The 230686-nt window shown below is 71.1% G+C and carries 192 protein-coding genes, 6 pseudogenes and 1 riboswitch (2 of these 199 cut by a window edge); of the genes and pseudogenes, 133 read left to right on the top strand and 65 right to left on the bottom strand.

All coding sequences use genetic code 11. From position 1 onward, the window contains the following. A protein-coding gene (locus tag I2W78_RS09220) for a TerD family protein (RefSeq protein ID WP_196458590.1) crosses the window boundary here: on the bottom strand, positions 1–240 show its beginning. Its footprint begins 294 nt before the window's first position; the window shows 240 of its 534 coding nt (coding positions 1–240); it begins with the start codon at positions 238–240; the stop codon falls past the left edge of the window. A gap of 148 nt (positions 241–388) precedes the next feature. Between I2W78_RS09220 and I2W78_RS09215 the strand changes: the two genes are divergently transcribed. From I2W78_RS09215 to I2W78_RS09205, 3 genes are all read left to right on the top strand, one after another. Next, positions 389–994: a YdbC family protein gene (locus I2W78_RS09215; RefSeq protein ID WP_196458589.1), complete on the top strand. Its 606-nt coding sequence runs from the start codon at positions 389–391 to the stop codon at positions 992–994. 183 nt (positions 995–1177) lie between these two features. Then, the gene (locus I2W78_RS09210) at positions 1178–1858 is read left to right on the top strand and encodes a histidine phosphatase family protein (RefSeq protein ID WP_196458587.1); all 681 of its coding nucleotides are present in this window, start codon (positions 1178–1180) and stop codon (positions 1856–1858) included. Then, entirely contained in the window at positions 1851–2753 is a 903-nt protein-coding gene (locus I2W78_RS09205) for an ADP-ribosylglycohydrolase family protein (protein ID WP_196458585.1), read from the top strand. Before I2W78_RS09210 ends, I2W78_RS09205 begins: the two co-directional genes overlap by 8 nt. Positions 2754–3480: 727 nt before the next feature. Here the strand turns inward: I2W78_RS09205 and I2W78_RS09200 are convergent. Beyond that, on the bottom strand, positions 3481–5031 hold the full coding sequence (locus tag I2W78_RS09200) for an MFS transporter (protein WP_196458583.1): 1551 nt from the start codon (positions 5029–5031) through the stop codon (positions 3481–3483). A gap of 187 nt (positions 5032–5218) precedes the next feature. On the opposite strand from I2W78_RS09200, the gene I2W78_RS09195 reads away from it, so the two are divergent. From I2W78_RS09195 to I2W78_RS09185, 3 genes are all read left to right on the top strand, one after another. Then, the gene (locus tag I2W78_RS09195) at positions 5219–5842 is read left to right on the top strand and encodes a TetR/AcrR family transcriptional regulator (RefSeq protein ID WP_196458581.1); all 624 of its coding nucleotides are present in this window, start codon (positions 5219–5221) and stop codon (positions 5840–5842) included. Positions 5843–5925: 83 nt separating this feature from the next. Further along, a complete protein-coding gene (locus I2W78_RS09190) occupies positions 5926–6627 on the top strand; it encodes a ribonuclease HII (RefSeq protein WP_196458579.1) in 702 nt (233 codons plus the stop codon). Between the two features lie 68 nt (positions 6628–6695). Next, complete coding sequence (locus I2W78_RS09185; RefSeq protein WP_196458577.1) at positions 6696–7346, top strand: hypothetical protein; 651 nt, start codon at positions 6696–6698, stop codon at positions 7344–7346. 200 nt (positions 7347–7546) lie between these two features. Here I2W78_RS09185 and I2W78_RS09180 read toward each other — a convergent pair whose 3' ends face one another. After that, the gene (locus tag I2W78_RS09180; RefSeq protein WP_196458575.1) at positions 7547–8170 is read right to left on the bottom strand and encodes a hypothetical protein; all 624 of its coding nucleotides are present in this window, start codon (positions 8168–8170) and stop codon (positions 7547–7549) included. A gap of 389 nt (positions 8171–8559) precedes the next feature. On the opposite strand from I2W78_RS09180, the gene I2W78_RS09175 reads away from it, so the two are divergent. The 8 genes from I2W78_RS09175 (at position 8560) to I2W78_RS09140 (ending at position 22347) form a co-directional block, all read left to right on the top strand. Beyond that, entirely contained in the window at positions 8560–10719 is a 2160-nt protein-coding gene (locus I2W78_RS09175; protein WP_196458573.1) for a RecQ family ATP-dependent DNA helicase, read from the top strand. Positions 10720–10937: 218 nt separating this feature from the next. Beyond that, a complete protein-coding gene (locus tag I2W78_RS09170) occupies positions 10938–12560 on the top strand; it encodes a DUF4192 domain-containing protein (protein ID WP_374222656.1) in 1623 nt (540 codons plus the stop codon). A 550-nt stretch (positions 12561–13110) separates the two neighbouring features. Continuing rightward, positions 13111–15030 (top strand): glycogen debranching N-terminal domain-containing protein, encoded by a 1920-nt coding sequence (locus I2W78_RS09165; RefSeq protein WP_196458569.1) that lies wholly within the window; start codon positions 13111–13113, stop codon positions 15028–15030. A gap of 237 nt (positions 15031–15267) precedes the next feature. Further along, a complete protein-coding gene (locus I2W78_RS09160) occupies positions 15268–16026 on the top strand; it encodes an NUDIX hydrolase (protein ID WP_196458567.1) in 759 nt (252 codons plus the stop codon). Between the two features lie 185 nt (positions 16027–16211). Then, the gene (locus I2W78_RS09155) at positions 16212–18290 is read left to right on the top strand and encodes an ABC transporter ATP-binding protein (protein ID WP_196458565.1); all 2079 of its coding nucleotides are present in this window, start codon (positions 16212–16214) and stop codon (positions 18288–18290) included. A 173-nt stretch (positions 18291–18463) separates the two neighbouring features. Then, the gene (locus tag I2W78_RS09150) at positions 18464–19351 is read left to right on the top strand and encodes a FadR/GntR family transcriptional regulator (protein WP_196458563.1); all 888 of its coding nucleotides are present in this window, start codon (positions 18464–18466) and stop codon (positions 19349–19351) included. Positions 19352–19788: 437 nt separating this feature from the next. Next, complete coding sequence (locus tag I2W78_RS09145) at positions 19789–21330, top strand: RNA polymerase sigma factor (protein WP_307783647.1); 1542 nt, start codon at positions 19789–19791, stop codon at positions 21328–21330. Between the two features lie 180 nt (positions 21331–21510). Continuing rightward, positions 21511–22347: a S1 family peptidase gene (locus I2W78_RS09140; protein WP_196458559.1), complete on the top strand. Its 837-nt coding sequence runs from the start codon at positions 21511–21513 to the stop codon at positions 22345–22347. A 116-nt stretch (positions 22348–22463) separates the two neighbouring features. On the opposite strand, the gene I2W78_RS09135 is transcribed toward I2W78_RS09140, so the two are convergent. After that, the gene (locus I2W78_RS09135; protein WP_171114502.1) at positions 22464–22694 is read right to left on the bottom strand and encodes a DUF7455 domain-containing protein; all 231 of its coding nucleotides are present in this window, start codon (positions 22692–22694) and stop codon (positions 22464–22466) included. Between the two features lie 442 nt (positions 22695–23136). Here I2W78_RS09135 and I2W78_RS09130 point away from each other — a divergent pair, with 442 nt between their 5' ends. Next, complete coding sequence (locus tag I2W78_RS09130) at positions 23137–25260, top strand: DNA gyrase/topoisomerase IV subunit B (RefSeq protein WP_196458557.1); 2124 nt, start codon at positions 23137–23139, stop codon at positions 25258–25260. 521 nt (positions 25261–25781) lie between these two features. Here the strand turns inward: I2W78_RS09130 and I2W78_RS09125 are convergent. From I2W78_RS09125 to I2W78_RS09110, 4 genes are all read right to left on the bottom strand, one after another. Next, positions 25782–26462, bottom strand: a complete 681-nt coding sequence (locus tag I2W78_RS09125; protein WP_196458555.1) for a response regulator — start codon at positions 26460–26462, stop codon at positions 25782–25784. Further along, positions 26462–28132 (bottom strand): ATP-binding protein, encoded by a 1671-nt coding sequence (locus tag I2W78_RS09120; protein WP_196458553.1) that lies wholly within the window; start codon positions 28130–28132, stop codon positions 26462–26464. The genes I2W78_RS09125 and I2W78_RS09120 overlap by 1 nt, the downstream gene beginning before the upstream one ends. A 91-nt stretch (positions 28133–28223) precedes the next feature. Beyond that, a complete protein-coding gene (locus I2W78_RS09115; RefSeq protein WP_196458551.1) occupies positions 28224–29183 on the bottom strand; it encodes a sucrase ferredoxin in 960 nt (319 codons plus the stop codon). Positions 29184–29237: 54 nt separating this feature from the next. After that, complete coding sequence (locus I2W78_RS09110; RefSeq protein WP_196458549.1) at positions 29238–30494, bottom strand: citrate synthase; 1257 nt, start codon at positions 30492–30494, stop codon at positions 29238–29240. A 99-nt stretch (positions 30495–30593) separates the two neighbouring features. Here I2W78_RS09110 and I2W78_RS09105 point away from each other — a divergent pair, with 99 nt between their 5' ends. Next, positions 30594–31760 (top strand): citrate synthase/methylcitrate synthase, encoded by a 1167-nt coding sequence (locus tag I2W78_RS09105; protein ID WP_196458548.1) that lies wholly within the window; start codon positions 30594–30596, stop codon positions 31758–31760. 211 nt (positions 31761–31971) lie between these two features. On the opposite strand, the gene I2W78_RS09100 is transcribed toward I2W78_RS09105, so the two are convergent. Both I2W78_RS09100 and I2W78_RS09095 read right to left on the bottom strand, forming a co-directional pair. Continuing rightward, the gene (locus I2W78_RS09100) at positions 31972–32211 is read right to left on the bottom strand and encodes a hypothetical protein (protein ID WP_196458547.1); all 240 of its coding nucleotides are present in this window, start codon (positions 32209–32211) and stop codon (positions 31972–31974) included. Between the two features lie 217 nt (positions 32212–32428). Continuing rightward, entirely contained in the window at positions 32429–32989 is a 561-nt protein-coding gene (locus I2W78_RS09095) for a DUF6082 family protein (protein WP_196458546.1), read from the bottom strand. A gap of 320 nt (positions 32990–33309) precedes the next feature. Here I2W78_RS09095 and I2W78_RS09090 point away from each other — a divergent pair, with 320 nt between their 5' ends. Further along, complete coding sequence (locus I2W78_RS09090) at positions 33310–34386, top strand: CobW family GTP-binding protein (protein ID WP_196458545.1); 1077 nt, start codon at positions 33310–33312, stop codon at positions 34384–34386. A gap of 3 nt (positions 34387–34389) precedes the next feature. Here the strand turns inward: I2W78_RS09090 and I2W78_RS09085 are convergent, their stop codons facing one another. Beyond that, positions 34390–36852 carry a DNA gyrase/topoisomerase IV subunit A gene (locus tag I2W78_RS09085; protein WP_196458544.1) on the bottom strand — a complete coding sequence of 821 codons (2463 nt, stop codon included), beginning with the start codon at positions 36850–36852 and terminating at the stop codon, positions 34390–34392. A gap of 319 nt (positions 36853–37171) precedes the next feature. Here I2W78_RS09085 and I2W78_RS09080 point away from each other — a divergent pair, with 319 nt between their 5' ends. The 4 genes from I2W78_RS09080 (at position 37172) to I2W78_RS09065 (ending at position 41951) form a co-directional block, all read left to right on the top strand. Then, entirely contained in the window at positions 37172–38545 is a 1374-nt protein-coding gene (locus I2W78_RS09080) for a M16 family metallopeptidase (RefSeq protein ID WP_196458543.1), read from the top strand. Further along, the gene (locus tag I2W78_RS09075) at positions 38542–39930 is read left to right on the top strand and encodes a M16 family metallopeptidase (RefSeq protein WP_196458542.1); all 1389 of its coding nucleotides are present in this window, start codon (positions 38542–38544) and stop codon (positions 39928–39930) included. Before I2W78_RS09080 ends, I2W78_RS09075 begins: the two co-directional genes overlap by 4 nt. A gap of 202 nt (positions 39931–40132) precedes the next feature. Next, positions 40133–40298: riboswitch (cyclic di-AMP (ydaO/yuaA leader) on the top strand. A 12-nt stretch (positions 40299–40310) separates the two neighbouring features. Further along, the gene (locus I2W78_RS09070) at positions 40311–41075 is read left to right on the top strand and encodes a M23 family metallopeptidase (RefSeq protein ID WP_196458540.1); all 765 of its coding nucleotides are present in this window, start codon (positions 40311–40313) and stop codon (positions 41073–41075) included. 180 nt (positions 41076–41255) lie between these two features. Beyond that, entirely contained in the window at positions 41256–41951 is a 696-nt protein-coding gene (locus tag I2W78_RS09065; protein ID WP_196458537.1) for a GntR family transcriptional regulator, read from the top strand. Between the two features lie 168 nt (positions 41952–42119). Here I2W78_RS09065 and I2W78_RS09060 read toward each other — a convergent pair whose 3' ends face one another. After that, positions 42120–42401, bottom strand: a complete 282-nt coding sequence (locus I2W78_RS09060) for an HPr family phosphocarrier protein (protein WP_196458535.1) — start codon at positions 42399–42401, stop codon at positions 42120–42122. A 179-nt stretch (positions 42402–42580) separates the two neighbouring features. On the opposite strand from I2W78_RS09060, the gene I2W78_RS09055 reads away from it, so the two are divergent. The 4 genes from I2W78_RS09055 to I2W78_RS09040 are packed head-to-tail and all read left to right on the top strand — an operon-like array spanning position 42581 to position 47931. Further along, positions 42581–45391: a bifunctional acetate--CoA ligase family protein/GNAT family N-acetyltransferase gene (locus I2W78_RS09055; RefSeq protein WP_196458533.1), complete on the top strand. Its 2811-nt coding sequence runs from the start codon at positions 42581–42583 to the stop codon at positions 45389–45391. Positions 45392–45444: 53 nt separating this feature from the next. Next, positions 45445–46041 carry a DUF5998 family protein gene (locus I2W78_RS09050; RefSeq protein WP_196464482.1) on the top strand — a complete coding sequence of 199 codons (597 nt, stop codon included), beginning with the start codon at positions 45445–45447 and terminating at the stop codon, positions 46039–46041. Further along, the gene (locus tag I2W78_RS09045) at positions 46041–47237 is read left to right on the top strand and encodes an alkaline phosphatase family protein (RefSeq protein ID WP_196458531.1); all 1197 of its coding nucleotides are present in this window, start codon (positions 46041–46043) and stop codon (positions 47235–47237) included. Before I2W78_RS09050 ends, I2W78_RS09045 begins: the two co-directional genes overlap by 1 nt. A gap of 46 nt (positions 47238–47283) precedes the next feature. Further along, positions 47284–47931, top strand: a complete 648-nt coding sequence (locus tag I2W78_RS09040) for a thymidine kinase (protein ID WP_196458529.1) — start codon at positions 47284–47286, stop codon at positions 47929–47931. A 4-nt stretch (positions 47932–47935) separates the two neighbouring features. Here I2W78_RS09040 and I2W78_RS09035 read toward each other — a convergent pair whose 3' ends face one another. Further along, positions 47936–48742 (bottom strand): VOC family protein, encoded by an 807-nt coding sequence (locus I2W78_RS09035; RefSeq protein ID WP_196458527.1) that lies wholly within the window; start codon positions 48740–48742, stop codon positions 47936–47938. Positions 48743–49038: 296 nt separating this feature from the next. Here I2W78_RS09035 and I2W78_RS09030 point away from each other — a divergent pair, with 296 nt between their 5' ends. After that, complete coding sequence (locus tag I2W78_RS09030; protein ID WP_196458526.1) at positions 49039–49890, top strand: sulfurtransferase; 852 nt, start codon at positions 49039–49041, stop codon at positions 49888–49890. 78 nt (positions 49891–49968) lie between these two features. Here I2W78_RS09030 and sepH read toward each other — a convergent pair whose 3' ends face one another. Further along, positions 49969–51003, bottom strand: a complete 1035-nt coding sequence (gene sepH / locus I2W78_RS09025; protein ID WP_196458525.1) for a septation protein SepH — start codon at positions 51001–51003, stop codon at positions 49969–49971. A 470-nt stretch (positions 51004–51473) separates the two neighbouring features. Between sepH and I2W78_RS09020 the strand changes: the two genes are divergently transcribed. Then, a complete protein-coding gene (locus I2W78_RS09020; protein WP_196458524.1) occupies positions 51474–52277 on the top strand; it encodes a hypothetical protein in 804 nt (267 codons plus the stop codon). Here I2W78_RS09020 and I2W78_RS09015 read toward each other — a convergent pair. Both I2W78_RS09015 and I2W78_RS09010 read right to left on the bottom strand, forming a co-directional pair. Beyond that, positions 52201–53520 carry a D-arabinono-1,4-lactone oxidase gene (locus I2W78_RS09015; RefSeq protein WP_196458523.1) on the bottom strand — a complete coding sequence of 440 codons (1320 nt, stop codon included), beginning with the start codon at positions 53518–53520 and terminating at the stop codon, positions 52201–52203. The genes I2W78_RS09020 and I2W78_RS09015 overlap by 77 nt on opposite strands. Next, positions 53480–54718: an MFS transporter gene (locus tag I2W78_RS09010; protein ID WP_196458522.1), complete on the bottom strand. Its 1239-nt coding sequence runs from the start codon at positions 54716–54718 to the stop codon at positions 53480–53482. The genes I2W78_RS09015 and I2W78_RS09010 overlap by 41 nt, the downstream gene beginning before the upstream one ends. Before the next feature lie 209 nt (positions 54719–54927). On the opposite strand from I2W78_RS09010, the gene I2W78_RS09005 reads away from it, so the two are divergent. Both I2W78_RS09005 and I2W78_RS09000 read left to right on the top strand, forming a co-directional pair. Next, complete coding sequence (locus I2W78_RS09005) at positions 54928–56055, top strand: ferrochelatase (protein ID WP_196458521.1); 1128 nt, start codon at positions 54928–54930, stop codon at positions 56053–56055. Next, a complete protein-coding gene (locus I2W78_RS09000; protein WP_230885381.1) occupies positions 56052–56879 on the top strand; it encodes an inositol monophosphatase family protein in 828 nt (275 codons plus the stop codon). The genes I2W78_RS09005 and I2W78_RS09000 overlap by 4 nt, the downstream gene beginning before the upstream one ends. Positions 56880–56962: 83 nt before the next feature. Here the strand turns inward: I2W78_RS09000 and I2W78_RS08995 are convergent, their stop codons facing one another. After that, positions 56963–57136, bottom strand: a complete 174-nt coding sequence (locus I2W78_RS08995; RefSeq protein ID WP_003997305.1) for a hypothetical protein — start codon at positions 57134–57136, stop codon at positions 56963–56965. Between the two features lie 473 nt (positions 57137–57609). Here I2W78_RS08995 and I2W78_RS08990 point away from each other — a divergent pair, with 473 nt between their 5' ends. From I2W78_RS08990 to I2W78_RS08975, 4 genes are all read left to right on the top strand, one after another. Then, positions 57610–58263 carry a response regulator transcription factor gene (locus I2W78_RS08990; RefSeq protein ID WP_007385219.1) on the top strand — a complete coding sequence of 218 codons (654 nt, stop codon included), beginning with the start codon at positions 57610–57612 and terminating at the stop codon, positions 58261–58263. A 6-nt stretch (positions 58264–58269) separates the two neighbouring features. Then, on the top strand, positions 58270–59502 hold the full coding sequence (locus I2W78_RS08985) for a sensor histidine kinase (protein WP_196458517.1): 1233 nt from the start codon (positions 58270–58272) through the stop codon (positions 59500–59502). Positions 59503–59894: 392 nt separating this feature from the next. Then, positions 59895–60191, top strand: coding sequence for a DUF4193 domain-containing protein (locus tag I2W78_RS08980; protein ID WP_003993510.1), 297 nt, complete (start codon positions 59895–59897; stop codon positions 60189–60191). A gap of 13 nt (positions 60192–60204) precedes the next feature. Beyond that, a complete protein-coding gene (locus I2W78_RS08975) occupies positions 60205–61143 on the top strand; it encodes a hypothetical protein (RefSeq protein ID WP_196458516.1) in 939 nt (312 codons plus the stop codon). 12 nt (positions 61144–61155) lie between these two features. On the opposite strand, the gene I2W78_RS08970 is transcribed toward I2W78_RS08975, so the two are convergent. Beyond that, positions 61156–61623 (bottom strand): DUF3093 domain-containing protein, encoded by a 468-nt coding sequence (locus I2W78_RS08970; protein ID WP_196458515.1) that lies wholly within the window; start codon positions 61621–61623, stop codon positions 61156–61158. Positions 61624–61735: 112 nt separating this feature from the next. On the opposite strand from I2W78_RS08970, the gene I2W78_RS08965 reads away from it, so the two are divergent. From I2W78_RS08965 to I2W78_RS08935, 7 genes are all read left to right on the top strand, one after another. Continuing rightward, positions 61736–62320: a PaaI family thioesterase gene (locus I2W78_RS08965; RefSeq protein WP_196458514.1), complete on the top strand. Its 585-nt coding sequence runs from the start codon at positions 61736–61738 to the stop codon at positions 62318–62320. Continuing rightward, on the top strand, positions 62317–62868 hold the full coding sequence (dut, locus tag I2W78_RS08960) for a dUTP diphosphatase (protein ID WP_196458513.1): 552 nt from the start codon (positions 62317–62319) through the stop codon (positions 62866–62868). The genes I2W78_RS08965 and dut overlap by 4 nt, the downstream gene beginning before the upstream one ends. Before the next feature lies 1 nt (position 62869). Further along, a complete protein-coding gene (locus I2W78_RS08955) occupies positions 62870–63634 on the top strand; it encodes a DUF3710 domain-containing protein (protein WP_196458512.1) in 765 nt (254 codons plus the stop codon). Between the two features lie 200 nt (positions 63635–63834). Further along, positions 63835–66375, top strand: a complete 2541-nt coding sequence (locus I2W78_RS08950) for a sensor histidine kinase (RefSeq protein ID WP_196458511.1) — start codon at positions 63835–63837, stop codon at positions 66373–66375. After that, positions 66369–67082 carry a response regulator gene (locus I2W78_RS08945; protein ID WP_196458509.1) on the top strand — a complete coding sequence of 238 codons (714 nt, stop codon included), beginning with the start codon at positions 66369–66371 and terminating at the stop codon, positions 67080–67082. The genes I2W78_RS08950 and I2W78_RS08945 overlap by 7 nt, the downstream gene beginning before the upstream one ends. Before the next feature lie 87 nt (positions 67083–67169). Further along, positions 67170–67568, top strand: a complete 399-nt coding sequence (locus I2W78_RS08940) for an OB-fold nucleic acid binding domain-containing protein (protein ID WP_105968602.1) — start codon at positions 67170–67172, stop codon at positions 67566–67568. A 3-nt stretch (positions 67569–67571) separates the two neighbouring features. After that, complete coding sequence (locus tag I2W78_RS08935) at positions 67572–68297, top strand: DUF3159 domain-containing protein (RefSeq protein WP_196458507.1); 726 nt, start codon at positions 67572–67574, stop codon at positions 68295–68297. Positions 68298–68370: 73 nt separating this feature from the next. Here I2W78_RS08935 and I2W78_RS08930 read toward each other — a convergent pair whose 3' ends face one another. Both I2W78_RS08930 and I2W78_RS08925 read right to left on the bottom strand, forming a co-directional pair. After that, positions 68371–69048, bottom strand: a complete 678-nt coding sequence (locus tag I2W78_RS08930) for a potassium channel family protein (protein WP_196458505.1) — start codon at positions 69046–69048, stop codon at positions 68371–68373. Continuing rightward, positions 69048–69719 carry a potassium channel family protein gene (locus tag I2W78_RS08925; protein WP_196458503.1) on the bottom strand — a complete coding sequence of 224 codons (672 nt, stop codon included), beginning with the start codon at positions 69717–69719 and terminating at the stop codon, positions 69048–69050. Before I2W78_RS08925 ends, I2W78_RS08930 begins: the two co-directional genes overlap by 1 nt. A gap of 395 nt (positions 69720–70114) precedes the next feature. Between I2W78_RS08925 and I2W78_RS08920 the strand changes: the two genes are divergently transcribed. From I2W78_RS08920 to I2W78_RS08900, 5 genes and pseudogenes are all read left to right on the top strand, one after another. Beyond that, positions 70115–72163, top strand: coding sequence for an APC family permease (locus tag I2W78_RS08920; RefSeq protein ID WP_196458501.1), 2049 nt, complete (start codon positions 70115–70117; stop codon positions 72161–72163). A 116-nt stretch (positions 72164–72279) separates the two neighbouring features. Continuing rightward, on the top strand, positions 72280–73620 hold the full coding sequence (locus I2W78_RS08915; protein WP_196458499.1) for a class I SAM-dependent RNA methyltransferase: 1341 nt from the start codon (positions 72280–72282) through the stop codon (positions 73618–73620). A gap of 461 nt (positions 73621–74081) precedes the next feature. Continuing rightward, positions 74082–74804 (top strand): hypothetical protein, encoded by a 723-nt coding sequence (locus I2W78_RS08910; RefSeq protein ID WP_374222655.1) that lies wholly within the window; start codon positions 74082–74084, stop codon positions 74802–74804. An 8-nt stretch (positions 74805–74812) separates the two neighbouring features. Further along, a pseudogene (locus tag I2W78_RS08905) lies at positions 74813–76366 on the top strand (cobaltochelatase subunit CobN); the annotation flags it as partial. Between the two features lie 114 nt (positions 76367–76480). After that, entirely contained in the window at positions 76481–77599 is a 1119-nt protein-coding gene (locus I2W78_RS08900; RefSeq protein WP_196458497.1) for a substrate-binding domain-containing protein, read from the top strand. Here the strand turns inward: I2W78_RS08900 and I2W78_RS08895 are convergent. Continuing rightward, positions 77556–78047, bottom strand: a complete 492-nt coding sequence (locus I2W78_RS08895) for a MarR family winged helix-turn-helix transcriptional regulator (RefSeq protein ID WP_196458495.1) — start codon at positions 78045–78047, stop codon at positions 77556–77558. The genes I2W78_RS08900 and I2W78_RS08895 overlap by 44 nt on opposite strands. Before the next feature lie 405 nt (positions 78048–78452). Between I2W78_RS08895 and urtA the strand changes: the two genes are divergently transcribed. From urtA to urtE, 5 genes are all read left to right on the top strand, one after another. Next, a complete protein-coding gene (gene urtA / locus I2W78_RS08890; RefSeq protein WP_196458493.1) occupies positions 78453–79706 on the top strand; it encodes an urea ABC transporter substrate-binding protein in 1254 nt (417 codons plus the stop codon). A 93-nt stretch (positions 79707–79799) separates the two neighbouring features. Continuing rightward, positions 79800–80687: an urea ABC transporter permease subunit UrtB gene (gene urtB / locus I2W78_RS08885; protein ID WP_196458491.1), complete on the top strand. Its 888-nt coding sequence runs from the start codon at positions 79800–79802 to the stop codon at positions 80685–80687. After that, positions 80684–81802, top strand: a complete 1119-nt coding sequence (urtC, locus tag I2W78_RS08880) for an urea ABC transporter permease subunit UrtC (RefSeq protein WP_196458489.1) — start codon at positions 80684–80686, stop codon at positions 81800–81802. Before urtB ends, urtC begins: the two co-directional genes overlap by 4 nt. Further along, positions 81799–82599, top strand: coding sequence for an urea ABC transporter ATP-binding protein UrtD (urtD, locus tag I2W78_RS08875; RefSeq protein ID WP_196458487.1), 801 nt, complete (start codon positions 81799–81801; stop codon positions 82597–82599). The genes urtC and urtD overlap by 4 nt, the downstream gene beginning before the upstream one ends. 2 nt (positions 82600–82601) lie before the next feature. Continuing rightward, entirely contained in the window at positions 82602–83294 is a 693-nt protein-coding gene (urtE, locus tag I2W78_RS08870; protein WP_196458485.1) for an urea ABC transporter ATP-binding subunit UrtE, read from the top strand. An 868-nt stretch (positions 83295–84162) separates the two neighbouring features. Here urtE and I2W78_RS08865 read toward each other — a convergent pair. From I2W78_RS08865 to I2W78_RS08840, 6 genes are all read right to left on the bottom strand, one after another. Beyond that, on the bottom strand, positions 84163–85371 hold the full coding sequence (locus I2W78_RS08865; RefSeq protein WP_196458483.1) for a metal-dependent hydrolase family protein: 1209 nt from the start codon (positions 85369–85371) through the stop codon (positions 84163–84165). A gap of 143 nt (positions 85372–85514) precedes the next feature. Then, entirely contained in the window at positions 85515–86336 is an 822-nt protein-coding gene (gene fabG / locus I2W78_RS08860; RefSeq protein ID WP_196458481.1) for a 3-oxoacyl-ACP reductase FabG, read from the bottom strand. A gap of 59 nt (positions 86337–86395) precedes the next feature. Further along, positions 86396–88066 carry an FAD-dependent monooxygenase gene (locus tag I2W78_RS08855; protein WP_196458479.1) on the bottom strand — a complete coding sequence of 557 codons (1671 nt, stop codon included), beginning with the start codon at positions 88064–88066 and terminating at the stop codon, positions 86396–86398. Positions 88067–88097: 31 nt separating this feature from the next. Further along, on the bottom strand, positions 88098–89075 hold the full coding sequence (locus I2W78_RS08850) for a quinone oxidoreductase family protein (RefSeq protein ID WP_196458478.1): 978 nt from the start codon (positions 89073–89075) through the stop codon (positions 88098–88100). A gap of 66 nt (positions 89076–89141) precedes the next feature. Beyond that, the gene (locus I2W78_RS08845; protein WP_196458476.1) at positions 89142–90062 is read right to left on the bottom strand and encodes a zinc-binding dehydrogenase; all 921 of its coding nucleotides are present in this window, start codon (positions 90060–90062) and stop codon (positions 89142–89144) included. Between the two features lie 152 nt (positions 90063–90214). Next, positions 90215–91636 carry a DHA2 family efflux MFS transporter permease subunit gene (locus I2W78_RS08840; RefSeq protein ID WP_230885379.1) on the bottom strand — a complete coding sequence of 474 codons (1422 nt, stop codon included), beginning with the start codon at positions 91634–91636 and terminating at the stop codon, positions 90215–90217. Positions 91637–92027: 391 nt separating this feature from the next. On the opposite strand from I2W78_RS08840, the gene I2W78_RS08835 reads away from it, so the two are divergent. The 7 genes from I2W78_RS08835 to I2W78_RS08805 all read left to right on the top strand — a co-directional run bounded on the left by I2W78_RS08835 (position 92028) and on the right by I2W78_RS08805 (position 100095). Beyond that, positions 92028–92489, top strand: a complete 462-nt coding sequence (locus tag I2W78_RS08835) for a MarR family winged helix-turn-helix transcriptional regulator (protein ID WP_196458472.1) — start codon at positions 92028–92030, stop codon at positions 92487–92489. Between the two features lie 43 nt (positions 92490–92532). Beyond that, positions 92533–93564, top strand: coding sequence for an LLM class flavin-dependent oxidoreductase (locus I2W78_RS08830; protein WP_307783646.1), 1032 nt, complete (start codon positions 92533–92535; stop codon positions 93562–93564). Positions 93565–93700: 136 nt separating this feature from the next. Next, a complete protein-coding gene (locus I2W78_RS08825) occupies positions 93701–96973 on the top strand; it encodes an AfsR/SARP family transcriptional regulator (protein ID WP_307783645.1) in 3273 nt (1090 codons plus the stop codon). A 240-nt stretch (positions 96974–97213) separates the two neighbouring features. Next, positions 97214–98038, top strand: coding sequence for an AfsR/SARP family transcriptional regulator (locus I2W78_RS08820; RefSeq protein ID WP_196458466.1), 825 nt, complete (start codon positions 97214–97216; stop codon positions 98036–98038). A gap of 99 nt (positions 98039–98137) precedes the next feature. After that, positions 98138–98623, top strand: a complete 486-nt coding sequence (locus tag I2W78_RS08815) for a nuclear transport factor 2 family protein (RefSeq protein ID WP_196458464.1) — start codon at positions 98138–98140, stop codon at positions 98621–98623. Then, positions 98620–99699, top strand: coding sequence for an alkene reductase (locus tag I2W78_RS08810; protein ID WP_196458462.1), 1080 nt, complete (start codon positions 98620–98622; stop codon positions 99697–99699). Before I2W78_RS08815 ends, I2W78_RS08810 begins: the two co-directional genes overlap by 4 nt. 93 nt (positions 99700–99792) lie before the next feature. Next, on the top strand, positions 99793–100095 hold the full coding sequence (locus I2W78_RS08805; RefSeq protein ID WP_196458460.1) for an antibiotic biosynthesis monooxygenase family protein: 303 nt from the start codon (positions 99793–99795) through the stop codon (positions 100093–100095). 68 nt (positions 100096–100163) lie between these two features. Here I2W78_RS08805 and I2W78_RS08800 read toward each other — a convergent pair whose 3' ends face one another. Continuing rightward, positions 100164–100880 (bottom strand): SDR family NAD(P)-dependent oxidoreductase, encoded by a 717-nt coding sequence (locus tag I2W78_RS08800; RefSeq protein WP_196458458.1) that lies wholly within the window; start codon positions 100878–100880, stop codon positions 100164–100166. Between the two features lie 222 nt (positions 100881–101102). Next, positions 101103–102008 carry an MBL fold metallo-hydrolase gene (locus I2W78_RS08795; protein WP_196458456.1) on the bottom strand — a complete coding sequence of 302 codons (906 nt, stop codon included), beginning with the start codon at positions 102006–102008 and terminating at the stop codon, positions 101103–101105. A gap of 135 nt (positions 102009–102143) precedes the next feature. On the opposite strand from I2W78_RS08795, the gene I2W78_RS08790 reads away from it, so the two are divergent. The 7 genes from I2W78_RS08790 to I2W78_RS08760 all read left to right on the top strand — a co-directional run bounded on the left by I2W78_RS08790 (position 102144) and on the right by I2W78_RS08760 (position 108516). Beyond that, on the top strand, positions 102144–102956 hold the full coding sequence (locus I2W78_RS08790; RefSeq protein WP_196458454.1) for an AfsR/SARP family transcriptional regulator: 813 nt from the start codon (positions 102144–102146) through the stop codon (positions 102954–102956). Between the two features lie 10 nt (positions 102957–102966). Next, positions 102967–104094, top strand: a complete 1128-nt coding sequence (locus tag I2W78_RS08785) for a phosphotransferase family protein (protein WP_196458452.1) — start codon at positions 102967–102969, stop codon at positions 104092–104094. A gap of 25 nt (positions 104095–104119) precedes the next feature. Next, on the top strand, positions 104120–104638 hold the full coding sequence (locus I2W78_RS08780) for a flavin reductase family protein (RefSeq protein WP_196458450.1): 519 nt from the start codon (positions 104120–104122) through the stop codon (positions 104636–104638). 21 nt (positions 104639–104659) lie between these two features. Beyond that, positions 104660–105724, top strand: coding sequence for an LLM class flavin-dependent oxidoreductase (locus I2W78_RS08775; RefSeq protein WP_196458448.1), 1065 nt, complete (start codon positions 104660–104662; stop codon positions 105722–105724). 13 nt (positions 105725–105737) lie between these two features. Then, positions 105738–106697 (top strand): amino acid ABC transporter permease, encoded by a 960-nt coding sequence (locus tag I2W78_RS08770; protein WP_196458446.1) that lies wholly within the window; start codon positions 105738–105740, stop codon positions 106695–106697. Next, complete coding sequence (locus tag I2W78_RS08765; RefSeq protein ID WP_196458444.1) at positions 106694–107443, top strand: amino acid ABC transporter ATP-binding protein; 750 nt, start codon at positions 106694–106696, stop codon at positions 107441–107443. Before I2W78_RS08770 ends, I2W78_RS08765 begins: the two co-directional genes overlap by 4 nt. Before the next feature lie 98 nt (positions 107444–107541). After that, complete coding sequence (locus I2W78_RS08760; protein ID WP_196458442.1) at positions 107542–108516, top strand: ABC transporter substrate-binding protein; 975 nt, start codon at positions 107542–107544, stop codon at positions 108514–108516. A 107-nt stretch (positions 108517–108623) separates the two neighbouring features. Here I2W78_RS08760 and I2W78_RS08755 read toward each other — a convergent pair whose 3' ends face one another. Further along, entirely contained in the window at positions 108624–109682 is a 1059-nt protein-coding gene (locus I2W78_RS08755) for a ketoacyl-ACP synthase III family protein (protein ID WP_196458441.1), read from the bottom strand. Between the two features lie 352 nt (positions 109683–110034). Here I2W78_RS08755 and I2W78_RS08750 point away from each other — a divergent pair, with 352 nt between their 5' ends. From I2W78_RS08750 to I2W78_RS08735, 4 genes are all read left to right on the top strand, one after another. Then, on the top strand, positions 110035–111180 hold the full coding sequence (locus I2W78_RS08750) for an acyltransferase domain-containing protein (RefSeq protein WP_307783643.1): 1146 nt from the start codon (positions 110035–110037) through the stop codon (positions 111178–111180). A gap of 8 nt (positions 111181–111188) precedes the next feature. Continuing rightward, positions 111189–112457 (top strand): beta-ketoacyl-[acyl-carrier-protein] synthase family protein, encoded by a 1269-nt coding sequence (locus I2W78_RS08745; protein WP_307783642.1) that lies wholly within the window; start codon positions 111189–111191, stop codon positions 112455–112457. Further along, the gene (locus I2W78_RS08740) at positions 112454–113680 is read left to right on the top strand and encodes a ketosynthase chain-length factor (RefSeq protein ID WP_196458438.1); all 1227 of its coding nucleotides are present in this window, start codon (positions 112454–112456) and stop codon (positions 113678–113680) included. Before I2W78_RS08745 ends, I2W78_RS08740 begins: the two co-directional genes overlap by 4 nt. A 95-nt stretch (positions 113681–113775) precedes the next feature. Further along, a complete protein-coding gene (locus I2W78_RS08735) occupies positions 113776–114045 on the top strand; it encodes an acyl carrier protein (protein WP_196458437.1) in 270 nt (89 codons plus the stop codon). Positions 114046–114108: 63 nt separating this feature from the next. Here I2W78_RS08735 and I2W78_RS08730 read toward each other — a convergent pair whose 3' ends face one another. Next, positions 114109–115056, bottom strand: coding sequence for an aromatase/cyclase (locus I2W78_RS08730; protein WP_196458436.1), 948 nt, complete (start codon positions 115054–115056; stop codon positions 114109–114111). A 594-nt stretch (positions 115057–115650) separates the two neighbouring features. Then, positions 115651–116064, bottom strand: coding sequence for a hypothetical protein (locus I2W78_RS08725; RefSeq protein ID WP_196458434.1), 414 nt, complete (start codon positions 116062–116064; stop codon positions 115651–115653). Between the two features lie 617 nt (positions 116065–116681). On the opposite strand from I2W78_RS08725, the gene I2W78_RS08720 reads away from it, so the two are divergent. Beyond that, positions 116682–120116 (top strand): CARDB domain-containing protein, encoded by a 3435-nt coding sequence (locus I2W78_RS08720; RefSeq protein WP_196458432.1) that lies wholly within the window; start codon positions 116682–116684, stop codon positions 120114–120116. A 248-nt stretch (positions 120117–120364) separates the two neighbouring features. On the opposite strand, the gene tnpA is transcribed toward I2W78_RS08720, so the two are convergent. Then, complete coding sequence (gene tnpA, locus I2W78_RS08715) at positions 120365–120781, bottom strand: IS200/IS605 family transposase (protein ID WP_196458430.1); 417 nt, start codon at positions 120779–120781, stop codon at positions 120365–120367. 25 nt (positions 120782–120806) lie between these two features. Between tnpA and I2W78_RS08710 the strand changes: the two genes are divergently transcribed. Continuing rightward, positions 120807–122030, top strand: coding sequence for an RNA-guided endonuclease InsQ/TnpB family protein (locus tag I2W78_RS08710; RefSeq protein WP_196458428.1), 1224 nt, complete (start codon positions 120807–120809; stop codon positions 122028–122030). A gap of 56 nt (positions 122031–122086) precedes the next feature. On the opposite strand, the gene I2W78_RS08705 is transcribed toward I2W78_RS08710, so the two are convergent. Both I2W78_RS08705 and I2W78_RS08700 read right to left on the bottom strand, forming a co-directional pair. Next, complete coding sequence (locus tag I2W78_RS08705) at positions 122087–122419, bottom strand: transposase (protein WP_196458426.1); 333 nt, start codon at positions 122417–122419, stop codon at positions 122087–122089. A gap of 353 nt (positions 122420–122772) precedes the next feature. Next, positions 122773–123498: a dienelactone hydrolase family protein gene (locus I2W78_RS08700; protein ID WP_196458423.1), complete on the bottom strand. Its 726-nt coding sequence runs from the start codon at positions 123496–123498 to the stop codon at positions 122773–122775. A gap of 637 nt (positions 123499–124135) precedes the next feature. Here I2W78_RS08700 and I2W78_RS08695 point away from each other — a divergent pair. From I2W78_RS08695 to I2W78_RS08645, 11 genes are all read left to right on the top strand, one after another. Beyond that, positions 124136–124744, top strand: coding sequence for an ATP-dependent Clp protease proteolytic subunit (locus tag I2W78_RS08695; protein WP_196464481.1), 609 nt, complete (start codon positions 124136–124138; stop codon positions 124742–124744). A 50-nt stretch (positions 124745–124794) separates the two neighbouring features. Further along, positions 124795–125451 (top strand): ATP-dependent Clp protease proteolytic subunit, encoded by a 657-nt coding sequence (locus tag I2W78_RS08690; protein ID WP_196458422.1) that lies wholly within the window; start codon positions 124795–124797, stop codon positions 125449–125451. Positions 125452–126162: 711 nt separating this feature from the next. Beyond that, a complete protein-coding gene (locus I2W78_RS08685; protein WP_196464480.1) occupies positions 126163–127356 on the top strand; it encodes a cytochrome P450 family protein in 1194 nt (397 codons plus the stop codon). Positions 127357–127520: 164 nt separating this feature from the next. After that, positions 127521–128573, top strand: a complete 1053-nt coding sequence (locus I2W78_RS08680; RefSeq protein ID WP_196458420.1) for a methyltransferase — start codon at positions 127521–127523, stop codon at positions 128571–128573. A 433-nt stretch (positions 128574–129006) separates the two neighbouring features. After that, positions 129007–129753: an SDR family NAD(P)-dependent oxidoreductase gene (locus I2W78_RS08675; RefSeq protein ID WP_196458418.1), complete on the top strand. Its 747-nt coding sequence runs from the start codon at positions 129007–129009 to the stop codon at positions 129751–129753. A gap of 28 nt (positions 129754–129781) precedes the next feature. After that, positions 129782–130882, top strand: a complete 1101-nt coding sequence (locus I2W78_RS08670; protein ID WP_196458416.1) for an SIS domain-containing protein — start codon at positions 129782–129784, stop codon at positions 130880–130882. A gap of 67 nt (positions 130883–130949) precedes the next feature. Beyond that, complete coding sequence (locus tag I2W78_RS08665) at positions 130950–138194, top strand: amino acid adenylation domain-containing protein (protein WP_196458414.1); 7245 nt, start codon at positions 130950–130952, stop codon at positions 138192–138194. Continuing rightward, positions 138191–139366, top strand: coding sequence for an FAD-dependent monooxygenase (locus I2W78_RS08660; protein WP_196458412.1), 1176 nt, complete (start codon positions 138191–138193; stop codon positions 139364–139366). Before I2W78_RS08665 ends, I2W78_RS08660 begins: the two co-directional genes overlap by 4 nt. Positions 139367–139447: 81 nt before the next feature. Further along, complete coding sequence (locus I2W78_RS08655) at positions 139448–139843, top strand: hypothetical protein (RefSeq protein WP_196458410.1); 396 nt, start codon at positions 139448–139450, stop codon at positions 139841–139843. 39 nt (positions 139844–139882) lie between these two features. After that, a complete protein-coding gene (locus I2W78_RS08650; RefSeq protein WP_196458408.1) occupies positions 139883–141043 on the top strand; it encodes an acyl-CoA dehydrogenase family protein in 1161 nt (386 codons plus the stop codon). Positions 141044–141288: 245 nt separating this feature from the next. Further along, entirely contained in the window at positions 141289–141669 is a 381-nt protein-coding gene (locus I2W78_RS08645; RefSeq protein ID WP_196458406.1) for a hypothetical protein, read from the top strand. Between the two features lie 31 nt (positions 141670–141700). On the opposite strand, the pseudogene I2W78_RS08640 reads toward I2W78_RS08645, so the two are convergent. Then, positions 141701–141994, bottom strand: a pseudogene (locus I2W78_RS08640) (hypothetical protein); the annotation flags it as partial. Positions 141995–142418: 424 nt separating this feature from the next. Between I2W78_RS08640 and I2W78_RS08635 the strand changes: the two are divergent. The 4 genes from I2W78_RS08635 to I2W78_RS08620 are packed head-to-tail and all read left to right on the top strand — an operon-like array spanning position 142419 to position 150593. Continuing rightward, complete coding sequence (locus I2W78_RS08635) at positions 142419–143951, top strand: TIGR02677 family protein (protein ID WP_230886002.1); 1533 nt, start codon at positions 142419–142421, stop codon at positions 143949–143951. Beyond that, a complete protein-coding gene (locus tag I2W78_RS08630) occupies positions 143948–145225 on the top strand; it encodes a TIGR02678 family protein (protein WP_196458402.1) in 1278 nt (425 codons plus the stop codon). The genes I2W78_RS08635 and I2W78_RS08630 overlap by 4 nt, the downstream gene beginning before the upstream one ends. Then, positions 145222–149346: a TIGR02680 family protein gene (locus tag I2W78_RS08625; protein WP_196458400.1), complete on the top strand. Its 4125-nt coding sequence runs from the start codon at positions 145222–145224 to the stop codon at positions 149344–149346. The genes I2W78_RS08630 and I2W78_RS08625 overlap by 4 nt, the downstream gene beginning before the upstream one ends. Next, positions 149343–150593, top strand: a complete 1251-nt coding sequence (locus I2W78_RS08620) for a TIGR02679 family protein (RefSeq protein ID WP_196458398.1) — start codon at positions 149343–149345, stop codon at positions 150591–150593. Before I2W78_RS08625 ends, I2W78_RS08620 begins: the two co-directional genes overlap by 4 nt. Positions 150594–150793: 200 nt before the next feature. On the opposite strand, the pseudogene I2W78_RS40335 reads toward I2W78_RS08620, so the two are convergent. The 3 genes and pseudogenes from I2W78_RS40335 to I2W78_RS08610 all read right to left on the bottom strand — a co-directional run. Further along, positions 150794–151036, bottom strand: a pseudogene (locus tag I2W78_RS40335) (MFS transporter); the annotation flags it as partial. A gap of 71 nt (positions 151037–151107) precedes the next feature. Further along, entirely contained in the window at positions 151108–151233 is a 126-nt protein-coding gene (locus tag I2W78_RS41085) for a hypothetical protein (RefSeq protein ID WP_269066387.1), read from the bottom strand. Then, positions 151230–152265 (bottom strand): annotated as a pseudogene (locus I2W78_RS08610) (zinc-dependent alcohol dehydrogenase family protein). Before I2W78_RS08610 ends, I2W78_RS41085 begins: the two are co-directional and overlap by 4 nt. A 306-nt stretch (positions 152266–152571) precedes the next feature. On the opposite strand from I2W78_RS08610, the gene I2W78_RS08605 reads away from it, so the two are divergent. Both I2W78_RS08605 and I2W78_RS08600 read left to right on the top strand, forming a co-directional pair. Beyond that, positions 152572–153468, top strand: a complete 897-nt coding sequence (locus tag I2W78_RS08605; RefSeq protein ID WP_196458396.1) for a helix-turn-helix transcriptional regulator — start codon at positions 152572–152574, stop codon at positions 153466–153468. Between the two features lie 25 nt (positions 153469–153493). Next, positions 153494–154513 (top strand): aldo/keto reductase, encoded by a 1020-nt coding sequence (locus tag I2W78_RS08600; RefSeq protein WP_196458394.1) that lies wholly within the window; start codon positions 153494–153496, stop codon positions 154511–154513. On the opposite strand, the gene I2W78_RS08595 is transcribed toward I2W78_RS08600, so the two are convergent. Both I2W78_RS08595 and I2W78_RS08590 read right to left on the bottom strand, forming a co-directional pair. Continuing rightward, a complete protein-coding gene (locus I2W78_RS08595) occupies positions 154487–154702 on the bottom strand; it encodes a DUF397 domain-containing protein (protein WP_196458392.1) in 216 nt (71 codons plus the stop codon). The genes I2W78_RS08600 and I2W78_RS08595 overlap by 27 nt on opposite strands. Positions 154703–154704: 2 nt before the next feature. Then, positions 154705–154809, bottom strand: a pseudogene (locus I2W78_RS08590) (helix-turn-helix domain-containing protein); the annotation flags it as partial. Positions 154810–155038: 229 nt separating this feature from the next. Here I2W78_RS08590 and I2W78_RS08585 point away from each other — a divergent pair. Further along, positions 155039–155374 (top strand): ArsR/SmtB family transcription factor, encoded by a 336-nt coding sequence (locus tag I2W78_RS08585; RefSeq protein ID WP_196458390.1) that lies wholly within the window; start codon positions 155039–155041, stop codon positions 155372–155374. Next, a complete protein-coding gene (locus tag I2W78_RS08580) occupies positions 155374–156108 on the top strand; it encodes a cation diffusion facilitator family transporter (RefSeq protein ID WP_196458388.1) in 735 nt (244 codons plus the stop codon). The genes I2W78_RS08585 and I2W78_RS08580 overlap by 1 nt, the downstream gene beginning before the upstream one ends. 267 nt (positions 156109–156375) lie before the next feature. Here I2W78_RS08580 and I2W78_RS08575 read toward each other — a convergent pair whose 3' ends face one another. Together I2W78_RS08575 and I2W78_RS08570 are read right to left on the bottom strand one after the other, a co-directional pair. Beyond that, positions 156376–157011 (bottom strand): TetR/AcrR family transcriptional regulator, encoded by a 636-nt coding sequence (locus I2W78_RS08575; RefSeq protein WP_196458386.1) that lies wholly within the window; start codon positions 157009–157011, stop codon positions 156376–156378. A 110-nt stretch (positions 157012–157121) separates the two neighbouring features. Continuing rightward, the gene (locus I2W78_RS08570; protein ID WP_196458384.1) at positions 157122–158729 is read right to left on the bottom strand and encodes an MFS transporter; all 1608 of its coding nucleotides are present in this window, start codon (positions 158727–158729) and stop codon (positions 157122–157124) included. 189 nt (positions 158730–158918) lie between these two features. Here I2W78_RS08570 and I2W78_RS08565 point away from each other — a divergent pair, with 189 nt between their 5' ends. Beyond that, on the top strand, positions 158919–159743 hold the full coding sequence (locus tag I2W78_RS08565) for an LmeA family phospholipid-binding protein (RefSeq protein WP_307783641.1): 825 nt from the start codon (positions 158919–158921) through the stop codon (positions 159741–159743). Between the two features lie 116 nt (positions 159744–159859). Beyond that, complete coding sequence (locus I2W78_RS08560; protein WP_196458382.1) at positions 159860–160507, top strand: TetR/AcrR family transcriptional regulator; 648 nt, start codon at positions 159860–159862, stop codon at positions 160505–160507. A gap of 77 nt (positions 160508–160584) precedes the next feature. On the opposite strand, the gene I2W78_RS08555 is transcribed toward I2W78_RS08560, so the two are convergent. Both I2W78_RS08555 and I2W78_RS08550 read right to left on the bottom strand, forming a co-directional pair. Then, entirely contained in the window at positions 160585–161877 is a 1293-nt protein-coding gene (locus I2W78_RS08555; RefSeq protein ID WP_196458380.1) for a cytochrome P450, read from the bottom strand. Positions 161878–161897: 20 nt separating this feature from the next. Beyond that, a complete protein-coding gene (locus tag I2W78_RS08550) occupies positions 161898–163253 on the bottom strand; it encodes a glutamine synthetase family protein (RefSeq protein ID WP_196458378.1) in 1356 nt (451 codons plus the stop codon). 251 nt (positions 163254–163504) lie between these two features. On the opposite strand from I2W78_RS08550, the gene I2W78_RS08545 reads away from it, so the two are divergent. The 10 genes from I2W78_RS08545 (at position 163505) to I2W78_RS08500 (ending at position 173579) form a co-directional block, all read left to right on the top strand. After that, positions 163505–163693, top strand: a complete 189-nt coding sequence (locus tag I2W78_RS08545) for a ferredoxin (RefSeq protein ID WP_196458376.1) — start codon at positions 163505–163507, stop codon at positions 163691–163693. Positions 163694–163696: 3 nt separating this feature from the next. Then, positions 163697–164905: an NAD(P)/FAD-dependent oxidoreductase gene (locus I2W78_RS08540; protein ID WP_196458374.1), complete on the top strand. Its 1209-nt coding sequence runs from the start codon at positions 163697–163699 to the stop codon at positions 164903–164905. 9 nt (positions 164906–164914) lie between these two features. Continuing rightward, positions 164915–165721 (top strand): acetoacetate decarboxylase family protein, encoded by an 807-nt coding sequence (locus I2W78_RS08535; RefSeq protein ID WP_196458372.1) that lies wholly within the window; start codon positions 164915–164917, stop codon positions 165719–165721. A gap of 36 nt (positions 165722–165757) precedes the next feature. After that, a complete protein-coding gene (locus I2W78_RS08530) occupies positions 165758–167221 on the top strand; it encodes an aldehyde dehydrogenase (RefSeq protein ID WP_196458369.1) in 1464 nt (487 codons plus the stop codon). After that, the gene (locus I2W78_RS08525) at positions 167214–168134 is read left to right on the top strand and encodes a 3,4-dihydroxyphenylacetate 2,3-dioxygenase (protein WP_196458367.1); all 921 of its coding nucleotides are present in this window, start codon (positions 167214–167216) and stop codon (positions 168132–168134) included. Before I2W78_RS08530 ends, I2W78_RS08525 begins: the two co-directional genes overlap by 8 nt. Further along, a complete protein-coding gene (locus I2W78_RS08520) occupies positions 168127–168972 on the top strand; it encodes a fumarylacetoacetate hydrolase family protein (protein WP_196458365.1) in 846 nt (281 codons plus the stop codon). The genes I2W78_RS08525 and I2W78_RS08520 overlap by 8 nt, the downstream gene beginning before the upstream one ends. Positions 168973–168999: 27 nt before the next feature. After that, positions 169000–169614 carry a TetR/AcrR family transcriptional regulator gene (locus I2W78_RS08515; protein WP_196458363.1) on the top strand — a complete coding sequence of 205 codons (615 nt, stop codon included), beginning with the start codon at positions 169000–169002 and terminating at the stop codon, positions 169612–169614. Between the two features lie 220 nt (positions 169615–169834). Beyond that, complete coding sequence (locus I2W78_RS08510) at positions 169835–171292, top strand: APC family permease (protein WP_196458361.1); 1458 nt, start codon at positions 169835–169837, stop codon at positions 171290–171292. Positions 171293–171357: 65 nt separating this feature from the next. Then, entirely contained in the window at positions 171358–172845 is a 1488-nt protein-coding gene (locus tag I2W78_RS08505) for an aldehyde dehydrogenase (RefSeq protein ID WP_196458359.1), read from the top strand. After that, complete coding sequence (locus I2W78_RS08500) at positions 172842–173579, top strand: gamma-glutamyl-gamma-aminobutyrate hydrolase family protein (RefSeq protein WP_307783640.1); 738 nt, start codon at positions 172842–172844, stop codon at positions 173577–173579. The genes I2W78_RS08505 and I2W78_RS08500 overlap by 4 nt, the downstream gene beginning before the upstream one ends. Positions 173580–173599: 20 nt before the next feature. Here I2W78_RS08500 and I2W78_RS08495 read toward each other — a convergent pair whose 3' ends face one another. After that, positions 173600–174172: a MarR family winged helix-turn-helix transcriptional regulator gene (locus I2W78_RS08495; protein WP_196458357.1), complete on the bottom strand. Its 573-nt coding sequence runs from the start codon at positions 174170–174172 to the stop codon at positions 173600–173602. A gap of 273 nt (positions 174173–174445) precedes the next feature. Between I2W78_RS08495 and I2W78_RS08490 the strand changes: the two genes are divergently transcribed. The 4 genes from I2W78_RS08490 (at position 174446) to I2W78_RS08470 (ending at position 177799) form a co-directional block, all read left to right on the top strand. After that, on the top strand, positions 174446–175387 hold the full coding sequence (locus I2W78_RS08490) for an alpha/beta hydrolase family protein (RefSeq protein ID WP_196458355.1): 942 nt from the start codon (positions 174446–174448) through the stop codon (positions 175385–175387). 230 nt (positions 175388–175617) lie between these two features. Continuing rightward, positions 175618–176052: a MarR family winged helix-turn-helix transcriptional regulator gene (locus tag I2W78_RS08480; protein WP_307783948.1), complete on the top strand. Its 435-nt coding sequence runs from the start codon at positions 175618–175620 to the stop codon at positions 176050–176052. Positions 176053–176181: 129 nt separating this feature from the next. Continuing rightward, positions 176182–176901, top strand: coding sequence for a response regulator transcription factor (locus tag I2W78_RS08475; RefSeq protein ID WP_196458351.1), 720 nt, complete (start codon positions 176182–176184; stop codon positions 176899–176901). Positions 176902–177001: 100 nt separating this feature from the next. Further along, entirely contained in the window at positions 177002–177799 is a 798-nt protein-coding gene (locus tag I2W78_RS08470) for a VOC family protein (RefSeq protein ID WP_196458350.1), read from the top strand. Positions 177800–177885: 86 nt separating this feature from the next. On the opposite strand, the gene I2W78_RS08465 is transcribed toward I2W78_RS08470, so the two are convergent. Beyond that, the gene (locus tag I2W78_RS08465; protein ID WP_196458349.1) at positions 177886–178491 is read right to left on the bottom strand and encodes a DUF305 domain-containing protein; all 606 of its coding nucleotides are present in this window, start codon (positions 178489–178491) and stop codon (positions 177886–177888) included. 99 nt (positions 178492–178590) lie between these two features. Next, a complete protein-coding gene (locus I2W78_RS08460) occupies positions 178591–179037 on the bottom strand; it encodes a DUF6153 family protein (protein WP_196458348.1) in 447 nt (148 codons plus the stop codon). A 113-nt stretch (positions 179038–179150) separates the two neighbouring features. On the opposite strand from I2W78_RS08460, the gene I2W78_RS08455 reads away from it, so the two are divergent. The 5 genes from I2W78_RS08455 to I2W78_RS08435 all read left to right on the top strand — a co-directional run bounded on the left by I2W78_RS08455 (position 179151) and on the right by I2W78_RS08435 (position 183864). After that, complete coding sequence (locus I2W78_RS08455; protein WP_196458347.1) at positions 179151–180413, top strand: APC family permease; 1263 nt, start codon at positions 179151–179153, stop codon at positions 180411–180413. Between the two features lie 156 nt (positions 180414–180569). Next, complete coding sequence (locus tag I2W78_RS08450) at positions 180570–181469, top strand: IclR family transcriptional regulator (RefSeq protein ID WP_307783639.1); 900 nt, start codon at positions 180570–180572, stop codon at positions 181467–181469. A 124-nt stretch (positions 181470–181593) separates the two neighbouring features. Further along, positions 181594–182673 carry an aromatic ring-hydroxylating dioxygenase subunit alpha gene (locus I2W78_RS08445; RefSeq protein WP_196458346.1) on the top strand — a complete coding sequence of 360 codons (1080 nt, stop codon included), beginning with the start codon at positions 181594–181596 and terminating at the stop codon, positions 182671–182673. Further along, positions 182670–182858, top strand: a complete 189-nt coding sequence (locus I2W78_RS08440) for a hypothetical protein (protein WP_196458345.1) — start codon at positions 182670–182672, stop codon at positions 182856–182858. The genes I2W78_RS08445 and I2W78_RS08440 overlap by 4 nt, the downstream gene beginning before the upstream one ends. A 10-nt stretch (positions 182859–182868) precedes the next feature. Next, positions 182869–183864: a PDR/VanB family oxidoreductase gene (locus I2W78_RS08435; protein ID WP_196458343.1), complete on the top strand. Its 996-nt coding sequence runs from the start codon at positions 182869–182871 to the stop codon at positions 183862–183864. 6 nt (positions 183865–183870) lie between these two features. Here I2W78_RS08435 and I2W78_RS08430 read toward each other — a convergent pair whose 3' ends face one another. Further along, complete coding sequence (locus tag I2W78_RS08430) at positions 183871–184284, bottom strand: VOC family protein (protein ID WP_196458341.1); 414 nt, start codon at positions 184282–184284, stop codon at positions 183871–183873. A 207-nt stretch (positions 184285–184491) separates the two neighbouring features. On the opposite strand from I2W78_RS08430, the gene I2W78_RS08425 reads away from it, so the two are divergent. From I2W78_RS08425 to I2W78_RS08410, 4 genes are all read left to right on the top strand, one after another. Next, positions 184492–184911, top strand: coding sequence for a cell division protein SepF (locus tag I2W78_RS08425; RefSeq protein WP_196458339.1), 420 nt, complete (start codon positions 184492–184494; stop codon positions 184909–184911). Between the two features lie 83 nt (positions 184912–184994). Next, positions 184995–186185, top strand: coding sequence for an AAA family ATPase (locus tag I2W78_RS08420; RefSeq protein ID WP_196458337.1), 1191 nt, complete (start codon positions 184995–184997; stop codon positions 186183–186185). Continuing rightward, a complete protein-coding gene (locus tag I2W78_RS08415) occupies positions 186182–186535 on the top strand; it encodes a nucleotide pyrophosphohydrolase (RefSeq protein ID WP_196458335.1) in 354 nt (117 codons plus the stop codon). Before I2W78_RS08420 ends, I2W78_RS08415 begins: the two co-directional genes overlap by 4 nt. A 199-nt stretch (positions 186536–186734) precedes the next feature. Next, positions 186735–187205 (top strand): DUF6099 family protein, encoded by a 471-nt coding sequence (locus I2W78_RS08410; RefSeq protein ID WP_196458333.1) that lies wholly within the window; start codon positions 186735–186737, stop codon positions 187203–187205. A 625-nt stretch (positions 187206–187830) separates the two neighbouring features. On the opposite strand, the gene I2W78_RS08405 is transcribed toward I2W78_RS08410, so the two are convergent. Then, positions 187831–188205, bottom strand: a complete 375-nt coding sequence (locus I2W78_RS08405; RefSeq protein WP_196464838.1) for a hypothetical protein — start codon at positions 188203–188205, stop codon at positions 187831–187833. A gap of 263 nt (positions 188206–188468) precedes the next feature. Between I2W78_RS08405 and I2W78_RS08400 the strand changes: the two genes are divergently transcribed. Continuing rightward, a complete protein-coding gene (locus I2W78_RS08400) occupies positions 188469–189392 on the top strand; it encodes an LLM class F420-dependent oxidoreductase (RefSeq protein WP_196458331.1) in 924 nt (307 codons plus the stop codon). On the opposite strand, the gene I2W78_RS08395 is transcribed toward I2W78_RS08400, so the two are convergent. After that, positions 189389–189892, bottom strand: a complete 504-nt coding sequence (locus I2W78_RS08395) for a hypothetical protein (protein ID WP_196458329.1) — start codon at positions 189890–189892, stop codon at positions 189389–189391. The two genes, I2W78_RS08400 and I2W78_RS08395, sit on opposite strands and share 4 nt — an antisense overlap. Further along, positions 189892–190743, bottom strand: a complete 852-nt coding sequence (locus tag I2W78_RS08390) for a DUF4232 domain-containing protein (protein ID WP_196458327.1) — start codon at positions 190741–190743, stop codon at positions 189892–189894. Before I2W78_RS08390 ends, I2W78_RS08395 begins: the two co-directional genes overlap by 1 nt. A gap of 229 nt (positions 190744–190972) precedes the next feature. On the opposite strand from I2W78_RS08390, the gene I2W78_RS08385 reads away from it, so the two are divergent. From I2W78_RS08385 to argF, 5 genes and pseudogenes are all read left to right on the top strand, one after another. After that, complete coding sequence (locus I2W78_RS08385) at positions 190973–192439, top strand: 3' terminal RNA ribose 2'-O-methyltransferase Hen1 (RefSeq protein WP_196458325.1); 1467 nt, start codon at positions 190973–190975, stop codon at positions 192437–192439. Next, positions 192436–194975, top strand: a pseudogene (locus I2W78_RS08380) (polynucleotide kinase-phosphatase). Before I2W78_RS08385 ends, I2W78_RS08380 begins: the two are co-directional and overlap by 4 nt. Before the next feature lie 129 nt (positions 194976–195104). Beyond that, positions 195105–195461, top strand: a complete 357-nt coding sequence (locus tag I2W78_RS08375; protein ID WP_196458324.1) for an effector-associated domain 2-containing protein — start codon at positions 195105–195107, stop codon at positions 195459–195461. A 29-nt stretch (positions 195462–195490) separates the two neighbouring features. Further along, entirely contained in the window at positions 195491–196714 is a 1224-nt protein-coding gene (locus I2W78_RS08370; protein ID WP_196458323.1) for an arginine deiminase, read from the top strand. 58 nt (positions 196715–196772) lie between these two features. Further along, positions 196773–197780: an ornithine carbamoyltransferase gene (argF, locus tag I2W78_RS08365; RefSeq protein WP_196458322.1), complete on the top strand. Its 1008-nt coding sequence runs from the start codon at positions 196773–196775 to the stop codon at positions 197778–197780. Between the two features lie 190 nt (positions 197781–197970). On the opposite strand, the gene I2W78_RS08360 is transcribed toward argF, so the two are convergent. Then, complete coding sequence (locus I2W78_RS08360) at positions 197971–198444, bottom strand: ATP-binding protein (RefSeq protein WP_196458321.1); 474 nt, start codon at positions 198442–198444, stop codon at positions 197971–197973. Between the two features lie 338 nt (positions 198445–198782). Between I2W78_RS08360 and I2W78_RS08355 the strand changes: the two genes are divergently transcribed. Together I2W78_RS08355 and I2W78_RS08350 are read left to right on the top strand one after the other, a co-directional pair. Continuing rightward, positions 198783–199610, top strand: a complete 828-nt coding sequence (locus I2W78_RS08355; protein WP_196458320.1) for an enoyl-CoA hydratase family protein — start codon at positions 198783–198785, stop codon at positions 199608–199610. A 4-nt stretch (positions 199611–199614) separates the two neighbouring features. Continuing rightward, the gene (locus tag I2W78_RS08350; protein ID WP_196458319.1) at positions 199615–202008 is read left to right on the top strand and encodes a bifunctional salicylyl-CoA 5-hydroxylase/oxidoreductase; all 2394 of its coding nucleotides are present in this window, start codon (positions 199615–199617) and stop codon (positions 202006–202008) included. On the opposite strand, the gene I2W78_RS08345 is transcribed toward I2W78_RS08350, so the two are convergent. From I2W78_RS08345 to I2W78_RS08325, 5 genes are all read right to left on the bottom strand, one after another. Beyond that, positions 201992–203194, bottom strand: a complete 1203-nt coding sequence (locus I2W78_RS08345; RefSeq protein ID WP_196458317.1) for a sulfate adenylyltransferase subunit 1 — start codon at positions 203192–203194, stop codon at positions 201992–201994. The genes I2W78_RS08350 and I2W78_RS08345 overlap by 17 nt on opposite strands. A 2-nt stretch (positions 203195–203196) precedes the next feature. Next, a complete protein-coding gene (gene cysD, locus I2W78_RS08340) occupies positions 203197–204099 on the bottom strand; it encodes a sulfate adenylyltransferase subunit CysD (RefSeq protein WP_196458315.1) in 903 nt (300 codons plus the stop codon). Next, complete coding sequence (gene cysC / locus I2W78_RS08335) at positions 204096–204647, bottom strand: adenylyl-sulfate kinase (RefSeq protein ID WP_196458313.1); 552 nt, start codon at positions 204645–204647, stop codon at positions 204096–204098. Before cysC ends, cysD begins: the two co-directional genes overlap by 4 nt. Positions 204648–204777: 130 nt before the next feature. After that, entirely contained in the window at positions 204778–205590 is an 813-nt protein-coding gene (locus tag I2W78_RS08330) for a PaaX family transcriptional regulator (protein WP_196458311.1), read from the bottom strand. Between the two features lie 15 nt (positions 205591–205605). After that, the gene (locus tag I2W78_RS08325; protein ID WP_230885378.1) at positions 205606–207210 is read right to left on the bottom strand and encodes an AMP-binding protein; all 1605 of its coding nucleotides are present in this window, start codon (positions 207208–207210) and stop codon (positions 205606–205608) included. A 125-nt stretch (positions 207211–207335) separates the two neighbouring features. On the opposite strand from I2W78_RS08325, the gene I2W78_RS08320 reads away from it, so the two are divergent. The 3 genes from I2W78_RS08320 (at position 207336) to I2W78_RS08310 (ending at position 209557) form a co-directional block, all read left to right on the top strand. Further along, entirely contained in the window at positions 207336–208565 is a 1230-nt protein-coding gene (locus I2W78_RS08320; RefSeq protein ID WP_307783638.1) for an acyl-CoA dehydrogenase family protein, read from the top strand. Further along, positions 208562–208960: a RidA family protein gene (locus I2W78_RS08315; RefSeq protein ID WP_196458307.1), complete on the top strand. Its 399-nt coding sequence runs from the start codon at positions 208562–208564 to the stop codon at positions 208958–208960. The genes I2W78_RS08320 and I2W78_RS08315 overlap by 4 nt, the downstream gene beginning before the upstream one ends. A gap of 159 nt (positions 208961–209119) precedes the next feature. After that, positions 209120–209557: a DUF6299 family protein gene (locus tag I2W78_RS08310; RefSeq protein WP_196458305.1), complete on the top strand. Its 438-nt coding sequence runs from the start codon at positions 209120–209122 to the stop codon at positions 209555–209557. Between the two features lie 80 nt (positions 209558–209637). On the opposite strand, the gene I2W78_RS08305 is transcribed toward I2W78_RS08310, so the two are convergent. Both I2W78_RS08305 and I2W78_RS08300 read right to left on the bottom strand, forming a co-directional pair. Beyond that, complete coding sequence (locus tag I2W78_RS08305; protein ID WP_196458303.1) at positions 209638–211851, bottom strand: trypsin-like serine protease; 2214 nt, start codon at positions 211849–211851, stop codon at positions 209638–209640. Positions 211852–211934: 83 nt separating this feature from the next. After that, entirely contained in the window at positions 211935–212453 is a 519-nt protein-coding gene (locus I2W78_RS08300) for a hypothetical protein (RefSeq protein WP_196458301.1), read from the bottom strand. Positions 212454–212878: 425 nt separating this feature from the next. Here I2W78_RS08300 and I2W78_RS41080 point away from each other — a divergent pair, with 425 nt between their 5' ends. Together I2W78_RS41080 and I2W78_RS08290 are read left to right on the top strand one after the other, a co-directional pair. Beyond that, positions 212879–216385, top strand: a complete 3507-nt coding sequence (locus tag I2W78_RS41080) for an ALF repeat-containing protein (protein ID WP_196458300.1) — start codon at positions 212879–212881, stop codon at positions 216383–216385. After that, positions 216385–216825, top strand: coding sequence for a hypothetical protein (locus tag I2W78_RS08290; protein WP_196458299.1), 441 nt, complete (start codon positions 216385–216387; stop codon positions 216823–216825). Before I2W78_RS41080 ends, I2W78_RS08290 begins: the two co-directional genes overlap by 1 nt. 43 nt (positions 216826–216868) lie before the next feature. Here I2W78_RS08290 and I2W78_RS08285 read toward each other — a convergent pair whose 3' ends face one another. From I2W78_RS08285 to I2W78_RS08265, 5 genes are read right to left on the bottom strand one after another with little or no spacing between them, the layout of a single operon-like run. Next, complete coding sequence (locus I2W78_RS08285; RefSeq protein ID WP_196458298.1) at positions 216869–218260, bottom strand: MATE family efflux transporter; 1392 nt, start codon at positions 218258–218260, stop codon at positions 216869–216871. A gap of 20 nt (positions 218261–218280) precedes the next feature. After that, positions 218281–219309, bottom strand: coding sequence for a cysteine synthase family protein (locus I2W78_RS08280; RefSeq protein ID WP_196464476.1), 1029 nt, complete (start codon positions 219307–219309; stop codon positions 218281–218283). A 20-nt stretch (positions 219310–219329) separates the two neighbouring features. After that, positions 219330–220694 (bottom strand): Y4yA family PLP-dependent enzyme, encoded by a 1365-nt coding sequence (locus tag I2W78_RS08275; RefSeq protein WP_196458297.1) that lies wholly within the window; start codon positions 220692–220694, stop codon positions 219330–219332. Further along, positions 220685–221686 carry an ornithine cyclodeaminase family protein gene (locus I2W78_RS08270; RefSeq protein WP_196458296.1) on the bottom strand — a complete coding sequence of 334 codons (1002 nt, stop codon included), beginning with the start codon at positions 221684–221686 and terminating at the stop codon, positions 220685–220687. Before I2W78_RS08270 ends, I2W78_RS08275 begins: the two co-directional genes overlap by 10 nt. Further along, on the bottom strand, positions 221683–222672 hold the full coding sequence (locus I2W78_RS08265; protein ID WP_196458295.1) for a TauD/TfdA family dioxygenase: 990 nt from the start codon (positions 222670–222672) through the stop codon (positions 221683–221685). Before I2W78_RS08265 ends, I2W78_RS08270 begins: the two co-directional genes overlap by 4 nt. Before the next feature lie 274 nt (positions 222673–222946). Between I2W78_RS08265 and I2W78_RS08260 the strand changes: the two genes are divergently transcribed. The 6 genes from I2W78_RS08260 to I2W78_RS08235 all read left to right on the top strand — a co-directional run. Then, positions 222947–224500, top strand: a complete 1554-nt coding sequence (locus I2W78_RS08260; RefSeq protein WP_196458294.1) for an ABC transporter substrate-binding protein — start codon at positions 222947–222949, stop codon at positions 224498–224500. Further along, complete coding sequence (locus I2W78_RS08255; protein ID WP_196458292.1) at positions 224485–225495, top strand: ABC transporter permease; 1011 nt, start codon at positions 224485–224487, stop codon at positions 225493–225495. Before I2W78_RS08260 ends, I2W78_RS08255 begins: the two co-directional genes overlap by 16 nt. Then, a complete protein-coding gene (locus I2W78_RS08250) occupies positions 225492–226307 on the top strand; it encodes an ABC transporter permease (RefSeq protein ID WP_196458290.1) in 816 nt (271 codons plus the stop codon). The genes I2W78_RS08255 and I2W78_RS08250 overlap by 4 nt, the downstream gene beginning before the upstream one ends. After that, positions 226304–227845 carry an ABC transporter ATP-binding protein gene (locus I2W78_RS08245; RefSeq protein WP_307783636.1) on the top strand — a complete coding sequence of 514 codons (1542 nt, stop codon included), beginning with the start codon at positions 226304–226306 and terminating at the stop codon, positions 227843–227845. The genes I2W78_RS08250 and I2W78_RS08245 overlap by 4 nt, the downstream gene beginning before the upstream one ends. A gap of 119 nt (positions 227846–227964) precedes the next feature. Beyond that, entirely contained in the window at positions 227965–228507 is a 543-nt protein-coding gene (locus I2W78_RS08240) for a hypothetical protein (protein ID WP_196458286.1), read from the top strand. Between the two features lie 130 nt (positions 228508–228637). Continuing rightward, positions 228638–230686 carry the 5' portion of a CHAT domain-containing protein gene (locus I2W78_RS08235; protein ID WP_307783635.1) on the top strand. Its footprint extends 1866 nt past the window's final position, so only the first 2049 of its 3915 coding nucleotides appear in the window; it begins with the start codon at positions 228638–228640; the stop codon falls past the right edge of the window.

Below are 230686 nucleotides of genomic sequence, written 5' to 3'. Positions count from 1 at the left end.
CACGGTCAGGACCTCGTCCCAGCCGAAGCCCTTGCCGTCTTTGCTGTCCCGGTTGAGCGTGATGGTCCCGTCCGGGGAGCGGCTGTCGAAGTGGACCACATACGCGGGATCGCCATAGGGATCGCTCCCCAGGTAGGTGGCGGCGACTATGTCCAGATCGGTCGGCGGCTGTCCCGCCGTACTCGGGTCCCACTTCACCGCGATCTCGACCTTGCGGATCCCCTTGGTGATGACGCTCATCGGACGTCCCCCTTCCCATCTGCCCGCAGCCCGAACTGCCGGGCGTCCCGAGCCGGTTGTCCATCCTGCCACGCGCGCGGGTGGGCGTGCGCGAGTGCGCCGCGTCCGGGCGTGACCGACGCCACGCCCGTGGCCTTACGATGGCGCGGTGCTGGTCAAGTGGATTCGCTGCACCGTGGTGGACCGCCGCGGGTTCGAGCGGGGGCAGCGAAAGTGGGCGGGGCTTCTGGGGGAGCCGGGATTTCGGGGACAGGGCGGAGGCTGGAGCCGGGGACGGCCCGCGGTGGCGCACATCTTCGCCTTCTGGGAAAGCCGTGCCTTCTACGACTCCTTCATGGCCCGCTCCCACGACAGGCTGGCGTCGGCCCAGTCCGGCACCTTCAAGGACGCGCAGGTCAGATTGTTCGACTACCGCTTCGACGTGAAGACGGGCTTCGAACCGCGCTTCACGGACGCCGACCTGATCCGGGTGGCGCTCTGCCGCGTACGGGAGGAGCGCGTCGAGAACTTCACCCTGATGCAGGAGAAGGTCTGGAACCCTGCCATGGCCGGCTCGCCCGGGATGATCCGTGGGCTGTTCGCCGAGGCCCCGGGGCACGAGTTCATGGTCCTTTCGATGTGGCGGTCGGCCGCCGAGCACGGCAAGTACCGCACAGAGCGAGTGGAGCGGCTCGCCCTGCGGGCCCAGACGGAGGCGGACATCGCGGCACTCACCGGCGACATCGTGGAGCTGGAACCCACGTGGACCGTTTGAAAACCGGACCCGCCGACGTAGGATCCGGGCCCGACAGTGTCCGCGCGCAGCCCGCGAAGGTTTGAAATCTGGACCCGCAAAACGTGGGCCCGCTGTGGCGCAGGGTGCGGGAAGTGTGTGACCTATGCCTTATGGGGCCCGTACGAGTGCTCGACATGCCGTCGCCCGATCTAGGGTTTTGGCATGGCACGACCACGGCGCATCATCCTTGTCCGGCACGGCGAGTCAACGGGCAATGTTGATGACTCCGTGTACGAGCGCGAGCCCGACCATGCACTGGCACTGACCGAACGCGGCCGGCGACAGGCCGAGGAGGCCGGAAAACAGCTCCGCGATCTCTTCGGACGGGAGCGCGTCAGTGTGTACGTCTCCCCCTATCGCCGTACGCATGAGACGCTCCGCGCCTTTCACCTCGACCCCGACCTCATACGCGTGCGCGAGGAGCCCCGGCTGCGGGAGCAGGACTGGGGCAACTGGCAGGACCGTGACGACGTACGGCTGCAGAAGGCCTACCGCGACGCGTACGGACACTTCTTCTACCGCTTCGCGCAGGGCGAGAGCGGCGCCGACGTGTACGACCGGGTCGGCGGTTTCCTGGAGAGCCTGTATCGCAGCTTCGAGGCACCGGATCACCCACCGAACGTGCTGCTGGTGACGCACGGCCTGGCCATGCGGCTGTTCTGCATGCGCTGGTTCCACTGGACGGTCGCCGAGTTCGAGTGCCTGTCGAACCCCGGGAACGGCGAAATACGGATGCTCGTTCTGGGGGAGGACGGCAAGTACACGCTGGACCGGCCGTTCGAACGCTGGCGAGATCCAGAGTCGTACGGGGATCACTGGATAGAGTGGCAGGGCAATGACTGACTCCTCTCCCGGTGGGCACTTGGACCGCGCCCTCGCCAGCCTGCGCGGACTCGCGGTGGGGGACGCGCTGGGCTCCCAGTTCTTCGTGCCGGTGAACTACCCGCTGCTCAAGCGACGCGAGCTGCCGCCCGGCCCGTGGCAGTGGACCGACGACACGGAAATGGCCTGCTCCGTCGTCGCCGTCCTCATCGCCCACCACCGCATCGACCAGGACGCCCTCGCCCGCTCCTTCGCCGAGCACCACGACGTCGACCGCGGCTACGGCCCCGCGGTCAACCGGCTGCTCCGGCTGATCCGGGAAGGCGGCGACTGGCGCGAACTGTCCGCCGCGCTCTTCAACGGCCAGGGCTCCTGGGGCAACGGTGCGGCGATGCGGATCGCCCCGCTGGGTGCCTGGTACGCCGACGACCCCGAGCAGGCCACGCACCAGGCGGAGATCTCCGCCTACCCCACGCATCAGCACCGCGAGGCCGTGGTCGGCGCCATGGCCGTGGCAGCAGCCGCGGCGCTCGTCGCCGCACCCGGCGGACCGCCCAGCCCCGAGTCGCTGATCGACGACGTCGTCGCGCTCGTCCCGAAGAGCGCCGTCGGTGCCGGGCTGCGCCGCGCCCGGGACATGCTGGACTACGGCGACCCGGCCACGGTCGCGGCCGTACTGGGCTGTGGGCGGCGTACGACCGCGCATGACACCGTGCCCTTCGCCCTCTGGTCGGCCGCGCGTTCCCTCGGCGACTACGAGCAGGCGTTCTGGACGACCGCGCAGGCCGGCGGCGACGTGGACACCACCTGCGCCATCGTGGGCGGAGTGCTTGCCGCGGGGACGGCCGGGACGCCGCCCACGGAGTGGGTGAGGCGGACGGAGGCGCTGCCGGACTGGATGGGGGCGTCGGTTTAGCGCGCTCGTGCGACGCGGCGGCTTCGGGAAGCGGCGGTTTCGCGGGCCCTGTTTCGGCCGGAGCTCCTTGGGTCTGCGGCTTGGTGTGCCGGGCGCTGCCTGGCTCCTTGGACGCGTGCTGCCTGTCTTGAAGCGGGCCTCTTGCCGTCACGGCTCCTTGGAGTGGCGGCTTCGTGGGCCCCGGCACCGTCATGGCTTCGTAGTTGCGTTCTCCGCGGGCCCTGTTTCTGCAGTGACCTCTCGGGCCTCTGGCTTGGTGAGCCCACGCTGTTTGGCTTCTGCTTTTCGTGAGTCGTGGCCACGTGTGCCGTTGCCTCGTCAGCGGCACCCTGCGATTTCGAGAGCCGCAGCGATCGAAGATCCGAAACTCTCTGTGCATGTCGGGAACTCTCCGTGACCGCCCGGCGTTCTCGTGGCAACCGCTGTGCGAGGTACGCGCAAGCGGGAGACACGAGCGTTGTAGGGGGTGGCCATGGAGACGCTGCAGGTCGTGGTCCTCGTGCTTGCGGTCGCCGCCGTGGTGTGGCGCGGCCGCAGGCTGATTTCGGCCGGTGTGATGCGGTGGGCGACCGGATCGGTGCGGATGGCCGGGTCGTCCTCCACGCCGTACGTCCCCTGGAAGGGGCCCGGCCATCCTCCGCCCTGGGCAGGTCGGCCCGGCCGCCACGGACGTACCCCCGTCACATCCGTCGGCGTGCCGCCGAGGCCGACCCGCGGCCTCCGCCCGTCAGCCGACCACCGGCCCGGACGTACCGGCGAGCGCATCCAGGTCGCTCTTGCGTACCCGGATCACCAGCCAGGCGGTCACCATGGCGAGAACGGCCATGGCCGCGGCAGGGATGAAGGCCGTCGAAATGCCCTGAGCCAGCACTTCGTGGCCCCAGGGTGCGGGCAGCTGATGCGTCCGGGCGAACTCGGCCTTCTGTTCCGCCGAGCCGTCGGCGAGGAAGTGCGGCAGCTGCTTCTCCGCCTCATCCCTGCTGGCCGTGCCGAACACGGTCGTGAGGATGGACAGGCCCAGCGAACCGCCCACCTGCTGCGTGGCGTTGAGCAGGCCGGACGCCGCGCCCGCCTCGTGCTGGGCGACACCGGAGACGGCGGTCACCGTCGCCGTCACGAAGTTCAGGCCCATGCCGAAGCCGAACACGAACATGGGACCGAGTACGCCGCCGACGTACGAGCTGTCGGGGCTGATGAAGGTCTGCCACACGAGGCCGACCACGACCAGCGCCGAGCCGACCAGCATGAACGGCTTGGGGCCGAGCACCGGCAGAAACCGCTGCGACAGACCGGCGCCGACCACGATCGCGACCGTGACCGGCAGGAAGGCCAGGCCCGCCTTGATGGGGCTGTAGCCCAGCACGTTCTGCACGAACAGAACGATGTAGAAGAACATGCCGAACATGGCCGCCGCCAGGCTCAGCATGATCACGTACGTCCCCGAGCGGTTGCGGTCGGCGAACATCTTCAGCGGAGTGATCGGCTCCTTGGCCCGTGCCTCGATGAACACGAAGGCCAGCAGCAGCACCAGCGCGACGCCGAACGACATGAGGGTGAGGTCGTCCCGCCAGCCCTCTTCCGCGGCCCGGATGAAGCCGTACACCAGGGCCGCCATACCTATGGTCGAGGTCAGCGCGCCCGCGATGTCGAAGCGGCCGGGGTGGCGTTCGGACTCGTTGATGTAGAGCGGCGTCAGGACGGCGATCAGCACACCTATGGGCACGTTGACGAAGAGCACCCAGCGCCAGTCGAGCCACTCCGTGAGCATTCCGCCGGCCAGCAGGCCGATTGCGCCGCCACCTGCGGAGACGGCGGCGAAGACGCCGAACGCCCGGTTGCGTTCCGGTCCCTCGGCGAACGTGGTGGTGATCAGCGCCAGCGAGGTCGGCGACGCGATGGCGCCACCCACGCCCTGCAGGGCGCGTGCGGCCAGCAACTGCCAGGGCTCTTGGGCGAAGCCGCCCAGCAGCGAGGCGAAGGTGAACAGCAGGATGCCGAACATGAAGACCCGGCGGCGGCCGAGGATGTCACCGGCGCGGGCGCCGAGCAGCAGCAGTCCGCCGAAGGTCAGTGTGTAGGCGCTGACCACCCAGGTGAGGTCGGTGGTGCTGAACGCAAGCGCTTCCTGAATATGGGGAAGCGCGATGTTCACAATGGTGGCGTCGAGGACCACCATGAGTTGGCAGGCTGCGATGACGGTGAGCGCGATGCCTGGCCGCCCTTGGCGGCGGGCGGCAGTAGGCGGTATCTGGTCCTGGAGCTTCGGAGAGGTCGTCACTATGGGTCCCCCATGAATGGCTTAGTGAACGCTCGCGTTCACTGTCGCGTCAACCGTAGTGAGTCCCCAGTAGTGAACGCAACCGTTCACTTAGATGGTCGTGGCGCCGCTCGTCCCCAGCGGTCGTCGCACGGATGTGTCCCCCTTCCCCGAAAACCCCGCTTCCCTGTTCGTTGGAGACACTCGGATGGTTACTTCGCGCTGGACGGCCGCCCCCGCTCAGGCGGCCTCCTCCCGTCGGCGCGGCGTCGTGCTCGAACGCGCGATCCTCGAAGCCGCGCTGGAGCAACTCGGTACGGTCGGCTGGCACGGCCTCACGATGGAGGGCGTGGCAACGCGTGCTCAGACCGGCAAGGCCGCGATCTACCGGCGTTGGCCGTCCAAGGAGGACCTCGTCGCCGACGCACTGCGGGCCGGGCTGCCGCAGATCGAGGCGGCGCCCGACCTCGGAAACGTGCGCGACGATCTGGTGGCCCTGTGCCGACTGGCGCGCGACGCGATGTACTCGCGACCCGGCTCCGCCCTCCGCTCCGTCATTCACGAATGCGACAGCGTCCAGGCGGAGCGGTTCCACGAGGTAATCGTGCACGGCGTGGTGGAGCCGACGGTCAGAGTGCTGCACGAGGTGATCGACCGCGGAATCGAGCGGGGGGAGGTGCGGCCCGACGCGGCGAACGGATACGTCTACGACGCCATGCCGGCGATGATGATGTACCGGTCGAAGGTATGCGGGAGCGAATGGCCGGACCGGGACATCGAGGAGATGGTCGACCAGTTGATGGTCCCGCTGCTGCGCCGGATCGGGGCCTGATTCCAGGGCGTTGCGGTCCAGGCCGTGGCTTGGGCGAACCAGGGTGTCGCAGGGGGTTGCGGGCGGCGTAGTCTAAGGGCGCCATGCCGTACGAACCGCCTACTCACACCGTCGAGCGCTCCCTTCGCGCAACGACCGGAGCGAAGATCATTGCCGGTGTCGACGAGGTGGGGCGCGGCGCCTGGGCCGGACCGGTCACCGTCTGTGCGGCGATCACCGGACTGCGCCGGCCTCCCCTGGGCCTCACCGACTCCAAGCTCCTCACCGTGAAACGGCGGACCCAGCTCGCCGAGGAGTTGCGGACCTGGGTGACGTCGTACGCCCTGGGGCACGCGTCCCCGGAGGAGATCGACGACCACGGGATGACGGCGGCGCTGCGGATCGCGGCGGTGCGTGCCCTGGAGGGCCTTCCGATCCGTCCCGATGCGGTGATCCTCGACGGTAAGCACGACTACCTCGGGGCGCCGTGGCAGGTCCGTACGGTGATCAAGGGCGATCAGTCGTGCGTGGCGGTGGCGGCGGCCTCGGTGATTGCCAAGGTTCAGCGCGACAAAATGATGGCCGAACTGGGTATCGACCATGCAGACTTCGGTTTTGCGGACAACGCCGGGTATCCCTCACCCGTGCACAAGGCCGCACTGGCGGAGCGGGGGCCCACCCCCTACCACCGGTTGTCATGGGCGTATCTTGATGCGCTGCCCCAGTGGCGGCACCTCAAGAAGGCCCGCAGCTGGGCGGACGGAAGCGTTCCGGAGATCGAAGGTCAGCTCGGCTTCGATTTCTGACGGTTCCGGTCGCACGTATGTGCCACCCACTGGCGCGAGCCGCACCAACGTTTGATAGATATCAACTCATGCCTCTCATCCCCGAGGAGCCTCAGATTCACGAGAGTGCCCAGGGTCCCCGCGCTACTCCGGCCAGTGGCCGTACCGCGCCGACCCCCCGTCCCGTACCCGGCCCCCGCCCCGCGGCTCCGCCGCGTCCCGGTCGTCCCGGCCCTCTCCGGCCCGCGCCGCCGGCGCAGCGTACGGGCGTGGTCGGGCCGAAGCCCGGGCCCGCGGGTCCGGGCTCAACTGCCGCCTCTGCCGCCCCTGCTCCGGCCTCGGCTTCGGCGACTCCGCAGATCCAGCTGATCCCGGCTCCGGCCGAGGGCGCGCTCGACGCTGCCGAGGAAGCCGTGGACCTGCTGCTGGAGTCCGGTCGTGCCCCCGGTGACGTGCTGGTGATCACCACCGGTGAGTCGCACCCCTGGGCCGCTCACGAGCTGTCCTTCGGTGAGGCGTCCTACTGGGCGCAGCACGATGCCCGCGACGACGTCTTCTACGCCGACGCCACCGTGGCCGACCGTGCCGCGTCCCGGCCCGTGGTCGTGGTCGCCGTCAACGGCGGGTCCGACGCCGCTGCCGCCACCGCACTGCCCATGGCTCTCACCCGGGCCGGCGCTCTGCTGATCGTCTGCGGCGACCCGCAGCAGATCAACTCGGTGCTGGGCGCGGGCGTCTGAGTCGGCCGGCAGGTCAGGGGCGTTGGGTCGGCGAACGCGCCGTCCCGGCGGCGACCGCACGGCGCGGTCTTTGGCGTGCGGGGACGACGGTTGCGTACGTCCTCCGACTGATGGCCGGAGAGGTGCTGTGCCGCCCTGCCGAGGGCGTGTGCGCAGCGTGGTGATCTGCCGCGTGGGTCAGGTCCTGCTGGTCCGGGCGCTCAGCGCGCTGCCACGCGGCGCAGCACTTCGGAGGCGGCACCTCCGGTGCGCGGCGGTGGGGGCGGTGCCTCGGACGTCGCGAACGGCTCGGGCGCCGACGTGGAGTTGGGGCGGCGGCCACCTCGGCCCTCGCCGAGGACCTGCCAGCCGTCGCGGGTCAGCGTGATGTACGCCCCGCAGCGCAGTCCGTGGAGTGTGCACGCGTCACGCAGGCCCCACATCCACGCGCCGTCCTCCTCCGTCCAACGCGCGTCGCCCTCACGGCAGTAGAGCAGCACGGCTGTGCGCACAGGCGTGCGGCGGCGTAGATCGTGTGGGATGACCCGGCGCAGCTGGTCGAGCAGCGTGTTGCGGAACATCCAGCCGTCGGCGGGCGCCGAACGCCTGGTGAACGAGGCACTCGCGCGCAGCCGTTCGTCCGCGTCGAGTACGGCCACGATCGCCGTCGACGGCTTGGGGCGATGACGGGTGTGCAGTCCGCTGACGACTTCCCGGGGGTTGCGCAGCAGCGGGATTCCCGCGGCGGCCCACTCCGCGGGTTCCAGCAGTCGGGCCACGGCGTTGGCTGATGCGGCGGAGGTCGACGTGGCAGCCGCGGAGGACGGAGCGAATCCGAAGGTCACGTTCCTCCCTTCGGCTACGCGCCCACACTGCGGGCGGGGTCTGGATCGGGGGAGTGCGCACCGCAGCGGAGCCCTACCTGGTCGCGGGACGAGCCGTGCGGGGAGCGGACCTCAATTCTTGCTGTCGAACTTGGATGCGGCAACGAGCAATTGAGGCGACCGACCCTTAAGAAGTGGTCTGTGGCTTATATCCGTACCCGGTGGGGTGTTGCGTGATGCGGGGCGATACTGCGCAGGTAGGAGCATGTGGGCGGTGACCGCGAGGATTCAGTGCGGAGGGTGGGCGGCGCGGTCGGCGCTCGCCGCGCTTCACCTGCGTACTGTTCGCGAGCGACCCGTCACCTTGAGTGAGGTGGCTGACTGTCCTTGCCATCGGGTTGCATGGAGGCATGGACGATCTGGAGCTCCGCGCCGAAGCCGACGCCATCCTTGCCGAGCTTGTCGGTGTCCCGGGCGGTTCTGCGCGGTTGCGCGAGGACCAGTGGCAGGCGGTGGCGGCCCTGGTGGAGGACCGTCGGCGCGCGTTGGTGGTGCAGCGCACCGGCTGGGGCAAGTCGGCGGTGTACTTCGTCGCCACCGCTCTGCTGCGCCGACGTGGCTCAGGCCCGACGGTGATCGTCTCGCCGTTGCTGGCGCTGATGCGCAACCAGGTCGAGTCGGCGGCACGGGCCGGTATCCGGGCGCGCACCATCAACTCGGCGAACCCGGAGGAGTGGGAAACCATCCACGAGGAGGTCGAGCGCGGCGAGACCGACGTTCTTCTGGTGAGTCCGGAGCGCCTCAATGCGGTCGATTTTCGCGAGCAGATGCTGCCCAGGCTTGCGGCTACGACCGGTCTGCTGGTGGTCGACGAGGCGCACTGCATCTCGGACTGGGGGCATGACTTCCGGCCTGACTACCGCCGCTTGCGGGCGATGCTCGCCGACCTTGCCCCTGGGGTGCCGGTGCTGGCCACCACCGCGACCGCGAACGCGCGGGTGACGGCGGATGTGGCCGAGCAGCTGGGTACCGGAGTCGGCGACGCCCTGGTGCTGCGCGGCCCGCTCGACAGAGAGAGCCTGCGGCTGGGTGTGGTGCCGCTGCCGGATGCCGCCCATCGTCTGGCCTGGATGGCCGAACATCTGGACGAACTGCCGGGTTCGGGGATCATTTACACGCTGACGGTGGCCGCCGCCGAGGAGGCCACCGCCCTTCTGCGGCAACGTGGCTTCCGGGTGGCCTCCTACACGGGGCGCACGGAGAACGCCGATCGGCTGCAGGCCGAAACCGACCTGCTTCAGAATCGGGTCAAGGCGCTGGTCGCGACCTCGGCACTGGGAATGGGCTTCGACAAGCCGGACCTGGGCTTCGTGGTCCATCTTGGTTCGCCGTCCTCGCCGATCGCCTACTACCAGCAGGTGGGGCGCGCGGGCCGCGGGGTGGAGCACGCGGACGTGCTGCTGTTGCCGGGCAAGGAGGACGAGGCCATCTGGCGCTACTTCGCCGACACCGCCTTCCCGCCCGAGGCGCAGGTCCGCCTGACCCTCTCGGCTCTCGCCGATGCGGGACGCCCGCTGTCGGTGCCGGCTCTGGAGGCCGTTGTCGACCTCCGACGCACCCGTCTGGAGAGCATGCTGAAGGTGCTCGACGTGGACGGGGCGGTCAAACGGGTGAAGGGCGGCTGGATCTCCACCGGTGAGCCGTGGGTCTACGACGCCGAGCGGTACGCCTGGGTCGCTCGGCAGCGGGCCACCGAGCAGCAGGCCATGCGCGATTATGTGAGCACGTCCGAGTGCCGGATGGAGTTCCTGCGTCGGCAACTCGACGACGAGGGGGCGGCTCCGTGCGGCCGCTGCGACAACTGCGCGGGAGCCTGGGCCGACTCCTCCGTCTCGGCGGAGGCGCTGACGGGAGCCGCGAAGGAACTGGACCGCCCGGGGGTGGAGGTCGAGCCGCGGCGGATGTGGCCCACGGGTATGCCCGCACTGGGCATCGACCTCAAGGGACGTATCCCGGCCAAGGAGCAGTGCTCCACCGGCCGCGCCCTGGGACGGCTCTCGGACATCGGCTGGGGCAACCGGCTGCGCCCCCTGCTGGCCGAGAACGCGCCCGACGGTCCGGTCCCCGACGACGTGCTGCAGGCCGCGGTGGCCGTCCTCGCCGACTGGGCGCGCTCTCCAGGAGGCTGGGCGTCGAATGCCGCCGACACGCCTGCCCGGCCGGTGGGAGTCGTGGCCGTGCCGTCCCTCGCCCGCCCCCAACTGGTCGGTTCACTCGCCCGGCAAATCGCGGCGGTCGGCCGCCTCCCCTTCCTGGGAACCCTGACGTACACCGGATCGAACGGCGCGCACCCGGCACGTCGTAGCAACTCCGCCCAGCGCCTCAGGACCCTGTCCGGCGCCTTCACCGTCTCCGAAGATCTGGCCCACGCTCTGGCCCGCTCTCCCGGACCCGTCCTGCTCGTCGACGACTACACAGAGACCGGCTGGACCCTCGCCGTCGCTGCCCGCATGCTCCGCCTGGCGGGCAGCGAAGAGGTCCTTCCGTTGGTCCTCGCTGCGGCGGGTTGAGCTGCCTCCTCGTCCAGTTCGAAGACACAGCGCACCACACGCGAAAACCGGGTTGAGGATGGCCGGTTCCGACCAGGCCGGTAGGTACCGGGGACCGACCGCTGTGTCGTGTCCCTGATCGGAGTTATCCACAGGCACAAGCGGAGTCTTGAGTTCCGCGAGATCGTCGGGGCATGACGAATCACGGCGAAACGACTGGATCCTTCGAAAACGACGACATGACCGCGTCGGACGGATCGCACCGATCCAACGCTCACCACGGGCGCGCCCCACACGACGCAAGCGCCTACAACTCCGACTCCACCAACCGCGACGAGCCGGCCGCCACCCATCGCGTCACCCTGCGCTCCCCGGCCGAACTGGCCGACGCCCTGCCGTACCTGCTCGGGTACCGCCCCGAGGACAGCATCGTCCTCGTCGCCCTGCATGACCGGGGAGGGCGCGGGCGGTTCGGCGGTCGGGCGCGGCTCGGCATTCCGGCCAGTCCGGACGACTGGGAGTCCGTCGCAGGGCAGTTGGCCCACGGGCTGGTGCGGGGAAGCGAGCGCAGGGGAGCCCGGCCGGAACAGATCGTGGCGTACGTCTGCCAGGAACCGGGCGTGGGGGAAACCGGCCGGCAGGTCATGGAGCGACTCCGCCCGCTGGCCCACAATCTGCGTCTCCAGTGCGGACTGCTCGACGTACCGGTGATCGAGGCCCTGTGCATCTCGGACGGCCGATTCTGGTCGTACTGCTGCGACAACCAGGAATGCTGCCCCGCCGAAGGCCTCCCCATGGGGCTGCCGGGCACCTCGGTCCTGGCCGCCGCGGCCACCTACGCCGGGATTCAGGTGCGCGGGACGCTGCGCGAGCTGAGGGCGAGGCTCCAGCCCTGGGAGACCGCCGCGGCCCTGGAGCAGGAGGCCGCGCTGGACGCAAGCAGTAGGGCCCTCGTCCCCAGGATGCTCGACGACACCACCCGCGCGGGCGTGGCCGAGAAGACGGTCGAGCTGGCCAGCCAGGTCATGAGCCGGCTGGCCGATGCGCCGCCCGCCTCCGGCGCATTCATGGCGGACCTCCGCGACGACGGACTGCTTCGCAACGACGAAGCCGCGACTCTGATCCTCGGCCTGCAGGACCGCACCACCCGCGACCGGGCGGCCGAGTGGATGGAGGGCGACGAGGCAGCTCCCGCGCTACGGCTCTGGCGCGCCCTGGCCCGCCGTTGCGTCGGCTCCTACGGCGAGCATGCCGCTGCACCTCTCACCCTCGCGGGCTGGGTCGCCTGGTCGACCGGCGACGACATCGAAGCCCGGGAGGCGCTGGCCTTGGCACTGGGCGCCGACCCCGACTACCTCTTCGCCCGACTTCTGCACCAGGCCGTCAACGAAGGCCTGGATCCGGAGTCGATCCGCCGCTGCCTGCGCGCGGAACGGGACGGTCGTGCTCACCCCGTGGCCGGGCAACTCGACGAGGCGCGGGGACCGGAGGGCCTCGACACGACGCAGAGCACTGATGGCGCCGGGCGCGATGCCGATGGAACCGACGCCGACGGGTCCGACGCCGACGGGTCCGATGCCGACGGGTCCGACGCCGACGGGTCCGAGTCCGTGCCGGGTTCGCGGCCGCGCCGCCGTGGTCGGCCCGCCGCCGATACCCACAACTCTCGCTCCCTGACGTCCAAAGAGGCGCGGAAGAGCGCGCGGACGTCCCGCGGGCTGCCGGGAGCCGGCACCGGCCCGGGCATCGGGCGGAGTGGCGGTACGCATCCGCCCGCGGCCGCGAAGGGTGGCGTATGGCGTCGTGGCACATCCCGGCGGGGCATTGTCCCCGGTGGCAGCGACACGAAGGGGGACGCATGAGGTACGGCCGAGTGAGCTGCCGGGTCAGCCGGATGGAAGGCGCTCAGCAGCGTCCGATCGCCGCCCGGAGTACCCGCGTCGACTTCGGCGACACACGCCCTGCCCGCCATTCGGTCGGGTTGGCCGGGCATGGGCGTGACCCGGAGGAGCCCCGTTCCGTTCACCTGAGTGGCGGAACGCCTGGACGGATGGCGTCGCCGCAACGCCATGTCCCCACAAAGCCTCCCGCCCGGCCCCGAACAAGCCCGAGGCGCACAGAGCGCAGAGGAAGCAGCCCGATGCACCAGCCGACTCCGCCCTCCGCCGCCGACGACGACCGCGCGCACCGGCTGACTCCGCCCCCGCCAATGGACCAGGACGCATCACCCGTCCCCAGGGGCCACAACCCGCTACCGACCGCCTCCACATGCCGGGGCCGCCAACACCCCCCGCCCACCCCCCGCACGCCTCCCGGACCACCCCCCGCAGCCCTACCACCAGCCCAGCTCCCACCCCAACCCCACCCCGACCCCCGCGCCGCTCCAGCGAGTTGCCGCCCACCCACACCGCCATGATCTGCGTCGCCCTGCCCGGCCTCGCCGTTTCCACGGAACAGGGACAGCTGACCGGCAATGGGCTCGAGGGCTTCTATCGCGCGGGTCGGCGGCTGCTCTCCCGCTGCCAGGTCCGTGTGGCCGGACGTGAACCGCTCGCGGTACAGGCCCGGATGACCGCCGCCGATCGCGCCCGCTTCGTGGGCACCCTGCGCGCCTCGCCGGACGCCGGACCGGACCCGGACGTCGTCGTCGAGCGCACCCGGCACGCGGACGGCACGGAGCGGATCACCCTCCACAGCGCGGCACCTCGCCCCCTCCGCCTTCCTGTTGAGGTCGCCCTCGGCACGGACCTGGCGGCGCTGGGCGCGATCGCGTCCGGCACCGTGGGGCCGGAGGTGCCCGCCAGCGTCCATGACGCCGGTCTGCGCTGGTCCCTTGGCACAGCGGCCTCGTCGGTCACGGCAGACCCGCCGCCCGCCGACGCACTGGCCTCTGCGGGCCTGCTTCGTTGGGAGTTCGACCTGCCCCCGGGCGGCAGCGCGAGCCTTGAGCTGAGAGTGCGCGCGGACCGGGCGGGGACCGTTCGAGCGGTCGGTCGCGCGGCGTCGAGTCCGCTCGCCCAGGCCGGCACGACGGGCGACGCCCCCGGCGTGCAGACGCTTCTGCGGACCAGCGTCGACGACCTCCAGTCGCTGCTGTTGCGCGATCCCGCACATCCGGCCGACGTGTATCTCGCCGCCGGGGCACCATGGCGATGCGGCCTCGCCCCGGCAGACGCACTCGCGGCTGCCCGGATGGCGCTTCCCCTCGGCACCCGGCTCGCCACTGGCACGCTGCGTGCCCTCGCCCGTACCCAACTGGGCGGACCCGGTCGGCAGTCCGGCATGATCCCCGGCCCGCGCCGGGACGCGGGCAGCCATCTGCCGCCCGGTTGCACCGGCACCGAGGCCACGCTGCTCTTCCCCGTACTCCTCGCGGAGGCCCGCCGTTGGGGGATGCCGGAGCACGAGACGGAGGAACTGCTGCCGGTTGCCGAACGTTGCCTGACCTGGCTGCGGAAGACCGTGGGTGAGGGTACGTACCTGTGCGACCCGCAGCCCGGCGGCCCCGTCCGCTGCGAGACACAGGCACACGCCCACCGCGCGGCGTTGCTCGGCGCCGATCTGCTCAACGCCTGCGGCAGACCCGGCGGCGCCGGGCTGCGGGAGTGGGCCCGGGCGCTGCGGTCGGCCTTCCGCACCGACTTCTGGCTCGACGACCTGGGAGGAGGTCGGCTCGCGGCGGCCCGTGGCCCCGACGGTCGCCCCGTACCGCACCTCGGCTCGACCGCCGTCCACCTCCTCGACACCGGCCTGCTGGCCGGGGGCGAGTGGGCGCCGGGGCTGCTCGACCGAGCGCAGACGGAGCAACTCGCCCGGCTCCTCGGCAGCCCGGCGATGGATTCGGGGTGGGGACTGCGCGGGCTGGGTGTCAAGGAGGCGGGGTACAACCCGTTCGGTCACCGCAGCGGTGCCGTGCGGGTCCACGAGACGGCGATCGCGGTCGCGGGACTCGCCGCCGCCGGGTACGAGAAGGAGGCCAGTGCGCTGCTGCGGGGCGTCCTGGCGGCGGCCGGGACCTTCGATCACCGGCTGCCCGAGATGTACGCGGGGGAGCAGCGCACCGACGGAAACGCCCCCCTTCCCCACCCGGCCGCCTGCCGCCCCGCCGCCACCGCGGCCGCCGCCGGGATCCTGCTGCTCACCACCCTCGCCGGCATCCGCCCCGACGCCCCCGCCGGCACGATCACCCTGCGTCCCCTCCGCAGCGCGCCCCTGGGCGAGATCACCCTGAACGGATTACGCGTCGCGGGCGCCCCCTTCTCCGTGCGGGTCAGCCGCCTCGGCCTCGCCATGGTCGAGGAGGCCGCCGAGGGACTGCAGCTCGGAGTGTGACGTGGACGAAGACTCGGGAGGCTGACCCACCAGACCGAATCCACCAGACCGAATGGTGATCAAGAGAGCGGGAGACGCCGACCGTATGCGGCAACCAGGACAGCGACCTCGAGTGGCGGGACGACACGCAAGGGCCCGGAGCCGCAGGTAGGACCCGTATCGCTCGGACGCCGACCGGCCGCCGATGCAGCCGACGAAGGGAGTGTTTATCGTCAGGCAGACGACTATGATCGCGACATGCCCTACGACCCGTCAGCCTTTCCGCCCTTTGCCGTCACCGTGGACCTGGTCGTGCTGACCGTGCGCCGCCATGCCCTGTGTGCGCTGGCGGTACGCAGGGGAGAGCCGCCGTTCCAGGGCCGCTGGGCGCTCCCGGGAGGCTTCGTGCGGGCCGACGAGGATCTGGCACAGGCCGCCGCACGCGAGCTTGCCGAAGAGACCGGGCTGTGCGTCCACGACCCCGCGGTGCCCGCTCAGGACAACGGCGCCCACCTTGAGCAGCTCGCGACCTACGGCGACCCCAAGCGAGACCCCCGGATGCGCGTGGTCAGTGTCGCTCACCTCGCCCTCGCTCCCGACCTGCCCGCACCGCGAGCGGGCGGCGACGCCAGCAACGCACGCTGGGCTCCGGTCGAGGAACTGCTGCAGCAGGGCGGCTATGCCCGTGACGGCGAGCCCGTGGCGCCGCTCGCCTTCGACCATGCTCAGATCCTCGCGGACGGGGTGGAGCGCGCCCGCTCCAAGATCGAGTACTCGTCGTTGGCGACGGCGTTCTGCCCGTCCGAGTTCACCGTCGGCGAGCTGCGCCGCGTCTACGAGGCGGTCTGGGGAGTGGCGCTCGACCCTCGCAACTTCCACCGCAAGGTGACAGGCACGCCGGGCTTCCTGGTGCCCACGGGTGGTACGACCACACGGCAGGGCGGCCGCCCGGCACAGCTCTTCCGTGCGGGCGGGGCCACGCTCCTGAACCCGCCGATGCTGCGGCCGGAGGTGTGACCGCGGGCCGCGGTCACCAGCCCCGGCCCGAGCAGGAGCCCAAGCACGAGCCCGGGCACGAGCCCCGAGGACGAGCCGAAAACCGTAAGAAGAGGCCGGCCCGGCAACGAGGGACGCGATCACACTCCGCGAAGTAAGGCACCAGGTACCCGCAAAAACGGACATAACGCGCTATCTTGCTACGGGTGATCCAGGCCTTCGGACTGACCAGCACCTCCCGCAAGGACCTTTCGCCCGCCGTCGACGACGTCACCTTCGAAGCACCCGCGGGCCGCGTCACCGCGCTGCTCGGAGATCCGGGTGCCGGCAAGACGGCGGCCCTCAGGCTGATGCTTGAACTCCAACAGGGCCGCGGCATCACCTACTTCAGAGGCCGCCCACTGCATCGCATCCCCCACCCGTCGCGCGAGGTCGGTGTCCTGCTGGGCGACGTGCCAGGGCACCCCGACCGGACGGTCCGCGGCCACCTCCGCATGCTGTGCGCCGCTGCCGGTGTCTCCGCCCGTCGAGCGGACGAGGTGCTTGAGGTGGTCGGCCTCGTCAGCCTCCGCGACGAACACCTCGGCACGCTCTCCCGCGGCATGGACCGCCGCCTCGGCCTCGCCTGCGCCCTGCTGCCCGACCCCCACACACTCGTCCTCGACGAACCAGCCGACGGACTTTCCGCCCGTGAGAGCAACTGGCTGTACGGCATGCTGCGCGCCCACGCGACCCAGGGCGGCACGGTCCTGGTCACCCTGTCCGACCCCAAGGAAGCCGCACGCACCGCCGACCGCGTCGTCACCCTGGAACGGGGCAGGGTCGTCGCGGACCAGGAGGCCGCGGCGTTCGCCCGCACCCGGCTGCGGCCACGCGTCGCCGTCCGGAGTCCGCACGCAGCCCGTCTCGCCGCCCTGCTCACCAAGGAGGCCCGCACCGCGCACCGCTCCGTCGAGGTCGTACTGGAGAGCGGCAACCGCCTCTCCGTGTACGGCAGTACCTGTGCCGACGTCGGCGAGACGGCGTTCCGTCACGGCGTCCTCGTGCTCAAACTCGCCGACGAGGTCGGGGACATGGGCCCGGGCGCAGGGGCAACACCCCCGCAGGAGCCGCAGCCCGGACGGCCCGAGAGGGGGTCACACACAGCCACCGTGACCCCCTCGGCGACGGCAGACGAGGAGACAGTCGTCGAGGAGACAGTCGTCCAGGAGGCAGTCGTCCATGAGACAGCCGCCAAGGAGGCAGCGCTCGGGGAGGCAGCTCTCGAGGAGGCAGTCGCCGAGGAGACGGCCGACGAGGCGACCGCGAACGACTCCACGACCGACAAATCCAGCACCCCACCAATTCAGGCACTGCCCGACACCACTCCTACTGCCCCGGATTCAGCCGCCTCCACAGATAGCAAGGCCCCCGCTGACCACAGCAGCCCCGCACAATCCGCCGGAAACCACCCCCTCCTTCCCGCCCCCCAGGACCCCCTCCCCTCCCTCCCACCCCCCATCTCCGTCCACCCCGCGCCCAGCCCCCTCCGCCCCCTGCGCTACGAGCTCCGCCGCGCCGCCGGCATCAGTACCGGATTCGTCACCGGTGCCACCGTGCTCGCCGTGTCCGCGCTCACCGCTGTCGTGCTTGCGCGGATCGGGCACACCCCGCAGGCGCGCCTGTTCGCCGCGTGGCCGCAGCAGCTGCCGCTGCCCCCGGCGGCGCTCGGCGCGGGGCTGCTGGGGGCACTGGCCTTCGGAGACGAGTTCCGCCACCCCGCCCTGGCGGCGGACCGCGGCACCGTGCCCCGTCGGCTGGGGCTGCTCACGGCCAAGCTCCTCGTCTCCGCTGCCACCGCGCTCGCCCTGGCCGTCCTCACGGTGGGCTGCGACGCCGAAGTGCTCTATCTCGTCTACGGACGGGAGGTCGCGCAGGTTCCCGGCGACTGGCTCTCGCTGAGCGCGAGTTGGCTCGGCCTCATGGTCGGGTGCGCCTGGGCCGGGGTGCTGGCCGCGGGCGTCTTCCGGTCCACCACTGCCGGGCTAGCCGCCGTTCTCGCCGTACCCATTGTCGTCGTACCCCTCGTACAGAAGGTCGTGGACGGGGCGTCCGTGCGAACCGCGGCGGGTTTGCCGATGCGGATGCGGCAGATGTTTCTGCTGCAGTGGCCCTTTGGCGGGGAGCGCTATCTGGAGGCCGCGGCGCGGGTCGTCGCCCAACCCGTCGGCAGCGCGCTGACGTTGTCGCTCACCGCGCTGCTCTGCGCGTATCTGCTCGCGACCCTGCGGAGCAGGGCCCGATGACAAGCTTCTGACAACCCTCCGCGCCCTTCCGTCCTGGTGCTGCGCACAAGTCCCTCGGGAAAGCCCATTTCTTTCCGATAAGGCGTCAATTGCGACGGGGTGAGCGATCACCCTTTCGTGTGCTTTTCACCAAAGACCTCAAGGGAGTTGGAGACAGCGCCGACAAAGGATCCGTGAGTACCCTTGCGCACACCATGATGACCTCCGCCCGCTCCGCCGACTCCGGTCTCGTCGGCCCGGGCGAACTCGACCGCTACCCCTACGCCGAGGCCCCCGGCCCCGACCGTGTGGGCGCCCCCGCCTGGGAGGGCGCGGACCCCGAGCTGGGCCGTGTGGGCCGACGCGCCGCGGGCAGCCGTGGCCGCGGACTGCACGGCCAACTCGTACAGCAGCTGGGACAGATGATCGTCTCCGGCGACCTGGGGGCCGACCGCCCCCTGGTGCCCGAGGAGATCGGCCAGCGCTTCGAGGTCTCCCGCACCGTCGTCCGCGAGTCGCTCCGCGTCCTGGAGGCCAAGGGCCTGGTCAGCGCCCGCCCGAACGTCGGCACGCGCGTGCGTCCCGTCAGCGACTGGAACCTGCTCGACCCCGACATCATCGAATGGCGGGCCTTCGGTCCGCAGCGCGACGACCAGCGCCGCGAACTGAGCGAGCTCCGCTGGACCATCGAACCGCTCGCCGCCCGGCTGGCCGCCGGGCACGGCCGCGAGGACGTCCAGCAGCGGCTGTCCGACATGGCCGAGATCATGGGCCATGCCATGGGGCAGGGTGACGCGATCACCTTCTCCCGCGCCGACGCCGAGTTCCACTCGCTGCTCATCCAGATCGCGGGCAACCGCATGCTGGAGCACCTCTCCGGCATCGTCTCCGCCGCGCTCCAGGTCTCCGGCGGTCCGGTCACCAGCTGTGACCGGCCGAACGAGACGACCCTGGCGCACCACGTCCGGATCGTCGACGCCCTGGCGACCGGCGACGGCGGGGCCGCCGAGGCGGCCATGCGCCAACTGCTCACCGTCCACCCCGAGGTGGAGCGCGTGGTACCGGCGCCGCGCGAGCACTGACCGCGCACGGCCGTTGTGTCGCGGTCGGGAGGTGCCCGAGGTGTCCCCTTCCCCGGCACCGCTCGACCGGCGGTTCGTCCTCCGTCGGGCCCCGCAGGTTTCTTCTCGATCTGCGGGGCCCGACGGTGCGACGACAGGTGGGTACGGTTCGGAGCGGTACGACTCGGAGCCCTGGGTGACCACCTATGCCCGTGTCTGACCGCTTTTGAGCGCTTACGGGGTGTGACTCGGGCCACGCGGATTGGGCGTAACGCTCGTGGAAAGAACGCGATGACCTAAGAGGTGACAGCCGAGAAGGGAACACGGACGCCATGCAAGGCGTTGTGCTTCTTCCCGGCCCCCGCCCGCGCCGTCGGCCCATCCCCAAGCCGGTGGTCGGCTCCTGTCCGCCGTGGACGGGGCCGGAAGTCGTTTTCCAACGTTCCGAGAGGTTGTTCGTGTCGGCCAGCACATCCCGTACGCTCCCGCCGGAGATCGCCGAGTCCGTCTCTGTCATGGCGCTCATTGAGCGGGGAAAGGCTGAGGGGCAGATCGCCGGCGATGACGTGCGTCGGGCCTTCGAAGCTGACCAGATTCCGGCCACTCAGTGGAAGAACGTACTGCGCAGCCTCAACCAGATCCTCGAGGAAGAGGGTGTGACGCTGATGGTCAGTGCCGCAGAACCCAAGCGCACCCGCAAGAGCGTCGCAGCGAAGAGTCCGGCCAAGCGCACCGCCACCAAGACGGTCGCGGCAAAGACGGTGGCCACCCGTAAGGCCTCCGCCACCACAGCCGCCCCGGCCGCGGCCGCCGTCGACGATCCGGCCGAGGAAGCCGCACCCGCGAAGAAGGCCGCTGCCAAGAAGACGGCCGCCAAGAAGGCGACCGCGAAGAAGACCGTCGCGGCCAAGAAGACGGCCGCGCCCAAGAAGACCGATGGCAAGAAGGACGACGCCGAGCTGCTCGACGAGGAGGTGCTGGAGGAACCCAAGGGCGCCGCGGAGGAGCCCGAGGGTACCGAGAGCGCCGGCTTCGTCCTGTCCGACGAGGACGAGGACGACGCGCCCGCCCAGCAGGTCGCCGCGGCCGGCGCCACCGCCGACCCGGTCAAGGACTACCTGAAGCAGATCGGCAAGGTCCCCCTGCTCAACGCCGAGCAGGAGGTGGAGCTGGCCAAGCGCATCGAGGCGGGTCTGTTCGCCGAGGACAAGCTGGCCAACTCCGACAAGCTGGCGCCCAAGCTCAAGCGCGAGCTGGAGATCATCGCCGAGGACGGCCGCCGCGCCAAGAACCACCTGCTGGAGGCCAACCTCCGTCTGGTGGTCTCCCTGGCCAAGCGCTACACCGGCCGCGGCATGCTCTTCCTGGACCTGATCCAGGAGGGCAACCTCGGTCTGATCCGCGCGGTCGAGAAGTTCGACTACACCAAGGGCTACAAGTTCTCCACGTACGCCACCTGGTGGATCCGTCAGGCGATCACCCGCGCGATGGCCGACCAGGCCCGCACCATCCGTATCCCGGTGCACATGGTCGAGGTCATCAACAAGCTCGCGCGCGTGCAGCGTCAGATGCTCCAGGACCTGGGCCGCGAGCCCACCCCGGAGGAGCTGGCCAAGGAACTCGACATGACCCCGGAGAAGGTCATCGAGGTCCAGAAGTACGGCCGCGAGCCCATCTCGCTGCACACCCCGCTGGGCGAGGACGGCGACAGCGAGTTCGGTGACCTCATCGAGGACTCCGAGGCCGTCGTCCCCGCCGACGCCGTCAGCTTCACGCTCCTCCAGGAGCAGCTGCACTCGGTGCTCGACACCCTGTCCGAGCGCGAGGCGGGCGTCGTCTCCATGCGCTTCGGTCTCACCGACGGTCAGCCGAAGACCCTCGACGAGATCGGCAAGGTGTACGGCGTCACGCGTGAGCGCATCCGCCAGATCGAGTCCAAGACCATGTCGAAGCTGCGCCACCCGTCCCGTTCGCAGGTGCTGCGCGACTACCTCGACTAGGTCGCCGTACGACAGTGAAGGCCCGGTCACCCGAAAGGGTGCCGGGCCTTCGTGCTGGGCCGAGCAGGTTCGGGCCTGCTGGACCGAGCGGTTTCAGGGCTGCTGGGCTGAGCGGGTGCGGGCCGTAGCCGCCTGAATCACTCTGGGTGTCTCACAAACATCCCAGAGTGAGGAGCACGCATGCGTCGTCGCACTATACGGGCGCTGGCCCGGCCGCTGGTCCTGGCGGCCGCAGCGGCCGCGATACCGCTGGTCACCCCCACCACCGCCGCCGCGGACGGCATCGTCGTCGGCGGCTTCCCGATCGACTCCGCCGACAGTCCCTGGACGGTGGCGTTGGCCAGCCGTGACCGGTTCGGAGGTACGAGGTCGGGGCAGTTCTGCGGTGCGGTCGCGGTGGGCCGGACCACAGTCCTGACCGCTGCGCACTGCCTGGGCGAGGACGTCCTGGGGACGTCGCCGGGCAAGGTACGCGATCTCAAAGTCGTCACGGGCCGCACGGATCTGCGCTCGGCCGACGGCCAGGAGATCTCCGTCCGCGAGACATGGGTCAATCCCGCATACGACGGCGTCAGCAACGCCGGGGACTTCGCGGTGCTCACCCTCGCCGAGAACCTTCCGGACAAGGCCGTGATCGCAATGGCCGCGGCGGGCGATCCCGCGTACGCGGCGGAAACGGCTGCCACGGTCTACGGCTGGGGCGATGTCACCGGCGCCGGCGACTACCCGTACCACCTGCGGGCGGCAAGCGTGCGCGTACTGCCGGACGCGCTCTGCGAGCAGGCGTATCCGGGCAGTGCCGACGGCACGTATCGCGCGGACTCCATGCTGTGCGCGGGGGAGCGGGTGGGGGGCCGGGACGCCTGCCAAGGGGACAGCGGAGGCCCGCTGGTCGCCCAGGGGCGGCTGATCGGCCTCGTGTCCTGGGGGAGCGGCTGCGGGCGCCCTGGCAGCCCGGGCGTCTACACGCGTGTGTCCGACGTCATCCGGAAGCTGGGCTGGGACCGCCCCACATGAGGGCCGCAAGCACGCGCCGACGGCAGTAGCCGACGAGGACGGGCGGCCGGCCCTGACAGCAGGGCCGGCCGCCCGTTCACCGGTCTGTACCGGGCGCTCGTCGTAGACGCGAGGCGTCAGCGCTCTTCTTCGGAAGCGGTGTTGGGAACGGCCGTCAGCCGCTCCGTCTCGTCCTGTATCTCAGCGGCGATCTTCTTGAGTTCCGGCTCGAACTTGCGGCCATGGTGCGCGCAGAAGAGCAGCTCTCCGCCGCTGAGCAGGACGACGCGCAGGTATGCCTGGGCGCCGCAGCGGTCGCAGCGATCAGCGGCCGTCAGCGGGCTCGCGGGGGTCAGAACAGTAGTCACGTCGCCTCTTCTCTAGCTCGACGAGCTGTCGTACCAGGGTCAACATCCAACCAGCCCGAAAACGTTCCCGCTCGTGGCTTTTCCTCGAAAAAAATCTTCCGAGGCGGCTGTCTGCTGCCGGTTGGCGGCGAATGTGCCGTATTACGTGTCTGTGTGTCTTACGGGTTCGCGCAGTCTGTCAGTGTCGGTCCTCCCCGGCTGGCTTGCCGGTTGTTCATGAGGACGTGCCCGGAGCCTAAATGGTTCATGCCTCGAAGGGAACGTGATATGTGCTTCACTCCAACGAGGGATCGAACACGTATGCGATCGTGGACTAGTCTGAGTTTCGGACGAGGGTGGCGTTACAACGGCTCTACCAGGCCTCGGTACCCTCTGAGCGGCAACCGAAGCCGCGCCCATACCCAGATGGGCCCCACGTAAAATTCAGCGAGGAGCGAACCGCGTGACCGCCGAGACGTCCGTGCCGTCCACAGCGCTGCTGGCAGGAGCAGACCGGGACGGTTCCAACTACACCGCGCGGCACCTGCTCGTCCTGGAGGGGCTGGAGGCCGTCCGTAAGCGCCCTGGCATGTACATCGGCTCGACGGACAGTCGCGGCCTGATGCACTGCCTGTGGGAGATCATCGACAACTCCGTGGACGAGGCCCTCGGCGGGTACTGCGACCACATCGAGGTGATCCTGCACGACGACGGCTCGGTGGAGGTGCGCGACAACGGCCGGGGCATCCCGGTCGACGTCGAGCCCAAGACCGGCATGTCCGGCGTCGAGGTCGTCATGACCAAGCTGCACGCCGGCGGCAAGTTCGGCGGCGGCTCGTACGCCGCCTCCGGCGGTCTGCACGGCGTGGGCGCCTCCGTGGTGAACGCCCTGTCCGCGCGGCTGGACGTCGAGGTCGACCGCAGCGGCCACACCCACACCATCAGCTTCCGGCGCGGTGTCCCCGGTGCCTTCGCCGCGCTGGGGCCGGACGCGAAGTTCGAGGCCAAGGGCGGCCTGCGCAAGGCCAAGAAGATCCCCAAGACCCGCACCGGCACGCGCGTGCGGTACTGGGCCGACCGCCAGATCTTCCTCAAGGACGCCAAGCTCTCCCTGGAGAACCTGCACCAGCGCGCCCGCCAGACCGCGTTCCTCGTCCCCGGCCTGACCATCGTCGTCCGGGACGAGTACGGCCTCGGCGAGGGCGGCAGCAAGGGTGAGGAGTCCTTCCGCTTCGACGGCGGCATCAGCGAGTTCTGCGAGTTCCTGGCCACCGACAAGCCGGTCTGCGACGTCCTGAGGTTGTCCGGCCAGGGCACCTTCAAGGAGACCGTGCCGGTCCTGGACGAGCACGGGCAGATGACCCCCACCCAGGTCACCCGCGAGCTCGACGTCGATGTCGCCCTGCGGTGGGGCACGGGATACGACACGACCCTGAGGTCGTTCGTGAACATCATCGCCACCCCCAAGGGCGGTACCCACGTCGCGGGCTTCGAGCAGGCCGTGACCAGCACGCTCAACGAAGTGCTGCGCGCCAAGAAGCTGCTGCGCGTCGCCGAGGACGACATCGTCAAGGACGACGCCCTGGAAGGCCTCACGGCGGTCGTCACCGTGCGTCTCGCCGAGCCGCAGTTCGAGGGCCAGACGAAGGAGGTCCTCGGCACCTCGGCGGCCCGCCGCATCGTGAACACCGTCATCTCCAAGGAGCTGAAGGCGTTCCTGACCTCGACCAAGCGCGACGCCGCCCAGCAGGCGCGGGTCGTCATGGAGAAGGCCGTCGCCGCGGCCCGTACGCGCATCGCGGCCCGTCAGCACAAGGACGCGCAGCGCCGCAAGACCGCCCTGGAGTCCTCGTCGCTGCCGGCCAAGCTCGCCGACTGCCGCAGCGACGACGTGGACCGCAGCGAGCTGTTCATCGTCGAGGGTGACTCCGCGCTCGGCACCGCCAAGCTCGCCCGGAACTCCGAGTTCCAGGCCCTGCTGCCGATCCGCGGCAAGATCCTCAACGTCCAGAAGTCGTCCGTGACGGACATGCTCAAGAACGCCGAGTGCGGCGCGATCATCCAGGTCATAGGGGCGGGCTCGGGCCGGACCTTCGACCTCGACGCGGCCCGCTACGGCAAGATCATCATGATGACCGACGCCGATGTGGACGGCTCCCACATCCGCTGCCTGCTCCTGACGCTCTTCCAGCGCTACATGCGCCCCATGGTCGAGGCCGGCCGGGTGTTCGCCGCGGTGCCGCCGTTGCACCGGATCGAGATCATCCAGCCCAAGAAGGGCCAGGACAAGTACGTCTACACGTACTCCGACCGGGAACTGCGCGACAAGCTCATGGAGTTCCAGAGCAAGGGCATCCGCTACAAGGACTCGATCCAGCGCTACAAGGGTCTCGGTGAGATGGACGCCGACCAGCTGGCCGAGACCACCATGGACCCGCGCCACCGCACCCTGCGCCGCATCAACCTCTCCGACCTGGAGGCCGCTGAGCAGGTGTTCGACCTGCTGATGGGCAACGACGTCGCCCCGCGCAAGGAGTTCATCTCCAACTCGGCGGCGACACTGGACCGCTCGCGCATCGACGCGTAGGCGCAGGGCCTGGGCCAGGGGCGCGGCCACCAGCGGCCGAGTCACTTGACGGGGTGAAGAGCGGGAAGAAGAAGTGTCACGGATCCTCCCGCTCTGTCCATGCTTGGCCATGCACGCAAGCAAGGGTCGCCCCGGACGGTAAGACGACCACTGGTACGACGCCCTGGCCTCCGGCTGGGCGAGCCGACCGGTCCGACGGCGCCCGTGAGCCCCGCCCGTGACGAGGCCGACGACGTCTACCTCGGGCCTACGCCCGGCACGCGCGGCTGCGCCGCGACCGGGCAGCGCTCGAACTGCGCTGGGGCACCCAGGAACTGACGCGGAACCCGGGCCTCGTCTCGATCCCCCTGGGCTTCCTGGCGGGCCGGCTCGGCACGGTCACCTCGGGGGAGGCACCTGACGCCGCCAAGTACGCGGAGACGCAGGTGCGGGCGCTGACGAGGGCGGGAGCGGCGTAGGTAGGGCCTGTCGTTCGGATCACGCCGGCGTCGCGGGCCGACGTGCCCTGGCGGGGCCGTGGCTCAGCTGCGGGTCGCCCACACGTAACGGTGTTCCGGGCGGCCCGCGTCGCCGTACTTGAGGGTCAGCGTGGCCCGTCCCGTGCGCTCCAGGAGCTTCAGATAGCGCTGGGCGGTCTGGCGGCTCACCCCCGTCCGTTCGGCGATCTCCTGGGCCGACAGGGGGCCTTCCGCGTTCATCAGGGACTGCCGTACGAGTTCGGCGGTGGTGGGCGAGTGGCCTTTGGGCAGGTCCGGCTCCGAAGTCGCCGACAGCGCGCCGAAGATGCGGTCCACCTCCGCCTGTTCCGCCTCGCCGCCGCCGTCGAGGGTGCGGCGCAGCTCGGCGTACGCCTCCAGCTTGGCGCGCAGCCCCGCGAAGGCGAAGGGCTTGACGAGGTACTGCAGCGCGCCCTGCCGCATCGCCGCCTGTACGGTTGAGATGTCACGCGCTGCCGTGACCATGATCACATCGGTCTGGTGGCCGCGTCGGCGCATCTCCTGGACGACCGCGAGGCCCGTCTCGTCGGGCAGGTAGTGGTCCATGAGCACCAGGTCCACGTGCGGCAGCACCTCCAGCTGGCGCAGTGCCTCCGCCGCGTTGTGCGCCTCCCCGGCGACATGGAAGCCCCGCACCTTCTCGACGTACGCGGCGTTCACGCGCGCGACCCTGGTGTCGTCGTCCACGACCAGGACCTCGATCATCACGCCTCCTTCTCGGGCGTCGGCTGAGCCGACGGGACGGTGAGGGCCGGCTCCGCGCCCGGTTCGGCCAGGGCGTCGGGCAGGACGACGGTGAACTCCGCGCCGCCACCGGCGGCTTCGCCCGCCGTCGCGGTACCGCCCTGCCGTTCCGCCAGCCTGCGGACCATCGCGAGCCCTATGCCCCGCTTCCGGTGCGCGGGCGGCTTCTTGGTGGACCATCCGTCGGTGAAGATCAACTCCCGGAGCTCGGCCGGGATTCCAGGACCGGTGTCCCGTACCGCGAGCACGGCGGTACGACCCTTGGTGTACAACTCGACCTCCACGCGCGCGTGCGGCGTGCCCGCGGCCGCGTCCAGCGCGTTGTCCACCAGGTTGCCCACGATGGTGACCAGCCCCCGGGCGTCGACCAGCCGGTCCGGCAGGCTCGTACGGCCCGACAGGCGCAGGGCGACGCCCCGCTCGGCGGCGACGGTCGCCTTGCCGACCAGCAGCGCGGCGAGCAGGGGGTCCTGGATCTTCTCGGTGACCTGTTCCGCGGTGGCTCGGTGATCGCCGACCACCTCGCCCACGAACTCCACCGCGTCGTCGTACATCTCCAGCTCCAGCAGGCCCAGGAGCGTGTGCATCCGGTTGGCGTGCTCGTGGTCCTGCGCGCGCAGGGCGTCGATCAGGCCGCGCGTCGAGTCCAGCTCCCGGCCGAGCTGCTCCAGCTCGGTGCGGTCGCGCAGGGTGGCGACGGCGCCGCCGTCGTCGGTGGGCATGCGGTTGGCGACCAGGACGCGCTGGCCGCGCACCGTGAGCAGGTCGGTACCGGTCACCCGGCCGGCCAGGACGTCGGCCGTGCGTCCCGCGCCGAGCGCCTCGTCGGGGGAGCGGCCCACGGCCTCGTCCCCGATGCCCAGCAGGCGCTGCGCCTCGTCGTTGAGCAGCCGGACCCGGCCCGTGCGGTCCAGCGCGACGACGCCCTCCCGGATGCCGTGCAGCATCGCCTCCCGCTCCGCGAGCAGCCCCGCGATGTCGGAGAACGCCAGGTCCCGGGTCTGCCGCTGTACCCGCCGGGAGATCAACCAGGCGGCCAGCGCCCCGACAGCCAGGGCGCCGCCGGCGTACGCCAGCAGCTCCGGGATCGCGTGGATCAGCAGCGCGCGCACGCTGTCGTACGCGATCCCCACCGAGACCGCCCCGACGATCTCCCCGTCACCGTCCCGCAGCGGCACCTTCCCGCGCGCGGAGCGGCCCAGGGTGCCCTCGTCGATCTCCATGACCTCCTGGCCGGCGAGCGCGTCGCCGGGGTCGGTGGAGACGTGCTTGCCGATCCGCGAGGGCTCGGTGTGCGACCAGCGCACGCCCCGGCGGTCCATCACCACGACGTACTCGGCCTGCGTGGCCCGCCGGATCCGCTCCGCCTCCCGCTGGACGGGCCCGTCGGGCGTCGCGGGCGTGGTCCGGAGTTCTTCGGCGAGCTGCGGCTGTGCGGCGGTGGTCTGGGCGATGGCGAGCGCGCGACGCATCGCCTGGTCGTCCAGCTGGTCGCTCAAGGGTGCGAGGAACAGCCCGGTCGCGAGCACCGCGACTCCCGCGGCGATCGCCACCTGCATCATCAGCACCTGCGAGAACACCCGGCGGGGGAGACCGAGGCGCAGGCGGCGGGCGGGGGGAGTGGGGCTCATACCCATGAAGGTACGTGGGGGAGCGGGGTGTGCCGTAGAGGGGTGTGGCGGATCTCCTGGTGGGTACCGGTGTGCTCCACGCCGGGCGGCGTCAGCTCGCCAGTGCGCTCGGCCTGAGTTCGTGCACCGCCACCACGTCCATTCGCGCCGGGGCGCCCAGGATCGACGTGCCGCAGCTCTCCGCGCGCGGGGGCAGCGACGCACTCTGGGCGACGATCACTCGCCAGTGGCGTCCGTCCGCGTGGGCGACGATCACCTCCCAACGCGGTGCCGCGTCATCCGTTCGTACGGTGTTCTCGGTCCGTACGACGCTCAGAGCGTCCGCCGCGTACTCGCCGACGGCCGCGCGCACGGCCAGCTCGGCCGCCTGACCGGGCCGCTCCCAGGCAGAGCGGCCGCGGCACCCCTCCAGGACGATCCGGCGCTCCTGGACGCCGTGCAGGACGTCCTTGATGGTGTGGGCCTCGGCGCGGCCGTACGCGTAGCCGTACGGCAGCACGAGCACCGTCGGCGAGAAGCGATGACCCCCCAAATGGGTGACCTCCCAGATGCCTCCCGTCCCGGACGCGGCGAGCTCGGTCGCCAGGGGGCGCCCCAGGAGGGCGCAGCAGCGGTCGCGCTTGCCGTTGGTGCAGACGAGGGCGAGTGGGTCGCCGGTGTGGGGGCGCCCCTGCATCGTGGCGTCGAAGGTGTGGTGGTCACCCATGCCGAGGGCGGTGAAGTCGAGGCCGAGCAGTTGCGTCGGGTCGTCGGTCCTGGTGGCGTGCACCCAAGCGTTGCCGGGCACGGTGTGCGCCGCGTACACCTGGCGCACGGTGGGCGTGCCGCAGTCGGCGTGGCGCCCGGGGCGGCGGATGAGCGCGACGCGTACGCCCGTGCCCTTCGCGGCCGCCTCCAGGGCCCGGCCCAGTGCGGGGTCCAGGTGGCTCGAAGTGAGCGCCCTGGCGCCCCACGGACCCGGCTGTTCCACCAGGAGCCAGGTCCTGGCGGTCGCAGCGGTTCCGGAAACGGGCTCGTCGAGGTCCCGCGAGACGGTTGCACACCTACTCACAGAGGTGAGCCTAACCTGACTTTGTCCGGGGTGACTTCCGGACGTCCCTGTGTCCTACTCCGGCAGGGGCTGTGGCGGCCGCGGGCCCACGTACTGGCCGCTGGGCCGCATCCGTAGGGGCCGCTCCGCGTACTCCTCCAGGGCGTGGGCGATCCAGCCCGCCGTACGGGCCACCGCGAAGATCGTCTCGCCTGCGGTGGCGGGCATCCCGCAGGACGCGGTGAGCACGGCGAGCGCCAGGTCGACGTTGGCGTGCAGCGGGGTGTGCCGGGCGGCGGTGGCCACGACGTCCCGTGCGGCGGCCAGGGCGGGCTCGGCGTCGGGCATCGCCTCCAGGAGGGCGAACAGGGCACGCGCGCGCGGGTCCTCACCGGAGTACAGCCGGTGGCCGAGGCCCGGGATACGGCGGCCGGCCCGCAGCTCCGCCGCGATCACGGGCGCCGCGTCGCCCTGGTCCAGCACCTCCATGAGTATCCGGTGGGCGAGCCCGCTGGCCGCGCCGTGCAGGGGGCCCTCGATGACGCCGAGCCCGGCGGAGACGGCCGCGTAGGCGTGCGCACGGGCCGACGCCGCCACGCGCACGGCGAGCGTCGAGGCGGCCAGGTCGTGGTCGACGAGCAGGCCGAGCGCCGTGTCCAGGGCGCGCAGCGAGGCGTCGTCCGGGTCGCGCGGGCTGAGGCGCCCCCAGAGGCGCTGGGCCAGGGGGCCCTGGTCGCGGTGCGTGTACCGCACCGGGGGCAGGGCGGCGACGAGCGTGGGGATGAGCACGCGCGCGGTGCCCAGGACGGCGTCCTCGGAGAGGTCGAAGCGCAGTGGGTCCGCGCTGGCGGCGGCGACGGCCGCGACGCGCAGCCGGTCGGTGGGACCGCTGTGCTCGGGCAGCGCGTCGACCGCCCGACGTGCGACGGCGACGGAGTCCTTGGGCGCGGTGAAGGTGATCCCGGGGCGCAGCTGTCCGGTCCACAGCCACTCGGCGATCTCCTCGTAGCTGTGGCGGGCGGCCAGCTCGGTCGCGTCGACGCCCCGGAAGTAGTACCGGTCCTTGTCGATCAGCGTGATGCGGGTGCGTACGGCCATGTCGGTGCCCGGGGCCGAACTCCCGGCGCTCTCCCGCCTGTTGCGCCGGGCGAGCGCCTCCACCTCCGCGGCGTCGAAGGTGCTGCCCCGGCCGCCGGGCGTGCGGTGGCTGCTGAGCTGGCCGCGGCTCACATAGGCGTAGACGGTCTCCGCCTTCACGCCGAGCAGTTCGGCGGCCTCTTTGGTGCTCAGTCGCCGACCGGGTGGGACGTGGCCGGGTTCTTGATCGCGCATGGGGGTCACCGTAGCGGTCTGGATGGCATATTGACTCAATCAATATTGACAGAGATCCAGTCAACCATGGACAGTCACATCAAGTCCAGGGAGGAAATCATGTCCGTCAACAGGTCCGCATCCATTCCTGTCGACGTGCCGCGGGGACTCGCGGGCGTCGTCGTGACCGACACCGAGATCGGTGACGTACGGGGTCTTGAGGGCTTCTACCACTACCGGCAGTACTCGGCCGTCGAACTCGCGCAGACCCGCCCCTTCGAGGACGTCTGGCATCTCCTGGTCCACGGCGAACTGCCGGACGCCGCGAGCGCGGCCGCCTTCACCGCCGGCACCGCGGCGCTGCGGCGGCTGCCCGACGAGGTGTCGGCGGCGCTGCCCGCCATCGCGGCGGCCGGCGGACGCTTCGGCCCCCTCGCCGGGCTCCGCACGGCGCTCTCCCTGCTGGGCGCCGCGCAGGGCTTCCGACCTCTGTACGACATCGACGCGGACCGGCGGCGCGAGGACACGCTCGTGGCGACCGCGGCCGTACCGACCGTGCTCACCGCGCTGCACCGGCTGGGCAAGGGGCTGGCTCCGGTGCCGCCGCGCGAGGACCTGTCGTACGCCGCGAACTACCTGTTCATGTTGACGGGCGAGGAGCCGGATCCACAGCGCACGCGTGCGGTCGAGCAATACCTGATCTCAACCATTGATCACGGATTCAACGCATCAACCTTCACGGCGCGGGTCGTCGCGTCCACCGGCGCCGACGTGGCCGCATGCCTCGTGGGGGCGATCGGAGCGCTCTCGGGTCCGCTGCACGGAGGTGCGCCGAGCAGGGCGCTGGACACCCTGGACGCGATCGGCACGGTGGACCGTATCGACCCCTGGATCCGGGAACGCGTTCTCGCCGGCGACCGCATCATGGGTTTCGGGCACCCCGTCTACCGCACGGAGGACCCGCGCTCCCGCATGCTGCGCGGCATCGCCCAGCAGTTCGGCGGGCCGCTGGTCGACTTCGCGATGGAGGTCGAGCGCCGGGTGGAGGCGATCCTCGCCGAGCTCAAGCCGGGCCGCGAACTGCACACCAACGTCGAGTTCTACGCAGGCGTCGTCATGGAACTCTGCGGCCTGCCCCGGGAGATGTTCACCCCGACCTTCGCCGCGGCGCGGGCGGTCGGCTGGAGCGCCAACATCCTGGAACAGTCCCAGGACCCGAAGATCATCCGACCTGCGGCGCGGTATGTGGGGCCGGGGGCGCCGGTGAGGGTGCCGGAGGCGGCCTGAGCGGACGTGCGGTGACAGATGAGGTCCGGCACCAGATCTGGTGCCGGACCTGAGGGGATGGCGTCAGGCTAGGGCTGCGGTGGTGGCGGCTGATCCGGAGGCGGTTCTCCGGGCCGCGGCCTGAAGGTGTTGACCAGGGCTGCGATTCCGGCGAGCAGACTGCCCGCCGCACCGACAAGCGTCGCTATGGTGACGAGATCCATGGGGTCACTCACACATCAGGAATGTCGGGCTTTGCGCGAATCAGCGTTTCGCGGGTGATGACGACGATGCGCTCGTAGTCGGCACGAGAGGCGTCGGAGGGCAGATCCGGGGCGAGTGAGTCCGTGGCGTCCCTGCCGATGACGGCGAAGTTTCCGTCGGCCAATTCGAAGATGTCAGGGCAATTGCCTCCTCCAGTGCTTCCTCGCTGGCTTGGAGGTACACCGATCCGACGGATGATCTGACTCACTGTTTGTTCCCTTTGGTCCACGACTGAAGAGGGGTGCACTACGGCAGCTGGTGCGAAGGCAGCCTTGTGGGTGCACTCGTCGTCCGGCAGCGTGAGCGACGCTTGTGGGGTCGCTCTGCACGATCAGGCGTGAGTCAACCCCAATGGCGTCAGGGACAACTGAACTCTTCACAGGTTCGTTATGGCCCGGGTGTGTGATTTCTGGGGGTGCGCGTGGCTACTCCGTCGGCGGCTCCCCAACCACCCACCATTCCTCCGTGTCCGCCTCTTCCAGTTGCCGAAGAAGGTCGTCCACCATGTGCCCCAACTCGGCCTCGTCGGAGTCCTCGGGCAGGGTGGCGCGCTGACCGCGGGTCGCGAACCAGTACTCCCGCATCACCGGGGTCTGCAGAAGTCCACGGGCATGCCCGAAGAACTCCTCACGACTGAGGTTGCCGATGCGGTAGTAGAAGAGCAGGTTCGTGTAGACAGCATTGGCGAAGAGGTACTGGCGCCGCTCCAGCGGCGATGCCGGCACTTCGAAGATGTCCAGTACCTCGGCCAGTTCCGGGCTGTCGATCGCCTTGCTGAGCAGTTCCCAGTGCAGACGCTGCTGGTTGGCGAGGTTGGCGTGCCGGTGTGTGTGAGCCACCTGTGCTTCCAGGCGGTCGAGTCGTTCCCGCACGCCGTTCAGCGTGCGGCGTTCCGCGGCCAGCGCGGCGAGGGCTCCTGCCAGCAGGCCCAGCCCCGCTGCCGCCGCGGTGCCCAGCCCCCGTGTCCTGGTCTTCCGTGTGGCCATGTCAACCCCCGATTCAGGCGGCCGTCCGCCGGTCGTCGGGGTGCGGGTCGACGGGAGGGGACCGGCGAGCGGTGGGCGGCGCTTGCCGTCTCCCAGGGTGCCGAGCGGCTCTGATCGGCTGGGAGGCGGAGAGGAGGCGCACGGAAGGAAGCGAGGGTCGCACGAACCGGCGCCATGCCCAACGTCTGCCCCGCCCGTGCTGCTAACAATCGTTCACTTCGCGGAGATTCCGCGTGCTCGTATCCTGGCCCGGCATGCAAGTTCCGTAGGTGCGCCGGGCTGTGAACCGGTGTGCGCGTAGGCGTGAGAGAGGTCGTACGGTGGGCCAGAGCCCGAGTCGCCGGCAGATCCCGGTCGTCGTACTCGCCGGATTCCTGGGCTCCGGCAAGACCACGTTGCTCAACCACCTCCTGCACCGCAGCGGAGGCAGCCGCATCGGCGCCATCGTGAACGACTTCGGGGCCATCGAGATCGACGCCATGGCCGTGGCGGGAGCGCTGGGGGACTCCACCGTCTCCCTCGGCAACGGCTGCCTCTGCTGTGCCGTCGACGCCAGTGAGCTGGACGTCTACCTCGAACGGCTGGCCGACCCCGGAACCGGCATCGACGTCATCGTCATCGAGGCCAGCGGACTCGCCGAGCCCCAGGAACTGGTGCGGATGGTGCTGGCCAGCGAGCATCCGGGCATCGTGTACGGCGGGCTCGTCGAGGTCGTCGACGCCGCCGAGTTCGACGACACACGCGCGAAGCATCCCGAGATCGACCGGCACCTCGCCATCGCCGACCTCGTCGTGGTCAACAAGACCGACCGGGCGCCGGACGCCGAGCAGGTCCTCGCCCTCGTCCGTTCCCTCACCGACCGCGCCGCCGTCGTCCCGGCGACATACGGCCGTGTCGACCCCGACTTCCTCTTCGACTGCCGGCCCTCGCGGGAGCGCATCGGGCAGTTGTCCTTCGACGACCTGCACGACGATCACGATCACGATCACGAACACGGCGGTCATCTGCACACCGCCTACGACAGCCTCTCCTTCGTCTCCGACGTGCCTCTCGACCCCCGCCGCTTGATGACGTTCCTCGACAGCCGGCCCGAGGGGCTCTACCGGATCAAGGGGTACGTCGACTTCGGCCCGCACGACCCGCGCAACCGGTACGCCGTGCACGCCGTCGGTCGGTTCCTCCGCTTCTACCCGGAGCCCTGGCGTCCGGACGGCGAACGCCTCACCCAGCTCGTCCTCATCGGCTCCGGCGTCGACGCCCCCGCCCTCGACAAGGAACTCGCGGCGTGCAGAAGCGACACCCCACACGCCGATGAGCTCGGCATGTGGGGCGTCCTGCGCTACGTACCGGACGTACGGGATCCGGACGAGCCGGATCCCGAGGATCCCCCGGTCTAGATCTCAGGCCCAGACCGGCCCCGCCACCGCCACCACCGGCTTCGCCAGGGACACGCCCGAGCCGTCGCGGCGCGGGTCGATCTCGGGGAGGTCGGTCGGCGAGCCGTTCTTCTGCGTGGCCCGCGCCGGAACGGGGCCCGCCCAGGCGAAGGACAGGCAGTCCTCGCCCTTCAGGAACCGCTGGCAGCGCACACCGCCGGTCGCGCGGCCCTTGCGCGGGTACTGGTCGAACGGGGTCACCTTGGCGGTCGTCTGCACGGAGTCGTCCAGCGTGCCGCGCGAGCCCGCGACCGTGAAGACGACCGCGTCGGCCGCCGGGTCCACCGCCGTGAAGGAGATGACCTTGGCACCTTCGGCGAGCTTGATGCCCGCCATACCGCCCGCCGGCCGGCCCTGGGGGCGGACCTGCGAGGCCTGGTAGCGCAGCAGCTGCGCGTCGTCCGTGATGAAGACCAGGTCCTCCTCACCCGTGCGCAGCTCGACCGCGCCGACGATCCGGTCGCCCTCCTTGAGCGTGATGACCTCCAGCTCGTCCTTGTTGGCCGGGTAGTCCGGGACCACACGCTTGACGACGCCCTGCTCCGTGCCCAGCGCGAGGCCCGGGGAGGACTCGTCGAGCGTGGTCAGGCAGACCACCGTCTCGTCGTCCTCCAGGGAGACGAACTCGGCGAGCGGCGCGCCCCCCGAGAGGTTCGGCGCGGACGTCGGCTCCGGGAGCTGCGGCAGGTCGATGACGTTGATCCTCAGCAGCCGGCCCGCCGAGGTCACCGCGCCCACCTCGCCACGGGCCGTGGCCGGCACCGCCGAGACGATCACGTCGTGCTTGGCGCGCTTGGCGGCGGCGTCCTCGGGGAACGGCTCGGCGTTCAGCGTGCGGGCCAGCAGCCCCGTCGAGGACAGCAGGACCCGGCACGGGTCGTCCGCCACCTGGAGCGGAACGGCTGCCACCGGGGCGGCTCCCGACTCCAGCAGGACCGTACGCCGCTCCGTGCCGAACTTCTTGGCCACCGCCGCCAGTTCGGCGGAGACCAGCTTGCGCAGCTCGGCGTCCGACTCCAGGATCCGGGTCAGCTCCTCGATCTCCGCGGTGAGCCGGTCCTTCTCGGCGTCCAGCTCGATACGGTCGTACTTGGTCAGGCGGCGCAGCGGGGTGTCCAGGATGTACTGCGTCTGGACCTCGCTCAGCCCGAAGCGCTCGATCAGGCGCTCCTTGGCCTGCGCGGAGTTCTCGCTGGAGCGGATCAGGCGGATCACCTCGTCGATGTCCACCAGAGCCGTGAGCAGGCCCTCCACCAGGTGCAGCCGGTCGCGCCTCTTGCCGCGGCGGAACTCCGAGCGGCGGCGCACGACCTCGAAACGGTGGTCGAGGTAGACCTCCAGGAGCTCCTTCAGGCCCAGGGTGAGGGGCTGGCCGTCGACCAGGGCGACGTTGTTGATGCCGAAGGACTCCTCCATCGGCGTCAGCTTGTACAGCTGCTCCAGGACCGCCTCCGGCACGAAACCGTTCTTGATCTCGATGACCAGGCGCAGCCCGTGCTCACGGTCGGTGAGGTCCTTGACGTCGGCGATGCCCTGCAGCTTCTTCGAACCGACCAGGTCCTTGATCTTGGCGATCACCTTCTCCGGGCCGACCGCGAAGGGCAGCTCGGTGACGATCAGGCCCTTGCGTCGCGCCGTGACGTCCTCCACGGTCACGGTCGCCCGCATCTTGAACGTGCCGCGGCCCGTCTCGTACGCGTCTCGGATCCCGGCGAGGCCGACGATCCGGCCGCCGGTGGGCAGGTCGGGCCCCGGGACGTGCCGCATCAGGGCGTCGAGATCGGCGTTCGGGTGCTTGATCAGGTGGCGGGCGGCCGCGATCACCTCGCGCAGGTTGTGCGGCGGCATGTTCGTGGCCATGCCGACCGCGATCCCGGACGAGCCGTTGACCAGCAGGTTCGGGAAGGCGGCGGGCAGGGCCACCGGCTCCTGCTCCTGGCCGTCGTAGTTGGGCGCGAAGTCGACCGTGTCCTCTTCGATCGACTCCGTCATCAGGCTCGTGGCCTCGGCCATCCGGCACTCGGTGTACCGCATGGCGGCGGGCGGGTCGTCGTTGCCCAGCGAGCCGAAGTTGCCGTGGCCGTCGACCAGGGGCACCCGCATGGAGAACGGCTGGGCCATGCGCACCAGGGCGTCGTAGATCGACGCGTCGCCGTGCGGGTGCAACTTACCCATGACCTCGCCGACCACGCGGGCGCACTTCACATAGCCGCGGTCGGGGCGCACGCCCATCTCGTTCATCTGGTACACGATGCGGCGGTGCACCGGCTTGAGACCGTCACGCGCGTCCGGCAGGGCTCGGGAGTAGATGACCGAGTACGCGTACTCGAGGAAGGAGCCCTGCATCTCGTCCACGACGTCGATGTCGAGGATCCGCTCCTCGTACGAGTCGTCGGGCGGCGGGGTCTTCGTGCTGCGGCGGGCCATCGCTGCCGGCTCCTCCTGTTTTCTGTTCGTTCGCCCACGGGGCGCTCAGGTCCCTGCGGCTCACTCTTGCTGAAGCGTGAACGGCGTCTGACGCGACCATTGTGGACCGCGCCACTGACAACGCGGACCCTGGATCCGACGTCGGCCGCCCGGCCCCGCGCTGTCCCGCAGGCTACGCCCTCACTGCGGGCGACCCGGTCCTCGCTCCGGGCGGACGCGCTCCGGGAACTTCACACCAGGTCCGCACGCTTGCATACAGTGGCAGGACTGGCAGGAAATTCCGCGGTTTCCCGACCGCCCCGCGATCGAAGGGACGTACATGCCCATGGGTCACACGGCCACAGCCGAGGCAGGCTCCGGCGGCCTGACAGCGACTGAGCACCGCCTGGAAAACGGCCTGCGCGTGGTGCTCTCCGAGGACCACCTGACCCCGGTCGCGGCGGTGTGCCTCTGGTACGACGTCGGCTCGCGCCACGAGGTCAAGGGACGCACCGGTCTGGCTCACCTTTTCGAGCACTTGATGTTCCAGGGCTCCGCCCAGGTCAAGGGCAACGGACACTTCGAGCTGGTGCAGGGCGCGGGTGGCTCGCTCAACGGCACCACCAGCTTCGAGCGCACCAACTACTTCGAGACCATGCCCACCCATCAGCTGGAGCTCGCCCTCTGGCTGGAGGCCGACCGCATGGGCTCCCTGCTCGCCGCCCTGGACGACGAGTCCATGGAGAACCAGCGGGACGTCGTCAAGAACGAGCGCCGGCAGCGCTACGACAACGTCCCCTACGGGACCGCCTTCGAGAAGCTCACCGCCCTCGTCTACCCGGAGGGGCACCCCTACCACCACACGCCGATCGGCTCCATGGCCGACCTGGACGCGGCGACCCTGGAGGACGCGCGCGCGTTCTTCCGCACGTACTACGCGCCCAACAACGCGGTGCTCTCGGTCGTCGGTGACATCGACCCGGTGCAGACGCTGGCCTGGATCGAGAAGTACTTCGGCTCCATCGCCTCGCACGACGGCAAGCCCGCCCCGCGCGACGGCTCGCTGCCCGAGATCATCGGCGGGCAGCTGCGCGAGATCGTCGAGGAGGAGGTCCCGGCGCGCGCCCTGATGGCCGCCTACCGGCTCCCGCACGACGGCACGCGCACGTGCGACGCGGCCGACCTCGCGCTGACCATCCTCGGCGGCGGCGAGTCGTCCCGCCTGTACAACCGGCTGGTACGACGGGACCGTACGGCGGTCGCGGCCGGGTTCGGCCTGCTGCGGCTGGCCGGAGCGCCTTCCCTGGGGTGGCTGGACGTGAAGACGTCCGGGGACGTCGAGGTGCCGGTCATCGAGGCCGCCATCGACGAGGAGCTCGCCCGGTTCGCCGAGGAGGGCCCGACGGCCGAGGAAATGGAGCGCGCCCAGGCCCAGTTGGAGCGTGAATGGCTGGACCGGCTCGGCACGGTCGCCGGCCGCGCCGACGAACTGTGCCGGTACGCCGTGCTGTTCGGCGACCCGAAGCTCGCCCTCACGGCCGTCCAGCGCGTGCTCGAAGTGACGGCCGAGGAGGTTCAGGAGGTCGCCAAGGCCCGCCTGCGGCCCGACAACCGCGCGGTGCTGGTCTACGAGCCCACCGCCCCCGAAGCCACCGACGACAGCGACGGCGCCGAAGCCGCCGCCACCGACGACACCGAGGAGGCTGCCCAGTGACCGAGCTCGCCACGATGGACTTCCACCCCCAGCCGCAGGCGGGCGAGGCCCGCCCCTGGGCCTTCCCGGCCCCCACGCGCGGGACGCTCGACAACGGCCTGACGGTCCTGCGCTGCCACCGCCCCGGCCAGCAGGTCGTCGCCGTCGAGGTGCTCCTCGGCGCGCCCCTGGACGCCGAGCCGGCCGGCCTCGACGGCGTCGCCACGATCATGGCCCGGGCCTTCTCCGAGGGCACCGACAAGCACTCCGCCGAGGAGTTCGCCGCCGAGCTGGAGCGCTGCGGCGCCACCCTCGACTCGCACGCCGACCACCCTGGCGTCCGGCTGAGCCTGGAGGTCCCGGCCTCCCGCCTGTCCAAGGCCCTGGGGTTGCTCGCCGACGCCCTCAGGGCGCCCGCGTTCGCCGACAGCGAGGTCGAGCGGCTGGTCCGCAACCGCCTGGACGAGATCCCGCACGAGCTGGCCAACCCCGCCCGGCGGGCCGCCAAGGAGCTCTCCAAGGAGCTGTTCCCGGCGACCTCGCGCATGTCGCGTCCGCGCCAGGGCACGGAGGAGACGGTCCAGAAGATCGACTCCGCCGCCGTGCGCGCCTTCTACGAGCGGCACGTCCGCCCCGCCACCGCCACCGCCGTGGTCGTCGGCGACCTCACCGGCGTGGACCTCGACGCGCTGCTCGGCGACACCCTGGGCGCCTGGGCGGGCTCCCAGGCGCAGCCGCGGCCCGTGCCGCCGGTGACCGCCGACGACACCGGCCGCGTGGTCATCGTGGACCGCCCCGGCGCCGTCCAGACCCAGCTGCTGATCGGCCGCGTCGGCCCCGACCGGCACGACCGCGTGTGGCCGGCCCAGGTGCTCGGCACGTACTGCCTGGGCGGCACCCTCACCTCCCGTCTGGACCGCGTCCTGCGCGAGGAGAAGGGCTACACCTACGGGGTGCGCTCGTTCGGCCAGGTGCTGCGCTCCACCTCCGACGGCACCGGCGCCTCGCTGCTCGCCATCAGCGGTTCCGTCGACACGCCGAACACCGGCCCCGCGCTGGAGGACCTGTGGACGGTGCTGCGCAGGCTCGCCGCCGAGGGCCTCACGGACGCCGAGCGGGACGTCGCCGTGCAGAACCTCGTCGGTGTGGCGCCGCTGAAGTACGAGACCGCGGCGGCCGTGGCGGGCACCCTGGCCGACCAGGTCGAGCAGCACCTGCCCGACGACTACCAGGCGACGCTGTATCAGCAGCTCGCCGCGACCGGGACGGTGGAGGCCACCGCGGCCGTCGTCAACGCCTTCCCGGTGGACCGTCTGGTGACGGTGCTCGTCGGTGACGCGGCGCAGATCAAGGCGCCCGTCGAGGCGCTCGGCATCGGCGAGGTCACCGTCGTGACGGCCGAGTAGAGGCCGCCGAACGGCACGCGCGCGTAGGGGCCCTGGTGACGGATCCGTCACCAGGGCCCCTTTATGTCCGAATTGGGGGAGAGGTTGCCTGTCTGACCTGTGGGATGCGCTACAAACCCCCTGATGCGTTTGGGGATTGAAAGACGTCCCGCTTAGCGTCTTCCGGGCTGTCCGTCAGGCAGTGCGCCGCGCCCGCGGCACCGGACAGCCATCGCCGAGTCCCCGTACGGCGCGAGCCAGGGGAGCCGGGGACCCAATCGTGCAGTCCCTGGGGTGAATCGGACGCCCGCGCGCAGCGAGGGCGTCCGTAGGAGACCTTCCTGCTCCGAACCCGTCAGCTAACCCGGTAGGCGAGAGGGAAGGAAAGGACCAGCCACTACATGGCGTTCACGCGCGCCACCGGGAAGCATCGTCGTCCCAGCCGGATGAAGCGCACCGCCGCCCACGCGACGGGCGTCGCGGCGCTCACCACGACCGGCGTCATCGGCACCCTGGCCGTTCCCGCGCTCGCCGCCGAGCCCGCGGCCGAGCAGACCGGCCTGCTCCCGGTGATCACCATCGGCGACTCGGTCGCCGAGCAGATAGACGCCCAGGCCGCCGCTCAGGAGCAGGCCGCGGCGGAGGCCGCCGCCGAGAAGAAGGCCGAGGCGGCCGCCAAGAAGCGCGCGGAGGAACGGGCCAAGGAGGCGCGCGAGGCCAAGGAGCGCGCCGCCCGCGAGGCCGAGCGCAAGCGTCTCAACACCTATGTGGTGCCGATCAGCGGCTCCTACGTCTCCACCGGCTACCAGGCCGGCGGCTCCCTGTGGTCCTCCGGCAGCCACACCGGTGTCGACTTCCACGCCGCGAGCGGTACGCCCGTGCACGCGGTCGGCTCCGGCACCGTGGTCGAGGCCGGCTGGGGTGGGGCGTACGGCAATCAAGTCGTGATCAAGATGAACGATGGTACGTACACCCAGTACGGTCACCTGTCGTCCGTCGCGGTCTCGGTGGGCCAGACGGTCACCCCGGGGCAGCAGATCGCCCTGTCCGGCGCCACCGGCAACGTCACCGGAGCGCATCTGCACTTCGAGGCCCGGACAACCGCGGAGTACGGCACGGACATCGATCCGGTCGCCTACCTCCGCTCGCACGGCGTCTCCGTCTGACAGCGGATCAGCCCGCGGCCCCGGCTCACGAGCCGGGGCTTTCGGCGTTTCGTACGCCTGTATGTCCAAAAAATATCCATGGATTCCGGCCCGCCATCGGAAATTCCGGCTCATTGCAATAGAGTCACGGAACACACGTCAATCGTCGACGTTTCACGGGGATTAAGGCGGAGGTCGGTCATGCGTATTCCGGCGCACTCGGTGTGCACGGCGATCCGGGACGACATCGTCGCGGGTGTCTACGAGCGTGGCGGCCGGCTCACCGAGGAACTCCTCGCGCGCCGCTACGGCGTCTCGCGCGTCCCCGTCCGGGAGGCCCTGCGCACGCTGGAGGCCGAGGGCTTCGTGGTGACCCGGCGGCACGCGGGCGCGTGCGTGGCGGAACCGACCGAGCAGGAGGCCGCCGACCTGCTGGAGATGCGCATGCTGCTGGAACCGCTCGGCGCCTCCCGGGCCGCCCAGCGGCGCACCGAGGCCCATCTGAAGGTGCTGCGCGGCCTGGTCCGGCTGGGCCAGGAGCGGGCCAGGCGGGGCAACAGCGAGGACCTGCGCTCCTTGGGCGGCTGGTTCCACGAGACGCTCGCCCAGGCCTCCGGCAGCCCCGCGCTGATCGCCATGCTGACCCAGCTGCGGCACAAGATCGCCTGGATGTACGCGGTGGAGGCGCCGGTCAGCCCCATGGAGTCGTGGACGGAGCACGGCGCGATCGTGGACGCGGTGGCGCGCGGCGACAGTGAGCGCGCCCGGGCGATCACGGCGCTGCACACCGAGCGTGCGACCGGCGCGCACCGGCTCCGTTTTTCCGGCAACGGGGACCGCGCGGACCGTGTGAGGACTTCGCAACATCCCGTAAACATGTCGGGCCTGCGGCATTAACACGGGCACCGTATACAAAGAAGTGATATTCGGTGGCGGTGTATTTCCGCTGCCCTTTTTCGGTGTGCTCTGAATTCCCGTGACCGCGGCCGTGAAAACCCGACCGAACGGCGAGGCCGCGCCGCCCGGAAATGGGCGACGCGGCCTGAAGGAATGCCGTGAGCCGGCTCAGACGGTCTCGGGGAGCTCCTCGAGGCCCTCGGAGACCAGCTTGGCCAGCCGGTCGAGCGCGGTGTCGGCGCCGTCGGCGTCGGAGGTCAGGACGATCTCCTCGCCACCCTGGGCGCCCAGACCCAGGACGGCCAGCATGGAGGCCGCGTTGACGGGGTTGCCGCCCGCCTTGGCGATCGTCACCGGGACGCCTGCGGCCGTGGCGGCTCGGACGAAGATGGAGGCGGGGCGGGCGTGGAGGCCCTCGGCCCAGCCGACGTTGACGCGGCGCTCAGCCATGTGATGCTGCCCTTCAGGTGTTCAGGGTTGTCTAGACCAGTTTCCCATATCGTGAAGCATGCCCGGACGGGTCGTTCGTCCCGTCCGGAAGTGGCACCGGACCGCGGCCTCGGTCCGGCGTTCGTCCTTCCACAGACTGCCTCGCGCCGTTGTCGGACGCGAGCCGTACTCTGGGGCCCATGCAGAGCCCGTCGGACCGGCACGAGTACCCCGCCCACTGGGAGGCCGACGTGGTGCTGCGCGACGGCGGCACCGCACGCGTCCGGCCCATCACCGTTGATGACGCCGAGCGCCTGGTCAGCTTCTATGAGCAGGTCTCGGACGAGTCGAAGTACTACCGCTTCTTCGCGCCCTACCCGCGCCTGTCCGCGAAGGACGTCCACCGCTTCACGCACCACGACTTTGTGGACCGGGTGGGACTCGCGGCCACGATCGGCGGCGAGTTCATCGCCACCGTACGCTATGACCGCATCGGCGCCGACGGGCTGCCCGCTTCCGCGCCCGCCGACGAGGCCGAGGTCGCCTTCCTGGTGCAGGACGCCCACCAGGGGCGTGGTGTCGCCTCCGCCCTGCTGGAGCACATCGCCGCCGTCGCCCGCGAGCGCGGCATCCGCCGCTTCGCCGCCGAGGTGCTGCCCGCCAACACCAAGATGATCAAGGTGTTCACGGACGCCGGATACACCCAGAAGCGCAGCTTCGAGGACGGCGTCGTACGTCTGGAGTTCGACCTCGAGCCCACCGACCGCTCACTGGCGGTGCAGCACGCGCGTGAGCAGCGCGCCGAGGCGCGCTCGGTACGACGGCTGCTGGCGCCCGGTTCGATCGCCGTCGTCGGCGCGGGGCGCACGCCCGGGGGTGTGGGCCGGAGCGTGCTCGGCAACATCCGGGGGGCCGGCTTCACCGGCCGTCTCCACGCCGTGAACAGGGCGCTGCCCGAGGGACAGCAGGACCTGGACGGCGTGCCGGCGTACCGGTCGGTGCGGGACATCGAGACGCCCGTCGACCTCGCGGTCGTGGCGGTGCCCGCGGAGCACGTGCCCGAGGTGGTCGCCAAGTGCGGGGAGCACGGGGTGCAGGGGCTCGTCGTGCTCTCCGCCGGGTACGCCGAGAGCGGGCCCGAGGGGCGCGAGCGCCAACGTGAACTCGTGCGGCACGCGCGCGCGTACGGCATGCGGATCATCGGGCCGAACGCCTTCGGGATCATCAACACCTCCCCGGAGGTCCGGCTCAACGCCTCGCTCGCCCCGGAGATGCCGCGCCCCGGGCGCATCGGGCTGTTCGCGCAGTCCGGGGCCATCGGCATCGCGCTGCTGTCCCGGCTGCACCGGCGCGGTGGCGGGGTCACCGGCGTCACGGGCGTGTCGACATTCGTCTCGTCCGGCAACCGCGCGGACGTCTCCGGCAACGACGTACTCCAGTACTGGTACGACGATCCCGACACCGACGTCGTCCTCATGTACCTGGAGTCCATCGGCAACCCGCGCAAGTTCACCCGTCTCGCCCGGCGGACGGCGGCGGCGAAGCCGCTGGTCGTGGTGCAGGGCGCACGCCACGGGGGCGCGGCACCGCAGGGGCACGCCGTACGGGCGACGCGGCTGCCGCACGCCACGGTGTCCGAGCTGCTGCGCCAGGCCGGGGTGATCCGGGTGGACACGATCACCGAACTGGTGGACGCCGGGCTGCTGCTCGCGCGCCAGCCACTGCCGACGGGGCCGCGCGTGGCGATCCTCGGGAACTCCGAGTCGCTGGGACTGCTGACGTACGACGCCTGTCTGGCCGAGGGGCTGCGGCCGCAGGCTCCGCTGGACCTCACGACGGGGGCGTCACCGGAGGACTTCCGGGAGGCGCTGGCGCGGGCGCTGGCCGACGACACGTGTGACGCCGTCGTGGTGACCGCGATACCGATGGTGGGGGAGGGGTCGGCCGGGGACGCGGCGCTGGCGGAGGCCCTGAGGTCGGCCGCGGCGGTGGTCCCCTCCAAGCCGGTGCTGGTGGTGCATGTGGAGCTGGGCGGGCTCGCGGACGCGCTGTCGGCGGCTGCGAGCACCGCACCCCAGGCCGGCCCGAGAGTGAGACCGGCCCCTGAATCGGAAGCGCGCACCGCCCCCGCACCGCCCCCCGCCGGCTCCCACCTCATCCCCGCCTACCCCGCCGCCGAACGCGCCGTTCGCGCCCTCGCCGAGGCCGTCAAGTACGCGCAGTGGCGACGGGAGGCAGCCGACCCCGGAAAGGTGCCCGAGTACGACGACATCGACGAGAAGGGAGCCGCGGAGCTGATCGGCGGGCTGCTCGCGCGCGGGCAGGGGCTCACGCTCGGCACGGAGGAGACCTGCGAGCTGCTGGGCCGGTACGGCGTCCACGTGCACCGCGCCCTGCACGCCCCGACACCGGACGACGCCGCGGAAGCCGCCCGCACCCTCGGCTACCCGGTCGCCCTCAAGGCCACCGCCCCCCACCTGCGCCACCGCGCCGACCTCGGCGGCGTACGGCTCGATCTCGCTGACGAGGAGCAACTGCGGCGGGCCTACACCGAGTTGACGGAGCTGTTCGGCAAGCCCGAGGAGCTGCGGCCGGTCGTCCAGCGGATGGCGCCGCGCGGGGTGGACACCGTCGTACGGTCCGTGATCGACCCGGCCGCCGGAGCGGTGCTCTCCTTCGGGCTCGCCGGAGCCGCCTCCCAGCTGCTCGGCGACACCGCGCACCGGCTGATCCCGGTCACCGACCGCGAGGCCACCTCGCTGATCCGGTCGATCCGGACCGCGCCGCTCCTGTTCGGCTGGCGCGGCTCCACCCCCGTCGACACCCCCGCCCTTCAGCAGCTGCTCCTGAGGGTGTCCCGCCTGGTCGACGACCACCCGGAGGTGGTCGCGGTCACCCTCGAGCCGGTCGTCGTCGCCCCGCACGGCCTGAGCGTCCTCGGCGCGTCGGTCCGCCTGGCCCCGCCCCCCGTCCGCGACGACCTGGGCCCACGGACCCTGCCGACGTACTGAGCCCCGGCCCGGACCGCCCGAGCGGTGCCTCGCAGTCAGTGGGCCCCCGTAGGATGGACGGCATGGCCAAGACCAGTACGACGACCCAGGGGCTGCGTGCGGCGATCGAGCGCAGCGGCTACTACCCGGCCCTCGTGGCCGAGGCGGTGGAGGCCGCTGTGGGTGGCGAGCCCATCCGGTCGTACCTGGTCCATCAGGAGACGACGTTCGACCAGAACGAGGTGCGACGGCATGTGACCGTGCTCGTTCTCACCGACCACCGCTTCATCGTCAGCCACACCGACGAGCAGGCCGCCGACAGCACCTCCCCGACGCCGTACGCCACGACGTCGACGGAGTCGGTGAAGCTCGACCGGATCTCCTCGGTCGTGGTCAGCCGAGTGGTCGCCAACCCGGAGTCGTACACGCCGGGCACCCTCCCGCGCGAGGTCGTGCTGACCATCGGCTGGGGTGCCGTCTCCCGGATCGACCTGGAGCCCGCCGCCTGCGGCGACCCCAACTGCGAGGCCGACCACGGCTACACGGGCAACTCGACGGCGGACGACCTCAGCCTGCGCGTCAGCGAGGCCGGGGACGGCCCCGACACGGTCCGCCAGGCGCTCGCCTTCGCGCAGGCCATCTCCGAGGCGACCGCGGACCCCGCACGCTGATGGCCCAGCCCGCCCACGCCTGGGACGACCACTTCGAGCCCCTCGCCGTCGAATCCGCCCCCCGCCCCGAGTACGGCACGGGCTCGCTCGCCGACCTGCTGCCCACGCTGGCCGCGGGCATAGGCGTACCCGGCATGACCGCCGCGATCACCGAGCTGACCCCAGCCGACCGGGTCTGCGTGTTCCTGATCGACGGGCTCGGCTGGGAGCAGCTGAAGGCGCACCCCCAGGAAGCGCCCTTCATGACCTCGCTGCTCGCCACCTCACGCGGCGGCACGGGCCGTCCCCTCACCGCCGGCTACCCGGCGACCACCGCGACCTCCCTCGCCTCCGTCGGCACCGGCCTCCCGCCGGGCGTGCACGGCCTGCCGGGCTACACGGTGCGCAACCCGGCGACCGGCGAGCTGATGAACCAGCTCCGCTGGCAACCCTGGACGCCGCCGGCGCCCTGGCAGCCGTACCCCACGGTCTTCGAGCTGGCCCACCGCGCCGGCGTGCACGCCGCCCAGGTCTCGTCCCCCGCCTTCGAGCGCACCCCGCTGACGAAGGTCGCGCTCAGCGGCGGATCGTTCCACGGGCGGCTGACCGGCGAGGAGCGCATGGACCTCGCCGCGGAGCAGCTCGCCTCCGGGGACCGCAGCCTCGTCTACACGTACTACGCCGAACTCGACGGAGCCGGACACCGCTTCGGCCTCGCCTCCGACACCTGGGTCGGCCAGCTCATGTACGTCGACCGCCTCGTCCAGCGACTGGCCGAACAGCTGCCGCCGCGCAGCGCGCTGTACGTCACCGCCGATCACGGCATGGTCGACGTGCCCTTCGACGAGCAGCACCGCATCGACTTCGACGAGGACTGGGAGCTGCGCGCGGGCGTCGCCCTGCTGGGCGGCGAGGGCCGCGCACGCCACGTGTACGCGGTGCCGGGCGCCGAGAACGACGTACTGACCTGCTGGCGCGAGGTGCTCGGCGAGCAGTTCTGGGTGGCCTCGCGGGACGAGGCGATCGCGGCGGGCTGGTTCGGCCCGCACATCGACGAGCGGGTGTACGCGCGCATCGGCGACGTGGTCGCGGCCGCGCGCGACGACGTCCTGCTCATCGCCTCCGAGCGCGAGCCCAAGGAGTCCTCGATGGTCGGCAACCACGGCTCGATGACCCCTGCCGAGCAGCTGGTCCCGCTGCTCGAAGTACGCTCCTGACACCCGCCCTCTCCCCGTCTCCTCGCCGAAAGGTGCTCAACTCCCCATGTCCGAGCTGGTGTTCTTCTCCGGAACGATGGACTGCGGGAAGTCGACGCTGGCCCTCCAGATCGAGCACAACCGCTCCGCGCGCGGGCTGCAGGGCATGATCTTCACCCGCGACGACCGGGCCGGCGAAGGCAAGCTGTCCTCCCGGCTCGGCCTGGTGACGGACGCGGTCGAGGTCACCGACGGCATGGACCTGTACGGGTACCTGGTCGACCACCTCTCGCAGGGCGGGCGCGCGGACTACGTGATCGCGGACGAGGCGCAGTTCCTGGCGCCGGAGCAGATCGACCAACTCGCGCGCGTCGTCGACGACCTGGGCCTGGACGTCTACGCCTTCGGCATCACGACCGACTTCCGCACCAAGCTCTTCCCCGGCTCCCAGCGGCTGGTGGAGTTGGCGGACCGGGTCGAGGTGCTCCAGGTGGAGGCCCTGTGCTGGTGCGGCGCCCGGGCCACGCACAACGCCCGCACGGTCGGCGGCCAGATGGTCGTCGAGGGCGCCCAGGTGGTTGTCGGCGACGTCAACCGGGCGGACGCCGTCGGCTACGAGGTGCTGTGCCGCCGGCATCACCAGCGCCGGATGACGGCCGCTTCGGCGAACGCGGCGGCGCTGTCGCCCGACGTGCTGCCGGTGTCGTCGGCATGAGCGGTCAGCGCCGGGCCGTCTGAATCAGCGCGAAGCACGCGCCCTCGGGGTCGGCGACCGTGGCCACGCGCCCGTGCGCGCTGTCGTGCGCCGGTTTGAGGACATGTCCGCCCAGTCCGACGACATGGTCCAGCGCCTCGTCCATGTCGGCGACTTCGAAGTACGTCAACCAGTGCGGGCCCCGGTCGCGGGGCAGCGACATGCCCAGGCCGTGCAGGCCGGCGACCGGGCGGCCGTCGAGGTGCAGGGTGAGGTAGTCGATGTCCGCGGAGACGACGGGCTCCTCCTCGTAGCCGAAGACGCTCCCGTAGAACTTGGCGACGCTCTCCGACTCGAAGGTCAGCAGCTCGTGCCAGGCCGGTGTCCCGGGCACTCCGGCGATGCCGGTGCCGCGATGCGCCGCCCCCTGCCAGACCCCGAAGACGGCACCCGAGGGGTCCGAGCAGATGGCGAGGCGCCCCGCCTCCTCCGCGTCGAGCGGGCCCACGCCGACCGTGCCGCCGCACAGGCGAATCGTCTCAGCGGTCCGGTCGACGTCGTCGGAGGCCAAGTAGGGCGTCCAGGCGACGGGGAGATGCCGGTCCGCGGGCAGTCGGCCGATGCCCGCCACCTCGCGGCCGTCGAGCAGGGCCCGTACATAGGGGCCGAGCTGCTGCGGGCCGGGGCGGAACTCCCAGCCGAACAGAGTCCCGTAGAACTCCTCGGTCGCGGCCAGGCCGTGCACCATCAGGCTCACCCAGCAGGGCGTGCCGGGCGTGTACCGGGCGTGCGCTGTGCCGTCGCGGCGGGCCGACCCCCGTGCCTCGGTCATCGTCACTCTCTCCTCGGCCCCTCGCGGTGGCCGCGTCGATTCCGCTCTCCGACCCCCGTGCCGATGCTCGCACCACCCTCGGCGTCCAGCGCTCCGGGCGCGCCGCCGCTTCCCGCTCCGCGCCCGGTAGTTGCCCGATCTGCGGTTTCTTGCCCGTTTCGAGGTGATTGCCCTCGGGTGTCGATCGGCTCTACAGCATGTGCCCGATCCCGTACGCCCGGTGATCGGGTCTGTCCGGCCGAGCAGAGTAGCCGGACCTGGACGATGAGGCCACCCTGTGCGCAAGGATGGTGGCCATGAACGCCATCATCACCGCATCCGAGCTCGCGAGCGCCCTGGCGGGGCCCAACCCGCCCGTGCTGCTCGACGTCCGCTGGCAGCTCAGCGTGGCCAAGGCGGCCGGTGAGCCGCCGTTCGACGGACGGGCCGCATACGCGGCCGGGCACATCCCCGGCGCGGTCTTCGTCGACCTGGACCGCGAACTGGCCGCCGCGCCGGGCGCCAACGGGCGCCACCCGCTGCCGGATCTGGCGGAGTTCGGCGCGGCGATGCGTCGTGCGGGTGTGTCGTCCGGGCGCCGGGTCGTTGTGTACGACGGTGGCCAGGGCTGGGCCGCGGCCCGCGCCTGGTGGCTGTTGCGCTGGACGGGTCACCCGGATGTGCGGGTGCTCGACGGGGGGTTGCCCGCGTGGGAGGGCGCCCTGTCGGTGGCGGAGCCGACGCCGGAGGAGGGCGACTTCCGGCCGGAGGCGGCCGCCGAGGGGCTCCTGGACGCGGACGCGGCCGCGGCGCTGGCCCGTTCGGGGGTGCTGCTCGACGCGCGGGCGGCGGAGCGGTACCGGGGCGACGTGGAGCCGATCGACCGGGTGGGCGGGCACATCCCCGGGGCGGTGTCGGCGCCGACGAACGAGAACGTGGGGGCGGACGGTCGCTTCCTGCCCGCCGAGGAGCTCCGGGCGCGCTTCAACGCACTGGGGGCGCACGACGGGGCGAAGGTGGGCGTGTACTGCGGTTCCGGGGTCTCCGCGGCGCACGAGGTGCTGGCACTGGCGGTCGCCGGGATTCCGGCGGCGCTGTACGTCGGGTCGTGGTCGCAGTGGTCGTCGGATCCGTCGCGGCCGGTTGCGGTGGGGCCGGATCCGCAGTAGCCGACCGCCCGAAGCACCCGCCCACGCCGAGGGCCCGCGCCTGGTCAGGCGCGGGCCCTCGTTCCGTACCGTCGGGTGCTACTCCTGCTTCTTCCGCCGCGTCCCGAACACGATTTCGTCCCAGCTCGGGACCGCCGCTCTGCGGCCGGGGCGGACGCCGTCGGCCTCGGCCTGGCGGTCGGTCGCGCCGACGAGGCGGTCGCGGTGGCTGCCGACCGAGCGCGGCATCAGGACGTCCGCGTAGGCGGAACCGGCCGAGGCCGCGGGCGCCGGTGGCTCCTCCGCCTCGGGCTCGGCGGCGGGCTCCTCCACCGGCTCGGGCGCCGGACGCTCCGGGACCACCAGGTCGCCCCGGAAGCTCGGAACCGCCTCCAGCAGGCTGGTCAGCGAATCCCGCTCACCCGCGCTCTCCTCGACGGGCTCGGCCGGAGGCGCCGGCAGGCTCGGCCGCTCCCGGTCGGCGGAACGGTCCAGCGTGCGCTCGCGCGGCAGCCGGGCGATACGCGGAACGAAGGGGAAGCTGGGCTCGGGCGCGCCGAGGTCGTCCGCCTCACCGATCAGCGAGCGGGCCTCGTCGTCGACGGCCTGCACGAGCCGCCGGGGCGGGTCGTACGTCCAGCTCGCCGAGTGCGGCTCGCCCGCGACGCGGTAGACCAGCAGTACCTCCCAGGTGCCGTCGTCGCGGCGCCAGGAGTCCCACTGCACGGTGTCCTTCTCGGCGCCGCGCAGCACCAGCCGCTCCTGCACGGCCTCGCCGAGCAGCGGCCCGGAGTTCTCGCCGGGGCGGCGGACCGGGGTCTTGCGGGCCCGCTCGGCCATGAAGGCGCGCTCGGCCAGCACGGGACCCTCGAAACGGCGTACGCGATCGACCGGGATGCCCGCCATCTGGGCGACCTCTTCGGCGGTCGCGCCCGCCCGTATCCGCGCCTGGATGTCTCGGGGGCGGAGATGGCTCTCCACCTCGATCTCGATCTGGCCGAGGCGGGGACGGTCGCCGCGCACGGCGGCGCGGAGCCGTTCGTCGATCGGAAGCGTGTACTCCGTGCTGTCCGCAGCCTTCAGCACCAGCCGTGTGCCGTCATTGGAGACGGCCACGACACGCAGTTCGGGCATGGGGACCTCCCGGGTGGTGCCTGCCGACGTCACGTGCGTCGCTGCTTCCGCTAGTCGAGTGTGGCCTGCCCGGGTGCAGCCTGCCACAACCTTGCCGAGTTGCCCGGCGTGTCGGGCACGGGCCCTGGATCGCCGTTATGGCACGGTTACCTATTCGCAACGCTAAGTGACCAACTCCGTCACCCTGTGCAACAAGCCCCCTCCCGGCGGTCCTTCAAGGTTCCGGACAGCCTGGCGGTAGCCCGGACCCAGGGCTCGCAACAGTACTCCATTTGGACCACGTGCGTGGATTGGCGCGCCGCTCAACTTCTCCCGGGGGGCGGCACTTGGCCGCCGCTGACGGATTCTCCCGATCACACACGTGGCGTACTTCACGGAATCACCAGAAACGGAACTACCGGTTTCGACCGTACGTCCCCCTCTCGTACCCCCAGTCGATCAAGTACGGGAAAGGCAGGCAAGGCCCCGGAATGCGCCAAAGGCCCGATGTCGTCCAGGAGTCGAGCACCGGGGAGGAGGTGAAGCAGAAGCGGATCGACCTGAGCGTGCCCCAGGTCGCGAGCAGCGCCGTGGCCGCGGTGGTGGCCGCCAAACTCGCCTCCTCCTTCGGGGTCTACGGGACGATCCTCGGCGCCGGAGTCGTCAGCGTCATCGCCACCTGCGGCGGTTCGCTGTTCCAGCACTTCTTCACGCGGACCGGTGAGCAGTTCCGCGATGTCGCGGCGCCCGCCAGACCCCCGGAGCAAGCGCCGCGCGCCGTCGGGGAGTTCACCGAGGGCACGGTCTACCGCGCGCGGGTCAGAAGCTGGAAGCGCCCGCTGCTGGCGGCGGCCCTGGTCTTCGGCGTCACGATGACCGGCATCACGGCCTATGAACTGGCCTCCGGAAGCAGCTTCGGCGGCCGGGGCGGCACGACGGTCGGGGACGCCCTCTCCGGCCACGGCAAATCCTCCTCGAACTCCGGGGACTCGGACCCCGACTCCCGCGGGGACGATTCGACGTCCGCTCCCTCCGGGGTGCCGGACGCGGACACCGACACGGACACCACCGGTGGCGCCACGCCGTCGGACGGTGCCTCGTCCGGAAGCGACGGCGGCGGTACGACGGGCAGTTCGGCGCCGACTCCGAGCGCGAGCTCCGGTGACGAGCAGGACACCGGCGGGGAGCCGGCCCCGACCCCCACGCCCACCGCGTCCGCTACGACCCCAGCACCCTCCGCAAGTAGTCGTTCTGAAACCGCCGTTCCGGATCCAGCCGGTCCCGCAGCGCCGTGAACTCCCCGAAGCGCGGGTAGACCCCGGCGAAGTACTCCGCGTCCCGCGTGTGCACCTTGCCCCAGTGCGGCCGCCCCTCGTGCGCGGTGAAGATCCGCTCGGCGGCGGTGAAGTACGCCTGATAGGGGGTGCCCTGGAACATGTGGACGGCGATGTACGCGGTGTCCCGGCCCGACGCCGTGGACAGCGTGATGTCGTCGGCCGGGGCGGTGCGCACCTCGACGGGGAAGCTGATCCGCAGTCGGGACCGGTCGACCGTCGCCTTCAGCTCGCGCAGCGTCTCCACGACGGCCTCGCGCGGGACGGCGTACTCCATCTCCACGAAACGCACCCGGCGCGGGGAGGTGAAGACCTTGTACGGGATGTCCGTGTACGTGCGTGGGGAGAGGGCCTTGCTGGAGATCTGGGCGATCGTCGGGATGGCGGCGGGCACCGCGCGGCCGACCCAGTTGGCCACCTGGAAGACGCCGTTGGAGAGGAACTCGTCCTCGAACCAGCCCTTGAGCTGCCCCACCGGGCGCTCCGGGCCGGCGCTGCGGTTGTTGCGCTTGGTGTTGGTGCTTCCGGTGTGCGGGAACCAGTAGAACTCGAAGTGCTCGTTCTCGGCCCAGAGTTCGTCGAAGGAGTTGGTGACCCGGTCGAAGGTCATCGGCTCCTCGCGCGCGGTGAGCAGAAAGACCGGCTCGACGGCGAAGGTGATCGCGGTGACGATGCCGAGGGCGCCGAGGCCGATCCGGGCGGCCGCGAAGACATCCGGGTTTTCCTTATCGGAGCAGGTGAGCACCGTGCCGTCGGCGGTGACCAGCTCCAGGCCCCGGATCTGGGCGGCGATCGAGGCGGAGTCGCGGCCCGTGCCGTGGGTGCCGGTGCTGGTGGCCCCGGAGACGGTCTGCTCCATGATGTCGCCCATGTTGGTCAGCGACAGCCCCTCGCGCGCGAGGGCCACATTGAGTCTCTTGAGCGGGGTGCCGGCCTCGACCGTGACGGTGCCGGCCTCCCGGTCAATGTTGCGTATGCCCGTCAACAGTTGAGGTCGGATCAACACACCGTCGGTCGCCGCTATGGACGTGAAGGAGTGCCCGGTGCCGACGGCCTTCACCTTCAGGCCGTCCTGCGCCGCCTGCCGTACCGCCTCGGTCAGCTCCTCCACGGAGGCGGGCGTGACCTCCCGCGCCGGGCGGGCGGCGACATTGCCGCCCCAGTTACGCCACGTGCCGTTCTTCCCGCTCGCTGTGCTGCTCAACGGTGCCTCCCCGACGCGGAGCCGGCCGCTTGAGCCGGCGGTACCCGAGGAAACCGACCGCGACCGCGACGGCGCCGGACACCGCCGGAACCCCGTACCCGGCGCGCGCACCGGCGGCGTCGATCACCCAGCCGGCCACGGAGGAGCCGAGGGCGACCCCCACCGCGAGCCCGGTGCTCACCCAGGTCATGCCCTCGGTCAGTTGCGCGCGTGGTACGTGCTCTTCGATCAGGGACATCGTCGTGATCATCGTGGGAGCGATGGACAGGCCCGCGACGAAGAGCGCCACGGCCAGAAACGGCAAGTTTCCGACCAGTAGGAGGGGGATCATACTCACGGCCATCGCGCATACACCCAGCAACCACCGAGGTTCGGGCGCACCCGCGAAGTGGAGCAACCCGAAGACGGCCCCCGCCACGCAGGAGCCCAGCGCGTACACCGCGAGGACGACGCTGGCGGCCCCCTTGTGGCCCTGCTCGTCGGCGAAGGCCACCGTGACCACGTCCACCGCGCCGAAGATCGCGCCGGTGGCCACGAAGGTGGTCACCAGGACCTGCAGTCCCGGGGAGCGCATGGCGGAGCCGCCGCCGTGCCGCTCGCGCGGGTGCGGGGCGGGCTCGGTGGACCGCTGCGCGGTCAGCCAGAAGACGCCGGCCGCGAGGAAGCAGGCGGCCAGCAGCGGGCCGGCCTCCGGGAACCAGGCGGTGGACAGGCCGATGGAGATGATCGGCCCGAAGATGAAGCAGATCTCGTCCACCACGGACTCGAAGGAGTACGCGGTGTGCAGCTGCGGGGTGCCCCGGTACAGGGCTGCCCAGCGGGCCCGGATCATCGCGCCGACGCTCGGCACGCACCCGATGCCCGCACAGGCCACGAACAGCACCCAGTCCGGCCACCCGTAGTGCGCGGCGACCAGCAGCACGGCCGCCGCGGTGAGCGCCAGCAGGGTCGCCGGGCGCAGCACCCGCCGCTGCCCGTACTGGTCGACCAGCCGCGAGACCTGCGGCCCCGCCACCGCCGCCGCCAGCGCGATGGTCGCCGACAGCGCGCCCGCCAGCCCGTACCGCCCGGTGAGCTGGGAGACCATCGTGACCACGCCGATGCCCATCATCGACAGCGGCATCCGACCGAGGAGGCCTGCGGCGGAGAAGCCCTTGGAGCCGGGGGCGGCGAACAGGGCGCGGTAGGGGCTGGGCACTGGGTCTCCGGCAGTTCGGAAGGGACGACGAGGGGGCCGATACCGCCGCGGCAGGGCTGCGTACGGCTCGGTACTGATGCGTAAGGCGCGAAGGTGGCCCATACAGGTTACGAGTGAGGTGGCCCCGATGCACCCGTGGGTATGGCCATGAACACCCGCGGCACCCCGCCGTTACCTCACTGTCAGTGCCGGGTGGCAGGATCGGAGCCATGCCAGACGCGCTCGATGCCACCCCCTACGACGCCCTGCTCCTGCTCTCGTTCGGCGGCCCCGAGGGGCCGGACGACGTGGTCCCGTTCCTGGAGAACGTGACGCGCGGGCGCGGCATCCCCAGAGAACGCCTCAAGGAAGTCGGCCGGCACTACTTCCTGTTCGGCGGGGTCAGCCCGATCAACGACCAGAACCGCGCCCTGCTGGACGCCCTGCGCAAGGACTTCGCCGACCACGGCCTGGACCTGCCGGTCTACTGGGGCAATCGCAACTGGGCGCCGTACCTCACGGACACGCTGCGCGAGATGGTCCGCGACGGCCGCCGCCGCGTCCTGGTCCTCGCTACGAGCGCTTACGCCTCGTACTCGGGCTGCCGGCAGTACCGCGAGAACCTCGCCGACTCGCTCGCCGCCCTGGAGGCCGAGGGCTTGGAGCCGCCGAAGATCGACAAGCTGCGGCACTACTTCAACCACCCCGGCTTCGTCGAGCCCATGATCGAGGGCGTGCTCCAGTGCCTCGCCTCCCTCCCCGAGGACGTCCGGGACGGCGCGCACATCGCGTTCACGACCCACTCGATCCCGAACTCCGCCGCGGACACCTCCGGCCCGGTCGAGGAACACGGGGACGGCGGGGCGTACGTCAAGCAGCATCTGGACGTGGCGCGGCTGATCGCCGACGCCGTCCGTGAGCGCACCGGCGTCGACCACCCCTGGCAGCTCGTCTACCAGTCGCGCTCCGGCGCCCCGCACATCCCGTGGCTGGAGCCCGACATCTGCGATCACTTGGAGGAGCGGCACGCGGCGGGCGTCCCGGCCGTCGTGATGGCCCCCATCGGCTTCGTCTCCGACCACATGGAGGTCCTCTACGACCTCGACACGGAGGCCAAGGCCAAGGCCGAGGAGCTGGGCCTGCCGGTGCGTCGCTCGGCGACCGTCGGTGCCGACCCGAGGTTCGCCGCCGCGATCCGCGACCTCGTCACCGAGCGCGCCGCCGTCGAGCGTGGCCAGGAGGTCACACCGTGCGCCCTGGGCGCCCTCGGCGCGAGCCACAACCTCTGCCCGGTGGGCTGCTGCCCGGCCCGCGCCCCGCGTCCCGCCGCCGCGGGCGCCGACAGCCCCTACGCATGAGGAGCGCCGTGTCCGACGCCCACCACCCGGACCTGCTGCGGCTCGCCCAGGAGGCCGCCCGCCGCGCCGGTGAGCTGCTGCGGGACGGCCGCCCGGCCGACCTCGCGGTGGCCGCCACCAAGTCCAGCCCCATCGACGTGGTGACCGAGATGGACATCGCGGCCGAGAAGCTGATCACCGACCTGATCGCCGACCACCGCCCCGACGACGGCTTCCTCGGCGAGGAGGGCGCCGCCAGCGAGGGCAGCAGCGGCGTCCGCTGGGTGATCGACCCGCTCGACGGCACGGTGAACTACCTCTACGGGCTGCCCACCTGGGCCGTGTCCATAGCCGCCGAGCAGGACGGCGAGACCGTGGTCGGGGTCGTCGCGGCGCCGATGCGCGGCGAGACGTACCACGCGGTGCGCGGCGGCGGGGCCTGGGCCACCGGAGCCTGGGACGGCGAGCGCAGGCTGGCCTGCCGGCCGTCCGCGCCGCTGGACCAGGCCCTGGTCTCCACCGGCTTCAACTACGTCACCGAGGTCCGCGCGCACCAGGCCGAGGTCGCCCGGAAACTGATCCCGCTCGTGAGGGACATCCGCCGCAGCGGCTCCGCCGCCGTCGACCTGTGCGACGTGGCCGCCGGCCGCCTCGACGGCTACTACGAGCGCGGACTCAACGCCTGGGACTACGGCGCCGGTGACCTGATCGCCCGGGAGGCGGGCGCCCTGACCGGCGGACGCCCCTCAGAGCGACCGTCACGCGAGCTGACGGTCGCGGGCACCCCCGGCGTCTTCGAGCCCCTCCAGCGGCTCCTGGAGGACTTCGGCGCCTGGCACGACTGAACCGGCCGGCCGACCCAGGTGTTGGCCGAAAGCACGAGCGGGCCCCCGGCGCTGGATTCGCCGGGGGCCCGCTGTCGTGCCGGTCAGACGCTTGACGCGCCGACTTCCACACCGTGCTCGGCGGCGAGACGGCGCAGGTCGTCGAGCTCGCCCTGCTCCACCTCGACGAGGAAGTCGTCGCCCTCGTCCCGGGCCCGCGTCAGGTCGGACTCGGTCGCCCTTATGCGCTGCAGAAGTCCTGCGGTGAATGCGTCCATGCTGCGCCCCCTCGTCCTGGGTCGTGGGTCGATGGCACGGGGGTGTGCCGTTCGGAAGGGGCGATCACGTCTCCCATGGGTGCCCAGCGCTGCCCTGCTGGGCGGCGACGGTGCCGGACACCCACGCCCGCTCTGCGTCAAGCGGACCGTGGCGTACCGCATGGTGCTGCGGCACAAGCAGAGCGTGATCGCGGGGTGTAAACCGTCCTCCCCCCGCTCCCTCCCGCAGAAACCTCAACCGGAGGAGAAAATCTCGCATTCCCGGATCCGGCGCCCGGTTCGCGCTGTGCCGCCACGGCGCTCGGCGCGGAGATCGCCGAGGTCCCGGCGAGGTCCGCGCCCGCTGCCGCTCCACCGCCTTACTGCCGACTTATGGCCGAAAAGGGCAGGATGGAGGTCAACACACCCCCGAAGACTCCTGCTCGCGTGCGCCCCGATGCGCTGTGCGGGCGGACAGAGGAAGGACAAGCGACGTGCGCGTACTCGTCGTCGAGGACGAGCAACTGCTCGCCGATGCGGTGGCCACCGGACTGCGCCGGGAGGCCATGGCCGTCGACGTCGTGTACGACGGTGCGGCCGCCCTGGAGCGCATCGGCGTCAACGACTACGACGTGGTCGTCCTCGACCGCGACCTCCCCCTGGTGCACGGTGACGACGTCTGCCGCAAGATCGTCGAGCTCGGCATGCCCACACGCGTGCTGATGCTCACGGCGTCCGGCGACGTCAGTGACCGCGTCGAGGGCCTGGAGATCGGCGCCGACGACTATCTCCCCAAGCCCTTCGCGTTCAGCGAGCTGACCGCACGCGTGCGTGCCCTCGGCCGCCGTACGAGCGTGCCCCTGCCGCCCGTCCTGGAGCGCGCCGGGATCAAGCTGGACCCGAACCGCCGCGAGGTCTTCCGGGACGGCAAGGAGGTGCAGCTCGCGCCGAAGGAGTTCGCCGTCCTGGAGGTGCTGATGCGCAGCGAGGGCGCCGTCGTCTCCGCCGAGCAGCTCCTGGAGAAGGCCTGGGACGAGAACACCGACCCGTTCACCAACGTGGTGCGCGTCACCGTCATGACCCTGCGCCGCAAGCTGGGCGAGCCGCCCGTCATCGTGACCGTGCCCGGCTCCGGTTACCGGATCTGATCGGCGGTGGCCGCGCACCCCGCGCCTCCCCAGGCGCCCCCGAAGCCCACCTGGGACCCCAGGAAGGCAGCCCCTCCGTTCCCGCTCCTGCGGCCGACCATCCGGATACGGCTCACGCTGCTGTACGGCGGCATGTTCCTGATCGCCGGCATCATGCTGCTGTCGATCATCTACCTGCTCGCCGCGAACGCCATGAACGTCGGCAGTGACCTGCCCTTCAAGATCCTCTCCGGCCAGGTGGCGAGCGAGACCTGCAACTTCCCGGGCTCGCCGACCGCGAGCGAGCTCAACGAGGCCATGAACGCCTGCGTCAACGAGCAGCGCCAGCACGCCTTGGACAACCTGCTCAGCCGCTCGCTGCTGGCCCTGCTCGGTCTCGCCGTGATCGCCTTCGCGTTCGGCTACGCCATGGCCGGCCGGGTGCTCTCGCCGCTCGGGCGGATCACCCGCACCGCGCGCGCGGTCGCCGGATCGGATCTGTCCCGGCGGATCGAGCTGGACGGTCCGGACGACGAGCTCAAGGAGCTGGCCGACACCTTCGACGACATGCTGGAGCGGCTGCAGCGGGCCTTCACCGCCCAGCAGCGCTTCGTCGGCAACGCCTCCCACGAGCTCAGAACCCCGCTCGCGATCAACCGCACGCTCCTCGAAGTGCACCTGTCCGACCCGGGCGCGCCCGTGGAGCTCCAGCAGCTCGGCAAGACGCTGCTGGCCACCAACGAGCGCAGCGAGCAGCTCGTGGAGGGCCTGCTGCTGCTCGCCCGCAGCGACAACCAGATCGTGGAGCGGGGGCCCGTGGACCTCGCCGAGGTCGCCTCGCAGGCCATCGACCAGGTGCACGCAGAAGCGGCGGCCAAGGGCGTGCGGTTCCGTGGCAAGCGCGAGCCCGCGGTCGTCCAGGGCAACGGCGTCCTGCTGGAGCGGATCGCGCTGAACCTGGTGCAGAACGCCGTGCGGTACAACGTCCCCGAGGACGGCTGGGTCGAGGTCACCACCGAGATCCAGCACGGCCAGGCCGTCCTGGTCGTCGCGAACACCGGGCCGGTGGTGCCGGCGTACGAGATCGACAACCTCTTCGAGCCCTTCCGGAGACTGCGCACGGAGCGCACCGGAAGCGACAAGGGCGTCGGCCTCGGCCTGTCCATCGTCCGGTCCGTGGCCCGCGCGCACGGCGGGCACATCGCGGCGCGGCCGCGGGAGGGAGGCGGCCTCGTGATGCGGGTCACTTTCCCGATCTGAGAGCCTGGCGACACACCCGGGGATGTTCGCTTTGCGCGGAATTCTCGGGGCACCCGTCCGGACGTCCCATGTGTGATCGATCACAAAGGCGATTTTCCGGCCATCTACTCTCCGTGATCATGTGAGTGGCCGAGAAGCCCGGAAAATCCGGGTTTTCCAGGGGGCTGATCACGGGAAGTACACGGTGAGACGCCTTTGAAGTGCGACATTCGGACCGTGTACGGTCCCGATCGCCATCCAAGCCGATCACTCGTGAGGAGTCCGGTTGGGTGTCGATTGAGTAACAGACCTTGATGTGAGGCAAAATCTCCGCCTCGGGTCGGGCACAAGTCCGGCCTCTCACGCGTTACGTGCGCTGGAGACACCGCAGACACCCGGAGGGGGAGAGCGACATGGCAACCGATTACGACACTCCACGCAAGACCGACGACGACGTCGACTCGGACAGCCTTGAAGAGCTGAAGGCCCGGCGGAACGACAAGTCCGCCTCGGCCGTGGACGTCGACGAATTCGAGGCCGCCGAGGGCCTTGAGCTGCCCGGCGCCGACCTCTCGAACGAGGAGCTGGCGGTCCGCGTCCTGCCGAAGCAGCAGGACGAGTTCACGTGCATGAGCTGCTTCCTGGTCCACCACCGCAGCCAGCTGGCCCGGGAGAAGAACGGTCAGCCGATCTGCCGCGACTGCGACTGAGGCGGGGTCGGCCGTGACTGGCTCGACCCCACCCAGGAAGCGCCGCTTCCCCTGGGGAGCGGACTCGGGGCCGTCCGACGGCCCTCACGGCGTGCGTGACGACGAGCGGGGCTCCTCCGCCACGGGACCGGTCCCTACGGGGTCGGCCTCGCTCGAACGCGCCGGTGACCGGGCTGACCTCCCGGTGCCGGCCCAGGGTCCCACCCCCGTCGCCAGACGGCGGGCGGCGGTGATCCGGGACAGGGCCAGGGAGCTGGCCAGGGACGGCGTCCGCAAGGGCGGCCAGCACGCCAGGGCGGGCCTCGGGTATCTCGCCGACCGGCTGATCGAGATGGCCCCCCGGATCCCCGTACGAGACCTGGCGACGCTGCGCAGGCACTTCCCCGGCCTCGGTCCCGAGCAGCTCGCGGACAAGCTGGTCGCGGGCGCGGCGAACGCGTCGGGGACGGTCGGAGCGGGCGTGGGAGCGGCGGCGATGCTGCCCGTGCCGCCCGCGATGCCCGCCGAGCTGGCCGCGGAGATCACCGGGGTCGCGGCGATAGAGCTGAAGCTGATCGCCGAGCTCCACGAGGTCTACGGCGTGCGGCCGCCGGGCAACCTCAAGGACCGCAGCAGCGCCTACCTGAGGTCCTGGTCGGAGGAGCGGGGCATCGATCCCCTGAAGCCCTCGACGGTCAACTCCGCCCTCGGCGGTCACATGAAGCGGCAGCTGCGCCAGCAGATCATGAAGCGCATGGTGCGCAACCTGCCCAACCTGATGCCGTTCATGGTCGGTGCCGCGGTCGGCGCGGTCATGAACCGGCGGGACACCAAGAAGCTCGCCTCGCGGATCCGAGCGGACCTGCGCAAGATGCAGGTGCCCTGGGACCAGCTGACGGAGCTGCCGCCCCTGGAGCGCCCCCCGGACGCGCTGCCGATGGGCAACGGGGAGCCGCCGGAGCCCGGGCGCTGAGCGGCGCCGCCGTTACGCGGCAGCCGCTTCCCTCGCCGTCCTGATCGCCTCCGCCAGCCGCTCCGGCTCACGCGTCGACAGGTACAGGTACGGCGTCGGGTCCGCGGGATCGGTGATCGCGACGCGCAGGGCCGTGGGGATGTAGGCGCGCAGCAGCATGAAGGCGCGGGTGTCGGCCTTGTGGGTGCGCCAGGCCCGGGCCTCCTCGGGGCTCAGGATCTCGACCTCGCCCAGCGCCGTGACCGGGACCTTCGCCTCGCCGGCGATCAGGGAACCGCCCACCACGCGGATGCGGACCGAGCCGTAGGAACTCGCCGCCACCGCCGCGGCGGCCGTGCCGCCGACCAGGCCGCCCAGCATCGGCAGCGTGCCGAACGGCAGCAGGATCAGGGCGAGCGAGACCCCGGCCAGGAAGCTGATCAGCCACCAGGAGCGGGGCGCGGTGAGGCGTTCTTCGTAAGGGGCGGCGGAGAGCTGCATGACGTCAAGCTTGGCACGGTGTCCGCGCGCCGCCAGGATCAGGGGGGCCAGTGCGCAGCGCTGTCAGGCAGGGCGGTGGTGGGAGACGGGCGGGCGGGTAAGGTCTGCGCCTGTGAGTGGTACATCCCCGACTTTGACGCCGCCCGCCGACGCGAAGAAGCCGGTGCGGCACGCCGACGCTCCCGCGCCCGGTGAGCTCCTCGGCGCGCACTACGGCCAGTGCTTCGGCTGCGGCGGTGAACAGCCGCACGGGCTGCACCTGGCGGCGCGGGCCGGCGAAGGGGTGTCGATCACCGCTGAGTTCACCGTACGGCCCGAACACCAGGGCGCTCCCGGCCTCGCGCACGGCGGAGTGCTCGCCACCGCCCTCGACGAGACACTCGGCTCGCTGAACTGGCTGCTGCGCACCATCGCCGTGACCGGCCGGCTGGAGACCGACTTCGTCCGTCCCGTGCCGGTGGGCACCACACTGCACCTCGCGGCCGAGGTGACCGCGGTGGCCGGACGGAAGATCTACTCGACGGCCACCGGACGCGTCGGCGCCCCCGACGGCCCCGTCGCCGTCCGTGCCGACGCCCTCTTCATCGAGGTCAAGGTCGAACACTTCGTCGACCATGGCCGCGAGGAGGAGATCCAGGCCGCCATGAACGACCCCGACCAGATTCGGCGCGCCCGCGCCTTCGAGGTGAACCCGTGAGCCGCGACCCCGTGAACGTGCTGATCCGGCGCGTCGACCCGGACGTACCGCTTCCCGCGTATGCACACCCCGGTGACGCGGGAGCCGATCTGCGCACCACCGAGGCCTGCGAACTGGCGCCGGGTGAACGAGCCGTGCTGCCCACGGGAGTGTCTGTGGCGCTGCCCGAGGGGTACGCGGCCTTCGTGCACCCGCGTTCCGGTCTCGCCGCCCGCTGCGGTGTCGCCCTCGTGAATGCCCCGGGGACGGTTGATGCCGGGTACCGTGGGGAGATCAAGGTGATCGTGGTGAATCTCGACCCGCGCGAGACCGTGCGGTTCGAGCGCTTCGACCGGATTGCCCAACTGGTCGTCCAGCAGGTCGAGAGGGTCCGCTTCCAGGTGGTGGCGGAGCTTCCCGGCTCGGCGCGGGCCGCGGGGGGCTTCGGGTCCACCGGCGGTCATGCCGCGGTGGGCGACGGGGGCGGCACAAGCGGTCATGCCGCCGTCGGCGGCAAGGCGGGTGGGAATCGATACGCTTCGGTCGTATCCGACCGGGAAGGACAGTGACGTGTTCGGACGTCGCAAGAAGAAGGGTGCCGCCGAGGACGCGGCCGGCGAGGCCGAGCAGGTCGTCGACAGCGTCGACACTGAGGCGGACGACGAGGTCGGTCGCGAGCGGGTGCGGCTGGAGCCGGAGCCGCGTCCCGACGGACCGTGGGACAGCTCCGAGGTGCGGGATCCGGCCGAGGGCCGGGTCGACCTGGGCGGGCTGTTCGTGCCGGGAGTCGACGGCATGGAGCTGCGGGTGGAGGTCGCGGGTGACGCGATCGTCGCGGCGACCGTCGCGCTCCGGGACAGCGCCATCCAGCTCCAGGCCTTCGCCGCCCCCAAGCGCGAGGGCATCTGGGGCGAGGTGCGCGAGGAGATCGGCACCGGCATCACGCAGCAGGGCGGCATCGTCGACGAGGTCGAGGGCTCGCTCGGCTGGGAGCTGCGGGCCCAGGTGCCGGTGCAGCTGCCGGACGGCACGGGCGGCTTCCAGGTCGTCCGGTTCGTCGGTGTGGACGGGCCCCGCTGGTTCCTGCGCGGTGTGATCTCGGGTCAGGCCGCGGTGCAGCCGCAGGCGGCCGGGCTGCTGGAGAACATCTTCCGGGACACGGTCGTGGTCCGCGGCGAGGGCCCGATGGCGCCCCGCGACCCGATCGTCCTCAAGCTGCCGAACGACGCGCAGATGGTCCCCGAGGGCGTCCAGCAGGACGACCAGGCCAACTCCCGCTTCTCCGGCGGCATGGGGCAGCTGCAGCGCGGACCGGAGATCACCGAGGTCCGCTGAGTAAGGAAGCTGAGAAGGAAAAGGAAAACGGACACGACAAGGGCCGCATCCCGTGGGGGTGCGGCCTTTGTCGATGCCCGGCGCGTCAGGGTTCTGTCAAAGACGTCCCCGCACCCCCTCGTCGTCCCGTTTGCCCGGAACGTTGGCCGTAAGGTCGACGCTGCGTACGCAGCAGTTTGCGGAAGACGGACAATGAGGCCATGGCACGCGGCAAGCTTCGGATCTACCTCGGTGCGGCACCGGGCGTGGGCAAGACGTACGCCATGCTGTCCGAGGCCCACCGCCGGGTGGAGCGCGGCACGGACTGCGTGGTGGCCTTCGTCGAGCACTACGACCGGCCCCGCACCGAGGTGATGCTGCACGGCCTGGAACAGATCCCGCGCAAGCGGCTGGAGTACCGCGGCGGCACCTTCACCGAGATGGACGTGGACGCCGTCCTGGCCCGCCGCCCGCAGGTCGCCCTGGTGGACGAACTCGCCCACACCAACGTCCCGGGCTCACGCAACGCCAAGCGCTGGCAGGACGTCGAGGAACTGCTGGCGGCCGGCGTCGACGTGATCTCCACCGTCAACATCCAGCACCTGGAGTCCCTCGGAGACGTGGTCGAGTCGATCACGGGGGTCCGGCAGCGGGAGACCGTGCCGGACGAAGTCGTCCGGCGGGCGGACCAGATCGAGCTTGTCGACATGTCGCCGGAGGCGCTGCGCCGCCGTATGGCGCACGGCAACATCTACACGCCCGACAAGGTGGATGCCGCCCTGTCGAACTACTTCCGGCCGGGAAACCTGACCGCCCTGCGCGAGTTGGCGCTGCTGTGGGTGGCCGACCGGGTCGACGAGTATCTGAAGCAGTACCGCAGCGAGCACCGGGTGTCGAAGATCTGGGGCTCGCGGGAGCGGATCGTGGTGGGTCTGACCGGCGGCCCGGAGGGGCGCACCCTGATCCGGCGTGCGGCCCGCCTGGCGGAGAAGGGCGCCGGCGGCGAGGTGCTCGCCGTCTACATAGCGCGCAGCGACGGACTCACGGCCGCCTCCCCGAAGGAACTCGCCGTCCAGCGCACCCTGGTCGAGGACCTCGGCGGCACCTTCCACCACGTCGTCGGCGACGACATACCGGCCGCGCTGCTGGACTTCGCGCGCGGTGTGAACGCCACCCAGATCGTCCTCGGGTCGTCGCGGCGCAAGACCTGGCAGTACGTCTTCGGACCCGGCGTCGGCGCGACGGTCGCCCGCGAGTCCGGTCCCGACCTCGACGTCCACATCGTCACCCACGAGGAGGTCGCCAAGGGACGCGGACTGCCCGTGGCCCGGGGCGCGCGGCTGGGGCGGGCCCGGATCATCTGGGGCTGGACCGTCGGCCTCGCCGGTCCGGCGATCATGGCGGTGGTGCTGAACGCCGTCGACCTCGGCCTCGCCAACAACGTGCTGCTCTTCCTGACCCTGACGGTCGCGGCGGCCCTGCTCGGCGGGCTGCTGCCGGCGCTGGCCTCGGCAGCCTTCGGATCGTTCCTGCTGAACTACTTCTTCACCCCGCCCCTGCACCGGCTGACCATCGCCGACTCGAAGAACATCGTCGCGCTGGTGATCTTCGTGGCCGTCGCGGTGTCCGTGGCGTCGGTGGTGGACATCGCCGCCCGGCGCACCCACCAGGCGGCCCGGCTGCGGGCGGAGTCGGAGATCCTGTCCTTCCTCGCGGGCAATGTGCTGCGCGGCGAGACCAGTCTGGAGGCCCTGCTGGAGCGGGTGCGCGAGACCTTCGGCATGGAGTCGGCCGCGCTGCTGGAGCGCCAGAGCGACGTCGACCCGTGGACGTGCGTGGGCCGCGCCGGCTTCGGCGGGCCGGTGGCACGCCCCGAGGACGCGGACGTGGACATGCCCGTCGGTGACCACATGGCGCTCGCGCTGACCGGCCGGGTGCTGCCCGCCGAGGACCGCCGGGTGCTGGCCGCGTTCGCCGCCCAGGCCGTGGTCGTACTGGACCGCCGCCGCCTGAAGGAGGAGGCCGACCAGGCGCGTGCGCTGGCCGAGGGCAACCGCATCCGCACGGCCCTGCTGGCCGCCGTCAGCCACGACCTGCGTACTCCACTGGCCGGGATCAAGGCGGCCGTCTCCAGCCTGCGGTCCGACGACGTGGCGTGGTCCGAGGAGGACCGGGCGGAGCTGCTCGAAGGCATCGAGGAGGGCGCCGACCGGCTCGACCATCTGGTCGGCAACCTGCTCGACATGTCCCGCCTGCAGACCGGCACGGTCACGCCGATCATCCGCGAGGTCGACCTCGACGAGGTCGTCCCGATGGCGCTGGGCGGCGTACCCGAGGACAGCGTGGTCCTGGACGTGCCGGAGACGCTGCCCATGGTCCGGGTGGACGCCGGGCTGCTGGAGCGGGCGGTGGCCAACGTCGTGGAGAACGCGGTCAAGTACAGCCCGGACGGTACGCCCGTGCTGGTCGCCGCCAGCGCCATCGCCGACCGCGTCGAGGTGCGGGTCGTGGACCGGGGACCGGGCGTGCCGGACGACGTGAAGGAACGCATCTTCGAGCCGTTCCAGCGGTACGGCGACGCCCCGCGCGGTGCCGGAGTCGGCCTTGGTCTCGCGGTCGCCCGCGGCTTCGCCGAGGCCATGGGCGGCACCCTCAACGCCGAGGACACCCCCGGCGGCGGCCTCACCATGGTCCTCACCCTCCGCGCGGGAACGCGCCCCGAGTTTCTCTCCGTACCCTCAGAAAGGCAGGCTTCATGGTGAGTCTCACTGGGGGTGCTCCCCAGACCCCCAGAGTGCTCGTGGTCGACGACGAGCCACAGATCGTGCGCGCTCTCGTGATCAACCTCAAGGCGCGCAAGTACGAGGTCGACGCGGCCCACGACGGGGCCACCGCCCTCCAGCTCGCCGCCGCCCGCCACCCCGACGTGGTGGTCCTCGACCTGGGGCTGCCCGACATGGACGGCGTCGAGGTGATCAGGGGGCTGCGGGGCTGGACGAGGGTGCCGATCATCGTGCTCTCGGCCCGGCACTCCTCCGACGAGAAGGTCGAGGCGCTCGACGCGGGCGCCGACGACTACGTCACCAAGCCCTTCGGCATGGACGAGCTGCTCGCCCGGCTGCGCGCCGCCGTTCGCCGTGCCGAGCCCGTCGGGGCCGGTGAGGACGAGGTGGTCGTGGAGACCGACGAGTTCACCGTCGACCTCGCCGCGAAGAAGGTCAACCGCGGCGGCCGAGACGTACGGCTGACGCCCACGGAGTGGCATCTGCTGGAGGTGCTGGTGCGCAACACCGGCCGACTGGTCAGCCAGAAGCAGCTGTTGCAGGAGGTGTGGGGGCCGTCGTACGGGACGGAGACGAACTACCTGCGCGTGTACATGGCGCAGTTGCGGCGCAAGCTGGAGCCGGATCCGTCGCATCCGAAGCACTTCATTACCGAGCCGGGGATGGGGTACCGCTTCGAGAAGTGACTCGGGACCGCGGTGTCGGTTCGGGCCGTGGCACGGGGGTAGGTGACGGGGGTACGTTGCTGTCAGTCACCCCGGTAGGCTTCAGACATGAGTGCTGTTCCTCGTTCCGAAAAGCCGGTGGGCCGGTTCCGGCGCATGCTCGACCGGCTCTCCTCTTCGCAGGAGGACCTGGAGTCCGAGGAGCTGCGGGAGGACGCCGAGACCGCGGGCTGTACGCGCATCGGTGACTGCCATGACCGACAGATCGTCACGGTTACTGGTACCTTGCGCACGGTCACGCTGCGTCCGCGCGCGGGAGTCCCGGCTCTGGAGGCCGAGCTGTTCGACGGCTCCGCCGCACTGGACGTCGTGTGGCTGGGCCGGCGCTCCATCGTCGGGATAGAACCGGGGCGCAAGCTGATCGCATCGGGCCGGATCTCCATGAGCCGGGGCCGCCGGGTGCTCTTCAACCCCAAGTACGAACTGAGACCCCTCGGACGGGAGTAGCCGGTGACGTCGCTCGACAAGCCGACTGAACACACCGAAGACACGGAGCACGACACCCGGGCAGTGACGGAGGCCGCGCTGTTCGAGGCCTTCGGCGGCGTGCGGGGCATGATCGAGACGGTGCTGCCCGGCCTCCTCTTCGTGACCATCTTCACGATCAACAAGGACCTGCACCTGTCGGCGTTCGCCGCTCTGGGCGTGTCCGTGCTGCTCGTGCTGGTCCGCCTGGCCATGAAGGACACCGTCAAGCACGCCTTCAGCGGTGTCTTCGGCGTGGCCTTCGGTGTCGTCTTCGCGATGATGACCGGCGAGGCCAGGGACTTCTACCTGCCGGGCATGCTCTACACGCTGGGCCTGGCGCTGGCGTACATCATCACCACGCTGGCCGGCGTGCCGCTGATCGGCCTGATGCTTGGCCCGGTCTTCAAGGAGAACCTCTCCTGGCGCACCCGCAACCCGGGCCGCAAGAAGGCGTACGCCAAGGCCAGCTGGGCGTGGGGACTGATCCTGCTCGCCAAGTGCGCGATCCTCTTCCCGCTGTACTGGTGGGCCGACACCACGCAGCTCGGCTGGGTGCTGGTCACGCTGAAGATCCCGCCCTTCCTGCTGGCGGTGTGGCTGACCTGGGTCTTCCTGGCCAAGGCGCCGCCGCCCATCGACGTCTTCGCCGAGATGGAGGCGGAGGAGAAGCGCCGGGAGGCCGAGGCGCGGTCGGCGTCGGCCGAGTAGACATCCGGGCATCCGGGTTCAACGAGCGAGGGCGCCCTGCGATCGCAGGGCGCCCTCGCTCGTCGTGGGAGAGCTACTCCACCGGGTGTTCCCGGCGGACCGACAGCAGGTCCTCCAGCTGCTCCTCACGGGCCTGCGCCGCCACGAAGAGCAGTTCGTCGCCGGCCTCCAGGGAGTCCTCCCGGGACGGGGTGAGGACGCGGGTGCCGCGGATGATGGTGACCAGGGAGGTGTCCTCGGGCCACTCCACGTCGCCGACCTGGGTGCCGGCCAGGGCCGACTCCTCCGGCAGGGTCAGCTCGACGAGGTTGGCGTCGCCGTGGCTGAAGCGCAGCAGGCGGACCAGGTCGCCGACGCTGACCGCCTCCTCGACCAGGGCCGACATCAGGCGCGGGGTGGAGACGGCGACGTCGACGCCCCAGGCCTCGTTGAACAGCCACTCGTTCTTCGGGTTGTTGACGCGGGCGACGACGCGCGGGACGCCGTACTCCGTCTTGGCCAGCAGGGAGACGACCAGGTTCACCTTGTCGTCGCCCGTCGCGGCGATCACGACGTTGCAGCGCTGGAGCGCCGCCTCGTCCAGGGACGTGATCTCGCAGGCGTCGGCGAGCAGCCACTCCGCCTGCGGAACGCGCTCGACCGAGATGGCGGTCGGCGCCTTGTCGATGAGCAGGACCTCGTGGCCGTTCTCCAGCAGCTCACCGGCGATCGACCGGCCGACCGCGCCGGCTCCGGCAATGGCGACGCGCATCAGTGACCGCCCTCCTTCACGGGTCCCTCGGCGAACGACGCCTCGACCTTCTCGACATCGTCGCTGCGCATCATGACGTGCACCAGGTCGCCCTCCTGCAACACCGTCTGCGAGGTGGGCAGTATGGCCTCGCCGAGCCGGGTGAGGAACGCGACGCGGACGCCCGTCTCCTCCTGCAGCTTGCTGATCTTGTGGCCGACCCAGGCGCTGGAGGCGTGCACCTCGGCGAGCTGGACGCCGCCGGTCGGGTCGCGCCACAGCGGCTCGGAGCCGGACGGCAGCAGCCGGCGCAGCATCTGGTCCGCCGTCCAGCGGACCGTGGCGACCGTCGGAATGCCGAGGCGCTGGTAGACCTCGGCGCGCCGGGGGTCGTAGATGCGGGCCGCGACGTTCTCGACGCCGAACATCTCGCGGGCCACCCGGGCGGCGATGATGTTGGAGTTGTCGCCGCTGGAGACCGCGGCGAAGGCGCCGGCCTCCTCGATGCCGGCCTCGCGCAGGGTGTCCTGGTCGAAGCCGACGCCGGTGACCCTTCGGCCACCGAACGAGGAGCCCAGTCGTCGGAAGGCGGTGGGGTCCTGGTCGATCACGGCGACCGTGTGCCCCTGTTGCTCCAGGGTCTGGGCGAGAGCGGACCCCACTCTGCCGCAGCCCATGATGACGATGTGCACGACCGTCCTTCCGAGGTCAGGAGATGTTGACTTGGCTTGAAACAGGGTCTCAGACCGCCGTCCAAGCTACACACGCACGGTCCTCGGCGGGGACCCCCGTGCAGGGGGCGCGGTGGTCAACGGCGGCTGATGCTCCAGACACTGAGGACGGTGAGGATGCCGAGGCCTACGAGGGCGGCGGTGGCGCCGATGAGCTCTGCGGTCGCGGGCATGGGACCTCCAGGGGGATCGTTCAGACAGGAGGATGGTCTGACAGGAAGGGTTTTGTCATATAGGCATGCGGATGTTGGTGTCGGCCGGATCCATGGCCTGACCTGCCGGGTTTTTCACTCGGGGGGCAGATGCGGGGGAGGCCGGTGGGCGCCCCCCTGTTCGAAGGCTTACGATCCTCTGTTGTGTCCAAACTGACCGACGTGCCCAAACGGATCCTGATCGGGCGCGCACTGCGCAGTGACCGGCTGGGGGAAACACTCCTGCCCAAGCGCGTCGCACTCCCCGTCTTCGCCTCCGACCCGCTCTCCTCCGTGGCGTACGCGCCCGGCGAGGTGCTGCTGGTCCTGTCCATCGCGGGTGTGTCGGCCTACCACTTCAGCCCCTGGATCGCCGCCGCGGTCGTCGTGCTGATGTTCACGGTCGTCGCCTCCTACCGGCAGAACGTGCACGCCTACCCGAGCGGCGGCGGCGACTACGAGGTCGCGACCACCAACCTCGGCCCCAAGGCCGGTCTCACCGTGGCCAGCGCCCTGCTCGTCGACTACGTGCTGACCGTCGCCGTCTCCATCTCCTCCGGCATCGAGAACCTCGGCTCGGCGATCCCGTTCGTCGTCGAGCACAAGGTGTTCTGCGCGATGGCCGTGATCCTCCTGCTGACCCTGATGAACCTGCGCGGGGTCAAGGAGTCGGGCACGCTGTTCGCCATTCCGACCTACGTCTTCGTCACCGGCGTCTTCATCATGATCGCCTGGGGTTCCTTCCGCGGACTGGTGCTGGACGACACCATGCGGGCGCCGACCGCCGACTTCGAGATCAAGGCCGAGCACCAGGGCCTCGCGGGTTTCGCGCTGGTCTTCCTGCTGCTGCGGGCCTTCTCCTCCGGCTGCGCCGCGCTCACCGGCGTCGAGGCGATCTCCAACGGCGTCCCCGCCTTTCGCAAGCCCAAGTCGCGCAACGCGGCGACCACGCTGGCGCTGATGGGCCTGCTGGCCGTCACCATGTTCTGCGGCATCATCGGCCTCGCCATGGCCTCCAACGTCCGGATGGCCGAGAACCCGGCCCACGACCTGCTCGTCAACGGCGTCCCGGTCGGCTCCGACTACGTGCAGAACCCGGTGATCTCGCAGGTCGCGGAGGCGGTCTTCGGCAAGGGCAGCTTCCTGTTCATCGTGCTGGCCGCGGCCACCGCGCTGGTGCTGTTCCTCGCCGCGAACACCGCGTACAACGGTTTCCCCGTGCTCGGCTCGATCCTCGCTCAGGACCGCTACCTCCCGCGCCAGCTGCACACCCGCGGCGACCGCCTCGCCTTCTCCAACGGCATCGTGCTGCTGGCCGGCGCCGCCGCACTGCTGGTGTGGATCTACGAGGCCGACTCCACGCGGCTGATCCAGCTGTACATCGTCGGCGTGTTCGTGTCCTTCACGCTCAGCCAGACCGGCATGGTCCGCCACTGGAACCGCCACCTGGCCACGGAGAAGGACCCCGCCAAGCGCCGCCACATGATCCGCTCCCGCGCGATCAACGCCTTCGGCGCCTTCTTCACCGCCCTGGTCCTGGTCGTCGTGCTGGTGACCAAGTTCAGCCACGGCGCCTGGGTCGCGCTGCTCGGCATGGTGATCTTCTACGTGATGATGACCGCGATCCGCCGCCACTACGACCACGTGTCCAAGGAACTCGCCGCCCCCGAGGGCCCGAGCGACGACATCGTCCGCCCCTCCCGGATCCACTCCGTGGTGCTGATCTCCAAGATCCACCGACCGGCGCTGCGCGCCCTGGCCTACGCCAAGCTGCTGCGCTCGGACACCCTTGAGGCCCTCAGCGTCAACGTCGACCCGGCCGACACCAAGGTGCTGCGCGAGGAGTGGGAACGACGCGGGATCACCGTACCGCTGAAGGTGCTGGACTCGCCCTACCGCGAGGTCACGCGGCCGGTCATCGAGTACGTGAAGAGTCTGCGGCGGGAGTCGCCGCGCGACGTGGTGTCCGTGATCATCCCGGAGTACGTGGTCGGGCACTGGTACGAGCATCTGCTGCACAACCAGAGCGCGTTGCGCCTGAAGGGCCGGCTGCTGTTCACGCCGGGTGTGATGGTGACGTCGGTGCCGTACCAGCTGGCGTCGTCGGAGGTGGCGAAGAAGCGGGCCGGGAAGCGGCAGGAGTGGAACGCGCCCGGGTCGGTGCGGCGGGGGCCCGCCCAGGAGCGGCCGCGCGAGCCGAGCGGCAAGGAGTGAGCGGGGCCGGTGCCGGGGACCGCGCTGCGGTGCCCGCCACCGGCGTCCGGGGGAGCACGTAGACTGGTGGGCTGTTGTCCGGTCGTACCCTCTCTCGTATCTGGAGCGCCCCCGCCATGCAGGCAGAACCGAAGAAACCGCAGGTGGGGTCGCTCGTCGGGGAGGAGTACGAGGTCGAGGTCGGCCCCGTCGCCCATGGCGGGCACTGCATCGCGCGCACCGAGTCGGGGCAGGTGCTGTTCGTCCGGCACGCGCTGCCCGGTGAGCGGGTCGTCGCCCGGGTGACCGAGGGCGAGGAGGGCGCGCGTTTCCTGCGGGCGGACGCGGTCGAGGTGCGCTCGGCGTCCAAGGACCGCATCGAGGCGCCCTGCCCCTACGCCGGTCCCGGCCGGTGCGGCGGCTGCGACTGGCAGCACGCCAAGCCGGGGGCGCAGCGGCGACTGAAGGGCGAGGTCGTCGCCGAGCAGTTGCGGCGGCTCGCGGGGCTCACGCCCGAGGAAGTGGGCTGGGACGGCACGGTGATGCCGGCCGAGGGCGACAAGCTGCCGGCGGGGCAGGTGCCGCAGTGGCGGACGCGCGTGCAGTACGCCGTGGACGCCTCGGGGCGCGCCGGTCTGCGCCGGCACCGCTCGCACGAGGTGGAGCCGATCGACCACTGCATGATCGCCGCCGAGGGCGTCAGTGAGCTGGGCATCGAGAAGCGCGAGTGGCCCGGCATGGCGTCGGTGGAGGCGATCGCCGCCACGGGTTCGCAGGACCGGCAGGTGATTCTGACGCCGCGGCCGGGGGCGCGGCTGCCGATCGTGGAGCTGGACCGGCCGGTGTCGGTGATGCGGGTCGAGGAGAAGGACGGGGGCGTGCACCGGGTCCACGGCCGCCCCTTCGTCCGCGAGCGCGCGGACGGCCGTACCTACCGGGTGGGGTCCGGCGGCTTCTGGCAGGTCCATCCGAAGGCGGCGGACACGCTGGTGACGGCGGTCATGCAGGGCCTGCTGCCGCGCAAGGGCGAGATGGCGCTCGACCTGTACTGCGGCGTCGGCCTGTTCGCGGGTGCGCTCGCCGACCGGGTGGGGGAGAAGGGCGCGGTCCTCGGTATCGAGTCGGGCAAGCGGGCGGTGGAGGACGCTCGGCACAACCTCGCCGAGTTTCCGCGGGTGCGGATCGAGCAGGGCAAGGTCGAGACGGTCCTGCCGCGCACGGGGATCACCGAGGTCGACCTCGTCGTCCTGGATCCGCCGCGGGCGGGGGCGGGGCGGAAGACGGTGGAGCATCTGGCGTCGTTGGGGGCGCGGCGGATCGCGTATGTGGCGTGTGATCCGGCGGCGTTGGCGCGGGATTTGGGGTACTTCCGGGATGGGGGGTATCGGGTGCGGATGTTGCGGGTGTTCGATCTTTTTCCGATGACGCATCATGTGGAGTGCGTCGCCATCCTTGAACCGGCCGACAAGGGCGCCTGACCTGCGGTTTTGTCGGTGCGCACCATGTGCGGTGGGTCGCCGGGGCGGCCGTCGGGGACGGCGCGTATGCGGGGACTGGATCGTCCTGGTGCGTCAACACGCGGGCTCCTGCTGAGGGGACGGATGGGCATGCCGGGGCACGTTGCGTCGTGTCGGGGGACGAGCGGTCGTGGCCGTTGCCCGCTCTGGAGAGCATGGAATCTGGTCGGCAGTCACGTTGACAAAAGGGTTGGGGTGATTCGTGGGAGGTCCACAGCTGTCCATGGCTACGGAGGGCCGGGACCGTGCGTGACCTGTGATCGCTGAGCAATAAGCCGCACTGAACCACTCCGGTCCAAGGGGACGGTGCTGCTGAGCGCGCGAGGCACGGAGCTGACCGTGTGGATCAAGTCGGAGGGCATGGTGCCCGGTCAGCCCTCCGCGCAGCACCTGCACGGCTCCATCGAGGGGCACGACTTCGAGTGCCCCGACGACAGCGCCGATATACCAACGGCGACGGGATCCTCAACAACACCGAGGCCACCGTCCACTACGGCGACAGCAACATCGCGCTCACCGTGTCCGGCGACACCGACGCGGCGACCAGCGGCCTGGCGGTGGACCGGATGCCGGTGGCCGGCAAGGAGGGGAAGATCTCCTGCAAGCGGACCATCCCCGTCTCGCAGGACGTGGTCGACCACATCAAGGACCTGCACGTCGTGCAGCACGGCATCGACCGCAACGACAACGGCAAGTACGACTTCGAAGGTGCCGGCAAGAGCGAACTCGACCCGAAGCTGCCCCAGGAGGCGACCGCGCCGACCAACTGCGGTGAGGTGAAGGGCGCCGCGGTCGGTCCGTCCCGGTCGGCGGGATCGAGACCAGCAGTGCGCCGGGGGCGGCGGGGATGTCCTGGGCCACGGTTCTCGGCACAGGCGCCGGGGCCTCGGCGGTGGCAGCGGGCGTTTTCGTCGTCACGCGTCGGCGGACGGAGTCCCGTACGGTGGCCGTGGCGGAGGCCGGGAGCGCCGAGTGAACCCGTCGACTGGGGGTGGCGTACGGGACTCCGTCCGCCGGCGTGCCACGGGTGTTCTGATCGCCGCGGCGACTGCGGCGCTGCTGCTCAGCGGTTGCGCGGGCAAGGATTCGGCGGCTTCGCAGAACTCCCCGGGGCAGACAACGGGCCTGGGCGCAGCGGGAGTTGAGGCGCCACGTCAACCTCGTCCTCGCCATCCTGTGCGCCCGCCAGATCTGGGGCGGCGCCACCGCCCTGCCCGGTCTGCGCGAGGCCCTCGGCCTGGACGAGTCCGCCGCGACCCGTACGACGGCCGATGAGGCGGAGGAGAAGGCCCGCGCCCTCGTCCAGGCGATGGAGGACGCGGGCTGGAACCCTGCCGCCGTACCCACCGAGCACGGCGAACAGGTCGCCGCCAGCCTGGAGTTCGCCGCCCGCGAGGTCGTCCCCCGCCTGGCCGCGACCACCGCCGAACTCGACCACGTCATCCACGCCCTTAACGACGGCTTCGTCCCGGCGGGTCCCTCCGGCTCTCCGCTTCGCGGCCTGGTCAACGTCCTGCCGACCGGCCGCGACTTCTACTCCGTCGACCCGAAAGCCGTCCCCTCCCGCCTCGCCCGGGAGACCGGCCAGGCCCTCGCGGACTCCCTGCTGGAGCGCTACCGCACCGACAACGGAGACTGGCCCCACCTCCGTGGGCCTCTCCCTCTGGGGCACGAGCGCCATGCGCACGGCCGGCGACGACGTGGCCGAGGCACTCGCGCTGCTCGGCGTCCGTCCGGTCTGGGACGACGCCTCCCGCCGGGTGACGGGCCTGGAGGCCATCCCGTACGAGGAGTTGGGCCGCCCGCGTATCGACGTGACCCTGCGCATCTCGGGCTTCTTCCGGGACGCCTTCCCGCACACCATCGGCCTGTTGGACGACGCCGTACGCCTGGCCGCTTCCCTCGACGAACCGGCCGGGGCCAACCACGTCCGCGCCCACGTCCGGGCCGACCTGACGGCCCACGGCGACGAACGCCACGCCACCACCCGCATCTTCGGCTCCCGCCCCAGCACTTACGGCGCCGGCCTGCTCCAGCTCATCGACTCCCGCGACTGGCGCACCGACGCCGACCTCGCCGAGGTCTACACGGTCTGGGGCGGCTACGCCCATGGCCGTGAACTGGACGGCCGCCCGGCGCGCGACGAGATGGAGACGGCGTACAAGCGCATTGCGGTCGCCGCCAAGAACACGGACACGCGCGAGCACGACATCGCCGACTCCGACGACTACTTCCAGTACCACGGCGGCATGGTGGTCACCGTCCGCGCCCTGCGCGGCACGGCCCCCGAGGCATACATCGGCGACTCCACCCGCCCCGAGACGGTCCGCACCCGCACGCTGGTCGAGGAGACCTCCCGCGTCTTCCGGGCCCGCGTCGTCAACGCCAAGTGGATCGAGGCGATGCGCCGCCACGGCTACAAGGGAGCCTTCGAACTCGCCGCCACCGTGGACTACTTGTTCGGCTACGACGCCACGCCGGCGTGATCGCCGACTGGATGTACGACAAGCTCACCGAGACCTATGTCCTGGACTCGACCAACCGCGAGTTCCTCCAGCGGGCCAACCCCTGGGCCCTGCACGGCATCGCGGAGCGGCTGCTGGAGGCGGAGTCGCGCGGAATGTGGGAGAAGCCGGATCCGGCGGTGTGGGAGGCGCTACGGCAGGTGTACCTGGAGACGGAGGGGGACCTTGCGGGCGGCGACTGAAGCGCCTCCCGCTTATTGCACAATACTTGCAATAGATCGCCCTCATCCCTACAGATCGGTCTCACATCCCGGCTGCCGCTTGGGTGCTGATCGCCGTCCGGCAATCATGTCGGTATGCCCCGTCCGCTCCGCCTCCCTGCCCCCGACTGGTTCACAGCCGACGATTCATCCCTGAACGTCGCGCTCGTGTACCCGATGCAGGGGCCTGCCGGGATCTTCGGTCCCGCCTGCGAGGCATGCGCGCGGCTGGCCGCTGAGGAGATCAACAAATCCGGCGGCGTGCTCGGCAAGGAGCTCCGGCTGCTGGAGGTCGACGGCGGAGCGGACCCGCGGACGGTCGCCGCCGAGGTCGAGGCTCTGGTGGCGACCGGTGCGGTGCACGGTGTCACCGGCTGGCACATCTCCTCGGTCCGGCAGGCGGTGGCGCCGCGCATCGCGCACCGGGTGCCGTACGTGTACACCGCACTGTACGAGGGCGGGGAGCACACCGACGGTGTCTTCCTCACCAGCGAGACCCCTGACTGGCAGCTCCTGCCCGCGATGCGGCTGCTGGCCGAGTCGCGGCGGGTGCGGCGGTGGTTCGTCGTCGGCAACAACTACGTCTGGCCCCGCCGCACGGCCCGCGCCGCCCGCCGCTACGCCCGCGAAAGCCGGGGCGGGCGAGTGTGCGGTGAGGCGTATCTGCCGCTGGGTACCGATGACTTCCGCGAGGTTCTGCGGCGCATCGAGCACACGGACGCGGACGGCGTACTGATGCTGCTGGTCGGCAGTGACGCCGTCCGCTTCAACCGGGCCTTCGCGGCCTCGGGCCTCGACCAGCGGTGTCTGAGGCTGAGCACGCTGATGGACGAGAACATGCTGATGGCCAGCGGACCGGAGGCGACCGGGGACCTGTTCAGCACGGCCGGTTTCTTCGCCTCACTGGCCAACCAGGACACCCTGGACTTCCACGGTCAGTACGCCGACCGCTTCGGCTTCGAAGCCCCGGCCCCGGGAAGCCTCGGCGAGTCCTGCTACGAGGGCGTGCTGCTGCTCGCGTCGCTCATCGAGCGCGCCCGCACCCTGGACGTCTCCGCGATCTCGGCCGCCGCGGAGACCGTCTCCTACGAGGGGCCGCGCGGGCTGCTCCACCTCCACGACCGGCACGTGCGTCAGCGTATCTACCTCGCGCAGGCGGACGGGCTCGACTTCAACGTGCTCGCCCAACTGCGCGCTCCCCACGACCTGTTGTGACCCGTCGCACACCTGCCGGGCCCCGCCCCTCGAAGGCGTCGGCCATGCGCTCCAGGAGGTCGCCGAGCCGTTCCGTCTCCTCGCTCGTGAGGAGGTCGCCCAAGTCCGCCCAGTCGGCGCGCACTTCACGGATCAGAAGCTGCCAACGCTGCATTCCGCGCGGGGTCAGATGGGCCAGTACCCGGCGCCGGTCGGCGGGGTCGACACGGCGGAACACCAGATTCTGATCCACGAGTTGGTCGATGAGCTTCGTCAGACTCGGCGCCGGCAGAAAGGCGTGCTCAGCGAGGGCCGTCATGTTGTGCCCCTGCCCGTCGGACAGCAGATCCAGCACCCGCCACGCCTCGACCGAGCAGTCGAACTCGTCCAGTACGGACTGCACTCGGCGGACGGCCAGGCGTTCGGCCCGTGTCAGCAGGTGGAGCAGTTCCTGGGGCCGTCTCGCCATCTTGCTCCTCCGCTCGTGCCCTTGACCGCTGCCCGAGCGTACCTTCGATCACCCGAGGCATGACAAGGGGGACCGGGGAAACTGATCCTTCCCGCGGGAAGCATTAATTGCCGTTTCTGTGATGCCGTCAACCCCGCATCAGCAGTGGCGGCCTCCTTTGTATTACCCGCAGTTTTACTTCCGTTGGAAACTGTCCTTCAATTGCATCGAAACGCATTGGAAACAGTTTCCTCGCAGGCTGTGGTCGCACTTCAGCGACCAGCCCGGACGCCACCCCGGAACGGCTGGGGAACCCGTGCGTCAACGCCGCCGCGTCTGAAGCGCGTCGCATCCATTCCCTCCCTCGGCTCCACTCGGAGCCGTTCCGCTCTTTCCCCATCGCCCTTCGGGGCAAGGAGGTTGTGCATGTCCGGGCTCAGCATCAGCAGACGTGGTCTCCTGACCGGCATATCGGCCGTCGGCGCGTCCGCCGCCCTCAGCGCCTGCGGCGCCAAGACCGGCAGTGACACCTCGTCCGCGGCCGGCGCCAAGGCGGACACCTCGGGCGACACCGTCAAGGTCGGCCTGCTGAATTCGCTCTCCGGCACCATGGCCATCAGCGAGGTCACGGTCCACAACGCGCTGCTGCTGGCGGTCAAGGAGATCAACGCGGCCGGCGGTGTACTGGGCAAGAAGCTCAAGCCCATCAGTCAGGACGGCGCCTCCGACTGGCCGACCTTCGCCGAGAAGGCCGAGGCCCTGATCACCGACGACAAGGTCGCCGCCACCTTCGGCTGCTGGACCTCGGCCAGCCGCAAGGCCGTCAAGCCGGTCTTCGAGCGGTACAAGTCGCCGCTCTTCTACCCCGTTCAGTACGAGGGCCTGGAGGAGTCGCCGTACATCTTCTACATCGGCGCCACCACCAACCAGCAGATCGTGCCGGCGCTGGACTATCTGAAGAAGCAGGGGCTGACCAAGCTCTACCTGGTCGGCAGCGACTACGTCTTCCCGCGCACCGCCAACAAGATCATCAGGGCGTACGCCAAGGCCAACGGCATGGAGATCAAGGGCGAGGACTACGCGCCGCTCGGCTCCACGGAGTTCAGCACCATCGTCAACAAGGTCAAGGACGCCGGCGCGGACGCCGTGTTCAACACCCTCAACGGCGACAGCAACGTGGCCTTCTTCAAGGAGTACAAGTCCGCGGGCCTCACCGCGAAGAGCCTGCCGGTGCTCTCCGTCTCGATCGCCGAGGAAGAGGTCAAGAGCATCGGCACCCAGTACCTGGAAGGCCAGTTGACGGCCTGGAACTACTACCAGACCACGCCGGGCGCGGCCAACACCAAGTTCGTCGCGGCATACCAGGCCGCATATGGCAAGGACAAGCCGACCAGCGACCCGATGGAGGCCGCGTACATCTCGGTCTACCTCTGGAAGGACATGGTCGAGAAGGCAGGCTCCTTCGACATCGCCAAGGTCAAGGCGGCCTCCGACGGCATTGAACTCGACGCACCCGAAGGCAAGGTCACCGTCGACGGCGCTTCCCAGCACGTCTACAAGACAGCCCGCATCGGCAGGGTCGGCGCCGACGGCCTCATCGAGGAGGTCTGGAACTCGGGCAAGCCGATCAAGCCGGACCCGTACCTGAAGGGCTACTCCTGGGCCTCCGGCCTGTCCTGAGCCCCGGGTCCCTCCCGGCGCCCGGCCTCGTCACCGAGGCCGGGCCGCGCGCATGGAACGCCCGCACGCCCGTCCCCGACCCGGAGCCGCTTCATGACGGTCATCCTCAACCAGTCCTTCACCGGCATCAGCATCGGTGCCGTCCTGCTGCTCATCGCCCTCGGCCTGACCCTGACGTTCGGTCAGATGGGCGTGATCAACATGGCGCACGGCGAGTTCATCATGGCCGGCGCCTACACGACGTACGTCCTGCAGAAGTCCATCAGCAGCGCCGGTGTCTCGCTGCTCGTCGCGCTGCCGCTGGCCTTCCTGGTCGCCGGAGCCATGGGCGCGCTGCTCGAATGGCTGCTGATCCGGCGCCTGTACACCCGGCCGCTGGACACGCTGCTGGTCACCTGGGGGGTCTCGCTGATGCTCCAGCAGCTCGCCCGTGACATCTTCGGCGCCCCCAACGTGCAGACCAGCGCCCCCGACCTGCTCACCGGCAACATCTCCCTGGGCGGCGGCATCACCTTCGCCAACAGCCGGCTGTTCATCCTCGGCCTCGCCCTGCTGTGCGTCCTCGGCCTCACGCTGATCCTCCGGCTCACCCCGCTGGGCCGCCGCATCCGCGCCGTCGTACAGAACCGGGACCTCGCGGAGGTGTCCGGGATCGCGACCGGCCAGGTCGACCGCATCACCTTCTTCATCGGCTCGGGACTCGCGGGCGTGGCCGGTGTCGCGCTCACCCTGGTCGGCCCGATCGGCCCGACGATGGGCACCAACTACATCGTCGACGCCTTCCTGGTCGTCGTCGTGGGCGGCATCGGCCGGCTCAAGGGCAGCGTCATCACCGCCTTCGCGCTCGGCGTGCTCCAGTCCGTCCTCGAATACTCGACGACGGTCAGCGTCGCCAAGGTCATCGTGCTCGTGGCGATCGTCGCCTTCCTCCAGTGGCGACCCCAGGGCCTGTACACACTGCGCACCCGGAGCCTGGCATGACGACAACGACCACCCCCACCCCCTCGGTGGTGACCCCGCCGCCCCCGTCCCCGCTGGAGCGCTTCCGCGTCCCCGCCGGCTTCGTCCTCGGCGCGGTACTCCTCCTCGGAGTCGCCCCGCTCGTGCTGACCGATTTCCGCCTCAACCTCCTCGCCAAGTACCTGTGTTACGCGATCGTCGCCGTCGGCGTCAGCCTGGCCTGGGGCCGGGGCGGGCTCATGGTGCTCGGCCAGGGCGTCTTCTTCGGCCTCGGCGGCTACGCCATGGCCATGCACCTCAAGCTCGCCGACGCCGCCACGACGGGCGAGACGCTGCCCGACTTCATGCAGCTGTACGGCAGTGGCGACGGTCTGCCGTGGTGGTGGAAGCCCTTCGCCAACCCGGCGTTCGCGCTCGCCATGACCGTGCTGCTGCCGATGGCGGTCGCCGCGGTGCTCGGGTTCTTCGTCTTCCGGCGCCGAGTGAAGGGCGCCTACTTCGCCATCCTCAGCCAGGCGCTGGCGGCTGCCCTGTCCATCTGGCTGATCGGCCAGCAGGCCACCACCGGCGGCACGAACGGGCTCACCGACATCCAGGGCTTCTTCGGCTACTCGCTGGACGACCCCGTCAACCTGCGGATGGTCTACTTCATCATCGCCGCCGTCCTACTGCTCCTGATGGTCCTGGCCCGCCAGCTGTTCGTCAGCCGGTACGGCGAACTCCTGGTCGCAGTGCGGGACTCCGAGGAGCGGGTGCGCTTCCTCGGGTACGACCCGGCGGGCGTCAAGCTCGTGGCGTACGTCGTCGCGGCCGGTATGGCCGGACTGGCGGGCGCGCTCTTCGTGCCGGCCGTCGGGATCATCTCCCCGGCGCTGATCGGGATCGTGCCGTCCATCGGCTTCGTCATCGGCGCGGCCGTCGGGGGACGCGCCTCGCTGGTCGGCGCGGTACTCGGCGCGATCGCCGTGGCCTGGGCACAGAGCGAGCTGTCCGACGCCTTCCCGGCCGCGTGGACCTACCTCCAGGGCCTGCTGTTCGTCCTCGCGGTCGGCTTCCTGCCCGGCGGCCTCGCCTCCCTGGGCGTCGTGCTGCGCAGGCGCCGGGCCGCCACTCGTACGACAGGAGAATCGGCATGAGCGGCGAAGGACTGACGGTCCGCGACCTCAGGGTCACCTTCGACGGGTTCACCGCGGTCGACGGCGTGGACCTCGACATCCACCCCGGCGACCTGCGCTTCCTCATCGGCCCGAACGGCGCAGGCAAGACCACCCTGGTCGACGCCGTCACCGGACTGGTGAAGGCCACCGGTTCGGTCCGGTTCGGAGACCAGGACCTGCTGGGCAAGCCGGTGCAGAAGATCGCCCGCATGGGCATCGGACGCACGTTCCAGACCGCCACGGTCTTCGAGGAACTGACCGTTCTTCAGAACCTGGACATCGCCGCCGGTGCCGGGCGCGGCGTGTGGACGATGCTGCGCCGCCGCAAGGGCATACCGGAGGAGGTCGACAAGGCGCTGGAGACGACGGGGCTGACGGACCTGCGTGACCGCCCCGCCGGAGTGCTCGCACACGGCCAGAAGCAGTGGCTGGAGATCGGCATGCTGCTCGTCCAGGACGTCAAACTGCTCCTGCTCGACGAGCCGGTGGCGGGCATGAGCCACGACGAACGCGAGGCCACCGGCGAACTCCTGCAACGCGTCAGCGCCGACCACACGGTCGTCGTCATCGAGCACGACATGGACTTCATGCGCTCCTTCGCCCGCAGCGTCAGCGTCCTGCACGCCGGCAAGGTCCTCAGCGAGGGCACGGTCGCCGACGTCCAGGCAGACGCCAAGGTCCAGGAGGTCTACCTGGGCCGCGCCTCCGAGCCGGAGACCGACAAGCCCGAACCCGCCCCCACCACCATGCCGGTGGCCGTCGCCGAGGAGGCGTGACCATGCTGGAGATCAGTTCCGTCCAGGCCGGCTACGACCGCACCACGGTGCTGCACGGCGTGACGGTCTCGGTCCCGAAGGACGGCGTCGCCACCGTCCTCGGCCACAACGGCGCCGGCAAGAGCACCCTGCTGCGCGCCGCCATGGGCCTGATCAAGCCGAAGAACGGCACCGTCCTGCTCGACGGCGAGAACATCACCCGCCTCGCCCCGCACCAGCGGGTGGCCCGCGGCATGGCCTACGTCCCACAGGGACAGCAGTCCTTCCCGCACCTGACCACGGCCGAGAACCTCCAACTCGTCGCGGACGGCCGCAGCGGCGGCAAGGAGGCCGTCGCCGAGGCCCTGGACCTCTTCCCCGTCCTGCGCGAGCTGTCCGGCCGCCGCGCCGGTCTCCTCTCCGGCGGTCAGCGCCAGCAACTCGCCATCGCCCGCGCCCTGATCACCCGACCGAAGCTGCTCCTCCTCGACGAACCCACCGAGGGCATCCAGCCCTCGGTCGTCGCCGAGATCGAGGAGACGATCCTCGCCCTGACCCGGCGCGGTGGCCTGTCCGTGCTCCTCGTCGAACAACACGTCGGCTTCGCCATGCGGGCTGCCCAGCACTACTACGTCCTGGAAGCGGGCCGGGTGACCTCGACCGGAGAGGGCGGCACGGGCGCCGAACAGATCGTACGGGCGGCACTCAGCGTGTGAGATTCGGGTCGGCTATCCGCCGAAGCGGGCCCTCGACTGCGAGACGTCGGTCTCGGTCGAGGGCCCGCTTCGGGGCGCGGGTGCTGGAGCAGCCGGGAAGGTTCAGGCACCGGCACTGCATCTGGCGCACCGGCCGAAGATCGAGGAGCTGACCGGGCTACAGCCGGACGGGGCGGGATCGCTGCTGGTGCAACAGTGAGAACGCCCCCTGGTCTGCGACGCGACCGTGGTCCTAGCTTGATCTTTAACGTCCGGCGTCGAGTGGTGCCTCTCCAGCGCGAAGGCCGTGGGGATGAGTCTGCTGCATCACGATGCCCGGTGAGAGCCGTTGGCCGAACTGTCATGCTTCCCGGGTGAGTTCTACTCCTGTCTGACCGCTCGTTCGGACGCGGGCCCGGTCTGGTGCTGGGTCTGATCACGGTGGCTCGGCAGATGAGACGGACCAGGCGCGCCCAGGGGCGAGGCTGTGGAACTTCGCGTGCGTGTGTCCGCGAGCTGGATGGCGCGGCCCCTCCCGCTCAGACGCCGAGCGTGCGAGCGTATGGGGAGAAGTCATGAGACGGTGGGGCGGGGTCCGGGGGGAGCCCCAGGAGACGGGCAGCGGCCCACATGGCGTCCTGGGCGAACAGGGCACAGGCCAGCGGGAGGGCCAGGTCGTCCGGGGACGGAGCCGGTGATGTTCCGGGCGTGGGGCGTTCGGGTTCACCATGCATGAGGGAAGCGTCGCCGGTGGCGGTGGAGACGCGACAGAGCGCGGCTCCAAGCCCCGGCACTGTGCTCGTACGGCCGAACGCTTCGTGCTCGTACACATGCCGGGCCATGTCTGCAGCCCGGCCAGCCCACGGTGCGCGTAGGCCATCCGAACCGCTCACTGCACCCACTCGTCGGTGTGGAGCGGTTGGGACGGTGAGCGGACTTCCTGTCCCCTCGCGACGACGAGGCGCAGGGCCCGCAGGGCCGTGACGTCGTGCAGCGGGTCGCCCTCGACCGCTATGAGGTCGGCGCGCAGGCCGGGTGCGATCCGGCCAGTCAGCGTCTCGACGCGCAGGGCGCGGGCCGCGCGGGACGTCGCGGCCTCCAGGATCTCCGCGGGCGGCAGACCGAGCCGGGCCATGCCGATCAGGCCCTCGACGTACGCGCGGTGAGGCGCGCCGTCGGTGCCCGCGTCGGTGCCCGCGACGACAAGGACGCCCTGCCGGTACAGGGCCGGCAGGGCGGGCAGTCGGTCCGGGGTGCGTCGGTCCCAGTGCTTGGTGAAGCGGACGCTGATGGTCGGACAGACATAAACGCCCTTCGCGGCGAGCCGGCGTATGAGGCCGTGATCCGGGACGATCGCGCCGGACGCGTCGAGGAAGCTGCAGTGCTCGATGGTGTGCACCCCGGCCCGCAGGGAGGCTGCTATCCCCTCCGTACCGTGCGCGTGCGCGGCGACGGGCAGACCCGCACGCGTCGCCTCGTCGAAGACCGCCGCAAGCTCCGCCTCCGTGAACTGCCCCTCCCATGCGGCCGAACCGTGCGTCAGCGCCCCGCCGGTCGCCATGACCTTGATGACGTCGACACCGGCGCGGATCTGTTCCCGTACCACCTGCCGCAACGCCTGTTCGCCGACGCCGGCCCCACCCATGAACCAGCAGTGCCCGTGCGGCACGGTCAGCGGCGCTCCGGACACCACCAGTTCGGGCCCGGGAGCGAGGCCCGAGCGGATCGTGTCGCGGACGCGCACACCGAGACCGCCGGGCGCGCCGAGGTCCCGGGCGGTGGTCACGCCCGCGCACAGCAACTCGGCCGCGTTGCGCAGCATCTGCGCGTACAACTCGTCTTGGGAGGCCGTCCGCACCCGGTCCATGGCGCCGGGCGTGCCGTCCAGCGCCAGATGGACATGGCTGTCGATGAGCCCGGGCAGCAGCGTGAGCGGTCCGAGCGCCACATGCTCGCTCTCCCTCCGCAGCCGCCGCGGCACCTCCTTGTCGGGCCCTGCCCATCGGATCAGGCCGTCGTCCACCAGCACTCCGCCGTCCCGGATGCATCTGCCCCGATCGCCGGTGATCAGCCGGTCCGCCGTGTAGTACCTGATCAAGGTCCCTCGTTTCTGCCGGGGGCGCTGCCCCCGGCATCCGTAGGCTGCGCCCGGGATTCAGGGCGTGCTCGGTCCGGGACGCTCACGGGTCGGGGGCGGGACCACGCTCCCCGCCCCCGCCCCCGCCCTCGACCCGGCCGCCGTCAGTAGTTACCCAGACCGCCGCACACGTTCAGGGCCTGAGCCGTGATCGAGGCGGCCAGGTCGCCGGCGAGGTAGCCGACCAGGCCCGCGACCTCCTCGGGGGTCGAGTAGCGGCCGAGGGGGATCTTCGCCTGAAACTTCGTCAGGACCTCGTCCTCCGTGGTGCCCCAGTGCGCCGCGTAACCCTGGCGCACCCGGGCTGCCATCGGGGTCTCCACATAGCCGGGACAGACCGCGTTCACGGTGACCCCGGACTGCGCGAGTTCCTTGCCGAGCGCCTTCGTGAATCCGATGACGCCGTGCTTCGACGCGGAGTACGGGGCGGCCAGTTCGACGCCCTGCTTGCCGCCGGTGGAGGCGATGTTGATGACACGGCCGTGGCCGCGTTCCAGCATGCCGCCGTGGGACAGCACCTCGCGGGTGATGCGGAAGACACTGTTGAGGTTGGTCTCGATGACCGCCTCCCAAAGCTCGTCGGGGAGTTCGGCGGTCATCCCCCCACCGCCTCGCCCCGCGTTGTTGACGAGGACGTGGATGGGGCCGAAGCGGTCCACCGTGGAGCGGACCAGGCGCTGGATGTCCGATTTCGACGTGACGTCGGCGGCGACGCCGTCGGCCTCGAAGCCACGGCCGCGCAGTTTGTCCACGGCGGCGGCGACCGTCGCGCCGTCCCGGCCACACAGGAACACCGCGTGCCCCTGCTCCGCGAGCAGTTCGGCGACGGCGAGGCCGATACCGCTCGTGCCACCGGTGACCAGAGCGACCCGCCGGTCCTCCGCCTTCGCGTTCTCGTTGTGAGCGGCTGCTTCTGCCACTGCCATGCTGAGTCCTTTCGCCACGGCTATCAGGGAGGTTCGGTGCGGTTCGAGAAGCGGGCCGTTCAGTGCACGGGCCGGTGCAGTACGTGCCGCAGCACGCGCTCGATCTCGGCGGCCGGGTCCGGGTGCGCTCCCGCGGACCGCCATGCCACGAACCGGTCGGGCCGCACCAGAGAGGCCCCGTCGGAGCCGATGCCGTACGCGTCGGCGAACGCCCCCTCGGCGTCCAGCAATTCGGTACCGGGCCCGACGCGGTGCACCTGGACGGCCACGCCGAGGGCGTCCGCTGAGGCGGAGGCGCCCTCGGTCCATGCCGCCCCGTCGGGCCCGGTGAGGAGCACGAACGCGTGCCCGAAAAGAGCCGTCGTCGAGGTGGCTGAGCCGTCAGCCCGGGTGAGAGGGACGTACGGGGCGTGGGAGCCGGGACGGCCGGTGGGCCGGGCGGGATCCTCGAACAACTCGCCGTCGTCATGCGGCTCGCTGAGCACGGCCCCCTTCGGGTAGCGGTAACCGAACGCCATGACCGGCGGCGGCAGCGGCGCGGCCAGGGACTTGTCCGCGAGTTCAGGCGAGATACGGTCCACGAGGTTGGCGAACTGCTGCTCCACCAGTTCCTCGGCGTACGGGCGGCGCTCGGCCTCGTGGCTGTCGAGCAGCGCCTCGCCCGCCGTGCCGTTCAGCACTGCCGCGAGCTTCCAGCCGAGGTAAAGACCGTCCAGGTAGGCGGTGTTGCCACCCATGCCACCGGTCGGCGGCATCACATGCGCGGCGTCACCGACGAGCAGCACCCGGCCATCGCGGAAGCGTTCGGCGACACCACAGGAGATCTCCGTCTCGCCTATCTCCTCGATCTTCAGCGGGGTGTCCGGGATACCGAGGTCGGAACCGATCTGCGCGGCGACGGTGTCCCTGTTCGTCCACCAGCCGTCCGGCAGCTCGGGCGTGAGGTTGCGGAAATACCCGTACAGGCCGGGGACCTCGGTGTTGAACAGGACCGCGTGCCCCACGTGCAGTGCGGTGAACCGGCGGCCGTCGGCGGCGCCGTCCGTGTGGGACAGCGGCTCGCTCAGATCGGCCTCGAACAGGACGCGCAGCACCTTGCCGACCGTGCCCCGGCCGCGCATCGCGATGCCGAGGGACTGCCGGATGCCGCTGCGCCAGCCGTCCGCCGCTACCAGGTACTTCGCCCGGATGACGCGCTGCTCCCCGGTTTCCGTGTGCTCGGCGATCCCTGTGACCCCGTCGGCGTCCTGGGTGATCGACATCAGCCGGGTCGAGAAACGCAGCCGGGCGCCAAGTTCCGCCGCCCGGTCCGCGAGCACGCCCTCCACGGCGGACTGGCTCGCGGTGCCCCAGTCCTCTGGCGAGACGTGCCGCATGCTCAGCTGGTCGCCGCTCATCAGCGTGCGCAGTACGGGACCCGCGAGGGTCTTCGCGACGACCATGTGGAAGTCGCTGCGGTACGCGCGCCCCCGCTCCCGTACGGTCTCGGCGGCGCCCGCGATGGCCAGGGCCTCCATCGTGTGCGGGTACTGGCCTGTGGCCTTCACCGCGGTCGACGTGCTCGGGTGCCGCTCTACCACCAGGGCCGGTACGCCGTGCAGGCCGAGGAAGACGGCCGCGCTGAGGCCGCCGGGGCCCGCCCCCGCGATGAGGACGGGGACGGTCTCGTCGGGCACGGCGGTCGGCAACGGTGTGCCGGGCGGATCGGACTGCTGCGTTCTCTGCGTCATTGGACGGGCTCCCTCCGGGCTTGCTCTGGGCTCAGGGGACGAGGACGACACGGCCCAGCTGGGTACGGTTCTCGATGACCCGGTGGGCCTCGGCCGCCTCGGTCAGCGGCAGCGTGGCGTGCACGGCGACGCGCAGATCGCCCGACGCCACCATGCGCACCAGCTCCGCGCGCGCTTCGGCGACGCGCGTCGGGTCGGCCTTGGCCCAGGCATCGAGCGAGGTGCCCACCACGTAGGTGAGACCGAGGAGTTCGGTCATCGCCACCTTCGCCACCTCGCCGTCGGCGCCCGCGAAGCCGTAGTAGACGAGCCGCCCGTACGGCTTGAGCAGCTTCAAGCCGTCCTTGAACACGGCGCCCTCGACGCTGTCGAGCACCACGTCGACACCCTGGCCGCCAGTGAGTTCGCGGACCTTGTCGGCCCAGTCGGGCTGCCGGTAGTCGATGACGTCGTCCGCGCCGTGCGCGAGGACGAAGTCGGCCTTCGCCGGCGAGCCGACCGTGCCGATGACCCGCCCCGCCCCACGAAGTTTCGCGAGCTGGGTGACGAGATGTCCGATCGCGCCGGCCGCGGCATGCACGAGCACCGTGTCGCCCTTGGCGACACGGGCCGCGTCGAGAACGCTCCACGCGGTCTGCGCGGTGGATCCGAGGGCGGTCGCGGTGGCCGCGTCGATCCCCTCGGGCACGATGAGGACGCGCTCGGCCTCGACGACGACCTGGTCCGCGTACGCGGCGGGCACGCCGAACGCCGCGACCCGGGTGCCCGGCGCCGGGCCGTCGGTCTCCGGGCCAAGTACCTCGACCCGGCCCACCACATCACCGCCGGGGCGGCCGGGCAACGGGGACGGGAACGGGGCGGTGTTGCCGCGCATCTGGGTCTCGATGAAGTTGACGCCGACGGCCTCGGTGCGCAGCAGCAGTTGGCCGGGGCCCGGGCTGGGGACCGGGGCGTCCTCGACACGCAGGACATCGGGGGAGCCGTGCTCGTGGTAACTGATCAGTCGCATGGGAACCTCGTGGTGCGGTGACGGGGTGGGTGACGCGGCAGGACGGAGGGTCGCGGCATCCGCGGGTCACATGGACAGGACGACCTTGCCGTTGACCTCGCGGGAGTACAGCGCGCCGATCGCGCGCTGCGGATCGGTCCAGGGTGTGAGCAGACCCGGTTCGGCCACGAGCTTTCCGGTGGCGACCAGGTCCAGGAGGAGGGTCAGGTCTGCCGGTACGTCGCGTCGGGTGACCTCGTCGAGCAGGAACAGGTACTCGATGCGGACGCCCGGTCGGGCGTGGCCCCAGTCGGCGGGCAGGCGCAGCTCGGCGCGGACCGTGTTGCCGAAGACGGTCGCGACGCCGCCGCGGCGCAGGAGCCGGTAGCCGGTGCTGAACACCTCGCCTCCGACGCTGTCGACGAGGATGTCGACGCCAGCGGTGGGCGGCTCGTCGTAGCCGGCGACGACCTCGGCGCCGAAGTCGGCGAGGCCCGTGCCGCGGGCCGGGGAACCGACCCAGGCGGTCACCTCGCTGCCGCCCGCGCGGGCCAGTTGCACGGCCACACGGCCGACGCCGCCGCTCGCGCCGGTGACGAGGGTGTGCTTGCCGAGGAGCCAGCCGGCTTTCCGGAGCGCGTAGAGGGCCGTGAGACCGGCGACAGGGAGGGTGGCCGCGTCGGTGTCGGTGACCGCGTCAGGGATGACCGCCAGGCGGTCGGTGCGGACCGCGGCGAGTTCCGCCCAGGCGTCGTTCGCGGCCAGGCCGGTGACGCGGGCGCCGGTGGGTGGGCCGCTGCCATCGGACGCGGCGCGCAGGACCGTGCCGACGACGTCCAGGCCGAGACCGGAGCCGACCGGGCGGCGCACCGCGAGGAGGAGGTCGGCCCTGTTCAGGGCCGTCGCGTGGACCTCGACCAGTGCCTCGTCCGGGCGGGGGCGGGGGTCGGGTACGGAGCGCAGCTCCAGGGTCAGCGGGTCCAGGTTGGTGGTGACCAGTGCCTTCATCGTTCCTCGCGGGCGGTAGCGGGTGGATTCCCAGGTGTAGGTGGGGGCGCTGGATTTCTGGTCCAGCGATGTTGGGGCGCGCCGCGAACGCCACCGGCCCGCCCAGAGGCGTTCTGGACGGGCCGGTGGCAGGGGAGGCGGTGGTTCGTGGATCAGGCGGGGGTGGACTGGGGGGCCGTGGTCTGCGTGCTGTCGGGCTGCTGCTCCTGTGGGGGCTCCGCGCGGAAGGAGCCGGGTAGGACCAGGGCCGCGAGGGCCGCGATCACACTGAAGGCGATGATGACCCAGTACGAATCGCCGTACGCCGCGGCGGGGTGGCCGTCCGTGTCACCGAGCCGCTCCTGCAGGGTGATCGCGATGGCCGCGATGCCGAGCGCTCCGCCGATCTGGTTGAAGATGAACAGCGCGCTGGTGGCCCGCGGCGCGCTGGCCTCGCCGACAGCCTTGTACATGAACGCCATTGTGCCGGGCGCGGTCAGGCCGATGCCGTAGCCGGTGAGGCCGATCGCGACGGACAGCCACGCGGTGTTCGTGCTGGAGCCGATCTGTGAGAAGGCGAGCGCGCCGAGCGCGGTGACCAGCATGCCGACCGTGGAGGTCAACCGCGCGGTGACCTTGTTCGCGGTCTTGCCGGAGGTGATCGCGCCCGCGGCGCCGAGAACGCCCGAGGGGATCAGCAGCAGGCCGGCGTGCAGGGCGCCGAACTCGCGGGACTGCTGGTAGTACAGCGGGGTCAGGAGCAACAGGGCGTTGGCGACGGCGCCGACGAAGAACATCGTGATGACGGCCATCGTGAAGCCGCGCTTGGTGAACATGCGCAGGTCGATGAGCGGAGTGACCGAAGTGCGCAGCGCGTGCACCACGTACCCGACGAGCAGCAGCGCACCGATGGCGAAGGCGACCAGCACCTTCGGGGACGAGGCGTCTCCGGAGTGCGCGGCCGTCGTGAAGCCGTAGACCAACGCGGCGAAGCCGGGGGAGAGGAGCGCGAGGCCGAGGACGTCGAGGCGCTCCTCGGGGCGGCCGGCGTGCTGGTCGGCGGGCAGGGTGCGCAGCGCGAGCAGCAGGGCGATCAGGCCGATGGGCAGATTGATCAGGAACATCCAGCGCCAGCTCACCGCGTCCACGAGGACACCGCCGAGGACAGGGCCGAGAATCGGGCCGAGAGTGAGCGGCAGCGAGATCAGGGCCATGGCCTTGGCGACTCGCGCGGGTCCCGCCGTCGTCGCGAGGACGCTCTGCACGACCGGCACGATCATGCCGCCGCCGAGGCCCTGGAGCACTCGGAACACGATGAGCGACTCGATCGACCAGGCGAAGCCGGAGAGCACCGAGCCGAGCACGAACAGGGAAACGGCGGCGAGCCACATCGTGCGCCCGCCGAAGCGGTCGACGGCCCAGCCGGCGAACGGCGTGGCGACGGCGACGGCGAGCAGATAGCCGGCGGTGACCCATTGGACGGTCGCGAGCGGCGAGCCGAACTCACCGCTCAGCGTCTTGACGCCGACGTTGACGATGGTCTCGTCGAGCAGTGCCATCAGCAAGGCCAGCAGCAGGACAGCGGCCATGCGCATGAACGCCGGGTCGAGTTTGTCGCTCGCCGCGGCGGTCGTCTCCGCCGGCGCTGGAGCAGTCTGCGAGGGCTCCGTTGTCGTATCGGGTGCTGTGGAGGATTCGGGAGTTCCACGTGTCATGCGTACCGCCTGGGTCGATGCAGTCGGGGACGTGCGCGGATGCGCCCTGGGACGGGCGCGGAAGAACGCCGCGCTCTCTGGGGCTCCCACATTAGAGATAAATGCGGGTGCCTGCATCTAATTTTCGGCCAAGTCTCTTGGTCTCTTGCTGGGTGACGGATCGTTGGGGCAGGCTGCTTGGCGGGACGCGCAACAGATATTGAATGTGCACACATGGATCGTGCATAGAGGCGTCTATACTGGAGGGGGAGCGAACGAAGGGGAGGCGGACATGTCGGCCGATGACCACGCTGGGCGTTCCGGCGAGTTCGACCTGTGGCGTCGGCTGACGCTGATGGTCGGTCAGCTCAACCAGTCACTGGAGAGGATGCTCGCGAGCGAGTACCAGATCTCGCTGCCCGAGCTGATGGTGCTGATCGAGTTGCGGCACGGCCATGAGCGCGGTACCCGGGTCCAGGAGCTGTCGGCCGCGGTCGGGCTCGACCAGTCGTCCATGAGCCGGCTCGTCACCCGGCTGGACAACAAGGGCCTGACAACCCGGGTCTCCTGCGAACACGACCGGCGCGGTGTGTACTGCATGCTGACGCCGGCCGGCGCTGAGCGCGGTCAGCGTGCCGAGGACCGCTGCCGTGAGGAGCTGACGGGACTGCTCGACGTCGCCTCGTTCGACGACCGCTGGGCATCGCTCGTCGCCCGCCTCCGGCACACCGCGGCCGGAACCGCCACCCCTTGATCGCTTCGTCCTCCTTACGGCCCCGATCGTGAAGGAGACCAGCGTGAAACTGTCCGTCCTGGACCAGTCCGTCGTGCCGGAGGGATCCACTCCGGCCACCGCCCTGCACAACTCCCTGGAGTTGGCGCGTCTCGCCGACCAACTCGGTTACCACCGCTACTGGCTGGCCGAGCATCACGCAACGCCCTCCTTCGCGGGCCCGGCTCCGGAGATCATGGCCGCCAGGGTCGCGGCCGAGACCAGCCGTATCCGTGTCGGCTCCGGCGGGGTGCTGCTGCCGCACTACAGCCCGCTGAAGGTCGCCGAGGTGTTCCGGGTGCTCGGCGCACTCTCACCCGGTCGGATCGACCTCGGTATCGGCCGCGGTATCGGCGCCAGCAGTATCGAGGCGCACGCTCTCGCTCCCGGCTCCTCCTCCGGCGGCGGTGACGACGGTGACTTCCCTGGCAAGCTCGCCGAACTGCTTGCGTTCCTGCACGGCGGCTTCCCCGAGGAGCATCCGTACGGGCGTATCCAACTGATGCCCACCGCCGGGGCGCCCGAGGTGTGGCTACTGGTTGCCAGCCCGCAGAGCGCCGAACTCGCCGCCCGGCTCGGGTTGCCCGTGTCCATAGCCCACTTCGGTCGGCCGCAGGTCACCCGGTCCGTCGTCGAGGCGTACCGCACCGCCTTCGACAGCCGCGACGGGTCCCGGCCACGCGTCCAGATCGGCGTCGGCGTGTACTGCGGGCCCACCGAGGAGGAAGCCCAGCGGGTCTTCGCCAGTCAGCGGCTGTTCCGGCTGCGCATGGGGCGCGGGCTGCTGCTGCCGCTGCCGTCCCCGGAGGCCGCGCTCGACGGGCTGCGCGGTGAGGTGGAACCGCTCGCGGACGAGGTGGCCGAGTGGCCGAGGTGCGTCGTCGGTGGCCCCGACCACGTGTACAAGGTGCTCACGTCCATGACCGAGGCGCTGGAAGTGGACGAGTTCATGGTCCTCTCCACGATCCACGCGCCCCACGAACGCATGCGGTCCTACGAGTTGCTCGCACAGCGCTTCGGGCTGGCCGCGGAGACTGACGGCGACAAGGTCGCATGACGCAAACGCTGTGGCGGACATTCAACTAAAAATGTCCGGAACACTGAGGCGCCCCGCCCCTCGAATGTGACCTGGATCATATCGCTGCTGTCTCGTGCGCAACTGCGTTCTACTGTGTCGCCGTGCACGGCCGACCGTGCACAGGGGCACCGACCAGGCAGGTGTGCACTTGAACGGGGAACACGCTTCGACCTACGACTTCCGAATACTGGGGCCCTTGGCGGTCCGCGTGAGGGGAAGGGACCTGACGGTTTCCTCTCCCAAGCAGCGGGTGCTCCTCGCATCGCTGCTGCTGCGGGCCGACCAGGTGGTCACGTCCGACGACCTCATCCGAAGACTCTGGGACGATCAGCCACCCAGGGATACCCGCGCCGCGCTGCACGTCCACACCACCCGGCTGAGAGCGCTGCTGCGCGAGTCACTCGACATCGGCGACCGCCCGGTCATCGAGACCCATCCGGGCGGCTACCGGCTCGCGATCGATCCGGCCGCCCTCGACCTCACCCGCTACCGGCGCGCGGCCGACGAGGCCCGCGCCGCCCGCGGCGAGGGAGACACCGCCCGTGAACTGGCCGCCCTCGAACGGGCGCTCGCCGAATGGCGTGGTGACCCCTTCGAGACCGTGCCCTCCGCCTCGCTCCAGACCGAAGTCGTACCGCAGCTCGGCGAGGAGCGCCTCACCCTCGTCGAACGGCGCTTCGCGCTCCTCCACGACCTCGGTGGCAGTGCGGACATCGTCCCGCAGCTGCGCACCCTCACGGCCGAGCACCCCTTACGGGAACGGCTGCGCGCGTACCTGATGCGGGCGCTGCACCGCACCGGGCAGGTCGCCGCGGCCCTGGAGGAGTACCGCGACTACTACCGGATGCTCGATCGCGAACTCGGACTGCTGCCGGGGCAGGAACTGCAGGAACTGCACCGGCAACTGCTCGCCGAGACCGGTGAACTCCACGCCCCTCAGCCCGGGCCCTCGGGCGCCAGCGTTACGGACACGGCACGGGAGGTCCACCGGCCTGCAGGGGTACGGCCCACCAACCCCAGCGCGCCCTGGGTGGTGCACAGGCAATTGCCGCCTGAGGCCACCCACTTCGTCGGCCGAGAGGAGCTGCTGGAGGAGGTCGTCACCGCGCTCACCCCGCGCCAGCGCGCGGCCGTACCGCTCGTCAGTCTCGTCGGCCCTCCCGGCATCGGCAAGACCGCGCTCGCGCTGCGCGCCGCACACCGGCTCAGCTCAACCTACCCCGACGGGCAGTGGTATGTACGCCTCCACGACGCCCGCGGCGGGACGCGGCCCGTCCACGACATCATCGCCGAGCTGCTGCACTCCTCCGGCGCCGACGTCTCCGCGCTGCCCACCGAACGGCACCAGCTCACCGGTGTGCTGCGCAGCCGACTGGCCGACCGGCGTGTGCTCATCGTCATCGACGACGTCAACGACAGCGAACAAGTCCCCGATCTGCTGCCCGGTTCGTCGAGCTGCGCCGTGCTCGCCCTGCACCGCGAGTACCGGCCCGACCTCGTCGCTGTCTACGGCGCCCGCAGCTTCAGCCTCGACCTGCTGTCGCAGCAGGAGAGCGAGGAAGTCGTCACCGCCGTCCTCGGCCGGGCACCGGAGACCTTCTCCCGCACGGCCGTCGCCGAACTCGTCGACCTGTGCGGCAGACTCCCGCTCGCCCTGCGCATCGCAGCCGGACACCTCGCCGGACGGCCCTGGCGGTCCGTCGAATCCTTCGTCAAGGCGCTGCGCGAGGGCGACCCGCTGGAGCTCCTCGCCCTCGGCGACAGCCCCTCGACCGCCGTTCGGGCCGCGTTCAGCGTCGCCTACGAGGCGCTCCCCGCGCTGTCCCGCCGGTTCTTCCGGCTCCTCGGCGTCGTCGGAGACATCGCCTTCACCGCCAGTACCGCCGCTCAGCTCGCCGATTGTGAACCCCAAGTGGCCGACCAGCTCCTCGACAAGCTCGCCGCGGCACAGCTCATCGAGGTCGAGTCGCAAGACACGTACCGCTTCCACAGCCTCATCGCACTGTACGCGGCGGAGCGCAGCGTCCAGGAGGACGGTCCCGCCGACCGTAGTCAAGCCCTGAACCGGCTGTGCCGCTGGTATCAGCACCGCACCGACGAGGCCGTGCAGTCCTGCTACCCGGGTTTCCTGCGCGTGTTCCGGTCCGAGCCGCAGGTGCCGGGACGCGAGATCGACGCACGGGTCGCGCAGGCGTGGCTGCGCGCCGAGCAGTCCAACCTCGTCGCACTCGTGGTCCGCGCGGCCGACGAGAAGCTGGACGAGGTGTGCGTACGCCTCGTCGACATGCTCCGCGGCTACTTCACCCTGGGCCGGCTCCAGACCGACTGGCTCACCATCGCCCAGGCCGGGCTGCGCGCCGCGATCTCCCTCGGCGACCAGCGGGTCACCGCCGTGATGCGGCTCAGCGTCGGACTCGCCCTGCAGGGCCTCAACCGGCTCCAGGAAGCGGCACGCGAACTACGCGCGGCGCACCGCACGTTCGTCCGGCTCGGCGTGCGTGACTTCGAGGCCGTCACCGTCAACGCCATCGCGATGAACCAGCTCCAACGGCCCACCAAGCACATCGACAGCGCGGTCACCCTGCTGGAACGCGGCCTGGAGATCAGCAGACGGCTGAAGCTGCGGCACGTTGAGGCCCGTGGGCTGATGTACCTCGGCATGGCCCGGCACAGCCAGGGCCGACTGCGGGCGGCCCAGGCCCACTTCAGTCACGCCGCGGCCATCCTCGACGAGGACGGCGTCCAGCGCTCCCGCCCAGAGGTGCTGGCCCGGCTCGGCTCCGTCCACGCCGACCTGTGCGAATGGGACGAGGCCATGGCCAGACTCAGCCTCGCGCTGTCCCTCAGCAATGAGTTCAACGCCCCGCACTCCACGGTCCTCGCCTCCTACGGGCTCGCCCAGGTCTATGCCTGCAACAACCAGGTCGGACTCGCCTACCAGCACGCCGAGAGTGCCGTCGTCATCGCCCGCGACCATGGCTACATCGCCCTGGAGGCCAACGCCCGCAACATCCTCGGCGGACTGCACCTCATCCGGGGCCGGTCCGCCGACGCCCGCGAGGAGTTCTGCCGCACCCTCGGCATCGCCGAACGCATCGGCCACCCGCAGTCCGAGACCCATTCGCTCATCGGCCTCGGCCGGCTCGAACTCGCGGGCGGACGGCCCCGCGAGGCATACGAACTCGGCATGCGCGCGGCAGCCGTCGCGGACAGGTCGGGGCTGCTGCTCCTGCGCGCCCATGCCGAGGAACTGTGCAGGCGCTCCGGCCACGCGCCCGGCCAGGAACGCCGAGTGCCGACCGGTGAAGAGCCCACGGACGGAGGCGGCACCGGCCTGTTCAAGGCGCCCGACAGCCTTCGCGCACTTTTTCCGGACTGCAGTGCCTGAGGCGTATCCGGAGGGCGGTTCACGGGGTGAAAGGAGTGACGGGGGTGTTCTCCGCGGAGAACACCCCCGATCATTGCAGGCACGTGTCCGCAACGTAGTGTTGCGGCTTCATGACGGCCGCGGCCTGCGACGACCCACGAAAGGAAACGCCCGCCCGGGTGAAAGGCCGCCGAAGGTGAGGCGCAAGGTCCAGGGAACACCATGGTGCCGGTACCCCACCCGGCCAGCCCTGGAGGCCAGATGTACGCACGGATTCTCGGACCGCTTACCCTCACGGTCGGCCTGCGGAACGTCACCCCGCGAGCCCCGAAGCAGCGTCAGCTCCTGTCCCTCCTGCTGCTCCACGCCGGGCAGGTCGTCACCGTCGACGAATGCGTGGACGAGCTGTGGGCGGACTCGCCCCCGCACAGCGCCCACTCCACGCTCCAGACGTATGTGATGCAGATACGCAAGACGCTCAGAAGCGCCGCGTCCGCCACCAGCGCCCTCGCGGAGATGCACCTGGAGACCCGCGACCGCGGCTACCTCCTCGCCGTCGGCCCCGGCCGACTGGACCTGCACCAGTTCGAGAAGCTCGTCGAGCAGGCTTCCCTCGCCCGGTTCGCCGGCGACCACGCCCGCGAGTCCGAACTGCTGCACCGCGCCCTCGACCTGTGGTCGGGCAAAGCACTCGCCGACGTCACCTGCGGACCGCTGCTCCGCACCCGGCTCAGCGGACTGCGCGAGACTTGGCTCGGCGCCCTCGAACAGCGCATCGACGCCGATCTGCGGATCGGTCGCCACTGCCGGCTCATCGGCGAACTCAGCGTGCTCACCCGCCAGTACCCAACGTACGAGAACCTGCACGCCCAGCTGATGATCGCCCTCTACCGGTCCGGGCGCACCGCCGACGCCCTGGATGTGTTCGCCGGGCTCCGTCGCACGCTCAGCACCGAACTCGGCCTGGAGCCCTCGGCCCGCATCCGGGACCTGCACGCGGACCTGCTCAACTCCGCACCCGTCGCGGAGTCCGTGTACCTGCCGGGGCCGGACAGCGCGCCCGTGCCGCTGCGGTCGGCCGGCTGACCGGGTGGAGCCGGACTCCACGCCCACTCCACCGGAGGCGGAGAACCTGGCCCGGACTCAGCGCCCCGACCGGCGCCCACGAAGCACAGGAGGAAGACCGTGACGCGGACCGCACCGCCGGACACCAAGACCGTGTCCGACCTGGACTACGCGGCCATCATCCAGTTCTACGCCGGGCACGCGCAGTTGCTGGACGCCGGCCGGGCGGAGGAGTGGGCCGAGCAGTTCACCGAGGACGGCATGTTCGCCCAGAACGTCAAGCCCGGCGTCAAGCGGGGCCGGGCGGACATCGCCGAGGGCATGCGCAAGGGCATCGACGCGCTCGCCGCACGCGGTCTGACCCGCCGCCACTGGTTCGGCATGGTCGCCGCGGAACCCGTCGAGCCCGACGTCGTCCGCACCCGCTACTACGCCGTCGTGTTCGAGACCCCGCAGGGCGGCGAATCCCGGCTGTACCTGAGCACCACCGCCGAGGACGTCCTCGAACGCCGGGACGGGACCTGGTTCGTGCGCAGCCGCTACATCAGCCACGATGGCGCCGAGACGATCACCGGGATCGAAGCCGTCGCCGAGGCCGGCGCATGAGCGGCCTGTTCGACCCGGTCCCGTTCGGCGGCCTCACCCTGCCGAACCGGCTCGTCATGTCCCCGATGGGCCGCGGCCGCACCACTGCCGACGGCACACCGCTGCCCGTCATGGCCGAGTACTACGCGCAGCGGGCCGCCGCCGGACTCGTCATCAGTGAGGCCACTCACCCGAGCCCGGTCGCTGTCGGGCACGCCCACAGCGTCCGGCTGCACACCGCCGAACAGGCCCGCGCCTGGGCCGAGGTCGTCGACGCCGTGCACCGGGCGGGCGGGCGGATGTACCTCCAGATCATGCACGCGGGCCGGATCAGCCACCCCGACCTGCACGGCGAGACACCCGTCGCGCCGTCCGCCGTCCAGGCCGACGGCACCGCCCGTGTCTTCCGTGGCAAGCCCGGCTACCCGATGCCGCGGCCCATGACGGCCGATGACATCGCCGCCACCATCGAGGACTTCACGCGCTGCGCCCGTAAGGCCACCGACATCGGCTTCGACGGTGTCGAGATCCACGGCGCGAACGGATATCTGCTGCACCAGTTCCTGTCTTCGGTGACCAATGTGCGTGACGACGAGTACGGTGGCGACGCCAAGGGCCGTATCCGGTTCGCCGTCGAGGTGGCCCGGGCCGTCGCCACGGAGGTCGGGCCCGAACGCACCGGCATCCGGCTCTCCCCGGGCTTCCCGCTCAACGACATGGCCGAGCCGGACCGCGCCGAGGTGTACCCGGTGCTGCTCGACGGACTCGACGAACTCGGTCTCGGCCACGTCCACTTCGTCGCCGGCAGCGACCTCGGCCTCGTCCACGAGCTGAGCCGCCGGTGGCAGCGCACCGTCGTCGTCAACGCCGGCACAGGGCCGCTCGACACCGACGCCACGCTCGGCGCCGCCGACCGGGCCCTTGCCGACGGCGCCCACTTGCTGTCCTTCGGCCGGCAGTTCCTCGCCAACCCCGACCTGCCCGAGCGGCTGCGCACCCGCGCCTCGCTCAACGCCTGGAATCCGCGCTTCTTTTACGAGGGCGGCAGCCAGGGCTACACCGACTACCCCGCGCTCGCCGCGAGCGCCGCAGGCTGACCGGCTCCCGTGCGGACGCCCCGTCCGGAGGGCGCGCACATGCCGGCGGCCCACGACCATCCGCCAACGACCACCCACCCCAGGGAGACCACCATGGCCGTCGTGTTCGTCAACAAGCTCACGCTGATCGGCGACGCCGAGGAGTTCGAGAACCGCTACGAGGCCGTCGGCGCCTTCATGGAGACCCAGCCGGGCCTCATCCGCTACTCCCTCGTGCGGTCCTCCAAGGACGAGTCCGTCTACTTCAACATCGCCGAGTGGGACGACGAGAAGACCTTCCGCAATGCGCTCGCCGAGCCGGAGTTCCGCCGCCGGCTCGACGCCCTCGCCGGGCTCATCAAAGGCGAGCCGCACCTGAGCGTGCCGGTGCGGCAGGGGCAGGCCGCGCAGCTCTGAGCCAACGGGTCCCGGGGCGGCGCGTCTCGTACGCGCCGCCCCGCGGTGCCCGAGGCCGGGATACGTGCTCAGCTCACCCCGCCGTCCACGCGCAGCACCTGACCGTTGACGTAACTGCTCTCCGGCGAGGCCAGGAACAGCACTGCCTGGGCCACCTCGTCGCCCGTACCCGGACGTCCCGCCGCGAGTGACGGGGCGAGCTTCGGCCACAGCGCCTCGTTGCCGATCAGCGCCTTGCCCATGCCGGAGCTGATGTAGCCGGGCGCCACGCAGTTCACGGTCGCCCCGTCCGCGGCCAGTTCCAGCGCGGCGACGGCGGTGAACGCCTCGACGGCAGCCTTCGACGCGCAGTATGCCGCGGCCCCCGGCATGACCCGCGAGCCCAGCAGAGAGGACATGGTGATGACACGCCCGCCCGGTGCCTCGCGCACGTACGGCACGGCCGCCTGCACGGTGTGGAACACACCGTGCAGATTCGTGTCGACGACCTCCCTCCAGTGTTCGACGGACAGCGCGGCGACTGGGCCCGGGCGGCTGACGCCCGCGTTCGCGACAACGATGTGCGGGCCCCCGTACCGCTCGTGGACGGTCTCCATCAGTGCCGCCACCGAGTCGGGCGCCGTCACGTCCGCCTTCAGTGCGATCAGTCCGTCCCCCGAGGCGTCCGGGACCTCCCGGGCGGCGGCGACGACGGTGGCGCCCGCACTGGCGAGCGCGAGCGCCACGTCCCGTCCGAGCCCCCGGGTGCCCCCGGTGACGATCGCGGTCCTGCCACGCAGTTTCATCTTTCCTCCACAGCATCGGCTTCTGGACTCCGTCGATCCTGTGCGCCACGGCTCGCACCCCGCCGGAGCGGTACTGGAGACAGACAGGCCCGCGCGGACACTGGGCTGTGCGAAGACGCCCGCGTACGCCGTCCAGCGCACCTGGAGTCCCGCTCCAGCGGGCGCGGAAACGCTCGGCGGTATGAACCACTCCGTAGCGCGGTGCCCGGGGCCAGGCGCCCGTCAGGCCAGGCAGCGCAGCGGGCGGCCGCCATTGAAGGCGACCATCTCGCGCATCGCCGGCGCCGATTCGATGCGGGCGCCGGGGGCGCCGCCGGTCACCTCGTGGAAGGCGCGGTGGAGGTTGCCGACCAGCCGCTCGCGGTCGAGCAGCGTCGCGAAGGCGCCTTCGTCGGCGCGCGTCGCCGTCTCCAGCGGGCTCAGTCCGTCCGAGAGACCCCGCTCGGCGAGCACCGCGACCCAGCGCAGGTACTGCTCGGTGAAGTCGAGCAGTTCAGGCCCACCGACCGGGCCGTGCCCGCCGACGACGACCAGCGGATCGAGCTGCCGCAGTCGTGCGAGCGCCGTGAGGGACCCGGCAAGCGAACCCATCAGCACGAACGGCGCCGCCCCGGAGAACACGAGGTCGCCCGCGAACAGGACCCGCTGCTCGGGCAGCCACACCACCAGATCGTCCGAGGTGTGTGCGACACCGGGGTGGATCAGCTCCGCGGTGATGCCGTCGAGATGCAGTGTGGCCCCCTCGCGCACGGTCAGCGTCGGCAGCACGGTCGGGGTGTGGCCCCACTCGACGTGCGGCCACAGCGACTGCAGTGCCGTGCCCTTGCGCACCAGTTCGGCGGGACCTGCCTCGTGGCTGACCAGCAGCGTGTGCGGGCCCGAGAACACATGGTTGCCGAAGGTGTGGTCGCCGTGGTGGTGGGTGCTCACCACTACGCGGCGCGGACCCGGCGCCAGCTTGTCCACGGCGTCCCGCAGCGCGAGCGCCCGCTTCTCGGTGGCCGCGGTGTCCACGATGAGGACCGTGTCCCCACCGGCGACGATCCCCGAGTTGTTCACGCACCAGCCGCCCGGCTCCTGCACGTACGCGTGCACTCCGTCGGCCACGCTCACGACTCTCCCCGGCATGACCCCTCCGCCTCTCTCCCACGATCTCGGCTCCTTGCCCGTTCCATTGGGCCGACATCCGGTGGAGCGTCACTGGAGCAGCCGAGGAACCCGACCCTGAACGGCGACAGACAGAAGGCGACGAGAGGAACCACGATGGAGTTCGGCGTGCTCGGGGGACTGTCCGTCGAGGACAGCGACGGCCGCCATCTGCCCACCGCGCCCAAGCAGCGCCAACTGCTCGGACTGCTGCTGCTCCACGCCGGCGAGGTCATGCCCGTCCGCACCTGCGTGAGCGAGATCTGGGGCGAGTACCCGCCACCCAGCGCGGCCACCACCTTGCAGACGTACGTGATGCACCTGCGCCGACTGCTCGCCCGGATGCCGTCCGTGGGCTCCCGGGAGGCCGCCCACGAGCGACTGCGGACGACGGGCCAGGGCTATCTCATCTCGGTACGGACCGACGAACTGGACCTGCTGCGGTTCGAGCAGTTCGTCGGGCAGGCGGGCCGGGCCACGGACGACTACGCCACCATGGCCCGGCTGCTGAGCAGCGCACTCGCACTGTGGGACCGGCCCGTCCTCGCCGACGTGCGCACCGGACCGGTGCTCCAGTCCGCGGTCACGCACTGGGAGCGGCGCCGTCTGGAGGTCCACGAGGCGTACCTCGACGCCCTGCTGCGGATCGGACGGCACCGCGACGTGCTCGCCGAACTCGCCGTCCTCACCCGTCGCCACCCCACCCACGAAACACTGCACGCCCGCTACATGACCGCCCTCTACCAGACCGGACGGGTCGGTGACGCACTCGATGTCGCCGCCCGGCTCACCTCCCGGCTCGCCCGCGACCTGGGCGTCGCGCCGGGCCCCGCGATCGGGCGGCTGCAGTCCGCGATCCGCCGCGGCGGCAGCATCGTCGCGCCCTTCCCGCCCGCCCTTCCGTCCGTACCCGGCTTGCGCCGGGCGTGAGGAGGCCCCCGTGCCCGTACCCCTGCAACGCGACCCCGACCTGACCCGCGCCGTGCTCACCCATTGGTTCGGTACCCGCTCCGACGCGATCGGCGCGGTCGAGCTCGGATCCGTCACCGTGCCGAAGGAGGCCGGCTTCTCCGGCGAGATCCTGCTGTTCGACGCCGAGTGGACCGAGGCCGACACCCTTCGGCGGCAGGCGCTCGCCGTTCGTGTCGCCCCCACCGGGCACCGGGTCTTCCCCGAGGACTTCTGGGACAGCCAGGTACGGCTGCTGAAGCTGCTCGGCGACACCGACCTGCCCGTGCCGCGAGTGCTGTGGGACGAGCCGTCCCCCGAGTATCTGGGCGCGCCGTTCCTCGTCATGCAACGCATCGACGGGCAGGTTCCCGCCGATCTGCCCTCCTACCACCGGCAGGGCTGGCTCGCGGACCTGCCGGTCGCGGACCGGGCCGCCGTATGGAACGGTGGAGTGGACGCGCTCGCCGCCGTTCACCGTGTCGATCCCAAGGAGATCGGCGCCGACTTCCTCGACCGGCCCCGGTTCGGCCCCACCGGTTCGGCGCAGCTGTTGCGGCACTTCACGCACCACCTCGACTTCTACGGGGTCGCTGACGACAACACGACCGCGGCCACCGCCCTCGACTGGCTGCGCGCTCATGTGCCCGACGGCGACGAACACGCCTCGCTGCTCTGGGGCGATGCCCGCATCGGCAACATCATCTACGCGGGTACACGGCCCGCGGCACTGCTCGACTGGGAGATGGCCGCGCTCGGACCCGCCGAGTCCGACCTCGCCTGGTTCCTTCACATGGACCGCCATCTCAGCGAGGGCATCGGCGCGCCACGGCTCGCCGGGCTGCCCGGCCGGGCCGAGACCGTGGCCCGCTGGGAGGAGCGCACCGGGCGGCCCGCGCGGAACCTGCCGTACCACGAGGTGTTCGCCGCGTACCGGTTCTGCGTCGTCACCGCGCGCGTGGCCCGGCTTCTGGAGGACAGCGGCATCCTGCCCCCGGGCACGGACTTCCCGCTGCACCGCAACGCGACGGCGCTGCTCGCGAAGGTGCTGGAGGAAAGCGACTCGGAGACCGCTTCCAGAGGGTATGGACCCGCCCTCCAGCGTCCGCGGACAGCGTGACCGGCCGAGGGAGGAACAAAGGACCATGGCGATTGATGACGAACTGTTCCGCGCGGTGTTCGGCGCGCACCCGGCCGCGGTCTGCGTCGTCACCGCTGCGGGCCCTGAGGGCCGGCCGAGCGGTCTGACGACCAGCGCCGTCAGCTCCGTGTCGATGCGGCCGCCGTTGCTGCTCGTGTGCGTGGGCACCGGATCGCGGACCCTGGCGGCCATCCGGCACTCGGGCGGCTTCGCGGTCAACTTCCTGGCCGTGCACAACGAATGGCTCTCCGAGCGCTTCGCCGGCAAGAGCACGCGGAAGTTCGCCGGGCTCGACTGGCGGGCCTCCGAACTCGCCCTCGGTGCCCCGCTGCTGCCCACGCACCACCTCAGCGCAGTCGCTGAGTGTGTCGTGCACCAGGAGATCCCGGCCGGCGACCACAGCGTGTTCCTCGGCCGGATCGACGGCGCCGCCGTGCACGGCCGCGCGCCGATGCTCTATCACGACCGCACCTACGTCCACCTGCCCGGGCCCGCCCTGTCCGGGGCCGCGGCGGCCGACTAGCCATCACATCGAGGGGACTCCATGAAGTTCGGCATCAACCTCTTCCCCACCGTGGGACCCGCAGAGAAATCCGCCGGAGCGCACTTCGAAGAGTCGCTGCGGCTGGCCGAGCTCGCCGACGAACTCGGCCTCCACCACGTGAAGACCGTAGAGCACTACTTCCACGAGTACGGCGGCTACAGCCCCGACCCGGTGACCTTCCTCGCCGCCGCCGCGGCCCGCACCCGCCGCGTTCGCCTTGTCACCGGCGCCGTACTGCCCGCCTTCACGCACCCACTGAAACTCGCCGGCAAGCTGGCCATGCTCGACAACATCTCCCAGGGCCGCCTCGACGTCGGCTTCGGACGGGCGTTCCTGCCCGACGAGTTCACCGCGTTCGAGGTGTCCATGGATGAGAGCCGGGCCCGCTTCGACGAGGGCGTCGAAGCTGTCCGCCGCCTGTGGGCGGAGGAGGAGGTCGTGTGGGAGGGCACCTTCCACCGCTTCGGCCCGCTGACTCTGCTGCCCCGCACCTGGCAGCGCCCGCACCCGCGGATCCTCGTCGCCACGGCCAAGACGCCGGCGTCCGCCGAGGCGGCCGGCCGCGCCGGGCACGGCGTGATGCTCGTACCGTCCATCAACCCGCGCGAACAGGTGCAGAAGACGCTCGCCCTGTACCGCGACGCCGCCTCCGCCGCGGGCTTCAAGCCCACCGAGGAGGACATCCACATGAGCTACAGCTGCTACATCGCAGAGGACGGTCAAGAGGCCCGCGAGAAGGGCAAGCAGGCGTCCGAGCGGGCCAACCAGGCCCTCGCCTCGGCGGTGTCCGCCTGGAGTGAGACCCGCAGCGCCGACTACCCCGGTTACGAGAAAATCGTTGAGAAGGCGGGCCGCGGCGACTTCGACCGGGCCGTCGCCGAACGCAAGGCGCTCGTCGGCACTCCCGAGGAGGTACGGGCCGCGATCGACGACATTCGCGACTGGTTCGGCGACTTCACGGTCAGCCTGCAGGTGATCTCCGGCGCCATGCCGTTCGAGGAGTCGGCCCGCACCATGCGGCTGTTCGCCGAACAGGTCCTGCCGCACTACGCGTCGAACGACTGAGGGCGGACCGTCGATGGTTTCCCTGCGCACCGAGCACGGCCGGACCGGCCCGGGAGGCGGTAGCAGCGGTGAGGGCGGCACGTCGCGCACCCGCAAGGCCCGTATGGGTGCGGGCGGGGAAGCGGGCGGAAACGCGGCGGACCAGGCCGACGCCGCGTTCGCACGACCCCGGCCGCGCCCGCTGCGCCGGGTGGCCGCGGCGGCGTGCCTCGTCCTGCTGGCCATGGCCCTCAACGCCGTCGTCACCAACGACGCGTTCCGCTGGGACGTCGTCGCCAAGTACATCACCGCCGACGCGGTGCTCTCCGGGCTCGTCACCACCCTGTGGCTGACCACCGTCGCCTTCGTCGGCGGCTTCGTCCTCGGCACCGCACTCGCCGTCATGCGCCTCTCGGGCAACCCGATCCTCGTAGCGCTGAGCTGGGGCTACACCTGGCTCTTCCGGTCGGTGCCGATGCTCGTCCAGTTGCTGTTCTGGTACAACATCTCGCTGCTGTACCCGAAGCTGTCCCTCGGCATCCCCTTCGGGCCCGCGTTCACCGAGTTCTCCACCGAGCAAATGATCAGCAGCCTCACCGCGGCCGTCATTGGGCTCGTCCTGCACGAGGCCGGACAACTCGCAGAGATCGTCCGAGCCGGGATCCTGTCCGTCAGCCGGGACCAGACCGAGGCCGCGGAGGCGCTGGGCCTCGGCGGCTGGCGGATCTTCCGCCGCATCGTGCTGCCGCAGGCCATGCCGGCGATCCTGCCGCCCGCCGGCAGCCAGGTCATCGGGCTGCTCAAAGGCACGTCGATCGTCAGCGTCATCGCCGTGCAGGACCTGCTGTACGCGACCCAGCTGATCTACAACCGCAACTACCTGGTCATCCCGCTGCTGCTGGTGGCCACGCTCTGGTACCTGCTGCTGACCACGTTGCTCGGCGTCGTTCAGCACTTCGTCGAACGCCGCTACGCCACGGGGGACCGAGGATGATCGAGGCAGTCGGAATCCACAAGTCGTTCGGTGCGCTGACCGTGCTGGACGATGTCTCACTCACCGTTCCCGAGTCCACCGTGGCCTGTGTCATCGGCCCGTCCGGGTCCGGCAAGAGCACCCTGCTGCGGTGCGTCAACCGGCTCGAACGCATCGACGCCGGACGCATCGTCGTCGACGGCGAACTCGTCGGCTACGAGTGGCGCGGCGACCGGCTCTACGAGCGTCCGCGCCGTGCCGTCGCCCGGCAGCGCATCCGTACCGGCATGGTTTTTCAGAACTTCCGGCTCTTCCCGCACATGACGGTCCTCGACAACATCACCGAGGCGCCTCGCGCCCTCCTCGGGCTGAAGCGGGCCGCGGCCGAGCAGCGCGCCCGCGATCTACTCGCCCGGGTCGGCCTCGCCGGGAAGGAGACCTCTCGTCCGCATCAGCTCTCCGGCGGCGAGCAGCAGCGGGCCGCGATCGCGCGGGCCCTCGCCATGGAGCCGAGGGCGATGCTGTTCGACGAGCCGACCAGCGCGCTCGACCCCGAGCTCACCGGGGGCGTGTTGAAGGTGATCCGGGAACTCGCCGACGGCGGGATGACAATGATCGTCGTGACGCACGAGATGCCGTTCGCCCGGGAGATCGCCGACCAGGTCGTGTTCATGGACAACGGCCGGGTCGTCGAGGCGGGGCCACCGGAGGAGGTCTTCGACGCGCCCCGCAACGATCGCACGGCCCGCTTCCTGGCCCGTCACTGAGCCACGGGCCCGCGCCCGTCCGGTGCCCCGCACGGGCCGCGCCGGGTCCCCGCACCCACCTCTGTCCCCATAAAGCCCAGCCACGTCGAGGAGGACCCATGCCACCCATTCAGGCCGCGCGCCACCGGTCCCCGCGCGGACACCGACCGTGCCGCCCGACCACCGCGCCGGCCGTCGCCACGGCGACGCTGCTCACCCTGCTCCTCACCTCCTGCGGCTCCGGTACGACGGAGATCCCCGAGGACGACCGGGCCGCTGCCCTCGGCCGTGAGGACGTGGTCTCCGCGGTCCACGAGAAGTCCGCCATCTCCGCGACGCTGCCCGCGAAGCTCCGCGAGTCCGGGACGCTGCGCATCGGTTCCGGCATCGGCATACCGCCCATCGCGTTCAGCCCCGAGGACGGCGGCCCGCCGCGCGGCGTCGACATCGATGTCTCCGAGGCCGTGGCACGGGTCCTCGGACTGAAGGTGGAGCGCAAGCACGTCAGCGGCGCATCCCTCATCACCGGCCTGAACGCCGACCGCTACGACCTCGGCACCGCGAACCTCGCCGTGACCGAGGAGCGTAAGCATGCGCTCGACTTCGTCCTCTACGTCACCGACGGAACCGGGTTCGCGGTGCGGGACGACAGCGAACTGAAGAAGGTCGACGACCTGAAGCAGCTGTGCGGGCTGCGGGTCGGAACCGGTACGGGCACGACCTTCGAGGCCGACCTCGAAGTGGCGAGCAAGGAGTGCGTGGCCGACGACGAGAAGCCGATCTCGATCAGCACCTACCCGGACGCCGCGGCGCACTTCCTCGCACTGCGTCAGGGGCGCGTGGACGTGCTGATGACCACGTCCAGCGTCCTGCGATTCGCGGCCACCCAGCAGCCGGACCTGCGCTACCTCAACGAGATCGAGCGCAAGAACGTCGGCCTCGCCGTCAAGAAGGGCTCCCCGCTCGCCGAACCGCTGAAGGGCGCCGTGAACCAGCTCATCGAGGACGGCACGTACGCGAAGATCCTCAAGAAGTGGGGACTGGAACCGGCGGCCATCGACAAGTCGGTCGTCAACCCGGGGGCGAGGCCCTGAACCTGGGCGACGCACCGAGCGGGCGGGCTGCTGCCTGGCCCGCGCGGCCCGCCCCGGCTTCCACCGGTGCGGGCCGTTACCCGTACGGCTTCCACCGGTGCGGGCCGTTACCCGTACGACGGTGCTCCCGCGCTCTCTGCCTCCGGGGCCGCACCCGTGAACTCCACGACCGCGCAGCTCCAGCTGAACCCCGCGCCGACCCCGTACAGCAGGCCCAGCTCACCGGCCCGCGTCCGGCCCGACTCGGCGAGGAACGCAAGGCCCGCGAACTGGTCGCCGGCGCCGAGGTGACCCACCGAACGGCCCCAGGGCCAGGTGGTCCGCTCCTCGGGGATGTTCCAGCGGCGCAAGAACGTCGAGTTGAGCCGACCGCGCCCGAAGTTCGGAAGGACGAACCAGGAGACGTCGGAGAGCGTGCAGTCCGCCTCGGCCAGCGTCCGCTTCAGCGTCTCGTCCTGCCCTGCCGTGATCCGGGCGACGCTGTACGACCGCCCGGTGTCCTCGATGAACGTCCGTTGCAGCAGCCCCAGATCGATCGGCTGTCGCATCTCGAACGGCACCCGCGAGAACGGGTCCCGCCCCCGGTGCATCTGCTCGAGATCTGCGTCCGACACGGTCACGAGGCTGCGCAGCCGCGCGAAGCCAGTACGGCTCCGGCCAAGGACGAGAGCGGTGCCCGCGTCGCCGTACACCGTGCCGGGGTCGCTGCGCCAGCGGTCGAAGCCGGGCTCGCAGAACACGTCGCCCGTCGTCAGCAGCGCGGCCGTACGGCCCGATGCGCCGGCGAGATAGCCGGACGCGAGTTCCAGGGCCGCCATGCCGCCGTTGGAGAGCTGCTTGATCTCGATCGCGGGGCACCGGTTACCGACCGCGTACCGCTGGATGTACGAGGCGGGTGCCCACAGGTCGTGCCCCTGGTGCTGCACGGTCGCGTGCAGCAGGAGATCGATGTCGGTGGGGTGCGTACCCGTACGCTCCAGCACCTGCCGAGCCGCGCCCACCGCGAGCTCGGGCGCGGAGGCACCCGTCGAAACCGCCACGGAGACGATGCCGGTGCGCGTCGCGGTGCGCTCGTCGCACCGCCCGTCCCGCAGCGCCTCCGCCACGGTGCTCCGGCCCTCCAGGTGCGCGGCTGCCCCGGCGATGTACAGGTCGTCGAACCTCATGTCCCGATGCCCTTTCACCGGCGGTTCAGAAGGGAATCCCGCGGACACCGACGGCCGCCGGACCGGGTGTGCCGGCCCGGCGGCCCTCGTATCGACCGCGGCGCACCGGGGCAACGGGTCGCGTGCCTCCGGCGACCACAAACCTGCGTCCGACCGGTGGACGAGCGGTCCAGAGCGACTGGAGCGGCCCTGCGTGGGGCCACACCCCGAGGGGGCGCAAGGAGGTTGCGGGAGCGTCGATGGCGGTGTGGTGCCTGCCGGACGGGTGCCCAGTCGCACGTTGTGCCCGAGGTCGACCGAGGCTCCAGGCGGCGCCTTCAGCATGTCGGAACACCGAGGAGAGGAGACCGCCGTGACCGCACCGCCGCCGGCCGTGCTGCTGTTTCCCGGACAGGGCGCGCAGCAACCCGGTATGGGTGTCGGCCTGTACCACGCCCACCCGGGATTCAGGACCCGCATGGACGAGGCTCTGGAGCTGTGGCGCGCGCACGGTTTCGACCTGCGCGCGGACTGGCTCGCCGCCCGCATCGGCCCGGAGGCCGACCGCCTGCGCACGGCGCAGCCGCTGCTGTTCTCGCTGAACTGGGCCGTCGGCCGCACGGTCCTCGACGCCGGAGTGCGGCCCGCGGCCCTGCTCGGGCACAGCGTCGGCGAGGTCGCTGCGGCCACCCTCGCCGGCGTCTTCGACCCGGCCGACGCCGTGTCCCTGATGGCGGACCGGATCGGCCACCTGGACGGCACTCCGCCCGGCGGCATGCTTGCCGTGCAGGCGCGCCCCGACGAGGTCGTCCCGTACACGACGGACGAAGTCGTCGTCGGCGCCGTCAACGGGCCCCGCCAAGTGCTGCTCGCCGGTCCTGAGGACGGCCTGCGCAGCGCGGAGGAGAAGCTGCGCGCCGACGGCTTCACCTGCCGCAGGGCACGAGCGCTCAACCCGTTCCACAGCCCCGTGCTCACCGAGGCGGCCCTGCGCGCGCTGCCACTGCTCGCCGCGGTGCCCATCCGTCGTCCGAAGCTGCCGCTGCACTCCGCGTACGAGCCCGGGCCGTTGACCGGTGAACGGATACAGGACCCGCGGTTCTGGGCGCTCCAGCCTGCGCGTCCGGTGATGTTCGGACCGGCGCTCGACGTCGTGCTCGCCGGGCCGGACGTGGTGCTCGCGGAGGCGGGCCCCGGACAGGGGCTCACCGCGCTCGCCCGCCGTCATCCCCGGGTGGCGAAGGGGGGCTCCCGGGCAATCGGTCTGCTGCCCGCGCGGCCCTGCGAACCGGATGGCGAGCGGGCCGCCTTCGAGAAGGCACTCGCGGAACTTGCGAGCGCCCCCGCCGTGTCAGGGGAACAGACCGCCTCCGCGGCCGTAGGTGCCGCCGACCAGGCCGCCCTACCACCGGCCCACTCGACCGCACAGATGTCCAGGCCGGTTCGAGCGGGTCTCCAGACCGACTTGACACGGTCACGACCAGGGACCGGAGCGCCGGTTCCCGCCGACAGCGAGTGAGGATGCCCATGGAACGACGCGTCGTCATAACCGGAATCGGTGCGGTGGCGCCCGGGGGAACAGGGATCAAACGGTACTGGGATCTGCTGTCGACCGGGCGGACGGCCACCCGCACCGTTTCCCTCTTCGATGCCTCCCCGTACCGCTCCCAGGTCGCGGCGGAGGTCGACTTCCAGCCCGCGGCGGCCGGACTGTCCCCGCAGGAGGAGCGCAGGCTGGACCGCGCGGGCCAGTTCGCGCTGGTCGCCGCACGGGAGGCGGTGACCGACTCCGGCCTCGATCTCACGTCCTCGCGGGCCGTGCGCACCGGCGTGTCGCTCGGCTGCGCGGTGGGCTGCACCACGTCGATGGAGGACGAGTACGTCGTCCTCAGCGACGGCGGCGCCAACTGGCTCGTCGACCACGAATACGCGGTGCCCCGGCTCTACGACCACTTCGTCCCGAGCTCGCTCGCCGCCGAACTGGCCCGCGAGACGGGTGCCAAGGGCCCGGTGTCGCTCGTCTCCGACGGCTGCACCTCGGGTCTCGACGCCATCGGGCACGGTGCCGACCTGATTCGCGAGGGCAGCGCCGACATCATCGTCGCGGGCGGCACCGACGCTCCGATCTCACCGATCACGCTCGCCTGCTTCGACGCCATCAAGGCGACCACGCCCCGCAACGACGACCCGGAGCACGCCTCCCGCCCCTTCGACAACACACGCAACGGGCTCGTCCTCGGCGAGGGTGCCGCGGTGCTGATCCTGGAGGAACTGGAGCACGCCCGGCGCCGCGGTGCCCGGATCTACGCCGAGGTCGCAGGATTCGGCACGCGCAGCAACGCGTACCACATGACCGGTCTGCGCTCGGACGGCGCGGAGATGGCCGAGGCGATCCGGATCGCCCTCGTGGAGGCGCGGCTCGCGCCCGAGCAGATCGACTACGTCAACGCGCACGGCTCCAGCACCAAGCAGAACGACCGGCACGAGACCGCCGCGTTCAAGACGTCGCTCGGCGAGCACGCCTACCGAGTGCCCGTCAGCTCCATCAAGTCGATGATCGGGCATTCGCTGGGCGCGATCGGCGCGCTCGAACTCGTCGCGTGTGTTCTCGCGATGGAGCACGGCCTGATCCCTCCGACGGCGAACCTGCACGAGTCAGACCCGCTGTGCGATCTCGACTACGTCCCCCTGACCGCGCGCGAGGCCCGGGTCGACTCCGTACTCAGCGTCGGCAGCGGCTTCGGTGGCTTCCAGAGCGCCGTCGTCCTCGCCCGCCCCGAAAGGAGTGCCGCGTGACGGCAACCGCCACCCGTCCCGTGATCACCGGCATTGGCGTCGCCGCTCCCACCGGGCTCGGCGCCGACGCTCACTGGGCTGCCATCGTCGAAGGCGCGAACGGCATCGCGGAGATCACCCGTTTCGACGCATCCGGCTACCCGGTGCGGCTCGCCGGCGAGGTACCCGGCTTCGAGGCCGCCGACCACATCCCGAGCCGGCTGCTGCCGCAGACCGACCACATGACCCGGCTCGCCCTGTACGCGGCGGGCGAGGCCCTGAACGACAGCGGCCTCGACCTCGCCGCCCTGCCCCCGTACCAGGCGGGCGTCTCCTCGGCTTCGTCGATGGGCGGCTTCGAGTTCGGCCAGCGCGAGCTGCAGAACCTGTGGAGCAAGGGCGGCCGGTTCGTCAGCGCGTACCAGTCCTTCGCCTGGTTCTACGCCGTCAACACCGGCCAGATCTCCATCCGGCACGGGCTGAAGGGCCCGAGCAGCGCCGTCGTCACCGACCAGGCCGGCGGCCTCGACGCGATCGGGCACGCGCGGCGGCAGATCCGCAAAGGCACGAAGGTGATGCTCGCGGGCGGCGTGGACGGCGCACTGTGCCCGCTTGGCCTCGCGGGACAGCTCGCCTCCGGCCGACTCAGCCCGGAGGACCGCCCCGAGCGTGCATACCTGCCCTTTGACGAGGCCGCCTCGGGCCATGTCCCGGGCGAGGGCGGCGCGTACGTGGTACTGGAGGACCCGGCGTCCGCCGAGGAACGTGGCGCCCGCGTCTACGGTGAACTCGCCGGATACGCGGCCACGTTCGACCCGGATCCGCGCGACCCGGAGACCGACGGCCTGGAGCGCGCGATCCGTGCCGCCCTCGCGGACGCGGACCGCACGCCCGATGCCATCGCCGTCGTCTTCGCGGACGCCGCCGGCGTACCCGAGGCGGACCGCGCCGAAGCGGCCGCGCTTACCGCGGTGTTCGGTGCCCGCGGGGTGCAAGTAGCGGTACCGAAGGCGCAGACCGGCCGCCTGTACGCAGGGGGGGCGGCCCTCGACCTGGTTTCCGCGCTGCTCACCCTGCGCGACGGCAGCGTCCCGCCGACCGCGCACGTCACCTCGGTGGCGGCGGACTGCCCGGTGGACCTCGTGACGGGCCAGGCCCGCCCGCTCACCGGCGACGCCGCGCTGGTCCTGGCCCGCGGCGAGGGTGGCTTCAACGCGGCGGCGGTCGTCACGACCACGAACTGAACCAGCGTGGCACCGGAACCACCGGGACGGCCCGAATCATCGGCACGGCCGACAAAACCACACCAACAAGTAGGAATCAGAAGGAAGGAAATATCATGAGTGCGAACGGGGTCACGGCATTGAGCATCGACGACTTCACCCGAATCCTGCGCGAGTCGGCCGGTGAGGAGGAGGCGGTCGACCTGAGCGGGGACATTGCCGACGTGCTGTTCACGGACCTCGGCTACGACTCCCTTGCTCTGCTGGAGGTGGCCGGCCGTATCACCCGTGATTTCGGGGTCGCCCTCCCTGACGAGGGTCTCGACGGCGCCGAGACTCCCCGAGCCTTCGTCGACCTGGTCAACTCGGCCCTGTCGGGAAGCTGAACGAGAACGCGGAAGGCGGGGCCCCGGATCTCCGGGGCCCCGCCCTTTCCGTTCTCCGGAACGTCAGTGGGACGCGGCTCGTTCCGCGATCTCTTTGGCCAGAGTCAGGGTGGCCGTGCTGTTCCTGCCGAGGGCTGTGCGGACCATGTCGCGGGCCGTGTCGAGAGTGGCGTCCGGGCCCAGCAGCTCCCGCACCCGCTCGGGGCGCAGGACGACCGTGTGGTGCGAGGTGGCGCGCACTCCGTGCTGGGTGGGCTCGATGGTCCAGCGGCCCGTGTGCGCGGCCATCAGCGGCGGTACCTGGGTCTGCTTGTACGTGAGCCGGCCAGGTGCGAAACCGACCCGTACCGACTTCGTTGTGTGCACCGAACCGTCGGCGGCGCGAGTGTCCATTTCCACCGTCTGCAGGTCCCGGCCGGGCTCGGTCAGCACGAGCCGGCCCACATGCGGAAGCCGCTCCTCCCACAGGTCGGCCCGCCACAGGAAGTCGTACACCTCCTGCTGCGCGCCCGAGATGTCCACGTGGTCGGCGAATGACAGCAGCGCCCTGGGTTCCGCTGCCAGAGACTCGGCCGCCGTCTTCAGCGCGGCCAGTTCGGAGCTGCTGTTGGTGTCGACGGCGCGCTCCACCCACTCGCGGGCCACCGGGTCGTCGTCGACCACGGTGAAGTCGTGCAGCAGCACGACGCTGCTGCCGCCCGGAGCTGCCTCGATGATCCACTCGCCGCCCATCGACGCGACCGGCGCGGACGAGACCTCCTGGCGGAACGTCACCCGCAGCGCGCTCGGATCCAGTTCACGGAGGGAGGTCCACGACCGCACCTCCCCGTTCGCGAACGCCCAGAGCCGCAGCCGCTCCGACCGGTCGTCCCCGTCGAGCTTCTCCACGTGCACGGTGGGAGGAAAGATGTGCGGCCAGTCTTCCGCCGCGGCGATCAGCTCGTACACGGCCTTGGGTTCGGCCGCCACATCGATCGCATGATGCGTCCTGACGACGCCTGAGTCCGACATGAGGTGCCCCTTTCCGAGATGCAGCCGCGAGTGTCCGGGCCATCGCTCCAGCGGCAGTGGAGACCGACTGGACGATTGGCTGCGCCCGGCTCGTCCAGCGACACCGGCAGACGCCGCCGGAACTTCTCCCGGTACAGCGCGAGGTCCTCGGCGACCGCGCCCGAGAGGTCGCTCGGTGTATGTGCGGGACGCTGTCGGCTGGAAGGCATGAGTCCATTTGGGCGGCCGGAGAAGTGCCGTGGGTCATGAGACGCCAGCTGGCCTCTGGAGCGACCGGGACAGAGCCTGCTGGGGAACTGGTCGTGGCAGCTCGGTCTGCCCCGAGCGGGTGGACGGACTCGCGGCCGTGACGCTCGCTTGACGCTCCGGGCGCCCGCAAGCGGGATGGTGAGCCGAAGAACCTGCTCTGACCTGCGGGTTTTCCTGCCTTGCTCAGGCCGACATGTTTCCTATGACGCATCATGTGGAGTGCGTGGCGATCCTTGAGCTGGCGGCCAAGGGCTTCTGACGCGTAATTAGGTCCAGGTCAGGGGCTGTTTGGGCAGGGCTGGGTGCCCGGTGGTCGAGGCCGCCGGGCATTTGGTCTGTGGTTGGTCAGGCTGTGCCTTCGATCGGGTTGAGGGTGACGGTGTAGCCGAGCTGGTTGAGGGCGGTGATCGCGCGGCCGGTGGCGCGTTCGGGGTCACGCTGGGTGAAGTAGGTGCCGCCGAGTTCGTGGTAGGGGACGTGGTCGGTGAGCGTGTGCCAGATCGCGGTGATGATCGAGTGCTCGACGGCGACCAGGGCCCTGAGGGGGCCGCGGCGGGCGGTCAGTCGCTTGTGGCGGGCCTGGAGGTAGGTGTTCCTTGGTTCTTGCCGCGCCGAGCGCTGCGAGTCCGAGGGCGCCTTTGAGATGCGGGCCTGCCCGTCGTCTTCGCCCTGACCGGCGCCAAGGCCGGCGAACGCGGAACCTGCTGGACCCCCTCGCGGCCGAACCGCACCTCCTCGCCGCCCGGGAAGGCCAGACACTGTTCGGCGACAAGAACTACTTCGGCCTCACCTTTGAACACGAACTTGCCCGGCAGGGCATCCGGTTGCTGCGGCCAACCGGCGAGGGCGAACGGCAGCGACCCGGCGGATCCCTGTTCAAGCCGTTGCGGCAGACCATCGAGTCCGTCAACGAAACCTTCAAGGGACAGCTCGACCTAGAACAGCACCACCCTCCGCTCGCCCTACCTCATACGATCACTGACCTCTTGGGCGAGCCAGCGATCTTACGTAAAAAGCTCAATAAATTGCGTCCTTTTGAGGGGTCGGGTAGTAGGAACGCCTCCCGTCATCGTCGCCGCTCAGGGAAGCTTCCAGGTAGGGCGCCACGGCTGCGTGGGGACCGGCAAACGCAATCGCGCCGCAAGGCACGCAAGCGGATTTCGTGCCAACTGCTACGTCTTTGCATGCCGTTGACAAATCGGAGACACGCGAGAAGCCTGTTGAGCGATTTCCGCAAGAAGTCGACTGTCTGGCTCAATTGGCGTACAGGAGAGTGTCCGCCCCTCAGGGTAGTCTCCCGCGTCCCGCGTCTCCCTGCCACGATCCCTCCCGCTCGCACCTGCCGCGCTCCCCACCCCTTGGAAGAGGAGGACCCCATGAGATGGAGAACCCTCGGCCGGCGGTCGCTGTCCGGCGCCGTCCTGGCCGGGCTCATGACCGCCGGGCTGTTACCGATGCCCTTCGCCTCCACCGCTCAGGCCGCCCCGGCAGTGCAAGCGTCGACGGCCGCCGACGTCAACCTCGCGCTCGGCCGCCATGCCACGGCAGGCGGCTCCCTCGGCGCGTACCCGGCCGGAAACATCACCGACGGTGCCCAGGCATCCTACTGGGAGGGGCCGGCCGGCTCCTTCCCCCAATGGGTGCAGGTCGACCTCGGCGCCGCCCTGACCCTCGACCGGGTGGTGCTCAAACTGCCCGCCGGATGGGAGAGCCGGACCCAGACCCTCTCCCTCCAGGGCAGTACCGACGGCTCCGCCTTCACCACACTCGCCGCTTCGGCCGCACGGCTGTTCAACCCGGCGCAGAGCGGCACCGTCACCGTGGACCTGGCCTCCCCTGCCGACGCCCGCTACGTCCGCGTCAACGTCACCGGCAACACCGGCTGGAACGCCGCGCAGCTCTCCGAACTCGAGGTGTACGGCGACGAAGGCGGGACCGAGCCGCCACCCACCGGCACCAACCTGGCCCGCAACAAGCCGGTCGAGGCCACCTCGACGACGCAAACCTACGTCGCCGCCAACGCCACCGACGACTCGACCTCGACCTACTGGGAGGCGGCCGGCCACCCGGCGGACCTCACCGTCAAACTGGGTACCGCCGCGGACGTCACCGCTGTGGTGGTCAAGCTCAACCCGGACCCGGTGTGGGGCGCCAGGACCCAGGGCATCCAGGTGCTGGGCCGCGCACCGTCCGACACCGACTTCACCTCGCTGCGCGACCGCGCCGACTACGCCTTCAGCCCGGGTACGGGCAACGCGGTGACCATCCCGGTCAGCGGTCGCTGGACCGACATCCGGCTGAGGTTCTTCTCCAACAGCGGCGCCCCCGGCGGGCAGGTCGCCGAGTTCCAGGTGGTTGGTACCGCTGCGCCCGCGCCCGACCTGACCGTCACCGGTCTGGACTGGTCACCGGCCGCCCCGTCGGAGCGGGATCCGGTCACCGTCAATGCCGGTGTCCGCAACGCCGGCACCGCGCCCTCGGCCGCGACGACGGTGGACGTCACCGTGGAGGGGACGGTCGCCGGCAGCGTCGCGGTGCCCGCCCTCGATGCGGGCGCGTCCACCACCGTCGCCGTTTCCACCGGCACTCGCGCAGCCGGCAGCTACGCGGTCTCCGCGGTGGTCGACCCCAGGAACACGGTTGCCGAACTGGACGACACCAACAACAGCCGCAACGCCGCGGACCGGATGGTCGTCAGCCAAGCCCCCGGCCCCGACCTCGAGGTGAGCTCCATCACCACGAGCCCGGCGAACCCGGCCGTGGGCTCGCCCGTCTCCTTCACCGTCGCCGTGCACAACCGCGGCACGACCGCCGCGGCGGCGGGTTCGGTGACCCGGCTCCAGGCCGGCACCACCACGCTGAACGGCACGACCGGCCAGGTCGCGGCCGGTGCCACGGTGAATGTGCCGATCAGCGGCACATGGACGGCGACAGCCGGCGGCGCCACCCTCACCGCCACCGCGGACGCCACCGGCGTAGTCACCGAGACAAACGAGAACAACAACGTGCTCGCCAAGTCCCTCGTCGTCGGACGCGGCGCGGCCCTGCCGTACACCGAGTACGAGGCGGAGGACGGCCGCTACCAGGGCACGCTGCTCACCGCTGACGCCAAGCGGACCTTCGGGCACACCAACTTCGCCACCGAGTCCTCCGGCCGTAAGTCCGTCCGGCTCGACTCCGGCGGCCAGTACGTCGAATTCACCTCCACCACACCCACCAACTCCATCGTGGTGCGCAACTCCATCCCCGACGCCTCCGGGGGCGGGGGAGCCGACGCCACCATCAGCCTGTACGCCGACGGCGTGTTCGTGCAGAAGCTGAGCCTCTCCTCCAAGCACAGCTGGCTGTACGGAAGCACCGACGACCCGGAGGGACTCACCAACCGGCCCGGCGGCGACGCGCGGCGGCTCTTCGACGAGGCCCACGCGCTGCTGTCGCGGACCTACCCGCAGGGCACCACGTTCCGTCTGCAGCGTGACGCGGGTGACTCGGCCACCTACTACATCATCGACCTGATCGATCTGGAGCAGGTCGCTCCCCCGGCGGCCAAGCCGGCGAACTGCACCTCGATCACCGAGTACGGGGCCGTCCCCGGCGACGGACTCGACGACACGGACGCCATCCAGCGGGCTGTCACCGCCGACCAGAACGGCCAGATCTCCTGCGTGTGGATCCCGGCCGGGCAGTGGCGTCAGGAGCAGAAGATCCTCACGGACGACCCGCTGAACCGCGGCCAGTTCAACCAGGTCGGCATCCGGGACGTCACCATCCGAGGCGCGGGCATGTGGCACTCCCAGCTCTACACCCTGACCCCGCCGCACGAGGCCGGCGGCATCAACCACCCGCACGAGGGCAACTTCGGCTTCGACATCGACCACAACACCCAGATCTCGGACATCGCCATCTTCGGCTCGGGTACCATCCGCGGCGGCGACGGCAACGCCGAGGGCGGCGTCGGTCTCAACGGGCGCTTCGGGAAGAACACGAAGATCACCAACGTGTGGATCGAGCACGCCAACGTCGGTGTCTGGGCCGGCCGCGACTACTCCAACATCCCCGAGCTGTGGGGACCCGGCGACGGGCTGGAGTTCACCGGCGTGCGGATCCGCAACACCTACGCCGACGGCATCAACTTCGCCAACGGCACCCGCAACTCCACCGTCTACAACTCCTCGTTCCGCAACACCGGCGACGACGCACTGGCGGTGTGGGCCAGCAAGTACGTCAAGGACACCTCCGTCGACGTCGGCCACGACAACCACTTCCGCAACAACACGATCCAATTGCCCTGGCGGGCCAACGGCATCGCGGTCTACGGCGGCTACGGCAACACCATCGAGAACAACATCGTCTCCGACACGATGAACTACCCGGGCATCATGCTGGCCACCGACCACGACCCGATCCCCTTCTCGGGCCAGACTCTCATCGCGGGCAACGCCCTGTACCGGACGGGTGGCGCCTTCTGGGGCGAGGCACAGGAGTTCGGCGCCATCACCCTCTTCGCCCAGGCCACGGACATTCCGGGGGTGACCATCCGGGATACCGAGATCCACGACTCGACCTATGACGGCATCCAGTTCAAGACGGGCGGCGGCGCCATGCCCGGCGTGAAGGTCATCGACGTCCGCATCGACAAGTCCGTCAACGGCTCCGGCATCCTCGCGATGAGCGGCGCCCGCGGCAGTGCCGACCTGACCAACGTCACGATCACCAACTCGGCCCAGGGTGACGTGCTCATCGAGCCGGGCTCCCAGTTCAGGATCACCGGCGCACCGGCCGGGCCGACCGTCGCGCGCAGGCACGGCTGATCCCTGCGGGGTCTCCGGCTCCCCCGGCGGGGCCGGAGACCCCTTCCGCTCGTCCGACGGACGGTCGGGTCCGCCTCAGCTACCGGAATTCATTCGCAGTGCATCGGCCTTCAGGCCGGTGGTGAAGCGAATCTGATGGTGGCGACGCGGAGCGTCGCGGAATCAGGTCCGGCGGAGCGGGACACCGCAGTTCTTCGCATGCGGTGCGGAGCATCACGAGGCGGCGTCCCGGCGGAGCCGGGCAGTGCTCATACCGGCCGGTTCTGCTGTTCGATGTACTGCTTGACCACGGTCAGCGGTGCGCCGCCGACGGTGCCGGCGAAGTAGGACCCGGACCAGAGTTTGTTGGCCCGCCAGTAGTGCCGTACCAGGTCGGGGAACTCCTGGCGCAGGCGGCGGGAGGAGACACCCTTGAGGGAGTTGACCAGCTTGGTCACGGCGACCTTGGGCGGGAAGTTCACCAGCAGATGGACGTGGTTGTTCTCGCCGTTGAACTCCACCAGCTCGCACTCGAAGTCCGTACACACCGACCGCATGATCTCCTCCATGCGCCTCAAGTGGGCATCGGTGAACACCTTGTGCCGGAACTTGGTCACGAAGACCAAGTGGACGTGCATCACGAAAACACAGTGCCTACCAGTTCTGATCTTCTGCATCTCGCCCATAATCCAAGTATGTATCGTGGCCGTCATGCAGCTCAGGTACGCCTTCAGGTTGTACCCGGACACCGGCCAGCAGAGGGCGTTGGCGAAGGCGTTCGGGTGCGCCCGCGTCGTCTTCAACGACGCGGTCCGCGCCCGTGAAGACGCCCGCAAGGCCCAGCAGCCGTTCCCGAAGATCGGCGAGCTGTCCACCCGCCTGATCACCCAGGCCAAGGGGACGGCGGAACGCTCCTGGCTGGGCGAGGTCTCCGCGGTCGTCCTCCAGCAGTCTTTGCGCGACGCCGAGACTGCGTACCGCAACTTCTTCGCCTCCCTCAAGGGCACCCGCAAGGGCCCCAAGACCGGTCCGCCCCGTTTCAAGTCCCGCAAGGACGCGAGGCAGTCGATCCGGTTCACCGCCAACGCCCGCTGGAACATCACCGACAGCGGCCGTCTGAACCTGCCGAAGATCGGCGCGGTGAAGGTGAAGTGGTCCCGCACGCTGCCCACCACCCCCACCTCCGTCACCGTCATCAAGGATGCGGCCGGCAGGTTCTTCGCCTCCTTCGTCATCGACACCGACCCCGCCCCCGACCAGGCCCGGATGCCCGAAACCGACCGCACCATCGGCATCGATCTCGGCCTGACCCACTTCGCGGTCCTGTCCGACGGCACGAAAATCGACTCTCCGCGCTTCCTGCGCCGCGCGGAGAAGAAGCTGAAGAAGACCCAGCAGGAGCTGTCCCGCAAGCAGAAAGGAAGCAAGAACCGCGCCAAGGCCCGCCTGAAGGTCGCCCGCGCCCACACCAAGGTCGCCGACGCCCGCCGAGAGTTCCATCACCAGCTCTCCACGAAGCTGATCTCCGAGAACCAAGGGATCGCCGTGGAGGACCTGTCCGTAGCGGGACTGGCCCGCACGAAGCTGGCCAAGTCCGTGCATGACGCCGGATGGGCGTCGTTCATCAGCATGCTGGAGTACAAGGCAGAACGGTACGGCCGCACCCTGGTCAAGATCGGCCGGTTCGAACCGACCTCCCAGACCTGCTCCACCTGCGGCGCCGTGGACGGACCCAAACCCCTGAACGTCCGGGAATGGACCTGTACCGCCTGCGGCACCGTCCACGACCGGGACGTCAATGCCGCGATCAACGTGAAGACGGCCGCCGGACTGGCGGTATCGGCCTGCGGAGCGCCGGTAAGACCGGGAGCAATCCCGGCACAGCGCGAAGAAACAGGAAGCCACGGATTCCCGACCGAACCCCGTGCCGCGTAGCAGCACAGCAACGGAACGGAAGGCCAGAATCCTCGGGCTTCAGCCCGAGGTGCAAGTCAATTCACCCACAAGGCCACGAATCCCTTGCACACATCACGCTCCGTCTCCAGCTCGCGGATGCGCTTGTCCTTCTCCCTGGCCTCGGCCCGCAACCGCTCCAGCTCCGCCCGCTCGCTCTCCCGCAGACGACCGCCGGGCGACGGCTCCGCCACCGGCCGGTCCGACGACGGCGACCCGTTGCGCCGCGCCCGCGACACCCAGCTGTGCAACGTCCCCGGATGGATGCCCAGATCCTCAGCCACCTCCGGAACCAGCTTCCCGGTCTCCGTCACGATCCGTACCGCTCCGTCGCGGAACTCAGCATCGTAGATGCGCTTCCTGGATGCCATGACCCCCAACTATCCCTCCGGTCACGGTCTCCACAGTAGGAGGGGAACCTCAGATGCCCGGCGCAAGATCTCCCGCTCCAGCCGCCACTCCTTCTCCGCCTTCGGCAGCCGTCTGGTTCTCTTGCGGACCCACGTGCGCAGCGTCTCCCGTGCACTTACCGGCGGGCGCGCGGTACAGCGCGACGGCATCTTTCCGGAAGTCCTCCGGGTACGGAGACGTGAAGCGGCCCGGATGCTACCGCCTGCCGTCCCGAATATCGATGTGCCGATCCGCATCCCAGCACCCACCCCAGGTGCGCCGTCTGATTGACGGAACCCACAGGGGCTTCCCGCCGAGGAAGGCCCCCTGTGCGTCATTCCGCCAAGGGCAAGCACTCGGTGAGCAGGTCCACGACGTCGCGCCAAGCGCGCTGTGCGTGCCGCGGGTGGTGGGCGACGCCGGGGACCACCGGCTGGTCGACGGGAGGGTGGTGGAAGGCGTGCACGGCGCCGCCGTAGAGCACGAGACGCCAGTCGACACCCGCATCCTGTATCTCGGCGGCGAACGCCTCGCGCTGTGCCGGAGGCATGATCGGGTCCTCCGATCCGACCCCGGCCCACACCGGGCACCGGATGCGTGCCGCCTCGCCCGGCCGGCCGGTGGTGAGTGCGTTGACTGTGCCGATCGCCCGCAGGTCGACGCCGTCGCGGCCGAGTTCGAGCGCGATCGCACCCCCGGTGCCGTAACCGATGGCGGCGATCCGGTCGGGGTCGGTGCGCGGTTCGGCGCGCAGGATGCCGAGGGCCGCGTGGCCGATGTCCCGCATCCTCCGTGGGGCGCAGAGCAGAGGGGTGACGCGCGCCAGCATCTCCTCGGGGTCGGTGAACCAGCGTCCGCCGTTGATGTCGAAAGCCAGTGCGACGTAGCCGAGTTCGGCCAGGGCGTCGGCGCGACGCCGCTGGAAGTCGTTCAGCCCCGGTCCCTCGGGGCCGATCAGGACCGCGGGCCGACGGCCGCTGCCGGCCGGGAGCGCGAGGTGGCTGACCATGGTCAGGCCGTCGGCCGGATAAGTGACCGTGCGCGTCGTAACCGTCGTCATGCGAACAGACTGTAATGACCGGGGAGTTGTTCCGGACGGCTGCTGCCACCGAGGGTGAGGGCCCGGTATACGTCTGACGTGCAGTCTTCCTTCGCGGATTGCCGCCTGTGGCTTGACCGGACGGCTGACGTCGCTCGTGTACCGGGGTTGACGCAGAGTCAGGAAGGGGGGGCGGTGAAAAACCGGGGTCGGCATTCCTCTTGCGTGGGACCTGTGATCATGAAGTCGCCATCGGGGAACGGGCAGTGCGTTGTTCGTGGGCGGGTGGGCCGGCATTTCGTTCTGGCTTGATCCAGGCGCCGATTATTCCCCTATGTGCCCGTGAATGAGTGGGCGGGCTCGCGGCCCGGGCCTTCTCGTGTCGGCAGGGGAGAGATGTACTCCCCCTACTTTCAAGCCACTTGAGTGCGGTACACGTTCTCTGCTCTCAGCGAAGCGCTCGCCTTTGCCCAACGGTGCAGGCTGAATTACGTGTTAGCTTCACGGTGCATGGGGTGGGGGCGAGCGCACCTGCCTCTACGGCCGGTAGGCGCCGGATTGACGGACGGAGTCCCGGCCCCACCAAAGGGTGCCGCGCGCGAACAAAGGAGTGGAACGGATGAGCAATCGGCAGTTGCCTCTCGAAGCACAGCAGAAGATGCCCTATGCCCGCGCCAGCGGTGACGCCCTTGGCGCGGATGCGGTCTACAACCGCCTTCTCGACGACCGGATCGTCTTTCTGGGCAAGGAAGTCGACGACGAAATCGCCAACCGCATTACCGCGCAGATGCTGATGCTCGCCTCGGATCCGACCCGTGACATCTACCTGTACATCCACTCGCCGGGTGGCTCGGTCACCGCAGGTATGGCTGTCTACGACACGATGCAGTACATCAAGAACGATGTCGTGACCATTGCGATGGGATTCTGCGCCTCCATGGGGCAGTTCCTCCTCACCGCCGGTACGAAGGGCAAGCGCTTCGCGCTGCCGCACACCAAGATCCTGATGCACCAGCCCTCGGCGGGCCTCGGGGGCTCGGCCTCCGACATCAAGGTCTACATGGACCAACTGATTCGCACCAAGCAGGAGATGGCCGAGCTCATCGCCCACCACTCCGGCCAGGACGCCGAGACGATCACGCGTGACTCCGACCGGGACCGCTGGTTCACCGCCCAAGAGGCCAAGGAGTACGGCCTGATCGACGAGGTCCTGTCGTCGGGCGATAATCACCCCGCCCTCGGATCGAGCGCCCAGTCGCCTTCCTGACCGGCACGTTCGGCCATCCCCCAGAAGGGCCAAGTCCAGTGAGCACGTCCATGTCCACCCCAGCGGCGGGTCCGTCCGGATCCGGCCGTCTGCGCCCTGAAAGCCGCTACGTGACGCCGCGCTTCGTCGAGCGCACCGCGCAGGGCACCAGGGAGTACGATCCTTACGCGAAGCTCTTCGAGGAGCGTGTGATCTTCCTCGGCCACGAGCTCGACGACGTTGTGGCGAACGACATCATGGCCCAGTTGCTGTGCCTTGAGTCACTGGATCCGCAGCGGGACATCTCCATGTACATCAACTCGCCCGGTGGCGACCTCACGTCGCTCACCGCGGTGTACGACACGATGCAGTTCGTGCAGCCCGACATCCAGACGGTCTGCCTGGGGCAGGCCAACTCGGTGGCCGCCGTGGTCCTGGCTGCGGGCACGCCCGGCAAGCGCCTGGCGCTACCGGGGGCCCGGGTCGTCCTCAGCCAGCCGCACAGCCCCGGCAGCCAGGGCCAGGTCTCCGACCTGGTGATCCATGGCCGCGAGGTGCAGCGCCAGCGAGAGCTCGTCGAGGGATTCCTCGCCCGCCACACCAGCCGTGATGTCGCCAAGGTCCACGAGGACATCGAGCGCGACCGCGTGCTCACGGCGGAGCAGGCCCTGGAGTTCGGGATCGTCGACCAGGTGGTTACCCCGCGTTCGGTCGCAGGGGTCCGCTGACTCCTGCCGTTCCTTCTGCGCTGCCGCCGCCGTCTCGGTGTGCGGCCGCGCAGGCGTCCTGAGGGGTAGCGGCGCAGCCGCGGCCCGGCCCCGGCCCCATGGAACGGGGCCGGGCGCTTGAGCGCTGCGCACCATTCCGAACACCGTGAGCCCGGCGCAAGCGAAGAAGTATCTCGCCGGGCTCATTGGCATGCCCAAAATTCGTGAGTGTTCCGGAAACCTTGGCGGCAGCTTTCCCGTGGGCCGGCGACGCGATTTTGAAGTCTTTACGACCGCCGGCCATCCCGTCGTGATGTTCGGGTTGAGTAGGGGTGCCAGATGTCAGAGTTTCCATCAGTCGACTTTGAGCCGCTGGGCGGACCTGTGTTCGGCCGAGTCCTGACCATTAGGCCGCGTTGGCCAGGGATTTAGTGGTTGCGCAGCGCATGATTCACGCCACTGGTGCGGATGCGAGAACCTTGAACACCTTGTGCGACCACCGGGTTTGGTGTTGTATCTGTGGCCAGAGAAACCATCTATGTGAACGGCCGTGGCGAGGAGAAGCATCACGCCCGCTTCGGCGTTGTTAAGTGAGCGGCCGTGCTCGGAGTGGCCGGCGGGGCCGGTAACCCGGGCCTGAGGGAAGGGAATTCCGTCGTGACCGAGACGGAGAAAGCCGCCGACGATCCCGCGATATCCGACTTAACCGACCGGCCCGACAGCCCCGGCGGGATCGAGGTGCTCGCCTCGCTCAGCCCCGACTTCACCGCCGACCCTTACGTCGCCTACGCGCGGCTGCGCGAGCGCGGTCCGGTGCACCAGGTAGTGACGCCCGACAGGGGCCTGGTGTGGCTCGTGGTCGGGTACGAGGCCGCGCGCGAGGCCTTCACCTCCCCACAACTCAGCCGGGACTGGCATCGCGAGTGGCGGCAGAATGGCTGGAGCCCGCCGTACGCCCTGAACATGCTCGGCAACGCCAACATGCTGATGAGCGACCCGCCCCACCACACCCGGCTGCGGAAGCTGGTGGCGCGTGAGTTCACGGCCCGGCGGGTCGAGGGGATGCGGGGCCGCATCCAGGAGATCACCGACGAGCTGCTGGACCGGATGACGGCGGACGGAGCGCGCCGCGCCGACCTCATCGAAGCGCTCGCCTCCCCGCTCCCCATGATCGTCATCTCCGAACTGCTCGGCGTCCCCGGCCTGGACCGCGCCGCCTTCCACGCCTGGTCCAACGAGACCCTCGCGCCCACCAGCCCCGAGGCGGAGAAGGAGGCGTACGAGCAGGTCATGCCGTATCTCACGGGGCTCATCGCCGCCAAGCGCGAGAGCCCCGGGGAGGACCTGCTCAGCGCCCTCGTCCACACGGTCGACGAGGGCGGCGACCGGCTCACCGAGGACGAGCTGATCTCGTTGGCCTTCCTGCTGCTCGTCGCCGGGCACGAGACGACGGTCAACACGATCGGCAACGCGGTGCGCGCGCTCTTCGCGCACCCCGAGCAGCTGGCGGCCGTACGAGCCGATCCGGCGGGGCTGGCGGCTGGGGTGGTGGAGGAGACGCTGCGCTACGACGGGCCGGTGGAGACCACCACGCCGCGCATCGCCCTGGAGGAGACCGAGATCGGCGGCGTACGGGTGCCGCGCGGTGCCATCGTGCTGATCACCATGGCCGGCGCGGACCGCGACCCGGCGCGCTTCCCCGATCCGGATCGCTTCGACGTACGGCGCGAGGATGCCCGGGGCCATCTCTCCTTCGGACACGGGATCCACTTCTGCCTGGGCGCCCCGCTCGCCCGCCTCGAGGGGGAGGTGGCGCTGAGCACGCTCCTGGAGCGCTGCCCGGACCTGGCGGCGGACGGGGAGCCGGGGGAGTGGCTCCCGGGGATGCTGATCCGGGGGGTGCGGGAGCTGCCGGTGCGGTGGTGATACGCCCGCCGCGGGCGCGCTGACGGGCGGGTGAGCGGTTGCGGCACGCCGTATGTCCATTCCGCATCGAGCACCAACCGGAGAGAACTGGACGTTGCGGAACTTGACTACTCCATGGCCGAAAGCGCTCGCTCGCGACCTGCAAGAAACGTGGAGGACAAACTGTGAAGGAATCTTCCGAGACGGCCTTGGACGAGCTGTGGAAGCTGGTGTACACCAGCTTCAGGTTCCCGTTCATGCACGCCGCTCTGCGTCTTGAACTCTTCACCCTGCTCAAGAACCGGCCGGGCCGCAGTCTTGACGAGATCACCGCCGAGCTCGGGCTGCAGGAACGTGCCGGACACGTGCTGCTCCTCGGGTGCTGTGCGTTCGGTCTGGTACGCAAGGAGGGCGACGGCTACCACAACACCGCGGCCACCGACCTGCTGGCCGGCGATCAGGACGCGTTCATGCCGGTGATCGTCCGCTACACCCACGAGATGCTGTACCAGCCGATGGGCTGGCTCCACGAGTCGCTGGTGAACAACGAGAACGAGGGGCTGCATCGCGAACTGCTCGCCGATTCCCCGGCGACCACGCTCTACGAGCTCCTCGCAGAGGACAAGAACCTGGAGCAGGTCTTCACGGCCATGATGGAGCACCAGAGTCGCTCGGTGGTCGAGGACCTCGTCAACGCCGTGGACTTCTCGTCGTACAAGAAGGTGCTGGACGTCGGCGGAGGCACCGGGACCAACTCCATCGGTTTCGCGCAGCGCTGGCCGCATCTTCAGGCAACCATCCTCGAACTTCCCAACGTGGCGGAGATGGCCGCCGCCCGCATCGCCGAGGCGGGCCTCTCCGAGCGCATCAACGCGGTCGGGACCGACATCTGGAAGGACGAGTTCCCCTCGTCCCACGACTGCGTCGTCTACTCCCGTTTCCTTGAAATCTGGTCGCCCGATCAGGTCCGCGACCTCTTCGCGAAGACGTACCGTGCGCTGGAGCCGGGCGGTCACATGGTGATCGTCGCGTGTGCCCAGGACGACGACGAGACCGGGCCCGCCCACGCCGCGTTCATGGCGGGGTACGTCCAGACGATCGCGTCACCCGAGGGCCGTATCTACACGGCGCAGGAATTCGAGCAGTGGTACACCGAAGCGGGCTTCGAGCCGATTGACCGCCAGTACCCGGGCCGCTTCGACGTCATCCTGCGTGCCCGCAAGCCCATCGCCCGGTGAGTCCGGTCCGTTCCATGCCGCCCTGCCGATCCGTCAGGCGGGCAACTCCGACCGTCTGACACGGGGCGGCCCGCCCGTCAGGGCGCGGCCGGATCACTTCGACGGGGCCTGCGCCCGGGTGACGCACCCTTCGGGTCCTCATGTCCGTGCACCCATGCGTTCCCGCATCTCCCACCCGGGCGCCGTGCCCAACGTACAGGCCCGTCCCATCCCTCCACACAGCACGCGTATGTGTGAGGGCACGCATCCGTGCGGCTCCGTACGCGGCCGCGCAACGGCGCTGAGCGCCGGCCCGCGCTGCCGACACCTGATCCGGACCGCATCACCGTCACCCCCGTCGTCGCCCCACCCGCCTTCCCGTCTCCTCGGTGTCGGGGCGGGGCGGCGCGCCCTGTCCGTGTCCTCGGCGCCGCATCCAAGAAGGGGAGCTTGAATGAATTCGCCTGACAGGCTTGCCATCGTTACCGGCGGAACCAAGGGAATTGGTCTCGCTTTCAGTCACCGTCTGACCCGGATGGGATTCCGGGTGGTCGCCACGTATCGCAGTGACGAAGAGTCGGCGAATCTTGCTCTGCAAGAGGTGGAGAAGGGGCTGTCCGTCGTACGGTCGAATGTGTCCGACCCGGACGAAGTCGCCGAACTCGCGGAACTCGTACGGACCGAGCACGGAGTCCCGCAGGTGCTGGTGAACAATGCCGGTCTCAATATCGACCGTCCGGTGCTTGAGATTTCCGACTCCGACTGGCGCCGGGTACTGGACACCAATCTGTCCGGCCCGTTCTATATGACGCGGGCCTTCGCCCCGGTCATGCTGGAGGCCGGCGGCGGTTCCATCGTCAACATCGGTGCGACCACAGCTATTCGGCCCCGGATGAACGGCGCCAACTACTGTTCGAGCAAAGCCGGGATGCTTCATCTCACCAAGTGCCTGGCCATGGAACTCGCTCCGAGTATCCGCGTGAACTGCCTCATTCCGGGAATGATCGACACGGAAGAAATGCGTACGCGCTACCGCTTGGCCGAGCCGGAGTACATGGATGCGTTGCTGAGTGAGATACCGCAGCGCCGTATAGGTGCCACCGAGGAGATGGCGGACGCGCTGGAATTCCTGGTGGGAGAGGGGGCCGCGTACATCACGGGGCAGAAACTGATTGTGGACGGCGGCCAGTTCATGTGGTGAAGCACATTTCCCAGGAAGAGGAATACTCATGCGATCACGCCTTGAGCGCTACCAGGAGTTCCTGGAGCAGGAGTACCACGCAGGGTTCACCAAGTTCGACGAGTATGACGTATCCGGCATCTCTTCCGACCTCCTGAAGAGGCTGAAGGATGGTCATTTCACGCGCATCGTCTTCAGCGGAATGGGCTGCTCGGCCATCGTGTCGGACGTAATAAAAGTGTTCTTCAACTCGATCCGCAGCGACCTCGAAGTGTATGTCTTCAACGACTACGACTTCGAGTACCTCGTTCCGCGCGCGGTGATCGAGGACGAGCGCACGCTCATCATCCTGAGTTCGTACAGCGGCCACTCCAACGAGCCGGTCCGTGCCTTCCACGCGCTGCGCCCCATGCATGACCGGGTGCTGCTGCTCACCTCGGGCGGCCGGCTCGGCGAGCTGGGCGAGGAGCACGGCGTGTCCATCGCGCGCTGGACGCTGAGCAAGCCGGACCGCGAGTACCCGCTGTTCCACGTGGGCCAGTACTTCTCGATCCTGGTCGACATGTTCCTGCAGCTCGGTCTGCTGGACCAGGACTACGGGCCCGAGGTCCGTTCCCTGGCCGAGGACCTGCGGACCGACTTCACCCCCGAGTTGCGTGCCCTGGCCGCGGACGCCGCCGCGCGCAGCGAGAACGCCAACGTCATCATGCTCGGTTCACCCAAGTGGCACGAGAGCCTGCTGAAGTTGGCCAAGATGCACTTCAACGAAATCGCTATGGTGCCGGCGACGCGCAACTATTTCCACGAGTTCTGCCACAGCGAGGTGGCCACGCTCACCGACCCTGAGCGCAGGCACAGCATCCTCGTCTTCTCTGACCCGGAAGAGGACGAATACACCCGGGCCAAGCGGAAGAATCTGGTGTCGTTGCTGACTGCACCGATCCCGCAGAACGCAAAGGTCACCGTCACCGAGATCGAACTCGACCAGTCGACTTTCATCCGGCAGTACTTCACCGCTCTGGAGTTCGTCCAGTATCTCACTCTCGATCTGGGCAAGGCGCGGGAGACGAAGTCGCGCAACCTCATATCCGAGGCTGCAGGAAACCCCTGGTATCACGGCAGCACCATCGCCGCGGAGAACGGTGGCTGATACGGGTGTACGGCGTCGGCCACGGCGAGCGTAGGGCATCGGAGAAGACAGTCGAACAGCTCAGGAAATGAAGGCAAGAGCCGAGGAAAATGGAGCGATCGTGAATCGACGGGGGCGTTACTCCCTCACGGCCTATCAGCAGGATATTTGGGCTGCGAACTCTCTCTTTCCAGATCTTCCGCAGTTCAACTGCTTCATCACCGACCGGTTCACCGGTGACGTGGACGTCGACCTCCTCAAGGCGTGCCTGCGCCGTGCGGTCGACCGCAACGATGCATTCCGGATCCGGATCGACCCAGAGGAGGGAACTCCGCGCCAGTGGGCCGAGGATGAGGCTTACGACATCCCGACGATCGACCTTTCCGACGCCCCATCGCCGCGGGATTCCTGCGAGTCGTGGATCAAGGACGCGTTCGACGTGCCTTTCGAGGTGGAACGCAGCCGGCTGTTTACGCTCGCGGTCCTCAAGGAGGGCGAGGGAGTCTTTCATTCCTACGTCAAGGTGCACCACATCGTCGCGGACGCCTGGGGTCTGAACCTCTTCATGTCCCAAGTCCGCGCCGAATATGACCGGATACGAAGGACCGGGCGGTTCGAAGAGCCGTCCGTGCCGTCGTACCTGGAATTCACAGAGGACGAGCGCCGCTACCGTGCCTCGGACGACTACGCGGATGACCGGGCCTATTTCCAGAAGCAGTTGCGGGGTGTCTCCCCGGCCCTCTTCCGCCGCTCGGCCCCGGCCGGCTCCCGCAGCAGTGCCCGCCACAGCTTCGTGATCGAACGCGGTGTCGTCGAGAGCATCCGTGAACGCGGCCATTCGGTCTTCGCGTTCGTCGCGGGCGCCTTCGCCGTCTACCTGTCGCGGGTGCACGGCAGCGACGAAGTCGTCCTGGGCGTACCGCTGCTGAACCGGCCCACCACTGCGCAGAAGCAGACCGTAGGCCACTTCGCGAACACCCTGCCGCTGCGGGTGACGGTCGGCGAGGACCGTACGATGAGCGAGCTCGTCGCCGAGGTGCAGGCATCGACCCGGGAACTCAAGCCCCACGAGCGCTTCTCCCTGGGCGACCTGCTGCGCTGCGTACCGCTCCAGGAGAGCGGCCCCAAGCGGCTGTTCGACACCACCATCGCCTATCTGCGCTGGCCCAGTCCGCCAGCCGTCCAGGGCGTGGAGTACGAGACCGTCGTGCAGGCGCGTGCCCACGACGACGACGTGCTGGCCGTGGTCGTCAACGAACTGGACGACATCGGTGACGTCCTGGTCGACATGGACTACGCCCTGGACGTGTTCGACGCGGACTTCCCCGTGGAGTCGGTGGCCACCCACATCGAGGCGATCCTCAAGGGTGCGCTCGCGGGGGCGGACCTGCCGCTGTCGCAGATCCCCATGATCGGCGAGGAGGAGCGGGCCGCCCTGATCGCGACGGGCACCGGCCCGGTGCACGCGTTCACCGAAGACGCCACTGTCCACGCGCTCTTCGAGCGGCAGGCGGCACGGACGCCCGACCGGGTGGCCGTCGTCACCGACGACCCCGCACAGTCGCTGACCTTCGCCCGCCTCGACGGCTGGGCCAACCACATCGCGCACCAGCTGCGTGAGGACGGCGTGCAGACGGGCGACCGGGTCGCCGTGGTGGCCGAGCGCGGCCCGCACCTCGTCGCAGCGGTCCTGGGCGTCCTCAAGGCAGGTGCCGCCTACGTCCCCGTAGACCCGGGCCACCCCGAGGAGCGGGTCCGGTTCGTCCTGGCGGACAGCAAGGTGGCAGCGGTGCTGCTGGGCAGCACCGTGCCCACCGCCCTGGTGGGCGACGCCGTGCCCGTACGGCGCCTGGAGGCCGCGGCGTCCACCGTGCCCGCCGCACCCGTCCCGCTGGGCGGACCGCAGGACCTCGCGTACGTCATCTACACCTCCGGATCCACCGGGCGGCCCAAGGGCGTGCAGATCGAACACCGCTCCGTGGTGAACCGGCTGGAGTGGATGCAGCGCCGCTACCCGGTCGGCGAGGGGGACGTCCTGCTGCAGAAAACGCCGGCGACCTTCGACGTGTCGGTGTGGGAGCTGTTCTGGTGGGCGCTCACCGGGGCCGGCCTGGCGCTGTTGCCGCCCCGCGCGGAGCGCGACCCCGAAGCCATCCTCCGCACCGTACGAGCACACCGGGTGAGCGTGGTCCACTTCGTGCCGTCGATGCTCGGTCCCTTCCTCGACCTGGTCGAGGAGGACCCGGCCCGAGCGGCGGACGCGGCATCCCTGCGCCAGGTGTTCTGCAGCGGTGAGGCGCTGACACCCGCTCATGTGCACCGTTTCAACCGGGCGTTCGCGGCTGCCGGTGCCACGGCTCCCCGGCTGGTCAACCTCTATGGCCCCACCGAGGCCACGGTCGACGTCACGTACTACGACTGCCCCGGCGGAACGGACGGGGAGGTGCGCCGGGTGCCGATCGGGCGGCCGATCGACAACATCCGGTTGTACGTGGTCGGCGCGCACGGGCACCTCCAGCCCGCCGGCGTCGCCGGTGAGCTGTGCATCGCGGGCGCGGGCGTGGCGCGCGGTTATCTGGACCGACCCGAGCTGGACGCCGCGGCGTTCGTGGCAGACCCGTTCACACCTGGCGGGCGCATGTACCGGACCGGCGACAGGGCGCGATGGCTGGCGGACGGCACCCTGGAGTACCTCGGGCGACTGGACGATCAGGTCAAGATCCGCGGCAACCGCGTGGAGCTGGGCGAGGTGGGCAACCGCCTGGCGGCCTGCCCGGGAGTGCGGGACGCCCTCGTGGTGGACCGGACCGCGCCGGGCCGTGGCGTGCACCTGGTGGGCTACTACGTGGCGGACGAGGAGGTGGGGGCTGCCCGCCTCCGGTCCCAACTCCTGGAATCTCTACCGGAGTTCATGATCCCCGCGTACTTCGTGCGGATCGACCGGATACCGCTGACCCCGAACGGCAAGGCCGACCGGCGGCAGCTGCCCGCTCCCAGGGTGGAGACGGACACCGGCGCGCAGACGCCGTCCAACGAGACCGAGGCGAAGCTCGCGGCGGCCTGGGCGGCCGTACTGGGAACCGACGCGGTCGGTGTCGACCAGGACTACTACTCCCTGGGCGGGGACTCGATCCAGATGCTCCGCATCCAGGCGGAGGCACGGCGTGCAGGAGTCCACTTCACCCTGGCCGACATGGTCCGCAACCCCACCGTCGCCGCGCTCGCGGCGTCCGCGACGACCGCACCGCGGGAGGAAGAGGACGCACTGCTCGCACCGTTCGCCCTGGTCCCGAGCGTCGACCGGGCGCGGCTGACCGGCCTGGCGGACGCCTACCCGGCCACCCGGCTGCACCTGGGCCTGCTCTACCACAGCCGGGAGCACGAGAGGTCGTCCGTCTACCACGACGTCTTCCGCTACTCGCTGAAGTCGCCGTGGGACGAGCAGGCGCTGCGCCGCGCCTTCGACGGCCTGGTACGGCGCCATCCGGTGCTGCGCTCCGCCTTCGACCTCGGCGGCTACTCCGAGCCGCTCCAGCTGGTGCACCGGCAGGCCGACGGCGGACTGCAGATCGTGGACCTGCGCAGCCTCGGCGAGCAGGAGGCGCAGGACGAGGTGGACCGGCACGTCCAGGAACGGCGCTACCACGAGTACCGTCTGGACCGGCCGCCGCTGTACCTGTTCCGCATGCACGTCCTGCGCGACCGCCTGGAGCTGGTGTTCAGCTTCCACCACGCGATCCTCGACGGCTGGAGCGTGGCCACGCTGGTGCGCGAACTGCTCCAGGACTTCCTCCACCACGCCGGACAGCCCGTCGCCGCCGTCCCGTCGCAGGAACTGCCCTCGCCGGCCCTGTACGTACGCGAGGAGCGCCGGGCCCTCGCCTCGGAGGAGAGCAAGCAGTACTGGCAGCGGCTGCTCGACGGCGCCGAACTGGCCCAGCTCGACGGCCTGCGGCCCTACGAGCCCGCGGGCGACACGGGTCTCATCGTGCACCAGGTGGAGCTGCCGGACGGCCTGGCCGACCGGGTGGGCCGCTTAGCGCGCAGCCACGACCTGCCGGTCAAGTCCCTGCTGCTCGCAGCGCACTGCCTGACGCTGCGGCTGTTCGCCGACGTAGCGGACATCACCACCGGCCTGGTCACCGGCGGACGGCCGGAGCAGGCCGACGCCGAACGGATCACCGGGCTGTTCCTGGAGACGCTGCCGCTGCGCCTGGACGCCCAGCCGCGTTCCTGGCTGGACTCGGCGCGCGAGGTGTACGCACAGGAGCGTCAGAGCCATCCCCACCGGCGCTACCCGCTCAGCGCCATCCAGGAGGACCGGGGCGGGGACGTCGTCTTCGACACGGCCTTCAACTACGTCGACCCGCACGTGCTCACGTCGCTCTTCGAGGGCACCGCCATGGAGCTGACCGAGTTCAGGACCTGGGAGGAAACGAACTTCAAGCTCCTGGTCAACGCCGTGGTCGACCCGGTGGACGAGCGCCTGTGGCTGCGTATGGACTGCGACGGACGCACCTTCTCGCGCTCCCAGGTCGAGACCATCGGACAGACGTACGTCGCCATCCTCCGGCGGATCACCGAGCAACCCGAAGGGGACGTGGACTTCGCCTTCCTGGGCGGCGGGCGCGTACCCGCCGCGCAGCTCGCGGGGGAGGCGCCCGCGGACGTCATCCGGCTGATCGGCGAGCACGTCGCCCGTACGCCCGACGCGGTGGCCGTCAGCTGCGGTGCGCGCAGCTGGACGTACGCCCAGCTCGACGCGGCCGCGAACCGGATAGCCCACGGCCTCATCGGCGCCGGAGTGCGCACCGGTTCCACCATCGGCATCGCCTTGGACCGTTCGCCCGAGACGCTGGCGACCGTCCTGGGCGTGGGGAAGGCCGGAGCCACCTGCGTTCCGCTCGACGTCAGCTACCCGCGGGCCCGGCTCGCGGTGATGACCGCCCAGGCCGATCCGCTGTGGATCGTCACCAACGAGACGCACGCACTGCTCTTCGACGACTCCTCCCGGCTGCTGTACGTGGACGGGCTGCTCGAGGCCGAACCGGACCCGGGTGGCGCCGCGGAACTGCCGGAGATCACCGGCGAGACCGTCGCCTACCTGCTTTTCACCTCCGGGTCCAGCGGCGAGCCCAAGGGCGTCGAACTCCCGCACCGGGTGCTCGCCAACTACATGCGCTGGCAGGTGCCCTCCGCCAGCGGCGCGGCGGGCGGCAAGACCCTCCAGTTCGCCCCCCTGAGCTTCGATGTGGCGTTCCAGGAGATCTACTCCACACTGTGCGGCGGCGGCACCCTGCAACTGCTCGCCGAGGACGAGCGGCGGGACATGCCGGCCCTGCTGAGGCTCCTGGACCGCGAGGAGGTGGAGCGCGTCTTCATGCCCTACGTGGCGCTCCAGCAGCTCGCGGAGACGTCCCAGGCGCTGGGCATCCGCCCGCGTGCCCTGCGGGTGATCATCTCCTCCGGTGAGCAGCTGAGGATCACCGACGAGATCCGCCAGTTCTGTGCCGCGCGGCCGGACACCGTACTGGAGAACCAGTACGGGCCGACCGAGACCCACCTGCTGACCCACCACACCATGACCGGTGACCCGGCCCGCTTCCCCGACCTGCCACCCGTCGGCGTCCCCGTGGACGGCATCGAGTTGCACCTGCTCGACGGCCTCATGCGGCCGGTCCCGGCGGGCGCCAAGGGAGAGATCTACGTCGGCGGGGTGTGCCTGGCCCACGGCTACCGCAACCGTCCCGACCTGACCGAGCAACGGTTCGTACCGCACCCGTCCGGTGAGACGGGTGCCCGCCTCTACCGCACGGGCGACCTCGCCAGGGTCATGCCCGACGGCAACCTCGCATGGCTGGGCCGCGCCGACTCCCAGGTGAAGGTGCGTGGCTTCCGGGTCGAGCCGGCCGAGGTCGAACTGGCCATCGCCAAGCTCGCCGAGGAGCAGTCCGCGTCCGGTATCCGCGAGGCGGCGGTGGTGTCGCGGCGCCGGGAGGGCGGCGACGCGTTCCTCGCGGCGTTCCTCGTCGGCGACCCCGAGGCCGTGGACCTGGACGAGGTGCGCGGCCGGTTGCGGGCGGTGCTGCCGGACTACATGGTGCCCTCGCACCTGGAGTGGCTGGCGAGCCTGCCCCTGACGCCCAGCGGCAAGCGGGACGACGCGCTGCTGAGCCGCATGCCGCTGGCCGCGCCGTCGTCGGACGCCACCGAACCCGCCGACGAGCACGAGAAGGCGCTGGTGGGCATCCTGGCGGAACTGCTGGAACTGCCCGCGGTGGGCGTGCGGGACAACTTCTTCGACATCGGGGGCACCTCACTGACCGCGATGCGGCTGGTGATGACGATCGAGAAGCGCTACGGCGTCAGCGTTCCGCTCTCGGCGTTCGTCGCCGCCCCGACCGTCGCCGGGCTGGCCCAACGCCTGCGGGGCAGCGACGCGGCGGCCCGGTTCGACCCGGTCGTGCCGATCCGCACCGAGGGGGACAAGCCGCCGCTGATCCTGGTCCATCCGCTGGGCGGCCATGTGCTGTGCTACGTACGCCTCGCCCGTCACCTACCGCAGGACCAGCCGGTCTACGCGCTTCAGGCGTGGGGGACCGTGCCGGGAACGGAGCCGCTCAGCTCGATCCCGGAGATGGCGGCGGGCTACCTGGAGGCCGTGCGGCGCGCGTGTCCCGAAGGGCCGTACGTGATCGGAGGATGGTCCTTCGGCGGCTTCATCGCCTTCGAGATGGCGCGCCGGCTGCGCCGCAGTGACCCGGGCGCCCTGCACGGCACCGTGCTGATCGACCCGATCGCTGTCAAGCAGGGGGAGCGGCCCAACATAGCCGACCACTCGCTGCTGGAGTGGTTCTTCTGGGAGCTGCTGTGGATGGAGCGCGGTGGCACCGCACCGGTTGTCTCGCTGCCGGACGGTCTGGAGGAGGAGGCGAAGTTCGACTTCATCGTCGGACACGCCACGCGGGCAGGCGTCCTGCCCGCAGGCAGCTCGCGCACGACCGTGCGGCGCCTGTTCCAAATGTTCAAGGCGCACTGGCAGGCGATCCTCACCTACCAGCCCGAACCGGGTGACGAGGACGTGGTGCTGCTGCGCGCGACCTCGGAGCTGCCGGAGATCCTCCAGCCGATGCACGGAGCAGCACAGAGCCTGCATGCGGACCCCACCAACGGCTGGGGCGACCTGACCACGGGCCGGCTCCAGGTGGTCGACGTCCCCGGTGACCACCTGGTGCTCCTGGAGGAACCGCACGTGAACGTCGTTGCCGAGAAGGTGGCACAGGCGGTGGCCGGTCGACCGGACCGACGACTGTCGGAGAGGAGTGGGAAATGACGGAGTCCCCCCCGCGCAAGGCCCTCATCATCGGAGCGGGCATCGGCGGCCTCGCCGCCGCCGCGGCGCTGCGCCGTGTGGGCGTCGAGGTACAGGTCTTCGAGCGGGCTCCCGAGCTGCGGCCGGGTACCACGGCGGTGTCGCTGATGTGCAACGCGGTCCTGGCACTGCGCAGCATCGACATCGACATCGCCCCGGGCCTGGACAAGCGTGGTGCGGTGTTCGACGAGCTCAAGTTCCTCACTCGGCGGGGCCGTCCGATCAGGGCGCTTCCGTTCAGGGAAGTCTCGGACCGGCTGGGGGCGTCGAACTACGCCGTCCACCGGGCCGATCTCCAGCAGACGCTGCTGGACGTCCTCGGGGACGAGAGCGTCATCGAACTCGATTCCGCGGCAGCGGAGTTCGTCAGCGGCGAGGACGGGGTCGAGGTCACCTTCGAGGACGGCAGGACCGCCTCGGGCGACTTCCTGATCGGGGCGGACGGCTTCAACTCGGCGATTCGCAGGCAGGTGGCGGGCGCCGACGAGCCGCGGCCCGGCAACTACGCGTGCTGGCTGGCCACGGTGCCCTTCACGCACCCGCGGATGAGCAAGGGCTACGCAGCGCACTACTGGGGGCGTGGACAGCGCTTCGGCCTCGCCGACATCGGCCGTGGTCGCGCCTACTGGTGGGCGACGAAGAACGTGCCCCCGGGCGCCTCCGGACACCTGCGGCGCGGCAAGGAAGGGCTCGCGGGCCTCTTCGAGGGCTGGGCCGACGAGGTGCAGGAGGCGATCCGCACCACCCCCGAGGAATCGATCGTCCGCATCACCGCCCAGGACCGCCCGTTCCTCCGGCGGTGGGGCACCGGACGCACGACCCTGCTCGGCGACGCGGCCCACCCGATGCTCGTGAGTCTGGGCCAGGGGGCGGCGCTGGCCATCGAGGACGCCGTCGTCCTCGCCCAGCACCTGCGTGCGACAGCGGACCCGGTCGCGGCGCTGCGCGGCTACGAGGACGAGCGCAGGCCGCGGACGGAGGGGCTGGTCGCCGCGGCCCGTGCGCTGAGCGAGACCGAGCAGCTGGAGGGCCTCTTTCCCGCCCTGGCGCGCGACCTCTACTTTCGGTTCGTACCGCTGTCCAAGCTCACCAGTCAGAACGAAGCGGTCCTCACCTGGCCCCCACTGGGCTGACCACCCGCGGGTGGGCATACACGTGCCCACCCGCGGCCGCATCGGTACCCCCACTCTTCATGCTCCTCATGGGAGCACCTCATGGATCCGTCCCCTCCGCTGTTCACCCTCGACCCGTTCGCCGCCGACGCCCGAGCGGAAGCCACCGGCACGCCGTTCCAGCTCGCCGTGGCGCGCATGCTCGGCGACGAGGAGGCGTGGACGTCATGGACGGCGGAGCTGCGCAGCACGCTGCAACGCCACAGGGGTACTTCCTCCAGGCGGACATCCGGGGAGCCGGCTATACGGACGGGACGCGGTTCTGCCGGGACCTTCCCGCGCGCGGGGGTCGCGGCCATTCCCTGTTCCGCATTCCGCCACAGCCCGCACAGCCCGCACAGCCCGCGCACCGACCGTCTCGTGCGCTTCTCCTTCTGCACGCCGGCGGACGCGGTGCGCGAAGCCGCCTCGCGACTGGCCGGGACATGGCAGGCCTGACCCGCGTACGAACCCTCTCACCTAAGGACCGACGAAACCATGGACCATCGCCTCACCCCCGAGCACGAGGAACTACGCCGCACGGTCGCCGAGTTCGCCCAGGACGTGGTGGCCCCGAAGATCGGGGATCTGTACGAGCGCCATGAGTTCCCGTACGAGATCGTGCGGGAGATGGGGCGGATGGGGCTGTTCGGGCTGCCGTTCCCACAGGAGTACGGCGGGATGGGCGGGGACTACCTGGCCCTGGGGATCGCGTTGGAGGAGCTGGCGCGGGTGGACTCCTCGGTGGCGATCACGCTGGAGGCGGGTGTCTCGCTGGGTGCGATGCCGGTGTTCCGGTTCGGGACGCAGGAGCAGAAGCGGCAGTGGCTGCCGCAGTTGTGCGCGGGGGAGATGCTGGGGGCGTTCGGGCTGACGGAGCCGGAGTGCGGTTCGGATGCGGGCGGGACGCGGACGACGGCGGTGCGGGACGAGGCGACGGGTGAGTGGGTGATCAACGGGTCGAAGTGCTTCATCACCAACTCGGGTACGGACATCACGGGTCTGGTGACGGTGACGGCGGTGACGGGTCGCAAGCCGGACGGGCGGCCGCTGATCTCGTCGATCATCGTGCCGTCGGGAACGCCGGGCTTCACGGTGGCGGCGCCGTACTCGAAGGTGGGCTGGAACGCGTCGGACACGCGTGGGCTGTCGTTCTCGGACGTGCGGGTGCCGGGTGGGAATCTGCTGGGTGAGGAGGGGCGTGGGTACGCGCAGTTCCTGCGGATCCTGGACGAGGGGCGGGTGGCGATCGCGGCGCTGGCGACGGGGTTGGCGCAGGGGTGTGTGGACGAGTCGGTGAAGTACGCGCGTGAGCGACGCGCGTTCGGGCGCCCGATCGGTGATTACCAGGCGATCCAGTTCAAGATCGCGGACATGGGGATGCGGGCCCACATGGCGCGGGTGGGCTGGCGGGACGCGGCGTCGCGGTTGGTGCGGGGGGAGCCGTTCAAGAAGGAGGCGGCGGTGGCGAAGCTGTACTCCTCGACGGTGGCGGTGGACAACGCGCGTGAGGCGACGCAGATCCATGGTGGGTACGGGTTCATGAACGAATACCCGGTGGCGCGGATGTGGCGGGACTCCAAGATCCTGGAGATCGGCGAGGGCACGAGCGAGGTCCAGCGCATGCTGATCGCGAGGGAACTGGGCCTCCCGGCCTGAGTTCTCGCAGGCCACAGTGCAAGGTCACCGCAACGCTCTCCTGCACCTCGGCGACGTACTGAGCGAGACGGGGAGACCGACGAGGCGGCGACACCTTGTCGGCTGGCGGCCGACGCCGGAGCCACCACGGCGGCCTCGCGCTCGCCACGGTCCTCACCAGTCATGCTGACCGCCCTCACCTTCGCACCCTCCTGCACAGAGCGGCGGACACAGGCGACGGCGGTCCGGCCTTGCTGCTCGCAGCCGTGATCGACGCCAGCACCTCCGAGGAGTCCCGAGTAGTGACGCAAAACAACTTCCACTTCCGCGGCCAGACCACGTTTATCAACCAGCCGGTGGATACGGTCATCAGCGATTTCCAGAACGACCACCGCACTGGCCCCGGCGCCGCTGAGCTGGTCCAGGTGCTACGGCTGGTGCTGACGAGCCGGGACCTGGCCGACACCGACCGGCAGGAGGCCGCCGCCCTCGTCCATATGGTGGCGGACGACCTCACCAACGGCGACCCCGACAGTCAGGCACCGACCAGGCTCGAACAGCTGCGCGCCCTGGTGGCTGGCGCGGCCGATATCGCCCAACCGGTCGCCATGCTGATCGCCGCTGTCAGCGGCCTCACGCCGCTTTAACCGTGGCAACGCGCTGCGCACAAGAGGGGCACCGCCAGAAGATCTCCTTGAGGATGTCGACCTCACACTCCTGCCCGGTGGCCGGGTCAGTCACGGTGAAGCGGGCGGACAGCGGAGCGGTCTCCAGCGCGTGCACCTTCCAGCTTCGGGCTGCCAGGAGCCCGGAGCGTGGCCGCGATGTCGGCCATGGGTGCCGGGTTCTCGGTGGCGACATCGAGGTCCTGGCTTGGGCGGTTCACGAGGCGGTGTGCCCGCACGGCGTATCCGCCGGTGAGGACCAGGGATACGGCGAGCCGAAGGCGATCACTTCCGCCGGGCCTTGCACAGTGCGCTGTGCCGTGTCCTCGTCGACCGCCTGGGTGTCGTCGACGCCAGTGAGCACGAGGGCGAGATCGTCGGCAGCGTCTGGGTGGGCGTCCAGGAGAGCGGCGATCCGGGCGCCCCAGATCGTCTTGAGGATCTCCACGTCCTGCGCGAACCGCCCAGCACGGAAGGGTCGTCGGGGCTGAGGGGCGCGATGTGCACGAAGGGCCTCACAATCGGGCGGAACCGGTGTCCACGGCCACGCTGGACCACCGCTCGCGCTCGCGGGAGGCCGGTCACCACCCATTCCCCGGCAGACCGGGGCGCACACCCCTCTTCCGGGACACGGCCCGTGATGTCGGTGCCTCCCTCTACGGTGGAGATCGCCGATGCCGCCGAGACGGTTACGGGGAGGGACGACAGGCGTGCGCAGGGTGCCACCGGAGATGTTCCGGTTCACGACGGTGGAGAGGTCCGATCTGTACGGGGCGGTGCTGGAGGCCTTCGGTGTGGCCGGCGAGCATCTGGAGACGGCGCTGGGGATCGACGCGGTGCGCGAGCGGCTGCGCGCGGTGGGCTGGGCGGCGGCGGTCGAGGACGAGGACCTGCATGAGGCGCTCAGGAAACTCGTGCAGTGGGAGCTTCTGGACGTCGTGCACAACCACGCGGAGAACTACCGCACGGCCGAGGAGTACGAGCGGCGCAACCTCCAGTACTCACTGACCCGCCGGGGCGAGGCCGCCCTCGCCGGAGTACGGCACGCGCTTGAGGTGCTGGCCTCCACAGGGGCGCTGCAGACAGCCGTGCTGGAGGCCATCGCCGACCGCCTGGACGAGCTCTGTCTCCTGTCCGGCGAACCCGCCTCGGCGGACCGCCGGATCTTCAGCACACTGCGCGAGCTGGAGGGGCATCTGGAGGCCCTGGTGGAGAACACCAAGGCGTTCAACGGCGAACTGCAGCGCCTCCTGCGCGCCGAGGGCGCGGATCTGGAGGTGTTCCGCGAGGTCAAGGCCGCGACCGTCGCGTATCTGCAGGAGTTCCTGGTCAACCTCGACCGGCGCGGGCACGCGGTCGCCGCCGCCGTGGCCCGGGTGGAGGAGCGGGGGACCGCCGTGCTGCGCGAGCGGGCACTGCGCGGGGCCGAGCTGCCGCCGGTGGCCGGTGAGGACCCAGCGGCCGCCTGGCTGGAGAGCAGGCAGGCGCGCTGGGTGGGCCTGCGGGCGTGGTTCCTGCCGGACGACGGGGCACGGCCCCGGATCGAGCAGCTGCACGACATCGCCCGGCGGGCCATCGTCTCCCTTCTGCAAGTTCTGGAGCGGATCAACGAGTCACGGCGCCGCTCCTCCAGCGCGGTGCAGGACTTCCGGGAACTGGCGCGCTGGTTCGCCGCGGCGCCCGCGGAGGAGGACCTGCACCGGCTGTGGTCGGCGGCCTTCGGGCTCGGCCCGGCGCGCCATGCTCATCTCGCCCACCCGGACCCAGAGCTGATCCCGTCGTCCCACTCCTGGTCCGAGGCCCCGCCCGTGGAGGTGTCGGCACTGCTGCGGACCAGCGGCCGGACGGAGCGCTTCACCCGCACGGCCAAGGTGCGGGACGTGGCGGCGGTCAGGGCCGGGCGTGCCGAGCGGGCGCGTGCGGAGCGAGCGGAACTCGCGCGCGCCTGGGAGGCGTTGGAGACAGATGGTCCCATCCGCCTGTCCTCTTTCGGCACGCTGGATCCCGCCGTCTTCGACCGGCTGCTCGACCTGCTGGGCCGGGCCCTGTCCGCCCGCCCGGACGCGAGCGGCCTGCGGCGCGCCACGACGGGTGACGGCCGGGTGGAGATCGCGCTGTCTCCGGCTCGCGACGAGCGCACCGCCGTACTGCGCACGGCGAAGGGCACGCTGGCCGGACCGGACTACGTCGTCCACATCACGGCGGTGGGCGGAGCGAGCGCCATCCCGCGCGTCGGCGGCGCGCGGCGGGAGGCGGCCGGATGAGCACCCTCGCCAACCAACTCGCGGTCGCGGAACGGGAGGAAGTCGCCCGTGCCATCCGTCTCCTGCTGGCCAGGCCTCTGCTGACCGAGGCCGCCGACCCGGCCGGCTTTGAACTCGTACGCCGCCGACGCGAGCCGCTGGGCCAGTGGTTCGACTACACCTGCGGCTGGAGCCTGGTGGTGGAGCCCCGCCGAGGTTATGCCCGCCTCACCAAGGTCCGCGCCGACCCGGACGGCTCCCGCCCGGCCCGCAGGGCCCGCTCCGGCCGGGCCCCCTTCGACCGCCGGCGTTATGTGCTGCTGTGCGTGACCGCGGCCGAGCTGCTGTCGATGCCGATGACGACCATCGGCATGCTCGCCGACCGTGTCGTGCAGGCCACGGCGGCCGACCGGGCGCTGACCGCGTTCGACCCGGTTCACAAGCCGGAGCGGATGGCGTTCGTCGACGTCCTGAAGCTGCTGGAGTCGTACGACGTGCTGCACGCGGTCGACGGGACCACCGACGCGTACGTCGAGTCCGCGGAGGCCAAGGTCCTCTACCGCGTGGACACCACGCTGCTCATGCGGCTGCCCGCCGCGCCCGTCGGCGCCTCCCGGCTCACCGTACCCCCGGACGAAGTGCCGGCGCGGTTCGAGTCCCTACTCGCCGGTCTCGTACGGGAGCGACGTTACGGCGGAGCGCTCGCCGACGGGACGACGGACGAGGCACTCGGCGAGACCGCCGCCTCGGACGCGCAACGCAACCTGAGGCTGCGCCACTCGGTGCTGCGCCGCCTCTTCGACGACCCCGTGCTGTACCGGTCGGACCTCACCGACGACGAGCTGGCCTACGTCACCTCCCTGACCGGACGCCAGATCCTGCGCCGCTCGGTCGAGCAGGCCGGCTTCCTCCTGGAGGAGCGAGCCGAGGGCTTCCTGCTCGTGGACCCGGACGGGCTCGCCACCGACGTCCGCTTCCCCGACGACACCTCGACCGCCCGGGTCGCCGCGCTGCTCCTCCTGGAGCCGCTGTGCGCCGCGCCCGCCGGTCTGCTGCCCGAGCAGCTCGCCGAGGCGGGAGCGGAACTGCTGCGGCGCTTCCCGCGGTGGGCGAAGGCGTATCAGTCCGACGACGGCGCGGCCCGGCTGGCCGACGACGCCGTACGCGTGCTGCGTGACGTCGGCCTGGCGCGCCGGGCCGGGGGCCGTGTCGTCGCGTGCCCGGCCGCGTACCGCTACCGCCTGACAGAGACGACGAGTCCGGATCCGGAAGGCAGTCGAGGAGAGCAGCCGTGAGTGTCACAGAGCTTCCCCGTCCCCGGCGGCCGGAGTCCGCCGGGCCGGACGAGGCACCGGCCATGGACGACGCCATCAGCCGATGGCAGCCGCACCGCGCGGGCATCCTCAACGTCTGGCGCTACTACGACGAGACGTTCACCTTCCACCAGGGCCGCCTGCTGCTGCGCGGCCAGAACGGTTCGGGCAAGTCCAAGGCGCTGGAGCTTCTGCTGCCGTTCCTCTTCGACGCCAGCCTCCGCCCCAACCGCCTGTCCACGTTCGGCGGTTCGGAACGCACCATGCACTGGAACCTGCTGGGCGAGGGCGCCTCCGGCAAGACCCGCGTCGGGTATGTGTGGATGGAGTTCCGCCGCGTCGGCGACGACGGCACCGAGCGGTGGTTCGGCTGCGGGGCGCGTCTGCAGGCGAGTGTGCACACCAGCACGGTGCACGCCGACTACTTCACCACCGGCTCCAGAATCGCCGACCCCGCGGGTGTGCTCCTCGTCAACGAGGCGGGACAGCCACTGACCCGGGCCGCCCTCGCCGAAGCCCTGCGCGACCGCGGCGACGTCCATGCCTCGGCCACCGACTACCGCACCGCCGTACGGCGTGAACTCTTCGCCGGCATGGGAGAGCAGCGTTACGAGTCACTGCTGTCCGCCCTGCTCCAACTGCGCCAGCCCAAACTGTCCGAACGGCTCGACCCGTCCCTGCTCTCCACCCTGCTGTCCCGCGCGCTGCCCCCGCTGGGCGAGGGGGAGATCGCCGAACTCGCCGAGGGCTTCGAGCGGCTGGACCGGCAGCGCGAACACCTCAAGCGGCTCGACGACGAGGTGACGGCGGCCGAGACCGTCGCATCCCGGCAGCGCGCGTACGCGCGGCGGGTCCTGCGCGCCGGTTCCGCCGCGCTGATCTCGGCCACCACCGAGATGGACAACCTCACCCGCGTCGCCCGCCAGAGCGCCGAGGAACTCGAACAGGCGCTGGCGGAGCGCGAGTCGGCTCAGGGCCGGCGCGAGGAACAGGAGCTGCGCGCACACGCCCTGGAGGAGACCATCGAGGGCCTGCGCGAGAGTGACGCGTACAAGCAGGGCGAGGAACTCGACCGGCTCCGCCGTCGTACCGAAGACGCGACAGCGGCCGCCGGGCGGCAGCGAGCCGCCGCCCAGGGCGCCCGGCACCAGGCGGAGGAGGACCAGCGGCACGCCGACGAGGCGGCGGGCCAGGCCCGCACACTCGACGGGCACGCGCGCGAAGCCGCCGGGGAAGCACACCGGTCGGCCCGGGCAGCGGGGTTGGAATCCATCCACCACGAGGCGCGGACGATCCTCGAAGCGGATCCCGGGGTGGCCTCGCCCGACAGCGCGGGACGCGACCACGTCCCGCGCACGACGGCCGAGAACGGGGCGCGACAAGCCCGTCGGCTGCTGCGCGGCGCGGTCACCGCCCGACGGCAGCAGGTCACCCTCGTCACCGAGGCGATCGACGAGCACGATCGCGCGGTACGCGACCGAGGCGCCGCCGAGGAACTGCTGGACGAGGTCCGCGGCCGGCTCGCGGAGGCGATCACCCGGCGGGACGAGGCGGCCGGCGCCTGGGACGACGCCCTCGCCGCCCAGGCTGAGCGGCTGCTCGCCTGGGCCGAGGGCTGCGCGGAACTGCGTATCACCGACTCCGAGGAACTGGTGGCCAGGGCGGCGGACGAGGCCGGGGCGACGGCCCTGATCGAAGCCGCCGCGCGCCCGCTGGAACAGGAGATCGCCACGGCGGAGGCCATCACCCGAGCCGCACGTCAGGGCCTGCGGGACGAGCGGAGCCGACTGGAGGAGGAGGTACGACGGCTCAGCGGCGAGACCGACCTGCCGCCGGTGCCCCCGCCCACCCGCACCACCGTCCGCACGGCGACGGCGGGAGCACCCCTGTGGCGGTTGGTCGCTTTCCGCGCAGGTGTCCCGCTAGCCGTGCAGGCCGCAGTGGAGGCCGCGCTGGAGGCGTCGGGCCTCCTGGACGCCTGGGTCAGCCCCTACGACGGGATCACCTTGCCGGGTCACGACACCCGCGCCGAGGCGGCCCTGGCCGTGACCGCGCCGGGGCCCAGCCTGCTGGAGGTGCTGGAGCCCGAGGAGGACCTCCCCGTCCCGGCCGACACCGTGACCCGCATCCTCGCCGGCATCGCGTACGGGGCCACTCTGCCCGGCGGGCACCCGGCGGCAGTCTCCGCCGACGGCGCCTGGCGTCTCGCGCTCGCCACCGGGACCTGGAGCAAGCCGGAGCCGGCCCACATCGGCGCCCTCGCACGGCAGCGGGCCCGGCAGCGCAGGATCGGCGAACTGACCGACCGCATCGGCGAGACGAACGCCTCCCTCGCCGCACAAGACGACCAGCTGCGCGGCCTCGCCGCTCGCCGCGCCCGGCTGGACGCCGACCGCGCCGCGCGCCCCGACCACCGGGAACTCGACGCCCGGCGGCGTGACCTGGACCGCGCCGAGGACAGGGTGGCAGCTCGGGACGACGCCGTGCGTGACGCCGCCGGGCGTCTGGCACGGTGCGAGAGCGCGGTGGCGGGTGCTCTGCGCACGCTCGACCGCCGGGCCGCGGAACACGGCCTGCCCACCGACCGCGACCGGTTGCGTGAACTGTCCGCCGCCGTCGACAGGTTCCGGGACACCGCCGACAGCTGGGTGGACGCCCGCCTCGCCGCGACCGCCGCCGCCGACCGTGCCCATCAGAGGGCCGCACAGGCGGACCGCTCACGCCGGACCGCCGAGGCACAGGCCGAGGACGCCGCCGCCGCCGAAGCGGAGGCGGCGGGGCTGAAGGCGCGCCTGGAAGCGGTGGAAGCCACCGCCGGCGAGGACTACCGGCAGATCGTCGCACGCGTCGCCGAGGCGCGCGCCGAGCTGCGCCGCTGCCGCGAGGAGGCCGGCCGGGCGGCCGATCTCCTGCTGCGCCTGGAAGGACGTATCGGAGAACTGAGGGCCACCAGCGGCCAGGACGCCGAACGACGGGAACAGGCCGTCGCCACCCGGGACGCCGCGGCACAGCGGTTCCGGCACCTGTGCCTGGCCGGGCTGGCCGAGGACGCCGGCATCACACCGGAACTCGATGCCGCGGACGGCACCAAGGCCACCCTGGAGGCCGCCCGCGCCACAGCGGCGAAGTGGCCCGGCATCCCGCACGCCCCGCGCAACCTGGGCGACGCCGCGACCCGCCTGTCCGAAGCGGTCCACGAGGCCCGCCAGCGCCTCGGCGCCCGCGCCGACCTGGACCTGGAACCGGACGACGACATCCAGCTCTTCACCGCCACACTGGACGGCGTACGCGTGGGAGCGACGGGTCTGCTCACCACGCTCGCCCAGGAGCGCGACCGCAGCCGGGACGACATCACGACCGCCGAGCGGCGCCTGTTCGACCAGATCCTCACCGGCGACATCCGCCGCCACCTCGCGGCGCGCATCCGTCAGGCCGGTGAACTCGTCGACCGCATGAACGGGCACCTTCAGCGGGTCCGCACCGCCTCCAACGTCGCCGTCCAACTCGTGTGGGACGTCCGTCCGGACCTCCCGGACAGCACCCGCACCGCCCGTCAGCTGCTGCTGAAGGACCCCGGCCGGGTCACCGAGACCGACCGGGAGGCCCTGCACGCCTTCTTCCGCGCCCGTATCGATCAGGCCAAGGGCAGCGACACGGCCGCGAGCTGGGAGGAGCAGCTCGGCGAGGTGCTCGACTACACCGCCTGGCACCGCTTCACCGTCCGCCTCGACCGGGCGAACGGGACCGGCTGGCAGCCACTGACCAAGAAACTGCACGGCGCGCTCTCCGGCGGAGAGAAGGCCATCGCACTGCACCTGCCGCTGTTCGCCGCCGTCGCCGCCCACTACGAGGCCGTACCCCTCGCACCCCGGCCGATCCTGCTGGACGAGGTCTTCGTCGGCGTCGACGCCGTCAACCGCGGACAGGTCTTCGCGCTGCTCACCGCACTCGACCTGGACCTCATGGTCACCTCCGACCACGAGTGGTGCACCTACGGCGAGCTGCCCGGCATCGCCGTCCACCAACTCCTCACCGACGGAGACGACGACGCCGTCACCAGCGCCCGCTTCGTCTGGAACGGCACCGACCTGGAGGCGGGATGACCCACCCCGAAGCGGCCCCGGGCGAACGCACCCTGCGCCGCCCCGAACTGCGCCCGCTCTGGCACACGGTCCACGACCGCCTCTCCTCGGGCCGCCCCGTCACACGGGTGCGGCTGGGACCGCTCGACGACGCCCAGCGCGAAGCCCTCGCCGACCTCCTCGGCCTGGACCGGCTGCCGGACGCCCGGCCTTCCGTCGCCTTGGCCCGGCTGGAAGAAGCCGTCACCGAGCTGTGTGGCCGTACCGTGCGCGACACCGTCACCGAACTCGTCGGCCCCCTCGGTGACCGAGCGGGCGAACGGCGCCGCCGAGAAGACGAACGCGCCGAGCTGTGGACCTGGCTGGCCGACCACGACATCGTGAGGGCCCAGCCCGCGCTCTTTGAATGGGTCGCCTCCTGCCGAGCCGCCGGGCTGGTCGGAGCCTCACCGGAACGCACCCGGTCGCTGCTCACGGACGCGCTCACGGTGCTCGGGGAGCTACCCGCCCGGGCGGAGCCACTGCCCGTCTTCGCCGCCCGGGTCCTGAACGGTCATGCACACGCACTCGACGACGGCACCCCGCTGTCCACCCTCGTCCTGCGCGCCCTGGCAACCCTCTACGACACCGCCGCGCCGCAGTCCGCGGCGGAACGGCGTGCCCTGTGGGCTCGCGCGGGTGTCGCCGACGACGACCTGTCCGCCACTGTTCTCGTCGCCGGCCTGCGCCCGTCCGGCGACGGCCCGCTCGCCCGCGTGTCCCGTGTATGCGCCGAGGCCGGACAAGCCGCCAGCCTGACCCTCGCCCAACTGCGCGCCCCAGGCGAGGTCACTTTCGCCGTTGCTCCCACGCCTGTCGTCCATGCCGTGGAGAACCCCAGCATCCTGGCTCTCGCAGTACGCCGGTTCGGCCCGGACTGCCCGCCGCTCGTGTGCACGTCCGGCTGGCCCAACAGTGCGGCCGTCCAACTCCTCCGCCTCCTCGCGGACCGGGGCGCCATCCTCCGGTACCACGGCGACTTCGACGGAGAAGGCATTCGCATCGCCGCGTATCTCCTGGACAAGACGCCGGCCCGACCCTGGCGCATGACGGCCGCGGACTACCGTGCCGCGGTCGCGCGCACACCGCACGGCCCTCAGCCCGGCCGACTCACCGAGGCACCCTGGGACCCTGCACTGACGCGCGCCATGACCGAACACGGCACCGCGGTGGTCGAGGAACTGGTGGCCGACGTCCTGTTGGCAGACCTCGCCGCAGCGGTTCGGTAAGCATGCTGCTCGGGCTGGTCGCCGACGCTTGTCGTGGATGGCTTCCCCTCGCGGTGCGTTCGGAGCACTCCCGGCGGACCGATGACGGCGCCCGCCACCACCCCGACCGCCGTCAGGAAGAGGCCACGATCGCGGCGAGCACACCTCCCGTCACGACGAGCGGGCCACGGCGGGCGGGGACTGCCTCTGAGGTAACACAGGAGTGAGGTCAGCGAGAAGACGACCAGGGAGAACAGGAACACCCGTCGGTGTCCGAACAGGTCACCGGCCCGGGCGCCCAACAGCAGCAGTCCGCCGAAGACCAGGACGTAGGCGTTGGTGACCCAGGACAGGCCGGTCTCGGAGAACCCCATGTCGGAGCGGATCTGCGGCAGCCCGGTGAACACGATCGAGTTGTCGAGGACGACCATGAAGTAGCTGACGCAGATGATGACGAGGATCACCGTCGCGTGGACCGGGGTCCCGTTCGACCGCTCCGCCGTGGGCACCGGCGCACGCTGGGCGGCGGCGGTGGTCACGGTGTCACCAGCCCCATCGTCTGCTTCCCGGCGTCGGTACCGGTGTACGCCACGACGGTGCGGGAGGCACCCCGCAGACGCGCAGGCGCGTCCACCGCGCTGATCACAGGGTGCCTGTTCACGGCCGTACCAGCACCTTGAGGGCCTCGCGCGCGTCCATGGCCCGGTAGCCCTCGGCGACCTCGTCGAGTCCGACGGTGCGGTCGAAGACCCGGCCGGGCTCGATACGGCCCTCCAGCACGTCGGGCAGCAGTTCGTCGATGTAGGCGCGGGCCGGGGCGGGGCCTCCGGTCAGGGTGATGTTGTGGCCGAAGAGGCTGCCGAAGCCGACCGGGGCCTCCTCGTACTGGGGCACGCCCACGCGGCTGATGGTGCCGCCGGGGCGGACCACTCCGTACGCCTGCTCGTAGGCGGGCCGGTGTCCGACCGCTTCGAGGACGATCTGGCTGCCGCCGCCGGTGAGCTCACGTACCTTCTCGATGCCCTCGTCGCCGCGCTCGGGGACCACGTCGGTCGCCCCGAACGCGCGGCCGAGGTCGGTGCGGGAGGTGTGCCGGCCCATGAGGACGATCCGTTCGGCGCCGAGCCGCTTGGCGGCGAGCACGGCGAGCAGGCCGACGGCGCCGTCGCCGATCACGGTGACGGTGCTGCCCTGCTTCACTCCGCCGCGGACGGCGGCATGGTGGCCGGTGCCCATGACGTCGGAGAGGGTGAGCAGGGAGGGGATCAGGGCGTCGTCCGCGCCGACCGGGAGCTTGACGAGGGTGCCGTCGGCCAAGGGGCACGCGGGCCGCCTCGCCCTGGCCGCCGTCGACGCCGTTGCTCGCCCAGAAGCCGCCGTGCACGCACGAGGTCTGCAGCCCGGCACGGCAGTATTCACAGGTGCCGTCCGAATAGGCGAACGGGGCGACGACCAGGTCACCCTTCTTCACCGTCGTGACCTCGCTTCCGGTCGCCTCGACCACGCCGATGAACTCGTGGCCCATCCTCACCGGGCCGTCGGAGCCGGACATGGAGCGGTAGGGGTGCAGGTCGCTGCCGCAGACGCAGGCCGTGGTGATACGGACCAGCGCGTCGGTGGGTTCCTTGAGACCCGGGTCGGCGACGTGTCCGACGCGGACGTCGCCGGCTGCGTACATGAGTGTTGCGCGCACGGGTGTTCCTTCAGGTCGGTTCTCGGTTCGGGCCCGGACTCGGCATGCCTGTCCTGGGCCTTCTCCAGCGAACCGCGCGCAGGCGCGCAGGTGGGAGTCACTGCTCTTCCAGGTAATGGCAGTACCTCCCAGGTCCCCGCCGACGGACCTACCGTGAAAGGACCGGTACACGATTCACGCCGATCAAGAGGAGTCCCCCGTGCCCCTGGCCCCCGCCGAAGCCCCCACCCACCTCGCGTCCCACGCCGACCGGTCCCGGGTGATGTCCTGCGACGGCATCGCGGAGCACCCGCTCGGAGTCTGACCATGGCCGGAACCGACAAGAAGAACCTGGCCGCCGAGGTCCGCGAGTTCCTCAGCACCCGGCGGGCACGCATCACCCCGGAGCAGGCCGGGCTGCCGGTCTACGGCGGGAACCGCCGCGTCGCGGGCCTTCGCCGCGAGGAGGTCGCCCTGCTCGCGGGCATGAGCGTGGACTACTACGTCCGGCTGGAGCGCGGCAATCTCAGCGGCGCCTCCGACTCGGTGCTCGAAGCTCTCGCGCACGCACTGCGGCTGAATGAGGCCGAGCGCACCCACCTCTACGATCTGGCCCGGGCGGCCACTCCCTCGGGCAGGCGCCCCGCGGTGACCTCGTCCCGGGTGCGGCCCACGATCCTGCGGCTGCTCGACTCCATGACCGATGTCCCGGCGTTCGTACGCAATGCCCGGTTCGACATCGTCGCCGCCAACACGCTCGGTCGCGCGCTGTACGCACCGGTCTTCGACTCCCCCCTGTTCGCCCAGCGCGGGCCGGTCAACAGCGCCCGCTTCATGTTCCTGGACCCCGCCAGCAAGGATTTCTGGGTCGACTGGGACAAGGGGGCCGACGACGCGGTGGCCTTCCTGCGCACCGAGACGGGCCGGGCACCGCACGACAAGGCGCTGACCGACCTGATCGGGGAGCTGACGACGAGAAGCGACGACTTCGCACGTCTGTGGGCCCGCCACGACGTGAAGTTCCACCGCTCCGGCGTGAAGAACCTGCACCACCCGCTGGTCGGCGATCTGGCGTTGCCCTACGAGGCGATGGACCTGCCGTCCGACCCCGGTCTCCGCCTCAACTTCTACACCCCCGAACCGGATTCGCGAGAGCAGGAGGCCCTCGGTCTCCTGGCCAGCTGGGCGAGCACCGGCACCGCCGTCCCGTCCGGGAACGACTGACCACACGAACGAGGAGAAGAGCTTCATGCAGTACCGACCGCTCGGCCGCACCGGCGTCCAGGTCAGCCCGCTCTGCCTGGGCGCGATGATGTTCGGCCCCTGGGGCAACGAGGACGAGGCCGACTCCGTACGGATCATCCACCGCGCCCTCGACGCGGGCATCAACTTCGTCGACACCGCCGACGTCTACTCCGGCGGCGTCTCGGAGGAGATCGTCGGCAAGGCGCTCAAGGACCGTCGCGACGAGGTCTTCCTCGCCACCAAGTTCTTCATGCCGATGAGTCAGGACGACCCCAACCAGCGTGGCGGCTCACGGCGCTGGATCATTCGCGCGGTCGAGAACTCCCTGCGGCGCCTGGGCACCGACCACATCGACCTCTACCAGGTGCACCGCCCCAGCCCGGACACCGACGTGTCCGAAACCCTCGGCGCCCTCTCCGACCTCGTGCACCAGGGCAAGGTCCGATACATCGGCTCCTCCTCCTACTCCGGCTCCCAGATCGTCGAAGCCCAGTGGACCTCCCGGGAACGGCGTCTGGAGCGGTTCGTGACCGAGCAGCCGCCGTACTCCCTCCTGGTCCGCGGCATCGAGGAGGACGTGTTGCCCACCGCGCGCCGCCACGGCATGGGCACCCTGACCTACAGCCCTCTGGCCGGCGGCTGGCTCTCGGGCCGCTACCGCAGGGACAACGCCTCCGGCCCGGCCTCCGCGGCCCGCCCCGCGGCCCGCTTCGACATGAGCACCCCGGCCAACCAGCGCAAGCTCGACGCCGTCGAACAACTCGCGCTCCTGGCGGAGAAGGCCGGGCTCACCCTGATCGAGCTGGCCGTCGCCTTCGTCGTCAACCACCCCGGCGTCACCTCGGCGATCATCGGACCGCGCACCATGGAACAACTCGAAGCGTTCCTGCCCGCCGCCGACGTCACGCTCCCGGCCGACGTCCTCGACCGCATCGACGAGATCGTGGCACCCGGAGTGACCGTCAACCCCGCCGACAACAGCTACGGCGACTTCGAACTACGACCCGACCAGCGCCGACGCTGACACCGTCCGGCTCGAGGCAGCAGGACGGACAGAGAGGATGACGGGTCCGGCCACGGCCTTGGAGTCCCGGATGTGCACAGCTCCCGTGTCGGCCGCGACCTCGACACAGTCGCCGCCCTCCGCTCCGCTGTAGCTGCTCTTGAACCAGGCGAGGTCGGACGCGACGGCCGCGGACTCAGCGGTGTTCATAGCTCGATGGTCCTGGGCGACGGAATCCGCCGGCCCTGCTCGTACGACGCGACCGTGGACGCCGAGTAACCGATACGCCGCCCTAACTCCTCACGCTGCAGTCCCGCCCCTCCGGGCGTGTGAGAGCTGGTTCAACCCGGCACCGAAGCGGGCCCCCGACCCAGACCGGGGCGCGGGCGGAGGGGTGCGCGGCGAGGATCTCGGCGCGGGCCGGGACGTCCCACTCATGCCCTCCGGCTGCGGATCCGTCGCGTCTTGCGTCCTGGCCGCGGCAGTCGTGGTCCGGCGTGACGATCCATGGTTTCGTGAATCCACGATTCTCTGTATTGTCGAGGTGTGCTGTCCATCGCCTCCGACATCGACGCCCTGGCCCGTTTCGGCCGCGCGCTCGCCGATCCGATTCGCTGTCGCATCCTCCTGGAGCTGAGCAAGGCCCCGGCCCACCCCGCCGACCTCGCCGAGCAGCTGGAGATCTCCCGCACCCGGCTGTCGAACCACCTGGCCTGCCTGCGCGACTGCGGCATCGTCGTCGCCGTCCCCGTGGGCCGGCGCGTGCGTTACGAGCTCGCGGACTCCCGCCTCGGTCACGCCCTGGACGATCTGCGCGGCGCGGTCCTCGCCGTCGAGGCCGACCGCACATGCCCGGACGGCGAGGAGAAGGGCTGCTGCTGATGACCCTGGAGATATCCCTCGGCCCGTCCCTGGACCGCCGCGCCCAACTGGCCCGCCGAGTACGCCTGCTGGTCGCCGCCACCATCACCTACAACGTCATCGAGGCGATCGTCGCCATCACCGCCGGCACCCTCGCCTCCTCCACCGCCCTGATCGGCTTCGGCCTGGACTCCGTCATCGAGGTCTCCTCAGCGGCGGCCGTCGCCTGGCAGTTCTCCGCCGCCGACCACGCCGTACGGGAGGCCCGTGAGAAGACGACCCTGCGCATCATCGCCGTCTCCTTCTTCGCCCTGGCCGCCTATGTCACGGTCGACTCCGTCCGCGCCCTGACCGGCACCGGCGAGGCCGAACACTCCACCCCGGGCATCGTGCTGGCCGCCCTCTCGCTCGCGGTCATGCCGTTCCTGTCCGCCGCCCAGCGTCGCGCGGGCCGTGAACTGGGCTCCGCCTCGGCCGTGGCCGACTCCAAGCAGACCCTGCTGTGCACATACCTCTCGGCGGTGCTGTTGGTCGGCCTGCTCGCCAACTCCCTGTTCGGCTGGTCCTGGGCCGACCCGATCGCCGCCCTGGTGATCGGCGCCGTCGCGGTCAAGGAAGGCCGCGACGCATGGCGTGGCGACGCCTGCTGCGCGGTGCCCGCCGGCGCCGTCGCCGAGGCGCCTCCGCAGGACAGTCGCGGCTGCGCCGGCGATTGCTCCTGCTGCGGGCCGTCCGGGAAGTCCGACGCCCGATAGCGCGACAGCCCTCGCTGGGCCGGTCGTCTGCGGGTCGTCCGGGAAGTCCGATGCCCGATAGTGCGACAGCCCTCGCTGGGCCGGTCGTCTGCGGGTCGTCCGGGAAGTCCGATGCCCGATAGTGCGACAGCCCTCGCTGGGCCGGTCGTCTGCGGGTCGTCCGGGAAGTCCGATGCCCGATAGCGCGTCAACCCCGGCTGGGCCCGGCCGGTCGTGCGGTGGCTGTCGATCGCGCGTCTTCGCCGACCGTACCGCCGTGTCGAAGCGTCAGTCGCCTGTGGGAAGGGGGCGCTCGGCGATCTCGCGGGCCTCGTCCTCGGGGACGCCGAGCATGCGCAGCATCATCTGCGCCATGGCTCTGGCGGCCGCGTCGCTGTCGGCGTCCGGCCGGGTGAGGCGCAGGTCCAGCAGGGCCAGCAGGCTGCCGCCCAGCGCGGAGAGGGCGATCTCGGGGTCGGTGAAGGTGAAGCGACCGGAGGCCGCGCCGGTCTTCAGGTCGCCCAGGGCGCGCGGGGACAGGCCGCGGTCGGAGTGGATGTGCCCGAGTCCGCGATGGCGCAGGATCCGCATGATCTCGGGGTGCGTGTCGGCCATCCTGGCGCTGAGCCGGACGCCGAACGCGACCCGCTCCGCCGGATCGTCGACGCCTTCCAGCCGTTCGTCGATCGCCCGGCCGTACTCGTCGAGGGCGTCGAGCACCGCCTCGTCGAAGAGGGCTGCCTTGGAGTCGAAGTGGTTGTAGAAGGAGCCGAAGCCCACGTCCGCCCGGTCCGCGATCGCCTGGATGCTCACGCCCGTGTCGCCGGACTCGGCGAGGATCTGCCGGGCCGCACGGATGAGTGCCTGCCTGGTCGCGGCGCGACGGCGTTCGAACCGGTTGCTGGGCGGGGCTGACGTCGGCATGCGGTGAGTCTAACAATGGTCACCATTACTGATGCCTCCATCAGATACCGAGGGAGGCATCACCCATCCGCTCCGCACGCACCTGACGACGAGTCTGGGCGGCCTCGCCGTCAGCCGACCTCCGCGTGCTCCTTCTCGGTCTCCTCCGCCGCCACCTGGCGGTGCTTCCCGGTGGACTTGCGGCCGGGCAGGACGGCCAGGACGATCATCGCGCCGGCGGCCATGATGATGCCGCCGATGAGACTGGTGTGCGCGACACCGTGGGCGAAGGAATCGTGCACCGCGTCCACCAGGGCCTGCGCCTGCTGGGGGCCGGCGGTCGGGGTCCTGGCGATCTGTTCGGCGACCGCGAGGCCGGCGCCCACCGACTCCTTGGCGGTCTCCAGGGCCTCGTGCGGGAGCCGGTGGCCCACCAGATCGGTCAGCTCGTCCTTGTAGGCGGTGCCGAGCAGCGAGCCCAGGAGGGCGATGCCGAGGGAGCCGCCCAGTTCCAGCGAGGTGTCGTTGGCGCCGCCGCCGACGCCCAGCTCCGACTCGGGGAAGGAGTCCATGATCGTGTCGGTCGCCGGGGACACGCTCAGGCCGATCGCGAAGCCGAGCAGCAGCAGCGACGGCACGAAGTCGGTGTACGTCGAGGCCTTGTCGATCTGGGAGAGCAGGAAGACGCCCACGGTGCCGAGGACCATGCCGGGCACGACCATGGCCTTCACGCCGAGCCTGGGGGTCAGCCTGCCGGTCACCGCGGCGCCGACGAACACGGCACCGGCCAGCGGCAGCAGACGAACGCCGGTCTCCAGGGCGTCGTAGCCCAGGACGAACTGAAGGAACTGGGTGGCGTAGTAGATCGCGCCGAAGGTGCCGAAGAAGAAGAACAGCACCGCGAGCATGGAGCCGGTGAAGGGGCGCAGCGTGAACTTGCGGACGTCCAGCATGGGGTGGGGGTGCTTCAGCTCCCACAGGGTGAAGGCGGCGAAGCCCACGCCCGCGACGACGGCCGCCGCGATCGGGCCGGTGCTCCAGCCGAAGTGCGGGCCCTCGATGATGGCGTAGACGAGCGAGCCGACGGAGACGATCGACAGCAGTCCGCCGACGTAGTCGATCCGGCCCATGCCCTCCGCCCTGGACGGCGGCACCAGTACGAACGCGCCGATCACGGCGAGGGCCGCGATGGGCACGTTGATCAGGAACGTCGAGCCCCAGGCGTGCTCCTCCAGCAGCCAGCCGGCCACCACCGGGCCGACGGCGATGGCGAGGCCGGAGGTGGCGGTCCAGGCCGTGATGGCGCGCGCCCGCTCGCGCCTCGGGAACATGGCCACCAGGAGCGAGAGCGTGGCCGGCATGACCACGGCGGCACCCACACCCATGATCGCGCGGGCGGCGATGACCAGGTCGGTCTCGTCGACCAGGCTGCCCATCACCGAACCCCCGGCGAAGATCAGCAGGCCCAGTACGAGGGCGCCGCGGCGGCTGTACTTGTCGCCCATCGCGCCCAGCACCAGCATCAGCGCGGCGTACGGGACGGTGTAGCCGTCGACGACCCACTGGAGGTCACTGCTGCTGAGTTCGAGGTCCTGGGTCATGTCGGGGGCGGCGACGATCAGGGACGTGTTGGCCATGACCACGATCAGCAGGCTCAGGCACAGCACGAGCAGGGCCCACCAGCGTCGTGGGTACGGCCCGGTCATCTTCTCGACGGGTGTGTTCGCGAAGAGCGGCATCGGAAGCTCCTAGGGGTGAAGCGGCAGCTTCGGGGTCGGCAGCGGGAGTGGCGCGGGCTCGGGCTGTGTCCCGGCACCGCGGGAAGTTATTTGCCCACGAGTGTGCAGGCTAGTTTATTGCCCGACCGTGTGTAAATATTAATTGCCCGATGATGTGCAAGCAGCTGCCAGACCAGGTGGAGGAATGCCGTGTACCAGTCCCAGCCCGCGTACGCCGATGAACCCGCCCATGGGCCCCATGAGCCGTACGAGCCGTACGACTCCCAGTACGACGGGGGCTCCGTGTGCGTGAGCGCTCCGTCCCCGGAGAGGCGGCGGAAGCTGGTCGCCGCCCTGGCCGGGGTGCTGGCCGCGCTGCTGCCGGCCGTGCTCGTCGTGGACCGTGTCGCCGCGGGGCGCGCGGAGAGCCGTACGGCAGAGGCGTTCCAGGGCGGCATGGACACCCCGACGCGCCCCGAGGTCGATGTGAGGGGCTTCCCGGTGCTGCCCCAGCTGGTCTCCGGCTCGCTGCGGCACGTCGACATCACCGCCCACGACATACCCGCCGACGGCTCCGCGCGGCCGCTGCCGGTGACCAGGCTCACCGTCGGGCTCGACGACCTGAAGATCTCGGGCGACGCGGAGGAGGCCCACGCGCGTGCCGTCGACGCGACCGCGTTCCTGTCGTACGAGGACGTGTCGAACGCACTCGGCCTGGAGATCTCCCGGGACACCGAGCCGGACCGGGTCAGGGCCGTCGTCGCCCTTCCGCTCGCCGGGGAGGTCACCGTGAGTACGGCCGTCTCCGCGGCCGCCGGGAACAGCGTCCGGTTCACGGACTTCCGTGTCACCCGGGGGGAGCTGCCCGCCCCGGGGCGGACCCTGCTCGACAAGATCTTCGCGGAGCCCATCCCGCTGCGGAACATCCCCGAGGGGCTCCGCCTGCGGTCGGTCACGCCCACGGCGGGCGGACTCGACGCGCACTTCACCGGGCGGACGGTCACCTGGCGTCCGGACGCCTCCTCGGCCGCATGATCGGGGGAGAAGGCGCTCGACGCCTGTCACCGAGCGACTCCGGAGGGCGTGCGGATGCCGCGTGTCAGAATGGACGCGCCGATCCCGCTCTCCGTACCGCTCCGCCGAGGTTGTCCGTGACCAAGCCCGTGGCCCGCGTGCCGCAGCGACGCAACGCGCGCTCCAACCGGGCGCGCATCCTGGCCACGGCCCGTCAGGAACTCGGCCGGAACCCGGACATCACCCTGGAGGAGCTGGCGAGGGCCGCCGGTGTCGTACGGCGTACCCTCTTCGGTCACTTCCCCGGCCGGGCGGCACTGTTGGAGGCGCTGGCCGAGGAAGCCTCCGAGACCCTCCAGGACGCGGTGGCGGCGGGTGTCCGGCCGGCGGAGCCGGCCGAACGGGCGCTCGCGTACTTCACGTTGTCGATGTGGCCCGTGGGTGACCGTTACCGGATGCTCCTGGCGCTGGCCCACCGGGACCTGGGCGCGGAACGCGTCGCCGAGATCCTCAAGCCCGCGCGCGACGAGGTCACGGCCATCCTGGAACGCGGACAGCGGGACGGTGTCGTCCCCACCCATCTGCCACCCGCGGTGCTGAGCGCGGGTCTGGAGGCGATGACGGTCGCCCTGCTGGAGCAGGTCAACGTCGAGGCGCTGGAGGACGACGGCACCCGGTGCACCATTGCCATGCTCGTCGCGGCCGGTGTGCCGGAGAACCGGGCGCGTGTCGTGGTCGACGAGGTAGCCGCCACGATCGCCGCGGAGACCGCCGCCGACGACTGAGCCGTCCCACGTCGGTTCCTACGGCTTCGAAGGCGTCCTGAAGCCGTCGGCGCGTTCCGGGCCGTGCATTGCGTGCCTCAGGCGAGTGTCACCTCCACGGGCAGCTTCTTGATGCCGTTGACGAAGTTGGAGCGTACGCGGGGCACGTCACCGGCCAGGCGGATGCCGGCCAGGCGCGGAATGAGCTCCTCGAACATGATGCGGATCTCGGTGCGGGCGAGCAGGTTGCCCAGGCACAGGTGGGGGCTGCCCTTGCCGAAGGTGACGTGGTCGTTGTCCTGCCGGGCGACATCGAAGTCGTAGGGGTTGGTGAAGACCTCTTCGTCGCGGTTGCCGGAGGCGAACCACATGACGACCTTGTCGCCCTCCCCGATGTGCTTGCCGCCGAGTTCGACGTCGCGGGTGGCGGTGCGGCGGAAGTGGTACACCGGCGAGGCCCAGCGCAGGAACTCCTCGACCGCCGTGGGGATCAGCGACGGGTCGTCCTGGAGGCGGGCGAGCTGCTCGGGGTGCTGGAGCAGGGCCAGCATGGAATGGGTGATGGTGTGGCGGGTGGTCTCGTTGCCGGCGACGACCAGGAGCAGGAAGTAGTTGTCGAAGTCCTGCGGGGAGAGCGGGACGCCGTCGCGCGGGGTCTCGTTGACCAGCCTGGAGATCAGGTCGGTGCCGTTTCCGCCGCGCCGCCGCCGGGCGAGTTCGCGGCCGTACTCGAAGACCTCCAGTGAGGCGGGGGAGCGGAACGGCAGGTCGCGGTACTTCTCGCTCTCCGCGCTGTGCAGCAGCACGTCGGCGTAGTCGGGGTCGGTGTTGCCGATGATGCGGTTGCCCCAGTCGATGAGCTGCTGGTTGTCCTCGGGGGGCACGTCGAGGAGGCGGGCGAGGACGTTGATCGGGAAGTCGGCGGACACCTCCTTCACGAAGTCGAACGTGCCCTTGGCCAGGGCCGCGTCCAGGGTGGTGGCGGTCAGGCCGCGCAGGAAGTCGGCGTAGCTGTTGATGACGCTCGCGCCGAACTGGCGCTGGAGCAGGCTGCGCAGCGCGCGGTGGCGGACGCCGTCCAGTTCGAGGATCGAGGCGCGTTTCCTGATCTGGTCCTCGTCGACCTCCTCCAGGTTGACGAACTTCGTGGAGGTGAACGTCTGCGCGTCGCGGTCGACGCGGGCGATGTCGGCGTGCCGGGTCACCGCCCAGAAACCGGAGTTGGGCGCCTCCTCGGGCTGCCAGTGCACCGGGTCCTCGTGGCGCAGGGTGTGGAACATGCGCCAGGGGGTCACGCCGTCGGTGAAGTTGTCGAGGTCGGCCAGGTCGACGTCGGCCAGGGGCAGCGGCTCGCGCACGGCGTCGGTCACGGACTGGGCGGTGGTGGTCATGGTCGGAGGTCTCCTCGGGGTCACAGGTGGTAGGCGTACTCGGTGAACTCCCAGTCGGTGACGTGCCGTTGGAAGCGGGCGACCTCGTCGCGCTTGTAGGTCAGGTAGGAGGCGGTGAAGCCCTTGCCCAGGACGTCGGTGAGGGCGGTGTCCGCCTCCAGCGCGTCCAGGGCGGCGGGCAGGGTCGTCGGGAGGACGGCGGACCTGGCGGTGTCGTAGCCGTAGCCCTCCAGCGGGGCGGGGGGTTCCTCGCCGGCGAGGATGCCCAGCAGCGCGGCGGCGACGGTGCCGGCGACCAGCAGGTAGGGGTTGGCGCCGGCGTCGCCGAGGCGCAGTTCGAGCCGGGCGCCGGGGCCGCGCTCGGGCGGGATGCGGACCATGGCGCTGCGGTTGTCCAGGCCCCAGTCGATCAGCCAGGGGGCCAGGGTGTCCGGGCCGAAGCGTTTGTAGGAGTTGACCGTCGGGTTGGCCAGCGCCGCCAGGGCCGGGGCGTGCGCCAGGACGCCGGCCACGGCGTGCCGGGCGGTGGCGGACAGGCCGTACGGCGCCGACGGGTCGTCGAAGGCGTTGCCGTCCTCCCCGGTCAGGCAGGACAGGTGGAGATGGAAGCCGGAGCCGGCCGCGTCGTTGAACGGCTTGGCCATGAAGGTGGCCAGGCGGCCTTCCCTGCGGGCCAGTTCCTTGACGGCCGCCTTGAAACGGAAGGCCCGGTCGGCGGCCTCCAGGGCATCCGCGTGGGTCAGGTTGATCTCGAACTGCGCCCCGTCGAACTCGTGGTTGCCGCTACTGACGCCGATGTCGAGGTCACGCAGCTGACGCAGGGTGCGCAGCAGGTGGTTGTCGCCGTCCGCGCGCAGGCCCGCGGTGTAGACGACGCCGGTCGCCTCGTCGTAGCGGCGCCAGCCGAGCGGGGTGCCGGGTGCCGCGTCGCAGAGGAAGTACTCCAGCTCCGGGCCGACCACCGGTCGCAGGCCCTGCTCGGCGCATCGGTCGAGGACGGCGCGCAGCAGGTCCCGGGGGGACTCGGGCGCGGGCAGGCCGGTCGACGGGTCGGTGACGTCGCCCAGGCAGGACGCGACCCCGGGCTCCCACGGCAGCGGGGTCAGCGTGTCGAGGTCGGGGCGCACGCAGATGTCGGGCAGCCCGGAGTCCAGGCCGCCGGCCACCGGGACCACGTCGCCCTGGGGGCTGGTGTGGTAGACGGCGCGGCAGAAGGCGAGGCCGTGGTCGCAGGCCGCGGGGAGGTGGTCCAGCAGGACGTCCCGGGCCCGGTCGGTGCCGATGAGGTCGGGATAGGTCACCCGGACCACGTCGATGCCCTCGGCGGCCAGGCGCTCCATGTGCCGGCGGACGGGTGGGGTGTCGGATGCGCTCACCGTTGTCTCCTCTGGGGAAGGGGGCGCCTCCCAGAGCTCAGGGCGCTGGGGGAGAGAGGGCGGGCGGCCACGCGCTGCGGGGAGACGCAGGGGGCCGCTCCACTGTTTGGTGTCAAACGGTAGGGACGCCCGCCATCTCCCCGCAAGGGGTCTGTCGCAAAAATTTATCCATCCGGATAGCTATTGACCAGGGTCCGGTCGCTTCCTATGTTGTTTGGAACCAAACGAGCTTCGTATCTGGAGGGCCGGCCATGAAGGTCGTCGTCGACATGAACAAGTGCCAGGACCACGGCCAGTGCGTCTTCGCCGCACCCGACGTCTTCCGCTTCGACGACGCCGGACACCTCGCCCACGTCCCCGACCCCGACGACGCGCTGCGCGACGAGGTCGAGGAGGCCGCCGACGTCTGTCCGCTGCAGGCCATCCGCATCGAGGACTGAGCCGTGAGCACGAACGTCGTCGTGGTCGGCGCTTCCATGGCCGGCCTGCGCGCCGCCGAACAACTGCGCGCCGCGGGCTGGGCCGGGCCGATCACACTCGTCGGGGAAGAGCCCCACATGCCCTACAACCGGCCACCGCTGTCCAAGGAGGTGCTGGCCGGGAAGGCCCCCTTCGCGTCACTCGCCTTCCGGCCGCGCGCCGGGGTGGCCGACGTCGAATGGCGGCTGGGCACCAGGGCCGTCCGGGCCGACCTCGACCGGCGCGTCGTCGAACTCGACGACGGTACGGTCCTGCCGTACGGCGGACTCGTCGTGGCGACCGGCATGCGCCCCCGGCGGCTGCGGTGCCCCGGCCCGCTCACCGGCCGGCACACCCTGCGCACCCTGGCCGACGCCCAGGGTCTGCGCGAGTCCCTGACCCGCCCGGGCGCCCGCGTGGTCGTGGTCGGGGCCGGGTTCATCGGCTGCGAGGTGGCCGCCACCGCCGTGGCGCTCGGCGCGGCCGAGGTCACCGTGGTGGATCCGCTGCCGCTGCCCATGGTGGGGCCGCTCGGCGAACTGCTCGCGCGGGCGCTGCTCAGGAGGCACGAGCAGCGCGGCGTACGGTTCGCCCTCGGCACGGGCGTGACCGGCTTCGAGGGCGCGGAGCACGTCACCGGCGTGCGCCTCGACGACGGCACGGTGGCGGCCGCGGACGTGGTGGTGGAGGCGGTGGGTTCCGTCGCGAACACCGAGTGGCTCGACGGCAACGGCCTCGACCTCACCGACGGCGTGCTGACCGACGGGCAGCTGCGCGTCGGCGGACGGCACGACGTGATCGCCGTCGGTGATGTCGCCCGCTTCCCCAACGCCCGCTACGACGGCGTGCCCCGCCGCGTCGAGCACTGGTCGATCCCCACGGACACCGCCAAGCACGCCGCCCGGGTGCTCGCCGCCCACCTCACCGGAACCGACGCCGGCCTCGCGCCGTTCGCGCCGCTGCCGACGTTCTGGAGCGACCAGCACGACTTCCGCCTGCAGTCCTTCGGTGCCCCCGTGCTGGGCAAGGAGGACGTGCGTGTCCTGGAAGGCGACCCCGACGGGGACGTCCTGGCCGGCTACCACCGCGGCGGCCGGCTGGTCGGTGTGGTCGCCCTCGGTGGCCGGGCCGCCGCGGCCGCCGCCGCCCGCCACCGCGCCGAACTGCTCAAGCAGCCCGCCCTCACCGCGTAAGGAACCCCAGTGACCAGTGTCCGTGGCTACTTCCACCCCAAGACGGCGACCGGAGCCGCGTCGCTGATCCCCTCGCCGCCGTGGCGCTACTCCGGCGACCTGCTCACCGTCGAGTACCGCACCGACCCCGCCCGCGTGCGCGAACTGCTGCCCGAGCCGCTGGAACTCGCCGACGAGGACCCCGGTGCCGTCGCGCTCATCTGGGCCGACTGGCAGTCCTGTTCCGCCTCGGGGCAGGAACTGCTCGACCCGGTGCTGGCCCAGTACAAGGAGGCGTTCGCCGTCGTCCGCTGCAAGTACAAGGGCCGGACCTACACCCGCTGCGTCTACATCTGGGTCGACAAGGACTTCGCGATCGCCCGCGGACTGCACCAGGGCTACCCGAAGAAGCTCGGCTCGATCCACCAGACCCGCCCGCACCCCTACGGGCCCGCCCCCCGCATCGAGGCCGGCGCCCGCTTCGGCGCCACCCTCGCCGCCGCCGACCGCCGCCTCGCCCAGGCCGTCGTCACCCTGCGCGAGCCGTCGGACTCCAACGGCTTCGTCAACGGCCACCCGATGGCCCACCATCGCTGGCTGCCCTCCGTCGAGAAGGACAAGGGCCTCGCGCTGGACGAGCTGATCGAGTCCGGCGCCGCCTCCTTCGAGGGCGGACAGCCCTGGGTGGGCGACGCCGAGCTGGAGCTGTTCGAGGCACCCACCGAGGAACTGGCCCGGCTGGAGATCCGCGAGCCGATCGCCGCGTACTACCGGCAGGTCGGCGTGGTGTGGGACGGCGGCCGGCTGCTGGAGTCCAACACCTCGCGCGCCGAGTGAGCCCGCACCGCATCGACCGTCAGGAGCCTTGAGGCCATGAGCGAACACATCACCACCGTCGCCGGAGTCGCCGTCGACACCCGCCACTGGATCGGCGGCGAACGCGTCGCCTCCACCGAGACCTTCACCGACCTCTCGCCCATCGACGGCAGCGTCCTCGGCGAGATCGCCCGGGGCACCGCGACGGAGGCAGCGGCCGCGGTGGCCGCCGCGAAGGCCGCCTTCCCCGGCTGGGCCGCGACGCCATGCGCCGAACGAGCCCGGATCCTGCACGCCATCGCCGACGGCGTCGACAAACGCATCGAAGAGCTCGCGATCGTCGAGACGTGCGACAACGGCGCCCTGCTGCGCTCCCACCGACGGGGCGTCATGCCGCGCGTCGCGCACAACTTCCGCTTCTTCGCCGACTGGCTGCTGAAGCTCGACCACGAGGACTTCGAGACGCGCGGTCACACCAACCATGTCTCGTGGGATCCGGCGGGCCCGTGCGTGCTGATCACCCCGTGGAACGCCCCACTGATGCTGGCCACGTGGAAGGTCGCCCCGGCTCTAGCGGCCGGCAACACGGTCGTCCTCAAGCCCGCCGAATGGTCCCCGTTGACCGCCTCCCTGCTCGCGGACATCGCCGCCGAGGCCGGCCTGCCCGCCGGAGTGCTGAACGTCGTCCAGGGCTACGGCTCCGAGATCGGCGACAGCCTCACCTCGCACCCGGACGTGCGCCGCATCAGCTTCACCGGCTCGGTGCCGACCGCCAAGCGGATCGCCGCGTCGGCCGCCGCCAACCTCACCCCGCTCAGCCTCGAACTCGGCGGCAAGTCCCCCCTGCTGGTCTTCGCCGACGCCGATCTCGAACTCGCCGTCGACCTCGCCGTGGAGCAGTACGACAACGCCGGTCAGGTGTGCCTGGCCGCGACCCGTCTGCTCGTCGAGGAGACGGTCGCCGACGAGTTCACGCGTCGGTTCGTCGAGAAGGCCACCGCCCTGAAGCAGGGCGACCCCCGTGACGAGGCCACCGACATCGGGCCCAACATCCACCCCCGGCAGCTGGAGAAGATCGACGGCTTCGTGCGGCGGGCGATCGCGGCCGGGGCCCGGGCGGTCATCGGCGGACACGGCAAGGACGGCCAGTACTACGCGCCGACCCTCCTCACCGACGTCGCCCAGGACTCCGAGATCGTCCAGGAGGAGGTCTTCGGCCCGGTCCTGACCCTCCAGACCTTCGCGGGCGAGGACGAGGCCGTCCGGCTCGCCAACGACACCCGCTTCGGCCTCGCCGCCACCGTTGCCACCGGCGACCGCGAGCGCGCCGAACGCGTCACCGCACAGCTCGTCGCCGGGACCGTCTGGGTCAACTGCTTCTTCGTCCGTGACCTCCAGGCCCCGTTCGGCGGGTCGCGCCAGTCCGGCGTCGGCCGCGAGGGCGGCACCTGGAGCTTCGACTTCTACTGCGACCTGAAGAACACCGTGACCGCACCGAAGGGATGGCAGGACCATGGGTGAGATCGTCGGGGCGGGCCTGCTGGCCCACGTCCCCACCATCGTGCTGCCGGAGGCCGACCGGCTGGAGCTGAACGAGGGCAAGGAGATCACCCTCGTCACCGGGCTTCAGCAGCTCCGTAGGGACGTCTTCGAGCGGGACGACTACGACACCGTCGTCGTCCTGGACTCCCACTGGGCCACCACCGTCGAGTTCGTCGTCACCGCACAGCAGCGCCGCGCCGGACTGTTCACCTCCGAGGAACTGCCGCGCGGGATGTGCCGGATGCCGTACGACTTCCCCGGCGACCCGGAACTGGCGCACAACATAGCGAGGTTCGCAGACAAGCACGGCACCTGGATCACCGCGATCGAGGACGACTACCTGCCGATCTACTACGCCACCATCAACCTCTGGAAGTTCCTGGGGGAGGGGCTGCCGGACAAGCGGTGGGTGACCATCGGCGTCTGCCAGACCGGTGACATGGAGGACCATCTGCGGCTCGGACGCGCCCTGGCGGACGGAATCGCCGCCACCCCCGGCCGCCGGGTCCTGCTCATCGCCTCAGGCGCCCTCTCGCACACCTTCTGGCCGCTGCGCGAACTGCGCGACCACGAGGCCGGCGACCCGGTGCACATCTTCACGCCCGAGGCCCGTGCGGCCGACGAGGAGCGCATCGCGTGGTTCAAGGAGGGCCGCCACGACAAGGTCCTCGACACCATGGACGAGTTCTGGACGTACAAGCCCGAGGCGAAGTTCTTCCACTACCTGATGATGGCCGGCGCCCTCGGCGAGCAGGCCTGCGTCGCCAGGGCCCGCCAGTACGGCGAGTACGAGAACTCGATCGGCACCGGTCAGGTGCATCTGTGGTTCGACCGTCCGGCCGACGGCTGGACCGCATCCCTCACCCCCGTACAGGAGTCCGCCCATGCCTGAGTACCGCCGGATCCTCCTCGACGGCGCCGCCGTCCAGGTCACCGTCGACGGCGACGAACTCGTCGCCGGGGACGGCCGCCGCGTCAGGACCGAGGACGCCCACCACCTCCCGCCGGTGGTCCCCTCCAAGGTGATCGCCGTCCACCTCAACCACCGCAGCCGCGTCGACGAGTTCCAAATCGGCCTGCCCGACACGCCCACCTACTTCCACAAGCCGACCTCCGCCCTCAACTCCCACAAGGGCGCCGTCGTCCGCCCCGAGGGCTGCAAGTGGCTCAACTACGAGGGCGAGGTCGCCATCGTCATCGGCAGGACCGCGCGCAACATCTCCCAGGCCGAGGCGGGCGAGTACATCGCCGGCTACACCGTCGCCAACGACTACGGCCTGCACGACTTCCGCGACACCGACGCCGGTTCCATGCTCCGCGTGAAGGGCTCCGACACCCTGTGCCCGCTCGGCCCCGGCCTCGTCACCGACTGGGACTTCCACGGCAAGCGGCTGCGGACCTACGTCAACGGTGAGGTCGTCCAGGACGGTTCGACCGACGAGATGACGTGGGACATGCACTACCTGGTCGCCGACATCGCCCGCACCATCACGCTGTACCCCGGCGACGTCCTGCTGTCCGGTACCCCGGCCAACTCCCGGCCCGTGCGGCCGGGCGACGTCGTCGAGGTCGAGGTCGAGGGCCTCGGCCGGCTCACCAACCACGTCGTCACCGGCCCCACCGCGATTCGCGCCGACGTCGGTGCGCAGCCGACCGAGTCCGAGGAAGTGCTGTCGACCGCGCTGGGCGGCGACTGGGAGTTCCGGGGCATCCGCCCGCCCAGGCGCTGAGCGCGCGGGCGTGGGTATGGTCGGGGCATGAGTGATCCCGTCGAGTCCGCGAGCGAGGACCTTCCGCGCAAGCGGGTGCGGAACTACGGGACCGGCCGGGTCGCTCTGCTGGAGGCGGCCGTACGCGTCGTCGCCCGGGGCGGTCTGCGCAAGCTGACCTACCGGGCCGTCGCCGAGGAGGCCGGAGTCACCCACGGGCTGGTCGTGCACCACTTCGGGTCCCGCGACGCGCTCATCGAGGAGGCCGTCGCCCACGCCATCCGCTCCTCGCTGAGCAGCAGCCAGCTCGACACCGGCACGGGCGCGGCGGACGACTTCGCCGTGGGCCTGGGAAGCATGGTGGAGTCCGGGCCGGAACTGCAGGCGTTCCAGTACGAGCTGCTGCTGGAGGCCCGGCGTCGGCCGGAACTGCTGCCCCAGCTGCGCGCCCTGTACGAGGAGTACTTCGAGGCCACCCGGCACGACCTGTCCCGGACCCTGTCCCGGCCGGTCGGCCGGGGTCTGTCCCGGCTCGTCTTCGCCGCTCTGGAGGGGCTCGTGCTGCACCAGCTCGTCTTCGGTGAGCGAGAGGTGACCGAGGAGGCGCTCACCGAGCTGCGGGGGCTGCTCCGCGCCCTGGCCGACGAGCCCGGCGACGCCTGAGTCCGGCGACGCCCGAGTCCGTTCCGTCCGCCCACCCGTCCGGGGACTGTCAGCTTCCAACCCCTTGCCAAACGGATAGTTCCGCCTCACGATGAACGGCAACTCGTTTGGCCCGAAACGATCCCCTTCTTCCGGGTCCCTTTTCCGGGTCCCTCTTCCGGGCCCTTCTTCCGGCCTTCTTCTGGCACGACCTCCCCTCTTCCTCTGGCAGGTGATCCGAGTGGACAGTCAGACGGTTCCCGCGGAGCGGACCGTACGGGACGCCCCCGCCGCAGCCGCGCTCAAGCCCAACGCCCTGGGTGTCCTGGGCATCCTCTTCTTCGTCCTGTCCGGTCAGGCCCCGCTGACCGGCATCGCCGGAGCGGCCCCGATCTCGGTCGCCATCGGCAACGGCGCCGGCACCCCCGCCGCCTACGTCCTGGCGGGCGCGGTCATCCTGCTCTTCTCCGTCGGCTTCGTCGCCATGGGCCGCCACGTCGTCGACGCCGGCGCCTTCTACACCTACATCGGTGCCGGGCTGGGCCGCACCACCGGCGCCGGCAGCGCGGCCGTCGCCCTGTTCTCGTACTGCGTCATCCAGGCGGCCATGTACGGCTTGTACGGCGCCACGATGAGCGCACTGGTCGCCGACCACACGGGCCTCGACCTGCCGTGGTGGGCATGGGCGCTGATCACCATGGCCGTCGTCCAGGCCCTCGCGGTCACCGGCATCGAGGTCGGCGCCCGGGTCCTGGCGCTGCTGGTCCTCGCCGAGTTCAGCATCCTGCTGGTCTTCGGCCTGGTCACCCTCTTCGAGGGAGGCGGACCGGAAGGGCTGGGCGTGTCCGACAGCTTCTCCCCGTCGGCGGTCCTGCAGGGCGCGCCGGGCGTCGCCGTCATGTTCGCCGTGGCCTCGATGTTCGGCTTCGAGGCCACCGCCATCTACGGCGAGGAGGCCCGCAACCCGACGAAGACCGTGCCACGGGCCACCTACCTCTCCGTGGTCCTGGTCACCTGCTTCTTCGCCCTCACCTCGTGGATGCTGATCTCCGCCCACGGCGCCTCCCAGGCACCGGCGGCGGCCGGTACGGCCCTGGCGAGCGGGGACTCCTCCGGCTTCGTGTTCGCGCCGATCGCCGCGCAGTTCGGCGGCTGGGTCAACGACGTCCTGCCCGTCCTGCTCGCCACCTCCCTCTTCGCGGGCATCCTCACCTTCCACAACTCCGCCAACCGCTACCTGTTCTCCCTCGGCCGCGACCGGCTGCTGCCCCGCCGTCTGTGCGTGCTCAACCGCCGCCACGCCCCCTGGGCCGCGGGATGCGTGCAGACGGCGATCGCTCTCGCGCTGGTCCTGCCCTTCGCCCTGGCCGGCAAGGACCCGGTGGTGAGTCTCTTCTCCTGGTTCAGCGGGCTCGCCGTCCTGGCGATGATGCTGCTCTACCTGCTCACCTCCGTCTCCGTGATCGTCTTCTTCCGCCGGGAGCGCCGTGACGCCCGGCTGTGGAACACCGCGATCGCCCCGGCGCTGGGAGCGCTCGGTCTGGCCGGTGCCGTCTGGCTGATCCTCGCCAACTTCACCACGCTGATCGGCGGTGACACGGGCACGGCCGTCTGGCTGGTGCTGTCGGTGCCGGTGGTGATGCTGCTCGGGATCGGCGCCGAACGGCTTCGCCGCCGCGGCCCGGCGGCCGCGAGCTGACCCGCGCATGCCCGCTGTGCGCGCCCGGCGGCACAGTTCGACCCACGACGAAACGAGGACTCACAGTGGATGTCACCCATGACGACTGGGTTCGCCGAGCCAGGAATCTCGTCCTCCCCGGCGCTCACCTCGTCGACGGCGCCGAACACGACGGCGGTGGCGGCGCGTTCCCCGTCATCTCCCCACGGGACGGGCAGGTGCTGGCGCACGTTGCCGACGGCGGTGCCGCGGAGGTCGACCTGGCCGTCGCGGCCGCCCGCAAGGCCTTCGACAGCGGCCCCTGGCCCCGGCTCGCGCCCGCCGAACGCGGCCGGGTCCTGCTGCGCATCGCCGAGCTGATCGAGGAGCGACGGCCGGAACTCGCCCTCACCGTCAGCCTGGAGATGGGCAAACCGATCACCGACGCCCACGACATCGAACTGCGCGCACTGATCAACACCTTCCGCTGGTACGGCGAGCTGGCCGACAAGCTCACCGACGAGTCCCCGCACACCGCGCCCGACGCCCTCGCGCTCGTCACCCGTGAGCCGGCCGGTGTCGTGGGTGCCGTCGTGCCGTGGAACTTCCCGTTGACGCTCGCGGGCTGGAAGATCGCCCCCGCCCTCGCGGCCGGCTGCACGGTCGTCCTCAAGCCGTCGGAGAACTCACCCCTGTCGGCACTGCACCTCGGCCGGATCGCCACCGAGGCCGGGCTGCCGGCCGGCGTCCTCAACGTCGTCAACGGCGACGGGCCGGTGGCGGGACAGGCCCTCGGCCTCCACCCCGACGTCGACGTCCTCGCCTTCACCGGCTCCACCGCCGTCGGCCGCCACTTCCTGCGCTACGCCGCCGACTCCAACCTCAAGCGCGTCTGGCTCGAACTGGGCGGCAAGTCACCCAACATCGTCTTCCCCGACGCGCCCGACCTGGAGAAGGCCGCCGCCACGGCAGCCTGGGGCATCTTCTTCAACCAGGGCGAGATGTGCACCGCGCCCTCCCGGCTGCTGGTGCACTCCGCCATCGCCGAACGCGTCACCGAGGCGGTCGTCGAACGGGCCCGCACGCTCCGGGTCGGCGACCCCCTCGATCCGGCCACCGAGATGGGCGCCCTGGTGGGACAGGCCCACCTCGACCGGGTCCTCGGCCACATCCAGGCGGGCGTCGACGCCGGTGTCCGGCTCCGCACCGGGGGAGAACGCATCCTCCCCGAAACCGGCGGCTTCTACCTCCGGCCCACGGTCTTCGACCAGGTCGTCCCCGGCAGCAGGCCGGCCCGTGAGGAGATCTTCGGCCCCGTCCTGTCCGTTCTCACCTTCGACGACCTCGACGAGGCGGTGACCCTCGCCAACGCCACCGAGTACGGACTCGCCGCGGGCCTGTGGACCTCCGACCTGTCCACCGCCCACCAGGTGTCCCGCGCCCTGAGAGCCGGCACCGTCTGGGTCAACTGCTACGAGGAGGGCGACCTGACGGTGCCCTTCGGCGGCATGAAGCAGTCCGGCAACGGACGCGACAAGTCCGTCCACGCGCTGGAGAAGTACACCGAACTGAAGACCACCTGGATCCAGCTGTGACCTCTGCCCGCCGTCCCCTCATCGCCGTACCCGCCCGTTTCGCCGCCACCACCTCGGCCCTGCGCTACGCGGCGGAGGTCAGCGCCCGTGCCCTGATCGAGTCGGTCTGGCGGGCGGGCGGCGAACCCGTCACCCTCCATCCGCACGCCCCCGGCGGCAGCTGCGACCCGGCCGAGGTCGCCGCCCGCCTCGCCCGCTTCGACGGCGTTCTGCTGCCCGGCGGCGGCGACCTGGCGCCCCACCGCTACGGAGCCGGCACCGCCCACGAGGCCGTCTACGACGTGGACGACGAACAGGACGCGTTCGACCTGGAGGTCGCCCGGCAGACGCTCGCGCTGCGGCTGCCGCTGCTGGCGATCTGCCGTGGTCTGCAGGTGGTCAACACCGCACGGGGCGGCACCCTGCACCAGGACATGGGCGGGCCCGGGCGGGAACACCGGCACGTCACGCACCCGGTGTCCCTCGTGCCCGGCACCGCGCTGGCGGGCGCCACGGGAACCGACAAGGTCGAGGCGTCCTGCTACCACCACCAGCACATCGATCGGCTGGGCGACGGGCTCGTCGTCGCCGCCCGCGCGGCCGACGGCACCGTCGAGGCGGTGGAAGTCGCGGGGAACGCCGGCTGGTTCGTGGCCGTGCAGTGGCATCCGGAGGACACCGCGGAGCAGGACCCGGCCCAACAGCGCCTGTTCGACGCACTGGTCCTGGCCGTCGGCGAGAACCGGAGCCGCTGAGCGGCACTTGTCGCTGCGGTTCAGTCCTTGGCGCGCCGCCCGCTGCGGCGCGGCACGGGTTCGGTCCCGTCCAGCAGCGACCTGCGGCGCTCCTCACCGTGCTGCTCCACCTGGAGGACCACCCGTCGCAGCACGTCCGCGAGGCCGCGGCATTCGGCGTCGCTCAACTGCGAGGTCACGAACGCCTCTTCCTCGTTGAACGCCGGGAACACCCGGCGCATGAACTCCTCGCCCTCCTCCGTCAGGCGCAGCAGCACGAGCCGCCCGTCGGTGGGATGGTCGGCGCGGCGCAGCAGTCCGCGCGACTCCAGGGTGCGCGAGACGCCGGTCAGTGTGCCCTTGGAGATGCCCGCCTCCTCGGCGACGTGCCGGGTCTCCGACTCGCCCCAGACCCACACCACCCACAGCACCACGAACGCGGTCCAGGTCAGGTCCGAGCCACGGAGCACGGAGTTCTCCAGGTGGTGCCGCACCGTGGCGGCGGCCCGGTAGATGTTGGCCACGGCCGCCATCTGCTCCCGCCGGACGGGGATACCGCCCAGCTTGGCCTCCGCGAGCTTCTCCGCTTCGGTGATGGATCGCTGGCCGGGCAAGTGTGCTCCCTCGGTCTGCTGGACGGGACCGCACGGCCTGCCGGTCCGTCCGGTCGTTCGGGCACAAATTGTACGACCGGGCCGGTGGCTCCTGCGACGAGGAGTGCGACCAGTCGGCGCGGCTCCTTCCGTGTGTTGCAAAGCGGAACCGTGCTCCGTATCGTTTCCGGAGCAACGTTCCGTTTCACCGTCATCGCAGACCGGGCGACGGGCCGACCCTTGATGTGTCCGCGCTCGAGAACGCTCATCGAAGGCACTACGGAAGGCACTTCCATGTCCGACTCGAACACCGCGACCGCGCAGAAGACCGCGGCCGCGCCCACCACGGTGGTGTCCGCGCAGCCGCTCGTCCTGTCCGCCCCGGGCCGCGGTGAGGACCTCCAGGTCCGCGTGTCCGCCCCCGCGACCGGCACCGATCTGCCCGTCCTCGTCTTCTCGCACGGCTTCGGCTGGTCGATGAACGGCTACGCCCCGCTGGCCGACTTCTGGGCCGCCCACGGCTTCGTGGTCGTCCAGCCCACCCACCTCGACTCCAGGACGCTCGGCCTGCCGGCCGAGGACCCCCGTACGCCGCGGATCTGGCGCTTGCGCATCGAGGACCTCACGCGCGTCCTGGACGGACTCGACGTGCTCGAAGCGTCCGTGCCGGGTCTCGCCGGCCGCCTCGACCGCGACCGCATCGCCGTGGCCGGCCACTCCTGGGGAGCCCAGACGGCGAGCGCGCTGCTGGGTGCGCGCGTCCTCGACTCCGACGGCGTACCCGGCGAGGACATGTCCGACCCCCGCGTCAAAGCCGGTGTGCTGCTCGCCCTGACCGGCCTGGGCGACGACCTGACCCCGTTCGCCGCCGAACACTTCCCCTTCATGAAGCCGTCCTTCGACACCATGACCACACCGGCCCTCATCGTCGCCGGGGACAACGACCAGTCCCACCTGTCCACGCGCGGACCGGACTGGTTCACCGACCCCTACACCCACAGCCCCGGCGACAAGAGCCTGCTCACCCTGTTCGACGCCGAGCACTCGCTCGGCGGCATCCCCGGATACGAGGTCGCCGAGACGACGGACGAGAGTCCCGCACGCGTCGCCCTGATCCAGCAGCTCACCACGGCCTACCTGCGCAGCGCCCTCTACCCCGAGGACACCGGCTGGCAGGCGGCGATCACCGCCCTGGAAGCGGCCCCCGACCCGCTGGGGAAGCTGCAGAGCAAGTAGCCGTTCGGGGATCAGGCCGCCTCGGTACCGCCGGCCGAGACGGCTTCCCGCCAGCCCGCCCCGCCCGCGACGGCCTGCCGCCAGGCCCGGACGGCCCTGGGCGGCATGCCGACCGCGAGAGCTCCGCTGAGCCTGTCCCCGTGCGATACGCGGCGATGAACCGGCGCTCGCCCAAGTCCCCCTCCACGACGGCCACTTCGTCGTGCCCGCGCAGACAGCCGTACGCCTGGATCTTCAGGTCGTACTGGTCGGACCAGAAGTACGGCACCGGCGCGATGGCCGAGGCCGGACTGTCACTGGACCGGGCCGCGGCGGCGATCCTGCGGTACATCGCCGAGAGCGAGCCCCTGCGCCCCGGGGTGCTGGCGGCCCGGCTGACCGTGGAGGCCTCCCACGTCACCCGCCGGCTGCGGCAACTTGAGCGGGCCGGTCATGTGATCCGCGTCCCGGATCCGGACGACCGGCGGGCCCAGCGCGTGCAGCTCACGGAGGCCGGTCTGGCCGCGGTCGACCGTATGGGGGAGGTGCGCCGACGGGGCATGGAGATGGCTCTGGCGGGCTGGTCGTCCGAGGACCTGGCGCTGCTCGCCGCGCTGTTCCACCGGCTGGTCGACGACTTCGTCGCACTCACCGAGGTCGACATCGACGTCCGGCCCTCCGCCTGACGCCGAGGCGGAGACCGCGCGTGGGCGGCCTGTTCGCACGGGGACCGAGCCCCTGGCCCGCCGTTCAGCCCTTCAGCCGCTCGGTCGCTCAGTCGTGAAGTGCGTAAGCCCTACCCGAATGGTCTTGCCATGCACAGGAACATCATCACCAGCGAGCAGCCTGCACCGCCTCGCGGTGACGGGCGGCACGTTCTGGTCGTCGACAACGATCCCGCGGTCACCGAACTCCTCGCCACCGCAATGGAGTTGGTGGGGTACCGGGTCGGCACGGCGGGCTCCGGCACCGAGGGCATGCTGCGGCTCGCCCAGCACCGATTCGACCTGGTGGTCTGGGACGCCACGCTGCCGGACCTGGCCGGCTTCGCCCGAGGCCGCCGCGTCCCGCCCGCGGACCGCCCCCCGCTGCTCTTCCTGACCACGTGCGACTCCCTCCACTGCCTCCTGCCCGAACTCGGCCTGGGTGGGGAGGACTACGTGACCAAGCCGGTCCGGATCACCGAAGTCCTGGCCAGGGCCCAGGTGCTGTTGCGCGGCCGGAGCCCCGTACGGGACGGGATGCCCTGCTACGGCGACCTCGTCCTGGACGACGCCACGTGCCAGGCCCGGCGCGGACCCAGACAACTCGGCCTCACTCCCGCCGAGTACCGGCTCCTGAGCCACCTGCTGGGCAACGCCGAACGCGTGCTGTCGAAGGAACAGATCAGCCGGCACGTCTGGGGCGAGTACCGGGCCAATCCGGCCATCGAGAAACTCGTCTCCCGCCTGCGGCACAAGGTGGACCGGGAACAACCCGCGCTGATCCACACCCGCCGGGGCTTCGGCTACTGGCTCGGCTGCCCCGATCACTGACAGGGCGCAGGTGCGCGGTTCTCACCGGAGCGGCCGACGCGCGATCGTCAGTGCCGGATGTCACGCTGGTCCCGGACAGGACCTGCGAAAGGGAATCGCTGTGATCACCACTGACCTCACTCCCGGCTCCCCCTGTTGGCTCGACCTCGGCGCCCCCGACGTCCCGGCCGCCGCGGCCTTCTACGGCGCGGTGCTCGGCTGGGAGTACGAGTCCATGGGCGAGGGGGAGGACATGGAGGGCGGGATGTTCCGGAAGGACGGCAAGACCGTCGCCGGGCTCGGCAGGCTCACCGAGGAGGGCGCGCGCTCGGCCTGGATGATCTACTACGCCGTCACCGACGCGGACGCCACGACGCAGGCCGTGGAGCGCGCGGGCGGCACGGTGCGGGTGCCGCCGCGGGACCTCGACGAGTGGGGCCGGATGGCGCAGTACAGCGACCCGTTGGGGGGCCAGTTCGCCGTCTGGCAGCCGGGGAAGGACGCCGGCTTCGAGCTGGCGGACGAGCCGGGCTCGCTGTCGTGGACCGAGCTGTACACGAGCGACGCCGCGGCCGCGCAGGAGTTCTACGGCGCCGTCTTCGGCTGGCAGTTCAGCGACATGGAACTGCCGGGCGGCGGGGGCACGTACACCCTCATCACCCCTGCCGGTCTCCCCGAGGAGCGTATGCAGGGCGGCGTCATGCAGGTCCGTCAGGAGGACCTCGCCCTGGCGAACGGGCGGCCGTACTGGCACCCCGTCTTCGCCGTCGCCGACTGCGACGCGGCGGTCGCCAAGGTCACCGAGAACGGCGGGAGCGTGCAGATGGGACCGGCGGACGCCGAGGGTGTCGGCCGGCTGGCCGTCTGCGTCGACCCGTCCGACGCGGACTTCGTGGTGCTCACCCCGGCCGAGGAGTGAGCCGAAACGATGGTCCGGTTTCTCTGACTCCCTGCTGGGGTGGGCGCGCGTCCGAACGCGCGCCCACCCCGGCATCGGCGGCCCGTCTACTTCTCGCCGAGCAGCTTGTTCATCCGGTCGATCTCGTTCGTCTGGGCCGTGACGACAGCGCGGGCCAGATCCTTCGCGGGCCGGTGGGCGCCGTTGTCGAGCTCGCTCCTGGCCATCTCGACCGCGCCCCGGTGGTGTTCCACCATCAGCGTCAGGAACGCCGTGTCGAAGGCCTTGCCCGAGGAGTTCCCCAGGTCCTCCATCTCCTGGTCGGTCATCATCCCGGACATCGCGTGCCCGCCGTGCTCCCCGGAGGCGCCGGCGGCCGGGACCGGCTCGCCCCACGCGGCCAGCCAGCCGGACATCGTCCTGATCTCCGGGTCCTGCGCCTTCCTGATCTCCACGGCGAGGCTCCTGACCTCCGGCGAGGCAGCGCGGGTCGCGGCCAGCTCGGCCATCTCCAGGGCCTGCCGGTGGTGCGGAATCATGCCCTGGGCGAAGGAGACGTCGGCGGCGTTGTGCCGGGCGGACGACGCGCTCGGTCGGGCGGACGTGGTGTGGTCGTCGTGCGTGGTGGAGCCGCAGGCGGACAGGACGACGGCGGCTGCGGCGACGCCCGCCGCGGCGGCGGCACGGCGCATGAGGGCGTGTTGTGTGGTCATGGTTTCGAACTCCCTTGACGGTGACTGCGGGCATGCCGGAGCACGGCGTTCACCCCTGCCCGGACGGTCCGGGAGCAGGGGGATGCCGTGCGGGTGCCTCTAGATCCGCAGGAGTTGGAGTTCCGCGAGGTCGGGCGGCGCCCGCCCGCTCTCCGCTTCTCGCCCCGCCCGTCCGGGCGTGGCGAGAAGTACCGCCGAGGCGTTCGCCACGGCGGGGGTGAGCAGGGGTGGGGAGTACGACGTCCCGATCCCGCTCGCAGTGCAGTTGGCGTCGGCGTGGTCGAGGTGGCCGGACGTGCCGTCCTCGGTGGCGTGGGCGCAGGCCTGCCCGGGCTCGTGGGCGGTCGGGGTGTGCCGGGGCAGAGCCTCGGCGTGGCTCGCCGCCGCGTGTCGCACGGGCGAGTCGGCGTGGGGGGCCGTCGGCGCCCCGGGCGCCAGTCCGTGCATGGCCAGCAGCCCGGCCAGCACCGCCGGCAACAGCAACAGCGTGCCGCGCCCGGCGGGGCCACGACGGGTCTGCTGCGCGGTGCTGGTCACAGCGCTCATCCTAGGGGCGACTTCGATGCGACCGACGGCGAGGTCATGGCAGCCCGGGCCCTTAACCGGCGTCGCGTATCGTCTGCCGACAGCGAGCGCGCCGGTGGCCGAAGGAGTGGTTCATGAGGAAGTCACCGACCACCGCGCCCATCCCGGACGAACTGCACCGCCGGCTGGGCGTGCCGGACGCCGTCGTGATCGGCCTGGGCTCGATGATCGGCGCCGGGATCTTCGCCGCGCTCGCCCCCGCCGCGGACGCCGCAGGCTCCGGGCTGCTGCTCGGCCTCGCCCTCGCCGCCGTGGTGGCCTACTGCAACGCCACGTCCTCGGCCCGGCTGGCGGCCCGCTACCCGGCCTCGGGCGGCACCTACGTCTACGGCCGCGAACGGCTCGGCGACTTCTGGGGATACCTCGCCGGGTGGGCCTTCGTCGTCGGCAAGACCGCCTCGTGCGCGGCGATGGCCCTCACCGTCGGCGCGTACGTCTGGCCCGGGCAGGCCCACGCGGTGGCGGTCGCCGCGGTCGCGGCGCTCACCGCCGTGAACTACGCGGGCGTGCGGAAGTCCGCCTGGCTGACCCGCGTGATCGTGGCCGTGACCCTGGCGGTGCTGGCCGCGTTCGCGGTGGCCGCCCTCACCTCCGGCACGGCGGCCGCGGCCCGGCTGGGTCTCGGGGACGACGTGACCTTCGGCGGCGTGCTCCAGGCGGCCGGCCTGCTGTTCTTCGCCTTCGCCGGGTACGCCCGCATCGCCACCCTGGGCGAGGAGGTCCGCGACCCGCAGCGCACCATCCCCAGGGCCGTCCCGCTCGCGCTCGGCATCACCCTCGCCGTCTACGCCGTCGTGGCCGTCGCCGCACTGACCGTCCTCGGACCGCAGGGCCTGGCGCGAGCGGCCGCCCCGCTGTCGGACGCCGCCCGGGCCGCCGGCGCCGACTGGCTGGCACCGGTCGTCCGGGTCGGCGCCGCGGTGGCCGCGCTCGGCTCGCTGCTGGCGCTGATCCTCGGCGTCTCGCGCACCACCCTGGCGATGGCCCGCGACCGGCACCTGCCACACGCCCTCGCCGCGGTCCACCCGAAGTTCAAGGTGCCGCATCGCGCCGAGCTCGTCGTCGGTGCCGTGGTGGCGGCGGTCGCCGCGACGGCGGACGTACGCGGAGCCATCGGTTTCTCCTCGTTCGGTGTCCTGGCGTACTACGCCGTCGCCAACGCCTCCGCCTGGACCCTCGCCCCCGACGAGGGCCGCCCCCATCGGGCGATCCCGCTGGTCGGGCTGGCCGGTTGTCTCGTGCTGGCGTTCGCACTGCCGGTCTCCTCGGTGATCTCCGGCGCGGCGGTACTGGCGGTGGGCGCGGCGGCGTACGCGGTGCGGCGGGCTGTCACGTAGGGCCCGGACGGCAGGCCCGTCCCAGGGGGCGATGAGCGTGGCCGGCCCACGCACCAACCGTTGCCGTCCGGAGTCTCGACGCCCGGTGAAGCGTGTCGCAGACTCACGCCTGACCGGGCGTTTCACGCGATCCGAGCCGAGCCGAGGAGGTGTGGAGTGGGTACGACGGCCGCATCGGCGTCGGGCGGGCCGGACGGGTCGGCCGGCGGCGAGAGCAGGGCCGCGCCGGGCCCCGTGCTGGGCCGGGCGCTGCGGGTGCTCGACGCGTTCAGTCCCGCCCGGCCGGCCCTCACGCTGAGTGAGCTGTCGCGGAGCTGTGGGCTGCCCACCTCGACGGTGCACCGGATGCTCGGGCCGCTGCTGGAATGGGGTGCGCTGGAGCGCGGCGCGGACGGGCGGTACCGGGTGGGGCTGCGGCTCTGGGAGCTGGGTGCGCTCGCGCCGCGCGGGCCCGGGCTGCGGGAGCGGGCGCTGCCGTATCTGGAGGACCTGTTCCAGAGCACCGGGGAGAACGTGCAACTCGCGGTGCGGGAAGGCGCCGAGCTGGTGTTCGTGGAGCGGATCCGGGGGACCGGCGCGGTGCCCGTGCTCACCCGGGTCGGCGGTCGCTTCGCGATGACCGCCACCGGGGTGGGCCTCGTCCTGCTCGCGCACGCGCCACGCGAGGTGCAGGACGAGGTGCTGGCCGGGCCCGTACCCCGGTTCACCGAGCGGACCCTCACCGATCCGCAGGTCCTGCGCCGCGTCCTCGGCGACGTACGGCACGTCGGCTACGCCGTCAGCGACCGGCAGGTCACGATGGACGCCCTGTCCGTGGCGGCCCCCGTGTACGGGCCGGGCGAGGGCGTGGTCGCCGCGGTCTCCCTCGTCGTACGCCACTGCGACGGCCACCCCCGCTCACCGCACCTGCTGGCACCCCTCGTGCGCACCACGGCCCGAGCCATCACCCGCGCCCTCGGCACCCAGCCCTCCGGCCCACCGCCCCGGGAGGCCACGCCGTGCCTGCTGGGGGAGGACTGCGCCTGCGGGGTGTTGTCGCCGACTCGGGAAGGCTGAGCCTCGGGGGAGCCCCTCGATTCCTTCCCGGCATCCGGGAAACCCCCTCGCCCCGCATCTCCCGCCCGGCCAGAATCCCCGGTCACTGACCCGCCTTCGCGAGAGCCTCACGAAAGGAACGCCAGTGACCGCATTCGTGCGCAACCAGTGGTACGTCGCCGCCTACGCCCACGAGGTCGGCCGGGAACTGCTGGGCCGAACCGTCCTCGGTGAGCCGATCCTGCTGTACCGGACCGAGGACGGCCGTGCCGTGGGCCTCGCCGACCGGTGTGTGCACCGCCGCTTCCCGCTGTCGGAGCACCCCAGCCGCCTGGAGGGCGACAAGGTCGTGTGCGGCTACCACGGCTTCACGTACGGCACCGACGGCGTCTGCGTCCGCGTCCCCGGCCAGACCCGCGTCCCGCGCACCGCCCGCCTCGCCACGTACCCCGTCGTGGAGCAGGACTCCTTCGTCTGGGTGTGGATCGGCGACCGCGAACCCGGCGACACCCTGCCGCCCCGCGCCCCCTGGCTCGACTCGCCCCACTACACCACGGTGAGCGGCATGGAGCCGATCGAGGGCGACTACGGGCTCCTCGTCGACAACCTGCTCGACCTCTCCCACGAGACCTACCTGCACGGCGGCTACATCGGCACCCCCGAGGTCGCCGAGACCCCGATCACCACCGAGGTCGACGACAAGTCGGCGATCGTACGGGTCAGCCGGCACATGGACGACGCCGAGTGCCCGCCGTTCTACGCCAACTCCACCGGCATCCAGGGCCGGATCACCCGCTGGCAGGACATCGAGTACCACGCCCCCGCCCTCTACCTGCTGCACTCCCGCGTCGCCCCGGTCGGCACCCCCGCCCCCCGCCCGGACGGCGGCGACCCGGACGCCTTCCACGTCGAGGTGGTGTACGGCATCACGCCGTCCACCGAGAAGTCGACGTACGACTTCTGGGCCGTGGCCCGCGACTTCGCGCTCGACGACGAGGAGGTCACCGAGTACCTGCGGTCCAGCAACCACACCGTGGTGATGCAGGACGTCGTCGCGCTCAACGCCCTCCAGCGCGCCCTGGACACCGAGAAGCCCGGCTACCAGGAACTGTCCATCAACATCGACACCGGCGGCCTGGCCGCCCGCCGCATCCTGGCCCGGCTCGCCGCCGAGAGCGGCTCGGAGCACGCCGCCGTGAACACTCCGGAGGCAGCGGCCCGATGAGCACCCTCACCGAGGGCGAGGTGTACCGCATCCACTGGGTCCCCGGCACCGACCGCCTGCTTGCCGTCTGCCACTGCGGCGGCGAGCGGGAGTTCGAGGACCCGGTGGCGCTGTGGGACTGGCTGCTCGCCCACCCGGAGGGCCACAACGCCCCGTACGCCGACGCCCCGCCCGCCGCCTCCTGACCGTCCGGAGATGCACGTGACCACCGTGAGCACCGCCCCGCCGACCGGCGCGGAGCCCGAGCCCGAAGCCGAACTCACCCTCGTCGTCGCAGACCGGGACCACCTCGCCGAGGGCGTCGTCCGCCTCACCCTCGCCCGCCCCGACGGCGGGGAGCTGCCCGGCTGGCAGCCCGGCGCCCACGTCGACCTCCACCTCGCCTCCGGCCTCGTACGGCAGTACTCGCTCTGCTCCGACCCCGGCGACCGCACCCGCTGGCAGGTGGCGGTGCTGCGCGCCCGGGACGGCCGGGGCGGCTCCGCCGAGGTCCACGACCGCCTCGCCGCCGGCGACCCGGTCCGGGTCCGCGGCCCCCGCAACAACTTCCCGCTGCACCCCGCGCCCCGCCACCTCTTCCTGGCCGGCGGCATCGGCATCACCCCGATCCGCCCCATGGTCCGGCAGGCCGAACAGCGGGGTGGAGACTGGGAGTTGGTGTACGGCGGCCGCAGTCTCGCCACCATGGCGTTCCACGCGGAACTGCGGCAGGCGTACGGCGACCGGGTGCGGCTCGTCCCCGAGGACCGGGAGGGACTGCCCGACCTCGACGCCCTGCTCGGCACCCCGCGCCCCGGCACTCTCGTCTACTGCTGTGGCCCCGAGGGCCTGCTGCGGGCGGTCGAGGAGCGCTGCGCCTCCTGGCCGGCCGGTGCGCTGCGCGTCGAGCGGTTCGCACCCAAGTCCGCTGTCCATGCGACGGAGGGCGAGTTCGAGGTGGAGCTCGCCCGCAGCGGCCGGACCCTCACCGTCCCGCCCGGCACGTCCGTGCTGGACGCCGTCGAGCGGGCCGGGGTCCAGGTGCTGTCCTCCTGCCGCGAGGGCACCTGCGGCACCTGCGAGACCACGGTCCTCGCCGGGACCGTGGACCACCGGGACTCGCTGCTCACCCCCGACGAGCAGGCCGCGCACGACACGATGATGATCTGCGTCTCGCGCGCCGCCTGCCCCCGCCTGGTCCTCGACCTGTGAGGCCGCTCAGCCCTGCTGCCCGGTGATGTTGACCATCCACGCGATGCCGAACCGGTCCTGGCACATGCCGAACACGTCGCCCCACATCTGCTTCTCCATCGGCACGGACACCGAGCCGCCGGCCGACAACTTCTCCCAGTAGCCGCGCAGTTCGGCCTCGTCGTCGCCGCTGAGGCTGATCGAGTAGGCGTTGCCGCGGCTGTAGTCCTCGCCGGGCGGGGTGTCCGCGCCCATCAGGGTGAACCCGCTCGGCGTCTCCAGCATGCCGTGCATGATCTTGTCGGCGTCGGCGCTGCCCGACTGGCCGAAATCACCGTAGGTGTTCAGCGACAGCGTGCCGCCGAAGACCTCCTTGTAGAACTCCAGCGCCTGACGGGCGTCGCCTTCGAAGACGAGATAGGGGTTGAGCCGCGAAGCCATGAAAACCTCCCGAAGGGAGCGGACGGTCATTGCTCCGCACCCTAGGCCTGTCCGGCGGATCATGCCGCAGACGCGGGGGCTGGGAGGCGTGGACGGGGATGTCGCGGACCGTCACTAAGGCTGCGCGTTGGGTCACGGCGCCGTCGCGGACCGTGTCGCTGTTCGGCCGAACGGGTGACATCGCGTAAGAATTGGCTGGTGCAGGTGATGAGTGCGAGGCAGAGGGGGGAGCCGGTGAACAGCCACGACGTCACCGATGAACAGTGGGAAGGGCTCGCCCAGGTCGTGCCGCTGCGGGGTCGCGACGCCTGGCCGTCCGCGGTGGGCCACCGTGCCCTGCCCGACGCGGAGACCGAGACGCGCCGCCGTTTCGTCGTCCTGCGCGTCAATGTCTTCGCGGACGCCCGCGAGGTCGCCGAGACCCTGATGGCCGGCATCCCGGTGCTCCTCGACCTCACGGGCGCCGAGACGGAAGTCGCCAAGCGGGTCCTGGACTTCAGTACGGGTGTCGTCTTCGGCCTGTCCAGCGGGATGCACCGCGTGGACCGCAACGTGTTCCTGCTCACCCCGGCCGGGACCGAGGTCCAGGGCCTGATGGAGGGGGCGACGGGCGTTCCCGGTGTGTGAGGGGTACGCCGCCGTCGCCCGATCGTAGGAAGGTCCGACCGGCGGAACGGTTCCGCCGGGGCGCGGTCTTCTACGGTCCGGACATGGCCGCGCTCCCCATCACCGCCCCGCTCCCCATCACCGCCCCGCCCCCCGTCCCCCTCCCGTCAGGACCGGGATGTCCGGAGCGGCCGTGTGTCACGGAGTTGCGGCTGTCCGCGTTCGCCGGGCACCGAGGGGCCCGGTTTCCGCTCGGGCCGTGCACGCTGCTCGCCGGGCCGAGCGGATCCGGCAAGACGACCGCGCTGCGGGCCTACGAGGCGCTGGCCCGGCTCGGCGGCGGCGCCCGGCTCTCGGACGTGTTCCCCGACCCGGCCGCCTGCGTGCCGGAGCGGGCACGGCCGGACGCCCAGCGGCGGCGCGGTTTCCGCATCGGGTGTACGGCGGACGGCCCCGAGGGGCCGGTACGGCTCGACGTCGCCGTACAGGCCGAGCCCGAACTGCGCATCGTGGGCGAGCGGTTGACCTCCGGCCGGCTCGTCCTGCTGGAGACGGCTCTGCGTGATCCCGGCCGGCGTGCCGTGCAGGCCGCCTGGCACACCGGGGGATCGGCGCCCGTGACGCGGGCCCCGCTGCCCGACGACCGGCTCGGCACCGCGCTGCTGCCGTTGCGGGTGGCGGGCAAGACCGACGGGCAGCGGCAGGTGCTCGCCGCCGCCGAGCAGATGGTGGTGGCGCTGCGATCGGTGTTCGCGTGCGATCCGCGGCCCGAGCGGATGCGCATCCCGGTGCCGACCGGGTCCCGGCGCCTGCTCGGCGGCTGCGACAACCTCGCCGACGTTCTGTGGCGCACACGCGAGGAGTGCGTGCGGCGGCACGGGCAGTTCGTCGCGGCGGTACGGGCCGGCTGCGCCGGGAACGTCACGGACGTACTCGCCGAACCGGCGGCCGACGGCACGATCCGGGGGAGCCTCGACCGCGGCGACGGGCACCGGACCGGCTTCGGGCGGCTCGGGGACGGGGAGTTGAGGTACCTCGCGCTCGCCCTGGTGCTGTTCACCGGGCCCGCTGTCCTGGAGGTCGACCCGGTCGGCGAGGTGCCTGCGGCGCTGCAGACCCTCACCGTGCTCGCCGACGGTTTCGACCGCGCGCTGGACATGCCGCAGCGCACCGAACTGCTGCGGCTGGCCGCACGGATGGGCGAGCGCGGGCACATCCGCTGGGTCGGCGCGGTGAGCGACGCCTCGTGGGCGGCGGGGGAGGAGGGGATCACGGTGGTACACCTGAAGCCGTGACAGCACAGTGCGAACATCCCGAACCACCGGACCTCGCCACCCTTCAGCGCCGGCTCGCCGCGTTCGCCGCCGCGCGCGCCTGGCAGCCGTACCACACGCCCAAGAACCTGGTCGCCGCGCTCAGCGTCGAGGCGTCCGAACTGGTCGAGATCTTCCAGTGGTTGACGCCCGAGGAGTCGGCCCGCGTCATGGCCGACCCCGACACCGCGCACCGCGTCAGGGACGAGGTCGCCGACGTGCTGGCGTATCTGCTGCAACTGTGCGAGGTGCTCGGCGTCGACCCGCTGGCCGCGCTCGCCGCGAAGATCGACCGCAACGAGGAGCGGTTCCCGGCGCCGGACGGTCCGTGAAGCGCGCGCCGGGCCTGGGAGGACGATGCTGCTCCGCTTTCACTCTACGTATCCAAAATCCGAACTGAATCCGAATTGTTGTCCGCAGATTTCCGTCTTCCACTGGCTTTTCGTCTCAGGCGCCCTCACTCTGGGTAGTGAACAAGGGAGAGCGGGCAGACGTGCGGAGAGAGCGCGTCGGGACAGACGGGGGCAGCGCATGGACGCGGTGCGACTCATCCTGACGAGCAGGCGTGCCCTGGCCGGAAGCGGAGAGGTACCCGAGATCCTGACGGAGGTGTGGCAGGCGCAGGCCCTGGCCCAGGCGATCGGCAGCCGCCTCGCCGTCTTCGGCCCGCCCGAACTGCGCGGTGAGGCCCTGGGGTTGACCGAGCTGGCGGGCCGCGGCTGCGGCGTGCTGGACGCCCCCGAGCTGGCGCCCGGTGAGCTGCGCGCGGCCCAGCTCACCGAACTGAGCGACGCCCGCCAGGCCCTGCTCCACCTGGGCAGCCTGCTCGGCGAGGTGAGCATCGCCCTCGTCGGCATCACCTGCGCCGCCCCCGACGAGGGGACGTACTGGCAGTGCATGGAGGCCATCGACGCGGCGGACGAGTCGAGGGACCGCGTCCGGGAGATGCTCCGCAAACTGACAGCCCGCGAACAGGCCGTCCCCGCCCGGGAGGCGGGCTAGGTGTGTTGTCCGGCGGATCAGGTCGCAGGAATTCGGCGGTGATTCGTCGTCGCAGGTGAGCGGGGGCGATGGGTGCCCCCGCGCGAGCGTGTTCGAGCGTGGGGGAGCGTCGAGCTGCAAGGCGGAGGAGGGAGTCGACGCGATGGGGGTCCCCCGCGCGAGCTCGATCGAGCGTGCGGGAGTCGGCGACCGACGACAACGCCGCAGATCGGCGTGCCAGACCCCGCGTCTGCGGCATGATCCGCCGGACAGGCCCCAGGCCCGCCGACGGATCGGGTCACGGGGAAGGCGCGGGGACCGATCGGCGCCGGTGAACGGGGTCATGCGTGTGGGGGCTGCAAGGCGGGGGTGGAGTGGGCCCCGACGCACCCGACCGCCGATCCGCCGCAGCCCGATCGGCGGCCCCGCCGCATCCGGCCGCCTCAAGCCCGACGGGCGGTCAGCCGCAGCCGGATCGGCAGATCGCCGCAACAGCCGGCCGGGTAGCCGGACGGGAAGTCCGCCGCATCCGGCTGCCTCAAGCCCGACGGGCGGTGCGCCGCATCCGGTCGCCGCTGCCGGATCGGCAGATCGCCGCAACGGTCGGCCGGGTGGCCGGACGGGAAGTCCGCCGCATCCGGCTGCCTCAAGCCCGACGGGCGGTGCGCCGCATCCGGTCGCCGCAGCCCCGATCGGCGACCCGCCGCAACCCCGCCGACGGTCCGCCGCAACCCCGCCGACGGTCCGCCGCAACCCCGCCGACGGTCCGACGCAATCCCGGCCGTGCCTGCCGTAACCGGCCGCCGCCCCGTCCCCTAGAGCCGTCCCACCCCTCCGGAGGTTCGACCCCCCGCTCCTCCGCCGCCGGCGGGGTCGATCTGTTCGTGCCCGCTGCCTGGAGGTCCGCGTCCAGGGCCGAAAGGTCCGCGTTCAGCGCCGCCATCAGCTCCTCCATCTGCTGCAGCAGCCCCTTCGGCTGGGCGTCGCCCCCGCCCTGCTGCGGCACGGTCTCTTCGGACATGACGGCCTCCTCGGCCCTGGGCCCCCCGGGGGCCGGTGCGGGTGTCACCCCGGCGTCGACTGCGTCGAACCGGCCGGTGCGGGCGCCGGGCGGTCCGGCTCCAGCCCAGCCAACGATCACCACCGGGGCGGGTCACTGGCACGGGCGCGCACCCGTGCACGGCGTTGACGTATTTCACCCTCGGCGGGGACGCGGCGGCGCCCCGCGCGACGGCCGCCGGGACCGATGGGGTGCCCGCGATTCCGAGCAGGCAGGATGGAGGCATGGATCTTCGAATCTTCACCGAGCCCCAGCAGGGGGCGACCTACGACACCCTGCTCACTGTCGCGAAGGCCACCGAGGACCTCGGCTTCGACGCCTTCTTCCGCTCCGACCACTATTTGAAGATGGGCTCCGTGGACGGCCTGCCCGGCCCCACCGACGCCTGGATCACCCTCGCCGGACTGGCCCGTGAGACCAAGCGCATCCGGCTCGGCACGCTGATGACCGCCGGCACCTTCCGGCTGCCCGGCGTGCTCGCCATCCAGGTCGCGCAGGTCGACCAGATGTCCGGCGGCAGGGTCGAACTCGGCCTGGGCGCGGGCTGGTTCGAGGAGGAGCACACGGCGTACGGCATCCCCTTCCCGAAGGAGAAGTTCGGCCGCCTCGAAGAGCAGCTGGAGATCGTCACCGGGCTGTGGGCCACGGAGGTCGGCCGGACCTTCGACTTCCGGGGCACGTACTACGAGCTCAAGGACTCGCCCGCGCTGCCCAAGCCCGCCCAGCCGAAGATCCCGGTCCTGATCGGCGGCCACGGCGCGACCCGCACGCCCAAGCTGGCCGCGAAGTACGCCGACGAGTTCAACATGCCGTTCGCCTCCGTCGAGGACAGCGAGCGCCAGTTCGGCCGGGTCCGCGCCGCCGCCGAGGAGGCGGGCCGCAAGGGCGACGACCTCGTCTACTCCAACGCCCTCGTCGTCTGCGTCGGCAGGGACGACCAGGAGGTCGCCCGCCGCGCCGCCGTGATCGGCCGCGAGGTCGACGAACTCAAGCTCAACGGCCTGGCTGGTTCCCCGGCCGAGGTCGTCGACAAGATCGGCCGCTACGCCGAGACCGGCTCCAGCCGTATCTACCTCCAGCTCCTCGACCTCGACGACCTGGACCACCTGGAGCTGATCTCCACGCAGGTCCAGGCACAGCTGGCCTAGGGCCTGCTCCCGCTCTCCCCCTGCTTCCGCGCCTGCTCCCGGGCCGTCAGTTCGGACGCGTAACCCGCGCCGACGGCGAGCAGCGCGGAGGACAGGGCGAGGAACGCGACGGCGGGGTTGACGTATCCGGGGACCCCGGCGGCGTAGCTCTCGCCCGTCTTCGTGTGGCAGACCAGCCGGATCGGGACGACCTGGACGTCGGCGCGCAGCGTCACGGCGGCCTTCTGCGGCCCCCCGGCCGCGAGGCAGGGGCGGATCGGTGCGGAGCCCGTGCCGCCGTCCTCCACCTCCACATAGGCTCCCAGCACATGCAGTGCCCCCCAGGCGTACAGCGCGGCGGCCGCGGCGCCCGCGAAGGCGGCGAGGGCGCGGAACCGCGTGGCGGTGTTCGCCCGCCGGACGCCGTGGGTGGACAGGGTGCTGAAGGCGTAGCCGCACAGGCCGAACGCGGCGATCGCACCGACCACGATCAGCAGCAGGAGCAGGAACCAGTCGCCCATCAGCTCGCCGGCCTCTCCGGCTGCTGGTCCTGCTCCTCCTTCTGCCAGGCGCCCACCCCGAGCTTCCCCGTCGTCCCCAGGTCCAGCTCCGGGATCACCGTCACGGGTGCGGCGCCGGGCTTCGCCCATATCCGCGCGTAGGGCGCGTTGACCGGCTCGCCGAACTCCGTGGTGTTGCGCCAGACCAGACCGGACTGGGCGCGCTCGCCCGGCGCCAGGGTCAGCGGCCGGGGCGGGGCGTCGGCTCCCGTCCCCATGGCGATGGCGTCGCCGCCCTTGAGGATCCGCACGCTGTCAATGGGCTCGTGCTCCTCGTCGAGGATCTCGACCTCCGGGTAGCCGTTGAGCCGGTACGGCTCGGTGCCGCAGTTCTCCAGGTGCAGCCCCACGACCCGCAGCCCCATCGCGGCATCGCCCTGATCGGCGTACACCCGCACCCCCGAGGCCGGGCACGCGCCACCGGCGGAGGGGGTCTCGTCGACGGGCACGCTCCTGACCTGGGCGATCGAGACGCGTTCCGCGCCGGTCATCATGACGGTCCGGCGTACCGGGCGGCCGGGCTCGACCGACTCCACCGTCTCCTCCCCGCTGGACATCGCCGCACCGGACTCCGACGCGAAGGTGAAGGAGACGGTGTACGTGAAGGCTTCGCTCCCGTCGTTGGTGACCTCGAACTCGACGCGGTCGCAGGCGGCGCCGCGCAGGCCGGTGATCCTGACCCCGCCCTCCTCCGCCCACGACGGGTCGGAGGGACAGGAGGACGCCGAAGCACCGCTCGACGAACCGGCTTGTTGCGTGCCGCACGCGGTGAGCAACAACAGGGCGGACGCGGGGAGAAGAAGGGAGCGCATCCGCCGAGTCGATCAGCACCGGCCCCGTCGAGCTGTGACGGAAGCCACCCCTCCGGTCACAGCCCTGTCACAGCCGAGCGGCGTCCGAGCGGCGTCCGGGCACCGGACGAGCACCGACCGAGCACCGGCCGAGCGGAAAATCCCAGGTGGTGTCGCTTTGTTGTCTGTACGTTGTCAGGGACCAGCGGGCGCGCATACCCGCACTTCAGACCCTTTCGAGGCAACCACCGTGTTCCTGACGATCAGTACCACCGGCACCCAAGAACGCCCCGCGACCGACCTCGGGTTCCTGCTGCACAAGCATCCCGAGAAGGCGCAGGCGTTCTCCACCTCCTACGGCAAGGCGCACGTCCTCTACACCGAGGCCGACGCCGAACGCTGCACGGCGGCGCTGCTGCTGGAGGTGGACGCGGTGGCACTGGTCCGGCGCGGCAAGGGCAAGGGCCGGGGCGGCGCACCCGACGCGGCCCTGGCGCAGTACGTCAACGACCGCCCGTACGCGGCCTCCTCACTGCTCGCCGTGGCGCTGAGCGGCGTCTTCTCCAGCGCGATGCGCGGGGTGTGCAACGCCCGCCCCGAGCGCGCCGCCGAGCCGCTCCCGCTGCGCATCGAGGTTCCCGCGCTGCCCGCACGCGGCGGCCCGGAGCTCGTACGCCGCCTCTTCGAGCCGCTCGGGTGGACGGTCACGGCCGAGCCCGTGCCGCTGGACACGGAGTTCCCGCAGTGGGGTGACTCGCGGTACGTGCGTCTGGTCCTGGAGTCCGAGGCGCTGACCCTCGCCGCCGCCCTGCGCCACCTGTACGTCCTGCTCCCCGTCCTCGACGACGCCAAGCACTACTGGGTCTCCTCCGACGAGGTCGACAAGCTGCTGCGGGCCGGGGAGGGCTGGCTGCCGGACCACCCGGAGCAGAAGCTGATCACCAGCCGCTACCTCTCGCGCCGCTGGTCGCTGACCCGCGAGGCGATGGAACGCCTGGAGCTGGTACGGCTGGCCGAGGCCGACGACAGCGAGGTCGAGGACATCGACAACGCCGTCGAGGCCGAGACCGAGCAGGAGGAGAAGCCGACGCCGCTCGCCGTGCAACGACGGGAGGCGATCGTGGCCGCGCTCCAGGAGTCCGGCGCCGCCCGGGTCCTCGACCTCGGCTGCGGGCAGGGCCAGTTGGTGCAGGCGCTGCTGAAGGACGTGCGGTTCACCGAGATCGTCGGTGTCGACGTGTCGATGCGCGCGCTCACCATCGCCTCCCGGCGGTTGAAGCTGGACCGCATGGGGGAGCGGCAGGCCGCGCGCGTCAAGCTCTTCCAGAGCTCGCTCGCCTACACCGACAACCGGCTCAAGGGCTACGACGCCGCCGTGCTCAGCGAGGTGATCGAGCACCTCGACCTGCCCCGGCTGCCCGCCCTGGAGTACGCGGTGTTCGGCGCCGCCCGACCCCGCACGGTCCTCGTGACCACCCCCAACGTCGAGTACAACGTCCGCTGGGAGACCCTCCCGGCCGGGCACGTCCGGCACGGCGACCACCGCTTCGAGTGGACGCGGGAGGAGTTCCGCCAGTGGGCCGGGGCCGTCGCCGAACGGCACGGCTACGAGGTGGAGTTCCGACCCGTCGGACCGGACGACCCCGAGGTGGGGCCGCCCACCCAGATGGCCGTGTTCACCATGACCGGCACCGCGAAGGAGGAGAAGGCCGCATGACCGTCGACACCCAGGGGCGCACCCTGCCCGTCACCGACCTCTCCCTCGTGGTCCTCGTCGGCGCCTCCGGCTCCGGCAAGTCCACCTTCGCCCGCCGCAACTTCAAGCCCACCGAGGTCATCTCCTCCGACTTCTGCCGGGCCTCGTCTCCGACGACGAGAACGACCAGAGCGCGACGAAGGACGCCTTCGACGTCCTGCACTACATCGCGGGCAAGCGCCTCGCCGCCGGCCGCCGCACGGTCGTCGACGCGACCAGCGTGCAGTCGGACGCCCGGCGGCAGCTGATCGACCTGGCCAGGCAGTACGACGTGCTGCCCATCGCCATCGTCCTCGACGTGCCCGAGGAGGTGTGCGCCGAGCGCAACGCCGCCCGCACCGACCGGGCCGACATGCCGCGCCGGGTGATCCAGCGGCACATCCGCGAACTCCGCCGCTCCATACGCCACCTGGAGCGCGAGGGCTTCCGCAAGGTGCACATCCTGCGCGGAGTGGCGGAGGCCGAGAACGCCACCGTCGTCACCGAGAAGCGCTTCAACGACCTCACCCACCTCACCGGCCCGTTCGACATCATCGGCGACATCCACGGCTGCGCCTTTGAACTGGAGTCGCTGCTGGGCAGGTTGGGCTACGTCGAAGGAGCGCACCCCGACGGCCGTACGGCGGTCTTCGTCGGCGACCTCGTCGACCGCGGCCCGGACAGCCCCGGTGTGCTGCGCCGCGTGATGTCCATGGTGAAGTCCGGCAACGCGCTGTGCGTGCCCGGCAACCACGAGAACAAGTACGGGCGGTATCTGCGCGGCCGCAAGGTCCAGCACACCCACGGACTCGCCGAGACGATCGCGCAGATGGAGGGCGAGAGCGAGGAGTTCAGGCAGGAGGTACGGGAGTTCCTCGACGGGCTGGTCAGCCACTACGTCCTCGACGGCGGCAAGCTCGTCGTCTGCCACGCCGGTCTGCCGGAGAAGTACCACGGCCGCACCTCCGGCCGGGTCCGCAGCCACGCCCTGTACGGCGACACCACCGGCGAGACCGACGAGTTCGGGCTGCCGGTGCGCTACCCGTGGGCGGAGGACTACCGGGGCCGGGCGGCCGTGGTGTACGGCCACACACCGGTCCCCGAAGCCACCTGGCTGAACAACACCATCTGCCTGGACACCGGCGCCGTCTTCGGCGGCAAGCTCACCGCGCTGCGCTGGCCGGAGCGGGAACTGGTCGACGTGCCGGCCGAGCGGGTCTGGTACGAGCCGACGAAGCCGCTGCGCTCACAGGCGCCGGGCGGGCAGGACGGGCGGCCGCTGGACCTGGCGGACGTGCGGGGACGGCGGGTCGTGGAGACGCGGCACGCCGGGCGGATCGCGGTGCGTGAGGAGAACGCGGCGGCGGCCCTGGAGGTCATGAGCCGTTTCGCCATCGACCCGCGGCTGCTGCCGTACCTCCCGCCGACGATGGCGCCGACGGCCACCTCCCACGTCGAAGGCTATTTGGAGCACCCGGCCGAGGCCTTCGCGCAGTACAAGGACGACGGTGTCGCCCGAGTCGTGTGCGAGGAGAAGCACATGGGTTCGCGGGCGGTGGCGCTGGTGTGCCGGGACGCGGAGGCGGCGCGCAAGCGGTTCGGGGTCGACGGCCCGACAGGCTCGCTGTACACCCGTACCGGCCGCCCGTTCTTCGACGACGAGACGGTCACCGAGGAGATCCTCGGGCGGCTCAGGTCGGCCGTCGAGTCGGCGGGCCTGTTCGCGGAACTCGACACCGAGTGGCTGCTGCTCGACGCGGAGCTGATGCCGTGGTCGTTGAAGGCGTCCGGGCTGCTGCGCAGTCAGTACGCGGCGGTCGGCGCCGCCTCCGGGGCGGTGTTCCCGGGCGCGGTGGCCGCCCTGGAGGGCGCGGCGGCACGCGGCGTCGACGTCACCGACCTGCTCGCGCGCCAGCGGGAGCGGGCGGCCGACGCGGCGGCGTTCACCGAGGCGTACCGGCGCTACTGCTGGACCACGGACGGCCTGGACGGCGTACGCCTCGCCCCGTTCCAGATCCTGGCCGTGCAGGGCCGCAGCCTCGCCGCACTGCCGCACGACGAGCAGCTCGCCCTGCTCGACCGCCTCGTCGAGCACGACGGCACCGGTCTGCTCCAGACCACCCGGCGGCTGTACGTCGACACCGGCGACCCCGAGTCGGTGCGGGCCGGTGTCGACTGGTGGCTGGAGATGACCGGCCGGGGCGGCGAGGGCATGGTCGTCAAGCCGCTCGGCGCGGTGGTGCGCGGCGAGCAGGGCCGACTGGTGCAGCCGGGCATCAAGTGCCGGGGCCGCGAGTACCTGCGGATCATCTACGGCCCCGAGTACACCCGCCCGGACAACCTGGCCCGACTGCGCTCCCGGTTCCTGAACCACAAGCGGTCGCTGGCGCTGCGCGAGTACGCGCTCGGCCTGGAGGCCCTGGACCGGCTGGCCGAGGGCGAGCCACTGTGGCGGGTGCACGAGGCGGTGTTCGGGGTGCTGGCGCTGGAGTCGGAGCCGGTGGATCCGCGGCTGTGAGCGGTGGGCGGCGATGCGGTGTCGCCCACCCTTGCCCAGTGGCCGTTGACGTCGAGCAGCCTGCTTTGCCGCGAGTTGACGTGCTGGCTTCGCTGGTCGGTCGGGTTGCCGGCTCATGGGGGAAGGTCGGTGGAGACAGCGGCGGGATTAGGTGAGTTCGGGCGCGCGTCGGCGAGAGACCTGCTGTTCCGCCTGACCGAGGCGCTGTGCGGGTTGAGTTGCCTCGAGGACCAGGCGGGACGCCAGTACTTCGCCGGCGTCCTCTCGGAGCAGCTGAACGTCCCTGTCGACGTGCGGGGTGTGAAGCAGCGCGAGGACGTTGTCATCCTGGTGCGGACCGCCCTGAGCGTGCCCCAGGGAGAGCGCGTCCTGGCCGACGTGGTGCGGGTCGCCTGCTGGCCCGCCCCGAACTGCTGCTGCCGCAACCCAAGGGCTCACCTGAGCGCCCCCGGAATGATCGAGGCGCCCTGGTCGAAACGGGGGTGAACACGCGCCCGAATGGTCAGGATGGAGGCATGGGATTCCACGTCGACTCCGAAGCCGGGCGGCTGCGCCGCGTCATCCTGCACCGGCCCGATCTGGAGCTCAAAAGGCTCACCCCCAGCAACAAGGACACCCTGCTCTTCGACGACGTCCTGTGGGTGCGCCGGGCGCGCGCCGAGCACGACGGGTTCGCCGACGTGCTGCGCGACCGCGGTGTCACCGTCCACCTGTTCGGCGAGCTGCTCACCGAGGCCCTGGAGATCCCGGCGGCCCGCGCGCTCGTCCTGGACCGGGTCTTCGACGAGAAGGAGTACGGCCCGCTGGCCACCGACCACCTCCGGGCGGCGTTCGAGGCGCTGCCCACCCGGGAGCTGGCCGAGGCGCTGGTCGGCGGAATGACCAAGCGGGAGTTCCTGGACGCGCATGCGGAGCCGACCTCGGTGCGCTTCCACGTCATGGATCTCGACGAGTTCCTGCTGGACCCGCTGCCGAACCACCTCTTCACCCGGGACACCTCCGCCTGGATCTACGACGGCGTGTCCATCAACGCCATGCGCTGGCCCGCCCGGCAGCGCGAGACCGTGCACTTCGAGGCGATCTACCGGCACCACCCGCTCTTCCGCGACGAGGGGTTCCACATCTGGTCGGAGGGGCAGGCCGACTACCCGTCGACCATCGAGGGCGGGGACGTGCTGGTGATCGGCAACGGTGCCGTGCTCATCGGCATGAGCGAGCGGACCACCCCGCAGGCCGTCGAGATGCTGGCGCACAAGCTGTTCGCGGCGGGCTCGGCGGAGACGATCGTGGCGCTCGACATGCCCAAGCGGCGCGCGCTGATGCACCTCGACACCGTGATGACCATGGTCGACGGCGACGTCTTCACCCAGTACGCCGGACTCGGCATGCTCCGCTCGTACACCATCGAGCCGGGCGTCGGCGAGAAGGAGCTGAAGGTCACCGACCACCCGCCGGAGCACATGCACCGCGCGATCGCCGCAGCGCTCGGCCTGAGCGAGATCAGGGTCCTCACCGCCACCCAGGACGTGCACGCGGCCGAGCGCGAGCAGTGGGACGACGGCTGCAACGTGCTCGCCGTCGAACCGGGCGTGGTCGTCGCCTACGAACGGAACTCCACCACCAACACCCATCTGCGCAAACAGGGCATCGAGGTGATCGAGATCCCGGGCAGTGAGCTGGGGCGGGGCAGAGGCGGCCCGCGGTGCATGAGCTGCCCGGTCGTACGGGATGCTGTATAGGCATGCGTGATTTCGTATAGAATTCCAGCGTCCGTGTCCCTGTACCTCTGGAGCGCCCATGGCGACAGTCCCGACCGCCCTCGCAGGCCGCCACTTCCTCAAGGAGCTCGACTTCACCGAGCAGGAGTTCCTGGGGCTGGTCGAGCTGGCCGCCGAGCTGAAGGCCGCCAAGAAGGCCGGGGCCGAGACCCAGTATCTGCGGGGCCGCAACATCGCGCTGATCTTCGAGAAGACGTCGACGCGCACGCGCTGCGCGTTCGAGGTCGCCGCCGCCGACCAGGGCGCCTCGACGACGTATCTCGACCCCTCCGGATCGCAGATCGGGCACAAGGAGTCGGTGAAGGACACCGCCCGCGTGCTCGGCCGGATGTACGACGGGATCGAGTACCGCGGGGACAGCCAGGCCAAGGTGGAGGAGCTGGCGGCACACGCCGGCGTGCCCGTCTACAACGGCCTCACCGACGACTGGCACCCCACCCAGATGCTCGCCGACGTCCTCACCATGACCGAGCACGGCACCCGGCCGCTGAAGGAGACCGCCTTCGCCTACCTCGGCGACGCCCGCTTCAACATGGGCAACTCCTACCTGGTCACCGGCGCCCTGCTCGGCATGGACGTACGGATCGTCGCCCCCAAGTCCTACTGGCCCGCCCCGGAGATCGTCGACCGGGCCCGCGCGCTCGCCGAGACCAGCGGCGCCCGGATCAGGCTCACCGAATCCCTTCAGGAGGGCGTCGCGGGCGCCGACTTCGTCGCCACCGACGTCTGGGTCTCCATGGGCGAGCCCAAGGACGTCTGGGACGAGCGGATCACCGCACTCGCCCCGTACGCCGTGACCATGGACGTGCTGCGCGCCACCGGCAACCCGGACGTGAAGTTCCTGCACTGCCTGCCCGCCTTCCACGACCTCGGCACCAAGGTCGGCCGTGAGATCCACGAGACGCACGGGCTGGACTCCCTGGAGGTCACCGACGAGGTGTTCGAGTCGGCCCACTCGATCGTCTTCGACCAGGCGGAGAACCGGCTGCACACCATCAAGGCCGTCCTGGTGGCGACCCTCGCCTGAGCATTCCTGGTCCTGACCGTGCCTGATCAGGCTTTATGCTGTCCGGCGGCCCGGAGCCACCCCTTCCGAGCCGACCGACTCGACCCACCGGTCGCACCCGCACCACCAGAAACGAGCACCACCGGCATGCCCCGCACCTTCCGGGTGCCGCTGTATCCCGTGGTGCCCCTGCTGGGCGTCGGCTTCTGGATCACGTCGCCGGACGCGGACGCCAGTGCGGCTGACGCTGACGCGGTACGACGGGCAGTCTGAACCACACCGCCTTGCCCGACTCGGTGGGGCGGTGACCGCAGGACGCGCTCAGGGTGCGGATCAGCAGCAGCCCGCGCCCGTGCTCCTGCCAGGGGTCGGGCTCGCGCTCGGCGGGCCGCGTGAGATTGCCGGGCGGCGCCGGGTCGGGGTCGTGCACCTCGACCTTGCAGCCCGTCGGCAGCAGCTCCACGACCAGCTCTATCGGGGCGTCGCCCGCCGTGTGCTCGACGGCGTTGGCGACCAGCTCGGCCGTCAGCAGCTCGGCGGTGTCGCAGTCGGCGCCGTGCTCCAGCTCCGCGAGCGCCGTACGGACCAGTGCGCGGGCCACGGGCACGGCGGCCGCGGAGTGCGGCAGCGCGACGCGCCAGGAGGCGGGGGCAGAGGGTCGTTCGTGCACAGCTAGTCCGTTCATGGAGCAGGCATGTCCTGAGTGCCGAGAGTCTCAGGCTGTCCTGCTTTCAACCTTAGGAATGGTACGGCGCCCCTCGGCAGAGTCCCACGACGGGCACCGCCCGGACCTTCGGCCCGGTGCGTGCGGCTTACCCGGGTGAACGGACGGCCGCGCAGGGGTGCTCCCACTGTTACCGCGTTATTGATGTCCGGTGACGTGTGTGACCGAAGACACCCCTGTGACCAGGGTGATCTCCCGCACTAGGCCTATCGCGTAGTCCTGACGACAGTCACGAATGAGTGATAGTTTCATGGGGTAGAGGTCAGTGAGGCAGTGCCCGCCCAAGGAGGCCGCACCCCATGAGTCCCTTCACCGGCTCCGCCGCCCCCACCTCGCCCTGGCGCCATCTGCGCGTCGACCGCGCCGACGGTGTGGCCACCGTCACCCTCGCCCGCCCCGACAAGCTCAACGCGCTCACCTTCGGCGCCTACGCCGACCTGCGCGACCTGCTCGCCGAGCTGTCCCGGGAGCGGTCCGTGCGCGCCCTGGTAATGGCCGGCGAGGGGCGCGGCTTCTGCTCGGGCGGGGACGTCGACGAGATCATCGGCGCCACACTGTCCATGGACACCGCCCAGCTCCTCGACTTCAACCGGATGACCGGCCAGGTGGTGCGGGCCGTCCGGGAGTGCCCGTTCCCGGTGATCGCGGTGGTGCACGGGGTGGCGGCGGGCGCCGGGGCGGTCCTCGCGCTGGCGGCGGACTTCCGGGTCGCGGACCCCACCGCACGCTTCGCGTTCCTCTTCACCCGGGTCGGCCTGTCCGGCGGCGACATGGGCGCCGCCTACCTGCTGCCCCGCGTCGTCGGCCTCGGTCACGCCACCCGCCTCCTCATGCTCGGCGAACCGGTCCGCGCACCCGAGGCCGAGCGCATCGGCCTGATCAGCGAGCTGACGGACGAGGGCCGTGCGGACCAGGCCGCACAGCAGCTGGCCCGCCGCTTGGCCGAGGGCCCCGCCCTGGCCTACGCCCAGACAAAGGCCCTCCTCACGGCCGAGCTGGACATGCCACTGGCGGCAGCGGTGGAACTGGACGCCTCGACGCAGGCCCTGTTGATGACAGGCGAGGACTACAGGGAGTTCCACAAGGCATTCACAGAAAAGCGCCCCCCGAAGTGGCAGGGGAGGTAGGGGGATGTTCTCCTCTCAGGGGACTGTCCCGACTCCAGGGGCGCGGGGCTGCGTTGAATTCGCGGCTACCGCCGCGCGGGCGCGACCAGCCACCAACAGCCCGCAGCCACCCAAGAAGGCCAGCCACCCCCTACGCATCGCGATCACCGGCGGCGGCCCCGGCGGCCTCTACGCGGCAGCCCTACTGAAACGCCTCGACCCGGACCGCCGGATCACCCTCTGGGAACGCAACGCCCCCGACGACACCTTCGGCTTCGGAGTAGTCCTCTCCGACGAAACCCTGGGCGGCATCGAACACGCCGACCCAACCGTCTACGAAGCCCTGCAACAACACTTCGTCCGCTGGGACGACATCGACATCGTCCACCGAGGAGCACGCCACACCTCCGGAGGCCACGGCTTCGCAGCCCTGGAACGCAAACGCCTCCTGGAGATCCTCCACACCCGCTGCCACCACCTCGGCGTCGACCTCCGCTTCCGCACCGAGGCCCCACCCCCCGCCACCCTCTCGAACTCCTACGACCTCGTCATCGCCGCCGACGGCGTCCACAGCGCCACCCGCGAGACCTACGCCGACGCGTTCCGCCCCCGCATCACGACCCACCGCTGCCGATACATCTGGCTGGCCACCGACTTCCCCTTCGACGCCTTCCGCTTCGAGATCGCCGAGACCGAGCACGGCGTGATGCAACTGCACGGCTACCCCTACGCCCCCGACGCCTCGACCGTGATCGTCGAGATGCGCGAGGAGGTCTGGCAGGCGGCCGGTTTCGACGAACTCGGCGAGCACGAGTCCATCGAACGATGCGCCAAGATCTTCGCGGAGACGCTCGGCGGCCGCCCGCTGACGTCCAACAACTCCACCTGGACCACCTTCCGCACGGTCGTCAACGAAAGCTGGTCGCACGGCAACGTCGTCCTCCTCGGCGACGCCGCTCACACCGCCCACTTCTCCATCGGCTCCGGCACCAAACTCGCCGTCGAGGACGCCCTCGCCCTGGCCGCCTGCATCCAGGAGCAGCCCTCGATCGAGGCGGCCCTGACCGCGTACGAGGAGGAGCGGGGGCCCGTCGTCGCCTCCACCCAGCGGGCCGCCCGGGCCAGCCTGGAATGGTTCGAGAACCTCTCCCTCCACCTCGGCCAGCGCCCCCGCCAGTTCGCCTTCAACCTGCTCACCCGCAGCCGCCGCGTCACCCACGACAACCTCCGGCTGCGCGACGCGCACTTCACCGAGGCCGTGGAGCGCGAGTTCGGCTGCCCGCCCGGCACACCCCCGATGTTCACCCCGTTCCGGCTGCGCGGCCTGACCCTGCGCAACCGGGTCGTGGTCTCGCCGATGGACATGTACTCGGCGGTCGACGGCGTCCCCGGCGACTTCCACCTCGTCCACCTCGGCGCCCGCGCGCTCGGCGGCGCCGGGCTGGTGATGACCGAGATGGTGTGCGTGAGCCCGGAGGGCCGGATCACGCCCGGCTGTGCCGGCCTGTACACCGGCAGGCAGGCCGAGGCCTGGCGCCGGATCACCGACTTCGTGCACGCCCAGGCCCCCGGCACCGGAATCGGCGTGCAGCTCGGCCACAGCGGGCGCAAGGGCTCGACCAAGCTCATGTGGGAGGGGATGGACGAGCCGCTCGACGACGGCAACTGGCCGCTCGTGGCCGCCTCCCCGCTGCCGTACAAGCCCGGCAGTCAGACCCCGCGCGAGCTGTCCCGTGCCCAACTGACCGACATAAGAGAGCAGTTCACCGCCGCCGCCTGGCGTGCCGCGCGGGCCGGCTTCGATCTGCTCGAACTGCACTGCGCCCACGGCTATCTGCTCTCCGGTTTCCTCTCCCCGCTGACCAACCGGCGCACCGACGCCTACGGCGGCTCGCTCGCGAAACGGCTTCGCTTCCCGCTGGAGGTCTTCGACGCCGTACGGGCCGTGTGGCCGGAGGAGAAACCCATGACCGTGCGGATCTCGGCCGCCGACTGGGCCGAGGGCGGCACCACGCCCGAGGAGGCCGTCGCGATCGCCCGGGCCTTCGCCGCGCACGGCGCCGACGCCATCGACGTGTCGACCGGGCAGGTGGTGGCCGAGGAACGGCCGGAGTTCGGGCGGTCGTACCAGACGCCGTACGCGGACCGGATCCGGCACGAGGCGGGCGTCCCGGTGATCGCGGTCGGCGCGATCTCCTCCTGGGACGACGTCAACTCCCTGCTCCTGGCGGGCCGCACGGACCTGTGCGCGCTGGCCCGCCCGCACCTGTACGACCCGCACTGGACGCTGCACGCGGCCGCCGAGCAGGGGTACGACGGTCCGGGCGTCGTCTGGCCGGCGCCGTACCGGGCGGGCAGCCGGCCACCCCGGACCGGACGCACCGACGCCCCCAAACCCCGGCTCACCCTGGGGAGCTGAGGTCGACCATCCCGGCCGTGAGGGTCGCGCCGTCCGCCGGGTCGATCAGGATGAACGCACCGGTGCGGCGGGAGACGGCGTAGTCGTCCAGGGGCAGCGGCTCGGCGGTGCGCAGGGTGACGCGGGCCAGGTCGTTCGCCGTGAGTTCGGTGGCGCCGGCCAGGTCCTTGACGATCGCCTTGACCGTCCGGGTGGTGTGCCGGAGCAGCACCCGGTCGCCGGCCCGCAGCGGGCGGTCGGCCAGGTGGCAGACGGCCGCGCGGACATCCTGGGTGAGCGCGGGGACGCCGACCCCGGCCGTGATCATGTCGCCGCGCGAGACGTCCCGTTGGTCGGCCAGGCGCAGGCTGACCGACTGCGGGGCGTGGGCCCGGTCGGCCGGTGTGCCGAGGACGTCGATGCCGGCGATCTCGGAGGTCTCGCCGGTCGGATGGATGGTCACCCGGTCCCCGACGCACAGCGAGCCGGACGCCAACTGACCGGCGTAGTGGCGGACTTCGCCGTGCCGGATGACGTACTGCACGGGGAAACGGGCGGGCGCGTCGGCCGGGGCGGTAGTGACGGGCACGCTCTCCAGGAACTCCAGCAGGGCCGGACCCTCGTACCAGGCCATGCGCGTCGAACGCTCCACCACGTTGTCCCCGGCCAGCGCCGACACCGGGATCGGCGTGAAGCCGGGCAGGCCCAGCTCGGCCGCGTGGCCCGCGAAGTCCTCGGCGATGTGCTCGAACACCGGTTGCTGGTATCCGGTGAGGTCCATCTTGTTGACGGCGAGGACGATGTGGGGGACGCGGAGGAGGGCGGCGATGGCGGCGTGGCGGCGGGTCTGTTCGACGATGCCGTTGCGGGCGTCGACGAGGATGACGGTCAGCTCGGCCGTGGAGGCGCCGGTGACCATGTTGCGGGTGTACTGCACGTGTCCTGGCGTGTCGGCGAGGATGAAGCGGCGTCGGGGTGTGGCGAAGTAGCGGTAGGCGACGTCGATGGTGATGCCCTGTTCGCGCTCGGCGCGCAGGCCGTCCGTCAGCAGGGCGAGGTCGGGGCCGTCGCCGCGGGAGGCGCGGGTGACCGCTTCCAGCTGGTCGGTGAGGATGGACTTGGAGTCGTGCAGCAGTCGGCCGACGAGGGTGGATTTGCCGTCGTCGACGGAGCCGGCGGTGGCGAGGCGGAGGGTGTCGGTGGTCATGGCTAGAAGTACCCCTCGCGCTTGCGGTCTTCCATCGCGGCCTCGGAGAGTTTGTCGTCGGCGCGGGTGGCGCCGCGTTCGGTGAGGCGGGAGGCGGCGATCTCGGCGATCACCTTCTCGATGGTGTCGGCGTCGGAGTCGACGGCCCCGGTGCAGGACATGTCGCCGACAGTGCGGTAGCGGACCTGCCGTTTCTCGACGGTCTCGGTGTCACGGGGCCCGCCCCAGTCACCGGCGGTCAGCCACATGCCGTTGCGCTGGAAGACCTCCCGGTGATGCGCGAAGTAGATGGCGGGCAGCTCGACGTCTTCGCGGGCGATGTACTGCCAGACGTCCAGCTCGGTCCAGTTGGACAGGGGGAAGACGCGGACGTGTTCGCCGGGGGCGTGCCGTCCGTTGTACAGGTTCCACAGCTCGGGGCGTTGCCTGCGTGGGTCCCACTGGGAGAACTCGTCGCGCAGCGAGAAGACGCGCTCTTTGGCCCGCGCTTTCTCCTCGTCGCGGCGTCCGCCGCCGAACACGGCGTCGAACCGCTCGGCCTGGATCTTCTCCGTGAGCGGCAGTGTCTGGAGTGGGTTGCGGGTGCCGTCGGGGCGTTCGCGTAGCACACCGCGGTCGATGTAGTCCTGTACGGAGGCCACATGGAGGCGCAGCCCATGTGCGGCCACCACACGGTCGCGGTAGTCGAGGACTTCGGGGAAGTTGTGGCCGGTGTCGACGTGCAGCAGCGAGAAGGGCACCGTCGCGGGCGCGAAGGCCTTGAGTGCCAGATGCAGAATGACGATGGAGTCCTTGCCGCCGGAGAACAGGATCACCGGCCGTTCGAACTCGCCCGCCACCTCGCGGAAGATGTGCACCGCCTCGGACTCCAACGCGTCCAGGTGCGACAGCGCGAAGGCACTCACACGAGCCCCCGCTCCGCCAGCACCGCGTACACCGCGTCGGCCGACTCCTCGGGCGTCTGGTCCTGCGTCTTCAGCACCAGCGCCGGGTCCGTCGGCGGCTCGTACGGGTCGTCCACGCCGGTCAGTCCGACCATCTGACCCGCGGCCTGGCGGGCGTACAGCCCCTTCACGTCGCGCTCGCTGCACACCTCGACCGGCGTGGCGACATGCACCTCGACGTACGGCGTCCCGCTCGCCTCGTGCCGTTTGCGGACCGCTGCGCGGCTGTCGGCGTAGGGGGCGATGACCGGGACGACGGACAGGACGCCGTTGCGGGCGAGCACCTCGGAGACGAGACCGATGCGCTGCACGTTGGTGTTGCGGTCCTCGCGGGAGAAGCCGAGGCCGGCGGAGAGGAAGCGGCGGATCTCGTCCCCGTCCAGGACCTCCACGCGATGTCCCTGGGCCTTCAGCCGTTCGGCCAGGTGACGGGCGATCGTGGTCTTACCCGCGCTCGGCAGCCCCGTGAGCCAGACCGTGGCCCCGGGAGGCCTTCCGGTGGTGGTCATGCGCAGCATCCTCTTTCTCTCCTGGCGTGCGGCTCAACGGACGCTAGGTAAGAAACTTGAGAAGAGGGGAAGAACAAGCTGAGGGTTCCGTTAGTGACCGCTGATGTGATTGAGGTCACGTCGTGCGCGGTCAGAGGCCCGCGAAGACCGCCCCCGCGTCCCGCAGCCGCTCGTGCAGTCCCCGGAACACCGCCGCCGACCGCGCGCCCGGCCAGTTCGCGGGCAGCAGGCTCGCCGGCAGGCCCGGGTCGGTGTACGGCAGATGGCGCCAGGAGTCCAGGGCGAGCAGGTAGTCCCGGTAGGCCTCCTCGGGCGGGGTGTCGGTGCGCCGCTCCCAGTCGTGCAGCACGCGCTCGTGCCGGTCGAGGAATGCCTCGTGCTGCTTGGCGATCGCGGCGAGGTCCCACCAGCGGGCGACCGCCTCGACGGTCGGCGCGAAACCGAGATGATCGCCGCGGAAGAGGTCGACGTACGGGTCGAGGCGCAGCCGTTGCAGGGTGTGCCGGGTCTCCTCGTAGAGCCGGGCGGGGGCGATCCACACGCCGGGTGAGGCCGTGCCGAAGCCGAGCCCGGCCAGACGGGAGCGCAGCACGTGCCGCTTCTGCCGTTCCGACTCGGGCACGGAGAACACCGCCAGCACCCAGCCCTCGTCCTCGGGCGGCGCGGTGGCGTAGATGCGCCGGTCGCCGTCGTCGAGCAACTGGCGGGCGTCCGGGGAGAGTTCGTAGCCTGCCGCGCCCTGCTCGGTGCGGGCGGGGACGAGCAGGCCGCGCCGCTTGAGGCGGGACACCGACGAGCGCACCGAGGGCGCGTCCACCCCGACCGCGGCGAGCAGCCGGATCAGCTCGGCGACCGGTAGCGGGCCGGGCATGAAGCGGCCGTACGCGCCGTAGAGCGTGACGATGAGAGACCGGGGGGCGTGCTGGTCGGACACGTTGATCATCTTAGGTCGTACGGATCACTGCTGGTCACCTTCGGTGCGCAGGCGGAACCTCTGGAGCTTTCCGGTGGCGGTGCGCGGGAGGGCGTCCAGGAAGACGATCTCGCGGGGGCATTTGTAGGGCGCGAGCTCGGAGAGGACGAAGGCGCGCAGGGTCGCGGCGTCCCGTTCGGCGCCCTCCTTGAGGACGGCGTACGCCACCACCGCCATGCCGCGTGCCTCGTCGGGCCGGCCGACGACCGCCGCCTCCACCACGTCCGGGTGCCGCAGCAGCGCGTCCTCGATTTCGGGTCCGGCGATGTTGTACCCGGCCGAGATGATCATGTCGTCGGCGCGGGCGACGTACCGGAAGTAGCCGTCGGGCTCGCGGACGTAGGTGTCGCCGGTGATGTTCCAGCCGCCGCGTACGTACTCCCGTTGGCGTGGGTCGGCGAGATACCGGCAGCCGACCGGCCCGCGCACGGCCAGTAGTCCCGGCTCGCCGTCGGGCAGTTCGCGCCCCTCGTCGTCGACCACGCGCGCGTGCCAGCCGGGGACGGGCATCCCGGTGGTCCCGGGCCTGATGTGCTCGTCGGCCGCCGAGATGAAGATGTGCAGCAGCTCGGTGGCGCCGATGCCGTTGATGACGCGCAGCCCGGTGCGTTCGTGCCAGGCCCGCCAGGTGCCCGCGGGCAGGTTCTCGCCGGCCGAGACACAGCGGCGCAGGGACGTCAGGTCGTGGCCGTCGAGCTCCCCGAGCATGGCGCGGTACGCGGTCGGCGCGGTGAACAGCACCGACACCCGGTGCTCGGTGATCGCGGGCAAGAGCTGCTTGGGGCCCGCCTGTTCGAGCAGCAGCGCGCTGGCGCCGGCCCGCAGCGGGAAGACGACGAGACCGCCGAGGCCGAAGGTGAAGCCGAGCGGGGGACTGCCCGCGAAGACGTCCTCGGCGTGGGGGCGCAGCACATGCTTCGAAAAGGTGTCCGCGATCGCCAGCACATCCCGGTGGAAGTGCATGCACCCTTTCGGGCGACCGGTGGTGCCGGAGGTGAACGCGATCAGCGCCACGTCGTCGGCCGCGGTGTCCACGGCCGGGTACGGCGCGCCGGGCGCCGGGAGGTTCAGGAGGTCGTCGGGCGCGTCCCCGCCGTACGTCGTGATCCGCAGGCCCGGTATCTCCGCCTTGGCGAGGTCGTCGACGGCCCGGATGTCGCACAGCGCGTGCTTCACGCGGGCGATCTCGCAGATCGTGCTCAGCTCGTGCGGGCGCTGCTGGGCCAGCACGGTGACGGCGACCGCGCCCGCCTTCAGCACCGCCAGCCAGCAGGCGGCCAGCCACGGCGTGGTGGGGCCGCGCAGCAGGACACGGTTGCCGGGGACGACGCCGAGGCCGGTGGTGAGGATGTGCGCGAGCCGGTCCACGCGGGCGCGCAGGTCGCCGTAGGTCCAGGTGGGGCCGCCCGGGGTGTGGAACGCCGGGCGGTCGTCGGGCGGGCCGTGCAGGAGCTCGGCGGCGCAGTTCAGCCGTTCGGGGTAGCGCAGCTCCGGCAGGTCGAAGCGGAGGTCGGGCCACTGCTCGCGCGGTGGGAGGTGGTCGCGCGCGAAGGTGTCGACGTGGGCCGAGCGGATCGGACGGTCGTCCATGGTGGTTCGCCCCCTTGCCTGGTGGGCGTCGTGGTGGGCTCGCACCAGGAGCGTATCGTGTTGGTGACGGCAGTCAACGGGGCGCGATACCGTCGGGTGAGACCGCTCCGGAGGGAGGACCGGCAGTGCCCGCATTCTCGCTCGAACCGGAACAAGCCGCCTGGTGTGCCGAGCTGCGCACCCTTGCCGCCGAACGGCTGCGCCCGCTCGCCGAGAAGGGCGAACCCGGCCACGTCAACCGCCCGCTCGTCACCGAACTCGGCCGCCTCGGCCTGCTGGACCGGCTGTTCACGTCCGGCGCCCTCGACCTGTGCCTGATGCGCGAGTCCCTCGCGTATGCCTGCACCGAGGCCGAGACCGCCCTCGCCCTCCAGGGCCTGGGCGCCCACCCGGTCCACGCACACGGCACCCCGGAACAACGCGACCGCTGGCTGCCGGGGGTACGCGAGGGCAGCGTGGTGGCCGCCTTCGCCCTGAGCGAGCCGGGCGCGGGCTCGGACGCGGCGGCACTGTCCCTCGCCGCCGACCCCGACGGCGGCTCGGGCTGGCGGCTCAGCGGTGAGAAGTGCTGGATCTCCAACGCGCCCGAGGCCGACTTCTACACCGTTTTCGCGCGTACGACCCCGGATGCGGGTGCGCGCGGAGTCACCGCCTTCCTCGTGCCGGCCGACCGGCCCGGCCTCACCGGCACCGGGCTCGACATGCTCTCCCCGCACCCCATCGGGGCCCTCCACTTCGACGCCGTGCCCGTCACCGCCGACGACGTGCTCGGCGAGGTCGACCGGGGCTTCCGGGTCGCCATGGGCACGCTCAACCTGTTCCGGCCCAGCGTCGGCGCCTTCGCCGTCGGGATGGCACAGGCCGCGCTGGACGCCGGCCTCGCGCACACCGCCCGCCGGGAGGCGTTCGGCGGCAAGCTGAGGGACCTTCAGGCCGTCGCCCACCAGGTCGCCGAGATGGCCGTACGCACGGAGGCGGCCCGCCTGATGGTGTACGCGGCGGCGACGGCGTACGACGACGGCGCGGACGGTGTCCCGAAGCGGGCCGCGATGGCGAAACTGCTCGCCACCGAGACGGCGCAGTACGTCGTCGACGCGGCCGTCCAACTGCACGGGGCGCGGGCGCTGCGCCGCGGCCATCTGCTGGAACACCTCTACCGCGAGGTGCGCGCCCCCCGCGTCTACGAAGGGGCGAGCGAGGTCCAACGCGGCATCATCGCCAAGGAGTTGTACGGCGCCCTGGAGACCCTGGAGACCCTGGAGACCCTGGAGACCCTGGAGACCCCGGAGACCTCGGAGACCCTGGAGAACACGGAGACCCTGGAGAACACGGAGACCCTGGAGGCCCGACCGTGACCGCCGAGCGCATCACCCCGCCCGACCTCTCCCCGGCCACCGGCTTCTCGCACGCCGTTGTCGCCACCGGCTCCCGGCTGGTGTTCCTGGCCGGCCAGACCGCCCTCGACACCGACGGCAAGGTCACCGGTGACACCCTGCCCGAACAGTTCGAGAAGGCACTCGGCAACCTGCTGACCGCCCTGCGCGCGGCCGGCGGCACCCCGTCCGACCTGGCCCGCGTCACCGTCTACGCCACCGACGTCGCCGCCTACCGCGCCCACGCCCCCGAACTGGGCCGTATCTGGCGGAGCCTGGCCGGACGGAACTATCCCGCCATGGCGGTCGTCGAGGTCGTACGGCTGTGGGACGAGGCGGCGATGGTGGAGCTGGACGGGTTCGCCGTGCTGCCCTGACGCCAGGGCGCGACCACCCGGCCGTCGGGCTTCGAGCACCAGGGCCCGCCCGGTCGGTTCCCGGACGGCCGGGTGGACTCGCCACCGAAGGAGTGACGGTCACGCCACCGGACGCGGGTGGCCGGTACCAGTGGAGGCCCCACTTCAGGAGGTCCTTCCATGACCATGCGTCCCGCACTCGGCGCGGCCGCCACCGCCGTCCTGGCCCTGCTCGCCGCCGCGCCCGCCACGTCGGCGGCCGCCGACTCGCACCAGTCGGTCACCGTCGACCCCAAGGGCCGGGTCACCCCGGACGGCACGATCACCCTCACCGGCACCTACCGCTGCGAGGGCAACAGCGGCCCGGTCTTCGTCAGCTCCTCCATCGCCCAGGGCGACCCCACGATCCGGTACGGCCTCGGCGCCGCACGTGCCGTCTGCGACGGCAAGGAGCACCGCTGGGAGAACACCGGCAAGCCGCGCAACCACGTGCTCAAGGAGGGCGCCGCCCACGCCGAGGCCACGCTCATGGAACTGCGCCCGCAGGGCGCCCTCGGCCTGCCGCTGCCCGACTTCCACGCGGCACATCGGGGGGACATCAAGCTGGCCAAGAGCTGACCCCGCGGTCCCAAGGCAAGAGCCCCCGGGGATACCGGGGGCTCTTGGACGTGGTGACGGGCGCGGGCCCGTCCGGGGAGCTAGCGGACCACGTAGCCGAAGCGGGCGCCCGCGTTGGGCAGGCCGCCCTGGCCCGGCTGGTACGTGGTGACCGGGGCCACCGTGCCGCCCGGGATCACGTTGGACATGGGCAGGGCGTGGACGGCGCCGTAGGTGGCGGGGCCGTAGGCCATGCCCACGTACAGGTGAGTACCGGTGAAGTGGATGCTCTTGCCCAGGTACTGGTTGGCGCCCGCGGGGCCGGGGATGCCGTTGCCGTTGCCGGCCTCGATCCACTTGTCGTTGTCACCGGCGGCGCCGATGAGCGAGAAGGTGTGGATCGCGCCCGCCTTGGCCGTCGTACCGATGGCCTCACTGGGGGTGCCGACGGCCAGCTTCATGGTGGCGGCGGTGCCGACCGAGCGCGGAGCGGTGTTGACGGCGGTCAGCGACTCGCCCATGCGGTCGCCGGCCTCGACGGTGCCGACGACGGTGTCGTCAGCGGTGCCCTGCTGGAGCTCGCGCAGCTCGGCCCACGTGCCCGCGGCGGTGACACGGCCGAGGACGACGCGGCCCGCGTTGGCGCGCTGGGTGGCGCCGCCGTCGATGGACACGGCCTCACCGGGCGAACCGATCGCGAGGATCGACTCGTTGGCGGTCGCGGCACCCGAGGGACGGTAGTCGACCAGGGCGAGGGAGAAGCCGAACTGGTCGCCCGCCTCGGCGCCTCCGGAGACGTTGGTGAGGTCCTGGTCCAGACCGAACTGCGGGGTGGGCATGCCCTCGGAGGTGAGCTTGTGGCTCAGGACCGCGAGGTTGCCCGCGGCGTCGTCACCGCCGATGTTCTCGTTCGGGGCACCGATGACGATGTGGTTGGAGTCGCCCGCCACCGCGGAGCCGAAGCCGTCGTTGGCCTCCGCCGCGCCGGGGACGTCCGCCTTGTCCTGGTGGATGGAGGCGTTGGTGGTGCCGCGCACGTAGAACGCCTGGCCCGCCTTGGCGATGGAGCCCAGCGCCTCGCCCGGGGTGCCGATCAGCAGGTACGGCTCACCGGCGGCGGTGGTGCCCGCGGCCACCGCGTGGCCCATGCGGTCGCCGGTCTCGGGGGTGGAGGCCTTGATGGCCCCGGCGCCCGAGCCCTGCTCGAAGTGGGCGTTCTTGGTGGCGCCGGTGCCGATGCCCTGTGCCGCGCCGTAGAAGACGTCGACCATGCCGGCGTCGGCGGCGGAGCCGATGGACTCGCTCGGCGTGCCGACGACGAGGTCGGTGTAGCCGTCCTCGTTGTAGTCGACGGTGTCGATGGCCTCGCCGAACCAGTCGCCCGGCTCCGCGCCGCCGGGCACCCAGTCGAGGTCCTGGTTGATCTCGGCGGTGCCCTTGCCGCCGCCGTAGACGATCCGGATCAGGCCCGCCTCGGCGTCGCCGCCCACGGTCGCCTTGGGGTCGGCGATCGCGACGTCCTCGACGCCGTCACCGTTGAAGTCGGTCCTGCGGACCGTGTTGACCTTGGAGTTGACCCAGGAGGCCAGGTCGTCGACGCGGGCCACGACGCCGCCGGTGCGGGTCTCGGCGGCGTCGATGCCGAAGCAGCCGCCCTGGAACGACTGGCTGTTGACGGCGACCAGCTGGTGGGTGGTGCCCGCCACGCGGACCACGGGGCCACCGCTGTCGCCCATGCACGCGGCCGCGCCGTCCTTGCCGGTGACGGTGGCGGTGGTCGCGGCGACGGAGTCCACGCCGAACGCGCCGGTGTGCAGCTTCAGCGGCGCCCACTCGGTCTTGGTCCGCCCGTACCCGGCGAACTTCAGCTCCTCGCCCGCGGCGGGCAGCGCGGTCGCCAGGGCGATCGGGGCCACGTTGGTGACCGGGCGGTTGAGGCGGGCCAGGACCACGTCGCGGTCCGAGCGCGGGACGAGCTCGACGACCTCGCGGACCGAGCCGCCGGTACCGGACAGGTCGGCGCGGCCGATGGTCGCGGTGGTCTTCAGCTTCGGCTTGCCCGCCGGGACCGCGAGGCTCGCCGCCGGGTCGTCGGCGAAGCAGCTGGCGGCGGTGAGCAGCCACTCGGTGTCGACGAGGACAGCGGAGCAGCCGCGGGTGTGGTCGCCGATGATCAGCTGGGCGGTGTAGGCCTGGCTGGTGTCTCCGGCGGGGGCGCCGGAGACGGCGGAGGCGGGCGCGGCGCACAGCGCGACGGGGCCCGCGACCAGACTCGCGGCGAGCGCGGCGAGCCGGAGGGGTCTGGTGGGATGCATGACCTTTGCTTCCTTCGTACGAGGTCTGCGCGTCCGGCGGTGGCCGGAGGGCGGCAGGACCGACAACGGGCTTGGCGCGGGAGTTACTTGGAGGAGCGGATCTCCACGAGCATGTGCTCGCGACCCTGCTCGTCCGCGCTCTCGCCCACCGCGGTCCAGGCGTTCTTGGCGATGTCGAAGGACTTCTCCTCGGTGCCGACGGTCATGTCGACCTGCGTCGCGTAGTCGTTGCCCTTGACGCCGTAGACGGAGGGGATCTCCATGGTCAGCCAGCCGGAGTTGCCGGAGACCTGGAAGCAGATCTTGTCCTTGCTGCGGGCCCAGACCTCCAGGAAGCCGGTGCCGCTCGCGCAGTCGACGAGGGTGATGTGTCCGTCGCCGCGCTTGAGCACGATGTTCTTCTCGGCCAGGATCCTGTCGGCCTGCGGGTAGTTGTAGTCCTCCACGGCGTAGCCCGGGTTCTCGCCCGCGACGGCCGCGAGGGCCGCGGAGTCCTGCGCGGTGGGCGTGCCCGTCGCGCCGCCGGTCACCGCGATCCATGCCAGGGCGCCCGCCGCTGCGGCCGCGCCCAGAGTGCGCACTATTGCGCTACGTGCCTTCATCACATTCCTAGGAGTAGGTCCCGGTCGCATTGCCGGAACGCGTGCAGGGCGGGTGTGAAGGCGACCGGAATCAACAAATCAGCCCCCCAACTCCCGGCCGGAACATCAGCCGTACTTCCGGGAGTCACGTCGGCCACACATGGAATCCCCTTGCTCTTTACCTTGTCCAGTCGACCAGTCACTACAAACTGGGCGGAACTTACCATTCCGCCAGTGATCTCGATCATGTCGGCAGATGGTTGTACGGACTTTGATAAAGAGTCGAAAAACAAGGGGAGTCGAAGGCGTAACGCCCTCCTGACCTGTGTGATCCTGCTTCGGCGAATTCCGTCGGTGGTCCGCGCCGACACACAAGGGAGCCCATTTCTGTGATATTCCCCCGAAGACTCCACCGGCGGCATGCCCCGGGGCGAGGCCGTGCCCTGTTGCGGGCCGCGGTCACCTGCGTCACCACGCTGACGCTGACCGCCGGAACGCTGAGCCTCACCGCGAGCGCCGACGACATCGCCCCCGCCGGCCGTGCCGAGGCGCTCGCCCTGTGGCGCACCGGAGGCAAGGCCACCAAGGCCGCCGCGGCGCAGGCGCTCGCCGGCACCGACGCCGACGTGCAGAAGTTCCTCAGCACCGAGCGGGCCGCCGTCGTCGAGGAGGACAACCGACTCGCCGTACTGCGGCTGCTCAACGACGCCGGCCCCGGCGTGCGCCAGGCCGCCCAACTGGCCCTGGGTGGCACGCCGGAGGAGATGGCGGCGTTCCTGGAGACCGGCTGGAAGGCGCCCCACCAGGACGACCAGCGCGTCGAGGTGCTCCGCGTCATGAACGCCGGCGGCACGGCCGTGCGGCGAGCGGGACAGACCGCGCTCGACGCCGGTACCGAGCAGGCGCTCGCGGACTTCCTCACCACCGGCCGGTACGTCGCGCGCGCCGAGGACGAGCGCGTCGAGACCCTCTCGATCATGAACCTGGGCGGGCCGCAGGTGAAGGCCGCCGCCCAGACCGCGCTCGGCGGGACGGACGCCGACATCCACGAGTTCGTCGAGTCCGGCCAGCACGTCGCGCGCGCCCGCGACCAGGAGATGATGTCGGTCGCCGAGCTGGCCTCCCTCGCCAAGAAGGCGGGCAACAAGGCCAAGGCGGAGACGGAGAAGGCCAAGGAGACATCCGCCCGCGCGGTCCTCGCCGCCCAGAAGGCCAAGGAGGCCGCCGAGAAGGCGGCCCAGGAGACCGCGGCCGCCAAGGACTCCGCCGCCAAGGCGTCGGCCGCCGCCGGACGCGCCGCCGACGCCGCCAACGCCGCGGCCAGTGCGGCCAGCACCGCGATCCGCGCCGCCAACGAGGCCACCAACGCGGCCCGCACCGCCGCCAACGCGGCTTCCGCCGCGGCCGCCGCGGCCGCCGCCGCGGGCCAGGCCGCCGCCCGCGCCTACAGCTCCGCCACCGCCGCCTCCAAGGACGCCGGCCAGGCCGCCGCCGCGCGCAAGGCCGCCGCCGACGCCAACAAGGCCGCCGACAGCGCCCGCAACGCCGCCACGGCGGTCGGCCACGCCCTCGACGCCGTACTCGAAGCGGTGAAGGCCGCGCTGTCCGCGGCCAGTGCGGGCCAGCACGCGGCCGCCGCCGCGACCGCCGCCGCCGAGGCCGGACAGCAGGCCAACGTCGCCGAGTCCGAGGCCCGTCGCGCCTCGGAAGCGGCCGCCCGTGCCCGCAGGGCCGCGGCCACCGCCACCAACGCGGCCAACGCCGCCGAGGCCTTCGCCAACCAGGCGGCGAGCGCCGCCCGCGAGTCGCGCGACGCCGCCAACGAGGCGGCCGCCCACGCCCAGGCCGCCGCCAAGGCCGCCAACGAGGCGGCCGACAACGCGGGTCTGGCTCTCGACTACGCCAACAAGTCCACCGCCCACGCCAACGCCGCGCTCGCCGCCGCGAAGGTCGCCACCGCCGCCGTGGCCAAGGCCCGCGCGGTCGAGCAGACCGCACGCGCCACCGAGCAGGCCCGGCTGCAGAACGACACCGAGCACGCCCTCCAGGTCGCCGAGGAGCGCAAGCAGGCCTACGACGCCGAGCAGCAGCGCAAGGACGCCGAGCGGACCGAGGAGGACAAGCGGGACGCCGAGACCAAGCAGCTGCTGCAGGAGGCCGCCGCGCCGGGCACCGAGCGCGCCGTCGCTGTCGCCAAGGGCCGCAAGGCCGCGCTGCGGCTCCTGGAGAAGGGCGGCTCGTGGACCCAGCGGGCCGCCGAGGCCGCGCTGACCGGCACCGACGAGGACGTCCTCGCCTGGGTGCGCACCGGCCGGGCCGACGCCGCCGAGATGGACGACCGCAGCACCGCCGCCCATCTCGCGCAGACCGGCCCGGCGGGGCTCAAGGAGGCCGCCACCGCCGCGCTCGCCGGCACCCACCAGGACGTCGTCGCCTTCCTGGAGCAGGGCCAGCACACCGCGCAGGCCGACGAGTACCGGGTACGCGTCCTCGAACTGTCCGAGCAGGGCGGCCCCGCGGTGAAGCGGGACGCGAGCGCGGCCATCGACGCGGGCACCACGGCCGCGCTGCGCGAGTTCCTGCTGGTCGGCCAGTACAAGGCCCGCGAGGAGGACGACCGCGCCACCGCCCTGTCGATCATGGACAACGGCGGAGCGCAGACGGAGGCCGCCGCCCGGGTCGCGCTCGCCGGGCCGCGCCCGATGCTGCGCGACTTCGTGGCCTCCGTGCAGTACAAGACGGCCCGTCAGGACTACGAGCACGCCACCCACGTGGCCGGTGTGCAGAAGCTGATCGCCCAGGCCGCGAAGACCGCCGCGACCGCCAACGAGAACGCGGCCGTCGCGGCCGAGGCCGCCGCCAAGGCCCGCAACGCCGCCGCGGAGGCCGCCGAGTACGCCGAACAGGCCAAGCGGTCGAAGACGGAGGCCGCCGGATACGCCACCGAGGCCGACAACTTCGCCGACCAGGCGGAGGCGTCCGCCGCGCAGGCCCGCCAGTCCGCCGACCGCGCCAAGAGCGCCGAGGCCACCGCCTGGCAGGCCGCCGCTTCCGCCAACGCCTCCGCCAACGCCGCCGCCACGTCGGCGACCCGGGCCCGTGCCTCCGCCGACTACGCCTACCAGCAGGCCGCCGACGCCCAGGCCTCGGCCATCGCCGCGGGCCAGGACGCGGCCGCCGCCTTCCAGGCCGCGTCCGAGGCCCTCGCCTCGGCTCTGGAAAAGATCATCGAGGAGCTCGCCACCGAGGCGCAGGCCCCGGCGCAGGAGGGCGACGGCACCCAGGCCTACCCCGACTCGGGCGACGACCTGGCCGGCGAGGGCGGCCTGTCCGCCTCCGACAAGGCGCAGCTCGTTCTCGATGTCACGGGCCTGTTCGACCCGACGCCCGCGAGTGACGGCGCCTCCGGCCTGCTGAGCCTGTTCAAGGGCGACTGGTCGGGCGCCGGGCTCTCGCTCGCGGCCATGGTCCCGTACGTCGGCGACGCGCTGGCCAAGCCCGCCAAGTTCGCCAAGTACCTGGAGAAGTTCGAGTACCTGGCGAAGCACGTCGACGACCTGGGCTGGGTCGAGCGGGCCGCCAAGAGCGTCAAGCACCTCCAGCCCACCCAGTGGCACGACGCCCTGACGAAGATCAACAAGCTGGCCAAGGACTCCGCGAAGGCCTACGGCAACAAGCAGTGGCTGGCCACGGCCAAGAAGCACGGCCTGCCGACGTCGGGCCCCATCCCCTTCGTGCCGCCGAAGAAGTGGGACCCGAAGCGCCCGCAGGTCCCCGGCGGCGGATTCAAGGACGCCTACGACAACATCTGGACGCGGGCCAAGGACGGCAAGCAGGAATGGGACGTCCAGATTCCCAAGGGGAAGGGCTTCGAGGTCTTCGCCGGCAGCAAGAACCAAGGGAAGGACTACTCGCATGCCAACATCTCGCCCGATGGGCACGTGACGCACTGATGGAATACACCAAGGTGTTCGACCCGGACCAGGTGGTCTTCCGGATCGATCTGAACCTGCCGCGGGTCCGCGTCCCGGACGAGGCCGTGCGCGCCTGGCTGCCGCTGGTCACCGAACTGCGGCCGGTGGCGATGGAGTTCAGCGAGGCGCACCCCGACGGGCTGCGCGAGGGGTTTGTGGCGCAGCTGCTCGTGGCGGTCCCGCTGCCCGAGGGCGGGCCGGGCGATGCCTTGCGCTCGCTGCTCGGGACCCTCGGCGCCCCGGACCTGCGGGTGACCGAGGACGCGTGGCTCGAAGGCGGTCAGGCGCAGGCCGAGGCGACCGGCGTCGGCACCTCGGGGCCCTACGGCGCGTATCTCGTCCTCGCCGCCGTGGGCCACGACCCACTGAACCCGGAAGGGGACCGCCAGGACTACCCGGACTCGGGCGACGACCTGTAGGCCCGCGTAGCCCCTCCCGTTGGGAAACGCGCCTGCCGCCGGATCACACGGCGGCAGGCGCGGAGGCCGTGCTCCGCCGGGCGATGCCCTGCCCGAACCGGCGCAGCAGCAGCGCCGCCGTGGTGGCGAGGCCGGTGAGCAGGCCGAGCCAGATGCCGAGGGTGTCCAGGCCCAGGGCGAAACCGAACAGTGCGGCGGCGGGCAGCCCGACCAGCCAGTAGCCGACGAGGGTGACCCGGAAGCCGCCCTTGGTGTCGTCCAGACCGCGCAGCAGGCCCACGCCGATGTTCTGTGCGCAGTCGAAGAACTGGAGTACGGCGGCGACCAGCAGAAGGTTCGTGGCGATGTCCGTCGTGGTCGTGTCGGCGGTGTCGAAGAACGGGGCCAGGACCAGCCGGGGCACGGTCACATAGACGACCGCCACCGCCGCCATCACCGTCGCGGCCATCGCGAGCGCGGTCGTCTGCAGCCGCCGGGCCGCGGCCGTGTTGCCGAGGGCGAGTTCCCGGCTGACGCCGAGGGACGCGGCGTGCGAGAGGCCCACCGCGATCTGGAACACGATGTAGACGAGCTGGTTGACGGCCGTGTGCGCGGCCAGCGCGGCCGTGCCGAAGCTGCCGACCAGCAGGGCGACGACGGAGAAGAACCCCGCCTCGGAGCCGTAGGTCGCGGCGATCGGCGTACCGAGTGACGTCAGCCGGCGCAGGGTCGCGGGCCGGGTCTTCCAGATGCTCAGGGACAGCAGCGGCGCGAGCCGCGCATCGCGGCGGGCGGAGGCGTACAGGGCCAGGAACGACAGGGCGTACACGGAGGTCGTGGCCAGGCCGATGCCGGGCAGACCCAACTCGGGGAAGAACCAAGTGCCGTGGATGAACGCCCAGTTGAGGCCCGCGTTGACGGCGATCGAGGCGAGCGTGATGCGCAGCAGGGCCTGCGGGCGGCGCATGCCGACGGTGAACTGCCGGATCGCCTGGAACCACAGACAGGGCAGCAGCCCCGGCGCCATCGCGTACAGCACCGGCTTCGCCGCGTCGACGACGTCCGGGTCCTGGCCGAGCCAGACCACGGCGTGCCCGATGGCGACCATGAGGACGGCTCCGGCGGCACCGGCGAGCGTGGCCAGCAGCAGGCTCGCCCGGACCAGGTCCCGGACGTCCTCCTGCGCCGCGTCCGAGTCGGCCTTCTCGCCGCGCGCGTCGGCGGCGGCGACCTGGTTGCCGACGGCGGTGACCAGGCCGACGCCCATGGTGCGCAGCTGGTTGAAGATGACCATCGCCAGACCGCCGGCCGCCAGGGCCTCGGTGCCGATCAGGCCCATCATGACGGTGTCGGTGGTGGTCAGCGCGACCTGCGCGAGCTGGGTGAGCGCGAGCGGCACGGCGAGCGTGGCCAGGGCGCGGCTGTCGGTGCGAAGACGGGTGAGGGCGGGAGGCATCGAATCTGGGCGTACTTCCTCTAGGCGTGGCGGAGTTTGGTCAGCAGCGCGTCGACCTCGCGTTCCACGTCGGGGTCGACGAGATCGCGCGCGGCCATCCAGTCGTCGTCGAACACCGTGTCCAGGTACTTCTCCCCGCCGTCGTTGACGAGCGCGACCATAGTCGTTCCCGGTGGCAGCGACGAGAGCCGGGCCAGCGCCTCGTACACCACGCCGCCCGCCGAGCCGCCGATCAGCAGTCCGGTGCGCCGGGCGACGACCCGCGCGGTCGCGAACGCCTCGACGTCGCCGACCTTCACGCCCTCGTCGAGCAGCTCGTAGTCGACCATCGCCCCGATCGTGGCGCCCTCGGGCGTGCCGGTGCCCGACTGGTAGTAGTCGTGGGCGGGCGGCCCGAAGGCGATGGACCCCTCGGGTTCGACGCCGACGATGCGCACGCCGGGGACCGTCTTCCGGAGTTCCCCACCGGTACCGAAGAGCCCACCGCCGGTGCCGACGGCTCCGACGAGGATGTCGATACGGCCGTCCAGCGCGGCGTCGAGTTCATGCGCGACCGGGCGGTAACCGTCCCCGTTCGCCGGGTTGTTGTGCTGCTCGGTGAAGTACGCGTTGTCGCTCTCGGCGGCCAGTCGCTCGGCGAGTTCCTCGCGGGCGGCGGTGGCCAGCTCCTCGTCGCCCTCGGCGGCGACATAGATCAGCTCGGCGCCCAGCGCCTTCATGGCGCGCAGCTTGTCGGCGGCGGCGTGGTGGTCGACGACGGCGGTGAAGGTGTAGCCGCGCTCGGCGGCGACCACGGCGAGGCCCAGGCCCGTGTTGCCGGAGGTGGACTCCACGATCCGGCCGCCGGGCCGCAGCAGCCCGCGCTCCTCCGCGTCGAGGACCATCTGCCGGGCCATGCGTATCTTGGCCGTGCCGGTCGGGTTGTACTGCTCCAGCTTCAGCAGCAGCCGTACGTCGGCGTCGGTGCGGCAGAGCTCGAACAGCGGGGTGGCTCCGATGAGTTCGCAGACCTGGCGGACGATGGCCGGACGGTGCAGGGGGTGATCCATGGACATGGTGCGAGAACTCCCTACGGGTGGCGGTCGAGACGCCAGCGGGGGCGGACGGCGGAGCCGGGGGCACGCTCGATGACGACCTTCGGCGGCAACGGCAGCTCGTGGAACGGGGATTCGTTGGAGTCCATCTGGTAGCCGGCCGTGTTGAGGTAGACCAGCAGGTCGCCGATGTGCGGGCGGCTCGGGAAGGGCACCTTGCGCCAGGTGAGCAGGTCGGACTCCAGACAGGTCGCGGCGCCCACACAGGCCGGGAAGACCCCGGGCGCCCGTGCGGTACGGGGCACCAGCACCGGGTCCGGCAGGAACTCGCTCTCGAACCACTGCTCCGACAGGCTCAGGCTGCTCCCGTCCACGGTGAGGATCCCGTACCCGTCGCGCTCCTTGACGCCCCGCACCCGGAACACCGTGCACCCGGCCTGGTCCAGCAGCGCCCGCCCCGGCTCCACGAGCAGCGACACCCCGGCCGTGCGCAGCAGTTCGGCCAGCGGCGCGCTCTCCCCGGCGGGCACGGCCGCCAGGATCCCGGCCAGGGCGGCGGCCCCGGCGACGGGGGAGTGGTACGGGTAGAAACCGCCGGAGAACGTCTTTTCGGCGTGATAGTGCTCGGGCCGCTGCTCCTCGGTGAACCGGCGCCAGCTCTCCGCGTCCGTGTAGTCGACCGGGAAACCGCCTCCGATGCTGATCGCGTCGGCCCGCAGGCCCAGCGTCCGGGCGTACCGGCACAGCCGGATCAGCTCACCGGCCGCGTCGGCGCGCGCCTGGACGTCGTAACCGGAGAGATGGAAGCTGAAGCCCGCCACCTCGACGGGCCCGCCCGCGCAGCGTCGCAGCGCCGTCTCGATCTCGTCCGCGTCCATCCCGAACCGGCTGTGCGGCTGCCCGGTCGGCAGTCGGCGCAGCAGCACTCGTGCGCTCCGCGCCAGTTCGGCGGCCAGTCCCAGGACACGCTCCAGTTCGTCGAGCGCGTCCACGGCCACCAGCGCCCCCTGGAGCACGGCGACCCGCAGCAGCTCGTCCGCCTTGGCGGGACCGGTGACGACCAGGTCGGCCCCGGGCACCCCGGCGGCGAGCGCCTCGCGCAGCTCCCCGTGGCTCGCGACATCCACGCCGAGCCCCAGCACGGCGGCCCGCTCGGCGTAGACGGCGGCCTTGTTGGCCTTCTTGGCGTAGTAGACCCGCCCGTCGACGCCCGTCTGCGTGAACACCTTCCGGAACGCGTCGGCGTTGGCGTCGAAGCGGTGGGGAAACAGCAGGTGGAACGGCCCGCCGAGGCCGTGACTCAGCTCGTGCAGCAGCGAGTTGTCCGCGAGCAGTGACCGCAGTTCCTCGCTGGTGTGTCCGGGCAGGGTCGGTACGGCGTTCGTCGTCGTCACCGCCACAGCGGCACCGCCGTGCCCAGCCCCTGGGCGAGGGCGAGTTGCGCGAACCGGTGGCCCAGGGCGATGTCGGTGACGACCAGCCCGCTGTTGTACGCGAAGATCCGCTGCCCCGGATCCGTCCGCCCGTCCGCCCGCCCCGCGAGCACCTCGGGGAACTCGGCGTCCGCATCACGCAGATGACCGTCGGCGTCCGCCATGTCGGTGCCGGTGACCTTCATCTGCGCGGCGCTGGTGGCGACGACCCGGTCGGCGCGGTGCAGGGTGGAGGGGGCGATGCCGTAGCCGACGAGCACGCACAGGGCCGCCGGCTTCAGCCACTCCGCCTCGACGGAGGCCGGGGTGTTCGGGCCGGCGGTGGCGAGCACGATGTCGGCGTCCTCGGCGGCCGCCCGCAGATCGGTCACGACCTCCAACTCCCGTTGTGGGAAGTGGGTTTCGAGCTGTTCCCGCACCGCGCGGATGCCCTCCGGATGCGTGCCGGACAGCATCAGCCGCTCCAGGTCCGGCCGGGTCGTCAGCAGGAACGGCAGCGCGAGCCGCCCCTGCGTGCCGGTGCCGATGACGAGGGCGCTGCGGCTGCCCGGCGCGGCGAGTTCGCGGGCCAGCAGCGCGGAGACCGCGGGGGTGCGCAGGGCGCCGACCCGGCCGCAGTCCATCATCGCCACCGGCAGGCCGGTCTCGTCGTCGTAGAGGGTGAGCGTCGTGTAGTAGTGCTGCTTGTCGCGGTCCTCGTGCAGGCCGTACTTGTACGACGTCTTGATCGCGACGACTCCGCGCACCCCGTCCCGGCCGAGCATCGCGTACGCCACCGAGTGGCCGTCCTCGGGTTGCACGGTGAGTTTGCGCGGGTTGTCGGAGCGGCCCTCGGCGAGCGTGCCGTACGCCTGCTCGACGACGGAGACGACATCGGTGAGGCCGATCTCGATGCCGGCGACGTCGCTGGTGCTGAGGATCCGCAGTGTGGAGCTGTCGCCGTTGCCTGTGTCGGTCATACGTAAGCCTCCAGAACCTTCTGGCCGTAACCGTGTTCGAACCGTTCTTCCGGCGGACGGGTCCGACGCCCCGGAACGCGTACGGAGGAACGTTTCAGCCAGCGGTCCGTACCGTCGTACCTGGCCTTGAAAGGGACCCTGCCGTGCACCACGAGGTCGTTGTCGACGACCAGTACCTGGCCGGGTTCGAGGCTCACCGCCACCGAGACGCGGGAGAGTTCCTCCGCCAGGCGGCCGTACGCGGCGCGGTGTTCGGCCGAGGCCCGGTCCAGAGGCGTGTAGGCGGGGTCGAAGCGCAGGGTCGGGCCGTCCTGCGACTCCCACAGCGTCGGCACGGGCGGCGCCTCACCCTCGTACGCCCGCGCCTCCTCGTAGGCGTCGTCGGGCAGGATCGGCAGCTCCGGGCGACTGAGCAACTCCGTGTCGCTGTCGGTTAGTTGAACCCGGCGCACACTGGCCGCCGTGGTCGCGACCGCGTCGGGGTTGCGCAGGCAGGCGAGCAGCAGCAGATGGGCGCGGCCGGGGTGGAAGGCGTCCTCGGTGTGCGGGCTGAGCAGCACGCTGCTGCTGGCGCCGGTCTGTTCGGCCTCGTGTCCGGGCGAGGGCACGATGTTGTGCACGAACCGGCCGTCCTGCTGGCCCTCCCAGGCGATCGGGACGCCCATCAGCGCCGAGATCAGCAGCAGCGCGACGTCGTGCACGGCGCCCGCGTCACCGGCGCTCGACCAGTGGTCGGGCGTCGGGGCGAGCGTGGCGTCGTCGACATCCAGACCGTCCAGCACGAAGAGGCCGTCGGGTGTGTCGGAGGGGCGGCAGGCGTGGTGTAACTCCTCGCCCAACGAGGCGGCGACCGCGGGGACTTGGTCGAGAAGTCCGGGGTGGCTGGGCGAACCGGCGAAGGCGGTGAGCAGGGTCTCGGCGGCGGTGGTCAGCTCGGCGACCGAGGCAGGGGTGAGCGTGCGTACGGGGAAAGTTCCCGTCTGCATGTAAACCGTCCGTTCGGGTGCGGGGGGTTGATGCGGGACGCGCACGTGTGGTCGGCACGGCGTCCCGGTGTGAACGGGCACAGATATGAAGCTTTGCGGGGCGGGTCACGGAATGTGTCCGGCCCGTTGCCGAGCTGAAACATAGTCAACGCGCAAGTCACAGGCAAGGCTTACCTAAGTTTGTTCTTTCTCACTCCGTGCGCCCTTGTGCGCCCCCTGTGAGGCAGGGTAGGCAAACCTCAGCAAGCGAACGCCCTGCGAAAACGAGGACGACGTGGACCTGACGAGACGTCAACTGCTGTGGGCCGGCGGCGCCATCAGCGCGGCCACCCTGCTCACCGGCTGCGGCGGCAGTGACGACGACACAGCCGGGTCCGCACCCGGCGCCACCGCCAAGCCCCGCCGTGGCGGCACCCTCCGGGTCGGTGCCCTCGGCCGCGCGGGCGCCATCACCCGCGACCCGCACGGCAGCCAGGCCAACGAGAGCGACTACCTCATCATCAGCCTCGTATACGACACGCTGACCGTGCCCGGCACCAAGCCGAACACCATGCCGCGGCTGGCGGCCCGCTGGCAGCCGTCCGAGGACCTGAAGACCTGGCGGTTCACCATCGCCAAGGGCGCGAAGTTCCACGACGGCTCACCGGTCACCGCCGACGACGTAGTCTTCTCGCTGCGCCGACTGCGCGGCACCCCGTCCGGCGCCTCCCGGCTGCCCGGCATCCAGGCCGAGAACATCACGGCCGACGGCGACGACACCGTCGTCCTCGTCTCCGACTACGCCAACGCCGAACTCCCGCTGCTGCTGCGGCTCACCACCTTCGTCGTCCCCAAGGACACGGCCGACAAGGACATCGCCAAGGCGCCCGGCACCGGCCCCTTCAAGCTGGACTGGTTCCGCGGCGGCAACGCGCGCCTGGTGCGCAACGACGACTGGTACGGCGGCGACGTGTACCTCGACGCCATCGAGGTGAAGATCTTCGAGAGCCCGCAGGCGATGGCCAACGCCCTGCTGTCGGGCCAGATAGACCTCGCCTCCAACGTCGGCGCGGTCGCCGCCCGAACGGCCAAGGGCCGCGGCGACATCCAGACGATCCGCCGCCCCAACGACATGGCGATGCCGATTGTCATGCGCACCGCCGACGGCCCGTTCGCCGACCCCAAGGTCCGCGAGGCGCTCCGCCTGGCCGTCGACCGCGAGGCCATGGTCGAGCAGGTCCTCTCCGGCTACGGCAGCGTCGCCAACGACATCCTCGGCACCGGCGACCCCGCCTACGCCAAGGACATCCCCCAGCGAGGACGGGACCTGGCGCGGGCCAAGCAGCTGCTGAAGGAAGCCCGGTTCGACACCTCGAAGACGTACGAGCTGCTCACCACCGAGGACATCGCCGGGCTCGCCGAGTCGGCGACCCTCTTCGCCTCCCAGGTCCGCGAGGCCGGGGTGAAGGTCAAGGTGGTCAAGCAGGAGTCGGCGACCTTCTGGGACAAGACCTGGCTGAAGGGCGACCTCTACACCACCTACTGGGGCACCAACGACTCCGTGGTCTTCTTCGCCAGCAAGACCATGGTCTCCGAAAGCGGCACCAACGAGGCCGGCTGGCAGGACAAGGCCTTCGACACCGCGTACGAGAAGGCGATCGGCACCGCCGACGCGGCCGAGCGGGCCGGGCTGCTGAAGGAGGTCCAGCGCATCGAGCACGAGAGCTCGGGCTACCTGCTGTGGGGGATGGCCGACGGCATCGACCTCGCCGCGCCCGCCGTCCAGGGGCTGCCCACGCTGCCCGGCTACGGACGCGTGCTGCTCGAACGGGCATGGCTGGCCCGTTGACCGCCGACACCACCACCGCGCCGGTCCGCAAGCCCGGACCGGCGCGGCACGTCGCCGTGACCGTGCTCGCCCGCACCGGCGTCGTCCTGCTGAAACGCGCTGTCCTGCTGGCTGTCCTGCTGGCGCTGGTGTTCGTCACCGTCGAGCTGCTGCCGGGCGACGCCGCCACCGCCACCTCCGAGCGCGGCGAGAGCGCGGCCGACGTCGAGCGGCGCCGCGAACTGCTCGGCCTCGACCGGCCGGTCCTGGAACGCTTCTGGGACTGGATGTCCGGCCTGCCCACCGGCGACCTCGGCACCTCGGCGCGCGGCGAACGCGTCACCGACCTGCTGTCCAGCGCGTTCCCCAACACCCTGCTGCTCGGCGGCATCGCCCTGCTGCTGACCGCCGTGCTCTCCCTCGCCCTCGGCTGCTGGGCGGCGCTCAGGCCGGGCGGACGCGTGGACCGGGCGGTGTCCGGCTCGGCGACCGCCGTGCTCGCGCTGCCCGAGTTCGTGGTGGCGGTGGCGCTGGTCCTCGTCTTCTCCCTGTGGACCGGCTGGCTGCCCGCGGTCACCCTCACCGACGCCGACGGATCCCCCGACTCCTGGACCATGCTCGTGCTGCCCGCCCTCGCCCTGACCATCCCGCAGGCCGGCTGGAACACCCGGATCGTGCGGGCCGCCCTCGCCGACGAGGCCCGCGCCCCGCACGTGGAGACCGCCGTCCTCGACGGCCTCCCACCGCACCGGGTCCTCAGCCACCACGTCCTGCCCGGCGCGCTGCCCACCATCGCGGCGGGCCTGGCCACCTCCACCGGCATGCTGCTGGGCGGCGCCGTGGTGGTGGAGACCATCTTCAACTACCCCGGCATCGGCTCGGTGCTGGCCTCCGCGGTCACCGACCGCGACAGCCCGGTCATCGCCGGGGTCACGGCCCTCGCGGGCGCGGTCATCACCGTCGTACTCCTGCTGGCGGATCTCATACGTGACTGGATGGCGGGAGGCCGCCGATGAACCCTCGTACGCGTGGCACCGTCATACGGGTGGTTCCGGCGCTGCTCCTTGTCGCCGTCGCCCTGGCCGGACCCTGGCTCGCGCCGCACGCCGTCGACGCCCCGGTCACCGCGCCGTACGCCGAGCCCGGCGCCGACGCCGTCCTCGGTGGCGACCAGCTCGGCCGGGACGTGCTCAGCAGACTGCTCGCCGGAGGCCGCGAACTGGTCCTGTCCTCCCTGCTGGTGGCGTTCCTCGTCACCGGCACCGCCGCCGTCCTGGGTGCCGTCGGGGCCGTACGACCCCTGGTCGGCAGGATCGTCGAGCGGATCGCGGACGTGCTGATGCTGCTGCCCGCCGTGCTCGGCATCCTGCTGGTCACCCTGTCCTGGCCGGGCGGCGGCCGGCTCGCCGTGATCGCCGCGGCGGTCGCGCTGGGCGTTCCGTACGCCGTGCGGCTCGCGGCCGGCGCGGCGGCCCCGGTCGCCGCCACCGGGTACGTCGAGTCCGCGGCGGCGGGCGGAGAACGCCTGTGGTACCTCGTCCTGCGCGAGATCCTGCCCAACCTGCGCGCCACCCTGCTCGCCCTGTTCGGCCTGCGTTTCGTGGCCGCCGTGTACCTGGTGGCGACGGCGGGCTTCCTCCAGGTCGGGCCGCAACCACCCGCCGCCGACTGGGCGTTGATGATCCGCGAGAACTCGCCCGGGCTGCTGCTCAACCCGTGGGCCGTGGTCGCCCCCAGCTTCGCCATCGGCCTGCTCGCGCTCAGCGTCAACCTCGCGGCGGCCGCGCTCGCCCCGCAGACCGGCCGGAAGGCGGTACCCGTCCTGTGAGCCACAACCCCGACCGGTACGACAAGCCTTCCGGCCCGCCCGGCGACCGGCCCGTCGTCGAGGTCACCGACCTGACCGTCGCCGCCCCCGACGGCCGGCTGCTCCTGGAGCACGCGGCCCTCACCCTCCGCCCGGCCCGCGTGGTCGCGCTGACCGGCCCCTCCGGCTCCGGCAAGACCACCCTGCTGCGCGCGGTCATGGGCCTGCTGCCGCCGGGCACCACCCGCAGAGAGGGCCGGGTCGAGGTGCTCGGCCAGGACGTCTTCGCCCTGTCCGAACGGGAGCTGAGGGCGCTGCGGAGCAGGGGGTTGGCGTACGTCGGGCAGGACCCGGGGTCCGGCCTGAACCCCAGGATGCGGGTGCGGTCGCTGATCCGGGAACTGTCCGTCGACCGCGCCGCCGACACCGTCGGCGCCCTCCTCACGGAGGTCCGCCTCCCCGACACCGACGGCGCCGGGGGCCGCCTGTCGGCCCGCCGTCCCTCGGCGCTCTCCGGCGGGCAGCAACGCCGCGTCGCCCTCGCCCGGGCCCTGGCCCGCCGCCCCGACGTCCTGCTCCTGGACGAACCGACGGCCGGGCTGCACCCCGAACTCCGCGCGGAAATAGGCGAGTTGCTGCGACACCTGGCCCGCGAGCACCATCTGGCCGTCGCCCTGTCCTGCCACGATCCCGAGCTGGTGGAGCGGATCGCGGACGAGGTCGTGGAACTGGGCGTGCACCTGCCCGCGCCTCGGAAGCCGGTGCCGTCGGCCACGGCGGAGCGCAGATCGCCGGCCGGGGCAGCCGCGGTGCTCGAAGTCCGGGACCTACGCGTGGAGTTCGGCGGCAGCCCGGTGCTGGACGGCGTCGACCTGACCGTCTCCGCCGGATCGGCCACCGGAATCGTCGGCGCCTCCGGCTCCGGCAAGACCACGCTGGTACGAGCGGTCGTCGGCCTCCAGCCGATCAGTTCGGGGACGATACGGCTGGACGGTACGCCCCTGAACACCGGCCTGCGCGGTCGCGACCGCGAGCGGCGGCGCCGGCTCCAGCTGGTCACGCAGAATCCGCTCGGCGCGCTCAATCCGAGCCGTACCGTCGGGAGCGCGGTCGGCAGGCCGCTGCGGCTGCACCGGCGCTGTCCGGCCGCCGACATCCCCGGGCGGGTGGCCGACCTCCTCGAACAGGTCGGCCTGCCGCCCGCGTTCGCCGACCGCTATCCGCACGAGCTGTCCGGCGGCCAGCGCCAGCGCATCGCCATCGCCCGGGCGCTCGCGGCGGACCCGGACGTGCTGATCTGCGACGAGGTGACGTCCGCGCTGGACACGGACACCGCCGAGGCGATCATGGACCTGCTGACCCGGCTCCGCGACCAGCACGGCACGGCGCTCGTGCTGATCAGCCACGACCTGCCCCTCATCGCCGACCGCACGGAGACGGTGACGGTGCTGGACGGCGGGCGGGTGGTGGAGGCGGGGCGCACGACGGACGTCTTCACGACGTCGGAGCACGCGGCGACCCGGGCGTTGCTGGGGGAGAGGCGGCGCGTGCTGGACTGAACTCGCGGGCAGGGCTGGTCGGGGGTGGGCCGAATGTCGGGCCATCTTCGGATGGATGTTCACACGAGGAGAGGTCCGCTGCTTCCCTGGCGTTGTGACGCTACGTGGAGGGAGGGCCCGTGGACGTCGGTGACGCCACCGCTGCCCTGGTCGCGGTCGCGGGAGTCGTCGGGACGTTGCTGTCCGCGCTGTTGACGCAGCGCGCGGCGGACCGCGGTCGGCGACGTGAGCAGGAGCGGGCCGAACAGGTGTGGGAACGGCGCAGTGAGGCCCAGGAGCTGCGGTCGTGCTACGTGGCGCTCAACACCTCGGCCAGGCAGTATCTGGCGGCGCTCACGGACCAGTTGCACGCGCTGGGGCGCGACGAGGACGCTCGGTCCGTGCGGCAGCGGCTGACCGAGGCGCGGGACCACCACCGGGACGTGTACGCGGAGGCTCAGATGCGGATGCCGGAGCATGTGCTCGGCATCGCGGGCGACGTCAGCCGTGACCTCGGCACGGTGTACGGAATGGTCCGGCGTCTGGACGACGGAGTCCCGCGACCGGGGGACTCGCCGCCGGCCGCACAGCGGAGGATCGACGCGCTGTGGGACCGGCTGAGGGAGATGCGGCGGCAGATGCGGGCGGACCTGGGCGAGTCCCGGGCGGATTTGGGGCGTTGAGCGGCGGAAACGCTGGATCTTGTCGCCCCGGGCCCGACGGATCGGCATAGTGACGGTGATCCCAACTCCCAAGGGCCGTACGGGGGTCGGGGACCGGTCGAGGCGGGCAACCCGGAAAGGCAGGACGCCGGTGAGCGACGAGGAGAGCGGCGGTGTACAGGGGCTGCGCGCGTGGGCGGCGGACGCCACGGGGCGGGTCAGAAGCCTGCTGCCCGCCCTGGGGGCCGCTCCTGCCCCGCCGCGGGTGTATGACGCGTCGATCACCGAACTCGGCGAACTGGAAAGGCTGCTGGGTCACGATCCAGGACTGCGCAGCACGGTGAACGTGTGGCTGGCAGCCGCGCTGGCCCAGCGGCGGTTCGCCGGGGGCGGCGCGCCCGACGACCGGGTGCGCGCGGAGTCGCTGTTACGGGACGTACGGGACCCCGGGACGGCACTGGGAGCGGCGGCGACCGAGGAGGACCGGCGGTGGGCGGCGCTGTTTCTGCTGCCGCTCGTCTCGCCGTGGCAGTTCCAGCCGGGGTTCGGGGAGGCAGTCGATCTCTCGGCCTACCTCGAGTGGGTCTCGCGGGCGGGGTACGCCGGGATGGCGAACGTCGCGGTGGAGATGGACGGGCTGATGGCGGATGTGGTGGAACTGCCGCTGCCGTCCGAGTTCCTGGACCAGCTGCGGCGGTTGCGCGGGTTCTACGCGGCACCCGACAGGGCGGGACTCTCCGACCTGCTCACGGGCATCCTGCCCGCGGGGGATCCCTACGCGGATCAGCTGCGGCACATGATGGAACGGATGTGGGGCATGGCCGGCCCACCCACAGACACACCGGCACCTGCCCCGCCCCACCCCAGCACCCCCGCCCCCGAACCCCCCACGGCCTCGAAGGGACGGGCGCACCCCGAGCCGCCCACGGACTCCGAGCCGCCCACGGGCTCCGAGGGCCCGGCGGTTCCGAAGCGGCCCCCTGGCTCCGAGGGGCCGGTGGAACCAGAGCCGCCCGCGGACCGAGAGGGTCGGATGGACTTTGAGCCGCCCACGGACCCCGAGGGGCGGGTGGACTCCGAGCCGCACGCGCACTCCGAGGGTTCGGCGGATCCGAAGCCGCCCACGGACTCCGAGGGCCGGGCGGCTCCGAAGCCGCCCACCGACCCCGAGCGGCTCACGGGCCGAGAGCGGCCGGTGGAACCAGAGCAGCCCACGGACCGAGGGAGGCGGATGGGCTCCGAGCCGCCCACGGACTCCGAGGGCCCGGCGGCTCCGAAGCCGCCCACCGACCCCGAGCGGCCCACGGGCCGAGAGCGGCCGGTAGACCCAGAGCAGCCCACGGACCGAGAGGGGCGGATGGACTTTGAGCCGCCCACGGACTCCGAGGGCCCGGCGGCTCCGAAGCCGCCCACGGACCCCGAGCCGCCCACCGGCCCCGCTCTCACCGCCGACGGACTCCGTCGCCTCGCCGCCGCCATGGACGCCGTGCACGCCACCACGTACGGCCTCGACGACGTGCTGAAGAGCGAGGATCCCCATCGGGCGGTCAACGAGCTGCTCCGCCGGCTGCGCTCCGTTCAGGACCAGCCGCCCCCCGGGCCGGACCCGACCTCCGCCCTGGAGAGCCTCAGGGCGCTCCTGCTCAACATCAGTCCCGGCGCCGGTGGCGCGCACCAGGACCGGTTGGCCGGGCGGGCCCACATGGACGCGATCCTTCACTACTTCGGGAATCTCCAGGGTTCGCTGCCCCCCGGAATCGGGGATCCCGCCGTCCTGGGCCGCGCGCTGCAGCTGTACAGCCGGGTGATGGACGCGGGGGAGGCGGAGGACGTCCAGGCGCTGCGTGACCTGGTGGACGAGGCCGAGGCCCTGGAGAAGGCCGTCCCGGAAGGCCATTCGTTCCGTTTCGTGGTCCTGCTGTCCCTGGGTGCGGCCTATGGCAGGCTCGGCGTCGCCACCCAGGACAACGAGTTGCTCCTGCGCAGTCTGCCGTACCTGGAGAAGGGGGCGTCCGGCGTGCGGGAGAGCGGACTCCCGTTCGCCCGCGAGATGCCCCTGCCCCGGATCCCGCACTTCGACCTGCTGCGCGCCGCCCTCACCGAGGACCGCACGGCTCCGCTGCCGGAGCACGTTCCGCCGCCGCCCGGGGCCTCGACGGAGGAGCTGCACACCGCGGCCCTCTCCCTGGGCGTGCGCTAC

It is taken from the genome of Streptomyces spinoverrucosus (assembly GCF_015712165.1).
Taxonomy (GTDB): Bacteria; Actinomycetota; Actinomycetes; order Streptomycetales; family Streptomycetaceae; genus Streptomyces; species Streptomyces spinoverrucosus_A.
The sequence above is the reverse complement of the archived record's forward strand: the minus strand, read 5'-3'. Positions and strand labels throughout refer to the sequence as shown.

Excerpts from the sequence above, each read along its gene's own strand:
- I2W78_RS09210 (WP_196458587.1), top strand. The coding sequence starts at position 1,178 with ATGGCACGACCACGGCGCATCATCCTTGTCCGGCACGGCGAGTCAACG.
- I2W78_RS09205 (WP_196458585.1), top strand. The coding sequence starts at position 1,851 with ATGACTGACTCCTCTCCCGGTGGGCACTTGGACCGCGCCCTCGCCAGC.
- I2W78_RS09195 (WP_196458581.1), top strand. The coding sequence starts at position 5,219 with ATGGTTACTTCGCGCTGGACGGCCGCCCCCGCTCAGGCGGCCTCCTCC.
- I2W78_RS09190 (WP_196458579.1), top strand. The coding sequence starts at position 5,926 with ATGCCGTACGAACCGCCTACTCACACCGTCGAGCGCTCCCTTCGCGCA.
- I2W78_RS09185 (WP_196458577.1), top strand. The coding sequence starts at position 6,696 with ATGCCTCTCATCCCCGAGGAGCCTCAGATTCACGAGAGTGCCCAGGGT.
- I2W78_RS09175 (WP_196458573.1), top strand. The coding sequence starts at position 8,560 with ATGGACGATCTGGAGCTCCGCGCCGAAGCCGACGCCATCCTTGCCGAG.
- I2W78_RS09170 (WP_374222656.1), top strand. The coding sequence starts at position 10,938 with ATGACCGCGTCGGACGGATCGCACCGATCCAACGCTCACCACGGGCGC.
- I2W78_RS09165 (WP_196458569.1), top strand. The coding sequence starts at position 13,111 with ATGATCTGCGTCGCCCTGCCCGGCCTCGCCGTTTCCACGGAACAGGGA.
- I2W78_RS09160 (WP_196458567.1), top strand. The coding sequence starts at position 15,268 with ATGCCCTACGACCCGTCAGCCTTTCCGCCCTTTGCCGTCACCGTGGAC.
- I2W78_RS09140 (WP_196458559.1), top strand. The coding sequence starts at position 21,511 with ATGCGTCGTCGCACTATACGGGCGCTGGCCCGGCCGCTGGTCCTGGCG.
- I2W78_RS09125 (WP_196458555.1), bottom strand. The coding sequence starts at position 26,462 with ATGATCGAGGTCCTGGTCGTGGACGACGACACCAGGGTCGCGCGCGTG.
- I2W78_RS09120 (WP_196458553.1), bottom strand. The coding sequence starts at position 28,132 with ATGAGCCCCACTCCCCCCGCCCGCCGCCTGCGCCTCGGTCTCCCCCGC.
- I2W78_RS09110 (WP_196458549.1), bottom strand. The coding sequence starts at position 30,494 with ATGCGCGATCAAGAACCCGGCCACGTCCCACCCGGTCGGCGACTGAGC.
- I2W78_RS09105 (WP_196458548.1), top strand. The coding sequence starts at position 30,594 with ATGTCCGTCAACAGGTCCGCATCCATTCCTGTCGACGTGCCGCGGGGA.
- I2W78_RS09095 (WP_196458546.1), bottom strand. The coding sequence starts at position 32,989 with ATGGCCACACGGAAGACCAGGACACGGGGGCTGGGCACCGCGGCGGCA.
- I2W78_RS09085 (WP_196458544.1), bottom strand. The coding sequence starts at position 36,852 with ATGGCCCGCCGCAGCACGAAGACCCCGCCGCCCGACGACTCGTACGAG.
- I2W78_RS09080 (WP_196458543.1), top strand. The coding sequence starts at position 37,172 with ATGCCCATGGGTCACACGGCCACAGCCGAGGCAGGCTCCGGCGGCCTG.
- I2W78_RS09070 (WP_196458540.1), top strand. The coding sequence starts at position 40,311 with ATGGCGTTCACGCGCGCCACCGGGAAGCATCGTCGTCCCAGCCGGATG.
- I2W78_RS09065 (WP_196458537.1), top strand. The coding sequence starts at position 41,256 with ATGCGTATTCCGGCGCACTCGGTGTGCACGGCGATCCGGGACGACATC.
- I2W78_RS09060 (WP_196458535.1), bottom strand. The coding sequence starts at position 42,401 with ATGGCTGAGCGCCGCGTCAACGTCGGCTGGGCCGAGGGCCTCCACGCC.
- I2W78_RS09055 (WP_196458533.1), top strand. The coding sequence starts at position 42,581 with ATGCAGAGCCCGTCGGACCGGCACGAGTACCCCGCCCACTGGGAGGCC.
- I2W78_RS09050 (WP_196464482.1), top strand. The coding sequence starts at position 45,445 with ATGGACGGCATGGCCAAGACCAGTACGACGACCCAGGGGCTGCGTGCG.
- I2W78_RS09045 (WP_196458531.1), top strand. The coding sequence starts at position 46,041 with ATGGCCCAGCCCGCCCACGCCTGGGACGACCACTTCGAGCCCCTCGCC.
- I2W78_RS09040 (WP_196458529.1), top strand. The coding sequence starts at position 47,284 with ATGTCCGAGCTGGTGTTCTTCTCCGGAACGATGGACTGCGGGAAGTCG.
- I2W78_RS09035 (WP_196458527.1), bottom strand. The coding sequence starts at position 48,742 with ATGACCGAGGCACGGGGGTCGGCCCGCCGCGACGGCACAGCGCACGCC.
- I2W78_RS09030 (WP_196458526.1), top strand. The coding sequence starts at position 49,039 with ATGAACGCCATCATCACCGCATCCGAGCTCGCGAGCGCCCTGGCGGGG.
- sepH (WP_196458525.1), bottom strand. The coding sequence starts at position 51,003 with ATGCCCGAACTGCGTGTCGTGGCCGTCTCCAATGACGGCACACGGCTG.
- I2W78_RS09020 (WP_196458524.1), top strand. The coding sequence starts at position 51,474 with ATGCGCCAAAGGCCCGATGTCGTCCAGGAGTCGAGCACCGGGGAGGAG.
- I2W78_RS09005 (WP_196458521.1), top strand. The coding sequence starts at position 54,928 with ATGCCAGACGCGCTCGATGCCACCCCCTACGACGCCCTGCTCCTGCTC.
- I2W78_RS09000 (WP_230885381.1), top strand. The coding sequence starts at position 56,052 with ATGAGGAGCGCCGTGTCCGACGCCCACCACCCGGACCTGCTGCGGCTC.
- I2W78_RS08995 (WP_003997305.1), bottom strand. The coding sequence starts at position 57,136 with ATGGACGCATTCACCGCAGGACTTCTGCAGCGCATAAGGGCGACCGAG.
- I2W78_RS08980 (WP_003993510.1), top strand. The coding sequence starts at position 59,895 with ATGGCAACCGATTACGACACTCCACGCAAGACCGACGACGACGTCGAC.
- I2W78_RS08970 (WP_196458515.1), bottom strand. The coding sequence starts at position 61,623 with ATGCAGCTCTCCGCCGCCCCTTACGAAGAACGCCTCACCGCGCCCCGC.
- I2W78_RS08950 (WP_196458511.1), top strand. The coding sequence starts at position 63,835 with ATGGCACGCGGCAAGCTTCGGATCTACCTCGGTGCGGCACCGGGCGTG.
- I2W78_RS08945 (WP_196458509.1), top strand. The coding sequence starts at position 66,369 with ATGGTGAGTCTCACTGGGGGTGCTCCCCAGACCCCCAGAGTGCTCGTG.
- I2W78_RS08940 (WP_105968602.1), top strand. The coding sequence starts at position 67,170 with ATGAGTGCTGTTCCTCGTTCCGAAAAGCCGGTGGGCCGGTTCCGGCGC.
- I2W78_RS08930 (WP_196458505.1), bottom strand. The coding sequence starts at position 69,048 with ATGCGCGTCGCCATTGCCGGAGCCGGCGCGGTCGGCCGGTCGATCGCC.
- I2W78_RS08915 (WP_196458499.1), top strand. The coding sequence starts at position 72,280 with ATGCAGGCAGAACCGAAGAAACCGCAGGTGGGGTCGCTCGTCGGGGAG.
- I2W78_RS08900 (WP_196458497.1), top strand. The coding sequence starts at position 76,481 with ATGCCCCGTCCGCTCCGCCTCCCTGCCCCCGACTGGTTCACAGCCGAC.
- I2W78_RS08895 (WP_196458495.1), bottom strand. The coding sequence starts at position 78,047 with ATGGCGAGACGGCCCCAGGAACTGCTCCACCTGCTGACACGGGCCGAA.
- urtA (WP_196458493.1), top strand. The coding sequence starts at position 78,453 with ATGTCCGGGCTCAGCATCAGCAGACGTGGTCTCCTGACCGGCATATCG.
- urtB (WP_196458491.1), top strand. The coding sequence starts at position 79,800 with ATGACGGTCATCCTCAACCAGTCCTTCACCGGCATCAGCATCGGTGCC.
- urtC (WP_196458489.1), top strand. The coding sequence starts at position 80,684 with ATGACGACAACGACCACCCCCACCCCCTCGGTGGTGACCCCGCCGCCC.
- urtD (WP_196458487.1), top strand. The coding sequence starts at position 81,799 with ATGAGCGGCGAAGGACTGACGGTCCGCGACCTCAGGGTCACCTTCGAC.
- urtE (WP_196458485.1), top strand. The coding sequence starts at position 82,602 with ATGCTGGAGATCAGTTCCGTCCAGGCCGGCTACGACCGCACCACGGTG.
- fabG (WP_196458481.1), bottom strand. The coding sequence starts at position 86,336 with ATGGCAGTGGCAGAAGCAGCCGCTCACAACGAGAACGCGAAGGCGGAG.
- I2W78_RS08855 (WP_196458479.1), bottom strand. The coding sequence starts at position 88,066 with ATGACGCAGAGAACGCAGCAGTCCGATCCGCCCGGCACACCGTTGCCG.
- I2W78_RS08850 (WP_196458478.1), bottom strand. The coding sequence starts at position 89,075 with ATGCGACTGATCAGTTACCACGAGCACGGCTCCCCCGATGTCCTGCGT.
- I2W78_RS08845 (WP_196458476.1), bottom strand. The coding sequence starts at position 90,062 with ATGAAGGCACTGGTCACCACCAACCTGGACCCGCTGACCCTGGAGCTG.
- I2W78_RS08840 (WP_230885379.1), bottom strand. The coding sequence starts at position 91,636 with ATGCGCATGGCCGCTGTCCTGCTGCTGGCCTTGCTGATGGCACTGCTC.
- I2W78_RS08835 (WP_196458472.1), top strand. The coding sequence starts at position 92,028 with ATGTCGGCCGATGACCACGCTGGGCGTTCCGGCGAGTTCGACCTGTGG.
- I2W78_RS08820 (WP_196458466.1), top strand. The coding sequence starts at position 97,214 with ATGTACGCACGGATTCTCGGACCGCTTACCCTCACGGTCGGCCTGCGG.
- I2W78_RS08810 (WP_196458462.1), top strand. The coding sequence starts at position 98,620 with ATGAGCGGCCTGTTCGACCCGGTCCCGTTCGGCGGCCTCACCCTGCCG.
- I2W78_RS08805 (WP_196458460.1), top strand. The coding sequence starts at position 99,793 with ATGGCCGTCGTGTTCGTCAACAAGCTCACGCTGATCGGCGACGCCGAG.
- I2W78_RS08800 (WP_196458458.1), bottom strand. The coding sequence starts at position 100,880 with ATGAAACTGCGTGGCAGGACCGCGATCGTCACCGGGGGCACCCGGGGG.
- I2W78_RS08795 (WP_196458456.1), bottom strand. The coding sequence starts at position 102,008 with ATGCCGGGGAGAGTCGTGAGCGTGGCCGACGGAGTGCACGCGTACGTG.
- I2W78_RS08790 (WP_196458454.1), top strand. The coding sequence starts at position 102,144 with ATGGAGTTCGGCGTGCTCGGGGGACTGTCCGTCGAGGACAGCGACGGC.
- I2W78_RS08780 (WP_196458450.1), top strand. The coding sequence starts at position 104,120 with ATGGCGATTGATGACGAACTGTTCCGCGCGGTGTTCGGCGCGCACCCG.
- I2W78_RS08775 (WP_196458448.1), top strand. The coding sequence starts at position 104,660 with ATGAAGTTCGGCATCAACCTCTTCCCCACCGTGGGACCCGCAGAGAAA.
- I2W78_RS08770 (WP_196458446.1), top strand. The coding sequence starts at position 105,738 with ATGGTTTCCCTGCGCACCGAGCACGGCCGGACCGGCCCGGGAGGCGGT.
- I2W78_RS08765 (WP_196458444.1), top strand. The coding sequence starts at position 106,694 with ATGATCGAGGCAGTCGGAATCCACAAGTCGTTCGGTGCGCTGACCGTG.
- I2W78_RS08760 (WP_196458442.1), top strand. The coding sequence starts at position 107,542 with ATGCCACCCATTCAGGCCGCGCGCCACCGGTCCCCGCGCGGACACCGA.
- I2W78_RS08755 (WP_196458441.1), bottom strand. The coding sequence starts at position 109,682 with ATGAGGTTCGACGACCTGTACATCGCCGGGGCAGCCGCGCACCTGGAG.
- I2W78_RS08745 (WP_307783642.1), top strand. The coding sequence starts at position 111,189 with ATGGAACGACGCGTCGTCATAACCGGAATCGGTGCGGTGGCGCCCGGG.
- I2W78_RS08735 (WP_196458437.1), top strand. The coding sequence starts at position 113,776 with ATGAGTGCGAACGGGGTCACGGCATTGAGCATCGACGACTTCACCCGA.
- I2W78_RS08730 (WP_196458436.1), bottom strand. The coding sequence starts at position 115,056 with ATGTCGGACTCAGGCGTCGTCAGGACGCATCATGCGATCGATGTGGCG.
- I2W78_RS08720 (WP_196458432.1), top strand. The coding sequence starts at position 116,682 with ATGAGATGGAGAACCCTCGGCCGGCGGTCGCTGTCCGGCGCCGTCCTG.
- tnpA (WP_196458430.1), bottom strand. The coding sequence starts at position 120,781 with ATGGGCGAGATGCAGAAGATCAGAACTGGTAGGCACTGTGTTTTCGTG.
- I2W78_RS08710 (WP_196458428.1), top strand. The coding sequence starts at position 120,807 with ATGCAGCTCAGGTACGCCTTCAGGTTGTACCCGGACACCGGCCAGCAG.
- I2W78_RS08705 (WP_196458426.1), bottom strand. The coding sequence starts at position 122,419 with ATGGCATCCAGGAAGCGCATCTACGATGCTGAGTTCCGCGACGGAGCG.
- I2W78_RS08700 (WP_196458423.1), bottom strand. The coding sequence starts at position 123,498 with ATGACGACGGTTACGACGCGCACGGTCACTTATCCGGCCGACGGCCTG.
- I2W78_RS08695 (WP_196464481.1), top strand. The coding sequence starts at position 124,136 with ATGCCCTATGCCCGCGCCAGCGGTGACGCCCTTGGCGCGGATGCGGTC.
- I2W78_RS08690 (WP_196458422.1), top strand. The coding sequence starts at position 124,795 with ATGTCCACCCCAGCGGCGGGTCCGTCCGGATCCGGCCGTCTGCGCCCT.
- I2W78_RS08675 (WP_196458418.1), top strand. The coding sequence starts at position 129,007 with ATGAATTCGCCTGACAGGCTTGCCATCGTTACCGGCGGAACCAAGGGA.
- I2W78_RS08670 (WP_196458416.1), top strand. The coding sequence starts at position 129,782 with ATGCGATCACGCCTTGAGCGCTACCAGGAGTTCCTGGAGCAGGAGTAC.
- I2W78_RS08665 (WP_196458414.1), top strand. The coding sequence starts at position 130,950 with ATGAAGGCAAGAGCCGAGGAAAATGGAGCGATCGTGAATCGACGGGGG.
- I2W78_RS08660 (WP_196458412.1), top strand. The coding sequence starts at position 138,191 with ATGACGGAGTCCCCCCCGCGCAAGGCCCTCATCATCGGAGCGGGCATC.
- I2W78_RS08655 (WP_196458410.1), top strand. The coding sequence starts at position 139,448 with ATGGATCCGTCCCCTCCGCTGTTCACCCTCGACCCGTTCGCCGCCGAC.
- I2W78_RS08650 (WP_196458408.1), top strand. The coding sequence starts at position 139,883 with ATGGACCATCGCCTCACCCCCGAGCACGAGGAACTACGCCGCACGGTC.
- I2W78_RS08635 (WP_230886002.1), top strand. The coding sequence starts at position 142,419 with ATGTTCCGGTTCACGACGGTGGAGAGGTCCGATCTGTACGGGGCGGTG.
- I2W78_RS08630 (WP_196458402.1), top strand. The coding sequence starts at position 143,948 with ATGAGCACCCTCGCCAACCAACTCGCGGTCGCGGAACGGGAGGAAGTC.
- I2W78_RS08620 (WP_196458398.1), top strand. The coding sequence starts at position 149,343 with ATGACCCACCCCGAAGCGGCCCCGGGCGAACGCACCCTGCGCCGCCCC.
- I2W78_RS08605 (WP_196458396.1), top strand. The coding sequence starts at position 152,572 with ATGGCCGGAACCGACAAGAAGAACCTGGCCGCCGAGGTCCGCGAGTTC.
- I2W78_RS08600 (WP_196458394.1), top strand. The coding sequence starts at position 153,494 with ATGCAGTACCGACCGCTCGGCCGCACCGGCGTCCAGGTCAGCCCGCTC.
- I2W78_RS08595 (WP_196458392.1), bottom strand. The coding sequence starts at position 154,702 with ATGAACACCGCTGAGTCCGCGGCCGTCGCGTCCGACCTCGCCTGGTTC.
- I2W78_RS08580 (WP_196458388.1), top strand. The coding sequence starts at position 155,374 with ATGACCCTGGAGATATCCCTCGGCCCGTCCCTGGACCGCCGCGCCCAA.
- I2W78_RS08575 (WP_196458386.1), bottom strand. The coding sequence starts at position 157,011 with ATGCCGACGTCAGCCCCGCCCAGCAACCGGTTCGAACGCCGTCGCGCC.
- I2W78_RS08570 (WP_196458384.1), bottom strand. The coding sequence starts at position 158,729 with ATGCCGCTCTTCGCGAACACACCCGTCGAGAAGATGACCGGGCCGTAC.
- I2W78_RS08555 (WP_196458380.1), bottom strand. The coding sequence starts at position 161,877 with ATGACCACCACCGCCCAGTCCGTGACCGACGCCGTGCGCGAGCCGCTG.
- I2W78_RS08545 (WP_196458376.1), top strand. The coding sequence starts at position 163,505 with ATGAAGGTCGTCGTCGACATGAACAAGTGCCAGGACCACGGCCAGTGC.
- I2W78_RS08530 (WP_196458369.1), top strand. The coding sequence starts at position 165,758 with ATGAGCGAACACATCACCACCGTCGCCGGAGTCGCCGTCGACACCCGC.
- I2W78_RS08525 (WP_196458367.1), top strand. The coding sequence starts at position 167,214 with ATGGGTGAGATCGTCGGGGCGGGCCTGCTGGCCCACGTCCCCACCATC.
- I2W78_RS08520 (WP_196458365.1), top strand. The coding sequence starts at position 168,127 with ATGCCTGAGTACCGCCGGATCCTCCTCGACGGCGCCGCCGTCCAGGTC.
- I2W78_RS08515 (WP_196458363.1), top strand. The coding sequence starts at position 169,000 with ATGAGTGATCCCGTCGAGTCCGCGAGCGAGGACCTTCCGCGCAAGCGG.
- I2W78_RS08490 (WP_196458355.1), top strand. The coding sequence starts at position 174,446 with ATGTCCGACTCGAACACCGCGACCGCGCAGAAGACCGCGGCCGCGCCC.
- I2W78_RS08475 (WP_196458351.1), top strand. The coding sequence starts at position 176,182 with ATGCACAGGAACATCATCACCAGCGAGCAGCCTGCACCGCCTCGCGGT.
- I2W78_RS08465 (WP_196458349.1), bottom strand. The coding sequence starts at position 178,491 with ATGACCACACAACACGCCCTCATGCGCCGTGCCGCCGCCGCGGCGGGC.
- I2W78_RS08460 (WP_196458348.1), bottom strand. The coding sequence starts at position 179,037 with ATGAGCGCTGTGACCAGCACCGCGCAGCAGACCCGTCGTGGCCCCGCC.
- I2W78_RS08455 (WP_196458347.1), top strand. The coding sequence starts at position 179,151 with ATGAGGAAGTCACCGACCACCGCGCCCATCCCGGACGAACTGCACCGC.
- I2W78_RS08440 (WP_196458345.1), top strand. The coding sequence starts at position 182,670 with ATGAGCACCCTCACCGAGGGCGAGGTGTACCGCATCCACTGGGTCCCC.
- I2W78_RS08435 (WP_196458343.1), top strand. The coding sequence starts at position 182,869 with ATGCACGTGACCACCGTGAGCACCGCCCCGCCGACCGGCGCGGAGCCC.
- I2W78_RS08430 (WP_196458341.1), bottom strand. The coding sequence starts at position 184,284 with ATGGCTTCGCGGCTCAACCCCTATCTCGTCTTCGAAGGCGACGCCCGT.
- I2W78_RS08425 (WP_196458339.1), top strand. The coding sequence starts at position 184,492 with ATGAGTGCGAGGCAGAGGGGGGAGCCGGTGAACAGCCACGACGTCACC.
- I2W78_RS08420 (WP_196458337.1), top strand. The coding sequence starts at position 184,995 with ATGGCCGCGCTCCCCATCACCGCCCCGCTCCCCATCACCGCCCCGCCC.
- I2W78_RS08410 (WP_196458333.1), top strand. The coding sequence starts at position 186,735 with ATGGACGCGGTGCGACTCATCCTGACGAGCAGGCGTGCCCTGGCCGGA.
- I2W78_RS08405 (WP_196464838.1), bottom strand. The coding sequence starts at position 188,205 with ATGTCCGAAGAGACCGTGCCGCAGCAGGGCGGGGGCGACGCCCAGCCG.
- I2W78_RS08400 (WP_196458331.1), top strand. The coding sequence starts at position 188,469 with ATGGATCTTCGAATCTTCACCGAGCCCCAGCAGGGGGCGACCTACGAC.
- I2W78_RS08395 (WP_196458329.1), bottom strand. The coding sequence starts at position 189,892 with ATGGGCGACTGGTTCCTGCTCCTGCTGCTGATCGTGGTCGGTGCGATC.
- I2W78_RS08390 (WP_196458327.1), bottom strand. The coding sequence starts at position 190,743 with ATGCGCTCCCTTCTTCTCCCCGCGTCCGCCCTGTTGTTGCTCACCGCG.
- I2W78_RS08370 (WP_196458323.1), top strand. The coding sequence starts at position 195,491 with ATGGGATTCCACGTCGACTCCGAAGCCGGGCGGCTGCGCCGCGTCATC.
- argF (WP_196458322.1), top strand. The coding sequence starts at position 196,773 with ATGGCGACAGTCCCGACCGCCCTCGCAGGCCGCCACTTCCTCAAGGAG.
- I2W78_RS08360 (WP_196458321.1), bottom strand. The coding sequence starts at position 198,444 with ATGAACGGACTAGCTGTGCACGAACGACCCTCTGCCCCCGCCTCCTGG.
- I2W78_RS08355 (WP_196458320.1), top strand. The coding sequence starts at position 198,783 with ATGAGTCCCTTCACCGGCTCCGCCGCCCCCACCTCGCCCTGGCGCCAT.
- I2W78_RS08350 (WP_196458319.1), top strand. The coding sequence starts at position 199,615 with ATGTTCTCCTCTCAGGGGACTGTCCCGACTCCAGGGGCGCGGGGCTGC.
- I2W78_RS08345 (WP_196458317.1), bottom strand. The coding sequence starts at position 203,194 with ATGACCACCGACACCCTCCGCCTCGCCACCGCCGGCTCCGTCGACGAC.
- cysC (WP_196458313.1), bottom strand. The coding sequence starts at position 204,647 with ATGACCACCACCGGAAGGCCTCCCGGGGCCACGGTCTGGCTCACGGGG.
- I2W78_RS08330 (WP_196458311.1), bottom strand. The coding sequence starts at position 205,590 with ATGATCAACGTGTCCGACCAGCACGCCCCCCGGTCTCTCATCGTCACG.
- I2W78_RS08325 (WP_230885378.1), bottom strand. The coding sequence starts at position 207,210 with ATGGACGACCGTCCGATCCGCTCGGCCCACGTCGACACCTTCGCGCGC.
- I2W78_RS08310 (WP_196458305.1), top strand. The coding sequence starts at position 209,120 with ATGACCATGCGTCCCGCACTCGGCGCGGCCGCCACCGCCGTCCTGGCC.
- I2W78_RS08305 (WP_196458303.1), bottom strand. The coding sequence starts at position 211,851 with ATGCATCCCACCAGACCCCTCCGGCTCGCCGCGCTCGCCGCGAGTCTG.
- I2W78_RS08300 (WP_196458301.1), bottom strand. The coding sequence starts at position 212,453 with ATGAAGGCACGTAGCGCAATAGTGCGCACTCTGGGCGCGGCCGCAGCG.
- I2W78_RS08290 (WP_196458299.1), top strand. The coding sequence starts at position 216,385 with ATGGAATACACCAAGGTGTTCGACCCGGACCAGGTGGTCTTCCGGATC.
- I2W78_RS08285 (WP_196458298.1), bottom strand. The coding sequence starts at position 218,260 with ATGCCTCCCGCCCTCACCCGTCTTCGCACCGACAGCCGCGCCCTGGCC.
- I2W78_RS08280 (WP_196464476.1), bottom strand. The coding sequence starts at position 219,309 with ATGGATCACCCCCTGCACCGTCCGGCCATCGTCCGCCAGGTCTGCGAA.
- I2W78_RS08270 (WP_196458296.1), bottom strand. The coding sequence starts at position 221,686 with ATGACCGACACAGGCAACGGCGACAGCTCCACACTGCGGATCCTCAGC.
- I2W78_RS08265 (WP_196458295.1), bottom strand. The coding sequence starts at position 222,672 with ATGCAGACGGGAACTTTCCCCGTACGCACGCTCACCCCTGCCTCGGTC.
- I2W78_RS08255 (WP_196458292.1), top strand. The coding sequence starts at position 224,485 with ATGGCTGGCCCGTTGACCGCCGACACCACCACCGCGCCGGTCCGCAAG.
- I2W78_RS08250 (WP_196458290.1), top strand. The coding sequence starts at position 225,492 with ATGAACCCTCGTACGCGTGGCACCGTCATACGGGTGGTTCCGGCGCTG.